We start from the raw sequence: 230,686 nt of genomic DNA, 5'->3' as shown, positions 1-230,686 counted from the left end.
ACCTTCACCGCCCCGCTACGCCGTTGCTGGGCATAGGTACGGCTGATGGACGGAATGATCGAGGTCTTGATCTCCGCTGCGGTGGCGTACACCTCATACAGCTTGGTGCCTGCAGGCAGGGTTGCCAGGTCGTTGCGGAAGTCATGCGCGGTGCTGGAGAAGCGCGTGCGCAACTCGGCCTTGGGCACGAAGTAGATCTGCGTTGGCGCTTTCGGTGTAGCCACCGCCTGGCCGTTCTGTGCCACTTCGGCGAAGTCGTCCAGGCGCAGCAGGGTTGGCTTCAGGCTGACGGCCGAGAACAGCAGCGTGGTCCCCAGGGTGTCGTTGACTTCCGGCACCACGTACTGCGAGAGCTCGTTGGCGAAGAAGTTGTAGTTGTTGCCCTGGCCGCTGAGGCTGTACAGCGCGGAAACATTCTGCGACGGCTTGCCATCGACGAAGGCCTTCCACGCCAGCCCCGGCTGGAAGCCGTTGGCAACCGGATCACCCGCAACCGACAGGCGCAGCAGGCCGCTGTTGGCCCCTTGGAATAGGCCGGTGTAGGGGTTACCGGCGACGGCCACGAACTTCACCTTGGCCATCACGCCGTTGGGGTGCATGGCCTTCACATAACCGGCCGGAGTGACGTCACCGCGCTCCTGCACCTTTTTCCACAGCACTGCACCGATCAGCCCGCCGACATCCACCGGCGGAATCGCTGGCAGCTGGTCCGCCGCATACTGGGTACGCAGCGCGCCGTTGACCCACAGGTTGTCCATCTTGCCCTGCGCAGGCCAGCTCTCGTAGTCGGCGGGGATATTCAGGCCCCAAGGCTTGAAGGCGTTCTCCACGCCCACCAGGCTACTGCCCAGGTCGGGGAAGTGGCGGCGCAACACGTCGACCATGGTGCTGCTCTCGACCCAGGCCAGGCCCTCGGCGGTGTACACCTCCGGGCGATAGTCCTTGGTATAGAAACGGTCGGTCATCAGGCGGCGCGAGGCGTTCATGATGAAGATCTGGAACGCCGTTTCACCGAAGGCGAAGCCATCCGGACGCACGGTTTCAGCCAGTTGGCCGACCAGGGTATCGATCTGCTCGATATCGTTCTTGTACAGGCGCTTGAGCTGGGCCAGGGTGGCCGGATCGCTGGTCAGGTCCTCGAACTTGGTGATCGGATTGAGGCCGATCTCGCGGCGGAACTCGTTGTAGCGCGGCACGCCACGCTCCCGGTCACGCAGGACGTCGATGGTCGCCAGGTCGATGTTGCCCACCAGCGGCACGGACAGGTTGCGCAGGAAGTTCGGGTAGTTATGTAGCGTCAGCGAACCCGGGTTGGTGATGCCGAAGGAGTACCACAGGCGGTCCGGGTGTTCGTCGGCCAGCAGGTTCTCGGCGTCGCGATCACGCACGTCCGGCAGCGGCACCGAGCGCGAAACCAGGTTCGAGCCGATGTCGTAGATATCCACCTTGTCGCGCATCAGCGGGTGCATGCGGTACACCGAGACGAACTCCTCGGTGAGGCTGTATGGCACGCCGTGGTTGTTCGGGTTGGCCGAACCGACGATACCGCTCAGGGCATGGTCGATGGACGAGCTGCCGACGCCATCGGAGGCGTTGGGGTCGAAACCGAGGATGCGCTTGACGAAGGAATCCGACTTGGCCAGGTCCTCCTGGAGGGCCCGGACTTCCTGCTGGTAGGTGTCACGCGGCCCACCGGAACCGAGCAAGCCCCACCAGTTGGCGTACATGGCGCGTTCGGTGACCGGGTTGGCGATGACCGCCGGGGTCCATTCCACGGTGTGAATCTTGGCCATCAGCGCCGCGTTGACCAGGCGTGCGTGGTCGTACAGCCACTGGTCGGTCTGCCCCGGGTACTTCTGCTTGAGCATGGTGGCGATGGCATTGTGTTCCTTGGTGAACAGCTGGTGCAGCATGCTCAGCCCCACCCACCAGTTCTCGTTGAAACCGGTGATCGGCTTACCGCTGAGCAATTCGTGCGGCAGGCTGCCGTCGGCATTGATCTTCAGCTTGCCGTCGACGAAGGAACGCACCTTGTCGTTGGTTTCCTTGTTGCTGCCATACAGCTGCGAGCCGTCCCACCAGTGGGTGTTGTGGTTACGGTAGGTCTGCGGCTTGCCGGCGTCGGCGGCGGTACGGGTCGGGTCGGGCTGCGTGCGGCGCACCGACAGGCTGCCCGAGCCGAAGCTGTCGCCGGCAGGTAGTGGGATCTGGATCGGGTTGTTTTCGGCGTTGGCGCCGTGATCGACCCAGTCATGGATCATGAACTGGATCCACGATGCGGCAATGAAGTTGAGGCTCGGCGCCGGCTTGAATTCGCCGCGCGCCATCAGGCTGTTACTGACGTCCCGCGGGTTGGGCGTGAGCAGGGTGTCAGACTCGGTTTCGCCGCGCGTTACCGCTGGGTTCACGTTACGCCCGAATCGGCGGTACACCGAACCTTCAGCCGGGTTGCTGAGGATGTTGCAGGTGCCGTCCTCGGTACGGGCGACGCGACTTCGTGCGTCGCAGGTGATCGTCGCGTTGGCCTTTGGATAGTCCTCCACGTCGAACAGGTTGTTCTTGAACAGCGATTCGCGCTCGAGACTGAGCGCGATCAGGCCGGCGAAGATGCCCAGGGTGCCGAGCTTGGTCAAAGCTGGCCATGTGACCCAAACAGACATGACGGTATCTCCCGATTTTATTTTTGTAGGCATGAGATGCGTGCCGGGATGATCCGGCAGCCGGGAGAGTAGGGATTTGTCGCGGCCCCTCCCCCCCTCCCAGGGAGGGGCACGCCGCGATTCGTGCGCCGTTGGTCTGGCGAGCGGCGGGACCTAGCGCGGATGCACGCTGAGAATGGCCTCGGTGCGATTGGAGACGTTGAGCTTCGAGTAGATGTTCTTCAGGTGCCACTTGGTGGTGGACAGGGCGATGCCGGTGCGCGCGCTGATCTGCGTATTGGACAGGCCGCTGAGCAGGCAATCGAAGATTTCCACTTCCTTGCCGGTGAGCAGACTGGCGATATCCGGTACAGCGGCTGGGGCGGCGCTTTCGGTGACAAGGAACTCGGCGTAGGTCTCGCGGTACTTCTCCGGCACCTCCAGCAATCCCGACTGCAGCAGGCCGAGCACCGCTTCGGCGAAGCCCGGCGCCTCATCGAACACCGAGCGGTTGATATTGACGATGCCAAAGCGCTCGACCAGTTGCAGTAACGCGCGCAACTGTTCATCCCGGCTCAGTTGCGGCGCGCCGAGTACCAGCAGGTTGGCCTCAACCACCAGGGCGCGAGCGTTCATCTCGCTCTGCCGCAGCGACTGCGCCAATACGTTGAGAATGCGACTGGCACGCGGCTGGGCACCACGCATCACCAGCCAGTACACCGCAGCCAGGCCGTAGCGCTCCCAGCATTCGTCATAGGGCCGGGCGCGCTCCCACTCGCCGGCGGCCAGGCGCTCCTCGATGCCCAGGCGCTGGGCCAACGCATCCAGCGCTGCCGGGCGCCCCGCGAGAAAAGCCTGGCGCATGCTTTCCTGCGCCACCTGGCTGGCGAACCGTGCGTAGTTGCCCAGTTGCAGCACCCGTGAGAGCTGTTCCAGCAAGCGCCCCGCGCGGCCATGGGACTGGCGGCGATAGAGCAGGCGCGACAGGGTGATGTGCACGGTGGCGATGGCCTCGGTGGCCGAGGACGAGCTGACCACGGCCATCAGGTCTTCGCACAGCTGCTGGGCCGCGGCGAGTTGGTTCTGCTCGTACAAGGCCACCACCATCGCGGTGGCGCGATTGACCCAGGCCGGCGACGAGCGCTCGGTGCGCTGGTAGTCGCTGCACACATCCTTGCGCGCGCTGGTGGCGCGCCCGGCGTTGCGGTTGCACAGGGCGATGATCAGGTCGGCGTAGCTTTCCAGGAAGCTGTGCCCGGTCTGCGCCAGCAGCGCCTTGGCTTCCAGCGCCATGTGGATGGCCTGCTCCAGGCGGGCATTCATCAGGTGGTGGTAGGACAGCAGCGTCAGGGTCAGCGCCCGGACATTCGGTTGCACACCGGGCCCCAGCAGCGAGGACCAGCGCTCGCCAGGCACGAAACCGAGGTCGAACTGGAACAGTTCCAGATTTAGTGCCAGCAACTTGCGCGTCGGCTCATCCACGCTCGCTTCATCACTGGCACGGGCGAGCAACTCATCCAGGCAATAACGTGCCTGATGGAAGCGCCGCGACAGGGTCAGCGCATAAATCATCGGCACCAGCAGCCGGGGACGGGCAAATAGCTCGGTCTCGCTCAACGGCTCCAGCCACTTGAGCACATCGGCGAAGTGGCCGATGCGCACCCACTGCTCGCACGCATCCTCAAGCATCAGGTGGAACAGCGCCGGATCAGTGCAGCGCTGGGCGTGCAGCAACGCCTGCTCAAACTCGCCACGCTGGCGAAAACACTGCGCCGCACGCTGGTTGAGCCGGGCAATGCTGTGCGGTTGTTCGACGGCCAGGCGCTTGCCGAGGAAGTCATGCAGCAGCGCGTGGTAGCGATACCAGCCGGGTTGGTTTTCCACCGGCAGCATGAACAGCTCGCGACCGGCGATATCTTCCAGCAGCAGCGCCGAACCGCTGCGCTCGAGTACCTGGTCACAGAGGTCGCCATCGAAGCGCTCGAAGATCGCGCTGCTCAGGAAGAACTCGCGCAGGTGTGGCGACAAGCGTTTGAGCACCACATGGCCAAAATAGTCGACGATTTCCGGCTGGCTGCCGTTAAAGCGCTCCAGGGCGATGGTGCCGAAGCGGGCATAAGCCAGCAGCGCCACCTTGACCCCGGCCACCCAGCCTTCGGTCATGGCCATCAGGTTGTCGACGTAGGCCGGGCTGAGGCTCGGGCCGCCGAGGTGGGCGTTGAGTTGCTGGATCTGCCCTGCCGACAGGCGCAGGTCGTGCTGGTCGATGCTCAGCAGCTTGTTTTCCAGTTTCAGCCGGCTAAGGGGAAAACCTGGATGGTTGCGACTGGAGAGGATCACCCGGGTACTGGCTGACAGGCGCTCAAGCATGGTCGAGAGCACATCGAGAATGGTCGTCTGATTGATGTGCTGCAGATCATCGAGAACGATGTACAGACCGCCATCGATACGATCCAGGGCATCGGCCAGGTATTCACCGACCGCTTCCGGCGCCTGGTGCATGTCGCCGCCAAAGGGGTTGAACCAGGAGATATCGAAGTCTTCGACCTGGCCGCGAATGCACTCGGCCAGACGGCGAAAGAAGCGTACCGGCTCGTTATCCCGCGCCTGGATGGGGTAATACGCCACCGTACCCAAGGGGCGGCTGGCCTGCCAGTGGGCCAGCAAGGTGGACTTGCCGGAGCCCGCCGGCGCCAGCAGCAGCGTCAGGGGAAAGTGCTCGCAGTGGCTGAGCAGCTCCAGCAATTCCTCCCGGGCAAATCCGGGAGCAATGGCGGAAGACGGCTTGCGGTCGTCCATTTCAGTGGCTCTTCAGGCTTATTTTTATTGTTGTATGAACAGCTTTTGCCGGCTGATGATAACGGCCTGGCGCCGGGGAACACTGAAGCAGGTCACGCTTCCAGCAGCCCGCGCCGGTGCATTTCCACCTACGAATACGTGTACAACGCTGCCGCGCGGGCCTTTCGTCCAGTTAACTGAATTGTCGTGCTGTGCACCGTTTGTATGGACCCGGCGAGCATCCGTACGATTCTTGGGGTATGGTTGGCGCTGCTCCGAATTCCGGCAGTGGAGCCTGAGTCATCCCCTACCCAGGGACGCGCACGATTGAGGCGGGCAAACACAGACCACGATGCTGTGTCCCGCGTGGCAAAAAATAAGAAAAATGGGGGGAATACTGCATTGACCGCACCCGGCATCCGCCTACCTGGCTGGCTGCAACGCCATGGCGTATCCGTCCTGTTTCTGGTCGGTGTATGCCTCATCAGTCTGAGCCTGTCGCGCCAGATCATCGATTTCGTGCGCCTGTTGCGCAGCCCCGTGCCCGTTGCCAGTGAGGCCTCCGCCGCCGCCCAGCAACAGCCCATCTCGCTGGATCACCTGCAAGGGCTGTTCGGCACCCCGGTGCACCAGCAGGGCAACCAGGCCGCGCCGCCGACCAATCTGCAACTGACCCTGCTGGCTAGCTTCGTCAACCCGGACAGCCAGCGCTCCACTGCGATCATCCTGGTTGCCGGCGGCAAGCCCAAACGCCTGACCGTCGGCGATGAAATCAATTCCGGCGTGCGCCTGCAGGCCGTACACCAGGATCACGTGGTGCTCAGCCGCAATGGCCGCGATGAAAGCCTGCGCTTCGCCCGCTCGCGCAGCTCGCAGCCCAGCACCTATGCAGACCCCATGCAGCCGACCACCGAACAACTCGAGCAACTGCAGGACGAAAACGTGCAACTCCTGCAGCAGCACATGGAAGAACTCCGCCAACAAACGGATGACGATGGCAGCACGCCGCCGCCGACCGAAGCGCCTGAAGCCGAAACCAACCCATGACCCAGTCGAAACTCGCCTCGCCCAAACACCTGCCCCTCGCCCTGTGCCTGGCCATCAGCTGCCTGGCCGCGCCATTACCCAGGGTCATGGCCGCCGAAGCTGGCGCCACTGTGACCCAGCAGGGCGAAACCTGGACCATCAACATGAAGGATGCGGACATCCGCGACTTCATCGAACAGGTTTCCAGCATCAGCGGTGAAACCTTCGTCGTCGACCCACGGGTCAAGGGCCAGGTGACCGTGATCTCGCAAACGCCGTTAGGCCTGAGCGAGGTCTACCAGCTGTTTCTCTCGGTAATGAGCACCCACGGTTTCTCGGTGATCTCCCAGGGCGACCAGGCGCGCATCGTGCCCAACACCGAAGCGCGCTCCGATGGCTCCTACGGCGCCGGCAACGCGACCAACACCATGGAAACGCGGGTGATCCGGGTACAGCAGAACTCGGTCAACGAGCTGATTCCGCTGATTCGCCCCATGGTGCCGCAATACGGCCATCTCGCCGCCGTGCTGTCGTCGAATGCCCTGATCATCAGCGACCGGCCTGCCAACATCACCCGCATCGAGCAGCTGATCCGCCAGCTCGACCAGGCCAACCAGCAGGACTACAGCGTCTACGACATGCGTAACGCCTGGGTGGTGGATGCCGCCGAAGTGCTCAACAACACCCTTAACCGCGGCCAGGCGAAAGGCACCAGTGCCATTCAGGTGGTGGCCGACAGCCGCACCAACCGCCTGATCCTGCTCGGCCCACCGGAAGCCCGGGCCAAGCTGCTGGCCCTGGCCAAGTCGATCGACACCCCCTCCTCGCGCTCGGCCAACACCCGCGTGATTCGCCTGCGCCACAACGACGCCAAAGCCCTGGCGCAGACCCTCGGCGAGATCGGCGAGTCGCTCAAGGCTGCCGAAGGCGGTGGCGAGGCTGGCAGCACGGGCAAGCCGAAGCAGATGCTGATCCGCGCCGACGAAAGCCTCAATGCGCTGGTGATCCTCGCCGACCCGGAAACGGTGACCATGCTCGAGGACATCGTCCGCCAGCTCGACGTGCCGCGCGCCCAGGTTCTGGTGGAAGCTGCCATCGTCGAGATTTCCGGCGACATCCGCGACGCCCTCGGCGTGCAGTGGGCCGCCAAGAGCGACAACGCGATTGGTGGGGTGAACTTTGCCAACACCGGCATCTCCATCGGCACGGTGATCAACGCCCTGCAGGATGAAGCGGTCCCGGCGGCGCTGCCCAACGGGGCGATCATCGGCCTCGGCAACGGCACCTTTGGCGCACTGATCACCGCGCTATCGTCCAACAGCAAGAGCAACCTGCTGTCGACGCCCACGCTGCTGACCCTGGACAACCAGGAAGCGAAGATCCTCGTCGGCCAGAACGTACCCTTCCAGACCGGCTCCTACACCACGGCCACCGATGGCGCGAGCAACCCCTTCACCACCATCGAGCGCCAGGACATCGGCGTAACGCTGAAGGTCACCCCGCACATCAACGAAGGCGCCACCTTGCGCCTGGAGATCGAGCAGGAGATCTCCTCCCTGGTACCGGCCCCGGCCAACGTCACGGTGTCCGACGTGATCACCAACAAGCGCTCGATCAAGAGCACCATCCTGGCCAACGACGGCCAGGTCATCGTGCTCGGCGGGTTGATCCAGGACGACGTGACCCGCAGCGACTCCAAGGTACCGATCCTCGGCGATATTCCACTGCTCGGCCGCCTGTTCCGCTCCACCGAAGACACCCACGTCAAGCGCAACCTGATGGTCTTCCTGCGCCCTGCAGTGGTCCGCGATGCCAACGGCCTGGCCAGCCTGAGCAACAAGAAATACAGCAACATTCGCATACTCAGCCAGCCGATCGGCGACGAGCCGAGCCTGCTGCCGAGCGACCCGCAGCGCCTGTTCGACCACCAGAGCGACGAGGCTGCCATCGACCTGCGCCCTGCGCAGTGAGACCTCACCCCTCTCCGCCAAGGGAGAGGGGATTTGCTGAGCCATCCCCCAAACGAAACTGCCGCCAGGCGTGAGCATGGCGGCAGTCGGTTACAGCGCAGGGCAATCAGCCGTTACAGAGCGGCCAGACCGCGGGCCAAATCGGCCTTGAGGTCCGCAACGTCTTCCAGACCCACAGCAACCCGGATCAGGTTGTCGCGAATCCCCGCATTGGCGCGTTCCTGCGGCGACAGGCGGCCATGGGAGGTGGTCGCCGGGTGGGCGATGGTGCTCTTGGTGTCACCCAGGTTGGTGGTGATGGAGATCACCCGCGTGGCATCGATGAAACGCCAGGCCGCCTCTTTACCGCCGGCCACCTCGAAACTGACCACCGCGCCGAAGCCGCTCTGCTGACGCTTGGCCAGTTCGTGCTGCGGATGACTGGCCAGGCCCGAGTAGTAGACGCGCTCGATACCCGGTTGCTGCTCCAGCCACTCGGCCAACTGCTGGGCGCTGGCGCAATGCGCCTGCATACGCACGCGCAGGGTTTCCAGGCCCTTGAGGAACAGCCAGGCATTGAACGGGCTGAGGGTCGGGCCGGCAGTACGCAGGAAACCCACCACGCCTTCCATCTGCGCCTTGCGCCCCACCACCACGCCACCAAGGGCACGGCCCTGGCCGTCGATGTACTTGGTCGCCGAATGCATGACGATGTCCGCACCGAGCTTCAGCGGCTGCTGCAGCGCCGGGGTGCAGAAGCAGTTGTCCACCACCAGCAGGGCGTCGCGGGCATGGGCGATTTCCGCCAGTGCACGAATATCCACCAGCTCGGCCAGCGGATTGGATGGCGACTCGACGAACAGCAGCTTGGTGGTCGGCTTGAACGCCGCTTCCCAGCCGGCCAAGTCGGCCAGCGGCGGGTAGTCGACCTCGATACCGAAGCGCTTGAGGTATTTCTCGAACAGGCTGATGGTCGAGCCGAACACGCTGCGCGACACCAGTACGTGGTCGCCAGCGCTGCATTGGCTCATGACAATGGCCAGGATCGCCGACATGCCCGAGGCGGTGGCCACAGCCTGTTCGGCACCTTCCAGGGCAGCGATACGCTCCTCGAAGGCACGCACGGTCGGGTTGGTGTAGCGCGAGTAGACGTTGCCCGGCACTTCACCAGCGAAACGCGCAGCCGCGTCGGCGGCAGTGCGGAACACGTAGCTGGAAGTGAGGAACATGGCTTCGCCGTGCTCGCCTTCCGGCGTGCGATGCTGGCCAGCACGCACGGCCAGGGTGTCGAAACCGACGCCGTCGAGGTCACTGTCCAGCCGGCCTGCATCCCAATCCTGACTCATCGCCGCTTCCTCAGTCGTTGTGCAGATCGATGATCGCGCTGACCGCCTCGGCGGTGGCCTTGCTGGCGTCATTGCGCGCCTGCTCGATCTTGTTCAGGTAGACCTCGCTGACATCGCCGGTGACGTACTGGCCGTCGAATACCGCGCAGTCGAAGTGCTCGATCTTGACCTTGCCGCCACCGACCGCGTCGATCAGGTCCGGCAGATCCTGGTAGACCAGCCAGTCGGCACCGATCAGCTCGGCCACTTCCTCGGTACTGCGGCCGTGGGCGATCAGTTCGTGCGGGCTGGGCATGTCGATGCCGTAGACGTTCGGGTAACGCACCGCCGGCGCCGCCGAGCAGAAGTACACGTTCTTCGCCCCGGCTTCGCGGGCCATCTGGATGATCTGCTTGCAGGTGGTGCCGCGCACGATGGAGTCGTCCACCAGCATCACGTTCTTGCCGCGGAACTCCAGCTCGATGGCATTGAGCTTCTGCCGTACCGATTTCTTGCGCGCAGCCTGGCCGGGCATGATGAAGGTACGGCCGATGTAGCGGTTCTTGACGAAGCCTTCGCGGAACTTCACGCCCAGGTGATTGGCCAGCTCCAGCGCCGAAGTACGGCTGGTGTCCGGAATCGGGATGACCACGTCGATGTCGTGATCCGGGCGCTCACGCTGGATCTTCTCGGCCAGCTTCTCGCCCATGCGCAGGCGCGCCTTGTACACCGAGATGCCATCCATCAGCGAGTCCGGGCGGGCCAGGTAGACGTGTTCGAAGATGCACGGCGAGTACTGCGGGTTCTGCGCGCACTGACGGGTGTAGAGACGGCCGTCCTCGGTGATGTACACCGCTTCGCCCGGTGCCAGGTCGCGAATCAGGGTGAAACCGAGTACGTCGAGAGCGACGCTCTCGGAGGCGATCATGTACTCGACGCCGTTGTCGGTGTGACGCTGGCCGAAGACGATCGGGCGGATCGCATGGGGGTCGCGGAAACCGACCACGCCGTAGCCGGTGATCATCGCCACCACCGCATAACCACCACGACACCGGGCATGTACGCCCGCCACGGCGGCGAATACGTCTTCCTCGGTCGGTTGTAGCTTGCCGCGCACCGCCAGCTCATGGGCGAACACGTTGAGCAGCACTTCCGAGTCGGAGTTGGTGTTGACGTGGCGCAGATCGGATTCGTAGATCTCGCGCGACAGCTGCTCGACGTTGGTCAGGTTGCCGTTGTGCGCCAAGGTGATGCCGTAGGGCGAGTTGACGTAGAACGGTTGTGCCTCGGCCGAGCTGGAGCTGCCCGCAGTCGGGTAGCGCACGTGACCGATGCCGACCTGGCCCACCAGGCGCTGCATGTGGCGCTGCTGGAACACGTCACGCACCAGGCCGTTGTCCTTGCGCAGGAACAGCCGGCCGTCATGGCTGGTTACGATGCCGGCAGCGTCCTGGCCGCGATGCTGAAGCACGGTAAGTGCGTCATACAGAGACTGGTTGACGTTCGACTTACCGACAATACCGACGATGCCACACATGTGACGCAACCCCTACGTAATGAATCAGGCTAAATCTACAGGCTCTCGGGCAGTTTAGGCTGCGAGAACGCCTCTTTGAACGGCAGATCGGCCGGCGCACTGATACCACTCGCCAACCACTGACTGGACAAACTCAGAATCAGGTTTTTCGACCAGTCCGCCACCATCAGAAAATGCGGCAGCAAGGTCGATTGCTGCCACCACTGATCCTGCTGAACCGGCGCCAGGCTGACCAGCCCGACCAAGACCACCACCAGCAAAGCCCCGCGCGCTGCGCCGAAGACCATGCCGAGAAAACGATCGGTGCCCGACAGACCGGTTACCCGGATCAGTTCACCAATGAGAAAGTTGACCAGCGCGCCAATCAGCAGCGTCACCACGAAGAGCATGGCGCAGGCGGCGATAACGCGCATTGACGGGGTTTCGATGAATTCTGTGAGGTGCTGCGACAGCGCGCCGCCGAACATCCAGGCGACCACACCGGCCAGTATCCAGGTCACCAGCGACAAGGCTTCCTTGAAGAAACCGCGCTTCAGGCTGATCAGACTGGAGATGACGATGACGGCGATAATCGCCCAATCGACCCAAGTGAATGCCACGATGCTGCCTACAGACGGGAAAGGCGGCGGATTTTAGCAGAGCGGCCGGCGCCCGGTAACCCGGCCGGCCATATGACCTCGATAGATCAGCTCTTTTCTGGCTGGAAGCGCACCACGAAGCCATTCAGCTTGTGCTGGCGATTGAGCACATCGCGCAGGCGATCAGCTTCGGCACGCTCGATCACCGGCCCGACGAACACCCGATTCATCCCCTCGAAGGAGCGTACGTAGGCGTTGTAACCCTTGCTGCGCAGGGTTTGCTGCAGTTTGTCCGCGCCACTGCGACTGGACAGGGAGGCCAGCTGTACCGACCAGCTGACCGGCAGGCTGCTGGCATCCAGCTGGCTGGCCGGTGCCGGTGTAGCCGCTGGCTGGCTGGCTGCAGGCGCTTCGGGTACAGCGGCGGGAACGGCAGGCTCGCTCACCACCGGCTGCGAGTCTTGCGGGGTAGGTACGGGTTCGACCGGCGGCACTTCGTCCTCGGCTACCGGCTCCGGCACGGTCACCGGCTCCAGCTCCACCTGCGGTACAGCAGGGGCTGCGGGCATGGACGGAGCGTCGACCACTACCTGACGCAGCTCATCCTCGCGGGAAAACAGCATCGGCAGGAAGATGACCGCCAGCGCGACCAGTACCAGTGCGCCTACGATCCGCTGCTTGAGCCCTTTATCCAGCACCGCCATTTCCTGCCTCCGCCTGTTGCCCGAGCCACTCCAGCGCCTCGGCCACGCAATAGAAAGATCCGAACACGAGGATTTCATCCCCGGTCGTCGCCTGCTCACACTGTACCAGCAATGCCTTCGCGACACTGCCGCAAGCCTGCACATTGGCCGCAAGGTTGCGCAAGGTCGCCTCCAACTCCCCAACTGTTCGACTGCGCGGACTCGGCAAAGGTGCCACCGCCCAGTGACGCACCTGATCCAGCAATGGCTTGACCACCCCAATCAGATCCTTGTCCGCCAGCAAACCAAACACCGCCAGTCGCGGCGCCTGATCGACCCGCGCAGCCAGTCGATTGGCCAGGTAATCCGTAGCATGGGGATTGTGCCCAACATCCAGCAACAGAGTTAGCGACTTGCCACGCCAGCTCAGCGAACGCCGATCCAGTCGCCCAGTCACCCGCGTACGCCGCAAGGCTGCAGCCAAACGCTCGGGCTGCCAGGGCAGGCCAAGCACGGCATAGGCCTGCAGGGCCAGGGCGGCGTTCTCCATCGGCAGATCGAGCAGCGGCAAATCGCTCAACTGCAGTACCAGGCCATCGGCATTCAGGCCATGCCAGTGCCAGCTGTCGATCGCCACACGCAGGTTGTAATCGCGCCCACGCAGGAACAGTGGACAGTCCAGTTCGGCAACCCGTTCCAATAATGGCTGCGGCGGATCGAGATCGCCGCATAGAGCCGGACGCTCCGCACGGAAAATACCGGCCTTCTCGAACGCCACCGACTCGCGGGTATCGCCCAGCCAGTCCGCGTGATCCAGCCCGATACTGGTGACCAGGGCGATATCTGCATCGATCAGATTGACCGCATCCAGCCGCCCGCCCAGGCCGACTTCCAGCACCACGGCGTCCAGCCCGGCCCGCTCGAACAGCCAGAAGGCCGCCAGCGTGCCCATCTCGAAATAGGTCAGGGAAATTTCACCACGCGCAGCCTCAACGGCAGCAAACGCGGTGCACAGCGCTTCGTCACTGGCGTCGACGCCGTTAACCTGTACGCGCTCGTTGTAGTGCAGCAGGTGCGGCGAGCTGTAAACGCCAACCTGCAGCCCCTGCTCTGCCAACAGCGCAGCAAGGAAGGCACAGGTAGATCCCTTGCCGTTGGTACCGGTGACCGTAATCACACGCGGCGCCGGACGCCCCAGGCCAAGCCGGCGAGCCACTTCGCGACTGCGTTCCAGCCCCATGTCGATGGCGCTAGGGTGCAGTTGTTCGAGGTAGGTCAGCCAGTCGGCGAGGGTACGTTGCGGCATGGGAAGCTCTAGGCTGGAGTCGACAGGTGCTGCAATTGGGCGAGCAAGCTGCTCAGGCGCGGGCGCAGGTCATGGCGGGAGATGATCATGTCGATGGCGCCATGCTCCAGCAGGAACTCGCTGCGCTGGAAGCCTTCCGGCAGTTTCTCGCGCACGGTCTGCTCGATAACCCGTGGGCCGGCGAAGCCGATCAACGCGCGCGGCTCGGCGACAATCACGTCACCCAGCATCGCCAGGCTGGCAGAAACGCCGCCGTAGACCGGATCGGTCAGCACCGAAACGAAAGGAATGCCTTCTTCACGCAGACGCGCCAGAACCGCGGAGGTCTTGGCCATCTGCATCAGGGAGATCAGCGCTTCCTGCATGCGCGCACCACCCGAGGCGGCGAAGCACACCAGCGGGCAACGCTTCTCCAGCGCCACGTTGGCGGCCTGGACGAAGCGCTCACCGACCACCGCCCCCATTGAGCCGCCCATGAAGCTGAACTCGAAGGCACAGGTGACAATCGGCATGCCTTGCAGGGAACCGCTGATGGCCACCAGCGCGTCTTTCTCGCCGGTGTCCTTCTGCGCGGCACTCAGGCGATCTTTGTATTTTTTGCTATCGCGGAATTTCAGGCGATCTACCGGTTCCAGATCGGCACCGATTTCCTCGCGGCCTTCGGCATCGAGAAACAGGTCAAGACGTGTGCGCGCATCGATGCGCATGTGGTGATTGCACTTGGGGCAGACATCCAGGGTCTTTTCCAGCTCCGGACGGTAAAGCACGGCGTCGCAGGACGGGCACTTGTGCCACAGCCCTTCAGGCACCGAGCTCTTCTTCACCTCGGAACGCATGATCGAGGGGATCAGTTTTTCTCTCAACCAGTTGCTCATGCTCTCTCTCCGTAGCTGTTGCGAGGACGCTTGGCATCCCCGGCAAACTCATATTCATGGCCCGCTTAGGCGACCACCGCCAAACCTGGGTTCAGGATGGGTTATGGACGGCAGGCACTGCGCCCCCGTCACATCAGCCGCCACGCACCTCACGGATGAACGCGCGAACCTTGTCGGCGTCCTTGATGCCCTTGCTCACCTCTACCCCGCCACTGACGTCCACCGCATAGGGTTTGACTGCTGCAATCGCCGCCGCGACATTCTCCGGGGTCAGGCCGCCAGCCAGGATCACTGGCTTGGGCAAGTCCTGCGGCACCAGTGACCAGTCGAAGGCCAGGCCGGTTCCACCTGGAACCCCTTCCACATAGGTATCCAGCAGGATGCCCGAAGCGCTCGGAAACTCCGCCATCAGGGCCAGCAGATCATCACCCGGCTTGACCCGCAGCGCCTTGATATAAGGCCGCCCATAGCCCTCGCACTGCTCCAGGCTTTCATCGCCGTGGAACTGCAGCAGGTCCAGTGGCACATCCGCGAGGAGCTGCTGCAACTCGACTCGCGCGATATCGACAAACAGGCCCACCGTGGTCACGAACGGCGGCAATGCCGCGATGATCTGCTGCGCCTGCGCAACGCTGACCGCCCGCGGGCTCTTGGCATAAAACACCAGACCAATCGCATCGGCACCCGCAGCAACGGCTGCAAGTGCATCCTCGACGCGGGTAATACCGCAAATTTTGCTGCGAACAACGGCCAAGTTCAGGCTCCCTGCAGGGAAAATTCGATGGTAGCAAATGACCGAAAGAGTGGCTGGCGAAATTTCCGTGGCGGCATCAGGAGGCGAATGAATGACTACTCGCCCGCCATGACATCCGGAAGACCCGACAGGAAGTGCGGCCCCAGGTAGCGCTGCGGCAGCTCGAACTCGGCCGGATACTCAACCTGAACCAGATACAAGCCGTAAGGATGCGCGGTTACCCCGCCCGTACGCCGCACCTGGCTTTCCAGCACCTCGCCCGCCCACTCCACAGGGCGCTCGCCAGCTCCAATGGTCATCAGCACCCCGGCGAGGTTGCGCACCATGTGATGCAGGAAGGCATTGGCGCGGATATCCAGCACGATAAAGCGCCCGTGCTCGATCAACTCCAGGTGGTGGACGGTCTTGACCGGTGATTTGGCCTGGCACTGTCGAGCACGGAAGGCACTGAAATCATGGGTACCCACCAGGCACTTGGCAGCCGCACGCATGCGCTCGACATCCAGCGGACGATGGTTCCAGGTCACTTCTTCAGCCATATGGGCCGGACGGATGTGATCGTTGTAGATCACATAACGGTAGCGACGCGCCATGGCACTGAAGCGCGCATCGAAATGCTTCGGCATGACCTTGGCCCAGGTCACGCTGATATCCGGCGGCAGGTTCAGGTTGGCGCCCATCATCCAGGAATGCAGGGTGCGCTCGACCTGTGTATCGAAATGCACCACCTGGCCGCTGGCATGCACCAGCGCATCGGTGCGCCCGGCGCAGCTCAGCACCACCGGCGCACCACCGGCCACCTTGGACAGCGCCTTCTCCAGGCTTTCCTGAATCGACGGCACCCCGGCACGCTGGCGCTGGAAGCCGCGGTAGCGCGAACCCTTGTATTCGACTCCCAGGACAATCCTGGAAAAGCCGACGGCAGCCTCTTGGGCTGCCGTCGTCGGTATTGCATCAGACATGTATCAAACCAGTTTGGCGATCAGCTCACGTGCTTCCTGCTGCTGACCATCGTTACCTTCGGCGACTACTTCGTCGAGGATGTCACGTGCACCTTCGGTGTCGCCCATATCGATGTAGGCACGCGCCAGATCGAGTTTGGTAGCGGTCTCGTCGGTACCCGAGAGGAAATCGAAGTCGTCGTCCACATCCGGCTCCGCGGCGGTTGGCGCTGCAGCTGCCGGCAACAGGTCGTCATCCAGGCTGCTGCTCAGTTGATCGAGTTCGGCAGACACTTCTTCCAGTTGAGCCGAGAAGCTGTCCTGGGCGGGAGCGACCGGCTCATCGTCAGCCAGCGACAGATCGAAGTCGGAAGACAGATCCAGATCAGTCGACGCAGCAGGCGCTACCGGCTCATCATCGAGACTCAGCATGAAGTCATCGTCTGCGGCTGCAGCCGGCTTGCTGTCGGTGTCCAGATCCAGGCTGAAATCAGCCAGGTCATCGCCCAACGCCAGGGTATCGGCGGAGTTGTCACCCGCCATGTCCAGATCGAATTCCAGGTCAGCAGCCGAAGGCTCATCCAGGCTCAGGCCGAGATCCAGATCATCCAGCGCAGGCTGTGCTGCCGGCGCCGGGGTATCCAGATCGACGTCCAGATCATCCAGATTCAGGTCAAACGAATCATCCAGATCAGCGGAAGCGTTGTTGGCTACCGGCTCATCGATGCTCAGGTCATCAAGGCTGAAGCTGTCCAGTTCGTCCGCAGCAGCCAGACCACCCGCCGCCGCTACAGCAGCCATAGCCGGGTACTTGCCCTTGAGTTGGTCGACGGCGATGGAGGCACCACCGATCTCGCGCAGCTCCTGCTCCTGACGGGCGAAACCATCGCGATCGCCCAGCTCGGCACTGACTTCCATCAGCTTCAAGCGCAGGTCGCTGCGATGCGGCTCGTCATTGATGGCGTTCTGCAGCAGCTCGGCAGCCTGGTTGAACTTGCCGTAGGCGATGTAGATATCGGCTTCACCCAAGGCGTCACCGGTCTGCGCAGCAACACGCTCTTCAGCCTGCTCGCGGACCACGGTTTCCGAGGAGGAATCCAGACCGGCGAAGCTGTCATCCGGCATGTCCAAGTCGGCAGCGAAGCTATCCGAGTCATCGCCAACGCTGAGGCTATCCTGCAGCTCCGCTTCTTTCAGGGCATTGCGGCGCGACAGCACCATCAGGCCGACCAGCAGTGCCAGCAACGCACCGCCACCGACAGCGCCGAGCAGCATTGGGTTGCCCAGCAGCTCATCAACAAAACCTTGCGGTGCCGGCTCAGGTGCTTTCGGCGCAACAGTCTTGGCCGCCTGGGCTGGCTTCGGCGCTGCCGGCTTGGCAGCTGGAGCAGCGGGCTTGGCCGCCTCTACGGGTTTGGCAGCAGGTTCTTCGTTGTAGTTGTAATCAGGCTCGACCGGTTTGGCCGGCTCAGCTGGCTTGGCTTCCGCAACTGGCGGCGTGACAGCCTCAACTGGCTTGGTCGGCTCAGCCGGTTTCGGCTCCACAACCGCGGCAGCAGGCTTCTCGACTGCGGCAGCAGCAGCATTTTTGCCCTGCGCCAGATCTGTCTGCAGCTTGGCCAGCTGGTTATCCTTGAGGGCAATCAGCTTTTGCAACTTATCCAGTTGCCCCTGCAGATCGGTCATGCGGCCTTTCAGCTCATCGTTTTCACGACGGGTCGAATCAAGGCTTTCCTTGGTCACTGCCAACTGATCGTTCAGGGCCTTGCTATCGCCAGCGCCCTTCTCGCCATTGCCGGCAGCCTTGGCTTCGCCGGACACCAGCTTCAGGTTGTCTTTGACATCAGTCTTGGCTGGTGCGGCGCCAGCAGTGTCGCGTTTGGTGGCATCCAGTTGACGCTCACCGTTGGCGGCCAGGCTACGGCCTTCACGCCAGGCGTTGTTCTGCTCGCCAACCTGAGCGATGGCTTCTGCCTGGCTGCGCGATTTGATCTGCTGATCATCGGGTAGACGCAGTACCTGACCACTCTTCAAGCGGTTGATATTGCCGTCGACGAAGGCATTCGGATTGAGATCCTGAATGGCCAGCATGGCCTGATGCACGGAACCGCTCTGGCGGGTGCGCTGGGCGATTTCCCACAGCGTGTCGCTGGACGTGGTCTTGTACTGGTCGCTGTCAATCTTGCTGGCCGCTGCCGGTGCCGCCGGTGCTGCAGGAGCAACCGGGCGTGGGGCCGGTGCAACCGGGGCAGCCGCAGCAGGCGCTTGAGCTACCGGACGCGGCGCAGGAGCCGGAGCAGCAACCTGCGGACGCGGTGCCGGTGCAGCTACCGGCAGGCGCGGCGCAGCGGCGGCGGTTTGCGGCGAATAGAGTGGCGGGTCGAGCAGGAGGGTGTACTCGCGCAGCAGGCGGCCATTTGGCCACAGCACTTCGACGAGGAAATTCAGGTAGGGCTCGCGTACCGGCTTGTTCGAGGTCACGCGAATGACGCTCTTGCCGTTGGCCTTGATCACAGGAGTGAACTTGAGATCAGTCAAGAAGTACTGGCGATCAACGCCAGCCTTGGTGAACTCTTCGGGAGACGCCAGCGCCGGAATGACCTCGTTGGTCGCCAGGTCGCGCACCTCGAGCAATTCGATTTCCGCCACCAAAGGCTGGCTCAGCGAAGACTTCAGGGTCACTTCCCCGAGCCCAAGCGCATGTGCCGTACCGGAGGTCAGCGCCGAAGCAGCCGCAATTGCCAGCACCAGTTTGCGAACCCGAACCATAGCGTAATCCCTTGTTTTATCTTTTTTTCTCGATAATCGAGAGGATCTTGAAGACCACTGCCTGCACCCGCCTTACAGCGGTTCCCCGTCAGCGATCAGCCAAACCAGTATTGCCAAGCTAGAAAGATTCTTCAAATTTGCAGGTAAGTATCTTTTACAGATAGTGTTTTATCAACAACTCACCTATTTGCACAGCATTCAGCGCGGAGCCTTTTCGCACATTATCAGACGCAATCCACAAATTGAGTTCTGACGGGTCATCCAGCCCCAGACGCAAACGGCCGACATAGACCTCGTCCTGCCCCACGGCATCGCTGACCACGGTCGGATAGTCGCCCTCTTCCACCCGTTCGATGCCAGGCTGTTTATCCAGCAAATGCGCGGCCTGCGCAACATCCACAGGCTTCGCCGCCTGCAGCGAAACACTCAAACTGTCGCCAAAGAACACCGGCACCTGCACGCAACTGACCGCTACCTTCAGTTCGGCCACACCCAGCACCTGCTTCAGGTCCTGGGCGATACGCCGTTCCAGATGCGCATGACCACTGTCATCCACAGCGCCCACCTGGGCCAGAAGGTTGAAAGCAATCTGTTTATCGAACACCTTCGGCTCGAGCGGGCGCATGTTGAGCAGCTCGGTGGTTTGCTTGGCCAGCTCAGCGATACCTTCGCGCCCCTGGCTGGAAACCGCCAGTGCAGCAGTCAGGGTAATTCGCTGCAACGCCAGCACCGAACGCAGTGGAGCCAGAACCAGCGCCAACGCCGTCGCAGCCGGCGCCGGACTGGTCAGCAGGAATGGTGGCTGCAGCGTTTCCAGCAACTCTCCGTTGGCTTCCGGCACCAGACGGGGCGCTTCATCAAGGGGCAAGGCACCGCTCAGCTCGATGACGGAACAGCCCGCCGCTCGCGCCTTGGCGACGTAACTCGCGGCCACCGCTTCGCCAGCCGCGATAAAAGCCAGCTGCACCTTGGAGAAATCGAAATCTGCCAGCTCGCGCACGCGCAGGTTCTTGCCGCGAAAGGGTACCGACTGCCCGGCCGAGGCGCTGCCGGCCAGCAGATGCAGGTTGGTAACGGGAAATTCGCGCTCTTCCAGCAATTGCACGATGGTTTCGCCAATCGTGCCAGTGGCGCCGATCACGGCGATATCGAGGGACTTGGACATCAGGGGGAGCCTTACGCAGAGAGCCGAATGGCGGGCACTCTAACCCTCGCCTGGCGCCCAGGCAATTTGCTTGCCCGGGCAGAATGAAAAAGGGGCTGGTAGTAACCAGCCCCTTTTGCCATCAACGCTCCAGCAGGATGCGCAACATACGCCGCAGCGGCTCGGCCGCACCCCACAGCAGCTGGTCACCCACGGTGAAGGCGCCGAGGTACTGCGAGCCCATGTTGAGCTTGCGCAGACGCCCAACCGGCACGCTCAGGGTACCGGTAACGGCAGTCGGACCCAGATCGCGGATACTGGCTTCACGCTGGTTCGGCACCAGTTTGACCCAGGGATTGTGCTGGCTGATCAGGCCTTCGATGTCGCTCAGCGGCACGTCCTTGTTCAGCTTGATGGTCAGCGCCTGGCTGTGGCAACGCATGGCGCCGATACGCACGCACAGGCCGTCGACAGGGATCGGGCTCTTGTTGCGGCCGAGGATCTTGTTGGTCTCGGCCTGGCCCTTCCACTCTTCACGGCTCTGCCCGTTCGGCAGCTCCTTGTCGATATAGGGGATCAGGCTGCCAGCCAGCGGCACGCCAAACTGATCGGTAGGGAAGCTGTCGCCACGCATGGCCTCGGCAACCTTGCGGTCGATGTCGAGGATGGCGCTGGCCGGGTTGGCCAGGTCGTCGGCTACCGAGGCATTGATCGCACCCATCTGCTTGATCAGCTCGCGCATGTTCTGCGCACCGGCACCGCTCGCCGCCTGATAGGTCATGGCGCTCATCCACTCGACCAGGCCGGCTTCGTAGAGACCACCTAGGGCCATCAGCATCAGGCTGACGGTGCAATTGCCGCCGATGTAGTTCTTCACGCCGCCGTCCAGCGACTGGTCGATGACCTTGCGGTTGACCGGATCGAGGACGATGACCGAATCATCGGCCATGCGCAGGCTCGACGCCGCATCGATCCAGTAGCCCTGCCAGCCGGCTTCGCGCAGCTTGGGGAAGACTTCGCTGGTGTAGTCGCCGCCCTGACAGGTCAGGATCACATCGAGACTCTTCAGCTCGTCGATGTTGTAGGCATCCTTCAGCGGAGCAATGTCCTTGCCCACGGCAGGGCCCTGGCCGCCAACATTGGAGGTGGTGAAGAACACCGGCTCGATCAGGTCGAAGTCACGCTCTTCCAGCATGCGCTGCATGAGCACCGAACCGACCATACCGCGCCAACCGATCAGACCTACACGTTTCATAACGACTCACACCTTTATAAACAGCCCGCCGGCATTGTCCCGACGGGGCTGGAAAGATTACAGACTGCGCAAAGCCTCGACCACCGCATCACCCATGCCGGCAGTACCGACCTGGGTCATGCCCGCCGAGAAGATGTCGCCGGTACGTAGGCCCTGATCCAGCACCTTGCTCACCGCCAGTTCGATGGCGTCGGCCGCCGCGCCCTGGTTGAAGCTGTAGCGCAGCATCATCGACACCGAGAGGATGGTCGCCAGCGGGTTGGCAATACCTTTGCCGGCGATATCCGGGGCCGAACCATGGCACGGCTCGTACATGCCCTTGTTGTTGGCGTCCAGCGAAGCGGACGGCAGCATGCCGATGGAACCGGTGAGCATGGAAGCCTCATCCGACAGAATGTCGCCGAACATGTTGTCGGTGACCATCACGTCGAACTGCTTGGGTGCGCGCACCAGCTGCATCGCCGCGTTGTCGACGTACATGTGGCTCAGCTCGATATCCGGGTAATCCTTGGCCACTTCCTCGACCACGGTGCGCCACAGCTGGCTGGAAGCCAGGACGTTGGCCTTGTCCACCGAGCAGAGCTTCTTGCCGCGCACGCGGGCCATGTCGAAACCGACCTGGGCGATGCGGCGGATCTCGCTTTCGCTGTACGGCAGGGTGTCGTAGGCATGACGCTCGCCACTCTCCAGCACGCGGTTCTCACGCGGCTGGCCGAAGTAGATGCCGCCAGTCAGCTCACGCACGATGAGGATATCCAGGCCCGCGACCACTTCCGGTTTGAGGCTGGAGGCGTCGGCCAGTTGCGGGTAGAGGATGGCCGGACGCAGGTTGGCGAACAGCCCCAGCTGCGAGCGAATTTTCAGCAAGCCGCGCTCCGGGCGGATGGCCGGGTCGATCTTGTCCCACTTCGGCCCGCCGACCGCGCCGAGCAGGATGGCATCTGCAGCGCGGGCACGCTCCAGGGTCTCATCAGCCAGCGGCACGCCGTACTTGTCTACGGCAGCACCGCCCAGCTCGTCGAACGACAGCTCGAAACCCAGGCTGTACTTGTCGTTGGCCAGCTGCAGCACCTTGACCGCCTCGGCCATGATTTCCGGGCCGATACCGTCGCCAGGGAGAACCAGAATCTGCTTGCTCATGCTTTCCTCTCAAACGGCGCACGCTGCGCCAACAAAATGATCAACGCTCGGCCCACAACACCAGCACGTCCGTGCTGAAGGAGCCGTCGTCGGCAATCTCGAAATACTCACGAACCTCTTCACCCACCGCGACCTGCAAGGCGCGGATGGCCTGGCGCAGGATCTCCGGGGTGCGCATGCGCTCGACCCAGCTGGCGAACTCCAGGCGCAGCCGCTGGCGCGTGCTCGCCGTGATCACCAGACCGGCATCGCCGACCAGACGCGCCCACTCAGCCGGCGAATAGTCGCGCACATGGCTGGTATCACGCAGCAACTCCACGGCCTGCAGGTGGGTATCCAGCAACGGCAAGCCGGGAGCGGCCACATCGATGAATGCCGCCACGCCGCCAGGCTGCAGCACACGCCGCACTTCGCGCAGGGCCTGTCCGACATCACGCCAGTGGTGCGCCGAATAGCGACTGAAGACGAAATCGAACTCAGCGTCGGCGAACGGTAAGCGCTCGGCCATGCCGCACGCGGTACGCACATTGTCCAGGCCACGCTCGGCGGCGGTGGACGCTACCACATCGAGCATCTGCTGGGACAAGTCGTACGCCACCACTTCGCCGGCCAGCGCAGCGACCTGGAAACTCACATGCCCGGCACCGCAGCCCAAGTCCAGCACCCGCGCCGCATCGACCTGCGCAACGCGCTCGCGCAGCTGAGCGAACTCCGTGCCCTGCGCATGCACAGCACTGCTGAGATAGGCCGCAGCCTGCTCACCGAACTGACGTTCAACCACCTGTACGTGAGTGCTCATGCGGATTCTCCTCCCCGATTACGACTCAGCCGTGTACCGGCACGCCATAGCTCTGGACGATGCGCTGGTCCTGCTCAACTTGGGAAAACAGCTCCCAGTCGAGGCCATTGACATCCCGTGTGCTGGAGTAGCCGCTCACCTGGTCATCCTCGAAGCCAACATGGCGCAGTCGACCGCCCTGCCCCACCTGCTGGTTGATCGAGAAGTTCAGCAGCTCGGTACGCCACATGGCGTACTGCCCCGGCACCACCACACTGGCCGGCTGGCCGAGGCGCTGGTTGTAGTCGGCGATGGAGGCCTCCAGATTTTCCACCGCCAGGGCTATATGGAAACGCTTCATCGCCAGCGTCCTTACTTGAGCGAACCGAACAGCCAGGGATTGCGCTGCTGGTAGCTGCCCTCGAACGCCTTGATCGCCTCGGCGTCCTGCAGGGTCAGGCCAATATCGTCCAGGCCATTGAGCAGGCAGTGCTTGCGGAAGGCATCGACCTCGAAGTGGTACTGCACGCCGTCCGCACGGGTCACGGTCTGCGCCTGCAGGTCAACGGTCAGTTGATAACCCTCGGCAGCCTCGGCCTGCTGGAACAGCGCATCGACTTCGTCTTCCTTGAGGATGATCGGCAGCAGGCCGTTCTTGAAGCTGTTGTTGAAGAAGATGTCGGCAAAGCTCGGCGCGATGATGGTACGGAAACCGTACTCTTCCAACGCCCACGGGGCGTGTTCACGGGACGAGCCACAGCCGAAGTTCTCGCGGGCCAGCAGTACGCTGGCGCCCTGGTAGCGCGGGAAGTTCAGCACGAAGTCTTTGTTGAGCGGGCGACCGGAACTGTCCTGGTTCGGCTGCCCGACATCCAGGTAACGCCACTCGTCGAACAGGTTCGGGCCGAAGCCGCTGCGCTTGATCGACTTGAGGAACTGCTTGGGAATGATCTGATCGGTGTCGACGTTGGCGCGATCGAGCGGCGCAACGAGGCCGGTATGTTGAGTAAAAGCTTTCATGTTCCGCCTCCTCAGGCCTGCATCAGTTCGCGTACATCGATGAAACGACCGGTCACCGCCGCCGCCGCGGCCATCGCCGGGCTGACCAGGTGAGTCCGACCGCCGGCGCCTTGGCGCCCTTCGAAGTTGCGGTTGGAGGTGGACGCACAATGCTCGCCGTTGCCCAGCTTGTCCGGGTTCATCGCCAGGCACATGGAACACCCCGGCTCACGCCATTCGAAGCCCGCGGCGATGAAGATCTTGTCCAGCCCTTCTGCCTCGGCCTGCGCCTTGACCAGGCCGGAACCTGGCACCACCAGCGCCTGCTTGACGGTACTGGCCACCTTGCGCCCCTTGGCCACTTCGGCAGCGGCGCGCAGGTCTTCGATGCGCGAGTTGGTGCAGGAACCGATGAACACGCGATCCAGTTGGATATCGGTGATCGCCTGGTTGGCAGTCAGGCCCATGTATTTCAGGGCGCGAACGATCGAGTCACGCTTGACCGGGTCGGCCTCGGCGGCCGGGTCCGGCACACGCTGATCTACAGCCAGGACCATTTCCGGCGAAGTGCCCCAGCTGACCTGCGGCTTGATCTCGGCGGCGTCCAACTCGACCACGGTGTCGAACACTGCATCGGCGTCGGACACCAGATCGGCCCAAGCGGCCACGGCCTTGTCCCAATCGGCGCCTTTCGGTGCGTACGGACGGCCCTCGACATAAGCGATGGTCTTCTCGTCCACCGCCACCAGGCCGACGCGGGCACCGGCTTCGATGGACATGTTGCAGATGGTCATGCGCCCTTCCAGCGACAGTTCGCGAATCGCGCTGCCGGCAAACTCCAGGGCGTGGCCGTTGCCACCGGCGGTGCCGATCTTGCCGATTATCGCGAGGACGATGTCCTTGGCAGTGACGCCAGCCGGCAACGTGCCTTCGACACGCACCTGCATGTTCTTCATCTTCTTGGCGACCAGGCACTGGGTGGCGAGCACGTGCTCGACCTCGGAGGTACCGATACCGTGGGCCAAGGCGCCGAATGCGCCGTGGGTCGAGGTGTGCGAGTCGCCGCAGACCACGGTCATGCCTGGCAGCGTGGCGCCCTGCTCCGGGCCGACCACGTGGACGATGCCCTGGCGCACGTCGTTCATCTTGAACTCGAGGATGCCGAAGTCATCGCAGTTCTCGTCCAGGGTCTGCACCTGGATGCGCGACACCTCGTCGGCGATCGACTCCAGACCGCCCTGGCGCTCGGCACGGGTAGTCGGTACGTTGTGGTCCGGCGTGGCGATGTTGGCGTCGATGCGCCATGGCTTGCGCGCAGCCAGGCGCAGCCCCTCGAAGGCCTGCGGCGAGGTCACTTCGTGGAGGATCTGCCGGTCGATGTAGATCAGCGACGAACCATCGTCGCGGCGCTTCACCTCGTGCATTTCCCAGAGCTTGTCATAGAGCGTCTTGCCGGCCATCAGAACGTCCTCATCAGCGGTTTGGTGGCGAAAGGTCTATAGCCCTTCTGCCTATGTGGCGATCCTAGGGACTTGCATCAAATAACTCCAATTCATAATTTTTATTCAAAGCATTCCTGACAGGAATGCTTTGCCGATATGCTGACGCCGACGCCTTGATCAGCCCGGAGTGCCCATGGACCTGGCCAACCTGAATGCCTTTATTGCCATCGCCGAAGCCGGCAGCTTTTCCGAAGCCGGCGAGCGCCTGCACCTGACCCAGCCTGCCGTGAGCAAGCGCATTGCCGGCCTGGAACAGCAGCTCAATGTGCGCCTGTTCGACCGCCTGGGCCGTGAAGTCAGCCTGACCGAAGCCGGTCGCGCCCTGTTGCCGCGGGCCTACCAGATCCTCAATGTGCTGGACGACACGCGCCGCGCGCTGACCAACCTCAGCGGCGAAGTCAGCGGCAGGCTAACCCTCGCCACCAGCCACCACATCGGCCTGCACCGACTGCCGCCACTGCTGCGCGCCTTCACCCGCGCCTATCCGCAGGTGGCCCTGGACATTCAGTTCCTCGATTCCGAGGTGGCCTACGAGGAAATCCTCCACGGCCGCGCCGAGCTGGCCGTGATCACCCTGGCCCCGGAAACCCGCGAACCGGTACGCGCCGTGGCGGTGTGGGACGACCCGCTGGACTTCGTCGCCGCCCCCGAGCACCCGCTGGTACGCAATGGCACCGCCAGCCTGGCCGATGTCGCACGCCACCCGGCGGTTTTCCCCGGTGACAACACCTTCACCCACCACATCGTCCGCCGCCTGTTCGAGGCCCAGGGCCTGACGCCCAACATCGGCATGAGCACCAACTACCTGGAGACCATCAAGATGATGGTTTCCATCGGTCTGGCCTGGAGCGTGCTGCCGCGCACCATGCTCGACGAACAGGTCACACGCCTGCCGTTGGCCGGGATTCAACTGCAGCGCCAGCTCGGCTACATCGTGCACACGGAACGAACCTTATCCAACGCAGCCAAAGCCTTCATGCAGCTTCTCGATGAGCAGCGCGCAACGCTTGCCTAGAGGCCGAAACTGCGGCTAACGTGGCGACATAACGATAAGAAAAGGCTCCTGCATGCCCCAGTCACGCCAGTTTCCGCCAGGCGTCCGCGCCTTGCCGTGCATCGGATGAGCCCGCAATGCCGAAATCCGTAAAACCTCAGCCGCCGCTGCCCTTTATTCCCGCCCTCGACCCCGCCGAGTTCGAAAAGACCTGGCATGACGCTCCGCGCCTGCTCGCCGCCCTCAATGGCGCGCACCTGGGCGCCTGGTACTGGGATATCGAGAGTGGCCGCGTCAGCTGGTCGCGCGGCGCCCAGGCGCTGTTCGGCCTCGACCCCAAGCTCCCATTGCAGCAGCGCATCGACTACATCGAACTGATTCCCGAAGAGGATCGCCCCGACGTCATCAGCCTGTTCCAGTCGATCCTCGCCGGCCGCCCCAACCCCACCGCCCTGCGTCACCGCATCCGCTGGCCTGACGGCAGCCTGCACTGGCTGGAAATCACCGGCCGCCCGCAGACCGACGAATCCGGCAAGCAGCAGGTGTTCGGCGTAATCCGCGACATCACCGCCCAGCAATCCCGTGGCGCGGCCCTGGCCGAGTCCGAGCGGCGCTTCTCCAGCCTGTTCCAGCTCAGCCCGGATGCGGTGATGCTGGTACGTTTCGACGATGGCCGCATCATCGAGGCCAACCAGCACTTCGCCGCCGTATTCGGCTGGAGCGCCGAAGAGGTCGTCGGCAAGCACACCAGCGACCTGCAGATCTGGGCCCACCCGGAGCAGCGCGCGGACATGCGCGAACAGGCGCGCCAGAGCCAGGAACCAGTGGTACTGGAAGTGCAGTTGTGCGCCCGCGACGGGCGCCTGATCAATGGCCTGCTCAGCAGCCAGTACCTGGAGCTCGACGGCCAGGCCCTGCTGCTCAGCACCTTCCTCGACACCAGCGAACGCAAGCAGGCCGAGGCTGCGCTGCGCGCCAGCGAGGAGAAGTTCGCCAAGGCCTTCCTGCACACCCCCGACGCGGTGGTCATCACCGACCGCCACGACGGCCGCTTCATCGAGATCAACCCGGCCTTCGAGCGCCAGTTCGGCTGGAGCAAGGCCGAAGCCGTGGGCCGTACCTCGCTGGAACTGGGCCTCTGGGCCCGTGCCGCCGACCGGCAGAAGATGCTCGACGCCCTGGACCAGGACGGCAGCTTCCAGAATCTGGAAATCGAGCTGTTCAGCCGCAACGGCCAGCGCACCCACAACCTGCTGTATGGCGGCGAAATCGAGCTGGACGGGCGCAGTTGCCTGGTGCTCAACGTGCGCGACATCAGCCAGCAGCGCCAGCAGGAACAAGAGCTGCTGGAAAGCCGCGAGCGCCTGACCCTGGCTCTGGACTCGGCCAACCTCGGCACCTGGGACTGGCACATCCCCAGCGGCATGCTCTATGGCTCGGCCCGCGCCGCGGTCCTGCATGGCCTGCCAGCCGAGCCCTATCACGGCGAATTCGATGCGTTCTTCCGCTGCGTACCGGAAGACGATCAGGCCGCCATGCGCAAGGCCTATCGCGAACTGGTCGAAGGCCAGCGCCAGGAATACCAACTGACCTACAGTGCCTGCTTCCCCAACGGCGAGCTGCACTACCTGGAAAGCACCGCCAAGCTCTATCTCGACGAACAGGGCCGCCCCCTGCGCATGGCCGGCATCCTCATGGACATCAGCGAGCGCATGCAGCGCGAGCAGCGCCTGGCCGCCTCCGAGGAAAAATTCTCGGCGCTTTTCCAGGCCAGCCCGGAGCCGATCTGCGTGTCGCGCGTGCCCGACGGCGCCTTCATTGAGATCAACCCCAGCTTCACCCAGACCTTTGGCTGGAAGCCCGCAACGCTGATTGGGCAAAACGCCCTGGAAGTCCACTTCTGGGTCGACGAGCAGCAGCGCCAGAAACTGGCCCAGCAGCTGATCCGCGACAAGCAGCTGAACAACGAGATCGCGCGCTTTCGCAGCCAGGACGGCCAGGAGCTGACCTGCATCATTTCCAGCCGCTACATCCACGTCCAGGGTCAGCGCTGCCTGACCACTACCTTCCGCGACATCAGCGAACGCCAGCAGGCGGAAGCCGCGCTCAAGGCCAGCCAGGAGAAATTCGCCAAGGCATTCCACTCCAGCCCGGACGCCATCACCATCACCGAGCGCGACAGCGGCCGCTTCATCGAGGTCAACGAAGGCTTCTCCCGCCTCACCGGCTACCGCAACGAGGAAGTCATCGGCCGCACCGCCCACGAACTCGAGGTCTGGAACAACGACGAGGAGCGCGCGCGCATGGTCGACGCCATCCGCCGCGACGGCCGCGTCTACCACCTGGAAATGCACGGCATGCACCGTGACGGCAGCTCGCGCCTGGTGGAAGTCTCAGTCGAGCCGATCGAGCTCAACGAAACGCCCTGCCTGCTGCTCACCGCCCGCGACATCAGCGAACTGAAGAGCGCCCAGGCCCAGGTGCACCACCTGGCCTACCACGACCCGCTGACCAACCTGCCCAACCGCGCCCTGCTGATGGACCGCCTGGTGCAGCAGATCGCCCTGCTCAAGCGCCACGACCTGCATGGCGCCCTGCTGTTCCTCGACCTCGATCACTTCAAACACATCAACGACTCACTCGGCCACCCGGTCGGCGACGCCGTGCTGAAGATGGTCACCGCGCGCCTGGAAGCCAGTGTGCGCGAGGAAGACACGGTGGCACGCCTGGGCGGCGACGAGTTCGTCGTGCTGCTCTCCGGCCTGGAAGGCAAGCGCCGCGAAGTCACCCAGCAGGTGCGCAAGATCGCCGAGAAACTGCGCAAGCTGCTGGCCGAGCCCATGCTGATCGACGGTCATCGCCTGCAGGTGACGCCGAGCATCGGTATCGCCCTGATTCCCGATCACGGCGACAACCCGACCGACTTGCTCAAGCGCGCCGACATTGCCCTGTACCGGGCCAAGGACACCGGGCGTAACACCTCGCAGGTGTTCCGCCAATCCATGCAGGACGCCGCCAGCGAGCGCCTGCGCCTGGAAAACGACCTGCGCCAGGCCTTGCTGCGCGGCGAGTTCGAGCTGCATTTCCAACCCCAGGTGGACGCTCGCAGCGGCCTGATAGTCGGCAGCGAAGCGCTGCTGCGCTGGACCCATCCGACACTCGGCCCGCAGTCCCCCGCCCAGTTCATCCAGGTGCTGGAAGAAAGCGGGCTGATCCTCGAAGTCGGCGCCTGGGTGCTCACCGAAGCCTGCCACGCCAACGCGCGCATGCTGCGCGACGGCCTGGTGAGCACGCAGAGCTTCCAGCTGTGCGTGAACATCAGCCCCCGCCAGTTCCGCCAGAACGGCTTCGTCGAACTGGTCGAGCGCTGCCTGCAGGACAGCGGCCTGCCGAGCCATATGCTCAAGCTGGAAATCACCGAAGGCATCGTGATCCAGAACGTCGACGACACCATTGCCAAGATGCACCGCCTGAAGAAGATTGGCGTCAGCTTCGCCATGGACGACTTCGGCACCGGCTACAGCTCGCTGACCTACCTCAAGCGCCTGCCGGTGGATGTACTGAAGATCGATCAGTCGTTCGTGCGGGACGCCACCACCGACCCCAACGATGCCGAGATCATTCGCGCCATCGTCGCCATGGCCCGCAGCCTCAACCTGGAAATGATCGCCGAAGGCGTGGAGCAACCCGAGCAGCTGGAGTTCCTGCAGCAGCAGGGCTGCCACTTCTATCAAGGCTACCTGTTCAGCAAACCCCTGCCGCTGCCGGCGTTCCAGGACCTGCTGCGGCACAACCGCCAGCCGGCGATAGCGCGCTAGCCATGCAGAAACGACAAAGGGCGCCCGAGGCGCCCTTTGTTTTTGGCTATGTCCCAATAGCGTGTTGCGTCATCTGACGAGCCGCCTCCCGTGCTGCCGAATGCCTCTGGATTCCCGCCTGCGCGGGAATGACGGAGTGGGTGGGACGACGATATGCCACCCCCCTACCTCGTCATTCCCGCGCAGGCGGGAATCCAGCTCGGCGCTGAGCGAGCGAGGGGCAACACGCTATTGGGATTACCGCAACACTCAGCTTTGCAGAGCCGGCTTCTGGCTGGCGATTGGAATGCGCTTGGCCTTGGCTTCTTCCGGCACGATGCGCACCAGGTCGATATTGAGCAGGCCGTTGAGCAGGCTCGCCGCCTTGACCTCGATATGGTCGGCCAGGCGGAACGACAGCTTGAAGCCACGCTGGGCAATGCCCTGATGCAGGTAGGTCACGCTCTCGGCGCTACGCTCGCGCTTGCCGCCGCTGACGGTCAGCACGCCACGTTCGACTTGCAGCTCCAGGTCTTCATCCTGGAAACCGGCGGCCGCGACAACGATGCGGTACTGGTCATCGCCATGCTTCTCGACGTTGTAGGGCGGATAAGAGCTGCCCGCGTCATTGTTGCGCAGGGCCGATTCGAACAGGTCGTTGAAACGGTCGAAACCAATGGAATGGCGAAACAGCGGAGCCATGGAAAAGGCGGTAGTCATGCAACATCTCCTGAAATTCAGCGAGTCGATTGAGTACGGGACCCGACTTCGGCATCCCGTATTCCCTAGATAAGGACGCCGCAAAAAATTTCAAGAGACCGTCAATCCGCCCACTTCATCCACTCATCCACGTGCCGTTCAGAGCACCTCGGCGCAGCGCTCCTCAAGAGCAAAGGCGCTGGTATTCACACAACCCAGCAGTGCGTCGATGCGCGCGCAATCGTTCTCCCGGCGCAGTGCCGTGAACAGCTCGGTCGCCTGCGGATAGCTGCGGGTCAGCATGGCCAGCCACTGCTTGAGCCTGCCCGGCGCGTAACGGGGAGCGATCTTGCGTCGCGCCTGCAGCCAGAAGTCGCGCAGCAGCGGCTGCAGCTCTTCCCAACTCATCGGTGCCAGCGCCTGCCCAGCGCGCGCGGCGGCGATCTGCCGGGCCAGGTCCGGACGCGACACCAGGCCACGGCCGAGCATGATGTCCTCCGCACCGCTGACTTCGCGGCAGCGCTGCCAGTCCTCGACGCTCCAGATTTCACCATTGGCATAGACCGGCACCGCCACCACGTCCTGCACCCGCGCCACCCACTCCCAGTGGGCCGGTGGCTTGTAGCCGTCAGCCTTGGTCCGCGCATGCACCACGATCTGCGCCGCGCCGCCGTCGGCCAGGGCCCGCGCACAATCCAGCGCGCCATCCGGGCTGTCGAAGCCCAGGCGCATCTTCGCCGTCACCGGAATCTCGCACGGCACTGCCCGGCGCACCTCGCAGAGAATCGCATGCAGCAGCTCCGGCTCCTTGAGCAGCACCGCACCGCCGCGCGACTTGTTCACCGTCTTGGCCGGGCAACCGAAGTTGAGATCGATCACCGGCGCCCCCAGTTCGCAGGCATAGGCGGCGTTTTCCGCCAGGCACTGCGGATCGGAGCCGAGCAGCTGTACCCGCACCGGCGTGCCACTGCGGGTGCGTGAGGCAGAGCCCAACTCAGGCGCCAGCTTGCGAAAGTGCGAGGCCGGCAGCAGGCGGTCACTGACGCGAATGAACTCGGTCACGCACCAGTCGATGCCACCAACACGGGTAAGCACGTCGCGCAGAATCTCGTCGACCAGGCCTTCCATGGGCGCCAAGGCAATTTGCATGGGACTGTCCGGAAAAAAGGGCGCGTAGTTTAAGCTGTAGCCGGCGCCGCGCAAGATTTCCCCGACGGCGGCCGGGCCTCGCGGCCCCTACAAGGAGTAACCCATGCGCCACGCTCTACTGCTCGCCCTGAGCCTGATCTGCAGCACCAGCTTTGCCGACGACACTGTGCCGCGCGGGGTGAAGGTCGTGCCCAGCAACGCCGTGCCCGGCTCGCCCGGCCGGCTGATCTTCAGCCGCGACAGCAACGCGCCGAACGCCTGCGACGTGGACATCTACGTGAACCTGCAACGGGCCGCCAGCCTGGGCCCGGGCAAAAGCACCATGCTCGACCTGCCTAGCGGCCAGATCAGCGTCTCCGTGGCGCTGTCCTCCGCCGGCTATTGCGGCGGCAACGGCCCGGGGCCATCGCAGTCGGTGCTGATCACCCCGGGTGAAACCCGCCAGTTCGCCATCAAGGTACAACCAGGCCAGGTATTTCTCGCGCCGATGCTCAACTGAGCCCCAGACCCGGCCTCTTACAGCTGCAACGGATAGGGCTCCAGCACCGCCGGACCATAGCCCTCGATGAACTCCACCGGCATGCGCTTGGGCTTGCCGGTGGACAGTTCGATGCAGACGAAGGTGGTCTGCGCGCGCAGCAGGGTGGTGGCATCAGCCGGTCGCCAGAGCTGGAAGCGCCGAGTCATCTTCAGGCGCTGGTCGGACTCGATGATCCAGGTGGCCATCTGCAGCTCTTCGCCCTCATAGGCGCTGGCCAGGTAATCGATCTCATGGCGCAGTACCGCCATGGCGCGGTCCAGACGGCGATACTCAGCCAGATCCAGCCCCAGATGCTGTGAATGACGCCAGGCGCAACGCTCCAGCCAGCTTACATAGACCGCATTGTTGGCATGACCGAGGCCATCGATATCCTCGGCGGCGACGCTCAGGTCGATGACGAACGGGGTCGGCAAGTCCCAGCTCATGGCTTGACCTCCACCGTGGCCGCCAGGGCGCAGGCTTCGCTGGTGAGCTGGGTGATCTGATCCCAGGCACGCGCGCGAATCAGGTTGTCCGGGGCAATCCAGGTGCCACCGACGCAGGCCACGTTGGGCAAGCGCAGGAAGCTCAGCAGGTTGTCTGCGGTGATGCCGCCCGTGGGGCAGAAGCGAATGCCGGTGAACGGCCCCTTGAAGCTTTTCAGCATCTTCACGCTGGTGGTGCCATTGGCCGGGAACAGCTTCAGCGACCGGTAGCCGTACTCCAGCGCCAGCAGCACCTCGGAGGGTGTCATCACCGCCGGCAGGTACGGCATTCCAGAGTCATCCGCCGCGGCCGCCAAGCGCTCGGTGCAACCCGGGCTGACGGTGAACTGCGCGCCGGCATCGCGGGCTTCCTGAAACTGCTCGGCGTGGATCACCGTCCCCGCGCCCACCAGCAACTCCGGCAAGGCCTGGCGAATCGCCGCCAATGCATCCAGGGCGCGCGGCGTGCGCAGTGTCACTTCCAGCACGCTGATGCCACCGGCGTGCAGGGCACGCGCCAGATCCACCGCCAGCTCCACATCTTCGATCACCAGCACGGGCAATACCGGCCGCGCCCGCTGCAGTACCTTGTCCATTGTCAGGTTCATGTCAGTCCCCTCATCGAAAAATGTTGCCCCGCGCTCGACTGGGCCAAGGCGCACCATGCCGGCTGTGACGGCGTCCGGGCTCGGTGAAGCACACCAGCGCCAGTCATGCCGTACGCGAGCATCGCGTTGATGGGGGGAGTGTAACGGCTTGAGCCGCACGCTTCATGACCAGGCGGCATCAAGTCCCAGCTAGACGATTAAAAAACGTCCGAACTGAATAAAAAGAGGCAGGCCTACCGCGATCAGCAGGTCTGCCCGAAGCACCACAGCGTCAGGACGCGAGGGCGACAGACTCAAGCCTATCCAGACGAGGCTCAGCCACCGAATCCAGCAACTCCAGTACCGCCTCCACCACCCGCGGATCAGCCAGCGGCTTGCTATGCCCACCACTCGCCAGGTTCAACAACTGACTACCAGGCCATACCGCATGGATACTCTGCGCCTCGGCGGCCGGCACCATCCCATCATCCTGCGCATGCACCACCAGGCCCGGCATATCCAGGCGATAGTGCGCCACGTCGACCAGGGCTACGGGCATGCCGGCCGTCTGCTCGATCCGACTGACGAAACGCGCACGCGCCTGCCGGGGCAAACCGACGAAATGAGCGAAGCGCCGCAGCGCACCGAGGATCCGCGCCGGCGCGGCGATGGTCACCAGCGCCTCGGTGCGCAAGCCCAACTGAGTCGCCAGGAGCGCCGCAGCGCCGCCCATGGAATGACCAATCACCGCCCGCAGCGGCGGCAACTCGCTGGCCGCCTCAAGCAATGCACGGGCGAACAGCACCACATTCGCCTCATACCCCGGTGAGCGGCCGTGGGCCGGGCCATCCAGCGCCACTACGCCATAGCCGGCGCGCACCAATGCACGCACCAAGTGGGCAAATTGGGTCGGGCGCCCTTCCCAACCGTGCAGCAGCAACACCGCCGGCCCCTGCCCCCAGCGCAAGGCAGACAGCCCGAAGCGCAGGGTGATGCGCTCGGCATCCGCCAACAACGGCAGCTCCCACTCGCGTGGCGGCATCTCATTCGGCGATAGGAAAACACGCTGCATACGACTGGCCGCCCAATCCGGCGCCAGGCGACCGACAGTGGCGTTGAAGCCACGAACCCAGTTCATGTTGCTCATCTCGCTGCTCCTTACACCAGGCCCGACACTGCGGGCACGCTCTCAGATCACCGCCGACTTGGCGGCACGTAGGATTCGATCGGATAACTCACTGCCTCCCAGCGCCCGCGCCAAGGCCATCCCACCAACCATCAGCGCCAGGTCAGCCAGCGCCTTGTCGGCGTCTTCCGGACACCCCGCCAACTCGGCCACCATCAACTCGACATGGCTGACCAGCGCCGCCAGAAATGGCGCCGGCAAACGGCTGACTTCATTCAGGGCACTCGGCAGGGGGCAGGCGTCGTGCTCGCTGTCACGGTGCTTGCGCGACAGGTAGAAGGCGGCAGCCAGAACCCGGCGCTCCTGGGGCGCGAGGCTGTTATCCAGCAGGCGGAGCCGGTTGCGGCGACGCTCGAGCAATTTGCAGAAGGCTTCCAGCATCAGCTCGTCCTTGCTGTCGAAATGCGCGTAAAAGCCGCCAACCGTTAGCCCGGCAGCGCCCATTACCTCACCCACACTGGGATCGGCCGGACCCTGCTGGATCAGCGCACGGGTGGCTGCATCAAGGATGCGTTCGCGCGTTCTGCTCTTCTTGTCGCCCATCGCCACCTCCGCATACATTACGCCCGTAATATTACGGACGAAATATAAAAGTACAAGCAGCAATCAAAACCACTGGTCGGAAGCGGGAGCTCAGGAAATAGGAATTGCACGAGGCAGAAAAACAAAAGGGCCACTCCATGACGGAATGACCCTTCCAAAGCCCGCATAGCGGGTAAAAATGGCGTCCCCTAGGGGACTCGAACCCCTGTTACCGCCGTGAAAGGGCGGTGTCCTAGGCCACTAGACGAAGGGGACAAAACCTTCGAAGAACAAGGCCAGCCCTTAAGCTGACCTGTTAGTGATTGGTGGAGCTAGACGGGATCGAACCGTCGACCTCTTGCATGCCATGCAAGCGCTCTCCCAGCTGAGCTATAGCCCCGGATTTTGCGTCTCTCGACGTGCAGTGCAAGCACTGCGCAAAGTGGCGTCCCCTAGGGGACTCGAACCCCTGTTACCGCCGTGAAAGGGCGGTGTCCTAGGCCACTAGACGAAGGGGACGAAACCTTCATTCACTCGAACGGCTGGAATTCGTTCGGTGGCAATTTGGTGGAGCTAGACGGGATCGAACCGTCGACCTCTTGCATGCCATGCAAGCGCTCTCCCAGCTGAGCTATAGCCCCGTCGCTTGGACGGGGCGCATATTAGGTTCGAGGGCCTTGGCTGTCAACACTATTTTTCATTCGACTCGAATCTTTTTCGTCGAAAGAACAATCACTTACCCTCGCCCACCGCTCAGCGGAAAGTTTCCAGCAGCTTCTTCCACTCCTTGGTCTCGCCATTGCTCACCCCGCCAAGCAGCTCAATGGCCTGGCGCAGACGGAAGCGGGAAAGATCGGCACCGAGGATTTCCATGGCGTCCAGCACCGACACCGAACTGGCCTTGCCAGTGATGGCCGGGAAGATCAGCGGCATCAGGTCGCGCAGCTTGAGACCAAGGCCCTCGCAGATGAACTGGATGCTCGCGGTGATCTTCTCCTTGTCCCACTGACGCAGCGCCTCCAGCTCCCACAGCAGCAACTGCAGCGCCTGGCGTACCTGGTCCGGGGTGAGCTTCTTGTGCTCCAGCAGCTTGGCATCCAGTTGCACGCCACCACTGAAGAAGAAGCTGGCCAGCGGCGCGATATCGCCGAAGGTCTCCACTCGCCCCTGCACGTGCGGAGCGATCTGCATCAGGTACTGCGAGTTGAACGCCCAGTCCTGTACGCGCTTGGCAAAATCATCCACCGGCAGTTCGCGCAGCCACTGGCCATTCAGCCAGGACAGCTTCTCCACATCAAAGATCGGCCCACCGAGCGATACGCGCGACAGGTCGAAGTGCTCGACCATCTCGGCCAGGGAGAACTTCTCGCGCTCGTCCGGCATCGACCAGCCCATGCGACCCAGGTAATTGAGCAGCGCCTCGGGCATGTAGCCCATGCGCTCATAGAAGGTGATGCAGGTGGGGTTCTTGCGCTTGGACAGCTTGCTCTTGTCCGGATTGCGCAGCAGCGGCATGTAGCAGAGCTTGGGCTGCTCCCAGCCAAAGTACTCGTACAGTTTGATCAGCTTGGGCGCCGACGGCAGCCATTCCTCGCCACGCAGGACATGGGTGATTTCCATCAGGTGGTCGTCGACCACGTTGGCCAGGAAGTAGGTGGGCAGGCCATCGGCCTTCATCAGCACCTGCATGTCCATGCGATCCCACGGGATCTCCACGTCGCCACGCAGCATGTCCGGCACTACGCAGACGCCTTCGCTCGGCACCTTCATGCGCACCACGTGCGACTCGCCGGCAGCAATGCGCTGCTGCGCTTCGGCCGCCGCCAGGTGAATGCAATGACCGTCGTAGCGCGGCGTCTCTTTCTTCGCCATCTGCTCGGCACGCACCTGATCCAGGCGCTCGGCGGAGCAGAAGCACGGGAAGGCATGGCCCTTGCTGACCAGTTCGTCCGAGTATTTCTTGTAGATCGCGCCACGCTCGCTCTGCCGGTACGGGCCGTGCGGGCCGCCGACGTCCGGGCCTTCGTTCCACTCGATACCCAACCAACGCAGGGCATCGAAGATCTGCTGCTCGGACTCACGGGTCGAGCGCAGTTGATCGGTATCCTCGATGCGCAGGATGAACTCGCCGCCGTGCTGACGGGCGAAGCACAGGTTGAACAGGGCGATATAAGCGGTACCGACGTGCGGATCACCGGTGGGCGACGGCGCAATACGGGTGCGGACTTTGGTCATGACGGGTCTCAAAACAAAGAAGCGAAAGGGCGAAATCAGGGGCGCGATATTAACAGGCCGTCCACCGCCGGCTCCAGCAACCCGGAGTGGGTCGCCAGGCTGGCCATCAGGAAGTCGAGAAAGGTTTTCACCTTCATCGCCTGAAAACGCCTGGAAGGATAGACCGCGTAGAGCTCACCGACCGGCAGGCGGATATCTGGCAACACCTCGACCAGACGGCCGCTGCGCACCGACTCATCGGAAATCATCACCGGCAATGCCGCGATACCAGCCCCGGCCTGCGCCGCTTCGCGTGCCAAGGTGATGTTGTTGCACGACAGCACACGCTGGCAGGCAATGTGCTCACCCAGCAAAGGCCAATAACGCAAGGAGTCCTGCGGCAGCAGGATGGCCCGATGACTGACCAGGTCCTTGGTGGTACTCGGCGTGCCGTGCAACGCCAGGTAGTCGCGGCTGGCGTACAAGCAGCGACTGGTCTGGAACAGCTTGCGCGCGATCAGCGTCGAGTCCTGTGGCTGACCGATCTGGATGGCGATATCGATGCCCTCCTCGACCAGGTCGACATCACGGGTGGTCAGTTCCACTTCGGCACTGATCTGCGGGTACTGGCGCATGAAATGCCCGAGCACGCTACCGAGGAACAACTGGCCGAACTCGATCGGCGCCGTGATCCGCAGCAGCCCGGAAGGCTCCTGCTGCAACTGCATGACGGCCTGCTCAGCCTCAGCGAAGTCGAGCATGATCTGCCGGCAGCGCTCGTAATAGGCCTGCCCCACTTCCGTCAGACGCAGCTTGCGCGTGGTGCGGTTGAGCAGGCGTACACCAAGACGTTCTTCGAGCTGGGCAATACGCCGGCTGACCGTGGACTTTTGCATGCCCAGGCTCTGGGCAGCCTGGGTAAAGCTGTGGCACTCCACGACACGCGTGAAGATCAACGCATCATCCAGCCCCATGATTGTTCCCGATAAGCAACAAAGTTTGGCAATTCTACCGTCTATATACTTCCCAGCAACACTGATAGATTTGCTTACACTTACGACTGCTGTTTGAGCCCTCTTCATGCCTGCCCAATTGCAACGCCGCCTGTCCGTTTTCGTCGCCCTCCTCGTCCTGGTTGGCGCGGTCTTCTTTGGACACTGGTTACTGGTGGGGCGCTTCTTCGAAAGCACCGACAACGCCTATGTGCAGGGAGAAATCACCCGCGTATCCAGCCAGCTCAGCGCCCGTATCGACAAGGTACTGGTCAGCGACAACCAGCACGTCGAGCAGGGCGAACTGTTGGCCAGCCTGGAAAGCGCCGACTTCCAGCTGGCCCTGGATCGCGCCCGCGCCGCCCTGGCGACCCGCGAGGCCGAGCTGACCCAGGCGCAAAGCCGTCTCGAACAACAGGCCAGCATGATTGCCGCCAGCCGCGCCGACGTCGGCGCCAGCGAGGCCACACTCAGCCGCACCCAGATCGACCTGTCCCGCGCGCAGACCCTGCGCAAGCCGGGTTATGTCTCCGAAGAGCGCGTCACCACGCTCTCCGCCGACAGCCGCGTGGCCCGCTCGCAACTGGCCAAGGCCGAAGCCGACCTGGACGCCCAGCGCCAGCAGGTCGATTCCCTGAAAGCCGAAGTCAAACGCCTCGACGCACAGATCGCCAACGCCCGCGCCGATGTAGCCCAGGCCGAGCTGAACCTGTCGCGCACGCAGATTCATGCACCGATCAGCGGCATCGTCGGCCAGCGCTCGGCGCGCAATGGCCAGATCATTCAGGCCGGCGCCTACCTGCTGTCGATCGTGCCCAACGACGACATCTGGGTGCAGGCCAACTTCAAGGAAACCCAGATTGGCAAGATGCAGGTCGGCCAGCATGCCGAACTGCTGTTCGACGCCTACCCGGACACCCCCATCGAAGCGACCATCGACAGCCTGTTCGCGGCCTCCGGCGCGCAGTTCAGCCTGCTGCCGCCGGACAACGCCACCGGCAACTTCACCAAGGTGGTGCAGCGCATGCCGGTGAAGCTGACCTTCGCCGCCGACAATCCGCTCAAGGGCAAGATCCGCCCGGGCATGTCCGTCGAGGTCAAGGTCGACATCCGCGATGGCCGGTGATGAGCTGATTCGCCCTATTGGCGAACCCACACGGCGCGATTGGATCGCGGTGATGAGCGCCATGCTCGGCGCCTTCATGGCCGTGCTGGATATCCAGATCACCAACTCTTCGCTGAAGGACATCCAGGGCGCGCTATCTGCCACCCTGGAGGAAGGCTCGTGGATCTCCACCTCCTATCTGGTGGCCGAGATCATCATGATCCCGCTCACCGCCTGGCTGGTGCAGCTGCTCTCGGCGCGGCGCCTGGCCGTCTGGGTATCGCTGGGTTTCCTCGCCTCCTCCCTGCTCTGCTCGTTCGCCTGGAACCTGGAGAGCATGATTGTGTTCCGCGCCCTGCAGGGCTTCACCGGTGGCGCACTGATCCCCCTGGCGTTCACCCTGACCCTGATCAAGCTGCCGGAACACCACCGCGCCCGCGGCATGGCGCTGTTCGCCATCACCGCCACCTTCGCCCCGTCCATCGGCCCGACCCTCGGAGGCTGGCTCACGGAAAACTGGGGCTGGGAATACATCTTCTACATCAACGTGCCGCCAGGCCTGCTGATGATTGCCGGCCTGATGTACGGCCTGGAGAAGAAGGCGCCGCACTGGGAACTGCTGAAAAGCACCGACTATGCCGGCATCGTCACCCTCGGCGTCGGCCTCGGCTGCCTGCAGGTGTTCCTCGAAGAAGGCCATCGCAAGGACTGGCTGGAATCGAACCTGATCGTCAGCCTGGGCTCCATCGCCGTCAGCAGCCTGATCCTGTTCGTCATCCTGCAGCTGTCCAAACCCAATCCTCTGATCAACCTGCGCATCCTCGGCGAGCGCAACTTCGGTCTGACCAGCATCGCCGGCCTGGGCATGGGCGTCGGTCTGTATGGCTCGATCTACCTGCTGCCGCTGTATCTGGCCCAGGTGCACAACTACAACGCGCTGCAGATCGGCGAAGTGATCATGTGGGCAGGGCTGCCGCAGCTGCTCATCATTCCCCTGGTGCCCAAGCTGATGAAGGTGATCACGCCGAAGATTCTGTGCGCCCTGGGTTTCGGCCTGTTCGGCCTCTCCAGCTTCGCCTCCGGGATACTCAATCCGGACTTTGCCGGCGAGCAATTCCACCAGATCCAGATCATCCGCGCCCTCGGCCAACCCGCAGTCATGGTGACCATCTCGTTGATCGCCACAGCCTATATCCAGGCCCAGGACGCGGGATCGGCCTCGAGCCTATTCAACATCCTGCGCAACCTCGGCGGCGCCATCGGCATCGCCCTGCTCGCCACCCTGCTCGACAGCCGGGCCAAGATCTATTTCGACTACCTGCGCGAAGCCCTGGTGCCGACCAACCCACAAGCCGCCGAACGCCTCGCCCAGCTCACCGAGAAGTTCGGCAGCGAGCAGGCCGCACTGGCCAAACTGAGCGAGATCGCCCATCAGCAGGCGGCGATCATGGCCTACAATGACGCCTTCCATTTCGTCGGCCTGGCGCTCGCCATCAGCATGGTCGCCGTACTCCTGACCCGCGCACTGCCCCCGGGAACCACCGGCGGCGGCGCCCATTAAACAAGTCGAGCACGCCGCCACAAGCGGCGTGTTCTCTTTCAAGGTTGTGCAATGCCCACCTCCGCCACGCGCTCCCGCTCGCTGCTCCTGATCGGGGCTTTTCTGGTCATCTATATCGGCTGGGGCACTACCTACCTGGCCAACCACTTTCTGCTGCGTGAACTGCCGCCCTTCATCGTTGGCACCTTGCGCTTCCTGTTCGCCGGCCTGCTGGCCCTGACCTGGGCCCTGAGCCGGGGCGAGGCGCATGTGCAGGAAGGCAACTGGGGCAGCGCCCTGATCGGCGGGCTGCTGCTGATCGCCATCGGCCAGGGCGCACTGATCTACGCCAACCTGCACCTGCCCACCGGCCTGCTGGCGATGCTGTACACCACCTTGCCGCTGTGGAGCGTCGCACTGGAATGGGTGCTGGGCGAGCGCCCACCCTTCTGGGTGCTGCTCGGCCTGGCCCTGGCCAGCGGCGGTATCGTGCTACTGATGAGCAATGGACTGGGTAGCGATGCAGGACCGCTGCAGTGGCTGTCCGGCGGCCTGATCCTGCTCGCCACTCTGCTGTGGGCCATCGGCGCCTGGTGGATGCGCCGGCGTGCGCCGTTTCGTTCAAGCTGGTTCGGCCTCAGCCTGCAGATGCTGATTGGCGCTGCGGTGCTGGCCATCGTCGGCCTGTGGCACGGCGACTGGCAGGTGCTGCACCTGGCCAACCTGTCGACCCAAGGCTGGCTGTGGCTGGCCTACCTGGTGCTGCCAGTGAGTCTGGGCGTGTACCCGGCGTATTTCTGGCTGCTGCGCGAAGTGCGCCCGAGCCTGGTGTCGACCTTCGCCTTCGTCAACCCGGTGGTGGCACTGCTGCTGGGCTTCCTGATTCTCGGCGAACAGCTCAGCCTGAGTGCTGGCCTGGCCTGCCTGGCGACGCTGGGCGGGGTGTCGCTGATCATCTTTGGCCGCCGCTGAGAACCCGCCTCGGAGCTTTTGATCGTCGGCCGTACTGCGTTGAAATTGGCTCGGACTGCTCATTTACACCTAGTAAACTCCGCGTCCTCGCCCAATTTCGCCTTGCCTGGCTCTAGCTCAAAAGCTCCGAGACAAGTTCTGAGCTATCAAACCTGCAGCAGACGATCACGCAGCTTCTGGATCTCGTCGCGCATCTGCGCCGCCGCCTCGAACTCCAGGTCGCGCGCGAGCTGGTACATCTTCTCTTCCAGCTGGCGAATGCGCTTGGTGATCTCGCTGGGCGAGCGCAGCTCGGCCTCGTAACGCGCACTCTCCTCCGCCGCCTTGGCCATGCCCTTGCGCTTGTTGCTCCGCGAACCGGGCACCGTGGCGCCTTCGAGGATGTCCTGAATGTCTTTCTTCACGCCCTTGGGCACGATGCCGTTGGCTTCGTTGAAGGCGATCTGCTTGTTGCGACGCCGTTCGGTCTCGCCAATGGCCCGCTCCATCGAGCCGGTCATGCGATCGGCATACAGAATCGCCCGACCATTGAGGTTGCGCGCCGCGCGGCCGATAGTCTGGATCAACGAGCGCTCGGAGCGCAGGAAGCCTTCCTTGTCCGCATCGAGGATCGCCACCAGCGACACCTCTGGCATATCCAGGCCTTCGCGCAACAGGTTGATCCCCACCAGCACATCGAACGCACCGATACGCAGGTCGCGGATGATCTCCACCCGCTCCACCGTGTCGATGTCCGAGTGCAGGTAGCGCACCTTGACGTCGTGATCCGCCAGGTAGTCGGTGAGGTCCTCAGCCATGCGCTTGGTCAGGGTGGTGACCAGCACACGCTCCTCAATCGCCACGCGCTTGCGAATCTCCGAAAGCAGGTCATCGACCTGGGTGCGTGCCGGACGCACCTCGATCTGCGGATCGACCAGGCCGGTCGGGCGCACCAACTGCTCGACCACCCGCCCGGCATGCTCGGCCTCGTAGTTGCCCGGCGTGGCCGAAACAAAAATGGTCTGCGGGCTGGCCGCCTCCCACTCTTCGAACCGCATCGGCCGGTTGTCCAGCGCCGACGGCAGGCGGAAGCCGTACTCCACCAGGGTTTCCTTGCGAGAGCGGTCACCCTTGTACATCGCCCCGACCTGCGGCACCGAGACGTGGGACTCGTCGATCACCAGCAGCGCCTGGTCCGGCAGGTAGTCGTACAGGGTCGGCGGTGGCTCGCCGGGACCACGCCCGGAGAGGTAGCGCGAGTAGTTTTCGATGCCGTTGCAGTAACCCAGCTCGAGGATCATCTCCAGGTCGAAGCGCGTACGCTGCTCCAGGCGCTGCGCCTCGACCAGTTTGTTGTTGGCGCGCAGGTATTCCAGACGCTCCTTGAGCTCAACCTTGATGTGCTCCACCGCCTCCAGCAGCACTTCACGCGGGGTGACGTAGTGGCTCTTGGGGTAGAAGGTGAAGCGCGGCAGCTTGCGGATCACCTCGCCGGTCAGCGGATCGAAGGCCGAGATGCTCTCGACCTCGTCGTCGAACAGCTCGATGCGGATCGCTTCCAGGTCGGACTCGGCCGGAAAAATGTCGATCACATCGCCACGCACGCGGAAGGTGGCACGGGCAAAATCCATGTCATTGCGGGTGTACTGCAGGTCGGCCAGGCGACGCAGCAAGGCACGCTGGTCCATCTTGTCGCCACGGTCGACGTGCAACACCATTTTCAGGTAGCTCTCGGGGCTACCCAGGCCGTAGATGCACGATACGGTGGTGACGATGATCGCATCCGGCCGCTCGAGCAGGGCTTTAGTCGCCGACAGGCGCATCTGCTCGATATGGTCGTTGATCGAGGCGTCCTTCTCGATAAAGGTATCGGACGACGGAACGTAAGCCTCGGGCTGGTAGTAGTCGTAGTAGGAGACGAAGTACTCCACCGCATTGTTCGGGAAGAAGCTCTTGAACTCGCCATAGAGCTGCGCGGCCAGGGTCTTGTTCGGCGCCAGCACCAGGGTCGGACGCTGGATCTGCGCGATCACGTTGGCGATGCTGAACGTCTTGCCGGAGCCGGTCACCCCGAGCAGGGTCTGGTGCGACAGACCAGCCTGCAACCCTTCCACCATCTGGCGAATGGCCTCTGGCTGGTCGCCAGCGGGCTTGAAGCGGGTGACGAGCTGAAACTGGGACATCGGTGATCCTCGGCAAGCCACTGTGACGCGACTACGAAACAGGCGTCATAGCTATCGTAAAGCGCGCTGGCGCTGTCGCCGCGCGCAAACTAGGCCGCTATAATAGCGGCCCGATTATGCAACTCCCTAGTTCCAGTTTTGACTAGGCGTTGCCGGTTTCCCACCTTCCTCTCCGAGCTGCCGCATAATGAGTCTGTTCTCTGCCGTCGAAATGGCACCGCGCGACCCGATCCTGGGCCTGAATGAAGCCTTCAATGCCGACCCCCGCACCACCAAGGTCAACCTGGGCGTCGGTGTCTACTTCACCGAGGAAGGTCGAATTCCGCTGCTACGCGCCGTCGCCGAGGCTGAGAAAGCCCGCATTGAGGCCCATGCACCGCGCGGTTACCTGCCAATCGAAGGCATCGCCGCTTATGACAGCGCCGTGCAGAAACTGCTGTTCGGTGAAGGTTCGGCCCTGCTGGCCGAAGGCCGCGTAGTCACCACCCAGGCCGTCGGCGGCACTGGCGCCCTGAAGACCGGCGCCGACTTCCTCAAGCGCCTGCTACCAGGCGCCGTGGTTGCTATCAGCGACCCGAGCTGGGAAAACCACCGCGCCCTGTTCGAATCTGCCGGTTTCCCGGTACAGAACTACCGCTACTACGATGCCGCCAGCCACGGCGTGAACCGCGCCGGCATGCTGGAAGACCTGAAGAACCTGCCGGCCCGCTCGGTGGTTGTGCTGCACGCCTGCTGCCACAACCCGACTGGCGTCGACCTGTCGCTGGACGACTGGAAAGCCGTGCTGGAAGTGCTGCGCGAGCGTGAGCACGTACCGTTCCTCGACATCGCCTACCAGGGCTTCGGCGACGGTATCGACCAGGACGCCTTCGCTGTGCGCCTGTTCGCCGAGTCCGGCCTGCCATTCTTCGTTTCCAGCTCTTTCTCCAAATCCTTCTCGCTGTACGGCGAGCGCGTCGGCGCCCTGTCCATCGTCACCGCCTCGAAGGAAGAAGCCAGCCGCGTGCTCTCGCAAGCCAAGCGCGTGATCCGCACCAACTACTCCAACCCACCGACCCACGGCGCCACCGTAGTCGCCAGCGTGCTCAACAGCTCCGAGCTGCGTGCACTCTGGGAAAAGGAACTGGGCGAGATGCGTCAACGTATTCGCGACATGCGCCTGGCCATGGTCGAGCAACTGGCGGCGCAGGGCGCCAAGCGCGACTTCAGCTTCGTCGCCCGCCAGCGCGGCATGTTCTCCTACTCCGGCCTGACTGCCGAGCAGGTAGAGCGCCTGAAGAACGAGTTCGCCATCTACGCCGTCGGCACCGGTCGCATCTGCGTCGCCGCGCTCAACCGTAACAATCTGGACGTGGTCACCAAGGCCATCGCCCAGGTGCTCTGAATAGGCTTGAGAAGTCAGCGCAAGGTGTTGACTTCTCTTTTCTAATCAGTAGGATACGCACCGCAGTTCCGCGATAGCTCAGTCGGTAGAGCAAATGACTGTTAATCATTGGGTCCCTGGTTCGAGTCCAGGTCGCGGAGCCAAATTCAAAAGCCCAGGTGAAAACCTGGGGCTTTTTTATTGCTTGCTGACTCTCACCAGGAACTACGTCCCAGGTTATTCGCTTCGCTCTCCCCTTCGGGGGCCGCGCTAAAGCGCGTTCAGCTGCGCTGTCGAGCCAGGTCGCGGAGCCAAATTCAAAAATCTCAGGTGAAAATCTGGGGCTTTTTCATTTCAGTTATAAATCTCCAGGCACTAAAAAGCCGGTCAATGACCGGCTTCTTTATGCTTCGCGATGTTAGTTCAGTTGATATTCAACTTATCGCGATTCTTCTCCAGCGTCGCTGCGCCGATTCCCTTCACCTCCAGCAGCTCGTCCACTGAAGCGAACGGACCGTTGGCCGTACGGTGATCGACAATTGCCTGCGCCTTGACCTTGCCAATACCTACCAGCTCACTCTCCAGAGTGGCAACATCGGCGGTATTGAGGTTTACCTTGCCAACTTCAGCACCAGCAACGGCCTGAGAAATTTCAGCAGGAGAGGTTTCAGTCTTGGCAGACTCTACGGCGAATACACTTACCGAAAGGCTGGTGAGGCAGGCAAACAGCAGAGCGGAGAGTTTGACGTTCAGCATGTAAAGCTCCTTGTCGATGTATGTGGCGACCCTGCCACACACTCAACCTAGCCGCTGTTCATTACCTGTCAAAAAGCGCCATTAAAATTCTGTGCGCTGCTGCACATGCATCCAGTCAACGATTTCACCTTCCGGGGTATAACCGCTCACGGTCGCCCTCAGTAACTGACGCACCCTGTCGTAGTCTCCGACATCAACCGCGGCCAACAACTCAATCAAGATCAGTTTCAATGCATCCCAAGACAACAACTCTTCATTGGCACGCATGATCATCGAATGACTGGTTGGACTGACTTCACCACCGATCAGCAGCTCTTCAAAAAGCTTTTCGCCTGGACGTAATCCAGTGAACTCGACAGCAACATCACCTTGAGGATTGCGCTCCGAGCGCACACTCAACCCAGACAAGTGGATCATCTTCTCTGCCAGATCAAGAATCTTCACCGGATGCCCCATATCGAGCACGAAAACATCGCCACCCTGCCCCATCGAGCCCGCCTGAATAACCAGCTGCGCCGCCTCGGGAATGGTCATGAAATAGCGGGTAATCGATGGGTGAGTGACAGTGACAGGGCCGCCACGGCGAATCTGTTCGCGGAAAAGCGGAATAACCGACCCCGAAGAGCCTAGAACATTACCGAAGCGCACCATGGTAAAGCGCGTCTTGTTCACCTGATGCAAAGCACTATCGCCCATAAGCACCGGCGCCAGCTCTGCACTCAAGGCCTGCAAGACCATTTCCGCCAGACGTTTGGTGCTACCCATGACATTGGTTGGTCGCACCGCCTTATCCGTAGAGATCAGCACAAAGTGCTCAACCCCTGCTTTCAATGCCGCCTGAGCGGTATACAGCGTCCCCATCACATTATTGAGGATGCCTTCCGCGATGTTGTGCTCGACCATGGGCACATGCTTGTACGCCGCCGCGTGATAGACCGTATTAACGCCCCAGGTCCGCATCACATCCTGCATGTGCGCCTGACTGCGCACCGAACCCAATACCGGCAGCAAACGCACAGGTAAAGACGTGCGCCGCACAGCCGACTCCAGCTCACTATGAATGCTGTAAAGGTTGAACTCACTCTGATCCAGAAGAATCAGGGTCTTTGGCGAGCAACCTATGATTTGTCGACAGAGCTCAGCACCAATAGAGCCACCAGCCCCCGTCACCATTACAACCTTGCCGAGAATGCAGCGCTCCAGTAACTCCGCCTGCGGCGGAACAGCATCTCGCCCCAACAGATCAGCAATCTCGACCTCTTGGATGTCCTCTACCTTTACTCGCCCACTGGCCAAATCGAGAATATCCGGCACCGACCGGATATGCAGCGGAAAGCGCTCTAGAAACTGCAGAATCTCTTTACGCCGCGCACGTGTTGCAGAAGGGATAGCCAGCAGAATCTCTTCTGCCCCCGTCTCACTGATCATTTTCTGGATATGCTTGGGAGCAAAAACCTTTAGCCCGGCAATGACCCTGGATGAAATACCGGGATCGTCATCAATAAAAGCCACAGGTCGCATTGCCTTGCCTACTCGCAAGGCCGCTACCAATTGATTCCCAGCAGTACCTGCACCATAAACCGCGACTTTCGGCAAACCGTCATCAGTCGAAGAAAGGCTCATAACCTTCCGGACCTGAAACCAATCGCCCATGAAATACTGGCGCATCAATAATCTGAGTCCACCCAGCATGAGCAAACTCACCCACCAGTAATTGAATACCAGAGAGCGAGGGACAACTGCAGGTGCGGCACGATACCAATAAACTATCAATGCAAGAAACAAAGCCGAGATGGTCACCGAACGAAAGATCGTGACAAGCGCATCATTACCCAAATAACGAAGTACGGCACGGTACATGCCCTGCCTAACATAAATTGGAATAGCAACCAAAGGCGCCACCACGAACAGCCACAAGTAATCCCCTAAAGGGTTTACCAACTTATCCCAGCCCAAGCGAATAAGAAATGCCAGCCAGAGCGCCACCCAAGTAATAACTATATCGGCCGACACCTGCACCAAGCGCTTGTACTTTCTAGGCCAACTTAACAGCCATATACGAAAACCAAGAGTATTCACGAGAGCATCTCCCTGCTGAAGTTAACAGCCACTAGACACAAGCCTCATTCCATCAGCCCCGCTCTATACTTATACGCCAAAACAAGTAGAGGGATATAGGCCAACAACATAGCCACCACCACCCCCCCTCCGTACGCAACCCAGAAAGCAATAGGTGTTAACCAGCACAGATTAATAACTGCCACACCCAATGTTACAGACAGATGCCGACCGTAGTGACGCGCCGCAAATTGGTACGCATGACTACGGTGAGCCTCATAAAATTTATGACCATGCAAAATGCGACGACACAATGTAAAAGTCGCATCCACAATGAATACACCCAACAAAATAACCCAGGCCCAGAATAACTGCGGCGCAACCAAGCCTGCCTGCAGTGAAAGAACCCCCAAGGCCATACCAATAAAACCGCTACCGCTATCTCCCATAAAAATACGTGCAGGAGGAAAGTTCCAGACGAGGAATCCAACTGCTGCTGCGCCGAGAAGCGCAGGAGCCAGCGCTGCGGGCCAATCCCCGAGCATCCCGTAGAGCAATGCACCAGAAATGCAGACGGTCGCTGCCTCAACCCCTGCCAGCCCATCTATTCCGTCCATGAAGTTGTATAGATTCAACAACCAGACCAAATAAAATATAACCAGAAGATATCGAAACCAACCTAATTCAGCACCCAGCAATGGCACATCTGGCAGTTCCCCAACACAAAAGACCGCCAGCCCTGCAGCAATGAAATGAAAAAACAACCTCCACCGTGCAGCTATATGCCCATGATCATCGCAGAACCCTACAATCGCGACCAATCCACCACTACCCAGCAGCGCGAAAAACTGATTACTTGAGAATTCATCAAACCCAACAAGAGCTGATAACCCTATAAAAAAACCGAAAACGATCGCAACTCCACCACCACGAGGAGTGGGTACATTATGTGAACTCCGCTCATTAGGAATATCCATAACATTACGTTTCAACGCATAGCGACGCAGCATCCACGTCATCAGGAAGGAAACTGAAAATACCAAAGGCAGCAACCAGGAGCCGATATTCAAAACTGCCCCCCTATAAAGCCCACAGCCGTTTCGCGCAAACCCTCATCCTTTGTAACAGGTGGCTGCCAACCCAACTTCACTCGTGTTTTGGTTATATCGACCTGAAGTGAACCGCATAGACGGTTCGCCACATCCCCTTTGCCCAGCACCTTAGCCACAAGACACAGGAGCCCTTGAGGGAAAGGCAGCAAGCGTGCCGGCCGCCCCAGTGCTGAGCCCAGGCAGCGCAGCATCTCAGTCGTCGAAAGATCATCACCGTCACTAACCAAGAACACCTGATTGACTGCTGCAGGATGAGTCAGGCAAACGTGGAGCAAATCGAGCAGATTGGGCAGCGCGACCAAACTGCGTCGATTATGGATGGCACCCAAGGGTAGCGGCACCCCGATACTGAGCCAGCGCAACATACTGCGGAAATTAGCCCGCACTCCGGGCCCATAAATCAGTGGGGGGCGAATAATCACGACCTCCAGAGCACTGTCCAGAGCCAGCTGCTGCAGTGCCTGCTCTGCTTCGAATTTAGAAATGCCATAGGGATCAAGCGGCGCAGGAATGTCTGAGGCCGTAAAAGGGAACCCTGGCTTAGTTTCTTCGCCATTCACCTTGATCGAACTGAGGTAGATGAATCGCTTCACTCCCGCAGCTGCTGCGGCCTTCGCCAGGCGCAGCGTGCCCTCGACGTTGGCTTGACGAAAGGCGGCAAGAGGGTCGGGAGCTTCATCCCGCATCACATGCACCCGAGCAGCCATGTGCACAATCACATCGACCCCCTGCAGCACATGCGGGGCGACATCTGAGAGGGCAAGATCACCTAGCACCAAAAGCTTGTGCTCAGGCCAAGCAGGCAGGCTTTTAATGCTTCGCACGCCGGCTAACACTTGCATATCAGGCTGCACCTCCAACTTTCGAAGCAGCGCACTACCCACAAAGCCATTAGCACCAGTGACCAAAACACGCATCAGAAAGCCCCTGACAACAGAGACTCTAGAGGAATAGACATGAAACCCACCAACCACAAGACACAGCCTGAAATCGCCCAGGCCATACAAATAGAGAGAAATATAATATTGACTGCTAATTACCGTCGCGAGGTCGCAAATTCATCAACTCGCGCTGCTGGCGAGAGATGCGTAAACGCAAACGGCCAATCAGCCAGAGGCTACCCAGCAGAGACAACAGCACGCCCAGAATGAACGACGCAGACAGCAGCACCGCAACCGGAAGCTCCGACGTCGTCCAGCCAAGAAGGACTAGATGAGCAGGCTGGCGATTCTGCAGCACAAAAATCAGAACTGCGATGCCTAGCAACAGCAAAATCGCTAAGAGCAGCAGGCGTTTGAGATTAGCCAGCATAAACACAGCTCAAGAATGAAGCAGACAAATCACTCATCCTCATTGACCCGATCACGCAATTCCTTGCCCGGCTTGAAGTGAGGCACGAATTTTCCGTCCAGACGAACGGATTCGCCGGTTTTCGGATTACGCCCCACCCGCGGCGCGCGGTAATGCAGGGAAAAACTACCGAAACCACGTATTTCGATACGATCACCTGTCGCCAGTGCCTGCGACATTTGCTCGAGCATGGTCTTGATCGCCAATTCGACATCCTTGGACGAAAGCAGCCCCTGATGGCCGACAATACGCTCGATCAACTCCGACTTGGTCATGGTTTTCCCTTCTTTTTCAAGCGGCTAGATCAACTGCTAGGGGTGTTTTAGCACGCTCACCCTCATTTGAATAGCCCGCATGTCAAGCCGGAAAGATCAACCAAGCCTCACATCGATATAACCAAAACAGCAGAAATGAAAAAGGGCGACCGAAGTCGCCCTTTTTTGAATCACCGGAACTTAGTTCTGGTTCATCTGCGCACGGATCAGATCACCAATGGTGGTCGGACCGGTGGTTTCAACTTCTTGCTTGGTACGCAGCTCTTTCATCGCGTCTTTTTCGTCTTCGACGTCTTTGGACTTGATGGACAGGCTGATTACGCGGGACTTGCGGTCGATGCTAATGATCTTGGCTTCGACTTCGTCGCCTTCTTTAAGCACGTTACGGGCGTCTTCAACGCGGTCACGGCTGATTTCGGAGGCTTTCAGGGTGGCTTCGATATCGTTGCCCAGATCGATGATAGCGCCTTTGGCGTCAACTTCTTTCACGGTGCCGCGAACGATGGTGCCCTTCTCGTTGAGCGAGGCGTAGTTGGAGAACGGATCGTCTTCCAGCTGCTTGATGCCCAAGGAGATGCGCTCACGCTCAGGATCAACGGAGAGGATGACAGTTTCCAGCTCGTCGCCCTTCTTGAAACGACGCACGGCTTCTTCGCCCACTTCGTTCCAGGAGATGTCGGACAGGTGAACCAGGCCGTCGATGCCGCCGTCCAGACCAATGAAGATACCGAAATCGGTGATCGACTTGATGGTGCCGGAGATCTTGTCGCCCTTGTTGAACTGGCCAGAGAAGTCTTCCCATGGGTTCGACTTGCACTGCTTGATGCCCAGGGAGATACGGCGACGCTCTTCGTCGATGTCGAGAACCTGAACTTCCACTTCGTCGCCGACGTTAACGACTTTGGACGGGTGGATATTCTTGTTGGTCCAATCCATCTCGGACACGTGCACCAGGCCTTCAACGCCTTCTTCCAGCTCAGCGAAGCAGCCGTAGTCGGTCAGGTTGGTGACGCGTGCAGTAACGCGAGTGCCTTCTGGGTAACGTGCCTTGATAGCAACCCATGGGTCTTCGCCCAGCTGCTTCAGGCCCAGGGAGACGCGGTTGCGCTCGCGGTCGTACTTGAGGATCTTGACATCGATCTCGTCGCCAACATTGACGATCTCGGATGGATGCTTGATACGCTTCCAGGCCATGTCGGTGATGTGCAGCAGACCATCGACGCCGCCCAGGTCAACGAACGCACCGTAGTCGGTGAGGTTCTTGACGATACCTTTGACTTGCTGACCTTCCTGCAGGGATTCCAGCAGAGCTTCGCGCTCGGCGCTGTTCTCGGCTTCCAGCACGCTGCGGCGGGAAACGACAACGTTGTTGCGCTTCTGGTCCAGCTTGATGACTTTGAATTCGAGCTCTTTGCCTTCCAGGTGAGTGGTATCACGCACCGGACGGACATCGACCAAGGAACCTGGCAGGAACGCACGGATGCCGTTAACGTCGACAGTGAAGCCGCCTTTAACCTTACCGTTGATAACGCCCGTAACCACTTCCTCGGCAGCGAAAGCTGCTTCCAGAACGATCCAGCACTCAGCACGTTTGGCTTTTTCGCGGGACAGCTTGGTTTCACCAAAGCCATCTTCAACCGCGTCCAGAGCAACGTGGACTTCATCACCAACGTTGATAGCCAGCTCGCCAGCATCGTTGTAGAACTGCTCAAGCGGGATCAGGCCTTCGGATTTCAGACCAGCGTGGACGGTTACCCAGCCAGCTTGATAGTCGATATCGACGATGATCGCAGTGATGATCGCGCCAGCCTGAAGATTCAGGGTCTTTAGGCTTTCTTCAAAAAGTTCTGCAAAGCTTTCGCTCATGTTGATTCCTGTTGATCACGGGCAGGGAATCTGCCCAAACCACATTCCAGACAATGTGGGTACGTTATGTAAAAAGAGGCCTGCAGGACGTTGACTGGTCTCCTGCACGCCTCCTTGTCGACCGCATGAGTGCGGTCTTTTACTACCCGGCGAGATCGCGGCTGGCGACCTCGCTGAGAATTCTTTCCATTACCTGCTCGATGGATAACTCGGTGGAATCCAGCTGGATGGCATCGGATGCCGGCTTCAGCGGAGCCACTGCACGTTGCATGTCACGCTCGTCGCGCTCACGAATCTCGTCTAGCAGACTCGGCAGGCTAACACCATCGACCTTGCCTTTCAACTGTAGATAGCGGCGACGGGCACGCTCCTCGGCACTTGCGGTCAGGTAGACTTTCAGCGGCGCACTTGGAAATACCACGGTCCCCATGTCTCGCCCATCGGCCACCAGGCCTGGCGCTTCAAGAAACGCACGCTGACGCTGCAGCAAGGCCTCACGCACTGCGGGCAGCGCGGCGACCTGGGAGGCTCCAGCGCCAACCTGCTCGTTGCGGATATCGTTGGTGACTTCTTCACCTTCGAGGATGATCCGCTGCCCTTCCCCACCGCTGGCGGCGATGAACTGCACATCCAGGTGAGCTGCCAGGGCTTTCAGCGCCTCTTCATTGGTCAGGTCGATGCCATGATTGCGCGCCGCGAAGGCCAGCAGGCGATACAACGCGCCGGAATCGAGCAGGTTCCAGCCCAATTGCTTTGCCAGCAGACCAGCGATGGTGCCCTTGCCCGAACCACTCGGTCCATCGATGGTAATCACGACGGCGCTCATGCCTGCGTCTCCTCGGCCACCCGAATCCCCGCCTGACCCGCCAGACCAAGGAAGTTGGGGAAGGATGTCGCAACGTTGGCGCAGTCATGAATGCGGATCGGCGCACTGGCGCGCAACGACGCGACGCTGAAGGACATGGCAATACGGTGATCACCGTGGCTCCAAACTTCGCCACCACCAATCGAACCACCGTCGATGATAATGCCATCCGGGGTTGGCTCAGCCTTGACGCCCAGAGCGATCAGACCGTCAGCCATGACCTGGATACGGTCGGATTCCTTGACCCGCAGTTCTTCGGCGCCACGCAGCACGGTGCGCCCTTCAGCGCAGGCGGCAGCCACGAACAGCACCGGGAATTCGTCAATGGCCAGCGGAACCAGATCTTCCGGAATGTCGATGCCCTTGAGCTTGGCCGCACGCACGCGGATATCCGCGACCGGCTCACCGCCAACTTCGCGCTGGTTCTCTAGGGTAATGTCGCCGCCCATCAGCTTGAGAATGTCGATCACGCCGGTGCGGGTCGGGTTGATGCCGACGTGTTCAAGCACCAGCTCGGAGCCTTCAGCAATGCTCGCCGCCACCAGGAAGAAGGCTGCCGAGGAAATATCCGCCGGCACTTCGATATGGGTTGCGCTGAGTTTGTGCCCGCCTTCGACCGTTGCGGCATTGCCATCCACTGCTACCGGATAGCCGAAGCCATTGAGCATGCGCTCGGTATGGTCGCGGGTCGGTGCTGGCTCGATCACCGTGGTCGAACCCGCGGCATACAGCCCTGCCAGCAGCAGGCAGGATTTGACCTGGGCACTGGCCATCGGCATTTCATAGGTCATGCCACCCAGGCGGCGCCCACCACGAATGGTCAGTGGCGGACGGCCTTCGGCGGCCGTCTCGATCAGTGCCCCCATCGCGCGCAGCGGCTTGGCCACACGATTCATCGGGCGCCCGGACAGCGAGGCATCACCGGTCAACACGGTATCGAATGCCTGACCGGACAACAGGCCGGATAGCAGGCGCATCGAGGTACCGGAGTTACCCAGGTAGAGCGGGCCCGGTGGCGGCTTGAGGCCATTGAGGCCAACACCATGGATGGTCACCTTGCCATGGTGCGGGCCTTCGATGACCACACCCATGTCGCGGAATGCCTGCAGGGTCGCCAGGGCGTCTTCGCCCTCAAGGAAGCCCTCCACTTCGGTGGTGCCTTCGGCTAGCGAGCCGAGCATGATCGAGCGGTGCGAGATGGATTTGTCGCCAGGCACGCGGATGCGGCCGGACAGGGAGCCACCAGGATTGGCGAGGTAGATCAGGTCGTTCGAATGCATGGCGTCCACATAGGCCCTGCGGGCCAGAATTTTACTGAAATGCTCGCGGGCGAAGCGGGCGCGGGTAAACACGCCCAGCAACTGATGCCCGTCCCCTGCGTCAACCGCGCCGCGCAGGGCGTCGAGGTCGTCGCGAAATGCATCTAGGGTACGCAGCACGGCCTCGCGGTTGGCGAGGAAGATGTCGTGCCACATCACCGGATCACTGCCGGCGATCCGCGTGAAATCGCGGAAACCACCAGCGGCGTAACGGAATATCTCCAGGTTCTCGCTGCGTTTGGCCAGCGAGTCGACCAAGGTGAAGGCCAGCAAGTGCGGCAGATGACTGGTGGCAGCCAGCACCTGGTCGTGGTGCTCCACTTCCATGTGCTCGACATCCGCCCCCAGCTCACGCCACAAACCATCTACCAGCGCCAGCGCAGCGGGGTCGGTCGACTCCTGCGGCGTGAGGATCACTTTATGCCGACGGAACAGCCGGGCATTGGAAGCTTCCACCCCACTCTGCTCGGAGCCGGCAATCGGGTGACCCGGCACGAAACGCTCGACCTTGCCAGCAAAAGCCAGGCGCGCGGCGCGCACCACATTGCCCTTGGCGCTGCCGACATCGGTCAGCACCGCCTCACCCAGATCGAGCTTGGCCAACTGCGCCAGCAGCTTTTCCATGGCCAGGATAGGCACCGCCAGCTGGATCACCGCCGCGCCCTGACAGGCGGCCGCCAGGTCGGTTTCACAGCGATCAACCACCCCCAGCTCAACGGCCAGGCGGCGCGACTCCACGTCAAGATCGACACCCACTACTTCGTCGAACAGGCCTTTCTCGCGCACACCCTTGGCAAAGGAGCCGCCAATCAGGCCCAGACCGACCACCACCAGGCGACCGAGCTTGGCAGGCGCAGATGGCACGGGCATGACATCAACCACGCGCAAGCACCTGGCCCAGCACATCGAGGAAGCGGGCGTTCTCCGCCTGGGTACCGATGGACACGCGCAGGAAAGTCGGCATGCCATAACCGCCCACGGGGCGCACGATCACGCCCTCCTTCAGCAACGCCTGGTTGATCGGCGCGGCATCGCGGGCGAAATCGACGGCGATGAAGTTGCCCTTGCTGGGAATCCACTGCAGGCCCAGCTCACGGAAACCGGCCTCCAGCTGCGCCATGCCGGCATCATTGGTACGGCGGCTGGCAGCCAGGTATTCGGCATCATCCAACGCCGCACAGGCGGCCACTAGGGCCAGGCTGTTGACATTGAACGGCGCACGCACGCGGTTGAGCGCATCCGCCACTTGTGGCGAGGACAGCGCGTAGCCGACCCGCAGCGAGGCCAGGCCATAGGCCTTGGAAAAAGTGCGCGAGACGATCAGGTTGGAGTAACCCGCCAGGTAATCGAGACCATCCGGCAGCTCATCGCCCTCGGCGTACTCGATATAGGCCTCGTCCAGCACCACCAGCACGTCCTGCGGCACGCGAGCGAGGAAACGCTCCAGCGCGTCCGGGCCGAACCAGGTGCCGGTCGGGTTGTTCGGGTTGGCGATGAACACCACGCGGGTATTGCCATCGATGGCCGCCAGCATGGCTTCCAGATCGTGACCATGATCCTTGGCCGGCACCATCCTGCCCTGCGCTCCCACCGCCTGAGTGGCAATCGGGTACACGGCGAAGGCGTACTGGCTGAACACCGCGTTCAGCCCCGGAGCCAGCCAGGCACGGGCGACCAGGTCGAGAATATCGTTGGAACCGTTGCCCAGGGTCACCTGCGCCACGCTCACGCCACAGCGCGCCGCCAGCTTCGACTTCAACTCGAAGCCGTTGCCGTCGGGGTAACGGGTCAGCTCCGCCAGCTCGGCGCGAATGGCTTCCAGCGCCTTCGGCGACGGACCCAGCGGATTCTCGTTACTGGCCAGTTTGACGATGCCGGCCGGGTCGAGATTCAGCTCACGGGCCAACTCATCGACCGGTTTGCCCGGTACGTAGGGCGAAAGTTTCTGCACGCCCGGCACTGCCAGGGCGAGGAAGTCGCAACTCATGAGGGCTCCTTAGAGAACCGCTTTCGGGTAGGAACCCAGCACCTTGAGCGCCACGGCTTCCTGATTGATCTTTTCCAGCACGTCCTTGATCAGCGGATCCTTGTGGTGACCGACGAAGTCGATGAAGAACACATAGGTCCACTTGCCGCTGCGCGACGGACGCGTCTCGATGCGGGTCAGGTCGATGCCATTGGTGTGGAACGGCACCAGCAGCTCGTGCAACGCACCCGGTTTGTTGCGCATGGAGACGATGACCGAGGTCTTGTCGTCGCCGGTTGGCGGCACTTCCTGGCTGCCGATGATGAGGAAGCGCGTGGAGTTGTCCGGGCGGTCCTCGATCTTCTCGGCCAACTTGGACAGGCCATACAGGCTCGCAGCCATATCACCGGCAATCGCCGCCGAATTCCACTCGCTCTTCACCCGTTTGGCCGCATCAGCGTTGCTGGAAACCGCAACGCGCTCGACGTTCGGGTAGTGCGCGTCCAGCCACTTGCGGCACTGGGCCAGGGACTGGGCGTGGGAATAGATGCGAGTGATCTTGTCGGTCTTGGTGGTTTCACCGACCAGCAGGTGGTGGTGGATGCGCAGCTCCACCTCGCCACAGATGACCATGTCGTGCTCGAGGAAGCTGTCGAGGGTGTGGTTGACCGCACCCTCGGTGGAGTTTTCCACCGGCACCACGCCGAAGTTGACCGCACCGGCGGCCACTTCGCGGAACACTTCGTCGATCGCCGCCATCGGCTGGCTGATCACCGCATGACCGAAGTGCTTGAGCGCCGCAGCCTGGGAGAACGTGCCTTCGGGGCCGAGGTAGGCAACTTTCAGCGGCTGCTCGAGGGCCAGGCAGGAAGACATGATTTCGCGGAACAGCCGCGCCACTTCCTCGTTGTCCAGCGGGCCCTTGTTCAGCTCCATGATGTGCTTGAGCACCCAGGCTTCGCGCTCGGGGCGATAGAACACCGGCTTCTCGCCTTCTGGCAGCGAGAGCATCTTCACCCGCGCCACTTCCTGGGCGCAGCGCGCACGCTCGCTGATCAGCTCGAGGACTTTCTCGTCGAGGTTATCGATACGCACCCGCAGCGCCTTGAGCTGATCGGCGTCACTCATCAGCCGTGCTCCTTCTCGAACTCCGCCATGTAGGCAACCAGCGCCTCGACAGCGTCCAGGCCAGTAGCGTTGTAGATGGAGGCACGCATGCCGCCCACGGAACGATGGCCTTTAAGGTTGAGCAGGCCACGGGCGTCGGCGCCAGCCAGGAAGACCTTGTCCAGTTTCTCGTCGGCCAGGCGGAACGGTACGTTCATCCAGGAGCGAGCATTTATGGCGATCGGGTTGCTGTAGAAATCGCTGGCGTCGATGGCCTTGTACAGCAGGTCCTTCTTCGCCTTGTTGCGCTGCTCCATGGCGGCCACGCCGCCCTGCTCCTTGAGCCACTCGAAGACCAGGCCCGAGAGGTACCAGGAATAGGTAGCCGGGGTGTTGTACATGGAGCCGTTATCGGCGGCGACCTTGTAGTTGAGCATGGTTGGGCAAGAACTGCGGGCGCGGCCGAGCAGGTCTTCGCGAACGATGGAAACCACCAGGCCGCTGGGGCCGATGTTCTTCTGCGCGCCGGCATAGATCAGGCCGAACTTAGAGACATCGATCTCGCGGGAGAGGATGTCCGAGGACATATCTACCACCAGCGGGGTATCGCCAACGCTCGGAATCCAGTCGAACTGCAGGCCGCCAATGGTCTCGTTGCTGGCGTAATGCACGTAGGCGGCGTCTTTCGACAGCTGCCACTCGTTCTGCCCGGGAATGGCGAAGTAGTCGTAGCCCTTGGCACTGGCGGCGACGTTGACACGACCGTAACGACTGGCTTCCTCGATGCTCTTCTTCGACCAGATACCGGTGTCGATGTAGTCGGCGACACCGTCTTCCGGCAGCAGGTTGAGGGCGACCTCAGCGAACTGCTGGCTGGCGCCGCCCTGCAGGAACAGCACCTTGTAGTCCGACGGGATGGCCAGCAGGTCACGCAGGTCCTGCTCGGCCTTCTCGGCAATCGCCACGTACTCGTCGCTGCGATGGCTCATCTCCATCACAGAGACGCCCATGCCGTTCCAGTCGAGCATCTCGGCCTGGGCACGTTCCAGTACAGCAGTCGGAAGCGCCGCCGGGCCGGCGCAGAAGTTATGGGCTCGCTTACTCACGTCACTCTCACTCTTCGCTGCTTGGGGCGTCCGCCGGGGTCTCGTCGCCCGCTTCAGCCACCACTTCGTTCTGATCTACGCCGTTTTCCAGCACTTCGCCGTCGAACTCGTCTTCATCCGGCGCGGAAGGCTCCTGCACACGCTCCAGACCAACCAGGGTCTCGTCGCTGGCCAGCTTGATCAGGGTCACGCCCTGAGTGTTACGGCCGGAACTGGAGACTTCGTCGACACGGGTACGCACCAGGGTGCCCTGGTCGGAGATCAGCATGATCTCTTCCCCGTCCTGCACCTGGATGGCGCCGATCAGCTTGCCGTTGCGTTCTTTGGTGATCATGCCGATCACACCTTGACCGCCACGACCACGGCGCGGGAACTTGCTCAGCGCCGTGCGCTTGCCGAAGCCACGCTCGGATGCAGTGAGGATCTGCGCACCCGACTCCGGAATCAGCATGGAAATCAGCTGCTGCTCTTTGCCGATACGCATGCCGCGAATACCACGGGCACCACGACCCATCACGCGCACCACGCTTTCGGCGAAGCGGATGACCTTGCCGGAATCGGAGAACAGCATGACTTCCTTGGCACCGTCGGTGATGGCCGCGGCGATCAGGGTGTCACCCTCTTTCAGTTTCAATGCGATCAGACCACTGGAGCGCGGACGGCTGAACTGCGACAGCGGCGTCTTCTTGACCGTACCGAGAGCGGTGGCCATGAAGATGTAGGCACCAGTCGGTTCGGCCACCAGCTCGGCGGTTTCACCTTCGACTTCCTCGACTTCGGCGATCTCGGCGACTTCTTCCGCCTCAACCACTTCGCCTTCGATCACGCCATCCTCGGCGTCATCCAGATCCTCGTCGGCATTCGGATTCTGCTGTTGCAGCGCTTCCAGGTCGATCTGCAGCATCGCGGTGATGCGCTCACCCTCGTCCAGCGGCAGCAGGTTGACCAGCGGACGACCGCGCGCAGCACGCGAAGCTTCCGGGATCTCGAAGGTACGCAGCCAGTAGACCTTGCCCTTGCTGGAGAACAGCAGCAGGGTGGCGTGGCTGTTGGCGACCAGCAGGTGTTCGATGTAGTCCTCGTCCTTCACCCCGGTGGCCGATTTGCCTTTGCCGCCGCGACGCTGGGCCTGATAGGCGTGCAGCGGCTGAGACTTGGCGTAGCCGCCGTGGGAGATGGTTACCACGCGCTCTTCTTCGGTGATCAGGTCGGCGATGGTCAGGTCGGTCTGCGACGCCATGATCTCGGTACGACGGGCGTCGCCGAACTCGGCCTTGACCTTCTCCAGCTCCTCGCGAATCACTTCCATCAGGCGCGTGGCGCTGGTCAGGATGCGGATCAGCTCGCCGATCTGGGTGAGGATTTCCTGGTACTCGGTCAGCAGCTTCTCGTGCTCCAGACCAGTCAGGCGGTGCAGGCGAAGCTCGAGGATGGCCTGGGCCTGCTCCGGCGACAGGTAGTACTTGCCTTCGCGCAGGCCGTATTGCGGATCGAGGTCGTCCGGACGGCAGGAATCGGCACCCGCGCGCTCGACCATGGCTTCTACGGCGCTGGATTCCCAGGCGGCGGCGATCAGGCGTTCCTTGGCGTCAGCCGGGGTCGGCGAGGTCTTGATCAGCTCGATTACTGGATCGATGTTGGACAGGGCAACCGCCTGGCCTTCAAGGATGTGGCCACGCTCACGCGCCTTACGCAGCTCGTAGACGGTCCGACGGGTCACCACTTCACGGCGGTGACGGATGAATACTTCGAGCATGTCCTTGAGGTTCATCGTGCGCGGCTGGCCATCGACCAGGGCGACCACGTTGATACCGAACACACTCTGCATCTGGGTCTGGGCATACAGGTTGTTGAGCACAACCTCCGGCACCTCACCACGACGCAGTTCGATGACCACGCGCATACCGTCCTTGTCGGACTCGTCGCGCAGCTCGGTGATGCCTTCGAGCTTCTTCTCTTTGACCAGCTCGGCGATCTTCTCGATCAGTCGGGCCTTGTTCAGCTGGTACGGCAGCTCGGTGACGATGATCTGCTGGCGGCCACCGACCTTGTCGATGTCCTCGATCTCGGCACGGGCACGCATATAGATGCGGCCACGGCCGGTGCGGTAGGCCTCGATGATGCCGGCACGACCGTTGATGATGCCCGCAGTCGGGAAGTCCGGACCTGGGATGTACTGCATCAGCTCATCGACGGTCAGCTCGGCGTTGTCCATCAGAGCCAGGCAGCCATCGATCACTTCGGAGAGGTTGTGCGGCGGGATGTTGGTCGCCATGCCCACGGCGATACCGGACGAGCCGTTAACCAGCAGGTTGGGGATCTTGGTCGGCATGACTGCCGGGATCTGCTCGGTGCCGTCGTAGTTGGGCACCCAGTCGACGGTTTCCTTGTCCAGATCGGCCAGCAGCTCATGGGCCAGCTTGGCCATGCGCACTTCGGTGTATCGCATGGCTGCGGCGTTGTCGCCGTCCACCGAACCGAAGTTGCCCTGGCCGTCGACCAGCATGTAGCGCAGCGAGAACGGCTGGGCCATACGCACGATGGTGTCGTAAACGGCAGTATCACCGTGCGGGTGGTATTTACCGATGACGTCACCGACCACACGGGCGGATTTCTTGTACGCCTTGTTCCAGTCGTTGCCCAGCTCGCTCATGGCGAACAGCACCCGGCGATGCACGGGCTTCAAGCCGTCACGCGCATCCGGCAGAGCACGCCCGACGATTACGCTCATCGCGTAGTCGAGGTAGGACTGTTTCAGCTCGTCTTCGATATTGACCGGGAGGATTTCTTTGGCCAGTTCGCCCATGAGAAGCCAGGTTCCTTATTCTGGTGAAACCCCGTCGCACCCATCCTGGGCGAAACCGGAGTCCGTCGCCGTCGCTCCTGTGTGGCAGCGACTGACGACAAATCAACGAGTTAAGCAAACAATTCGCGCTATTTAAGCCGCCTCTGGGAGGCTGCCTGAGAACTGCCGGAGCTTACCACAGCCACCCGCCCAGACCTACCCCGCCGGACAGGCTGAGCAATGACTCAGTGCAGACGCTTGCGGCACATCAATTGCGCCATTTTCGCCGCATCCGGCCGCTCGACCACGCCCTTTTCGGTGACGATCGCGTCGATCAGGTCCGCCGGCGTGACATCGAACACCGGATTGACCGCATCCACGTCGGCAGCGATGCGCTGCCCGCCGACCTCCAGCAGCTCGCGCGGGTCGCGCTCCTCGATGGGGATGTCCTCGCCATTCTCCAGCCCCATGTCGATGGTCGAACTGGGCGCCACCACCATGAAGCGCACGCCATGGTGCATGGCATTGACCGCCAGTTGGTAGGTGCCAATCTTGTTGGCCACATCGCCATTGGCGGTGATGCGATCGGCACCGACAATGACCCAAGTGATACCCCGGGTCTTCATCAGGTGCGCGGCCGCAGAGTCGGCATTGACGCTGACCGGAATGCCCTCCCCCAGCAACTCCCAGGCGGTCAGGCGCGAGCCCTGCAGCCAGGGCCGGGTCTCGTCGGCGTAAACCCGCTCGACCAACCCCTCCAGGTACGCCGCACGAATCACCCCCAGCGCCGTACCGAAGCCGCCCGTAGCGAGGGCGCCGGTATTGCAGTGGGTGAGGATGTTCTGCGAGTTGCCCTGGTGCTTGCGAATCAGCTCCATGCCCAGCTGAGCCATGGTCAGGTTGGCCTCGCGATCGCTCTGGTGGATACCGACAGCCTCGGCCTCCAGCGCCGCCAGGGGCGCCTCACCACTCTTCAGGCGCTGCAGACGCTCACGCATGCGTTCCAGCGCCCAGAACAGATTGACCGCAGTCGGCCGTGACTCGGCCAGCACGGTGAAATCATCTTCCAGCGCCACCTGCCAGTAAGGATCGCTCTCAGCCAGGCGCGCACGCGCGCCCAGCACCAGCCCATAGGCCGCCGCGATACCGATAGCCGGGGCACCGCGCACCACCATGGCACGGATGGCTTCGGCTACGTCGGCAGCCGAATCGTAGGCCAGCCAGACTTCCTGCTGCGGCAGCAGACGCTGATCGAGCAGGTATAACGTGCCGTCCCGCCATTCAATGGCCTTGACCTTCTCAGCCGCCAGCAATTGCTCGCGCATGGCACACCCCACCTGCAGAAACGAAAAGCCGCGGATTATAGCGAGCCGAGCATTCAGGTGCTCGGGTATACTGCCGCCCTGCCAAAACCCCGAGGATGGCCCCACCATGCCCAACGCCAGCGCCCCGCTCGACCTGCTGCTCCTGCCCACCTGGCTGGTGCCGGTCGAGCCTGCCGGCGTGGTGCTGCGCGAGCATGGTCTGGGCATCCGCGAGGGCCGCATTGTCCTCATCGCACCCCGCGCCGAAGCCCTCAAGCATGCGGCTATCGAAGTGCGTGAGCTGCCAGACTGCGTCCTTACCCCCGGCCTGGTCAATGCCCATGGCCATGCGGCGATGACCCTGTTCCGCGGCCTGGCCGACGATTTGCCACTGATGAGCTGGCTGCAGGACCATATCTGGCCGGCCGAAGCCAAGTGGGTCGACGAAAAATTCGTTCACGACGGCACCGAACTGGCCATTGCCGAACAGATCAAGGGCGGCATCAGCTGCTTTTCCGACATGTATTTCTTCCCGGAAGTGGCCTGCGAACTGGTGCACAAGAGCGGCATCCGCGCGCAGATGACCATTCCCGTGCTGGATTTCCCCACGCCGGGCGCGCGCGATGCCGACGAAGCCCTGCGCAAGGGCCTCAAGCTGTTCGACGACCTCAAGCTGCACCCGCGCATCAAGGTCGCCTTCGGCCCGCACGCACCCTACTCGGTGAGTGACGACAAGCTGGAGAACGTGCGCATGCTGGCCGAGGAGCTCGACGCCGGGATTCACATGCACGTGCACGAAACCGCCTTCGAAGTGCAGCAGAGCCTGGAGTTGCACGGTGTACGCCCGCTGCAGCGCCTGGCCAACCTGGGCCTGCTTGGCCCGCGCTTCCAGGCCGTGCACATGACCCAGATCAGCGACGAAGACATCGCCCTGCTGGTAGAAAGCAACAGCAGCGTGATCCATTGCCCCGAGTCCAACCTCAAGCTGGCCAGCGGTTTCTGTCCGGTGGAAAAGCTCTGGCAGGCCGGCGTCAACGTCGCCATCGGCACCGACGGCGCCGCCAGCAACAATGACCTCGACCTGCTTGGCGAAACCCGTACCGCCGCCCTGCTGGCCAAGGCCGTCGCCGGCAGCGCCACCGCCCTGGACGCCCACAGCGCCCTGCGCATGGCGACCCTCAACGGCGCTCGCGCCCTCGGCCTGGATGAGCAGATCGGCAGCCTGGAACTGGGCAAACTGGCCGACCTGGCCGCCTTCGACCTCTCGGGACTGGCCCAGCAACCGGTCTACGACCCTGTGTCGCAACTGATTTACGCCGGCGGGCGCAGCTGCACCAAACACCTGTGGGTGGGCGGCAAGCAACTGCTCGACGACGGCCGCCTGACCCGCCTCGACGAAGCCAGCCTGATCGCCAGCGCGCGCGCCTGGGGCGCCCGGATTGCTGGCTACACCGCGCTTTGAAGACCCAGATTCGATTTAAAGGAAAGCCCCATGAGTAACGTCGACCACGCTGAAATCGCCAAATTCGAAGCCCTCGCCCACCGCTGGTGGGACCGCGAGAGCGAGTTCAAACCGCTGCACGACATCAACCCGCTGCGCGTCAACTGGATCGACGAACGTGTCGGCCTGGCCGGCAAGAAGGTCCTCGACGTCGGCTGCGGCGGCGGCATCCTCAGTGAATCCATGGCCCAGCGTGGCGCCACGGTGACCGGTATCGACATGGGCGAAGCGCCGCTGGCCGTGGCCCAGTTGCACCAGCTGGAGTCCGGGGTCAACGTCGAATACCGGCAGATCACCGCCGAAGCCCTGGCCGAGGAAATGCCCGGCCAGTTCGACGTGGTTACCTGCCTAGAGATGCTCGAGCACGTACCCGACCCATCCTCGGTGATCCGCGCCTGCTACCGCATGGTCAAGCCGGGCGGCCAGGTGTTTTTCTCCACCATCAACCGCAACCCCAAGGCCTACCTGTTCGCCATCGTTGGCGCCGAGTACCTGATGCGCCTGCTACCGCGCGGCACCCACGACTTCAAGAAGTTCATCCGCCCATCCGAGCTGGGCGCCTGGAGCCGCGCCGCCGGCCTGCAGGTCAAGGACATCATCGGCCTGACCTACAACCCGCTGACCAAGCACTACAAACTGGCCGCGGATGTGGACGTCAACTACATGATCCAGACCCTGCGCGAGGAGTAAGGCGCATGCGCTTGCGAGCCGTACTGTTCGACATGGATGGCACCCTGCTGGACACCGCACCGGACTTCATCGCCGTGTGCCAGGCCATGCGCGCCGCGCGCGACCTGCCAGCCCAGGACGAAAAACTGATTCGCGACCAGATTTCCGGTGGCGCCCGCGCCATGGTCGCGGCGAACTTCGCCATCGACCCACAGACCGAAGGCTTCGAGGCCCTGCGCCTGGAGTTTCTCGAGCGCTACCTGGAGCACTGCGCGGTACTCAGCCAGCTATTCCCCGGCATGGCCGAGCTGCTCGCAGAGATCGAGCAGGCCAAGCTGATCTGGGGCGTGGCGACCAACAAGCCAGTGCGTTACGCCGAACCGATCATGCAGCGCCTCGGCCTGGCCGAACGCTCGGCCGTCCTGGTCTGCCCGGACCACGTCAGCCGCAGCAAGCCCGACCCGGAAATGCTTCTGCTGGCCTGCGCCAAGATCGGCGTACAGCCGGGCGAAGTGCTGTTTATCGGCGACGACGCCCGCGACATCGAAGCCGGCCGCGCGGCGGGCTGCAAGACCGCCGCCGTCACCTACGGCTACATCCACCCGGACGACAACCCGCGCCATTGGGGCGCCGACGTGGTGGTAGACCACCCACTGGAGCTGCGCGAAGTGCTTGATCGCGCCCTGTGCTCCTGCTGAACAGCGCCTCACCGCACTCAACCCGACTGACGCAATAACGAGATTTCCGCCATGTACGACTACTCCGCCCGCCCTGACCTCCTGCAAGGCCGGGTCATCCTGGTCACCGGCGCTGGCCGCGGCATCGGCGCCGCTGCCGCCAAGGCCTTTGCCGCCCACGGTGCCACGGTGCTGCTGCTGGGCAAGACCGAGGAAAGCCTGAGCCGCGTCTACGACGAAATCGAAGCGGCCGGCCACCCGCAAGCCGCGGTGATCCCGTTCAACCTGGAAACCGCCTTGCCACATCAGTACGACGAACTGGCGGCAATGCTCGAAGGCGAGTTCGGCAAGATCGACGGCCTGTTGCACAACGCCTCCATCGTCGGCCCGCGCACACCGCTGGAACAGCTGTCCGGCGATAATTTCATGCGCGTCATGCAGATCAACGTCAACGCCATGTTCATGCTCACCAGCACCCTGCTACCGCTGCTCAAGCTGTCGGACGACGCCTCGGTGGTATTTACCTCCAGCAGCGTCGGCCGCAAGGGCCGCGCCTACTGGGGCGCCTATGGCGTGTCCAAGTTCGCCACCGAAGGCCTGATGCAGACCCTGGCCGACGAAGTCGACAGCATCAGCAACGTGCGCGCCAACAGCGTCAACCCGGGCGCCACCCGCACCGACATGCGCGCCCAGGCCTACCCAGGCGAAAACCCGGCGAGCAACCCGTTGCCGGAAGCGATCATGCCGGTCTACCTGTACCTGATGGGCCCCGACAGCCAGGGCGTCAACGGCCAGGCCCTCGACGCCCAGTAAGCCGCAATGCTGGCGGCCGCCGGTTTTCCGACGGCCCACCAGTGAGACCGGCGTCACATTGCCATCATTGCCGCCAAGGAACCGGCAAATCCTTGCCGCCCAGACCAGCAAAAACGCCATAAACCAATGAAATAAAACAATTTTATTAAGTTGGCACAGAATTAGCTCTACCTCAGTCATCACAGCGCCCAGCGCCAGAGGTTGAGCTCCATGGTCCCGCCCAAACAGTCCAACACCATCGATTTCGATGCAGCCAAGCTGCAGCGCCTCGGCTATGCCAGCCGCACGCAGCCGACACTCAAGCCCGTCAGCCTGGCGCAACTGCGCCAGCAACTCGGCATGCAGCTGCAGACGTCGCTGGAAGTGGACCGCATCCTCGACCTGTTCTTCCGCGAAGTGCAGCGCCTTGTGCCGCTGGGCGCGCTGAGCTATCAGCTGGCCTCCTGCGACCTGCGCCTGGAACTGGGCGAACGCGCCAATCATTCGGCCGGCTATCGCCTGAGCCATGAAGGCGAATACCTGGGCGAGCTGATCTTCCGTCGCAGCCTGCGCTTCAGCGACGATGAACTGGGCCAACTCGAATCCCTGCTGGCCAGCCTGCTGTTTCCCCTGCGCAACGCCCTGCTCTACCGTGCCGCCCTGCAGAGCGCCCTGCGCGACCCGCTGACCGACACCGGCAACCGCATCGCCATGAACCAGGCCATGCTGCGCGAAGTGGAACTGGCCCGCCGTAACAGCCAACCGCTGTCGGTGCTGATGCTCGACATCGACCACTTCAAGCAGATCAACGACCAGCACGGCCACATCACCGGCGACGAAGTGCTCAAGGCCATGGCCGGCGCCCTGAAGAACAGCCTGCGCAACATCGACATGATCTTCCGCTACGGCGGCGAGGAGTTCCTCGTGCTGCTGTCCAACACCAACCGCGAAGCCGCACAGATGGTCGGCGAGCGCCTGCGCCTGGCCGTGCTGGGCTTGCAGCACGTGGTGGACAACCGCGCCATCGAACTGTCGATCAGCCTGGGCTGCGCCACCATGCTCGCCGGTGAGTCGGTCGACAGCCTGCAGCGCCGCGCCGACAACGCGCTGTATGTGTCCAAGCGTGAAGGCCGCAATCGCCTGTCGATGGCGGGCTGAGCGCACGCCAGTAAATCGTAGGCATGAAAAAGGGGCTCCTAGGAGCCCCTTTTTTACGACCTGCACTCAGCGCTTGCGGCCAAAGCCCGGACGCTGACCGTCACCGTTTGGCGGCCGCTTGCCCGGTGTAGCCGGGCGCGGCTTGCGGGCCGGGCGCTCGGCCAGGTCCACCGGCGGACGCGGCGTGCGCTTCTTGTTCACATCCGACGGGCGCTCGGCAACCGGCGTGCCACGACCACTGTCACGACGGTCGGCGGAATCCTGACGCGGCGCACGTTGCGGACGCTGCTCGCGGTCGCCGTCCTTGCGCGGCGCACGCGGGGCCGGGCGGGCCGGACGATCGGCACCTTCACCACGCGGGGCACGAGCCGGACGCGGAGCTTCGTTGCTGCGCTCGCCAGCTTCGTTGGCCGGACGCAGGACACGCTTGGGTCGCTCGTTGCGGCCCAGCGGACGGGCCGACTTGCGCTGCAGGCGGTCGAGCTTCTCGCGCACCTTCTCTTTCATCGTCGGCAAAGCCACTCGCGGCAGGCCAACTTCCTCACTGAGGATGTCCAGCTCGCGCTGGGTCAGCTCGCGCCAACGACCCATGGGCAGGTCGGAAGTCATGAACACCGGACCGAAGCGCACGCGCTTCAGACGGCTGACCACCAGGCCCTGGGACTCCCACAGGCGGCGCACTTCGCGGTTGCGCCCTTCCATCACCACGCAGTGGTACCAGTGGTTGAAGCCGTCGCCGCGCGGCGCTTCCTTGATGTCGGTGAACTTGGCCGGGCCGTCTTCCAGCATCACGCCGGCTTTCAGTTGCTCGATCATTTCATCGGTGACTTCGCCGCGCACCCGCACCGCGTACTCGCGGTCCATCTCGAAAGAGGGGTGCATCATGCGATTGGCCAGTTCGCCGTCGGTGGTGAACAGCAGCAGGCCAGTGGTATTGATGTCCAGGCGACCGATGTTGATCCAGCGGCCTTCTTTCGGGCGCGGCAGGCGGTCGAACACGGTGGGACGGCCTTCCGGGTCGTCACGGGTGCAGATCTCGCCTTCCGGCTTGTTGTAGATCAGCACGCGGCGTACGTTTTCCGCCATTTCTTCGCGCTTGAGCAGTTGCCCATCGACGCTGATGGCATCGTGCATATCGACCCGCGCACCCAAGGTCGCGACGGCGCCATTGACCTTGACGCGGCCCTGGCTGATCCATTGTTCGATATCGCGACGCGAGCCTTGCCCCATGCGGGCCAGGACTTTCTGCAGCTTTTCGCCGCTGGGACGGGTTGTTTCGAGATCGGTTTCTGATTCGCTCATGCTAGGCACCTCCCGGTGTATTAAATGATGCGGACGACACCCGCTCAAACCGAGCCAGCGCCAAAAGGGTCGCGCATCATACGCGGATAGCCGCCACGACGCACGGCCAGACTATAGCCGTCTAGCGGCAATAGCGTTCACCCAAACGATACGTGACCTGCTTGCAGTGACTATTAACCAGGGCAATCTTCCCGGCCTGCACCTCACCCCAATGGGAGAGGGTTCTACCCATACGGTCTGTCTGCGACCGTGGCACAGGAAAGAGCGCACAACCTTAGATAAACAGCATTACCGCCTAACGAGACTTGCGCCGCCCAGCTAGCTTCAAGGCCAACAGGCGCAGGTCCGCCTCGGCCAGCACCACGCGCCGCTCGGCCTTGTCGAGCTTCTTCCAGTGTTTGATTTCGCGCTTGCTACGCCCGCAGCCGATGCAGATGTCGTCAGCGAACTTGCAGATATCGATGCAGGGATTTTTGCTCATGCCGGCAGCCTGAAGGGTGAAAACCCGGCCAGCATAAGGGCACTGACTTCACCGACAGGATTGAACGTATCAATCCGGCCGGTGAGGTCTTTCAATGCAGCGAGTCCTTGTCGTCCAGGTCGAGCAGCGACTCGCCCATCGCCTCGGCTTCATCTTCCGGCTCGGGCAGGTCATCGAAGTCGATCTTCAGGCCCTGTTCCATAGTGTCCAGTTCGGCGAGCAGGCTGCGGAAGCTGGTTTCGTCACGCGCCTCGCCCTTGGCCTCGGCCGCCTCGGCGTCTGCCCGCGCCTGCAGCTCGGCCGGCACCGGCAGGTCGTCTTCCAGGTCCAGCAGCGGCTCTGGCTCCAGCTCGCGCAGGGCAGCCAGGGTCGGCAGCTCGTCGAGGTTCTTCAGGTTGAAGTGGTCGAGGAACTGCCGGGTAGTGGCAAGCATGGCAGGCTTGCCCGGCACGTCGCGGTAGCCAACCACACGAATCCACTCGCGCTCCAGCAGGGTTTTGACGATCTGGCTGTTCACCGCCACGCCGCGAATATCTTCGATCTCGCCGCGGGTGATCGGCTGGCGATAGGCAACCAGCGCCAGGGTTTCCAACATGGCCCGCGAGTAACGCTGCGGGCGCTCCTCCCAAAGCCGCCCCACCCAGGGCGCAAAGTGCTCGCGCACTTGCAGGCGATAGCCGGACGCCACTTCCTTCAGCTCGAAGGCACGGCCCTGGCAGGACGCTGCCAGGATACTCAGCGCATCACGGATGGTCGCCAGCTCCGGCCGTTCGGCTTCGTCGAACAGTTCGCTGATGCGCTCCAGCGACTGCGGCTTGCCGGAAGCCAGGAGGAAGGCTTCCAGCAGGGAGGCCAGTTCTTTCGGGTCGCTCAGGTTCATCTATTCGGCTCGGGCACGGACGTGGATCGGCGCAAAGGCTTCATTCTGCACCAGCTCCACCAGGGATTCCTTGATCAGTTCAAGCACCGCCATGAAGGTGACGACGACGCCCAGGCGCCCTTCACTGGCGCTGAACAGCTCGACGAACGGCACGAATGCACCGCCCTTGAGGCGTTCCAGCACCTCGCTCATGCGCTCGCGGGTAGACAGCACTTCGCGAGTCACCTGGTGGCTCTCGAACATGTCGGCGCGGCGCAGCACTTCAGCCATCGACAACAGCAGCTCTTCCAGGCTGACTTCCGGCAACAGCTTGCGCGCCCGCGCTTCCGGGGCATCGAGCTTGGGCACCGTGAGGTCACGACCGACCCGCGGCAGCACGTCCAGCCCTTCGGCGGCAGCCTTGTAGCGCTCGTATTCCTGCAGACGGCGGATCAGTTCGGCGCGCGGGTCGTCCTCCTCGTCCTCGATTTCGGCCGAGCGCGGCAGCAGCATGCGCGACTTGATCTCGGCGAGCATCGCCGCCATCACCAGGTACTCGGCAGCCAGCTCCAGGCGCACCGACTTCATCAGTTCGACGTAGCCCATGTACTGCTTGGTGATTTCCGCCACCGGGATATCGAGGATGTCGATGTTCTGCTTGCGAATCAGGTACAGCAGCAGGTCGAGTGGGCCTTCGAAGGCTTCGAGGAAGACTTCCAGGGCATCCGGCGGGATGTACAGGTCGAGCGGCATCTCGGTGACCGCCTGGCCGTAGACCAGGGCGAACGGCAGTTCCTGCTGGGCGCCGGCCTCAGAGCTGCTGTGCGTCGGCGATACGGCGTTGGAAGCGGCCTCGGAATGCTCATTTACCATACGTAAACTCCGCTTCCTCGGCCGCTTCCGCCTTGTCTCGCTCTAGCTCGCAAGCTCTGATCGAAGATGCTTCGCTCACGCTTCGTCACCCTGAAACGGGCTGGGGTCGCCGCAGCCGATACGGAATATTTCGGGCTCGCCGTCGGCCAGGTTGACCACGGTGGAGGCTTCGAGGCCGCCGTAGCCGCCATCGATGATCAGGTCGACGTGATGCTCCAGCACCTGGCGCATCTCGTAGGGATCATTCATCGGCAGCTCTTCGCCCGGCAGGATCAGGCTCACGCTCATCAAGGGCTCGCCCAGCTGCTCGGCCAGCGCATGGGCAATCGGATGCCCCGGCACGCGCAGGCCGATGGTGCGGCGCTTGGGGTGCAGGAGCATGCGCGGCACTTCGCGGGTGGCACCGAGAATAAAGGTGTAAGGCCCCGGCGTATGCGCCTTGAGCAGGCGAAAGGCCCGGGTATCGACCTTGGCGAACAGGCCGATCTGCGACAGGTCGCTGCACACCAGGGTGAAGTTGTGCTTGTCATCCAGCTGGCGCAGGCGGCGAATGCGCTCAACCGCGCCCTTGTCGCCGATCAGGCAGCCAATGGCGTAGGACGAATCCGTCGGATAGACCACCACGCCGCCACTGCGGAGGATCTCCACCGCCTGTTTGATCAGACGCGCCTGCGGGTTTTCCGGGTGTACCTGGAAGAACTGACTCATGACCTCTCCCTGTTCAGGGGGCAGCAGGGTGCGGGCGATGGACATTGGCGAAGCGCTCCCACAACGGTGGCAGGTCTTCAGGCAAGGGACGGTACATGCCGAGTTCCGACCAGTCGCCCGGTGCATGGAAATCACTGCCGACACTGGCCAGCATGCCGAACTCGCGCGCCAGGATGGCCAGGCCGCCAACCTGCTCGGCAGGCTGCAGGCCATTGACCACCTCCAGCGCGTGGCCGCCGGCGGCGATGAAGTCGGCCACCAGGCGGCGGCGCTTACTGCGGGTGAAATCGTACTGCCAGGGATGCGCCAGGCTGATCCAGGCACCCGCATCGCTGAGGGTGCCGACCGCCTGTTCCAGGCTCGGCCAGTGCTGTTTGACGTCCCCCAGCTTGCCGGAGCCGAGCCACTTGCGGAACGCTTCGGCGTGGTCGCGCACATGCCCGGCGCGCACTAGGAACTCGGCGAAATGTGGTCGTGCCGGCGCATTACCGCTGTCGCCCAAGGCCTGCTGCACGGCGCGAGCGCCTTCCAGCGCACCCGGCATGCCCTTGGCTTCCAGACGCTTGCCGATTTCCTCGGCGCGCAACCAGCGGCCCTGGTGCAGGTCAGCGATGGCTTTTTGCAGTGCCGGCGCCTCGCTGACGAAGGCGTAGCCCAGTACATGGATGGTGGCGCCGCCCCAGGTGCAGGACAGTTCGATGCCATTAACCAGGCTCAGGCCCAGCGCATCGGCGGCCTGGCGCGCCTCGACCAGGCCCTCGAGGGTGTCGTGATCGGTCAGTGCCAACAGCTCGACACCCCGCTCATGGGCGCGCGCGACGACCGCGGCCGGGGCCAGGACGCCGTCCGAAGCGGTACTGTGGCAATGCAGATCAACCTTCATGGGGCCGCTTTCGCTGGGAATGATGTTTGTTATTATGCCGCCACATCCCGCTTCTGGCTGCCGCCGTGAAACAATTCATCGACTTCATCCCGCTTATCCTGTTCTTCATCGTCTTCAAACTTGATCCTCTCACCGTTGAACTGGCCGGCCACAGCGTCGAGCTGGGCGGTATTTTCAGCGCCACTGCCGTGCTGATCCTGGCCTCCGTGGTGGTCTACGGCACCCTTCTGGTGCTGCAGCGCCGCCTGGAAAAGGGCCAGTGGCTGACCCTGGCCGCGTGCCTGCTGTTCGGCGGCATGACCCTGGCCTTCCACAGCGAAACCTTCCTCAAGTGGAAGGCGCCGGTGGTCAACTGGCTATTCGCCCTGGGCTTCCTCGGTAGCCACTTCATCGGCGACAAGCTGCTGATCCAGCGCATGCTGGGCCACGCCGTGCAGCTGCCGCAGCAGATCTGGACGCGCCTGAACCTGGCCTGGGTGGCCTTTTTCCTGTTCAGTGGCAGCGCCAACCTGTTCGTGGCCTTCACCTATCAAGAGATCTGGGTCGACTTCAAAGTGTTCGGCAGCCTCGGCATGACCGTGCTCTTCCTGGTGGCTCAAGGCGTTTACCTGGCCCGTCACATGCATGACGCCGACACCCAAGACAGTAAGGACTGACATGCTCTACGCCATCATCGCCAGCGACACCGAAGGCTCCCTGGAAAAACGCCTGGCCAGCCGCCCGGCCCACCTGGCGCGCCTGGAACAGCTGAAAAGCGAAGGCCGCCTGGTTCTCGCCGGTCCGCACCCCGCCATAGACAGCAACGACCCGGGCCCGGCTGGCTTTTCCGGCAGCCTGATCGTCGCCGAGTTCGAATCCCTCAACGCCGCGCAGAGCTGGGCCGATGCCGACCCCTATCGGGCCGCCGGGGTCTATGCCAGTGTGCTGGTCAAACCGTTCAAGCTGGTTCTGCCTTAATTCGCCTTACGCTCCATAACAACAAAATCGAAAATCGGAGTTCCTCTATGCGCCAAGGCTCGTTGCTCTCCCTGTTGCTTGCTGGCTTGCTGACCACCACCTGGGCGGCTGCGGAGGAAACCGTGCTGCCACTGCCCGCGGCCACGCCTGCCGCGACGGTCGCACCGGCCAGCAATGAGTCGCGAATCAGCGAACTGCAACAGCAACTGGCGGAAAGCGAGCGCCAGCGCAACGAGCTGCAAGCCAGCGCCGGACAGGAAAGCCCCCAGCTCAGCCGCCTGCGCCAGGACAACCAGCGCCTCAAGCTGCAACTCAAGCAAGCCCAGGCCCAGCAACCACCGCGCCTGCTCACCGAGCAGCAGCAGTGGTATGCCATTGGCGTCGGCTCCGCCCTGCTGGCGTTCATCGTCGGGCGCCTGAGCGCCGGGCGACGGAACAAGCGCCGCAGCGAGTGGGTCTGAGCCACCGGCGTAGCCTGTTGCTACGCCGCCCTCCCCGATGAATACAACGCCATGACTGAACTGCTGCTGATCGACGATGACCGTGAACTCTGCGAACTGCTGGCCAGCTGGCTACAGCAGGAAGGCTTTCAGGTGCACGCCTGCCACGACAGCGGTAGCGCCCGCGACAGCCTGGCCCGGCACAACCCGGCGGCGGTGATTCTCGATGTGATGCTGCCCGACGGCAGCGGCCTGGAACTGCTCAAGCAACTGCGCAGCGAGTACGCCGAACTGCCGGTGCTGATGCTTTCCGCACGCGGCGAGCCATTGGACCGCATCCTCGGTCTGGAACTGGGCGCCGATGACTACCTGGCCAAACCCTGCGACCCGCGCGAACTGACCGCCCGCCTGCGCGCCGTGCTGCGCCGCAGCAGCGCGCCCGCCAGCGCCAGCCGCCTGGAGCTGGGCGACCTGAGCTTCAGCCAGGTGCGCGGCGTGGCCATCCTCGGCGAGCACGAGATCAGCCTGACCCTGTCCGAAGGGCGCATCCTCGAAGCCCTGTTGCAGCAACCCGGCGAGCCGCTGGACAAGCAGGCCCTGGCGCAACTGGCCTTGGGCCGCAAGCTGACCCTGTACGACCGCAGCCTGGACATGCACGTCAGCAACCTGCGCAAGAAACTCGGCCCACATGCCGATGGCCGCCCACGGATCATCGCCCTGCGCAGCCGCGGTTACTTCTACAGCGCCTGAAAGCGCTTACGAGCGCGTGTCAGGCACTTGCTACACGTCTTTACCCTGCCTTTACCCAAGGCTGACCGCGCTTGACCTTGCCGTCCCTAGACTGGGCTCATCCGGTAACCCGCCGGAATCGAGACAAGGAGATACACCATGCGCAAGACCCTCATCGCCCTGCTGCTTGCCACCTCGCTGCCGACCCTGGCCTTGGCCACGCCGGCCGACGGTCCGCGCGGCCCGGCCCACGACTGCGACATGTCCGCCCATGGCGAACACCACGGCCCGCGCAAGGGCGACATGTTCAAGGACCTCAACCTGACGCCCGAGCAGCGCGAGCAGTTCCGCACGCTGATGCATGAGCGCAAGGATGATCCGCGCGCCATCACCCGCAAATACCTGGACAAGCTGCCGCAAGCCGAACAGCAAGCCATGAAGAAAGAGCTGGAAACCGCGCGCCTGGATCACGACAAGGCCGTGCGTGCCATCCTCACTCCGGAACAGCAGAAGGTGTTCGACCAGCACAAACAGGAGATGGAGAAAAACCGCGCCGACCGTGCAGAGTTCGACACCTGGAAAGCCGAACGCGACAGCAAGAAGCAGTAATCCCAGCCTGACCCGAGCCCGGCCTGCACACCTGCAGGCCGGGCTTCATCTATTTCCGAGGAGTACCCATGCGTTCTCTGTTCTGGCGCATCTTTGCCAGCTTCTGGCTGGCCATCGCCCTGGTCGCCGGCTTGTCCATGCTGCTCGGCCACGCGCTGAACCAGGACGCCTGGATTCTCGGCCACCACCCCGCCGTGAAGACGCTGCCGGAGCAGTGGAGCCAGCTCTACGAAGGACCGAACGGCCCGAGCGCCGCCCAGGACTTTCTGGAGCAGCGCAAACGGGATTTCCATGTCGACACCCAGGTGCTCGATAACAGTGGCCAATCACTGGTCAACGGCACCTTCCCGCCGCGCGCCGTGGCCTTCGAGCAACGTCACGGCGGCGATCGGCGCATGCCCTGGCGGCGCATGACCGAGGAATACGTCAGCCCTGTCACCGGCGAGACCTACCTGTTCATCTACCGCATCCCGCACCCGGAGCTGGATGCCTGGCACCGCAGCAGCCTGTTCTGGCCGCTCAGCGCCCTGGGCATCGCCCTGGTGGTGCTGACCTTGCTCAGCCTGTGGCTGACCCTGTCCATCACCCGCCCGCTCGGACGCCTGCGCGGTGCGGTGCATGACCTCGGCCAGACCGCTTACCAGCAGAACAGCCTGGCGCGCCTGGCTGACCGTGGTGACGAGTTCGGCGTGCTGGCCCGCGACTTCAACCGCATGGGCGCGCGCCTGCAAGGGCTGATCGGCAGCCAGCGGCAATTGCTGCGCGACGTCTCCCACGAGCTGCGCTCGCCCCTGGCGCGCCTACGCATCGCCCTGGCCCTGGCCGAACGGGCCGGCCAGGTGGAGCGTGAACAACTGTGGGGGCGCCTGACCCAGGAATGTGATCGCCTGGAAAACCTGATCAGCGAGATTCTTGCCCTCGCCCGCCTGGACGCGACGCCAGGCACCGCGCAACCGATCGACCTCGCCGCCTTGCTCGACGAACTGCAGGCTAACGCTCAGCTCAGTGCGCCCGAGCAGCACCTGCGCATCCAGCGGGACCCGCAGGCTGTGCTCAATGGCTGGCCGGACATGCTCGGCCGCGCGCTGGACAACCTGCTGCGCAATGCCATGCGCTTCAGCCCGGCAGGGCAGCCCATCGAGATACAGGTGGAAAAACAGCAGGACAACCTGCTGATCAGCGTGCGTGACCACGGCCCGGGGGCGCCGGATGAGTTGCTGGAAAAACTCGGCGAGCCATTCTTCCGCGTCCCCGGCCAACAGGCCGCCGGCCATGGCCTGGGGCTGGCTATTGCGCGCCGCGCTGCCGAGCGCCACGGCGGCCGCCTGCTGCTGGGCAACCACCCGCAGGGCGGCTTTGTCGCCACCCTAGAGTTGCCGTTGAACGCAGTCGTTTAACCCAGTAGACGGGTGTCAGCCCTGCCAGGCGGCCACGTAATCGTCCGGATCGAGCGCCAGCGGCACGCGCCGCTCGCCCTCCACGCTGCCCAGGTAGACGAAACCGACAATGCGCTCGCCCGCCTGCAACCCCAGCCCGGCCATTACCTGGGCGTCGTAGCTGAACTCACCGGTACGCCACATCGCACCGAAGCCCTGCGCATGCGCCGCCAGCAGGATGCCCTGCGCCGCACAACCGGCCGCCAACAGCTGCTCCTGCTCCGGCACCTTGGGGTGACCGGTGATACGCGCGATCACCACCACCAGCAACGGCGCCCGCAGCGGCATGGCGCGCGCCTTGTCCAGCGCCTCCGGCTTGGCCTCTGGGTTGCTGGCCGTCAGCGCGGCGGCGAACAGCTCGCCCAGTTGCTGGCGCGCCGCCCCTTCCACGGTGAGAAAACGCCACGGCCGCAGCTGGCCATGGTCCGGCGCACGCAGGGCGGCACGAAACAGCAGGTCGCGCTGGGCCGCATCGGGTGCAGGCTCCAGCAAACGGCCCACGGATACGCGATTGAGCAACAGATCGAGGGCTTCCATCGGCCTTCTCCTCGGGAATCAGGCCGGCATTCTAGCCGATTCCACACCATCACCCGGCAGCCTTGCGCAGAGCAGCACGCACAGATGCAGAATCAGCGTCTGCGCCGATTTACAGGCGATGCGCCAAGCGTAGAATGGCGCCCTCCGCCCTGGCCTGTTCGAGCCTTACTTCATGGCATTGCCGACTCTGCGCGTTATCGGCTTCATCCTCGGAATTTTCCTCATCACCCTGGCAGCGAGCATGGTCATCCCCATGCTCACGCTGTTCGCGTTCGAGCGCACCGATGACCTCAATGCCTTTCTCTGGTCGAGCCTGATCACCTTTATTGCCGGCCTCAGCCTGGTGATTCGCGGGCGCCCGCAACACATGCACCTGCGCCCGCGCGACATGTACCTGCTGACCACCGCCAGCTGGCTGGTGGTGTGTGCCTTCGCCGCCCTGCCGCTGGTGCTGATCACCCACATCAGCTACACCGACGCGGTGTTCGAAACCATGTCCGGCATCACCACCACCGGTTCCACCGTGCTTACCGGGCTGGACCAGATGTCGCCCGGCATCCTGATCTGGCGCTCGATGCTGCACTGGCTGGGTGGTATCGGTTTCATCGGCATGGCGGTGGCGATTCTGCCGCTGCTGCGGGTCGGCGGGATGCGCCTGTTCCAGACCGAGTCCTCGGACTGGGGGCAGAAAGTCATGCCGCGCTCGCACATGGCCGCCAAGTACATCCTGTACGTCTATGTGCTGCTCACCGGGCTGGCTTTCCTGGCCTTCTGGGGCGCCGGCATGACCCCGTTCGAGGCGATCAACCATGCGATGTCGCTGATCTCCACCGGCGGTTTCTCCACCTCGGACATGTCCCTGACCAACTGGAAACAGCCAGCGGTGCACTGGGTCGCGGTGGTGGTGATGATCCTCGGCAGCCTGCCCTTCACCCTCTACGTTGCCACCTTGCGCGGGCATCGCCGGGCGCTGATCCGCGACCATCAGGTTCGCGGCCTGATCGGTTTCCTGCTGCTCAGCTGGCTGCTGGTCGGCACCTGGCTGTGGATGAATTCGGACAATGCCTGGCTGGATGCGCTGCGCATCGTCGCGGTCAACATCACTTCGGTGGTCAGCACCACCGGTGTGGCCCTGGGCGACTACAGCACCTGGGGCGGCTTCGCCGTGCTGCTGTTCTTCTACCTGACCTTCATCGGCGGCTGCTCCGGCTCCACCGCCGGCGGCCTGAAGATCTTCCGTTTCCAGGTCGCCTTCGTGCTGCTCAAGGCCAACCTGCAGCAACTGGTGCACCCACGCGCGGTGATCAAGCAGCAGTACAACAACCACAACCTGGACGAAGACATCGTCCGCTCGCTGATCACCTTCTCGTTTTTCTTCACCATCACCATCGGCGTGATCGCCATGGGCCTGACCCTGACCGGGCTGGACTGGGTCACCGCGATCACCGGCGCTGCCACCGCCGTGTGCAACGTCGGCCCGGGCCTGGGCCCGATCATCGGCCCGGTCGGCAACTTCGCCCCCCTGCCGGACGCCGCCAAGTGGCTGCTGACCATCGGCATGCTGCTCGGGCGTCTGGAAATCCTTACCGTGCTAGTGCTGTTCACCCCGGCCTTCTGGAAACACTAAGCCAGCGCTCGCCTACCCTTACCTCCACCGACACAACGGAAGCCCTTAATGTCCTTGCCGACCCTGCGCACCCTGGCGCTCATCAACGGCATTTTCCTGATCACCCTGGCCATCAGCATGCTGGTGCCAGTGGCGACCTTGCTGGTCTACGAGCAGCCGCAGGACATCCACGCCTTCCTCTGGTCGAGCCTGATCACCTTCATCAGCGGCATGAGCATGTTCCTCCAGGGCCGCGGCCGGCCGAGCCAGTTGCGCCCGCGCGACATGTACATGCTGACCGTGTCGAGCTGGGTCCTGGTGTCGTTCTTCGCCGCCCTGCCGTTCCTGCTCGGCCGCCACACCAGCTACACCGATGCCTACTTCGAGAGCATGTCGGGCATCACCGCCACCGGCGCCACCATCTTCAGCGGCCTGGACAGCATGTCGCCGGGCATCCTGATCTGGCGCTCGCTGCTGCACTGGCTGGGCGGTATCGGCTTTATCGCCATGGCCGTGGCGATCCTGCCGATGCTGCGCATCGGTGGTATGCGCCTGTTCCAGACCGAATCATCGGACCGTTCGGAAAAGGTCATGCCGCGCTCGCACATGGTCGCCAAGTACATGGTGGTGGCCTATGTCGGCATCAGCCTGGTGGCCACGCTGGGCTTCTGGCTGGCCGGCATGGGGCTGTTCGACGCGATCAACCACGCCATGTCGGCTATCTCAACTGGCGGCTTCTCCACCTCCGACGGCTCCCTCGGCAACTGGCAACAGCCGGCGGTGCACTGGGTCGCGGTGGTGGTGATGATCCTCGGCAGCCTGCCGTTCGTGCTCTACGTCTCGATGATGCGCGGCAACTACACGGCGCTGCTGCGCGACCAGCAGGTGCGCGGTTTCCTGTTCATCCTGCTGGGCAGCTGGCTGCTGCTGGCCACCTGGTACTGGGCCACCACTCGCCTGCACTGGCTGGAAGCCCTGCGCCACGTGGCGGTGAACACCACTTCGGTGATGACCACCACCGGCTTCGCCCTCAATGACTACAGCCTGTGGGGCGGTTTCGCCAGCATGCTGTTCTTCTACCTGGGTTTCATCGGTGGCTGCTCCGGCTCCACCGCTGGCGGCCTCAAGGTGTTCCGCTTCCAGATCGCCTACATCCTGCTCAAGGCCAACCTCAAGCAGCTGGTGCACCCGCGCGCGGTGATCAAGCAGCAGTACAACCGCCATCGTCTGGACGAAGACATCGTTCGCTCGATCCTGGCCTTCTCGTTCTTCTTCACCATCACCATCGCCACCCTGGCGCTGGCCCTGACCCTGTGCGGCCTGGACTGGATCACCGCGCTCTCCGGCGCCGCCAGCACGGTATCCGGCGTAGGGCCGGGCATGGGCCCGATCATCGGCCCGGCCGGCAACTTCTCCAGCCTGCCGGACAGCGCCAAATGGCTGCTGACCCTGGGCATGCTGCTGGGACGCCTGGAAATCCTCACCGTGCTGGTACTGCTGCTACCGACCTTCTGGCGGCACTGATCGCGCCGCACGACGCCGCTGTAGGAGCCAGCTTGCTGGCGATCGGACTCCGCGAAAGAGCATCGCCAGCAAGCTGGCTCCTACAGGGGTGAGAGGGTCAGAGACGCGCGCGGTATTCGCCCGGGGTGGTATCGAACCAGCGGCGGAAGGCGCGGAAGAAGTTGCTCGGGTCGGCAAAACCCAGCAGATAGGCCACTTCCAGCAGGGTCAGATTGGCCTGGGCCAGGTACTGCCCAGCCAATTCGCGGCGGGTGTCGTCGAGCAACTGCTGGTAGCTGCTGCCCTCCTCCTGCAAACGGCGCTGCAAGGTCCGCTCGGACAACAGCAAGGCCTGCGCCACCGCCTCGCGCTTGGGTTCGCCCTGAGGCAACAGGCGGCAGAGCACCTGGCGCACCTGATGGGTCACCCGGCTGTCGGAGAAACGCGCCAGGTAATCACCGGCAAAACGGTCATGCAGTTGCGCCAGGCCCTCGTTGGCCGACGGCAACGGCGCATCCAGATCGGCGCGTTCGAAGACAATCCCATAGTGCTCGGCGTTGAAGCGCAAGGGCGCCTGGAACGCCTCGCGGTACGGCTCCTGGTTCTCCGGCGGCGGCCCCTGGAAGCTGACCAGGCGCGGCCGCATCGGTTTACCGGTAAGCCAGCGGCAGAATGCCAGGGTGTGCGCCAGCGACGCCTCCGCACTCTGCCGGGTTGCCGGCAAGCGGTCGCCGTGGATAGCGAACACCAGCTCATAGCCATCGACCGTCGGGTGGAAGCTCACGTCGGAGCCCTCGGCGATGATGCGCTGGTAGCGCACCAGGCGGCTGAAGCCTTCCTGCAGGTTGCGGCTGGACATCAACGCATACCCGACCACATGAAAGGACGTCGGCCGCACCGACAGGCGCGCCATGTTCAGGCCGATTGCCGGGTTGCCGCTGGCCTCCACGGCCAGCTGCCACAGACGGGTCATGCTGTCCTGCGGGAAGCGCGCTTCTGGGTCGTCGAGGGCGCTGTAATCCATGCCCAGGCGGGCAAACAGGCTGCGGCAATCAACGCCACCCAGTTCGAGGGCCTGGGCGATCGTGGAAGCCCAGCTGGAGGAAGTGGTGCGTTCGCTCATGGAGTTGTTCTTATGCTGGTCAATCACGGTCTGGCGCCAAGAGGATACTAAACTGGCCCTGTATGTCACTGGCCGCACAAGACAGTCGCCCTACACTGCCAGTCGACAATGACAGGAGGTGTGCCATGAGCACTGCAACCACCGAACGCTACCAGAGCTTCGCCGAGTTCTACCCCTACTATCTGCAAGAACATAGCAACGACATATGCCGCCGCCTGCATTACGTCGGCAGCCTGCTGGTGCTGAGCCTGATCGGCTATGCCGTGTTCACCCAGCAATGGCTGTGGCTGCTGGCCGTACCCTTCGCCGGCTATGGCTTCGCCTGGGTTGGCCACTTCGTGTTCGAGAAGAACAAGCCAGCCACCTTCCAGTACCCCTTCTACAGCCTGATGGGCGACTGGGTGATGCTCAAGGATGCCCTGACCGGCCGCATTCGCTTCTAGCAACCTCGCGGCACACCGTACCAGTCCCGATAAAACAACAAGAGGACGCCTGATGAACGCTCAAGCTCGTTTCACCCATATGGAAGATGGCAGCGCCGATGACTGGGCCATCATCGCCCAGGATTTCGTCGCCTACGCCAAGCAATTGCCGGATCGCATCCTGACTCACCTCAAGCTGCTCGACGGTGACTTCGGCGGCTTCCCAGTAGACCGCCTGACCCACTCCCTGCAAACCGCCACCCGCGCCCATCAGGACGGTCGTGACGAGGAGTACGTGATCTGCGCGCTGCTGCATGACATCGGCGACACCCTGGGTTCCTACAACCACCCGGACATCGCCGCGGCCATCCTCAAGCCGTTCGTCAGCCCGGATTACCACTGGATGGTCGAAAAACACGGCATTTTCCAGGGCTACTACTTCTTCCATCACCTGGGCATGGACCGGCACCTGCGCGAGCAGTTCAAGGACCACCCGCAGTACCTGGCAACCATCGAGTTCTGCGCCAAGTACGATGCAGCGGCCTTCGACCCGGAATTCCAGAACCTGCCACTGGAGTTCTTCGAGCCCATGCTGCGCCGCGTTTTCGCCCAGCCCAAGCAGTCCATCTACACCGCCGCGATGGACCGTCAGTCAGCCTGATAGCCACCCATTCGGCGGCGCTACTTGGCCGCCGAACGGGTGCTGGTTATGATCCCCCTCCTGCTCTAGGGTCTCCTCGCGCTTCATGCGCAGCCCCTAGCCATGGCTCAGGTCTTGCAGACCCTCCAGGCGCTCGATAGAAGCGTCAGAAAACTACCGGGGATCGTTTCACCCAATGAAGTCCGCACTGGAAGCCGTCAAGGCTCAACCCGCGCCCCTGCTGCGCGAGTACTACTCCCGCGTACTGGCCTACATCGCCACGGCTGCCAGTATCGCCGCCGGCACCTATGACCAGCACTTCACCTACAGCATTCTGTGGATGGTGCCCTACGCCCTGCTCTACCCGCACCTGGCCTACCACCTGGGCAACCGCTTCAAGCGTGACTACCCGGAACAGAGCGCCCTCACCCTGCTGTTCATCGATGCTGCCCATGCCGGTATCGCCGCAGTGATGATGGGCTTCTCGGTGGTACCGGGGCTGATGTGCCTGCTGATCCTCAGCTTCAGCTCAATGATCGCCGGCGGCCTGCGCTATGTCGGTTTGTCGCTGCTGGTGGCTGCTGGCGGCATGGCCCTGACCACCGCCCTGGTACACCCGGAGGTGCGCGCCGCGACGCCCATCCTGGTAGCGCTGGTCAGCATCCTGCTGACTACCCTGTATATCGGCATCACCGCCTTCTTCGTCCACGAACAAGGCACGCGCCTGACGCAGATGCGCAGCGAGATAGCCCGTGAACAGGAAAAGGCCGCGCGCCTGGCGCGCAACCTGGCCAAGTACCTGTCGCCGCAGGTCTGGCAGATGATTTTCAGCGGCAAGAAGCACGTGCGCCTGGAAACCCAACGCAAGAAGCTCACCGTGTTCTTCTCCGACATCAAGGGCTTCACCGAGCTGTCCGAAGAGCTGGAAGCCGAACAGCTCACCGACCTGCTCAACACCTACCTGACCGAAATGTCGAAGATCGTCCTGAAATACGGCGGCACCATCGACAAGTTCGTCGGCGACAGCATCATGGTGTTCTTCGGCGACCCGGCCAGCCAGGGCGCCAAGAAAGACGCGGTGAACGCCGTGTCGATGGCCATCGCCATGCGCAAGCACATGAAAGTGCTGCGCCAGCAGTGGCGCGCCCAGGGCATCACCAAGCCGCTGGAAATCCGTATGGGCCTGAACACCGGCTACTGCACCGTGGGCAACTTCGGCGCTGACACGCGCATGGACTACACCATCATCGGCCGCGAAGTGAACCTCGCCAGCCGCCTGGAAAGCTCGGCCGAATCCGGCGAAATCCTGATTTCCCACGAGACCTACTCGCTGGCGAAAGACGTGATCATGTGCCGCGACAAGGGCCAGATCACGGTCAAGGGTTTCAGCAAGCCGGTGCAGATCTACCAAGTGGTCGACTTCCGCCGCGACCTCGGCGCCAAGTCCAGCTACGTCGAGCACGAGCTGCCGGGCTTCTCCATGTACCTGGATACCAACGGCATCCAGAACTACGACAAGGAAAAGGTCATCCTGGCCCTCAGCCAGGCAGCCGAGAAGCTGCGCGACAAGGTCATCCTGTAAGCCAGCGAGCTGCCCAATAAAAAACGCCGCCCTCTTTGCAGAGGGCGGCGTTTTGCTTTTCAGGCGCAGCTACGTTTGTAGAGCCGGCAACTCGTCCAGCTGCACCAGCTCGCCATCTAGCAGCGGCTGCTGGGCCAGGAATTCCAGCGCCGACGCACGCCAGGACTGCCGCGCCGCATGCTCCGCACATTGCCCACGATCCAGTTGCAGCGCGGCCAGGCAGGCCTGTTGCAGGTCCTCGCCCATCACCCCGGTCACGCCCGGTTCCAGCACATCCAGCGGCCCCGGCACGGGAAAGGCCGCCACCGGCGTGCCACAGGCCAGCGCTTCGAGCATGACCAGGCCATAGGTGTCGGTGCGCGACGGAAACACCAGCACGCTGGCACTGGCAAAGGCTTGCGCCAGCGCCTCTCCCTGCTGATAACCAAGGAACTGCGCCTGCGGATAGGCCGCCTGCAGCTCGGCGCGCTGCGGGCCGTCACCGACCACGCGCTTGTGCCCCGGTAGTTCCAGATCGAGAAACGCCTGCAGGTTCTTTTCGGCCGCCAACCGCCCGACATAGAGGAACACCGGCTCAACCGGCGCCTCGCCCTGCGGCCGGAACAAGCGCGTGTCCACCCCCTTGCGCCACAGCTGCAGGCGCTCCAGCCCCCAGTCGGCAAACTCCGCGCGCAACCGCTCGGTGGTTACCAGCACGGCCTGGCTGGGACGATGGAAGCGCCGCAGGTAGGCATAGCCCCAGCTCAGCGGCAGCGCCGGCCAGCGCGTATTCACGTATTCGGGAAAGCGCGTGTGGATGGCGCTGGAGAACGCCAGGCCACGCTTGCCCAGCCAACGCCGAGCGGCCCAGCCCAGCGGCCCCTCGGTGGCGATGTGCACGCAGTCGGGACGGAACTCGCGCAGGGCCGGGCCCACGTTCCACAGGTCCCAGGCCAGCGGAATCTCTGGATAGCTCGGGCACGGCAGCGCGCGGAAATCCGCCGGCGACAGCAGCTTGACCAGATGCCCCAAGCCACGCAGCTCGCCGACCAGCGCCTGCAGGCTGGTAACCACGCCATTGACCTGCGGCAGCCAGGCGTCGCTGACGATGAGAATCCTCATGCCACCTGCCCAAGGCCAAGCGACTCGGCTTCGCGGGCCTGCTCTTCGGCCAGGCGATAGAGCTGGATGCTGCCATCCAGATGTTCGATCAGCGCCGAGCAGGACTCCACCCAGTCACCACAGTTGAGGTACTCCACTTCGCCCACCTTGCGGATCTCTGCGTGGTGGATGTGCCCGCAGACCACGCCGTCGAAACCGCGACGCGTGCATTCGTGGGCGATGGCTTCCTCGAAGTCGCTGATGAAGCTCACCGCTGTCTTAACCTTGTGCTTGAGGTACGCCGACAGCGACCAGTAGCCATAGCCGTAGCGCTCGCGCCAGTGGTTGAGCCAGCGATTGAGGGTCAGGGTGAAGCCGTAGGCCGAGTCGCCGAGAAAGGCCAGCCAGCGGTGGTAGCGGGTGATCACGTCGAACTGGTCACCGTGGATCACCAGCAGTTTGCGGCCGTCGGCAGTGACGTGGCTGGCCTCGTCGACCAGACGGATATTGCCGAGAATCAGCGTCGAGTAGCGGCGCAGGAATTCGTCGTGGTTGCCGGTGACGTAGATCACCTCGGTGCCGCGCTTGCTCATGGTCAGCAGGCGGCGGATCACATTGGTGTGGGCCTGCGGCCAGTACATGCCGCCGCGCAGCTTCCAGCCGTCGATGATGTCGCCGACCAGGTAGACCTTGTCCGCCTGGTAGCGCTTGAGGAACTCCGCCAGGCGCTCCGCCTGGCAGTCGCGCGTGCCCAGGTGCACATCGGAAATCCACAGGGTACGCACGCGTTGCTTTCTGCTGGGCTTGCTGCGCTCGGCAATGCTCATCGACATTCTCCGCTGGGTTTAGCGCGAGCTTGCGCGCCAGCGGTGACCCCCATGTGACAGGCAGACTGCAAGTCGATGACAAGCCACGCGCCGCGCCCTGCGGTGTAGACTGCCGGCTGATTTCCGGAGCGCTCGCCATGCAGCCGATCCTCACCCTGCGCCACTACCGCCACGAGCAGATCACCCACAGCCACGAACATCCGCAACTGGTGTTCGGCCTGTCCGGCCGCCTGGATTTCGAAGTGGCCGGGCGCGGCTGCCAGGTGCTCAGCCAGAGCCTGGCCGTGGTCCCGACTGACGAGCAGCACAGCTGCGCCAGCCCCGCCGGCAGTCACTGCCTGGTGCTCGACGTACCGACCGATGACTGGCTGCAACAGCGCCTGGGCCAGCACGCCGATGCCAGCCGACGCCTGCTGGAAACACCTGGCCGGGTGCAGCTCAATCCGGCGCAAAACCAGTTGGTGCACTGGCTGGCGAGTAGCCCGATCGACGACCCGGTGATCGCCCAGCAAGGCGCCGCCCTGCTCCTGGCCAGCCTCAGCCATTCCCACCCGCCACAGCCCACTCGCCTGCCGCTCAGCGCCATCGACGCCCACATCGACCGGCATTGCGCGCACCCGCTACAGGTGGCCGACCTGGCGCGCCTGTGCGGCCTGTCGGCGGCCCGCTTCCACGCCCGCTTCATCGCCGAAACCGGGCAGACCCCCATGGATCACGTGCGCAACCGGCGCCTGCAACTGGGCCGCGAGCTGCTGCTCGGCAGCGCCCTGCCGGTGAGCGAGGTCGCTGCGCGGGTCGGCTACGCCTCGCAAAGCGCCTTTACTGCCGCCCTGTCACGCCAGCTCGGCACCACGCCACGGCAATTGCGCCGCGAGTCCCGCGATAAAAATCGCGAGTAGCGCGACAGACCGCAGCCGCCGATCTGCCTAGACTGCCGGGATTGACCAGGAGTCGGACATGCAGATCATCGAGTGGCAGGATTTTGAACGCGTGGAGTTGCGCGTCGGCACCCTCCTCAGCGCGCGCCTCAACGAACAGGCGATCAAACCGGCCTATGTCCTCGAAGTCGACCTCGGCGAACTCGGGGTGAAAACCTCCAGCGCCCAGCTCACGGCCCACTACGCCAGCGAACAATTGGTCGGCCGCCAGGTGCTGTGCGTGTGCAACTTCGCGCCCAAGCGGATTGCCGGCGTGCGCTCGGAGGTGCTGGTGACCGGTGCCTATGACGAAGCCGGCAAGGTGGTCCTGGCCAGCTTCGACAAGCCGCTGCCGAACGGGGCGCGCCTGGCATGAATCGACGTTCTGCACTTTTTGCCCTGCACCTGGGTGCGCTCTTCTTCGGTCTCTCCGGGATCTTCGGCAAGCTGGCACTGGCCGCGCCGCTGGTGATCGTCTTCGGTCGCGCGCTGTTTGCCGTCGCGGCGCTGATGGTATTCAACCGCCTGGGGGAGAAACCCGCGCGCATCACCTGGCAACGCTGCCTGGCCCTGGCCGGCGCGGGGCTGCTGCTGGGCGGGCACTGGTGGAGCTTCTTCATTGCGGTAAAGGTCTCCGGAGTGGCCATCGCCACCCTGGGTTTCGCCAGCTTCCCGGCGTTTACCGTGCTGCTGGAAGGCGTGCTGTTCAAGGAACGTATCCGCCTCGCCGAGTGGGGTGTGGTCGCCCTGGTGTGCCTGGGCCTGGTGCTGGTCACGCCGCATTTCGACTTCGGCAGTGACGCCACCCTCGGCCTCGGCTGGGCGGTAGTGTCCGGGCTGCTGTTCGCCCTGGTCTCGGTCAGCAACCGCGCCACCACCCAGGGCCTGAAACCGGCGCAGGCGGCGTTGTGGCAGAACCTCGGCATCGTCCTGTGCACCCTGCCGCTGGCCGCACCGCTGCTGCCCGAGGTACGCGCCATGGACTGGCTGTGGATCGCACTGCTCGGCCTGCTGTGCACGGCGCTGGCGCACAGCCTGTTCGTCGCTAGCCTGCGCGTGCTCAACGCCCGCAGCGCGTCGGTGGTGTTCGCCCTGGAGCCGGTCTACGGCATCGCCTTCGCCTGGTGGCTGTTCAACGAGCAACCCGGCTTGCGCATGCTCTTCGGTGGCGTGCTGATCATGCTGGCCACGGTGCTCTCCGCTCGGCTGAACAAGCACAACCCGAGCGTCGAAGACCTCAGTTGACGCTGTAACCGCGCCCACCAAGACAGGCACTCAGGGCGCGCCGGTAGAGCTCGACGGCATCGCTGGCCACGGCCTGCGCGGTGGTCGCCGGATCGAAGCCGCTCTGCCCTACCGCCCAGGTGTGACACTCGTAGCGATCCCGGCCCTGCTGCTCGCTGGTCTGGCCACGCGCCGGATAGGCGATCACTTCGTAGCTGGCCACGCTGGTTTGCGGCTCGGCAGCAGGTGGACTGACGGCCTCATAACGCTGCGAACTGCCGTTCCACAGGTAGTAGGTTCCGGCGGCGACGAAGTACAACATGCTGCCGATCCACATCTCGCGGGCATAGGACGGCAAGCCGTCACCATGCGCGCCGGGGCCCGGCCCCCAGTGCCCGCCGCCGGGGCCACCATGCCCGCCCGGGCCTTGTGGCTCGGCCTTCAACAGCCCGGAAATACTGAACACCAGCAGGCACAGCCCGACCATGCGCAAGACACGCCGCATCACGTTTCACCTCATTGACATTGAGCGGCCGCACGAAGCACGGCCCAGGCCGGCATTATTTCGCCTGGCAACCTGTAGCAACGTCAGAGGGGAGTAAACACGGGGTAATTAAGCGGATACAAAGCCGTACGTTCAGCGGTCGCTGTGGCCCAGATCGCGCTCGGGGTCGATCACATCGCGCAGGCGCTGCTTGAGTACCTTGGCCTCGGGGAAGCCACCATCGGCCTTGCGCTCCCATAGCTGCACGCCCTCGCAACTGATGCGAAACACCCCGCCGGTGCCGGGCTCCAGGCTGACCTTGCCGAGTTCGTCACTGAAAGTGCTGAGTAGCTCCTGGGCCAGCCAGGCCGCACGCAGCAGCCATTGGCACTGGGTGCAGTAGGTGATCACCACCTCGGGCTTGCCGGACATCGCTCCACTCCAGAAAACAACGGGCCGCCATGATAGCGCCGCAGAAAAAACAACGCCGCAGCGTTACGGCTGCGGCGTGCGTGTGGAACCTGTTCACGATCTTCTGGACTAGAGCCTGTTTCTAACGCGGTATGGCCGACGGCCAGGAGATCGTGAGCAGGTTCTTAGGTCAGGCGATCTTGGCCAATAGCTCGCGGGCGCGCTGCTGCTCCTGGGCACCGCCGTTGCTGATCACTTCATTGAGGATGTCGCAGGCACTGCCGATGTCACCCTGCTCGATATAGGCCAGCGCCATGTTCAGCCGCGCCAGGTGCTCGCGGTTGCCGGCCAGGTGTTCGAGGTTGGAGTCCGCCACCATCGGTGCCTGAGCGACAGACTCGGCAGCGAAGGCATCAAGGAATTCCTCGTCGAGCACTTCGTCCTGCGCGCTGGCGGCCGATGGTTCGCCGAAGGGGCTGAGCAGGTCTTTGTCTGCAGTCAGCTCGAAGACCTCCGGCAGCTCGCGGAGGTTGGAGCGGAACGAGGCATCCAGCTCGGGCTCCACGGCTTTGCTGCGGGTGGGTGCATCGGGCTTGAACGGGCTGTTGAGGCCCCAATCGGTATCCAGCGACAGGTCATCGAGGTTCAGCTGGAAGTCATCCTGCAGCGCACTGGCGACCGGCGCCGGCTCGTCCAGCTGCAACACCACATCGTCCAGATTCGCCACCGGGGTGGCCTGCAGGTTGGGGTAGCGCGCGCGGATCTGATCGACCTGCGTGGTGCTGGCGTTCAACTCGTGAAGCGTGCGCTCCTGGCTGGCGAAGCCGTTGGCATCACCCAGCTCGCCCAGTACCTCCAAGAGGCGCAGGCGCAGATCGAGGCGCTGCGGCTCCTTCTCGATGGCCGTACGCAGGGCCAGCGCGGCCTCGCTGAAGCGGCCGTAGGCGATATAGATGTTGGCGCCTTCCAGGGCATCCGTAGCGACTGGCACCCGCTGCACGGGTACGGCGGCCGGCGCTATTACGCGAGGCTGCGCCGGCTGGGCGACGCGCACCGGCGGCATGGCAGCCGGCTGGATGTTGGGCTTGGGCTGCGCCTGGCGCCGGGGCTCGGGCTCCTGCTGCGGGCTTCTGCGCCGCGCCAGCAGCCAGACACCACCGACCAGCACCAGGCACAGGGCGCCTGCGCCCAGCCAACTGGCCCAGGGCGTCGAGGGCTCGGCAAGCGGCGCAGCCGGTACAAGCTGCGCGGGCGGCTCGACTGCGACAGGTGCTGCCGGCGCTTCAGGCTCGGCTTGCGCGCGTTGCGCCAGGTCGCTCTGAATCTCGGCGAGCTGGCGATCCTTGTCGGCCATCTGTTGCTGCAGTTGCTGCAACTGCAGCTGCAGTTGATCGATCGCCTGCTTGAGCTCCTGATTCTGCGCCACGCTGCTGGCCAGCTCGGCATCGACTTCGCGCTGGGTGGCGAGGATTGCCGGCTCGACAACTTCAGGCTGCACTGCCGGAGCTGGCACTGCCGACTGGATGACCGGTACCGGGGGCTCGACCTGGGAACTCTGCAAGTAATCCGGCAGCAGCAACTGGGCCTGGGCACGCAGGCGATTGCGGTCACCGGCAATGAAGGCTTGCGGGTTGAGTGCGTGGATATCGGCCATCAGCGCCTCACGCGAGCTGTTGCCCGGCAGGCGCCCGGCGATGCTCCACAGGCTGTCGCCACTCTGCACGCTGTAGTGCTGGCCTCGGATCGCCGCCGGCACCGGGCGGGCGGGCGGCGCCTGACGTGCCACGCGTGGTGCCGTCACCTCACGCGCAGCAGCCGTCGAGTTCAACGGCGCCGCCACCGGACGATAGGCCGAGGAGGATGGTGGATCAATCAACAGGGTGTATTCGCGCAGCAGGTTGCCGCCCGGGCGCGCCAGCTCCACGATGAAATTGAGATAGGGCTCGCGCACCGGCTTGCTCGACACCACCCGAATGATCTGGCGGCCACCGCGTAACACGGGTGTGAAGCGCAGGTCGTTGAGGAAGATGAAGCGATCCACCCCGGAGCGGTTGAAATCCTCGGCGGAGGCCAGGCGCACCTTGATCTCGTCGGCCGTGAAGTCACCGGCCTGGATCAGCTCGATATCGGCGTCGAGCGGTTGGTTGAGGGCCGAGTGCAGGTTGATTTCACCGAGACCCAGCGCGGGCACCATGCCCGAATAGAGCGCCGACCCTGATGCCAGGGTGAGCAGAATGTGGCGGATGCGAGCCATAAGGCACTCCGGATCCCGAGACGCACGCAACTACCAGCAAACTCCCTGTGACAGCGGGTATCCCTGACTGGCAAAAACGTGACTGACATTACTATCGGGGTGGCGATCCGTGTCGACCCGGCTGCGATGCGGAAACCGACCTTTTATCCCCCACAGACGCCCATCCGTCGGGAAAGTCGGTTACACCATCATCATAGTCAATCCGCAATGCAAATTGCCAACCAGCTCTCATTCTTTATCGTCATAAAGCCCGATTTAGAGAGTGCCAATACGACTGAGAACGCTACTACGCACCTGCGGCTCAGGATTTCTCCAGATTGGCGAGGATGCGAGCATGGATCTGTTGGCACTGGCGCTGCTCGTCCTCGCTGATGCCGACGAACAATTCGGCGCGCAGCCCTTGGGCAATGCTCTCGATCTGTGCAATCAGTGGACGCGCCTGCGGGCTGAGCACCACTTTCTTCGCGCGCCGGTCTTCCGGGACCGATTGGCGCTGCACCAGGCCCTGGGCTTCGAGGCCATCGAGCAAGCGCGCCAGGGTTGGGCCTTCGACACCCACGGTCTTGGCCAGCTCACGCTGGGTCGGTGCGTCTTCCAGCAAGGCCAGGTGCAGAAGCACCAACCAGCGGGCTTGTGACAGGCCAAGGCCGGCGAGACGACGATCCAGCTCGGCGCGCCAGGCGCGGGACAACTGGGCCAACTGCATACCGAAACTGTGCTGCGCGAAAATTTGCATAAATAGCTGGGTAACCTGTGGTGGCTCTTGCTGCGGATTACCCTTCCCCAAAACCGGGCAAACAGCAGAAAAACCTAATTATTAGTTACCTAACCATAACCGTGACACCGGCCCAAGCCAAGCCCGGATTCACCATTTCACATATTGGTCTTCGACAAAGCCCCACAGCTGTTCGATGCGCACGGCCTCACGCCCCGGAGGGCGCAGGATGCCCTCGAAGCGGCCGAAGACCTGCTTGAAGTTGCTCGCCAGCACGCCCAGGTTGAGCCGTTCCCGGTGCAGCCCCTCGCCCACGAAGCGCAGTTCGACCTGGCCATCGCTGGAGCGAATGCTCCACGGCTGCAGCGGCTGATCGCGATCAAACTGGAAATGCACGCCGCTGACTGGCAGCAACTCGCCATCCAGCCAGTAGCAGTTCTCGCTGAAGCTGGTCTCGTTGACCCCGCAGGACAGGTTCAGCCCGACTCGCACCTCGCCCACCGCGCCCGACAGGCACGCCCAGTTCCAGTGGGTTTCCGGACGCATGTAGCCGGCCGACCAATCGTGGTGAGCGAAAGCGCCAAGCTGCGCCAGGTCGAAATCCCCCAGCGTGCTGCGCACCTGCCCCGTGCAGCGCACCCCGGCCACCTTCTGCGCGTAGACCCAGCCATTCACCGCAGTCGGCGTGCACACACACATGGGCTGAAAGGCCGGCTGCGCTTCGGAAAAACTCGCCTCGATACGCGTACCGTCAGCCAATTCCACCAGCAGGCGCTTCTCCCGCGTCGCCGCATCATTCTCCAGGCGCAGCAGGTTGCGCCCGCTGCGCAGCTCACACACGCCAGCGTTCGGCTGCTGCGAGAAATCCGTGCCCAGCCCCAGTGGCATGCGGAACTGGTGTTCGATCATCCGTCCGCTGGCCGGGTGGAACAGGTAGACGAAGCCGACGCCGAGCAGGCTCAGGTTGGCCAGCGCGCAGCCGCCGATCAGCTCGTCGCTGATCAGGCCGAAATACTGGAATTGGTGGAAGCGCCGCCATTTGGCCAGGGCGCCGAGGCGGCGCCCCATGGGCGAGCGAAAATCGAAGTCGCGGTAGTTCACCTCACCCGGCGCACTCGAGAAGATGCCGTAATGGGGCTGGCCGTTGGCCTGGATCAGTCGTTCCATCGTCACTGCTCGGCGGCGAAAACGCCGATGCTAGCAGCCGGAGCTCAAGGCGAAAGCGACCTATTGCGCCAGTGTGCAGGACGCTTCAGGTCACCACCTGGTTGCGGCCAAAAGCCTTGGCCTCATACAGCGCACGGTCGGCGTGCTCGAACAGCGAAGTCATTGCCACGCCCTCCCCCGGCCGACGGCAGGCAACACCAACGGACAAGGTCAGCACCGGCGCGGTCTGCGAGCCAGCGTGCTCGATGCGCAACAGCTCCAGCGCCTGACGCAGCACTTCGCCCCGTTGCCGCGCCTCGTCGGCACCAATGCCGTACAGCAGCACGGCAAATTCTTCGCCCCCCAGGCGCACGGCCATGTCCAGGGGCCGACGAGCCGCCTCGCGCAGCACCACACCCACCTGCTGCAAGGCCACATCACCGGCCGGATGACCGTAACGGTCGTTGTAGGCCTTGAAGTGGTCGACATCGCACAGCAGCAGCGCTAGCTCGACCTGCTCGCGCTGGGCCTGGCGCCACAGACGGGTCAGTTGCCGATTGAAGCTGCGCCGGTTGTGCAGGCCGGTGAGGCTGTCCTGATCGGCCAGTACGCGCATCAGTTGGCTGACCAGAAAGTGCTCGCGTGATTTGAGCTCCAGCAGGTAACAGCCGACCGCGCCGATCAGGTTGCCGAAGAACAGGAACACCAGGTTGTTGAACAGCTGAGCCGCCGGCAAACCCGCCAGTGACTCGAACAGAACATAGGCGAGCACCACCACCACGCAGGTCGTCAGGGCCTCGATCAGGCGCAGCCCCACCAGGAAATAGGCCGCGATGCACACCAGCAGCAGCCCTTCATAGGGGAAGAAAGCGTTCTGCCCATGCCCGATGGCGATGATGGCTGCCGCGCCCAGGCCCATGCAGCCGATACACGCGAGGCTCAGCAGGACTGCCCGCTGGGTGTGGCGCCGCAACAACAGCAAGCGCCCACACACCACCAGCAGGGCCGCCACGCCAAGGCGGATCGCCACCACGCCATAGAGCAAGGGTGGTGCGAGCATCCAGAAGTCCACCACCACGAACGTCAGCCAGACGATCAGGGCAAAGACCAGGGCGATACGCTTCAGCTCGGCGCTGTCCCTGAGCATGTAGGCGCGATACTCCAGCTCCAGCGGCCGAAGAAAACGCAGCCGGCGATAACCCAGGGCAAGCTGGTCGGCATAGGGGTTGGGCCGGACATCGTCCAGCCAGGAGAGATGGGGTGACACCATGACCTCGTGAATTGATGGCGCGATGCCACCATAGCGACTTGAGACTTACGTCACAATATTATCGCCCACGCGCGACGGTGGTTTGGCGCCAAAAGACACACCATCCGTCGCTTATCTGTCTTTTTAGCGCTCTCGGCAGGCCGAAATCAGGCCTCAGACCTCGAATTCAGCCTGCAACGCGGCCCGCACACAGTACAGAACGCCTTCCGGGACCTGGCCGGCAAACTGTTCGGCAATCGCCGATACCGGCGGCAGCTCGCCTTCGCCATCGAGAAAGGCGTCCTGAATTGCACCGAGCAGTTCCTCGGGCAGATCCAGTGCCTGTTCCAGGCTCAATTGCTGCCGCCCGATCGCTTCAGCCAGCAGGCTGTAGACATTCTTTTCGGTGCACTTGAGCTGCGCTGCGATCTGCAGCGGGGTCATCCCGGCACGGGCCAGGCTGACCAGTTCGTGACGCAGGTCGACCACCACCGCTGGAGTGTCGACGGCGCCATTGAGCACCTCGAGGAAGGCCTCGCCATAGCGCTCCAGCTTGCGCGCGCCGACACCACTGACCTGGGCCATGTCGCTCATTGACGCGGGTTTGCTGCGCAGCATCTCCAGCAAGGTGGCGTCGGGGAAGATCACGTACGGCGGCACGCTGTGCTCTTCGGCCAGCTTGCGGCGCAGCGTGCGCAGCGCTTCCCACTGTTCGCGCTCGTCATGCCGCACCAGCTGGCTGGCGCTGCTGCCGGAGGCCTTGGCCGCCTGTTGCGGCTTGAGGTCACGGCGCAGCTGCAGGGTCACTTCGCCGCGCAGCAATGGGCGACAGGTGTCAGAAAGGCGCAGGCCGCCATAGCCATCCAGGTCGACATCGGCCAGGCCGCGAGCCACCAATTGACGGAACAGGGTCCGCCACTCGCCTTCGTTGAGCGCTTTGCCCATGCCGAACACCGCCAGGTGCTGATGGCCTGGCGCGCGAATCTTGTCGTTTTCGCGACCGAGCAGGATGTCGACCAGGTGGCCGACGCCATAGCGCTGGCCACTGCGGTAGATGGCCGACAGCGCCTGGCGCGCCGGCTCGGTGGCATCCCAGGTCTGCACGCCGTCGATGCAGTTGTCGCAATGGCCGCACGGCTGCGGCAGCTCTTCATCGAAATAGGCCAGCAGCGCCTGGCGGCGGCAGCGGGTTTCCTCGCAGAGGGCCAGCATGGCGTCCAGCTTGTGCTGCTCGACGCGCTTGTGGCGCTCATCGCCCTCGGAGTTGCTGAGCATCTGCTTGAGGAAAATCACGTCCTGCAGGCCGTAAGCCATCCAGGCATCCGCCGGCAGGCCGTCACGGCCGGCGCGACCGGTTTCCTGGTAGTAAGCCTCCAGCGACTTGGGCAGATCGAGGTGCGCCACGAAGCGCACGTTGGGCTTGTCGATGCCCATGCCGAAGGCGATGGTCGCCACCATGATCAGCCCTTCCTCATTAAGGAAGCGCTTCTGGTTATAGGCACGCAGCTCGTTGGGCAGGCCAGCGTGGTACGGCAGCGCCGGGAAGCCCTGCTCGCTGAGGAAGGCGGCCACCTCTTCGACCTTCTTGCGCGACAGGCAATAGACGATGCCGGCATCGCCCTTGCGCGCGGCGAGGAAGGCCAACAACTGCTTGCGTGGCTGATCCTTGGGCAGGATGCGGTAGAAAATGTTCGGCCGGTCGAAGCTGGAGAGGAAACGCTCGGCATCCTGCAGGTGCAGGCGCTGGACGATTTCTTCACGGGTGCGCATGTCCGCCGTGGCAGTCAGGGCAATGCGCGGCACATTGGGGAAGAGTTCCGCCAATTGCCCAAGTTGCAGGTATTCCGGGCGGAAGTCGTGGCCCCATTGCGACACGCAATGTGCCTCGTCAATAGCGAACAGGCCGATTTCCAGGCGCTGCAGGAACGCCAGCATGCGCGGCTGCACCAGGCGCTCGGGCGCCAGGTAGAGCATCTTGATTTCCTTGCGGCGGATACGCTCGGCGATATCGCGCTGCGCATCGGCGTCCAGGGTGGAGTTCAGCGCGACGGCGGCAACCCCCAGTTCATCAAGGGTGGCGACTTGGTCGTCCATCAGCGCAATCAGCGGCGATACCACCACAGCCAGGCCGTCGCGCAGCAATGCCGGCACCTGGAAACACAGCGACTTGCCACCGCCGGTAGGCATCAGCACCAGCGCGTCACCGCCCGCCGCCACACGCTCGATGATCGCCGCCTGCTTGCCGCGGAAGGCGTCGTAGCCGAAAACGTCTTTGAGGATGCGCAGTGCCTGGGAATTGGTTGCCTGGTCGAGCATGCCGGTCTCCATGTGAGGCCGCGCAGTATACGCGAGCGACATGCGCAGTAGCCCCACGCCTGTCGGCCGTGCTTTTGCAGGCACGGGGGGCTAGAATCCCGGTGTTTACTTACTCAAGGTAGTCCCACGATGTCCTTCGCCGAGCAACTGTCCCGCCTGCAAGCTTTCCTCGATGCCGATGAACTGCACGAGGAGGCCCTGGACTACGTGGCCGCCCACGGCTATCTGACTGCCCTGTCGATCTGCCCCGAGCAGGTGCCGGAGCGCGAATGGATCGACGCCCTGTTCGCCGAACCGCCGCACTACCGCAGCGACGCCGAGCGCGAGGAAATCGAAGCGACGCTGATCCAGCTCAAGGCCCATATCGGCCGTCAGCTGGCCAGCGACGATGACCCGGAATTCCCCTGCGACGTCGACCTCGGCGAAGACCCAGACGACTCCGACCTGCGCGGCTGGTGCATCGGTTTCATGGAAGGTGTGTTCCTGCGCGAGGCCGTGTGGTTCGAAGACTCCGAAGACGAAGTCAGCGAACTGCTGCTGCCGATCATGGTTGCCTCCGGCCTGTTCGACGAACAACCCGAGTTCGCTGAAATCGCCCGCGACCGCGACCTGGTAGACACCATGGTCGACCAGATCCCCGAGCTGCTTACCGCACTGTTCCTGCTCTGCCATGCACCGGAAGAGAAGCCGGCACTGCTCAAGCCCCGCCACCACTAAGGGCGCGCATGGCGCATCGCGACATCCAGCAAAGCCGCCACCGCAGCGTGCGTTATGCACTGCTGGCGGTGGGCTGGCTTAGTGTGGTGCTGGGGGTTATCGGCATCTTCGTGCCGGTCCTGCCGACCACGCCTTTCCTGCTATTGGCCGCCGCCTGCTTTGCCCGCAGTTCAAAGCGTTTCTATCGCTGGTTGGTCGAGCACCCACGCCTCGGCCCATGGATTCGCGACTACCTGGACGGCAACGGCATACCACTCAAGGGCAAGGTCTACGCCATCACGCTGATGTGGGCGAGCATCGCCCTCTCCTGTTACCTGGTGCAGCGCCCCTGGGCGTGGGCTTTCATGCTGACCAGTGCGGTCTTGGTCAGCCTTTACATCCTGCGGCAAAAGACCTTGCCCGCACGTTAATTAGCTGCATTCACCAACCACCTTTATCGCCATATAAATCCAGCAAACCGGTAACGCACCACCTAGACTTTTCTGCACTTTCACCCGAGATCCCATCCATGCAACACCGGCCAAGCAAACAGGGAAGTGCGAAGCGCCTGCAGGCCGCCTGGCTGGCCCTGGGTTTGCTGCTCGGGCTGCTGGTTGGCGCTGCGGCCAAGGCCAACTGGGACTTCGGCGTCATCATCCAGAATGCGCAAAAACGCTATGGCAACAATCTGGGCGTAGCCAAAGGCCGTATCGAAGCCTGGGATGAGCTGATCCAGGCCAACCAGGGCAAGCCAGAGAAAGAGCTATTGACTACGGTCAATCGTTTCTTCAACCGCCAATTCCGCTTCTCCGATGACAGCCGCAACTGGCGCCAGAACGACTACTGGGCCACTCCGGTCGAGGCCCTGATGAAAGGTGCCGGTGACTGCGAGGACTACTCCATCGCCAAATACTTCACCCTGCGCCGCCTCGGCATTCCCAGCGAGAAACTGCGCATCACGTACGTCAAGGCACTGAAGTACAACCAGGCCCACATGGTCCTGACCTATTACGCCAGTCCTGGCGCCGAGCCTCTGGTGCTGGACAACCTGATTGGCGAAATACGCCCGGCGTCCCAGCGCAAGGACCTGCTGCCGGTCTATGCCTTCAATGCCGAGGGGCTCTACATGCCCGGAGCTGGTGCGGGCAAAAAAGGTGACGCAAAAAAACTGTCGCGCTGGCAGGATTTGTTGAAAAAGATGCGAGCCGAAGGCTTCGACATCGGAGAAGGCTAGGAGAGTCTCATGTCTTTGCTTAAACAGCTGTTTCTCGCCATCTGTCTGTTTCTCGTGGTGGCCTTCACCGGTAGCTTCATTGCTGGTGTGGAAACATCTCGCGAACAGCTGCTCAGTCAGTTGCGCTCTCACGCACAGGACGCCGCCACCGCGCTGGCCCTGTCGATGACGCCGCATGTGGACGACCCGGCAATGGTCGAGCTGATGGTCAGCTCCATCTTCGACAGCGGCTACTACGCCACCATCCGCGTGGTGCGTATCCCCGATGGCGCCGTGATGGTCGAGCGGCGTACCACCACCACCTCCGATAACGTCCCGGGCTGGTTCGTCGACCTGATCGACCTGCAACCGGAAGGTGGTGACGCGCTGATCATGCGCGGCTGGGAACAGGCCGCGCGGATCGAAGTGCTCAGCCACCCACAATTCGCATTGGCCAAGCTTTGGGACAGCGCTCTCGGCAGCCTGATCTGGTTGCTGCTGTGCGGGGTGGTCAGCTCCGTGCTGGGTGGCTGGTTGCTGCGCACTCAACTGCGCCCACTGGACAACATGGTGCAACAGGCCCAGGCCATCAGCCGCCGCGAATTCATGTCCCTACCCAAAGTACCGCGCACCCCTGAACTCAAGCGCGTCGTCATGGCCATGAACCAGATGGTCGAGAAGCTCAAAGCGCTGTTTGCCGAGGAGGCCTCACGCAGCGAAAAACTGCGTGAAGAAGCCTACCAGGACAGCCTGACCGGCCTGGCCAACCGGCGTCTGTTCGACATCCGTCTGGCCGATCAGTTGATGGAGACCGAACAGAACGCAGAAGGTTATGTGATGTTCCTGCGGGTCAACGACCTCGGCGGACTCAACCAACGTATGGGCGGACAGAAGACCGATGCCCTGATCCACGACATCGGCGAACTGCTCAAACGCCTGCTGGAACAACGCGGAAACCCGGACTGGCTCGCGTCACGCAGCCGCGGTGGCGAATTCACCCTGCTCGCCCCTGGCCTGTCCGGTGAAGATGCCGACCGCCTGGCCATCGAACTGAGCGAAGGCCTGGAGGCCCTGCGGCAAACCGGTGCCAGCGACTGCACCCCAGTGGCTCACCTCGGCATCGCCGCATTCAAACCCGGCGAAGAGAAAGGCAACGTCATTGGCCGTGCCGACCAGGCCCTGGCGCAAGCGCAAAGCCACCCTGCCAAGCCCTGGGAACGTCTCGACGACTACAACGCCCTGCCTGGCCAAGGCCTGCATGACTGGCGGAAGTGGATCGACGAAGCCCTCAGCCAAAGCAAACTGCAGCTCTATTTCCAACCGGTGGCCCAATGCACCGATCGCACGCAGATTCTTCACCAGAAAGTGCTGGCACGCCTGCTCGACCCGCAGGGAGAAGCGGTTGCCGCCGGGCGCTTCCTGCCCTGGATCGAGCGCCTGGGCTGGGCCGCACGCTTCGACCTGGCCATGCTCGAACACAGCCTGGCGCACCTCGCCCAGCACCCGCAGCCGCTGGCCTTGAGCCTGTCCGCCGCCACACTGCGCGAACCGGAGAGCGTGACCAAGCTGCTTGACCTGCTCAAGCAGCACCCGCAGCAAGGCGAACTGATGACCCTGGAAGTGGACGAGCGTTACCTGCCGCCACCCGCCGAGCTGGAAAAGCTCAGCCACAGCGTGCGCGAGGCCGGCTTCAACCTGGGCTTGCAGCACTTCGGGGGGCGTTTCAGCCTGATTGGTAACCTGACCCACCTGGGCCTGGCCTATCTTAAAATCGACGGCAGCTACATCCGCGCCATCGACCAGGAAACCGACAAGCGCCTGTTCATCGAAGCCATCTTCCGCGCCACTAACAGCATCGATCTGCCGTTGATTGCCGAGATGGTGGAAACCGAAGGGGAACTGACAGCCCTGACCGAGCTGAACATCCATGGCGCTATGGGCCGTTTGATCGGTGCACCAACGCCCTGGCAGGGCTAAGTGCAACCCACCCAGAGCGCGAACCCCTTGCGCTCTGGGTAGCGGGAGGAGCTCAGAGCAGCTGGTGCTCGTCTTCTCCCAGCAGGCCACTGAGGCCTTCAATCTCTGCACGAGTAACGGCACGCTGATCGAGCTTCTGCCGAGCGGCCTCAGGCAGGTCGGTGTAACGAATCACACCCTTCTCAACCAGTACGCTAACCACGTCTTCCAGTACCCGAACCAGCTCCAGGTCGGATTCCTGCAGGCTGGTCAGCCGCGCTTTTACTTCTTCGCGCGCCGTCAGCCAGCTTTCCAGCTCATCGCTTTCTACAGCCAGGGTTTCCGTCATCGCATCAAACGGAGCGTGCTCCACCCGCAGCAAACGCCCTTCACTGTCCCTTTGCACGTACACCATGCTGCATCCTCCAGGCATAGAACCACCGGCACTTCGGTTGGTGGGTTGGCTCAACGTTTAGATCCGTGATCAAGGCTGCTTTCCCAAACTGCCTCGCGAACCGGCTAATCGAAGAGTGCCTTAATAAAGCAACTTACGCAGCATCCCGACTGAATATCTCAATGAAGGCTGGTCATTCACTGCTGATAGTCACTGGCGGGGTAATTGGGGAATGGCTGCCACGCCAACAAAAAGCCCGTCCTTGAGAGACGGGCTTTTTGTTGCGGCAGGTTTATGGGTTAAGCCACATCAACCTTCAACGTACCATCATTGAGCATGCCCAGAATCACACTGGCCTCACTGCCCGTGGAATAGCTGGTATAGAGGTTTACATCCTGTAGCACGATGGTCTGCTCAGTCGAGGACTCCGGGTTGGCTGTTGCGGTATCGCTGACCTTGATCACCGTATCCAACCCTGCACCACCGGAAACATTAGCTGCAGAGATATCAAGGAAGCTCAGCAAGTTGCCTACACCTCCACCTCCGATGGTGTTCTCGCCACTCAGCAATTCCGACAGATCCAACCTGTCACCCTGTGTATTGCCGTTGAAGCTATGGACAAAGCCTTGGATGGTATCCGTACCTGTGCTCCCTGCTTTCCAGAGATAGGTATCGTTATCCGCACCACCCACCAGCAGATCATTACCTGCGCCACCAATCAGCACGTCATCACCAACCAGGCCATACAACGTGTCGTTACCGGCACTACCCTGGATAACATCGGCAACCGCCGTGCCGGTGAAGGTAGTGCCTGCCTCGATGGTCACATGCAGATTGGTGCTGGAGGAAACATCGTTATCGGCATCCTTGACCCCAACCTGGAAGTCCAACTCGGTATCCAGCGTGTTGGTCTCAGTGGTGATCAGACCGATATCAGAGACCTTCACAACATCGTTGTCAGTTTGGTTATTGAAGCTGGTGGTGCTGCTTGAACCACCCGAATCGCCAATGGCGGAGTTGAAGTTCAACGCCACCGAGGTGGTGATGTCTTCCACGCTGGTCAGGATCTGCGCACCGTAAATTTGCCAGTTCTCCCCTGCCCCGTTGAAGTCATTGTGCTGGATAACAATGGCCCCATCGTTTTGGTCCAGGGTAATTCCATAAGCCAGCAAGGCTGCCAGGGTCGCCGCGCTGCTTCCGGCAGTGGCAATATCGTTATTGCTGATAACCAGTGCCCGGGTGGTTTTCACGCCACCGTCACCGATGAGTCTCAGCACCACCACCAGGTCCTCGTTATTGATACCGTCGAACTTGAGGAAGATGCCGTCGGCACGTCCATCCGGGTTGGCCACCACAGTGCCGGTCGGATTAGCGGTATGGAAGGTCAGGTCTAGGACCTCGCCCTTGCCGATGGTGTCACCGGCAACGCCGTTCGCAGAGTTCGACACGCTGACCCAGGAAGCACCCTGAGTGAACAGCTCGCCATTACTGAACACGGTGGTTCCCGAACTTCCTGCCTGCAGGTTATTGCCACCCGTTCCGCCACCAGGTTCTGCTGCGCTTCTGAACTGGACATAGAAGTCATTATCCAGCTTGGCGACCGACACCGCCGGCTGGGTGTTATCCAGCACGCTGCCACCCGTCTCGTACCCGGTGATACTCAGCGAGGCACTGGTTTTAAGGATGCTGTAACCCTGTACCGGTTCATCCAGCGATACCGTGTAGGTACCGTTGACCTTGTCGAAGGTCAGGGTACCGGTCGCCTCCACCGTAGTTCCCGGGTTGGCCGGGTTCGGAGCGTAGTTGAACTCGATATCGAAGGTGGCCGTACTGGCACTTTCCGAGACCCAGGTGACTGACTGCGACGTGATGGCTGTACCACCCACGGTACCGGCCAGAGTGATGGCATTGAAATCCGAGTCCGACGCAGAGAACGGCCCACTGCCACGGGTGTCCGCACCCGTGCTGTAGTCGAAAATCCCAGTCGCGCCGGCCGGGTTGTTGCTATTTGAGTAGACCAGGTTGGAAGCGGCCAGAACCACTGGTACATCGTCCTCAACCTGGACGATGAAGTCACGGATCAGCGGGACATTGGCCAGACCTTCCTTGGCCACAATGACGCTGGAAAGATCCAGGTCTTTCAGTTCCTGGTCGTCCCCGTTCGCCGAGGCATGATCGATGGCCCCTACCAGACTGAAGGTGTAACTGCCACTGGCCTGCAGCACCAGAGTGAAAATGGTGTCCGTACCCGCCTTGGCCGTCAGGGTATCGGAGGTAGGCCCATCGACCACGCTGTAGGTTATCGCCACACCATCTGCAGTCAGTACCGGCAAGCCACTGGTGCTGCCCAGGCTGAAGGTCACACCGGCGCTGTCAGCAACTGTTCCTGCCAGACTGCCCGCCACCAGAGTGACATTCGAGCCTACATCAAGCAGGCCATTGGGCAGGCCATCCTCGTAGACATTGGCAATGATCGGGCTGGTATCCAGGACGTTGATATTCAGGTCGGCACTGGAAGTGTCGCCATCCTTGTCGATGATGGTGTAGGTGAAGACCTCCTGGCTGTCGACCAACACATTATTGGGCGGTGTATAGCTGTAGGAGCCGTTGGCATTGACCACCAGCGTACCGCCCAACGGTGTGGTGATCGGCCCGGTGGTGCCGCCTTGAACCAGGAAGGTGACCACATTGCCGGATATCTGATCGGCAATGCCGACGTAATCCGACGGGTCAGCCGCAACGAAGCTGACCTTGGTCACGGTCACCGCAGCATCTGCACCACTGCTGTCGACGCCATCCTGCGGATCGACATCGGTAATCACATTACCCATGCTCGGCAGCGGCACAGTGGCCTGCAAGGTTGCGTCGAGATCGTAGGGGTCATCGATCAAGGTGACTGCATCACCATGATCCTCGACCAGTCCCAGTTGGGCGATCGCTCCAGCATTGGAGCTGACGCTGAGCCCGACCGCATAGACCTCGGCGCCACTGGCATTGACGAAGGATGTCCAGCCAGCCGGAACGTTGCCCACGTTGGGCTGACCATCCGACAGGAAGTACACCCGATGCTCGTAATCCGGCAGGTTGACCAAGTCCGCAGTCAACTGATTCTGCGCCAGCACCAACGGTGCGTTGTAGTTGGTATTGCCGCCATCGGTGGCCAAGCCCTGAATGCTGGCTTTGGCCACGTCCGGGTCGGTGGTTTGTGGAATCAGCAGCGCCCCCGTGGCGAAATCAATCACCGTGATCGCCAGCGGTACGCCAAGGGCAGCGTAACTGTCGATCATGTTGGCAAGCGCTTCCTTGGCCAGTTCCAGGCGGTTAGGTGAGCCCTGGTTATTGGTGCCGATCTCATAGAGCATGCTGCCGGAGGTATCCACCACCAGGATCAGGTTGAAAGGTGGCACACCGCCTTCCATTACGGAGATGGTGTTGTCCCTGGCAGTCGGGCCGTCGTCATCGAAGGCCACCTTGCCACCCAGATCCAGCACCTTGTTGGTGCTGGCAAAGTCACCATCCCCATCGGTAATGGTGGCTGTGAGCTTCAGACCGACCAGCCCCGTACCAAGCAGCTCTTCCTGGCTGGCGTAATTGGAACTGGAGCCGGGCAGATCATGGTTGATTTCCTGGTACTGAGTCAGGGTGACCTGCCCAGAGCCGGCATTCACTGACAGCGAGAACACCGTATTGCCAACCGAAATACCTGCACTGGTAGCCGAGGTAGAACCGACGATGCTGCCGCCCACCTCGTACAGGTAGATAGCGCCGCCACTGGCATTCATACCGGAAGCCAGCGGCCCGCCGGCAGGACCTGCCATCAGGTTGAGGCTATAGCTCTGCGTGATCGTACCTGCGCCATCGGCACCGAAACTGGATGTGACGGTAAAGCCACCACTGAAGTTGCCGCTGTCGGTATCCGTGGCAGCGCCAATGGTCTGCGCATCCTGGGTATTGAGCACCGGCAGCTGCGATGAACTGAAGCCCAGGCTGATGCTCGGACCATCGTCATCGAAGGCCACCTTGCCGCCCAGATCCAGCACCTTGTTGGAGCTGGCGAAGTCGCCGTCGCCATCGGTAATGGTCACTGTGCCTTTCAGGCCGACCAGATTATTACCCAGCACCGCCTCCTGGGCGCCGTAGTTGCTGCCTACGCCAGGCAGGGCGTGATCGATCTCGGCATTCTGGGTGAGGGTAATCGACCCGGAGCCATCCACCGCCAGGGAGAAGATGGTGTTGCCGGCGTTGACGCCACCCTCCGTAGCCGACGTGGAGCCGTAGATCACCCCACCGGTCTCATACAGGTAAATGGTCACGCCATTGCTACTCAGGCCCGATGCCGAGCCTTCGGCGGCGATCATCACCATGGCATAGCTGGTGCTGGTGGTGCCCGGCCCATCCGCGCCGTAGTTGGAGCTGGTGACGGTGAAGGCGCCACTGAAGCTGCTACTGGCCGTATCAGAGTTGACCCCAACGGTCTCGGCATCCTGGGTATTGAGCACCGACAGTTGCGATGAGCTGAAACCCAGGCTGATGCTCGGGCCATCGTCATCGAAGGCCACCTTGCCACCCAGGTCCAGCACCTGGCTGGAGGATGCAATGTCGCCATCGCCATCGATGATGGTTGCCGTGCCTTTCAGGCCGACCAGGCCGCTACCCAGCACAGCTTCCTGAGCGTCGTAGCTGCTACCCACGCCGGGGCCGGCGTGATCGATCTCGGCATTTTGGGTCAGGGTTACCGACCCGGATCCATTCACGCTCAGGGAGAAGATGGTGTTGCCAGCGTTGACCCCCGCTTGAGTGGCCGCGGTGGACCCATAGATGACCCCACCGTTCTCGTACAGGTAGATCGCTACGCCATTGCTGCTCAGGCCCGACGCCGAGCCTTCGGCGGCGATCATCACCATGGCATAACTGGTGCTGGTAGTACCCGCACCATCCGCACCGTAGTTGGAACTGGTGACGGTGAAGGCGCCACTGAAACTGCCGCTGGCGGTATCGGAGTTAGCCCCGATGGTCTGCGCATCCTGGGTGTTGAGCACCGGCAGTTGCGATGAACCGAAGCCCAGGCTAATGCTCGGGCCATCGTCGTCGAAGGCCACCTTGCCACCCAGGTCCAGCACCTTGTTGGAGCTGGCGAAGTCGCCGTCGCCATCGGTAATGGTCACGGTGCCTTTGAGCCCGACCAGGTTATTGCCCAGCACGGCCTCCTGGGCGCCGTAGTTGCTGCTTACGCCAGGCAGGGCGTGATCGATCTCGGCATTCTGGGTCAGCGTTACCGACCCAGAGCCATCCACCGCCAAGGAGAAGATAGTGTTGCCCGCGTTGACGCCACCCTCGGAAGCCGACGTGGAGCCATAGATCACCCCACCGGTTTCGTACAGGTAGATAGCAGCACCATTGCTGCTCAGGCCCGAGGCCACTCCTTCCGCCGCAATCATCACCAGCGCATAGCTGGTGCTGGTAGTCCCTGCGCCATCCGCGCCGTAGCTGGAGCTGGTGACGGTGAAGGCGCCACTGAAGCTACTGCTAGCCGTATCGGAGTTGATCCCAATGGTCTCGGCATCCTGGGTATTGAGCACCGCCTGCTGCGTTGAGCTGAAGCCCAGGGAAATGCTCGGGCCATCGTCATCGAAGGCCACCTTGCCGCCCAGGTCCAGCACCTTGTCGGACGTGGCGAAATCACCATCGCCATCGGTGATGGTCACCGTGCCCTTCAGCCCAACCAGGCCGCTACCCAGCACCGCTTCCTGGGCACCGTAGTTGCTACCCACGCCGGGGCCGGCGTGATCAATCTCGGCATACTGGGTCAGGACCACCGACCCGGAACCATTTCCGCCCAGGGAGAAGATGGTATTGCCGGCGTTGATACCGCCTTCGGTCGCGGCAGTGGATCCGTAGATCACCCCACCGTTTTCGTAGAGGTAGACCGTCGCACCATTGCTGCTCAGGCCCGACGCCGAGCCTTCGGCGGCAATCATCACCAAGGCATAGCTGGTACTGGTAGTACCCGCACCATCGGCGCCGTAGCTGGAACTGGTAACACTGAAGACGCTGCTGAAATTCGCACCGGACGTATCGGAGTTGGCCCCGATGGTCTCTGCATCCTGGGTATTGAGAACAGGCACAGGTGCCGTTCCAAAGCCCAGAACAATGCTCGGGCCGTCGTCATCGAAGGCCACCTTGCCGCCCAGATCCAGCACCTTGTCGGACGTGGCGAAATCACCATCGCCATCGGTGATGGTCACCGTGCCTTTGAGCCCAACCAGGCCGCTACCCAGCACCGCTTCCTGGGCACCGTAGTTGCTACCCACGCCGGGGCCGGCGTGATCAATCTCGGCATACTGGGTCAGGACCACCGACCCGGAACCATTTCCGCCCAGGGAGAAGATGGTATTGCCGGCGTTGATACCGCCTTCGGTCGCGGCAGTGGATCCGTAGATCACCCCACCGTTTTCGTAGAGGTAGACCGTCGCACCATTGCTGCTCAGGCCCGACGCCGAGCCTTCGGCGGCAATCATCACCAAGGCATAGCTGGTACTGGTAGTACCCGCACCATCGGCGCCGTAGCTGGAACTGGTAACACTGAAGACGCTGCTGAAATTCGCACCGGACGTATCGGAGTTGGCTCCGATGGTCTCTGCATCCTGGGTATTGAGAACAGGCACAGGTGCCGTTCCAAAGCCCAGAACAATGCTCGGGCCGTCGTCATCGAAGGCCACCTTGCCGCCCAGATCCAGCACCTTGTCGGACGTGGCGAAATCACCATCGCCATCGGTGATGGTCACCGTGCCCTTCAGCCCGACCAGGCCGCTACCCAGCACCGCTTCCTGGGCATCGTAGCCACTGCCCACGCCGGGGCCGGCGTGATCGATCTCGGCGTTCTGGGTCAGCGTTACCGACCCGGAGCCATCCACCGCCAAGGAGAAGATGGTGTTGCCCGCGTTGACGCCGCCCTCGGAAGCCGACGTGGAGCCATAGATCACCCCACCGGTTTCGTAGAGGTAGATAGCTGCGCCATTGCTGCTCAGGCCCGACGCCGAGCCTTCGGCGGCAATCATCACCAAGGCATAGCTGGTACTGGTAGTACCCGCACCATCGGCGCCGTAGCTGGAACTGGTAACACTGAAGACGCTGCTGAAATTCGCACCGACCGTATCGGAGTTGGCCCCGATGGTCTCTGCATCCTGGGTATTGAGAACCGGCACAGGTGCCGTTCCAAAGCCCAGGACAATACTCGGACCATCGTCCTCGAAGCCCAGTACCGAACCCAAATCCACGCTACTCGACGTCGCCGAGTCATCATCTTGGTCAAATACCGTAACTTGCGCCTTCACTACCCCCTCAGCGATCTGCGCCAGGAAGTCATGGTTGTTGGCATCGGTGTGTTTGATTGCCTCGTACTGGGTCAACGTCAGGTCGCCATCATCGGCATCCAGGTGGATACGGAAGACAACCACACTGCCCACCATCCCCAGGATGTCGCCTGTGCCTACCTCCTGCGACAGTAGGATGTTGCCTCCAGCCGTGGCATCCAGACCCGAGTCTACATTCGCAGCACTGAGCGTCAGCTCGTACTTGGTCTTACTGCTGTCCGGCCCATCACTACCAGCATCCACCACCAGGTTGAACAAGCTGGCACCACCGATTGTTGCATAGCCCAGCGCACCTGCCGGCGCACCGACGGCAGTCTCATCGTTGTTGCCTGCCACACCAGCGCCTTCATCCTTGATCGAACCGGTCGTACCCAGTGATTCATCCACGTACAGCTTCGCACCTTCCTTCAGACCGAAGCTGCTCACCGCCGGACCATCGTCCTCGAAGCTAAATACCGAACCCTCACCATCGGCCAAGGTAATGCTGTCCGACACAACAAGCTTGTCGCCATCACCATCAATACGAGTCACCTCGTACTGCAGCTCCAAGCTGCCTTGTCGCAACCACAGGTTTAGCGACTCATCAAACAAGGCCGCATTGCCATGTTCCAAGGCCTCGAACAGCGTCGTCTGTAGTTGCAGTTCGCCGCCTACATCCACGATCTGAATGGTGAACACGACCTGATTGGTGCTATCGACGCCGTTTAGCCCACCGCTGCCATCCGCCACCAGCGTGATCGCACCACCAACGGTGGCAGACAAATTGGTCAGCAGGCCACCTGGGGGAACACCAGCAAAACTGAATACACCGCTCGTACTGCCCGCACCGTCTGAACCATAACTACCACCGATGCTGAACAGTGCCGCCAAACCACCGCTAACTGCCGTCGTGACTTGCCCAAGGCCAGGGCCATCGTCATCGCTGTTACCGTTTGCCGTTTCACCAAGCGCAGCTCGGTCAAGACCAACAGTTTCATCGAGCTGCATGTTCAGGGAGCGGCCTTCGCCCTCACCACTCCCGTCTACCGTCAGGGTCGGACCATCGTCCTCGAAGCTGAATACCGAACTCTCACCATCGGCCAAGGTGATTCGATCCGACTGAACCAGCCTGTCGCCATCACCATCAATACGAGTCACCTCGTACTGCAGCTCCAAGCTGCCTTGTCGCAACAACAGGTTTAGCGACTCATCAAACAAGGCCGCATTGCCATGCTTCAAGGCCTCGAACAGCGTCGTCTGTAGTTGCAGTTCACCGCCTACTTCCACGATCTGGATGGTGAACACGACCTGATTGGTGCTATCGACGCCGTTTAGCCCACCGCTGCCATCCGCCACCAGCGTGATCGCACCACCAACGGTGGCAGACAAATTGGTCAGCAGGCCACCTGGGGGAACACCAGCAAAACTGAATATACCGCTCGTACTGCCCGCACCGTCTGAACCATAGCTACCACCGATGCTGAACAGTGCCGCCAAACCACCGCTAACTGCCGTCGTTACTTGCCCAAGGCCAGGGCCATCGTCATCGCTGTTACCGTTTGCCGTTTCACCAGGCGCAGCTCGGTCAAGACCAACAGTTTCATCGAGCTGCATGCTCAGAGAGCGGCCTTCTCCCTCACCACTCGCTTCTACCGTCAGGGTTGGGCCATCGTCATCAAAACCAAACGCGCCGGCAGCACCCAGATCAATCGAAGCAGTGTCGGTATCGCCATCACCGTCGGTGATTGTCTGCACCAGCTCCAGTACACCCGGCGACAACTCCAACAACTGACCGTCATCGTTGCTACTGGTGTCGCCATGCCAAATATTGTCTAGCAACGCTAAAGTCACCGCCCCACTACTCGGGTCAATTGTCAGAGTGAAATATTCCACTCCGCCCGCGCTACCAGTAATGACATTGCCTGATTGGTTCAGAAGGATTGCAGCCCCCTGGCCATTTGAAACGCCCGGATCCACAGCAAATAACCCACTACCTACGTTGTCACCATTGAGCTGCAAACTGTAAACCGTACTGCCTTCCCCATCTGCACCGTAGGTAGGGTCGAATTGGGCCTGAACAATCGCACTGCTCAACACCGCACTGGCAACACCATCACCACCTACACCTCCCAAGACCGGCAGGCTCTCATCAACGCTGACAAGGCCCAGCGACGCAGCCTCTGCGCTCAGCCCTGCATTCGGGCCGTCGTCGTTGACCAGCACATTGAGTTGCACGGTCGGCGACACGTCGCCATCGAGATCGAACACGCGCACGCCGAAGCTCTCGCCGACCTGATCGGCGGCGCCAGTGGCGTTGGGGTTGTTGTGGTTGAGCGTGTTGTCGCTGAGCACATAGGTCCAGCCACCGGACGCATCCACGGTGAGCACGCCGTACTGGCCCTGCACCACGCCACCATTGGTGACGTCGATCCAGTTGCCGTTGACGTCCTGGATCTGCAGCGCGGAAACCCCGTCCGGGGAATTGATCACCAGCTGGCCGGTCGCCTGCTCGGCGGTACTGCTGGGGTTGGTGCCGTTGCTGAGGCCCTCTTCATCGACAATCGCCGGGCCGGTTGCGACCTGGCCCTGGAAGTCCTCGTACTCGACTTCGACGTCAGGCGTGAAGTCCGGCACCACCGGATCAGGGGTAACGATAGGTTCCGGATCAGGAAAATCTGGGCCACTGTCCAACCCAGCAGTCGGGAAGCCGATGGTGGGATCCAGTTGGCCGCCGGTCTCGCCCAGCAGCACGAAGGAGTGGCCACCGCCTACACCACCAGCTCCGCCGCCACCACCGCCACCTGGGCCCGCAGCGGTTGCTTCAGCATTCTGCGTCGGGTCGACGCCCGCCTCGATGGCTGCCTGCAGTTTCTCGACATCGGTCAGGTCGGCATCGGAGGGAGCCGCAGGCGCTTGGTCCTGCACATCGGTCTGCGGCGTGCTATCGGTGCCAGCAATCATCTGCTCGTTGAGCGTCATGCTGCTATCGCGACCGAGCGTCAGCTCCTGCCCGTTCGTAAGGTTGATAGCTACGGAGCCGCTGGCTCCGGTAACCAACTGTTCACCGGCATAAACACGGTCGCCTTCGGCTAGGGGTCGACGCGATCCATCGCCGGCTACTGCAAACACTTCGCCGACAACCTGACTGACGACACCGATCAAAGTAGCCATGATTCCTTCCTCCACACTACAACTACCGACCACTGCCGGTATGTTTCAAAAGGGCCAAATCACCTTTCGAACCAGGGGTGTGCGAAGAAAAACTGCTTAAAGTGAAGCGGTGCTACCAACGTTTTTTGTTAATGCGACAAAAAAGTGTCACCCAACTGCACCGGCCTACTCCATCAGATAAATTTCCCGCCCCTTATGCTCTAAATCGCGCCTGACCACCGCTTTCAACCACAAAATGGCTTCTAAGGCCCGTTTTCCGTGGCTGTACGGAAAAAACAATGTGCTCGTTTTCACATAGTGCATAAGACTTTTTTCTCATAATTCTTGTGACAAATTTTTCTTAGCTATCCTGAAGGATGTTCTTAGCTGGTATGTTACAGGCGTGAAACGCATTTATAAGCGAAAACGCCAGTATTTTGGCGACAGGATCTGAGCACACACATAAGGAGAATAAAATCATGCGCGTTCTTAAACCGCTCTGTAGTGGCATCCTGATGGCCATGGCATGCGCCCAGGCACAGGCAATGAACCTCTCAGAAGCGATCCAGAGCACGATCGACACCCACCCTGAACTGCATGCCAGCATGAACGAACGGTTGGCATCCGATGAAGGCGTGAAGGTAGCCAAGGGCGGCTATCTGCCGACTGTCGACCTGATGGCCGGTTATGGTCGTGAGCAAACGGACAGCCCCAGTACCCGTGCGCTCGGTGACCACAATAAGGAAACCCTGAACTACCGCGATGCCGAGCTACGCCTGCGGCAGATGCTGTTCGACGGGTTCAACACCCCTAATGAAGTAGCCCGCACCGAGGCCGTGGTTAACTCCCGTGCTTATTATGTGCTTGGCACTTCCGAGAGCCTGGCCCTGCGTACCGTCGAGGTTTACCTGGACGTGCTCAAGCGCCGCGAGATGGTGACCCTGGCACAGAACAACCTGCAGGCTCACCAGCGCATCAATGACCAGATCAGCCTGCGCAGCGAGCGCGGCGTCGGCAGCACCGCCGACCTCGATCAGTCGGAAGCGCGTCTGGCCCTGGCCGAGAACAACCTTTACACCGAGCAGGTCAACCTGGCCGATGCCGAGGCCAACTTCTACAGCGCCGTCGGCCGTATAGCCGATGAACTGGAGCAGCCCGGCACCGTAGCCGGTGACATGCCTGCCGACCTGCCCGTCGCACGGCAGAGCGTGATCGACAACAACCCCTACCTGAAATCGGCACAAGCCGACGTACAGGCTGCCGAGAAACAATATGAAGTGGCCAAGTCGCCCTTCTACCCGCGCTTCGACGCAGAGCTGGCCACCACCGCCGACGACAACACCCAGGGCGATGAAGGCCACTACAACACCTGGCGCGCTGCCGTGGTGATGAACTACAACCTGTTCAACGGCATGCGCGACAAGGCACGCCTGCAGGCTGCAGCCCACGAAATCAACCAATCCATGGACATTCGCAACAACGCCCTGCGGGTACTCAACGAGAACCTCGCACTGGCTTGGAACGCCATGGAAAACGCCCGCCTGCAAACCCCCAAGGCACGTGACTATGCGGACTACACCGCACGCGTTCGCGAGGCTTATCAGCAGCAATTCAGCCTCGGCCAGCGCACCCTGCTGGACTTGCTGGACAGTGAAAACGAACTTTTCACCGCCAACCGCCGCTATGCCGAAGTGCGTTACACCGAAGAGTTCTCCATGTACCGGGTTATCTCGGCCACAGGCGAACTGCTGAAGAAAGAAAACGTGGTACCCCCAGCCGAAGCAATTGCCCTCACAGAAGTGAAGAGCGAGGCGCGTCTGCCGGAAATGAAGTAGTCCCGGCGAAGATATTGCCTGGAAGCCGCGCCCCGCTGTTTCCAGGCAATGTCCGAGGAGTAGTGAACGTTGACCACCATGGAGCGGAAGCCTTCCGATGACCAGCGGCAGAGTCATGATGACCCACTGCTCGATGGCCTCCTTATTCTCTGCAACCTGCACAACTGCTCGGCCAGCCGAGCCAGCCTGACTGCGGGCCTGCCATTGGCCGAACAACGCCTGACCGCTGAACTGCTGCCGCGTTCAGCCGCCCGCGCCGGTCTGCAAGGGCGCATCCTGCGCCGTACGCTCGACGCCATTTCGCCGCTCAACCTACCGATTCTGTTGCTGCTCAAGGATGGCAGCAGTGCCGTGCTGCGCCGCATCGGGCCGAAGAACCAGATGCTGATCCTGCCGTGCGAAGCCGAAGGCGGCGAGCAGTGGGTCAACCGCGAACACCTGGCGCTGGAATACAGCGGCAGGGCCTTCTTCGCCCGCCCTCGGCATGAGCTCGAAGAAGTCCGCAATCCGCTGGTGCCGCGGATCGAAGCCTGGTTCCGCGACACCCTGAAGCTGTCGCGCTGGCTGTACACCGACGCCATCCTCGCCAGCCTGCTGATCAACCTGCTCGGCCTGATGGTGCCGCTGTTCGTCATGCAGACCTACGACCGCGTGGTGCCCAACCAGGCAACCTCGACCTTGTGGGTGCTGGTCATCGGCCTGTTCATCGGCAGCGCCTTCGAATTGCTCCTGCGCGTGCTGCGCGCGCACCTGCTGGACGTAGCCGGCAAGAAGACCGATGTGGTGCTATCCGCCACCCTGTTCGAACGCATCACCGGCATGGAGATGAAGGCCCGCCCCGCCACCATCGGCGGATTCGCGCAAAGCATTCATGACTTCCAGGGCCTGCGTGAATTCCTCACCGCGGTCACCCTGACCAGCCTGATCGACCTGCCCTTCTCCCTGCTGATGATCGTAGTCATCGGCCTGCTCGGCGGCTGGCTGGTGGTCATCCCGCTGCTGGCCTTCCCGATCACCGCCATCTTCGCCCTGATCGTCCAGGCCCGCCTGCGCGATACCGTGCAGAAGAGCCTGGCACTGGGCGCCGAACGCCAGGCACTGCTGATCGAAACCCTCAGCGGTCTGGAAACCCTCAAGGCCTGTAGCGCCGAGAGCGAACGCCAGCATAGCTGGGAGAAAACCCACGGCGCCCTGACACGCCTGGACAGCCACTCGCGCTTCCTCGCCTCGCTGGCCACCAACGGCACCCTGTTCCTGCAACAGTTCGCCGGCATGGCCACCATAGTCGCCGGGGTCTACATCATCATTTCCGGCAACCTCAGCGTCGGCGCCCTGGTCGCCTGTTACATGCTCGGCAGCCGGGTCCTCGGCCCGCTCGGGCAGATCGCAGGGCTAATTACCCGTTACCAGCAAGCGCGCCTGACCATGACCAGCACCGATGCGCTGATGGGCCTGCCGCAGGAGCGCCAGGCCAAACAACGCCCGCTGGAACGCACGCACCTCAAGGGCGCGCTCGACATGCGTCAGGTCAGCTTCAGCTACCCGGGCCAAAGCAGCCCGGCACTGTCCAAGGTGAGTTTCCGGATGAACGCCGGCGAGCGCATCGGCATCATCGGCCGCAGCGGCTCGGGCAAAAGCACCCTGGCGCGCCTGGTGATGAACTTCTACACCCCGAGCGAAGGGCAGATCCTGCTCGACAACCTCGACCTGCGCCAACTGGATGTCGCCGACCTGCGCCACCAGATCGGCTATGTCGCCCACGACCTGCCGCTGCTGTCTGGCAGCCTGCGCGACAACCTGACCCTCGGCGCCCGCTATGTCAGCGATGAGCGCATGCTCGAAGTCGCCGAGATGACCGGCGTTACCGAACTGGCCCGGCAGCACCCGCAAGGCTTCGACCGCCCGGTGGGGGAACGCGGCCAGCTGCTTTCTGGCGGTCAACGCCAGGCGGTCCTGCTGGCACGCGCGCTATTGCTCGATCCACCGATCCTGCTGCTGGACGAACCCACCAGCGCCATGGACAACAGCAGCGAAGACACCCTGCGCAATCGCCTGCACACCTGGGCGCAGGGCAAGACCCTGCTGCTGATCACCCATCGCGTCTCGATGCTCAGCCTGGTCGATCGCCTGGTGGTACTGGACAACGGCCAGGTCGTCGCCGACGGCCCGAAAGAAGCGGTTATCGATGCGTTGCGCAAAGGCCGCGTCGGCCCTGCGTCGGTGTAGAGGCCGCTCAAAGGCTCGCGAGCTAGAGCCAGACAATTTTTGACGCCGTATGGCCGACGCGCAGCAGACTTTGAACAGCCTCTTACGCACACGCCCCTGGAGGTAGTGCATGGAACTCGCTCAAAATCTTCGTGACTACTTTGGCAGCCTGCAGAAACAAAAGCAGGACACCGAGTTCATGCCCGAAGTCGACGGCGCCATTCTCGAAGACTCGCCCTGGCTGGCCCGCGCCACGGTCTGGTCGGTGTCCGCCCTGTTGCTGGTGGCGCTGATCTGGGCCAAGTTCGCGGTGCTGCAGGAAGTCACCACCGGCCAGGGCAAGGCGATTCCCTCAAGCAAGGTTCAAGTGATTCAGAATCTGGAGGGCGGCATCGTCACCGAGATCTTCACCCGTGAAGGCCAGGTGGTGAACAAGGGCGATGTGCTGCTGCGCCTGGACGCCACCCGTTTCAACTCCAACAAGGGCGAAACCGAGGCCGACCGCATGGCCCTGGTGGCCCGCGTCAAACGCCTCAGCGCCGAAGCCGCCGGCACGCCCCTGGTGCTGCCCGACGACCTGCTCAAACAGGCGCCACAGCTGGCAGAAGACGAACTGGCGCTGTACCGCTCGCGCCAGCAGCGCCTGGAAAGCGAACAAAACACCCTCAAGCAGCAGCTGCGCCAGAAAACCCAGGAGCTCGCCGAGTTTCGCTCCAAGGCTCAGCAATACAGCTCCGGACTGGGGCTGATCCAGCAGGAGCTGAACATGTCGCAGCCGCTGGTGGGCACTGGCGCCATCTCGGCGGTGGAAATCCTCCGCCTGCAACGCACGGCGGTGGAAATGCGTGGTTCGCTGAACTCGACCAACCTGGCCATCCCGCGGGCCGAGTCGGCCATGCAGGAAATCGAAAGCCGGCTCGACGAGTCGACCCTGACCTTCCGCACCGATGCCCTCAAGGAACTCAATGAGGTGCGCACCGAGCTGCAGAAGATCACCGCCACCAGCGTCGCCATCGAGGACCGGGTCAGCCGCACCACCATCTCTTCGCCCGTGCACGGGGTCATCAAGCAGCTCAAGGTCAACACCATCGGCGGCGTGGTGCAGCCGGGCAGCGACATGCTGGAAATCGTGCCGCTGGAAGACAACCTGCTGATCGAGGCACGCATCCGGCCGCAGGATGTAGCGTTCCTCCATCCGGGGCAGAAGGCCATGGTCAAGTTCACCGCTTATGACTACACCATCTATGGCGGGCTCAAGGCCAAGCTGGAACTGATCGGGGCGGACACCATCACCGACGAGGAAGGCAACAGCTTCTACCTGATCCAGGTGCGCACCGACAAAAATCACCTGGGCGGCGACAATCACCCGCTGCTGATCATCCCCGGGATGGTCGCCACGGTGGACATCATGACCGGCGAGAAGAGCGTGCTGGACTACCTGCTCAAACCCGTGCTCAAGGCCCGTTCCGAGGCCATGCGCGAGCGTTGATCAATCGCGCTGATGGTTGCGCTGGAAAGTCTCTGCACCCATTGCTCTGATCTGCCCGTCGATCAATGCCTCGAACGGGCGCAGCAACGCGTCAAAGCGCCCGGCCCCTTCCTGCAGATTGAGTGCCGCGACTATCGCCTCGATGGTGGCCAGCGCACCCTCCCCCGGCGCCTTGCGCAGGCGATAGCGCGAACTCATGCCCGCAGGCAGGCAGACACGCGGCAAGGCCGCCAGCACTGGATTGAGGTGCAGCAGCTTGCGCGCCTTGCGCCAGGTGCCATCCGGCACCACCAGCAGCAAAGGACGCCCATCGCCAGGTGTGGCAGGGATTGGCAGCACCTGCGCATCGTCGCCGGGAAACAGCAGGCACGCGCGGTACTCAGGGCTCAGCCACTGCTCCAGTTCGGTGAAGACCTCACCGACTGCCAACTCGGCATTGGCCAGCCCCAACGCGGCCAGCCTTGCGGTATTCAGCGCATGCTTCTGCTCATCCGGGTGCTGCAGGATCAGCACGCGCGAATGGCTGGGCAGGTTGGGGATCAAGGCACACAGACAGTGATCAAGCGGGCGCGTGCAGCGCTCGCAGCGAAGACGGGACATGACGAAAATTCCTCCGGCGCCCAGTTTGCCACAGGCGCCGGTTCGACCCGACCGAACTCAGCGGTTGAAGCGCTCAGCCAGGCTGTGCAGGTACTCGGCCATCTGCTCCAGCTCCCGGCCAATCGCCGCGCCCTGCTGGGCTTGCCCGGCGCTGTGATCGGAGAGCTGGGCAATCCGCGTGATCTGCCGGCTTATATCTTCGGCCACATGGCTTTGCTGCTCGGAGGCCGTGGCCATCTGCTGGCTCATGCCAGTAATGCGCGTCACCGCCTGGCTGATGCCATCCAGCGCCTCGCGTACTGCTTCAACGCTATGCACGCTTTCACGGGAGATTTCTTCGCCCTTGCTGGCAGTGAGCACGGCTCGCTCCGCGCCGGAACGCAGCGAGGAAATGATCTGATGGATCTGCTCGGTAGACTCACGCGTGCGCCCCGCCAATGCCCGCACTTCATCCGCCACCACGGCAAACCCTCGGCCCTGCTCGCCGGCACGCGCCGCCTCGATGGCCGCATTGAGCGCCAGTAGGTTGGTCTGTTCGGCAATCGAGGTGATGACGTCGGCGACACTGCCAATCGATTGCGTCGAGCTGGCCAGCTCGTTCACCGCCTGACCAATCTCATGCACCGCGCTGGCCATGTGCTGCATGGCCTCCAGGCTGCCACCGGCCAACTGACGGCCTTCCGCCGCCAGGCGATCGGCCTCTTCGGCGGCGTGGCTGGTGTTCTGCACGTTGTGCGCGACCTCCTGAATGGTCGCCGCCATCTGGTTGATCGCCGTGGCCGACTGGTCCGTCTCGCTACGCTGTTGCTCCAGCAGATCGGCACCGGAGCGGGACAGCTCGGCGGACTGTGCTGCGCGTTTGCGTACGCTTTCGCCGGCATCTTCCAGGCGCGTCAAGGCAGTCTGCAGACGCGCCTCCTCACTGATCATGGCCATGTCTAGCAGGGCCTGGGCGCCACGACTGTCACTGTAGGTCAAGGCCACCAGGGAGCTGGTAAAGGCCTTGGGATGTTCGGCCAGGGTTTTGCGGATCAACTGGCGTGTGCGGTACAGCTGGTAGGAACCGAGGGCGAACATTACCGCGACGATGAAGACAATCAGCCATGGGCCGCTGAGCACCCAGTGCCCGCTCGCGATAATCAGACCGGCGAGGATCAGCGGCCAGGAACGCAGCATGTCGTAGGTCCAGTATTCGAGTTTCGGCACCGGTGGCTTGCCGGCCCGCAGACGCGCATACAACGCTTCGGCCCGCTGCTTCTGCTCGGCAGTCGGTACCGAGCGCACCGACTCGAAGCCGGACATCTTGCCGTTCTCGTAGATGGGCGTGACATAGGCACTGACCCAGTAGAAGTCACCGTTCTTCGAGCGGTTCTTGACCACACCCATCCACGGCTTGCCCTGCTTGATGACATCCCACATATGGCCGAACACCGCCGGCGGCATGTCCGGGTGACGAACCATGTTGTGCGGCTGGTCGATCAATTCTTCGCGGGTAAAACCACTGATCTCGACGAAGGCGTCGTTGCAGTAGGTGATCTTGCTGTTCAGATCGGTGGTGGAGATGAGGCGTTCGGATGCAGGAAAGGTTCTTTCCCGCTGAGTGACGGGGAGATTCTGCCGCATGGGTGCCGTCCTTTAGGTGGAGTTGGCGATGACTTCCTGGCCTTGCACCTATTGGGTCTAGCACATCAACCCGAAAACCGGCACAAGGCCATCAGCCCGCAAACCCACAACCGACGAGTGGTTATTCGTCGGCCCGGCGCCTCACTCAAACGACCCGATCACCCTTGCGCCGGTAGGGGAACACATCGATCACCTTGCCAGCCCGAATCGCCTCCTGCAGGCCCTTCCAGTAGTCGGCGTCGTAGAGGTCGCCATGCAACTGGCTGAACAGGCGACGCTGGCCGATATCGGCAAACAGGAACGGCGGAAACTCCTCGGGGAACACATCCAGCGGCGCGACCGAGTACCAGGGCTCGGAGGCCATTTCGTCCTCCGGGTAACGCGGTGGTGGAATACGGCGGAAGTTGGCCTCGGTGAGGTAGCAGATTTCGTCGTAGTCGTAGAACACCACGCGGCCGTGGCGAGTCACGCCGAAGTTCTTCAGCAGCATGTCGCCGGGGAAGATGTTCGCCGCGGCCAATTGCTTGATCGCCAGGCCATAGTCTTCCAGCGCCTCGCGCACCTGGGCCTCGTTGGCGTGCTCCAGGTAGATGTTCAGCGGGGTCATGCGTCGCTCGGTCCAGCAGTGGCGGATCAGCACGGTGTCTTCGTTTTCGATCTCCACCGTGGACGGCGCCACTTCCAGCAGCTCGGCCAGGCACTCGGGGTCGAACTTGGCCTTGGGGAAGCGGAAGTCGGCGAACTCCTGGGTATCGGCCATGCGCCCGACCCGGTCGACGCTCTTCACCAAGCGGTACTTCTCGATCACCGTGGCGCGGTCGACGTTCTTCGACGGCGAGAAACGGTCCTTGATGATCTTGAACACCGTGTTGAAGCCCGGCAGGGTGAACACGCTCATGACCATGCCGCGCACGCCGGGGGCCATGATGAACTTGTCGTCGGTGGTCGCCAGGTGGTTGATCAGCGAGCGGTAGAACTCCGACTTGCCGTGCTTGTAGAAGCCGATCGAGGTGTACAGCTCGGCGATGTGCTTGCCCGGCAGGATACGCTTGAGGAAACCGATGAACTCCGCCGGAATCTCCACCCGCACCATGAAGTAGGAGCGAGTGAAGGAGAAGATGATCGAGACTTCCGCCTCGTCGGTGATCAGGGTATCGATCTGGATGCCCTGCCCCTCGCGGTGCAGCAGCGGGAACACCAGCGGCCACTGCTCGTCGCGGGTGTAGATGCGTCCGACCAGGTAGGCGCCCTTGTTGCGGTACAGGGTCGCGGAGAACAGCTCGATGCACAGCTCCGGGTCCTTGCACACCCAGTCCGGCAGGTTGGTGCGCAGTTGTTCCTCGACCCGCAGGACATCGCGATCCAGGTCTTCATAGGCCACCGAGAAGCGGTAATCGTCGAAGATCTGCCGCAGGGCCTGGTTGAGGTTGCCCTGGGGCAAATAGCTACGGGTCTGCGGGGCACTGACATGCGGACGCAGCGCCGGGCGCGTGGTATGGATGAACATGCAGCCATCGCTGATCTGGTCGTGGCTGAACAGACCGCAGAAGATCGAGTTGAACCAGGTTTCCGCCAGTTCATCGTCGAAGCGCAAGTCGATCAGGCCGATGTAGGCGCTTTTCACCAACGGCCATAGTTCGACGTCCAGCAGGAATTCATCGTTGAAGCTGCTGCGCAGGCGTTCGCCTACCTCGCTGACTTTTTCTTCATAGAGGTTGATGCGCGCCGCCGAGGCAGCTTGTGCCTCCTGCCACTGGGCCTGCTCGAAACGCGCACGGGCGCCATTGGTGATCTCGCGAAAGTGTGCGCGATAGTCGTCGAACCCATCGAGAATCTGACGGGCGATATCGGCGGCCGGCCGTTGCTGCGCCATGGATGAACCTCTGTGCGTGAGCGGAACCGCGAGCTTAGCCAGAGCGAGGGCCGAGGAAAAGCGCCAGACGCACTAAGCCCGAACAGAACTCCCTGCTCAGCGAATAAAAAGCCGGCAGCACCATGTGCCACGCAGCTTTTCGCAGACAAAAAAAAGCCCCGCAAAAGCGGGGCGTAGAGCGGAGCAGCTCCAATGACAGGTTCAGCCCAGCCGCCGGAAGAGGGGTCGGCGGCTGGACCTGCTTGCTTAGAACACGTACTGGGCGCGCATCACGAAACCGTCGCCGGAGTCGTCACCCACCGAGTTCTCGGCGTTGTCGACCTTGGACGTAACGTACACGCCGCTGATTTTTACCGCCTCGTTGGCGTACCAGTTCAGACCGACGTTGTGCACTTTGCCTTCGACATCGTCGACGGTAGCGAACTTGCCGTTGTCGTCTTCGGCACTCAGGTTGTCGTAGCGGTAGAACACTTCCCAGGCGCCGATTTGCTTGTTCGCCGGCTTGATCGCGTCGAACTTGCCGAGCTTGTAGCCACGCGGCTCGCCGGTCAGGGTGTAGGCGGCCTGTACGTAGTAGCCGTCGGCATTGATGTCCTCGTAGGCATCGTCGTCAGCCTGCACTTCGCGGGACACGTATTCACCCTGCAGGGAGAACGCGCCGATGGCCCAGGCTGCTTCCAAGCCCCAGGCGCTGTCGGTGTCGAAGGCGCCAGCCGGGGTCACTTCGGCACCGGCCAGGGTCAGGCGGTTGCCGTTGTCGCCAGCATCCTGGCCACCGTCGGTGCTCACACCACGCATGCCCAGGCGGCTGCGGATGCGGCCGTCGAACGCGGTGTCGGAAAGGTCGCGCTGGGCGTAGTTGACGCCGAAGTGCAGGACATTGCCGGCATCGTGCATCGGGGCGAATACACCGCGCAGGTTGAACTGGGTGGTGCTGTCGCCGTCTTCGGAAGCGTTGGTGGCGTCCTTGGCGAACACACCGGCCGAGCCGTACAGGGAAGTACCGGCTACGCCGGAAGCCTGGAGGCCCATGCCGCCGTTGTGGCCGTTGGCCCAGTCAACCAGGTCATAGGCAGCGGTACGCTCCTGGGCAGTCACCCACTTGGAGCTGGTGGCTTTTTCCAGACCGAACTCAGGGTCGAAACGGCCCATCTTGATCGAAACCGGAGCGAAGCCGTTGTAGGCCAGCGAGGCTTCGTCGAAGTAGCCGTCTTCGCTGCGGTTGTCACCGCCGGCGTTCTGCGACAGGTCATAGTTGACCTGGTAGGCCCAGTCGCTGTACAGCACGCCGCCCATTTCAACGAAGGCACGGCGGAAGTAACCGGCATCAGCGGTTTCGCCGTTCTTGGTGTAGAAGCCGTCGAAGCGGCTGTAGTCAGCCTGCACGCGACCACCAAGCTTGAAGCTGAATTCCTTGTCGGAGGTGGCGACTTCCAGGCCGCCTTTGGTCTTGATCACGATATCGGCGCCGTCAGTGGTAACGGTACCTGCGAAAGCCTGGGCGGAAATGGCCAGAGCCAGGGCGCTGGCGGCAAAACCGGCGAAGTGCTTACGGATCATCGATGAATTCCCCTATTGGTCTTGGAAAACACACGGGCGGTTGCCCTTGGTGCTGGTGGGGAATCTTGGCGGGGGGTTATTTCAGCTCAGTTGCTTTTAGGTGAAAGTTATATGACAGCGGAACTTTTTAAGCCGATCGTTCATAAGTAACAAAAAGCCTCAGCCTGGCCGCTTTCCTGTAGGAGCCCGCTTGCTGGCGATCGCGAAGCTCGGTTGATCGCCAGCAAGCGGGCTCCTACACAAACGCGATTTGCTCAGCGGGCCGTGCGCCTGCGCCTGCGCCGCGCCAGCCAGAAGTCCAGGCTCAGCCAACGACCGGCGCCGCCGAAGAACAGCACCAGCAGCATCAGCAGGTAGGTGGCGGCAAACTCGATGCCGTTGTTGAGCACCACCAGCTTGCCGCTGCTGGTCAGCCAGTCGTAGTTGCCATGCTCTTGCAGCAGCTCGCGCGCCCGCGCCAGCTTGTCCACCGAATCCAGTACGCGCTGGTTGGCAAACGGCGCCGACGCATCGGCAATCGCCTGCCAGCCGTATGGCCAGTGCACGCTGGCGATCGCCACCAGCATGGTCACCATCAGCGGCACAGTGATCCAGCGCACCGCCAGGCCGAACAGCAGCAGGATCGCCCCACCCGCCTCGCTCAGCGCCGCCAACCAGGCCAGCAACGCGGGGAACGGCAGGCCAAGGCCCCAGTCGGGGTTGCCGAACCAGGCGATGGTCGCGTCCATATCCGCCAGCTTGTTCATCCCGGCCATCCAGAAAATCGGCACCAGGTACAGGCGCAGCAACAGCGGCGCGACAAAATCGAGGCGGCGGGTAGCGTCCAGGCAATCCTGGAGGCGATTGAAAACAGTCAGCATGGTCATCTCCATCGGCCGGGCAGCGCAGCCCGGCGCTCAGTCGTGGGCAGGAAACCAGATGGCCTGGCGCTGCCACTCTTCGAGCAATGCGCGGGCCTGGGTGAAATAGTGCTTGTCAGCCGCCAGGCCGCTCTCTGTCGCCAGCTCCAGCAAGGCTGAGGTACTGCCCTCGCCCGCCTGCAGGCGCAGCGCCAGGCGATAGGCGAAGGTCGAGAGCTGCTGGAAGCGCACCTGGTCAGCGTCGTCGCGCCAGGCCAGCAGGCAGGTCGGCTCGGCCGGTGGCACAGACGGGCGGCAATCCGCCCCCAGTTGCTGCACCGGCCAGACGTAGGCCAACGGCCAGGCCAGTGGCGACCAGCCCTGCGCGGGCAATTCAGCGCTCGCCACATCCAGCGCCAGCTCCACCCACTCGTAGTGCGCCAGCTCCACCAGGAACGGCGGATCGCCCGCCTCGGCCCGATAGCCGTGCTGCAACCAGGCGATGAACTCCTCGCCAATCTGCAGGAAATACGGAGTGCGGCAGCGGTGCCCGGCGATGAACGCACGCAACAGGCGCTGCCAGCGTTGCTCGTCGAACAGCCGGCGCAGCACCGGAAAGCCGCTGTCGATAAAGCCGGCGATATTGTTGAAGAACAGTGTCTCGTACAGCGCCATGCGTTCGGCAGGCACACCGGGTAGCAAGGCCTGCGCGTGCGGCTGGCGAATGCGCGCGGCAAAGGCGCGCTGGCTGTGCTCAGTCATGGCCACGCTGCCGTTGCAGGGCGCGGATCTGCGCCACTTCGGCGTAAAGCTCGCTCACCGGCGGGAAGTTGAAGTCGCGCTCAAGCAAAGTCGGACGCACCCCATGCAGCGCATAGGCATGCTCCAGCAGCGCCCACACCGGGTCGCACACGGGGGCGCCGTGGGTGTCGACCTTCAGTTCGGCGCTGTGCTGGGCATGCCCGGCCATGTGCAGGTAAGCGATGCGCTCGCCCGGCATGGCGGCGATATAGGCATGCGGGTCGAAGGCGAAGTTGTGGCTGTTGACGTAGACATTGTTGATATCCAGCAACAGGCGGCAGTCGCCCTCCGCCAGCACGGCGTTGACGAAGTCCGCCTCGTCCATCTCGCCCGGTAGGCGCGCGTAGGCCGAGACGTTCTCGATGATCAGGGGCCGCTCCAGCACATCCTGCACGGTGCGGATGCGCTGGGCGATGCGTTGTACGGAGGCCTCGCAGAACGGCAGCGGCATCAGGTCGTACAGCTGGCCGTCATCGGCGCAAGCCGACAGGTGCTCGCTGTAACCCCGGATGCCGTGCGCGTCGAGGAAAGCCTTGATGGCGCGCAGCAGGTTCATGTCCAGCGGCGCGAAACCACCCAGGTTGAGGGACAGGCCATGGCAGAGGAACGGCAGGCGCTCGGTCAGCGCCCGCAGCTGGCGACCGAAACGCCCGCCGATGCCGATCCAGTTCTCCGGGGCGACTTCGAGGAAGTCGACCTGGCCAACGGCACTGTCCTGCAACGCCGCCAGCAAGCCGCGGCGCAGGCCAAGGCCGGCGCCGCTGACGAAGCTGGGCATGGTCTGCTGCATGCCCACTTACTCGGCCTTCTTCTCGCCGCAGCTGCCTTCCTTCATGGCCTTGCCTTCTTCGCCACAGCTGCCTTCCTTGGCCGCCTTGTCGGCGCCGCACTTGCCCTCTTCGCCGGCCTTGGCGGCATGCTCGCCCTGCTTCATTTCGGCGCCGCACTTGGCTTCGCCACAGGAACCGTCCTTGGCCTTTTCCGTGCCGGCAACGCTGTAACCGCTGCTCAGCTCCTGGGCGGCGAAGGGGTTGCTGGCAGCCTGAGCCGTGACGCTGGTGCCGACCAGGGCGAAGCCGAGGGTCACGAGGGCGGAATTCAGATTGTTCATGGTGTGTCTCCGGTCTGGGTCATTATCCGAGAGGCCGGCATGGCCCCTTCGTGACACTAGACGGAGCACCCCGAGCGACGTTACAGCAGCTGTGCAGTTTTTTTCGCAGGCAGAAAAAAGCCCGGAAATTCCGGGCTCGTTTTCAATCCTGGGGAGGCTCCCGGCGCTGCTGCGCCAAGCGCTCGGCCAGGCTATCCAGCTCGGGAATCACTTCGTCGGGGAGCGTGCGCAGCACGGCCTGGGTCACCCGCATCTGGCGGATGAAGCGCCGGCAATTGCGGCAACTGGCCAGGTGCACGCGCACCGCCAGACGCTCACGAAAGCCCAACTGGCCATCGAGAAAGTCGCTGGAATGGGCCACCAGTTCCTGGCAGGTCAGCATTGGCCGGTCTCCTCGAAATGCTCAAGCGTGGCGAATACCTTGAGCCGCGCGCGGTGCAGCAGCACCCGCACATTGGAGAGCGAAAGCTCGAGAAGATTACAGATCGCCTCCAACTCCAGACCTTGCCGCTCACGCAGCACCAGCACGCTGGACTGCAGCTCCGACAGGCTGGCGAGGGTCTTTTCCAGGCATTCGCGCAGTTCGCTCTCGCTGAGCAGCGCCTCGGGCGAGTCCTCGTGCCAGGACGCTGGCGCGCTCGCCCAATGCCCATCCCCGGCGAAACGCTCGGCACCGACACTGCCATGCGGGCCGGGCAGATCGTCCAGCAGCACTTCGCGGCGGTTGTGTTTGAGGCGGGTCTTGGCGGTGTTGGCGGTGATGGTCAGCAGCCAGGTCTTCAGGCTCGAGCGCTGCTGGAAGCCGTCGAGGCTGCGCACCACCGCCAGCCAGGCGTCCTGCACCACTTCATCGGCGTTGCGGCTGCCGACGATGGCATAGGCCACCGCGCGCATGGCGCCCTGGTAAGTGGCGACCAGCTCGCGAAAGGCCTGCTGCTCGCCGGCACGCAGGCGGGCGAGCAAGCCCTGGTCGTCACTCGCCAAGGGCAATCAGCCCTGTTTGCGCAGGATCACGCTGCCGATGGAGTAACCGGCGCCGAAGGAGCTGAGTACGCCCAGGCTGCCGACCGGCAGGTCGTCCTGATTCTTGTGGAAGGCGATCACCGAACCGGCCGAACTGGTGTTGGCGTAGGTGTCGAGGATCACTGGCGCCTCACCTGGCTCGGCATCGCGACCGAGCAGCTTGCGGGCGATCAGCAGGTTCATGTTGAGGTTGGCCTGGTGCAGCCAGAAGCGCTTCACGTCGCCGACGTTGAGCTGGTTTTCCTGCAGGTGTGCGGCAATCAGCTCGGCAACCATCGGGCACACGTCGCGGAATACCTTGCGGCCTTCCTGCACGAACAGCTTGTCCGGCGCGCCGACACCCTCTTCCGCTGCGCGGTTGAGGAAGCCGAAGTTGTTGCGGATGTTGTTGGAAAACTGGGTCAGCAGCTTGGTGCCGAGGATGTCCCACTGGTGCGCCGAGGTGGCCAGGTCGGCACGCTCGATGATCACCGCCGTGGCGCCATCGCCGAAGATGAAGTGGCTATCGCGGTCACGGAAGTTCAGGTGGCCGGTGCAGATCTCCGGGTTGACCATCAGGATCGCCCGGGCCTGGCCGGTCTGTACCGAGGTCACCGCCGCCTGGATGCCAAAGGTAGCCGAGGAGCAGGCCACGTTCATGTCGTAGCCCCAGCCATTGATTCCCAAGGCAGCCTGGACTTCGATGGCGACGGCCGGGTAGGCACGCTCCAGGTTGGAGCAGGCGACGATCACGCCGTCGATATCGGCGACAGTGCGACCGGCACGCTGCAGTGCCTGCTTGGCGGCTTCCACGGCCATCTGGCAGAGGATGCCCCACTCTTCATTGCTACGCTGCGGCAGGCGCGGAGTCATGCGCTGCGGGTCGAGGATACCGGCCTTGTCCATCACAAAGCGGCTCTTGATGCCCGATGCCTTCTCGATGAACGCTGCGCTCGATTCGGTCAGCGCCGCCACGTCGCCACGCTCGATGGCGTCGGCGTTGTCGGCGTTGAACTGCTGGACATAGGCATTGAAGGACTCGACCAGCTCTTCGTTGGAGATGCTGTTCGGCGGGGTATACAGGCCAGTGCCACTGATTACGGCTTTGTGCACGGGGCATTCCTCTTCTTCTATGGCCGCCCAAGGCGGCTGGCTTGACGGTTGCACTCCGGCGGTAAGCCGGTGGCGCGAATTCTCAACAGGCGCGGTTGGGGACCGGCAGGACACGCCGCACTGTAAAAGGCAGAGTGTGCCATAGCCCTGGCCCCTAGCGCTCCCATGGCAAAGCGGCAGCGGACTGACGGCAGGCCGCTACGGCTTCTGTAAAGATGCTCAATCATGCAGCGAAGGCACAGCACACAGCAGGCATTTTCGGAAAAAACGATGCCATTGCCGAGAATTGACAGAGCACCGTCAACGCTCCGAAGCAGCTGCGCACAGAAGACGGTCCCATGACGCAATCGAGCCACAGAGGCAATACCGCTGATCGCCCCCGTCATGCAGGACGGCACGGAAATTCTGATCCAGACTGGGTAAACCCGGTTCAGGCAGGAGCCCATCCCCAAAAAATGGATAGGCCAGTTAACCCGGTGCAGCCTTCACGTTTATCCGTGTAACTTCCACACCAATACCTGCCCTTCCCTTGCCGAGGATGTTGACGTGTTTGCCACAAATACAATTTTCCTGGTGGTCGACGATGTCGAATCCATGCGCAAGATCAACGCCGCCCAGCTGCGCACCCTCGGCGCCAGCCAGATAATCCTGGCCAACAATGGCGCCGATGCCCTACGCATCCTCACCCGCCAACCGGTGCATGTGATCCTCTCGGACTGGAACATGCCGGTAATGGACGGCCTGGAACTGCTACAGACGGTACGCGCCCACCCGCGACTGGCACACCTGCCGTTCATCATGATCACCGCTGAATCCGACCGGGCGCAGATCATCCAGGCGGCAGAGGCCGGCGTCAGCGACATCCTGCTCAAGCCCTACACCAACCACGAAATGGGCCAGCGGGTCAGTCGCGCCATGCAGCGGCTACCGCGCGAGCCAGCTACCGCCCGTAGCGCATCGGCAGCCAGTAGCGATACGTCCGCGAGCCCAGCCGAACAGGCGGCGCAACCTCGCGCGAAGCAACGCCCTACCCTGCTGGTGGTGGATGATGTGCCAGACAACCTGATGCTGATCTCCGGCCTGTTCCAGGACGAATTCCGCGTACGGATCGCCCATAACGGCCAGAAGGCACTGACTATCTGCACCTCGGACAACCCACCGGATCTGTTGCTGCTCGACGTGATGATGCCCGACATGGACGGCTTCCAGGTCGCCGAGGAGCTGCGCAAGCACCCCACAGCCTGCAACCTGCCACTGATCTTCATCACCGCCATGACCGATGCCGAGTCGCGGCAGAAAGGTCTGGAACTGGGCGCGGTGGACTTCGTGAGCAAACCGATCGACCCCACACTCTTGCAGTTGCGGGTGCGCAACCTGCTGCGCCACGTGGAGTTGCACAAGAACCTGCAGACCGACTACGACAACATGCTGGAACTCAGCCGCCTGCGCGAGGATGTCGAACGCATCACCCGCCACGACCTAAAGGGCCCGTTGGCCGGAATCATCGGCCTGGTGCAAAACCTGACCGACGAATGCACGCTGAAACCCCAGCAAGCCGAGATGCTGCATCTCGTAGAAGAAAGCAGCCTGCAGCTGATGCAGATGATTAACCTGTCCAACGAGCTGTACAAGATCGAAACCGGCCGCTTCCTGCTGGACGCCAAGCCCGTCGATCTGGCCCACATGCTCCGCCGCCTGGTGCAAATTACCGGGGCAGCCTTCGCCGAAAAGGAGCTGCAGCTGGGTCTGCAAATTCCGCAGGGCAGTCCCATTCAGGGACTGGGTGATGCGATGCTGTGCTACTCGCTGCTGCAGAACCTGCTGAAGAACGCCTGCGAAGCCGCCCCTCCACAGAGCCAGGTAAACGTCCGGCTGAGCCAAGAGAATGGGCTGGTGCAGGTGTGCATGGAAAACCAACCGGCCGTGCCGGCCGAGATCCGTGAGCGCTTCTTCGAAAAATTCGCCACCTACGGCAAGCAGGGCGGCACCGGCCTGGGCACCTACTCGGCGAAGCTGCTCAGCGAGGCGCAGCATGGTCAACTGGAACTGCAGGTCGATGACCAATTGGACCAGACCAGGCTGACGTTCATCTTGCCGAGCGCAGCAGCCAAACCGCACGATTGAACACCCCGCAGCAGCCAGCTGACAGAGCGCGGGCACCCTACGAGGAACGGACATGGCCCTGCATACCTGGCTGATCTACTTCACTGCCATCATCGGCCTGTCACTGACGCCCGGCCCCAATGGCCTGCTCGCCCTCACCCACGGCGCGCTCTATGGCCATCGCCGAACCCTGTGGACGATTGCCGGTGGCGTGATCGGTTTCGTGGCGCTGATGGCCCTGTCGATGTTCGGCATCAGCGCCCTGCTCAACGCCTCGGTGCACGCGCTGGTGATCCTAAAATGGGCTGGCGGGGCTTATCTGATCTGGCTGGGCATTCAGCTCTGGCGCGCACCGGCGTTGCAGCTCAGCGCGGTTGACCCGGCGCAGCTCAAACCCGGCCCGCAGCTGTTACGCCAGGGGTTGCTGTCGGCGATCTCCAACCCCAAGGTGATTCTCTTCTACGGCGCCTTCCTGCCGCAGTTCCTCGACCCGCAAGGCAACCTCTGGCTGCAGTTCGCCGTGATGGCGCTGACCTTCGCCCTGGTCGAAGGCCTGGTGGAGTATGTGCTGGCCCGCGCGGCGCACCGTATCCGTCCCTGGCTGGAACGCAGCGGCAAGGGTTTCAACCGTTGCTGCGGTGGCCTGTTCGCGCTGATGGGCGCAGCCCTGCCGTTGACCCGCTGAGCAATAACGCCGCCCCACCCGGCGGCGTTTGTGGGTAAGCTAACCGTCGTTCTGCCCGAGATGCCCGACGCGCATGCGCCGGGCCGTATTACTCGCCCGGTATCTTCATGCGCCTGCTGCCTTTCCTCCTGCTGATCCTGTGTACTGGCGCCCTCGCCGAAGAGCGGCCGCTGCGCTTCTCGGTGACCGAAAGCTGGGCCATGCCGATGATGCGGATCGAGGATGGCCAGGCCACGGGCGGCATCCTGTATGACTTGCAGATGCGTCTGGCGCAGAAGGTCGGCCGCCGCGCCGAACTGCTGGTGATGCCGCGCAAGCGCGTGCAGCAGATGCTGGTGCGCGGCGAGATCGACGTGCGCTGCTACGTCAATCCGGCCTGGCTGCAGGAGTCGCACTATCAATACATCTGGAGCGTGCCATTCATGGTCCAGCGCGACGTGCTGGTGCGCCGCACCCACGAGCAACCCTTGCGCCCGAACCAGGTGCAGGGCGAGATGGTTGGCGCCGTGCTGGGCTTCGTCTACCCCGCCCTTGAGCCGATGTTCACCAGCGGGCACCTGTTGCGTGATGACGCGCGCACCCAGGAGCTGGTGCTGGAGAAGTTGGAAGCCAACCGCTATCGCTATGCGGTGAGCAATGACCTGATGCTGCACTGGTTCAACCGCCAGCAGCCAGCCCAACGGAAACTGCAAGAGGTGCGCGAGCTGAGCACCGACCTGGTTTCCTGCATCGTGCGCGACGAGCCGGACGTGCCCACCATGAAGCTGCTGCGCGCCCTGGTGCAGATGAGCAACGACGGCGAGTTCGAGGCCATCCTGGCCAAGTACCGCTAGCTCGCCGCGCCATCCACGCGGGTTGCACCCGCCCTACCGCCTGTCTGAAGCAACCTGGGTCCCCGCCTTCGCGAGGACGACGGAGGTGGGGATAAACCCTGCGCAGGCTGCCAGGCTACGTAAGGTGGATAACGCTCCGCTTATCCACCCAGCCGCACAAACAGCCCGCCTCATCCTTGATGGATCGACACTGAATATCCGCCCGTCATCCCCGCGAAGGCGGGGATCCAGTGGCCGGCCACTCCTTGTGCCCTGTATCTGCACGCTGCCTGAAACCGCCTGGGTCCCTGCCTGTGCGAGGACGACGGGAGTGGGGATAAACCCTGCGCGGGACTCCAGGCTACGTAGGGTGGATAACGCTGCGCTTATCCGCCGCTTCGTTACAGCCCCGACTTCAGCTTGCTGAACGCCCGTGTCAGCGCGCGGTTGAACGCCGGGCTGTTGTCGTTCTTGGTGTACAGCTTGGCGCGCAGCTCCTGCGGCGGGTAGGTGCCGGGGTCGGCGAGGATCGCCGGATCGACCGTGGCATTCGCCGCCGGCACTGCGTTGGCGTAGTAGATGGTGTTGGTGATGGCGCCGATCACCTCGGGGGTCATCAAGTGATCCATCAGCGCCAGCGCGGCCTGCGGGTGCGGTGCGTCCTTGGGCACCACCATCGCGTCGAACCAGATCAGCGTGCCTTCACGCGGGATGCTGTAGTGCAGGCTGTAGGGCTTGCCGGCCTGTTGCGCCTGGCCGGCGGCGATCGACACGTTGCCGTTCCACGACATCGCCAGGCAGGTATCACCGTTGGCCAGGTCGGCGATGTTGCGGTCGTTGTCGAAGTAGCGGATCGACGGCCGCACCTTGGCCAGGTGCGCTTCGGCCAGTTTGAGGTCGTCGAGGCTCTGCTTGTTTATGTCCAGGCCCAGGTAGCGGAAGGTCGCAGCAAACACCTCGTTGGGATCATTGAGGAAGCTCACCCCGCAATCGGCGAATTTGGCCACCACCGCCGGATCGAGCAGCATCGCCCAACTGTCGGTCGGTGCATTGGCCATGCGCTTGGCGATGGCCTGCTGCTGATAGCCGAAGCCGGTGGTACCCCAGACGTACAGGCCGGCGTAACGGTTGCCCGGATCGAAGGCCGCCATGTGCCCGGTGAACTCCGCATCAAGCCCAGCGAAGTGCGGCAACGCGGCCTTGTCCAAGGGTTGCAGGGCGCCGCTGCTGATCGCTCGCTGCAGGTGCTGGCCGGCCGTCAGTACCAGGTCGTAGCCGCTGCGCCCGGTGAGCAGCTTGGTTTCCACGGTTTCCAGCGAGTCGAAATGGTCGACCACCACCTTGATCCCGGTCTTCTCCTCGAAGCTGCTCAGGGTGTCGGGCGCCAGGTACTCGCTCCAGATGTACAGGTTGACCTGCTTCGGTGCCTCGGCCGCCTGCGCATGCGCGCCAACAGCCAGGGCCAGTGCCAGTGCCAACAACGAGGTGGAAAACTTCATGTTTTTCTCCTTAACCGCGCGTCGGCGCGGCGTACTGCGGCATGGTGATGCAGGCGACGTTGCCGCCACCCAGGAGGATTTCCCGCGAGTTCTCGATGCCGAGGATGCGGTGCTTGGGGAACAGCTCGGCCAGGGTGGCCTGGGCCACGCGGTCGCAGGGGTCGTTGAACAGCGGCACGACGATGGCCGAGTTGCCGGCGTAGTAGTTGATATAGGAGGCGCAGATCTGGGTGCCGGCCTGGCGTGTATGGGTGGCGTCGTCCTGATCCAGGCCCTCGGCCTCTTCCGCCGTCCACTCCAGCACACGCGGTTGCGGCAACTTGTGTACCTCCAGTTCGCGGCCCTGGGCGTCACGGGTGCTGCGCAGGATGTCGTAGGCCTCCTGGTAGATTTCCCACTGCGGATCGTCGCGATCATCGGTCCACTGCTGCACCACCACGCCAGGGCGGACGAAGCAGGCTAGGTCGTCGATATGGCCGTCGGTTTCGTCGAACTTGCAGCCGCGCGGCAGCCAGATCACCTGTTCGGCACCGAGGTAGCCCTGCAGACGGCGGGTCACTTCGTCCTTGCCCAGGTGGGCGTTACGGTTGCGGTTGAGCAGGCACTGCTCGGTGGTCAGCAGAGTGCGCTGGCCATCGGTCTGGATGCCGCCCATCTCGGCGATGAAGGGCGCGCGGTAACGGTCGTAGCCTTCGATCTCGAGGATCTTCTGCGCGATCTGGTCGTCTTTGTCCCAGGGGTAGTAGAGGCCGCCGTCGAGGCCGCCGTAGGCGTTGAACTCGAAGTCCACGCCGCGCACCTCAAGGCTGTCGTCATTGACCAGGAAGGCCGGGCCGCTGTCGCGGAACCAGGTGTCGTTGCAGGTCATTTCCACCACCCGCACATGGGCCGGTAACTGGCGGCGGGCGTTGGCGTACTGGCTGGCCGAGGCACACACGGTGACCGGCTCGCTGCTGGCGATGGCGCTGACAATATCAACCCAGACCTTCTGCGCCGGCTTGGCGCCGTTGCGCCACACGTCGGTGCGCTCCGGCCAGCCGAGCCAGCAACGGGCCTTGGGTTCGAATTCACCGGGCAGGCGGAAGCCGTCGGCTTTGGGCAGAGAGGTCAGGGAACGGGCCATTGCAGGGTACTCGTCGGTGGCTGAGGAATAGCCCGACAGTACCCGTGGCAGAGCGCCCGCGACCAATGACCATTATCGCGGGATAGCTGAATTTAATTCACAAATCGACCAACTGATCGGTGAACCACTCGACGAACTGCGCCACCGCTGGTTTGTCCAGACGCAGCCGTTCGCAGACTAGCGCGTACTGCCCGAGCGAGGCCACGCTGGCGGCGAACGGACGCACCAGGCGGCCGCTGGCGAGGTCCTCGGCGCTGGTCAGGTTGTCGCCGATGGCCACACCCTGGCCGCGTGCGGCGGCTTCCATGGTCAGCCCGGCATGACCGAGATACAGGTGACGCTGCGGCTGGATATCGCCGGCGTGGGTGGTCAGCCAGGCAGTCCAGGTCTTGCCGTCCTGGTCGTCGTGCAGCAGGCAGTGCCGAGCCAGATCACGCGGGTGCTTGAGCGGCAGTTGGTTGAACAGGCCGGGGCTGCACACCGGGAAAAACAGCAGAGTCGGCAATGGCCGCACGAAGTAGGCGCTGCCATCCGCCGGGCCGGTGCCGTAGGTGATCGCCAGGTCGATTTCCTCGCCCGGCTGGGTCGCCTCCAGCGGCTGCTCGTAGAGGTGCAGGGTGATCTGCGGATAGCGCTCGCTGAAATCCGCCAAACGGCCGATCAGCCACTTCTGCGCCAGCTCGGCAGTCACTGCGATGCGCAGCTGCGCCTGGGAACCGGGGTCACGCAGCTCGTCGCAGGCCTCACCGATCAGCTCGAAGGCCTGCTGCAGGCTGCGCAACAGGCGCTTGGCCTGCGGCGTGGGGCGCACCTGGCGGCCGTCACGCTGGAACAGGCTGGCACCGAGCTGTTCTTCCAACTGGCGGATCTGATGGCTGACTGCGCTATCGGTGACGCACAGCTCGGCAGCGGCCCGACCGAAATGCGCATGCCGCGCCGCCGCTTCAAAGGTGCGCAGCGCAGTGAGTGACGGCAGGCGACGCATAGGTGACTTCCCGGGCAAACAGTTAGAGGTTCAGCTTCTTCATGCAGATGCCGGCCACTTCGCGCAGGCCATTTTGCACATCGGCCGGCAACTGCGGCTGATCCAGCCCGGCAAGCTGGGCCGGGCTGAAGCGCTGGGCAATGTTTGCCACCGTGCACTCGCAGTAGGCCTCGGCGACCTTGGCGTCGAGCGCATCACGCGCGCTGGTCAGGCAGGCCTGCTTGAACATTTCGCGCGCCGGCCACGGTTCGGCATGCGCCACCTGGCTGCTGAGTAGCAACGCCAGAACGGTCCCCAGTTTGATACGGCTCATGCATGGCCCCTTGTTGGCTGGTCAACGTGTTGCATCACCCAGTACAGCTAACTCGCGGAGGCCGGAAGAAACTCGAGCAGCTCGCGGGTATCGCACTGGTCCGCGTCCAGGTACTGCTCGGCATAACGCAGGCAGGCCCCGGAGCGCAGGAAGATACTGAACAGCTCGGGGTCCAGATGCCCCTCCTCGCTCATGTTGCGCATGATACGCAGCGCCTGCGCCAAGGTCTTGCTCGGTTTGTAGGGGCGGTCGCGGGCGGTCAGTGCCTCGAACACGTCGGCAATCGACATCATCCGCGCCTGCGGGCTGAGCTGGTCGCCGGTCAAGCCGCAGGGGTAGCCCTTGCCGTCCATGCGTTCGTGGTGGCCGCCGGCGATCTCCGGGATCTGCGCCAACTCGGCGGGAAACGGCAGGGCATTGAGCATGCGGATGGTCTGCACAATGTGCTCGTTGATCTTGAAGCGCTCCTCCTCGGTGAGGGTGCCACGGCGGATAGACAGGTTCTTCAGTTCGCCACGGTCATACAGCAGCTCGGGGATTGGCATGTTGAAGCCCCAAGGATTGTCTGCCGCGTAACGCTCGCTGTCGCGCCGTTCGATGCGTTGTTCGGGCCGGTCGGCGAGGAGCTGCTCCAGCACCGGCAAGGGCTCCACCGGTTGCGCCTCCTTGCGCAGGCGCTCTTCGCCGGAGATGCCCAGGCGATCATCCAGGGTGCGCAGCCAGGTGCGTTCGGCGATGGCGTGCAGGCGCTGCAACTGCTCTTCGCCCATGAACTCGCTGCCGGTGTTGCAGGCGGCGACGAAGGCGAACTCTTCATCCAGCGTGGTCAGCAGGGCATCGCGCGCGGCGCGTGCCGACTCCACCTCGGCACCGTCCTGCAGGGCCTGCAGGTAGCTGATCTGCGCGTCGCGCTTGAGCACCTCGAAGCGCGTACGCACTTCATGGATGCGGTCGTACAGGGTTTCCAGCTTGGTGGCTTTGTCGACCACATATTCCGGGGTGGTGACTTTGCCGCAGTCGTGTAGCCAAGAGCCGATATGCAGTGCCCGCCAGTCATCGCTGCTCATGCTGAAGTCGGCGTAGGGCCCCTGGGTTTCCGCGCATGCAGCTTCGGCCAGCAACTTGGCGACTTCCGGCACCCGCGAGCAGTGGCCGCCGGTGTAGGGACTCTTGGCATCAATGGCACTGGCGATCAGTTCGATGAACGCCTCGAACAACTGCCGCTGCAATTCGATCAGGCCATGGGTTTCCAGCGCCACTGCAGCGAAGCCGGACAAGGCTTCGACGAAGTGCAACTGGTGGCTTTGCAGCGGTGCCTCATTGAACAGCACCAGCGCGCCAACCCGCTGCTGCCGGCGGTTGAACAGCGGCACATTGAGGGTCGCCGTCGGCGGCAGATTGAGCCTCGCGCAGGCCTCGCCGTCGGCCGGCTGGGCCAGCAGGCGCTGCTCGGCCAGGGCCTGCTGCGCGCCGAACAAAACGGTGCCGGCCGCTTCATCCAGCTCCAGCGCCTGTTCCTGCCAGAGCCCTGCCATCAGCTGCAACGCATCGCCCTGCTGGATATACAGCAGGCCGCCCCGTGCCCCGCTGGCCTCACAGGTGCTGCGCAGCAAAGTCGGCAGCAGGTGCTCGAGATTGGTCTCGGCACTCAGGCGCCCCAGGGTGGTGATGAAGCGCTGCAGCGTCTCGCCGCTGTCGCTCATGGCGCTGTCCAGCTCGCGCACCTCGGTGATCTTGCTGCGCAGCGGCGTCTTGCCGGCCTCGAAATCGAAGTTACTCAGGGCCTGCGCCTTGCGCGTCAGGGTGCCAAACGAAGCCACCAGCAAGCCGGATAGCCAGATCGCCAGGGGCACGGCCAGCAGCAGGATGAACAGGGTGTCGGTGAACATGCCGTTACGGATGGTGCGGGCAGCGGCGAACAGTTCGTCCTCCGGGACCAGAATGTCCAGCAGCAGCGGCTCGGACTCTTCCAACTGCAGAAGCAGGCGCTGCACATGCCAGGTACGCGAGCCGACCTGCCGCTTCAACAAGCCCACCGTTGCCACCTGCGGCAAGTCGACCAGGGCTTTCAGTGCGGGCTCCGGCAGCTCGGCCAGGCGCGGCGGTTCACGCCGATCAGGGTGGAAAACGCTCGGATCATCGGTCGCCAGCACCTGGCCCGTGAGGTTGCTGAGGATCAGGCGCGTCGAGGCCGTCATGCGGTTTTGCTGGAGCATCTGGTCAAGCCGGTGATGGCTCAGGTCGGCCCCTACCACCCATTGTTTGTCCTCGGTCGCCAGGGCAATGGTCGAGCCGATTTCGTCGCTGTTGAAGAAATGATAGGGCGCCGTGCGGATGATGCCCCGGCTGGCCAGCGCCTGCTGAAACCAGGGCCGCTGCGGGGCCGCGAGCTGCGCGGACTGCGGATCGTCACGCCGCGCCAGTTCTTCCAGCGCGGCATTGAAATACAGGCGCGTGGCCTGCCCCGCTTGCGGGTTGATGCTCAAGGCCACGTAGGCGGTGTCCTCCGGCACCTGCGGGTCCAGCGACTGTAACGGGCGCCGCAGGTAGAACAGGTTGCCCTGCTGATCGGCAAAGAAGAACGCCCGCGCCGCCGGCAGTGCGTGCAGCGCCTCGGCCATCAGCGGCAGCATGCGCAACTGCTCGACCAACCCGGCGCTGCGCAGGTTCGAGTTGCGCGCAAACAGGCGCACCGCCGAGCGAATCGGCACCAGGTTGGAAGAAAACTCGCGCCGGGTCACATCGCCCGCACGCTCGGCCGCCATCAGCGCATTGCGGTAGATCACCCGCGTGCCGCGCTCATAGGCGAGCAAGGCAATGGTGACCCCGGTGCAGATCACCAGGAACACGCAGGTCAATACGATCAACGGGCGGAGTCTGATGCTACGAGGCATGGCTGCTGGTCCTTGGCATGTTCGACGGCGCCGGGCCCGGCACCGCTCCATCGTGTCCACAAATGCATGGTTTTGACTTTAGTCGATGCTCCCCGTCTGGCAGAAAAACGGCCCCGACAGCCTACCGGAGGCGCCCCGGCCTTCTGCCCCATACGTGCGCTGCGCCTCACTCCAGGCACCTCGCCCGGCCCTGTCATCCGAGCTTAATCAACGCCCCCTACCCTCGCCTTGCTTGATCGATAGCGGGGCCAGGCACACTGGCGCAGTCCCGAATCACGCCCTCCTCCATCACTTGATACAGGGACTTTTCGCATGATCATTCGCACTCCGCTGACCCTCTCCCTCGCCATTTCCGCCGCCCTGCTGGGCAGCGCCGCGCCGAGTTTCGCCAAGGACGACCCGCAGGACGCCAAGGCCCTGATGAACCGCCAGGCGCGTGGCGACATCACCGAATATGGCGGCGCCCGCCGGGTCAGCCGCGACCTCACCGACGCGCTGAAAGACTCGCTCAGCGACAAGACCGCGAAGAACGTCATCCTGCTGATCGGCGATGGCATGGGCGACTCGGAAATCACCATCGCGCGTAACTACGCCCTGGGCGCCGGCGGCTTCTTCAAGGGCATCGACGCCCTGCCGCTGACCGGCCAGTACACCCACTACGCCCTGCACAAGGACAGCGGCCTGCCGGACTACGTGACCGACTCCGCCGCCTCCGCCACCGCCTGGTCGGCCGGGGTGAAAACCTACAACGGCGCCCTGGGCGTGGACATCCACGAGAAGCCGCACAAGACCCTGCTGGAAATCGCCAAGCAGAACGGCAAGGCCACCGGCAACGTCTCCACCGCGGAAATCCAGGACGCCACCCCGGCGGCGCTGTTCTCCCACGTCACCGGGCGCAAGTGCTACGGCCCCAACGCCACCAGCAGCCAGTGCCCGAGCAACGCCCTGGAAAACGGCGGCCTCGGCTCGATCAGCGAACAACTGCTCAACACCCGCCCGGACGTGGTTCTCGGCGGCGGCTCCGCGACCTTCAATGAAACGGCCAAGGCCGGCAAATGGAGCGGCAAGACCCTGCGCGCCCAGGCTAGCGAGCGCGGCTTCCAACTGGTGGACAACCTCAACGGCCTCAAGGCAGTGAAGAGCGCCAACCAGAAACAGCCGCTGCTGGGCCTGTTCTCCGCCGGCAACATGCCGGTGCGCTGGCTCGGCCCACAGGCCAGCTACCACGGCAATCTCAACCAGCCCGCCGTGGTCTGCCAACCCAATGCAGAGCGTACCGCCGATATCCCGACCCTGGCCGACATGACGGTCAAGGCCATCGATCTGCTCAAGGACAACCGCAAGGGTTTCTTCCTCCAGGTCGAAGGCGCCTCCATCGACAAGCAGGACCACGCCGCCAACCCATGCGGGCAGATCGGTGAAACCGTCGACCTCGACGAAGCCGTGCAAAAAGCCCTGGCCTTCGCCAAGGCCGATGGCAACACCCTGGTCATCGTCACCGCCGACCACGCCCACTCCAGCCAGATCGTCGCCCCGGAAACCTCGGCGCCCGGCCTGAGCCAGATGCTCACCACCAAGGATGGCGCCCCGATGGCCATCAGCTACGGCAACTCCGAAGGCAGCTCGCAGGAACACACCGGCAGCCAACTGCGCATCGCCGCCTACGGCCCGCACGCCGCCAACGTCACCGGCCTGACCGACCAGACCGACCTGTTCTTCACCATCCTCAACGCGATGGACAGCAAGAAGTAAGCGCATCACCGCTCCCCGAGGATTGAGCGGGCAACCGCCTTCGGTGCTGCCGGACTCCTCTGGATTCCCGCCTGCGCGGGAATGACGGAGTGGGTGGGACGACGATGTGCCACACCCCCTACTTCGTCATTACTCGCTGAGCTCGCCCATTCGGGCCGCACTGAAGTGCGTTCAGCGCAAGCGCTGTCCCGCGCAGGCGGGAATCCAGCTCGGGGCTGAGCGAGCGAGGGGCAACACGCTATTGGGACATAGCCATAAAAAAGGGCATGCCAGCATCACCGGCACGCCCTCTTCCCATCCGGATTGCTTAGCCGTTGAGCCGCTTCACCAAACGCGCCTGCAGCTTCTCCAGTTCTGCCGCATCAGCCTTCTGACTGGCGTGCACACCCAGCGTGTCACCCTCGTAGCGCGGCACGATGTGCATGTGAATGTGGAATACCGTCTGCCCAGCCGGGTTGCCGTTGAACTGCGCCACCTGCACACCGGCCGGCTCCAGTTCCGCCACCAGCACGCGGGTGAGCTTCTGCACCGCCAGGGCCATCTTGCTCAGGGCACCCGGGTCGACTTCAAGGATATTGCGCGCCGCCGAACGCTTGGGAATCACCAGCGTGTGGCCGTAGGACTGCGGGAATACATCGAGGAAGGCGAGCACGTCGTCGTCCTCGTACAGCTTGTAGCAAGGGGCTTCGCCACGAATGATCTTGGCAAAGATGTTCTGCGAATCGTAATCGCCGTGCAGGCTCATCAGGTTCTCCTTGGGCTGCGTTGAAGGGTTGCCACGCCAATCGCGTGGGGAACAAAGCCATGGGGGCGAACCATACCGCCTTCTCGCGGGCCAGGTAAAAACAGGATGCGCATTCACGCCTGTGTGCTCGGCCCGCTATCCTGCCTTTTTGCCATCCCGACCGGAGTTCGCATGTCAGACCTCAGCGCCTACCCCATCACCCGCAAATGGCCCGCCGCCCACCCCGAGCGCCTGCAGCTCTATTCGCTGCCGACGCCCAACGGGGTCAAGGTCTCGATCATGCTGGAAGAGATCGGCCTGCCCTACGAGCCGCACCTGGTCAGCTTCGAAACCAACGACCAGCTCACCCCGGAATTCCTCTCGCTCAACCCGAACAACAAGATCCCGGCGATCATCGACCCCAACGGCCCGGACGGCAAAGCCCTGCCGCTGTTCGAGTCTGGCGCGATCCTGATTTACCTCGCCGACAAGACCGGCCAGCTCATCCCCCAGGACGCCGCCGGCCGCTACGAAACCATCCAGTGGCTGATGTTCCAGATGGGCGGCATCGGCCCGATGTTCGGCCAGGTTGGCTTCTTCCATAAGTTCGCCGGCAAGGACTTCGACGACAAACGCCCGCGTGACCGCTACGTCGACGAAGCCAAACGCCTACTCGGCGTCCTCGACCGCCGCCTGGAAAACCGCAAATGGATCATGGGCGACGCCTACAGCATCGCCGACATCGCCTGCTTCCCGTGGATCCGCAACCTGGTGGGCTTCTACGGCGCTGGCGAACTGGTGGAGTTCCACCGCTTCCCCAATGTGCAGCGCGCGCTGGAGGCTTTCGTCAGCCGCCCGGCAGTGATTCGCGGGTTGGCGATTCCGAAGCGCGATTGAGGGGTGTTGGAGGGTGATCGGCGGATAGCTAGCCCAGCCGCTCAGCATTAAGTGACTGGCTATCCGTACCTGTTCAATTGCCGATGACGGAAACCGGCCAGAAATCGCCCTTCACGCGCTGTTGGACTAGGTTCCGCTGTCTTCCACTACGGTGGGCGTTGCCGCCGACCCTGCCAACAGGCCGCCGTCAATGTTGAACTCACTGCCGGTGATGTATGCAGCCTCATCCGAGGCGAGTAACAGGGCCAGGGCGGCCACTTCTTCGGGCATCCCGAATCGTCTGAGCGGAGTGTCTCGAACCAAGTCAGCCATTCGCGCATCACGCCCTGCATCAGTACCCAGCATGGGCTCCCAGATGGGCGTGAGAATGGCTGCCGGGTGAATCGAGTTGCATCGGACTTTCAGTCCTTGCTCGGCGCAGTACAGCGCCACCGTCTTGGTGTGGTTACGAACGGCAGCCTTGGACGATGCGTAGGCTGCGGCACCTGGAATGCCGACCAGGCCGGAGCGAGATGAGATGTTGATAATGGAGCCAGCGCCTGAATGGCGCATGGCGCGAATGGCGTACTTGCAGCCCAGGAATACACCGTCGAGATTTGTGCGATGCACATCGTGCCAGTCCTCCAGACGCGCATGTTCCGGATCATGCCGCACGGCACCTCGCTCAAATCCGGTAATACCCGCATTGTTCACCAGGACGTTCCAGCTGCCGTGGTCCTTCATTACCTGCGTCGCCGCACGCTGCCAATCTTCTTCGCACCGCACATCCAGGCGCAGATAACAGGCGCGATCGCCCAGTGAATTTGCGACCGCTTTGCCGAGTTCGTCGTTTATATCGGTGACGTAGACAAAGCAGCCTTCTTGCACGAAGAGTCGTGCAATCGCGGCGCCAATCCCTTGGGCTGCACCCGTAATGATCGCGACCTTGGAAGTTAGTTTATGGTCCATAAAGAATGAGCTCCCTTGGCGTGACGTGTGCATAACATGAAAGCAGTCTATGCCCCATGCCGTGCTATCGCCTGGAAAACGGCTGCTGTCGTAGCAGCAAGTAGTGCTGTAGGGCGGGTGAAACCCGCGTGAGCGGTTGCGCGGGTTTCACCCGCCCTACTCTCAACTGCCGAAGTACCAGGCATAAGCGATCAATGGCGCGACCCCTGCCAAGAGAGTTACCGTCTGCTTGATTGGTCCGGATCGAATCAGGTAGCTCTTGGTCGGTTTTCGGGGGTTGTAATAAACCGTCACCCCGCCTGCGGAGTCGATATCGATTCCCTGCATTTGCGCCTGGAGCACGATACGGGCATTGGCGCTCGCCATGACTTTCCACGGCGACAGGCGATTACCCGTGTAACGCTGGCCATCCACTTCGTAGGTGTACTCGACCTTGGCCAGGTAGTTCTGTTGCGACTGGACATATTCCTTGCCACCGAACGTCGCGACTTCTTGGCGGATGAGTTGCCCCGTCGTGCTGGGCCAATGCCATATCAGCCGCAGGTAGATGGCCGACGACAGCATCACTGCACTCACGTAGATCGCGGCCAGAAGGGCCAGGCTTTTTCCGTCTCCGGAGGCGGCCAGCTCGAAGGTTCGATAAACGGCAGCAAAACTGTCCATGTAGGGGCTCTTACTCGCGTGGTATGGGCTGAATCTACAGCTTCCCAGGCCGGCTCTCCTACCCCCTTTAGCAAGTAGCCTGGATATCTGCACGGTGGAAAACGCTGCGCGGTTTTCCACCCTACGTGATCTCGAGAACTCTGTAGGGTGGACAACGTTTACTTGTCCGCCAGCTTTTACTGATCGTTCCACGCTCCGCGTGGGAATGTAGCCGTTGACGCTCCAGCGTCCCCGCGTAACAGAAGCCACCCGCCCTACTCTCAACTGCCGATCACCCCACCCTCCAGCTGCCGGATTGCTCCCACGCAAGAGCGTGGCCGCCATCAGCGCATTCGCTATAACCAGTACAAGCACGTGATGTCAGAGGAGACGCACCATGGAGCGATTCACCGGCGGCTGCCTGTGCGGCGATGTGCGACTTGTCGCGACGGGACGCCCCTATCGGGTCGGCCTTTGCCACTGTCTCGACTGCCGCAAGCACCATGGCGCGCTGTTCCACGCCTCGGCGATCTTCCCCGAGGCGGCGGTGACCATCGAGGGCGAAACGGGCAACTACGCCGGACGGCATTTTTGCCCGCGCTGCGGCTCGTCGGTGTTCTCACGCACCGCCGACGAAGTCGAAGTGCACCTGGGCGCCCTGGATGCGCCCAACCAGCTGATCCCCACCTACGAAAGCTGGGTCGTGCGCCGCGAGGCCTGGTTGCCGGCCTTTGCGCTCACCCATCGCTACGCACACGACCGCGACCACGGGGAGCGCTTCGAGGACTAGCCGCTAGCCCGGCGACTCAGAAGCGCCGGGTGCTGAGCAGTTCGTCCAGCACCCGCGTGGGGACACGGAACGGCATCGACATGTGGTCTTCGCCCGCTTCGATCTGGAAGTCGCTGCGCAGCCCGTATTGCGAGAGGTTTTCCAGGCGCAGTTGCAGCGAGCGCGCATCCTGGATTTCCTGGGGCATTTCGCGGTCGCCGATGAGCATGGTCAGGCTGCTGTGGGTCAGGTCGATCTTGCCGGCGTGGGCCTGTTGGGTGAATGCGCGCTCGTGCGCCAGCAGGTAGCGATCGCGCCACCACAGGCTCGGGCTGATGGCGATCACATGCTGGAACAGCGCCGGCCGGGTGAACAGGGTGTAGACGCCGAACATGCCACCGAAAGACCAACCCACCAGGCTGCGCTGGTCCTGGTCGACCTTGAAGCGCTCGTTGACCTTGGGCATCAGGCGTTTTTCGATGAAGTCGAGAAACAGGTCCTGGCCGCCCTGGGGCGGGTCGTTGCGCTCCGCCGGTTGCGGCGGCGAGAGGTCGAAGGCGCGGCGGTTGAAGTCGTACGGCGTATCGCTCGGGTAGCCGATGGCGACCACAATCGAGCCCTTCAAACGGTCCTGGGTGCGCTTGGCGGCATGCAAGGCCGGGAACAGCGCGTTGCCATCCACCACATAGATCACCGGGTAGCCGCCGGTATAGGGCACGTCGCCCTCCGGCAGGCTGACCATGATGCGGTAGTCGCGCCCTTCGGCGCTTTTCATCTGCCATTGCTCGGTACCGTCCAGGGTTACCGGTTCGGCCTGGGCGGCATTCAAGCCACCCAGCAACAGGGCGCCGAGGACAGTTGCTGCGCTGCGCAGCCAGCCCAGGGCGATCACCAGCTGTAGCTCAGGCTGGTGACTACGCTGCGGGCTTCACCGCGGTAGCAATAACCGTCCTGGCAGTTGATGTACTGCTTGTCCGTCAGGTTGCGGGCATTCACGGCCAGGCGCACGCCGTCCAGGCTGGCGCCGAAGTCGTAGTGCACGCCGGCGTCGAACAGGGTGTAGTCCTCGCTCTTGGTGGTGTTCATGTCATCGCCATAGACGCTGCCGGTGTAGCGCGCACCGGCGCCGAAGCCCAGGCCGAACGGCAGGTTGTAGTCGAGCCACAGCGCAGCCAGGTGGCGCGGGACGTCTTTCGGGTCCTTGCCTTCGTTACCGTCGTTGCTTTTGGTCACTTCGGGGTCGTTGTAGCTGTAGCTGGCGTTCAAGCGCAGGCGATTGCTCAGGTCAGCCACGGCTTCCAGCTCCAGGCCACGGGATACCTGCTCGCCGGTCTGCACGGTGTTGAGCGGGTCGTACGGGTCGCGGGTGGTCACGTTCTCTTGGGTCAGGTGGTAGAGCGAGGCGGTGTACATCGCGCTGCTGCCGGGCGGCTGGTACTTCAGGCCGACTTCGTATTGCGTGCCCTCGGTCGGCTTGAGCGGGCCACCGGCGTTGCTGCCGCTTTGCGGCAGGAAGGACTCGGCATAGCTGGCATAGGGCGCCAGGCCGTTGTCGAACAGGTACAGCGCGCCGAGCTGATAGGTGGTGGCGGAGTCGCTGGTCTTGCTGTCGGCGCCATAAAGGTTGTCGTTGCTGCGTGCGTGCACCCAGTCGCGGCGCAGGCCGCCGGACAGGCGCCAGCGGTCGAGCTCGACCTGGTCTTGCAGGTAGATACCGCTGCGCTGGCTCAGGTCGTCCTGGTCGACCAGTGCGGTGGTCGGTTTACCGACCGGCTGGTGGTAGTCGGGGGCGTTCATATCGATGGAGGGCCCAGGACCACTGGCATACAGCACCGAGCTGTCGTACCAGGCGTAGTCCCAGCCGGTCAGCAGGGTGTGTTGCAGATCACCGGTGGCGAAGCGGCTGACCAGGCGAGTGTCGCTGGTCACCGAATCCATATCCTCGTACACGCCCACCGCGTAGCGATCCATGACGCCGGCGGTGATGGTGCCGTCGGGCTGCAGGTACTGGTTGGTGGTGTCCAGTTGGCCGTAGCGCAGGTTCTGCTGCAGGCTGAAGGTCTCGTTGAAGGCGTGTTCGAACTCGTAGCCGACGGTCCACTGGCGCTGTTCGAGCTTGTCGAAATACTCGTCGCCCTGCCAGAAGTCGGTGAGGTAGTCGCCGTCCTGATAGAGCATCGGCGAGGCCGCTGTTTCGCGCTCCTGGTACTGCGCCAGCAGGGTCAGGCTGGTGTCGGGGTCGATCTGCCAGCTCAGCGACGGCGCGATCAGGCTCACGTCGTTGTCTAGCTGCTCGATGTCGTACTCGGCGTCGCGGTACACGCCCACGGTGCGGAACAGCACGTCGCCGTCTTCATCCAGCTTGCCGCCGATATCGAACTGGCCCTGCTGGTGGTCGTTGGTGCCGCCCTGCACCTCGACCTGGTTCTTCGCCAGCAGGCTGGGGCGTTTGCTCACCCGGTTGACCATGCCGCCGGGGCTGATTTGGCCGTAGAGCACCGAGGCCGGGCCCTTGAGCACTTCGATGCGTTCCAGGGTGTAGGCCTCGGTGCCGTAGATCGACAGCCAGCCGTTGTAGGGCTGGCGCAGGCCGTCGAGGAAGTCGGCGGACATGGTGGTGTCGAAACCGCGCACACTGATGGTGTCGAAGCGCGGGTCGAGGCCCGAGCTGCCCACGCGCACGCCGGCGCTGTAGGCCACGGCGTCCTGCACGCGGTCGACGTTGCGGTCGGCGATCTGCTCGGCAGTGACCACGCTGATGGCCTGGGCGGTTTCCAGGATCGGCTTGTCGGTCTTGCTGGCGCTACTGGCGTTGCTGGCGAAGTAGCCGGGGACCGGCGCGAAGGCGCTCTGCGTCCCCGCGGCGTCGATGTTGGTGGGATCCAGTTCGAGGCTGCTGTCGGTCTTGGCCGGCAGCACCACGTAACCGGACGGCGTTTTGTGGGCAACCAGGCCGCTGCTGCCGAGCAACGTCGCCAGGCCTTCTTCCAGCGAACCGCCACCGGCCAGGCCCGGGCTGCTCAGGCCACGCACCACGTCCGGCGAGTACGACAGGGTGATACCGGCGCGCTCGGCGAAGGTGCTCAGCGCCTGCGCCAACGGCCCGGCCGGAATGCTCGGTGCAGCCACTGCCGATACCGGCGAGGCGGCCTGGGCCGAAAGGCTCGCGCTGCCACTGATCAGGGCCAGCGCCAGGCAGATGGCGCCTGGCAATGTACGGTGCTGAAGCTGAAACGGCAGAGGGCTGGCAGAGCGCATGACGGTATCCATTGAGGGAGTGATCATCCCTAACCGGATGAGCTGCAGAAGTCCGACAGACTTTTTTGCGATTGCTGAAAATTTCTTGGGTGGGTACTGCTCGCCCCCTCACCCCAGCCCTCTCCCCAGAGGGGCGAGGGGGTTTTCCGAGCTGGCCTGCTGCTCTGTGCCAGGTAGAAGATCGGATGGTTCAAACGGGTTTACAGGATGTACGGGGAACCCCCGGTAAAGGACGCCTCGGGCCGTTTGGATGTTCCTTATTACGACGCATAGGTTGGAGTGATTGAACGGGTTGTCGTGGTGCACGGCCAGCTCCCTCTCCCCGCTGGGGAGAGGGCTGGGGTGAGGGGGCTAGGCCGCCGACTCGATGCGCACCCACCAGCGCGTGCGCTCGACGATGCGTACCGGCAGCAGATGAGTGAGATTGCGCAGCATCAGCGCAGGCTCATCCAGGTGGAACACCCCGGACAGGTGCAGATTGGCCACCGCCGCATCGCAGCCCAGCCAGCCACGCCGGTAGCGCCCGGCCTCGGCCAGGAAGTCGCCCAGGCGGATGTCGTTGACCACCAGCAGGCCGCGGGCCCAGGCGAAGGGATCGAGCGGCCCCTTGCCCAGCGGCAACAGCTCCTGCGCCGATACGCTGAGCCCCTCACCAGCCTGCAGCCGGCGTTGCCCAGCCGCGGCGGAAACCAGCACCTCGCCGCGCTCGACACGGATCTCGCTGAAGCCCTCCCGTTCACGCAGCAGCACCCGCGCCTGGCGCCCCTCGCACGCGGCGAAGCGGCAGCGCGCACGCCACTGCGCGCCCTCCACCAGCATTTCGCCGCTGCGCAGCAATAGCTCGCCGCCCTGCACATCCAGCGCGCTATCGGTGTTGAGCAGCACCTCGACGCCCTCACCCACGTCCAGCCGACGGCGCTCGCCAATCGTCGTGGCAACGTCGGCACGCCAGCTCGGCTGCGTCTGGCTGACGAGCAGCGTCGAGCCACCCACGGCCAAGCCAAGGCCGAGCAACTTGAGCGTGCGCCGACGGCTCAGGTCGGCTTCGGCGCGCTGCAACAGCGGCAAGGTTTGCGCCGGCAACTGGCTGGCCTGGAACAGTCCGCCCATCTGCTGCAGGCGTTGCCAGGCCAACTGATGACGGGCGTCGTCACGCAGCCAGTCCTGCAACTGCCGCTGCAGCTCGGCATTGCCGGCCTGGGCGCGCAAGCGCATCTGCCACTCGATGGCCGTGCACACGATGGACTCGGGCAGGCGCTCGGCAGCCGCGCTCATTGCCCACCCTCGAAGCACGCGCGGTAGCAATGCAATAGCGCGCTGGCTACATGGCGCTCGACGGTGCGGCTGGAAATGCTGAGTTCCAGCGCCACCTGGGTGTGGGTCAGGCCGCCAAGCTGATACAGCAGAAAAGCCTCGCGCACGGCCGGCTTGAGGCCATCGAGCAACTGCGCGATGCGCTCCAGGCACTGCAAGGCTTCATGGCGAACTTCCGGCGAGGGGTGGCTGGGCTCGGGCAACTGCGCCAGCGCTTCGAGGTAGGCCCGCTCCAGCGCATCACGCCGCCACAGGTCGATCACCAGGCCACGGGCGATACGCGCCAGCAGTGCACGAGGAGCCTGCCCGCTGATCGGTTGATTGCGCACCAGCAAGCGCACAAAGGTGTCCTGGGCCAGATCCGCCGCCTGCTGCGAACAGCCCACCGAGCGCCGCAACCAGCCACGCAGCCAGCCGTGATGCGTGCCGTACAGCACCTCGAAAGGAACGATCGAATCCAGTTCATGTAACGACATGGCGCGCCCCGGCCCGACAAGCACGAAAACCGCCCTGCATAGGCACGGCGAACGGGCGCACATTAATCGCGAATCATTCCCATTTCAATCTTTTTGACAAACAGGCTTCGCCCGGGAGGCCTCTCTGACGAGACGTTTCAGTGGAAATGGCGCTTGGGATGGTGAGTGGCGCCGGTCGGGCGCGCCTTACGCCATGCATTGCCAAGCACGCCGGCAGCAGCAACCGAGGCGCCCTCGCGAATGCGCGCCCCCGGCCCTTGGCGTCGCCGGGCGGCTAAGCCCCGCCCCGTTTCACCGTCGCCAGCCAGTCCGGATCCAGGCGCTGCTGATCCACATCCAGCCCCTGCGCCTGCATCGCCTCGCGGTGCTGATTGATCTCCTGCACCATTTGGCTGAGGTCGCTGGAGTTGCCGTCGAGCTGGTGCATTTGCGTCACGCCCAGGTGGTAGAAGCGCAGCAGCTTCATGGCGGCCGGATCACTCGCGGCCACCGCGCCCTGTACGTGGTGCATGACATTGGTGACGCGCATCAGGTTGCGCTTGAGCTGCCAGCCATACACCGCCGGCGCCATCCACGGTTGCGACCACAGCTTGAAGCGCACCAGGGCGATGGTCAGCCCCAGGCCGACCAGCACCCCGGCCAGGTTCCAGCGGAAATTGTCGCCACCGGGGACGCCGAACAGCTTCACCGCCAGCGTGGACAGCAGCAGCGCCAGCACCACGAAGGTAACGGCGATGCCCAGGGTGATCCGCCGTGTTTGTCGCCGGTAGTCTTCGGGATCGAGCGGTTTGAGTTCGAACATGGCGCTGCGGCGCTCCTGGCTGAGTCATGCGATGGCGCGCATTATCACCCGTAACGTACGCGGTGACGGCCACGGATTCGTTTCAGCGCTGTGCCGGAGCGGCTACCTGCGCAGGTAGTGCTGCACAATCCGCTGGTGACTGCCATCGTCCACCAACGCCTGCAGAATCCGCGCATAGCGCTGCACAAACTGGGGCGTGCTGGTTTTCTTGCTGAATGCCACCTCCGCCGCATCCGCCGACACCACCACCTGGGTTGGTTTGATCCGCGCACTCAGCCCCAACTGGTTGAGCTCATACAGCCCGGTGCTTTCGTCGGCGATGATGCCGTCGATGCGGCCCTTGTCGACCATCTGCCAGAGGTTGCCGCGGCTGGCATTGAACGACACCCGCGCGGCAAAGGCCTGCTGGCCCATCAACTGCTGGTAGGCCGGCCCGTAGGACACATTGGTCTGCGCGCCGAGGCGAAAGTCCGTGTTTTGCAGGTCCAGCAGTTGCGTCACGGGCCAGCGCTCCAGAGCGTCCTGGCGCATGAACAGGATATTGCGCGAAGGCTTCAACACCGCCCCGGAAAAGTAGGCGTACGCCTCCCGCTCCGGTTTGCGGAAGGCGCCGGCCAGCACGTCCAGGCGGCCCAGTTCGAGTTCCTTGAGCGCACGCCCCCAGGGCAGCTTGACCAGCTTGATGGTGCAGCCCAGACGCCCCAGCACCTCGCGATTCAGGTCGATATAGATGCCACCGACCTCGCCATTGGGCAGCAGCATGCTGAACGGCGGATCGTCGTCCCAACGCAGGGTTTTCTCGCAGGCCAGGAGCGTACAGGGCAGGAAAAGCGAAAGGAGAAAAAAGGCTTTCGAACAGGTGCTGTGCAGCAGGGACGAGGCGCATGCAACGGCTTTATTCAAGATCAGCACTCACAGCAGGTTCGGCTGGTTTTTCCTGAGTCTAGAGAAAGAGCCCGATGCCCGGCTAGGTTTTCTGTCGGAGCGCCCAGGCCGGTAGGCGAAACAACCTGCAAGCGCACGCAGCGCTCGGCCTGACCTCGGCCTTCGCCCTGGCCAGCGCCGTGCTCTGCGGCATCGTCATCGCCGCGCTGAAGCCCCTGCGGGGCACGTGTCAGCGCGCGGCAAGCCATTGCTGAAACGCGCCGGCGCCCACGACTGAGGCGCCGCGCGCCTGCACAAATGTTCTAAACGCCAACAGATGGACGCGTTAAAGTTGCAGCCTCCCACCCCGCCCGGAACACCCCGTGAGCTCTCGTAACTGGATCGACTTCACCCAGGATGCCGACACCGGCATCGAGTCGATCCGTGCCCACTTCGAGGGCCACGCCTACGACCCGCACTGGCACGACAGCTACCTGGTCGGCGTTACCGAACAGGGCGTGCAGCAGTTCAATTGCCGGCGCGAGAAGCACCTGAGCACGCCGGGCAAGGTGATCCTGCTCGAACCGGGGGAGATCCACGACGGCTATGCGCCGACCGAGGAAGGCTTCACCTACTCGATGCTGTACATCGACCCGCAGTGGCTGGAGCGCGAGCTGCACGCGCTGTTCGAGCATGCGCCGGCAGACAGCACGCCGAGCTTCGCCAGCATCCTCAACACCGACAGCCGTCTGGCCGGCGCCATCTTCCGCGCCTTCCAGACCCTGCACCAGGGCGACCTGCGCATCGTGCGGCAGACCGCCATCGACGACCTGCTCGGCACCATGACCCGCAGCCTGCAGTGGCGCAAACGGGAGAACCCGGATCCACGCCTGCCGCTGGTGGCGCAGCGTGCCCGCGACTACCTGCACGCGCACTACGACCAGGACATCGGCCTCGATGAGCTCGCCCAGGCCTGCGCAGTGGATCGCTTCCGTCTCAGCCGTGCGTTCAAGAGCGCCTTCGGCGTGGCACCGCACGCCTACCTGATCCAACTGCGTCTGGCCAAGGCACGCCAACGCCTGGCCCGTGGCGAAAGCCCGGCGGAGGTGGCCAGCGCCCTGGGTTTCGCCGACCAGAGCCACCTGGGCCGCTGGTTCCGGCGCGCCTACCAGCTCACTCCCGCCGACTACCGTCGCCGCTGCTCAAAGCTTCCAGACTGATCCGCCGCCACGCCGCAACATGGGCCTCACTCAACAAGGAGACCCTGCCATGCGTCGTATCCACTCCATTCGCGGCGAGAGGGCCTGAGCCATGCAAAGCCTGTTGCCCTTTCTGCTGTTCGCCTTCGTCGCCACCATCACGCCGGGGCCGACCAATATCCTCGCGCTAAGCCACGCCGCACGCTTCGGCCTGCGCGCCACCTGGCCGCTGGTGCTCGGCGCCTGCCTGGCAGCAGCGCTGATCGTCCTGCTGGTCGGGCTCGGCCTGGGCGAGGCGCTGCTGCGCTACCCACGCGTGCAACTGGCGATGAGCTGGCTCGGCGCGCTGTGGTTGAGCTGGCTGGCCTGGCAGCTGTTGCGCAGCGCGGCCAAGCCACTCAACACCGAGGCGAACGGCCAGCGCGAGCTGGGCCCGCTGGGCGCTGCGCTGCTGCAGCTGGTCAACCCCAAGGTGTGGATGATGGCGGTCGCCGTGGTCAGCGTGTTCGCCGCCGGCAGCGACGACAAGGCCGCGCGGGTGCTGCAGCTCTCGCTGATCTTCCTGCTGCTGGCCGTGCCGAGCATGAGCGCCTGGGCCCTGCTCGGTGTCGGCAGTGCTCGCCTGCTGCAATCGCCGCAGCGAATGCAGCGTTTCAACCAGGCGCTGGCGCTACTCCTGTTTATCTCGACCTGGCTGGCTTTGCTGCTCTAGAGCTTGAAAGCCCCAACCAGGCCACGCGGTACAGCTGACGATGGGCACGGCCAGTAGAGTCAGGCTTCCACCGCGCTCCACTGCTTGCTCAGGCGCTTGTCCGACACGGCCATCCTGGTGCCGAGTTGCTGGGCGAACAGCGAGACGCGGTACTCCTCCAGCATCCAGCGATACAAGACCAGGTTGGCGTCGCGCTTGCCCTCCTGGCCGTGTTTGCCCAGGCGCGCCTGGTACTGCTCCCAGTAGCCGGCCAGTTCGCCAGCCCAGACGCGGTCGCGCTGCACCTGGCTGCCGATCTTGTCCAGGCGCTGTTCGATGGCCTTGAGGTAGCGCGGTACTTCCTTGAGCCACTCGGCCGGGGTTTCGCGGACGAAGCCCGGGTACACCAGGTTGCTCAGTTGCAGCTTGATGTCGTTGAGGGCCATGGCCTGGGCCAGGTCGATCTTGCCCTTGAAGCGTTTCTGCAGGCCATGCCACAGCTTGAGGATTTCCAGCGTTAGTTTGGCCAGGCGCTCGGCGTGCTCGGCCCACGCGCCGCGCTTTTTCTCGGCCAGGGCGGCCAGCGCAGCACCATCGCGTGGCAAGGTCGCTTCGCCGTCGAGGATGCAGCTGTCGAGGCTGGCCAGGAGGATGTCTTCGACCAGCGCCTCGACGCGGCCCAGATCGCGATACAGCAGGCCCAGGTCGGTCAGCCCCGGCAGTTTGTTGCGTAGAAACTTGGCCGGCTCGTTGAGTTGTTGCAGCAGCAGTTTCTGCAAGGCGCGGCGGTGCTGGTAGTCGGCTTCGGCCTGGGTCGGGAAACGCCCTTCCTTGACCACGCCGCCCTCTTCCACCAGCGCCGGGAACACGGTCATGGAGAGCCCGGCGATTTTCTGCTGGGTCTTCTCGGCGACTTCGGCGAAGGCCTTGGCCTGTACCGGTTGCTGCGCCTTGTCGTTCTGCGGAATGGCCAGAGCAGCCTGGCTGGCTTCGGCGAAGCGCGCGCACAGTTCGGCCAGGTCGCGGCCTTCGCCAAGGAACTTGCCTTTGGCGTCGACCACCTCCAGGTTCATCTTCAGGTGGCTGTCGACCTGCGCAGCAGCCTCGGCCCAGGCTTCCTCGGAGACCCGTGCACCGGTCATGCGCGTCAGTTCGCGGCCAAGGTTTTCCGCCAGGCTGCCCTGTCCGAAAGTGAGCTTGCTCAGCGCGGCACCGACGAAGTCCGGCACCGGCACGAAGTTCTTGCGCAGCGCCTTGGGCAGGTTGCGCACCAGGGCGATGGCCTTGGCTTCCAGCAGGCCGGGCACCAGCCACTCCAGGCACTCGGGCGGCAGTTGCGGCAACAGCGGCGCCGGCACGCGCAGGGTCACGCCGTCGCGCGGGTGGTTGGGCTCGAAGTGGTAGGTGAGCGGCAGTTGCAGCTCGCCGATCTGCAGGATGTCCGGGTACTGCTGGGCGGTGACTTCCTTGGCGTCGCGCGCCAGCACGTCTTCCTCGCGCATGATCAACAGCTGCGGCTGCTTGGCGCTCTCGCTCTTGTACCAGTGCTCGAAGGTAGCGGCCTGGTTGATCTCCGCCGGGATGCGCGCCTCGTAGTAGGCGAACAGGGTTTCCTCGTCGGCGAGGATGTCGCGACGGCGGGCCTTGGCTTCCAGCTCGTCGAGCTTTTCCAGCAGTAGGCGGTTGGCGCTCAGGCACTTGGCGCGGCTGTTGATCTCGCCACGCACCAGACCTTCGCGGATGAACAGCTCGCGCGAAGCCACCGGGTCGACCGGGCCGTAGTGCACTGGGCGGCGACCGACCACGATCATTCCGTACAGAGTGACCTGCTCGAAGGCCACCACCTGGCCGCGCTTCTTCTCCCAGTGCGGCTCGAAGTGGTTCTTCTTGATCAGGTGGCCGGCCAGCGGCTCGATCCAGTCCGGCTCGATCTTGGCCACCTGGCGGGCGAACAGCTTGGTGGTTTCCACCAGTTCGGCGGCCATCACCCAGGTCGGCTTCTTGCGGCCGATCACGCTGGATGGATGAATCCAGAAGCGCCGCTGGCGCGCTCCGAGGTAGTCGCCGTCCTCGGTCTTCTGGCCGATCTGGCTGAGCAGGCCGCTGAGGATCGCCTTGTGCACGGCCGCGTAGCCCTTGGCGCGCTGCGCCGCTTCGCTGGCCTCGGCCTGCTCGCGGAGGATCACGTTGACCTTGGTGTCGGTGGTCGGCTGCTCTGCTGGTGTGTAGGAGCCAGCTTGCTGTGGTGCGGCATCCCGACGATCCTGCCCGCGCGGTGCCTGACCGCCGCCACGCTGATCGCGAGCAAGCTCGCTCCTACGGGAAGCGGGTTCGGCGTTGGCGGTCTGGCCGCGTTGGCTTTCCGACAACTGCAGCTCGCGGGCGATCAGCACCAGTTGGCGGTGCGAGTCACGCCATTCGCGCAGGCGCATGTAGTTGAGGAAGTTCTTCTTGCACCAGTTGCGCAGCGGGCTGCTGCCCAGCTCCTGGCGCTTCTCCTCGAAACCGCGCCACAGGTTGATCAGCGCGGCGAAGTCGGAATCCACATCCTTCCACTGTGCATGGGCCTGGTCGGCGGCCTGCTGGCGGTCCATCGGCCGCTCGCGCGGGTCCTGCACCGACAGAGCAGAAGCGACAATCAGGATCTCGTCCAGGCTGCCGAGCTTGGCCGCTTCCAGCACCATGCGGCCCAGGCGCGGGTCGATGGGCAGGCGCGCCAACTGGCGACCCAGCGGCGTGAGCTGGCCCTCGCGATTGACCGCGGAAAGCTCCTGCAACAGGTTGAAACCGTCGCTGATGGCCTTGCCATCTGGCGGCTCGATGAAGGGGAAATCCTCGATGGTGCCCAGGCGCAGGTGGAGCATCTGCAGGATCACCGCGGCGAGGTTGGTGCGCAGGATTTCCGGATCGGTGAAGGCCGGCCGGCTGAGGAAGTCCTCTTCGCTGTACAGGCGCACACAGATGCCCGGCTCGACCCGCCCGCAACGGCCCTTGCGCTGGTTGGCGCTGGCCTGGGAGATGGCTTCGATGGGCAGGCGCTGGACCTTGGCGCGGTAGCTGTAGCGGCTGATCCGTGCCGTGCCGCTGTCGATCACGTAGCGGATGCCCGGCACGGTCAGCGAGGTTTCCGCCACGTTGGTGGCGAGGACGATCTTGCGCCCGCTCATGGGCGCGAAGATCTTCTGCTGCTCGGCCGGGGTCAGCCGCGCGTACAGCGGCAGTACTTCGGTGAATCGCAGGTTGGCCTTGCGCAGCACATCGGCTGCGTCGCGAATCTCGCGCTCGCCGGGAAGGAAGATCAGCACGTCGCCGGGGCGCTTGCCCTCGGCCTTCTCGAAGGCGGCGATCTCGTCCAGCGCGGCGAGGATGCCCTGGTCGACGGTGAGGTCGTCGAGCAGGCTCTCGCCCTCCTCGTCCACCTCGGCTGCCAGTGGGCGGTACCAGGTGTCCACCGGGTAGGTGCGCCCGGAGACTTCAACAATCGGCGCGTCGTTGAAGTGCTTGGAGAAGCGCTCCAGGTCGATGGTCGCCGAGGTGATGATCACCTTGAGATCCGGGCGGCGCGGCAGCAGGGTCTTCAGGTAGCCGAGGAGGAAGTCGATGTTGAGGCTTCGTTCATGCGCCTCGTCGACGATGATGGTGTCGTACTTCTCCAGGTAGCGGTCGTGCTGGGTCTCGGCCAGCAGGATGCCGTCGGTCATCAGCTTGATCAGGCTGCTGTCCTTGCTCTGGTCCTCGAAGCGCACTTGGTAGCCGACCAGCTCGCCCAGCGGCGTGCCGATTTCCTCGGCCACGCGGGTGGCGACGCTGCGCGCGGCCAGGCGGCGCGGCTGGGTGTGGCCGATCAGGCCGTGTACGCCGCGACCGATCTCCAGACAGATCTTCGGCAGCTGGGTGGTCTTGCCCGAACCGGTTTCACCTGCGATCACCAGCACCTGGTGCTTCTCCAGCGCGGCCTTGATCTCGTCGCGCTTGGCGGCAATCGGCAGGTTGTCGTCGTAGCGCATGGCCGGCACGCTGCGCTTGCGCGCCTCGACCTTGGCCACCGAGGCCTGGAAACGTTCCAGCCACTGCGCCTGCTTGGCCTCGTCCGGGTGCTTCTGCAACTCGTGCAGCTGGCGGCGCAGGCGATGACGGTCGGCCAGCAGGGCCTGGTCGAGGTTGTTCAGCAGCGGATCACGGGCGGGAATGGCGTCGGTCATAGAAAACTTTCAGAAGCGAGCACTGCTCGCGAACGGCGTGGCTGCACGGTTGGCAGACGGAAATACAGGGACGGGATTGTCGCAGCCCGCTCGGGGCTTGCCCAGCCCGCGCCACAACCTTGACCGGGATCAACAGACGCCAGGCGCGCTTGCGGCAAGCTGCGTAGCCAAATCCCAGCCAACCCGCAGTAGAAGGTCATCATGGGCGCGCTGATCCGCAATCTCTCGCTGAAATACAAGTTCTGGGCGGTCAACCTGGTCGCCTTCGCCACCACCCTGCTGCTGGTGCTGTTCGCCATGCAGCAGGAACAGGCCGGCCGCATCGATGCAGCCCGCGAAGCCGCCCAGGCCCGCGCTGCGCTGTTGACGCAATGGCCGGGCGAAGCGGCGCCAACCGCCAAGGATGCACTGCACTTCGCCGCCGGCAGCCGGCCGAGCCTGCCTGGCCTGGACAGCACCGTCCTACTCGGCGCGCGGGGCTGGGTCGAGCTGGACGGCGACCGCCTGTGGGGCGAGCAGCCCCTGGTCGGCGCCTGGGTGGCGGATGTCGGCGCCGGCCAGCGCCTGGCCGTGCTGACCCATGCACCGAGCCTGTGGCAGCTGTTCGAGCTGCGCGCCGGCAGCTATGCCCTGGCGGTCGCCGGGCTGATGTTCCTGCTGCTCGGCGCTTCGCAACTGTTGATCCGCTTCATTCTCGGCCACCTCAACCAGTTGAAGGACGTGATGCTGCACGTCGAGCGCAGCGGCGACCTGTCCGCCCGCGCACCGAGCGACAGCCGCGACGAGGTCGGGCAGATGGCCGGCGCCTTCAACGCCATGCAGAGTGGCTACCAGCGTGTGGTCGGCACCGTGGCCCAGGCCGCCGCACGCCTGGACGAAGGCGCCAAGCGCCTGGCCGGGAACATGGCCGAGGTGCGCCAAGGCATGCTCGGCCAGCAGAGCGAGACCGACCAGGCGGCCACGGCGATCAACGAGATGTCCGCCACCGTGTCCCACATCGCCCAGCATGCCGCCGACACCCGCGACCAGGCCACCGAGGCGGACCGCCTCAGCGGCGCCGGCCAGGCAGTGGTGGCTCGCGCAGGCACGGCCATCGCCAGTCTGTCGCAAGGCGTGCAGCAAACCGCCGAGATGGTCGAGCGTCTGGCTGCGGACAGCCACACCATCGGCGGCATGGTCAACGTGATCCACGGCATCGCCGAACAGACCAACCTTCTCGCGCTCAACGCGGCCATTGAGGCAGCGCGTGCCGGCGAGCAGGGTCGCGGCTTCGCCGTGGTGGCCGACGAAGTACGCAACCTGGCCAAGCGCGTGCAGGACTCCACCGACGAGATCACCCGCCTGATCGGCAACCTGCAGGCCGGCACCCGCGATGCGCTGGACTTCATGCGCGAGAGCTCGCTCAAGGCCGACCACTGCGTGGAGGAAGCCGGCGCCACGGGTGAAGCCCTGGCCACCATCGCCCAGGCGGTGGCGCAGATACGCCAGAGCAACACGCAGATCGCCGTGGCCGCCGAGCAACAGAGCCAGGTGGCCGAGGAAATGACTCGCTCGGTGGTGGGTATCTGCGATGTCACCGAGCAGACCGTGCAGCAGACCATCGGCTCGGCCAGCACCAGCGCCGAGCTGGTGGAGCTGGCGGGTGAACTGAACCAGGCGATTGGCCGGCTCAAGCTGGGTTAGGCGCTGGTTACGCGGGTTGCACCCGTCTTACACCGTAGGGTGGATGACTCTCTGTTCATCCACCAATGGCTACGCTCGGTGGATCGGTGAAGCGCGATCCACCCTGCGATCTGGTTCTCCGACATTGCGGCTCAGATGATTGAGGGACGATCGCGCCCTTGTAGGAGCCAGCTTGCTGGCGATGCTCCTGCCGGCCAACACCGGATCGCCAGCAAGCTGGCTCCTACAGGGATACCTGCCAATCGACGGAGTGCTCCCCTCTACCCTCTGGGGAGAGGGGCTGGGGGTGAGGGGCATTGGGCAGCGACGATGCGAGCCTGAAACCTCGCCCCCTCACCCTAACCCTCTCCCCAACGGGGCGAGGGGATAAAAGCCAGAGCCTGCGAGTGCGGGCTGGCTTTCTCGTGATCGCAGCTCGGACGAATGAGCGGCGGCAGTGCTTTTGTAGGAGCCAGCTTGCTGGCGATGCTCTTGCTCAGGTGGATGACGCTCTGTTCATCCGCCAATGGCTCAGCTCCGTGAGGCGCGATCCACCCTACTCAGTCACTTGGCACTGGCCAGCGGTGCCTGCGCCTGGCAAGCATCGTCGTCACACACCAGCCCCTCGACCTTGGCCGCGGTATCGACCCGTGCATCCACCGACATGCCCACTCGCAGGTGGCCAAGCAGCGGCTGGCCAGCATCGAGGGCGATCTTCACCGGGATGCGCTGCACCACCTTGGTGAAGTTGCCGGTGGCGTTGTCCGGGGCCACGGCGGCGAAGGTCACCCCGGTGGCCGGCGCCAGGCTCTGCACATGGCCGTGCAGCACGGCGTCGGGGAAGCTGTCCACGGCGATGCGCACCGGCTGGCCGGGGCGCATGTGGTGCAGCTGGGTTTCCTGGAAGTTGGCCACCACGTAGGCGCTGTCCAGCGGCACCACGGCCAGCAGCACATCACCCGGTTTCACGTAGGCACCGACACGCACCGCGCGGCGCCCGACCATGCCGTCGACCGGGGCGCGCAACTGGGTGTGCGAGAGGTCCAGCTCGGCGCGTTCCTGGTTGGCCCGCGCGCTCTGCAAGGCGGCTTCCGCAGCGGCGAGCTGGGCGGCGAGGATGTCGGTCTGTTTCTGCGTGGCAACCAGGCCGGCGCGGTTCTCCTGCTGCTTGGCGCGGGCGCTGTCGTAGCGGCTCTGCGCCTGTTGCGAGTTCTGCACGGTACCGGCGCCACGGCCAACCAGGCGTTCGTAACGCTCACGCTCGCGCTGGGCGAACAGCACTTCGGCGCGATCCGCCTGCAGCGTGGCACCGGCCTGGTCGATCAGCGCCTGCTGGCGCTCCAGAGTGGCCTGGGCATTGGCCCGTTGCGCCTGGGCGCTGGCCACTTCGGCGCGGGCGCCATCCAGCGCAGCGCGGTAGTCGCGGTCGTCGATACGCGCCAGCAACTGGCCGGCCTTGACCCGCTGGTTGTCGTCCACCAGCACCTCGTCGATGAAGCCCGAGACCTTGGGCGCCACCAGGGTGTAGTCGGCGCTGACGAAGGCGTCGTTGGTGCTTTGCTCCTGGCGCTCGGCCAGCAGGAAGTACCAGGCCGGGCAACAGTACGGGGTTGGATTGGCGGGGAATGGCTTCGCTCATGGTCGGCTCCAGCTCAGGTGGCAGCGCGCGGTGGATAGATGCGCGTCGGGACAAAGGGAATGATCAGAATCAGCACCACAGCCAGCAGCGCGGTGCCTAGGTACAGGTCGGACGAGGTCAGTACCTGCGCCTGCTGGTGCAGGCGCGTGGCCAGGTTGGCGCTGTCGCCGAGCAGCGGCGTGTTGCCCAGGCGGTCGACCAGGCTGGTCGAGTGAAAATGCAGGCGCGCGGTGCTCATCACCTCCAGCAGCGCCCCAGCCAATACGGCGGAAAAACCCTTGACGCTGTTGAACCAGGCCGAGGCGAACGGCCCTTGCGCCGGCACGATGCTGCCGGTAGAGAGCATCAGCAGCGGCAGCACCGCCATCGGCTGACCAAAAATCTGCAGCGCTTGCACCAGGTAGAAATCGTCGCGAATCCACGCCGAGGTAATCTGCGAGCCAAGCACGCAGGAAGTCGCCAGCAATGCCAGGCCGGTCGCCAGCACCCAGCGGCAATCGACCCAGCGCAGGTTGCACAATGCGGCCACCAGCGGCAGCGCCAGCAGCTGCGGCAAGGCGACTGTGAGCATCACCGGCGCCGTCTGCAACGGCCGGTAGCCCTGCACCTGCGCCAGGTAGTTGGACGGAATCTGGCTCGACGCCAGCAGCACGAACAGCACCCCGGCCAGGGTGAACAGGGCAAAACTGAGATTGCGCAGCCCGAGCAGCTGCAGCTTGAAGAACGGCAGCGGGTGCGCCCACTCGTTGATCAGGAACAGCACCAGCAACGCGCTGCCGCCACCGAGCAGCACACTGATCAACGGCGAGGCAAACCAGTCCAGGCGCTCGCCCTGCACCAGGCCGATCACCAGCATGCTGATGGCCGGAAAACCCAGCAGCAGGCCTTGCCAGTTGAACTGGGCGAAACGCTCCAGCCGCAGCGGATCCTGCGGCAGGCCCCAGGCCACCGCCGCCATGGCCAGCAAGGAGGTGGGAATGATCTGCCAGAAGGCCCACTGCCAGCCGACGTACTCGACCCAGAACGCCGCCAGCGGTGTGCTCAGGCTGGGGCCGAAGGTTGCCGTGAGCGCGTAGCCGGCCAGGCCGTAGAGCTTGATGTTGGCGGGCAGAAAACGCAGCGCCACGGTCATCAGCATCGGTGGCAGCGCGCCGCCCGCCAGGCCCTGCAGGGCACGCAGCAGCATCAGGCCACGCTCGTCGGGAGCGAACGGGCTGAGCAGGCCGAGAACCATGAAGGCGGCGATGGCACACAGGGTGAAGCGGCGCAGCGACAGGGTCACCGCAAACCACGGAGCAAAGGCCATGGCGCACACCGACGGCGCGGCATACAGGGCCAGCAGCCAGGTGCCTTCGTCGTGGCCGATGCCCATGGCGCCGCGAATATCGGCCAGGGCCACCTTGGTCACGTTCTCGTTGAAACCGGCCACCAGCACCGCCAGCAGCACGCCGAGCAGGCCGACCACGATGCGCGGCCCGAACGGCGTAGCCATCGGCCCAGCCGGCACCGCGACGGGTGTCGCCTGGGCAGCGGCCAGGTTGGCGGAGAGCGCGGCAATCACCGTGGGTGAACCGCGCGCGAATGGATGACAGGAAACAGCATGATCGGCGTCCGCAGACTATGGGCACATGCAAAGTCTACGAAGCGCCATCAATGCCGAAAATTGCAACTTTTCTAATTAATCAGTGCACAAAACGCACGTATTGAATCAACTGCGCAACCCTTCCTCGCAGCACTGCTTGATCAGGCCGCGCAACCAGCGGTGGGCCACGTCGTTGTCGAAGCGCGGATGCCAGGACTGACGCACCTGCACCGGCTGCAGGTCCAGCGGAATAGTGAACGAGCGCAGCGGCAAACCCAGGCGCTGGCAGGTGCTGGCGACCAGGTCGGGCACCGGCAAGATAAGGTCGGACTCCATTAGCGCCAGCACCGCCGAGAAGAAGCTTGGCGAAATCAGCACCACGCGCCGGTCCAACCCCAGCTCAGCCAGACGCTGGTCGATGGGCCCGCGCGCCAGGCCACGGCGGGAGATGCTGATCTGGTCGAAGCCGGCGAAGCGCGCGGGAGTGATCGGCTCAGCGAAAATCGGATGATCCGCCCGCGCCAGGCCGACGAAGCTCGCCTCGAACAGGCCCTGGGATTTGATCTCCGCGGTCAGGCTGCTAGACGCACCGACGATCAGGTCGATACGCCCTTCGCGCATGGCATCGTCGTCACCATCGATTTCCGGCACGAAGCGCAGCACCACGTCGGGTGCCTGCTGGTGCAGGCGCTCGGTCAGCTGCCCGCCGTAGCAGACCATGAAGATGTCGTTGGTGCGCACGTTGAACTGGCGCTGCAGGGTCGGCAGGTCGACCTCGGATGAGCGGAACAGCCCGGCGGCTTGCTCGACCACGCCGCGCACTTGCTCGCGCAGCTCCAGGGCTCTGGGCGTCGGCACCAGGCCACGGCCGGCGCGGACCAGGATCGGGTCGCCGACCGCCTCGCGGATACGCGTCAGGGTACGGCTCATGGCCGGTGCACTGAGGTGCATGCGCCGCGCGGCGCCGACCACACTGCCCTCGTCGAGGAGGATGTCGAGGGCCACCAGCAGGTTGAGGTCGGGGAGTTGCATAGAGCGCACCTTCGAATGGCCATGATTGCGTTAGGCGCAACTGTATAAGCCATCAAGGGTGGCGTCGACGGGTGGCTGGGAGGAGTGTTTTTGTAGGAGCCAGCTTGCTGGCGATGCTCTTGCCAGCCGAAACCGGATCGCCAGCAAGCTGGCTCCTACAGGGATACCTGCCAAGCGGCGGACTGCTCCCCTCTACCCTTTGGGGAGAGGGGCTGGGGGTGAGGGGCATTGGGCAGCGACGGTGCTGGCCGGAAAACTCGCCCCCTCACCCTAACCCTCTCCCCAGAGGGGCGAGGGGATGAAAGCCAGAGCCTGCGAGTTGCGGGCTGTCTTTTGCGTAATTGCAGCTCGGACGAATGAGCGTCGGCAGGGCTGCTCCCCTCTACCCTTTGGGGAGAGGGGCTGGGGGTGATGGGCATGGGGCCGCGACGGTGCTGGCCTGAAAACTCGCCCCTCACCCTAGCCCTCTCCCCAGAGGGGCGAGGGGATAGAAGCCAGAGCCTGCGAGTGGCGGGCTACCGGCGGATCACACGCAAGCGTCGCCTGCTGGCAATAAACAGCCGGCATAAAAAAGCCCCGCCGAGGCGGGGCTTTTCAGGTCAGGGTGAAGATCAGGCCGGGGTGGCCAGTTTCTTCAGCTCCTGATCGCGCAGTTCACGGCGCAGGATCTTGCCGACGTTGGTGGTCGGCAGGCTGTCGCGGAACTCGACTGAACGCGGCACCTTGTAACCGGTGAGGTTGGCACGCATGTGCTCCATCACCTGGTCCTTGGTCAGGCTTTCGCCCGGCTTGACCACCACGAAGACCTTGATCGCCTCGCCGGAACGCTCGTCCGGCACACCGATGGCGGCGCATTGCAGCACGCCCGGCAGGGTGGCGAGCACGTCTTCCAGCTCGTTCGGGTACACGTTGAAGCCGGACACCAGGATCATGTCCTTCTTGCGGTCAACGATGCGCATGAAGCCGTCGTCCTGAATGATGGCGATGTCACCGGTCTTCAACCAGCCTTCGGCATCGATCATTTCGTCGGTGGCTTCCTGGCGCTGCCAGTAGCCCTTCATCACTTGCGGGCCCTTCACGCACAGCTCGCCACGCTCGCCCAGCGGCAGGTCGTTGCCGGCATCGTCGATAACCTTGCACAGGGTCGACGGAACCGGAATGCCGATGGTGCCGATCTGGATGTTCTGGAACGGGTTCACCGAGACCACCGGGCTGGTTTCGGTCATGCCGTAACCTTCGCAGATGGAGCAGCCGGTGACTTCCTTCCAGCGCTCGGCACTGGCCAGTTGCAGGGCCATGCCGCCGGACAGGGTCAGCTTCAGCGAGGAGAAGTCCAGGTTGCGGAACGCCTCGTTGTTGCACAGCGCCACGAACAGGGTGTTGAGGCCGACGAAGGCGCTGAACTTCCAGTTGCTCAGTTCCTTCACGGTGCCCGGCAGGTCGCGCGGGTTGGTGACCAGGATGTTGTGGTTGCCGGTCAGCATCATCGCCATGCAGTGAAAGGTGAAGGCGTAGATGTGGTACAGCGGCAGCGGGCAGATGACGATCTCGCTACCTTCATTGAGGTTGGAGCCCATCAGCGCCTTGGATTGCAGCATGTTGGCGATCAGGTTGCGATGGGTCAGCATCGCGCCCTTGGCCACGCCGGTGGTGCCACCGGTGTACTGCAGCACAGCCACGTCGTTGCCGGCCGGGTTGCCTTCCGTTACCGGCTTGCCACGACCCAGAGCCAAAGCAGCGTTGAATTTGACGGCTTGCGGCAGGTTGTAGGCCGGCACCATCTTCTTCACGTACTTGACCACGGCGTTGACCAGCAGGCGCTTGAGCGGCGGCAGCAGGTCGGCGACCTCGGTGACGATGACGTGCTTGACGCCGGTCTTGGGCAGCACTTCCTCGGCCAGGTGGGCCATGTTGGCCAGGCACACCAAGGCTTTGGCGCCGGAGTCGTTGAACTGGTGTTCCATTTCCCGCGCGGTGTACAGCGGGTTGGTGTTGACCACGATCAGGCCAGCACGCATGGCACCGAATACCACGACCGGGTATTGCAGGATGTTCGGCAGCTGCACGGCGATACGGTCGCCAGGCTTGAGATCGGTTTGAGTCTGCAGGTAGGCGGCGAACGCCCCGGAGAGCTCGTACATCTCACCATAAGTGAGTGTCTTGCCCAGATTGCTGAAAGCAGGCTTGTCGGCAAAGCGTTGGCAGGACTGTTTCAGTACGGTCTGAATATTGGGGTACTGGTCGGCATCGATCTCGGCAGCGATCCCGACAGGGTACTTGTCCTTCCAGAAGTTTTCGGTCATGGAAGCCTACTCCTGAGCTACAGCTATGTTCACCGCGCGAATGGCGGCGATTTGTTGTGATAAGTGTGCCTTCTTTTGGCACTGGGTGCGGCAAAAAAGCGCGCCGAGAGTAGCAGCTTTGCCTAGGAGCGACCAGCACCAAAGTAGCCCTTGCCGGTCAAAAAAATGACCGATCATCGCTGATCGGTCATTTTCTCAGGCGCAACGCTGAAACCCAGGCCAGAACAGGCCTCAGCGGAATTTCACGCGATGTCGCGCAACTCGCGACGGAGGATTTTGCCGACCGGGGTCATCGGCAGGGCATCCTTGAAGACGATGTGCTTGGGTACCTTGTAGCCAGTGAAGTTCTCGCGGCAATAAGCCTTGATCTCTTCGGCGGTAACCCCGCCCTCGCGGGCGACGATGAACAGCTTGACCGCCTCGCCGGATTTCTCGTCCGGCACACCGATGGCCGCGCAACTGGCCACCTGCGGGTGGGCCATCATCACGTCCTCGATCTCGTTGGGGTACACGTTGAAGCCGGAGACGATGATCATGTCCTTCTTGCGGTCGACGATGCGCACGTAGCCGTCCGGGTCGATCACCGCGATGTCGCCGGTCTTGAACCAGCCTTCGGCGTCGAGCACTTCGGCGGTCGCTTCCTCGCGCTGCCAGTAGCCTTTCATCACCTGCGGGCCCTTGATGCACAGCTCGCCACGCTCACCGATCGGCTGCTCGACGCCCTCGTCGTCGATCACCTTGAGCGCAGTGCCCGCCACCGGGATGCCCACGGTGCCCAGGCGCGCCAGGGCGCCGTAGCAGTTGGTGGTCGCCACCGGGGCGGTTTCGGTCAGGCCGTAACCTTCCACCACGGCGCAACCGGTGACCTGCTGCCAGCGCTCGGCAGTGGCCTTGGACAGGGCGGTGCCGCCGGAGTTGGTCAGCTTGAGGCGGGAGAAGTCGAGGTTCTTGAACTCGGGGTTGTCCATCAGCGCGACGAACAGGGTGTTGAGGCCCAGGAACGCGGAGAACTGCCACTTGCCCATTTCCTTGATGAAGCCGGGAATGTCGCGCGGGTTGGTGATCAATACGTTGTGGTTACCGCTGACCATCATGCCCATGCAGTTCGCGGTGAAGGCATAGATGTGGTACAGCGGCAGCGGCGCGATCATGATCTCGCCGCCTTCACGCATCAGCGGCATGCCGTCTTCGCCCTGCTGCTGCAGGCAGTTGTGCACCTGCTGCATGTTCGCCACCAGGTTGCCGTGGGTGAGCATGGCGCCCTTGGCCACGCCGGTGGTGCCACCGGTGTACTGCAATACGGCGACATCGTCCGGGCCGACCTTGACCGGCTTCAGTGCATGACTGCGCCCGGTGCTGAGCACGCTCTTGAAGGACAGGGCCTGGGGCAGGTGGTAATCCGGCACCATTTTCTTGACCTTCTTCACCACGGTATTGACCAGCCAGCCCTTGAGGCTCGGCAACATGTCACCCATGCGCGCTTCGATCAGGTACTCGATCTGCGTGTCGGGCAGTACATCCTGCACCGACTTGCCGAAGGTATTGAGGTACACCAGGGCGCGCACGCCGGCATCGTTGAACTGATGGCGCATCTCGCGCACGGTGTACAGCGGGTTGGTGTTGACCACGATCAGCCCGGCGCGCATGGCGCCGAACACGGCAATCGGGTACTGCAGAATGTTGGGCATCTGCACGGCGATACGGTCGCCGGGCTTTAGGTCGGTGTTCTTTTGCAACCAGGCGCCGAAGGCCGCGGAGTAGCGTTCCAGTTCGGCGTAGGTCAGCGTTACGCCGAGGTTGCTGAAGGCCGGACGATCGGCGAACTTCTTGCAAGAACGCTCGAATACTTCGACCACCGAGCGGTAGGTGGTGAGATCGAGCTGGTTGGATACCCCAGCCGGGCGTTTGTCGTCCCAGAAGTCAGGTTGCATTGTTCTTATTCCCCTTGACCTAATGTCTGAACCGTCCCGCTGCATGGGGAAGGCATCGCCGGAACTTAGCAGCTCTACCGGATCAGGCAAATAGCTGGCAGGTGTCATTGATCACGTGAATCTTGCCGAAGATACGCCGCCACGCTTGCTAGCCTTAGTTGTAACCATCCATGTGTTTGTCCGGACCCTCTCCCTGCCCATGCACCTGCGCCTGATCGCCGCCCTGCTCTCGCTCGTCCTGCTGCCGGCCACGGCCGCCGAATTGCGCCTGGCCACCCTGGAATACCCGCCCTACAGCTCGCAGCTGATGCCTGCTGGCGGCAGCATCGTCGAGCTGACCACCCGCGCCTTCGCCACCCAGGGGCAGCGCGTGCGCATCGACTTCCTGCCTTGGGCGCGAGTGCGTGCCGACCTGCACAGCGGCCTTTACCAGGGTGCCCTGGCGCTGTGGCCACAGGAAATCATGGAAGAAAAACTCAACGCCTCGCGCCCGCTGTTCTACAGCCAGCTCGGGCTGTTCGTGCGGCGCAGCAAACCGCAGCACTTTCGCCAACTCAGCGACCTCAAGGGCCACAAGGTCGGCATCGTGCGCGGCTACGGCTATCCACCGACCATTCTGCGTTCGGGCATTGCCATCGAAGAGGCGGTGGACGACATCAGCAATCTGCGCAAACTGGAAGCCCGCCGCTTCGACCTGGTGCTGCTGGAACGCACCGTCGGTGAATACCTGATCGCCGCCGATGATGAGCTGCGCGGCAAGCTGATCTGGCAGGAACCGGCCCTCGAACGCCTGCCACTGTTCATCGGCTTCCGCCCACAAACGCCGGGCCAGCCGGACTGGGCGGCGATGTTCGAACGCGGCCTGCGCGAGCTGCACGCCAGCGGCGAGTACATGCAGATTCTGCGGCGCCACGCACCGCCACAGTAGTCGCGGTCCGTTGGGCTTTGCCGGATTCGGCCAGCCATGCACAATGCCGCTTTCCCCACGGACAAGGACCTTCCATGCAGCACCATGCGTTCTGGCTCGCCGCCAGTGATGGGGCCCAGCTCTATCTCAATCGCTGGTTCACCGAGCAGCCGCCCAAGGCGGTGGTGATGATCGCCCACGGCATGGCCGAGCACAGCGCGCGCTATGCCCGCCTGGCTGAAGTGCTGGTGGCGGATGGATTCGAGGTTTACGCCCACGACCAGCGCGGCCACGGCCGCACCGCTGAGCACGGTGTACTGGGGCTGTATGCCGACCGCGATGGCTGGAGCAAGGTGGTCGGCGACCTCGCCAGCCTCAACCACCATATCCGCCAGCAGCACCCGCAGGCGCCGATCATCCTGCTCGGTCACAGCATGGGCAGCTACATCGGCATGGCCTACCTGATGCAGCACAGCTGCAGCCTGCAGGGGGCGATCCTGTCCGGCTCCAATTATCAGCCACTGGGCCTGTACAAAGCCGCCAGCCTGCTGACCCGCTTCGAACGCTGGCGCCTGGGCCCGAATGCGCGCAGCAAACTGATCGACTTTCTCTCGTTCAGCTCATTCAACAAGGCCTTCCAGCCCAACCGCACGGCCTTCGACTGGCTCAGCCGCGACCCGGCGGAAGTCGACAAGTACGTCAACGACCCGCTGTGCGGCTACATCTGCTGCACCCAGCTGTGGGTCGACCTGATCGACGGCTTCAAACAGATCACCCCGGTGCGCAACCTGGCGCAGATCGACCACGACCTGCCGCTGCTGGTGGTTGGCGGCGACAGTGACCCGGTCAGCCAGGGCAAGCGTCTTGCAGACCTGGCCGGCGCCCTGCGCGCCGCCGGGATCAAGGACGTACAACTGAAGATTTACCCTGAAGCCCGCCACGAGCTGCTCAACGAGAGCAATCGCGACGAGGTCACCGCCCATCTGCTCGACTGGCTGAACAGCACCCTCGCCCACAGCCGTCAGTGCTCAACACCTGCCAAGGAGCCCGCATGACCCAGGTCACCAACATCCCCTACGACGCCCTCGAAGTCGGCCAGCAAGCCAGCTTCGAAAAAACCGTGGAAGAGCGCGACATCCAGCTGTTCGCCGCCGTATCCGGCGACAACAACCCGGTTCACCTGGACGCCGCCTTCGCCGCCGAAACCCTGTTCAAGGAGCGCATCGCCCACGGCATGTTCAGCGGCGCGCTGATCAGTGCCGCGATCGCCTGCCGCCTGCCCGGCCCGGGCACCATCTACCTCGGCCAGAGCCTGAAATTCACCCGCCCGGTGAAACTCGGCGACACCCTGACCGTGAAGCTGGAAGTGCTGGAAAAGCTGCCCAAGGGCCGCGTCAAACTGGCCACCCGCGTGTTCAACCAGAACAACGAGCAAGTGGTCGACGGTGAAGCCGAAGTGCTGGCGCCACGCGCCGAGCAGACCGTGACCATGCCAGCGATGCCGCAGGTCACGGTGGGCTGAAGCTGCTCCCGCCCGAGCCCAAAAGGCCCCGCCTGCACGCTGCCGACGGGGCTTTTTTATAGGTGCCTTGTCAGTTATGTGTGCACGATCTGTAGGAGCCAGCCCACTTAGACTAGGTGCACGCGTAGCGACTCAAGCCAAGCTCCGGCTTTATTGCCGTTGCAACCGTCGTTTATTTCGCATCCAGCCTGGACTAAGGCGCGCTTACTGCCTGCTGCTCGCTCGCTGCCTCAGCCAGCACCTTCACACTGGCCGTCATCCCCGCACTCAGCTGCAGGTGCTGCGGCAACTCCTTGAGCTTGATCCGCACCGGAATGCGCTGGGCCAGGCGTACCCAGTTGAAGGTCGGCTCGACATTGGCCAGCAACTGGCTGTCCGGCACCGCGTTGCGGTCGGTGATGCCGCGGCTGATGCTTTCCACCTCGCCTTGCAGCGGCACATCGCCGCCCATCAACAGCACCCGCACCGGCGCGCCGACCTGCACCTGCGGCAGTTTGGTTTCCTCGAAATAGGCCTGCACATAAAACGAGTCGTCGACCACCAGCGCCATCAGCGCCTGGCCGGATTGGACATAGTTACCCTGGGCCAGGTGCAGGTTGGTGATCTGCCCGTCGCGTGGCGCGTGCACTTCGCTGCGAGTCAGGTTGAGTTCGGCCACCTTCACGTCCGCCAGGGCTTCCTGGTATTCGCTGCGGGCGATGGCGGCGCTGATCTGCGCGTTCTCGCGCAATTCCGCACTGATCGCCTGCGGCCCCAGTTGCACACGACGACTGGCCTCGTGCTCACGCAGGCGCAATTGCTGGTGACGCGTCTCGGCCAGCGCGCGCGCCTTGTCCAGGGCGGCCTGGTAGCGCTCACGGTCGATGCTCAACAGCAGGTCCCCAGCCTTGACCTGCTGGTTGTCGTGCACCTTGAGTTCGACCACCCAACCGGACACATCGGGCGCGACGATCACCACATCGGCGCGCACCCGCGCGTCGCGCGTCCAGGGCGACAGCATGTAGTAATTCCACAGCCAGTAGCCGGCGGCGATGGCGACGACCACCAGGGCCAGGGTAATCAGCTTGCGCACAGCAGCTTGCATATCAAGGTTCCTTGCTCAGGCAGATAACAGCGCGACCAGCGCTGCCAGCACACACACATAAAGGGCCGAGTCGAACAGCGCCTCGTGCCATATCCAGCGCGCTACCCCGGCGCGCTGCAGGCCCAGGCGCAGCACGCCGGTGAGCAGCAGCGCCAGCAGCGCGTAAACCAGCATCGGGCTGAGCAGCACACCGCCCCAGGCCCACTCATGCAAATCCATAACCGTCTCCTTGTCGTTCGCACCACTGCCGCCAGCTGACCTGCAATTGCAGCAGCGCGGCCTCGGCCAGGCGCAACTCGGCCGACTGCGGATACCCCAGCAGCGCCTGCTGCAGCTGCTGTCCGGTTTGTTCGAGGGCAGCGGCCTGGGCGCTGTCCGGGCCGATCTGCAGTACCTGCTGCAACTGCCGCCAGAAGCGCTGCTCGGCCTCGCCCTGTGGCACCTGGGCCACGGTCAGGCAGGCGCGCAGGTGCAGCAGCTCGTCGCCCAGGTCAAGGCAGGCCACGCCATCGTCCCAACGGCTGCGGGTTTCACTGGGCAACACCGGGTAGTGCCGCGCCAGTTGCAGCAGACGATCGGCAATCCGCCCGCCGAACCAGTTGTCGGCACCGGGCAGAGTCCGCGAGGTCAGGCGCGCCAGGTCATCGAGGCTCGCGCGCAGCAGGCGGCGGCCATGCCATATCGGGTTCTGCAGGCTCACCAGGCGGAATGCCAGCACCGCGCAACTGACCCCGACCAGCATGGCAATGCCCGAATTGATGAAGGCCGCCACGTCATAAACCATGTTGTTCTGCGGTGCACAGAGGGTGATGAACTGCAGGCAGAACGCCGTCGAAGTGCCCGCCAGCGCCGGGCGCGCCATGCCCAGCACGCCAAACAACAGGGGCACGCCGAGGGCCAGGCACAGCAGCGGAAAACCGCTCCATTGCGGCAGCAGCAACTGGCCGGCAACGAAGGCCACCGGCAACGCATAGAGCACCCCGCGCAGAAAGCCCATACCGATCTGCGCCGCGTTCTCGCGGCTGGCAAAAAGACTGCAGAGCACCACCGCCATCAGCAAGGCGCCACTGGCCGATGGCCAGGCACTGAGCAGCCAGAACGCCGACAGCGCGATGAAGGTCAGCGCACTGCGCAGGCCGTAGACCAGCGCCGTCTGCACATCGCGGTGCCAGGACAGCGGCGGCGGCGCATCCTTTGGCGCCACACCCAGTTCAACCGCACGCAGCGCCTCGCGTGCCAGCAGGAACTGGCGGATCAGCACGGCCAGGCGCGCCAGGCAGAACTGTCGAAGCGGCGGGTGGCGCTCATCCTGGGACTCCAGGCGCAAACGCTCACGCAGAGCAGGCAGATCGGCGTGCTGCGGCTCGGCCAGCGCCCCCTGCACCTCGCTCAACCACGGCGCCAGCCCCAGCGCCTCGACCGGCGACAGCTGGCGCCATTGCCGCGCGACACCGCGCGCCAGGCGCAACAGGCTGAGCAGATCACGCGTCAGCACGCGCAATGCACGACCGCGTTGGCGCCCACGCTCGCCCTCGAACCAGGTGTGCTCGCGCTGGGCATCCACCGCGACGATGCGCCCGAGCACTTCCAGCAAGCCCTGGCGCCCCTGGGTGGCACCACTCAGCGCGCCACTCACCGCCTGCATGCCGGCCTCCCAGGTCAGGCGCGCCTGCTGCGCCACTTGCAGCTCGACCCGCTGTGGCCAGAGCAGCGCGCTGCAGGCGGTGGCGCAGAGAATGCCCAGGCAGATCTCCGTGCAGCGCGCCACGGCCTGATCGAACACCGCCAGCGGATGGCTGATCGCCGGCAGGCAGATGATCGCCACCGTGTACCCCGACAGCACGAAGGCATAGGCCCAGGCGCTGCGCAGCAGCGTCGAGGCAGCCGTGCACAGGCCCATCCACAAGGCCATCACCAGCAGGAACAACCAAGGCGCCTGGGCGAACAGGCCCATGAACAGCACCGACATGCAGGTGCCGACCAGCGTCCCGAGCAGGCGTGCCATGCCCTTCTGCACCACCATCCCGGACAACGGCTGGGCCACGATGATGGCCGTCATCAGCGCCCACTGCGGTTGTTCAAGGCCGAAACGGAACGCGCACCACAGCGCCAACCCGCCGCCCAGCAAGGTTTTGCAGGCGAATTGCAGGGCGGCACGGCTGGGAAAGAGAAAAACCGACAACAAATCTCGCACGCTGACTACCGAGTGAAGGTCCTATCTGAACATAGCGGGTTCTGCGGAAGGCTTATCGAACAATGCTAATTATTAGCCGGCTATCTATATTCGTCCAGCCAGGCAATGGATAAACGGTCTTGCAATTAATTAATTGATTAGTTAATTATTTGACCATGGACAAATCAGACACCCGCAACAAAGCCCCCCGAACTCCAGGCCGCCCCGCCGGCGATGCCCAGGGGCAACGCCAGCAACTGCTCGACGTGGCCACAGAGGCGTTCGCCCACAACGGCATCCAGGCCTCCAGCCTGCGCGTGATTGCCGAGCGCGCCGGGGTCACTCCAGCCCTGCTCAACTACTACTTCGGCAACAAGCAGAAGCTGGTCGAGGCGATGGTCGAGGAGCGCTTCCTGCCCCTGATCCAGCGCGCCTCCGAGGGCCTGCAGCAGGCCGGCGACGATCCGCAGGCGCTGGTCACCGTGTTCATCCGGGATCTGAGCCGCACGGTGGCCGAGCACCCCTGGGTGTCCCAGCTGTGGGTGCGCGAGATCCTCTGCGAAGGCGGCCTGCTCCGTGAGCAGCTGATGAGCCGCGTGGCGCCCATGGTGCCGCTGCTGCTGGCCCAGCGCTTCGCCGCTGCCCAGGCCCGTGGCGCCCTCAACCCAGCGCTCGACCCACGCCTGCTGGTGGTCTCGCTGATGGGCCTGACCATCCTGCCCTACGCCGCTGCACCGCTCTGGCGCGGCATTTTCGATAACCCGCAGATCGGCGACGACGCGCTGATCGCCCACACCTTGGCCTTGTTGAGCCACGGCATGGAGGCCTGAATGCGCCCTCTTCCCCTGTTTGCCGGCCTCATGCTGCTAGTCGCCCTGAGCGGCTGTGAAAGCAGCCACGATGAACTGCTCGGCAGTCTCGAATGGGACCGTATCGCCCTCCCCGCCGAAGCGTCGGAGACCATCCTCAACTGGCATGTGGCCGAAGGCGACCCGGTCGAAGCCGGTCAGCTGCTGCTGGAACTCGACCCGCGCCGCCAGGACGCTCGCATCGCCCAGGCCAGCGCCGAAGTGGCGCAGAACAGCGCGCGCCTGGCCGAGCTGAGCAACGGCGCACGGGTCGAAACCATCGACGCAGCCCGCGCCACCCTGGCGCGCAACCGGGCCGAACAGGTCGACAGCGAGCGCAACTTCCAGCGCATCGCCGCCCTCTACCAGCGCAAGCAGGTGGCCATCGCCGAGCTGGACCGCTCGCGCGCCGCCCGCGACCAGGCCAGCGCCGCCACCCGCAATGCCGAGGCGCAGCTGCGCGAGCTGACCAACGGCACCCGCCCCGAACAGCTCGAACAAGCTGCGGCCGCGCTGGACGCCGCGCGCGGCAACCTGGCGCAACTGCAGGTGGGCCGTGAACACCTGAGCCTGCGCGCACCCCGTGCCGGGCGTGTGGATGCCCTGCCGTTCAAGATCGGCGACCAGCCCGCCGCAGGCTCCGAACTGGTCAGCCTGCTGGTCGGCGAGGCGCCCTATGCGCGCGTGTTCATTCCCTCCAACCTGCGCGCCCAGGTGAAGATCGGCGACCCGATGCGCGTGTATGTCGAAGGCATCGAGCAGCCGTTCAAGGCCCGCGTGCGCAGCATCCACAGCGAAGCCAGCTTCACTCCCTACTACGCCCTGACCGGCGATGACGCCAGCCGCCTGATGTACCGCAGCGAACTGCTGCTCGAAGGCGACGCCGCGCGCCAGCTGCCCGCCGGCCTGCCCCTGCACGCGGAACGGGCCAGCGATGAATGACACCGACCTGGTGATCCGCGCACGCGGCCTGAGCAAACGCTTCGGTAGCCTGACCGCGGTCGACCACCTCGACCTCAGCGTACCCCGTGCCGAAGTGTTCGGCTTCCTCGGCCCCAACGGCTGCGGCAAGTCCACCACCATCCGCATGCTCTGCGGCCTGCTGCTGCCCAGCGAAGGCGAGATCGAGGTGCTTGGCTGCCAGATCCCGCGTGACGCCGAAGAACTGAAGCGGCGTATCGGCTACATGACCCAGAAGTTCTCCCTCTACGAAGACCTCAGCGTCTACGAGAACCTCGAGTTCCTCGCCACCGTGCAGGGCCTGGGCCGCCGTGAAGCGCGCCAGCGCATCGACGAAGTGATGGAGCGCTACTGGCTGGCCGACCGCCGCACGCAGATGGCCGGCACCCTCAGCGGCGGACAGAAGCAGCGCCTGGCCCTGGCCGGCGCGGTGCTGCACAAGCCCGATCTGCTGTTGCTCGACGAACCCACCAGCGCGGTCGATCCGCAGTCGCGCCGCGAATTCTGGGACTCGCTGTTCGAACTGGCCGACGCCGGCACCACCCTGCTGGTCTCCACCCACTACATGGACGAGGCCGAGCGCTGCACCCGCCTGGGCATCCTCGACGCAGGCCGCCTGGTCGCCGACGGTAGCCCGCAGGAGCTGATGGATGCCCTGCCCGGCCACCCGCTGTTGATCCACTGCGCGCAGCCACGCCAGGCGCAGCGCACCCTGGAAGGCAGCCCCGACGTGCTGGCCATGGCGCAGATCGGTGCCACCCTGCGCGTACTCTGCGCCAGCGCCGATTCACGCGCCGCCATCGAAACCCGCCTGCGCGAACAGGGCATCCGTGCCGATCTGCAAGACGCCCCGGCCAACCTGGAAGACGTGTTCGTCAGCGTCACCCGCAATCCTGTGCAGGCCACGCCATGAACCTGCGCCGCCTGTTCGCCATCGTGATCAAGGAACTGCGCCAACTGCGCCGCGACAAACTGACCTTCGTCATGATCGCCGGCGTACCGCTGCTGCAACTGGTGTTGTTCGGCTATGCCATCAACACCGACATCCGCGGCATGGACGCGGCCGTGCTGGACCAGGCCAACACCGCCAACTCGCGCGAGGTGATCGCGGAAATCGCCTCCAGCCAGGTGCTCGACCTGCGCTACCACCTCAACACCCCGCAGGAAATCGACCGCCTGCTGCGCGAAGGCAAGATCAGCGCGGCGCTGGTGGTGCCCAGCGATTTCGAGGCACGCCTGCAGCGCCATGACCGCGCGCCGCTGCAACTGGTGGTCGATGGCTCCGACCAGAGCGTGCAGGCCTCGGCGCGCCAACTGGCGGCCTACCCGCTGCCCGGCTGGCAGAACGAGCAAGGCGTGGAAGTGGTCAACTTCTACAACCCGGAACGCCTGGCGCCGCTGAACACAGTGCCCGGGCTGATCGGGGTGATCGTCACCATGACCATGGTGCTGTTCACTGCCGTGGCCCTGGTGCGCGAGCGCGAGCACGGCAACCTGGAAATGCTCATTGCCACGCCGGTGTCGCCCTGGGAGCTGACCCTCGGCAAGGTGCTGCCTTTCGTTGGCATCGGCCTGATCCAGGTCACGGTGATCCTGGTGGTCGGCTACTGGTTGTTCGGCGTGCCGGTACGCGGTTCGCTGCTGGAGCTGTACGGCGCGTCGCTGCTGTTCATCGTCGCCAGCCTGGCCCTGGGGGTGTACATCTCGACCCTGACCACCACGCAGTTCCAGGCCATGCAGATCGCCTTCTTTACCTTTCTGCCGCAGATCCTGCTCTCGGGGTTCATGTTCCCCTTTGCCGGCATGCCCAAGGTGGCGCAGTGGTTTGCCGAGCTGATGCCGCTCACCCACTACCTGCGCCTGGCGCGCGGCATCATGCTGCGTGAGGCGGGGTTGCTCGATTTATGGCTGGAGATGGTGGTGCTGTTGGTGTTTGCCATTGTTCTGCTGGCGCTGGCGGTTACTCGGGTAAGTAAGCGGCTGGACTGAGACAGGCCGGCCCTGGGCATAGCTATCTGCCGAGTGCTTCGATACTTCTGGTTTCGCCCTCCCGGGCGAGTCACTTTCTCTTGTCTGGCCAAGAGAAAGTAACCAAAGAGAAGGCCACCCCTGCATCCGGCCCCGGCTACGCCGGGGTTCGTGACCAGCCTTCGGCTGTTACTTCGTTTCACTCCATCATCGCTCCAGGGGCCCGCCGCGAAGGGCCATCCCTGGCCCATCGCGGCTCTCGCGGCATCCATGCCGCTCAACCCCTTGACTCGCTTCGCTCGCCCTTCGGGCCAGCCTACGGCTGTTACTTCGCTTCGCTCCGTGTCACGACGATTCCGTTCACCCTACTGAAGGGGGAGTTGGTGTTGCCTGATGGTCCGTACAAACAGAACAAGAAAAGAGCAAAAGCCTTCAGGCGACTCGGAGCCAAGATCCCGTCAGGAGGCCGAGCGTAGGTGTTGCGTAGGGGAGTGAGCCGCATGGATGCGGCGAGAGGCGTAAAGGGCCAGGGATGGCCCTTGTACGCCGGCCTCCGGAGCAACACCGGAGCGAGGGAAGTTTCGCGTAGCGAAACCCGGATGCCGGGCGCGCTTTCTCTTTGGTTACTTTCTCTTTCGCGCGAGCAAAGAGAAAGTGACTCGCCCGGGAGGGCGAAACCAGAGGCCTCGGAACACTCAGTAAACAGCCCAGCCCCAAAAGCTCCGCATCAATCCGCGAAGAACAAAAAATGGGCGACCGAAGTCGCCCTAAATTGCCTTGCGTGCACGTGAACCGGAAGGATCAGTCAGCTTTGACCGGTACCCGATGGGCATCCTTCCAGATGAAAAAGCCGACGCCGCCGAAGAAGGCGAACATCAGAGCGACTGTGCCGATGCCGGCGAGAACCACAGTATCGATAAACATGGTGGGCCTCCTGCGGGGAGCCTGTTGGAGATGGCTTCAAGATACGCGCAGGGGCCTGAGGGGATATTGACCGAGGTCAATAGAAGTGGGGCTAACGCTTCTTCGGCTTCTTGACCTTCTTCTTGGCCTTGCTCAGCGGCAACGCCTGCTCGAAGGCCTGGCGCATCTCGTCGAGCTTCTTGTCGCGCAGGTCGTGGATGCGCTTGTCGCGCTCGGCACCGAAGTCGATCAGCTTGTCGTCATTGCTCATGGCTGGATCCGGATCAGACGGAATGTAAGGTTGAGTCGGGGCGCCACCGACTTGCCGGTCTTCGCCACCTGATGTTGCCAATAATGCTGGGTTGCGCCACGCATGACCAGCAGCGCGCCATGCCCCAGCTCCAGCGAATGCTCGATGCGCGTCTGCCCCTTGCGCCGCAGATCGAAGCGCCGCGTGCCACCAAGGTTGAGCGAAGCGATCAGCGGATCACGCCCCAGCACCGCCTCGTCGTCGCTGTGCCAGCCCATCGAGTCGTTGCCGTCGCGGTAATAGTTGAGCAGCACACCATTCAGGCGCTGGCCAGCAACCTGCTCCACCGCCGCGCGAATCTCGGCCAGCAGCGCTGTCCAGGGCAGCGGCTGATGGATCAGGCCGGAATAGCGATAGCTGGCCTGCGCATCGCCGTACCAGGCCAACAGGCGCGGCACCGGGTAGTGCTTGCCATGCAGGAACACCTGCGGCTGCTCCCAGGGCGTCTCGGCCTGCAATTGCGCCAGCCAGCGATCCGCGCAGGCGGCGTCCAGCCAATGCGGCAGAAACTCCAGCTCGGCGTCGGGCAGTTGCACGGTAGGGGTATCGAACAGGTCCATGGCGATCAATGGCAGGCGGGATAGGGATTGTCTGCGCTTCAGACTTCCACATCTACCCACAGCCCCTGGCGGGGCAATTCGTCGAGGGCTTCTTCATCCTTCTTCGCCACCTCGCCCTCGGCGATCTCCTCGGGGGTGTAGCCACGGCGCTGGCGACGGCGCTGCTCCTCGCGCAGCAGCTCCTCGGCTTCCTGCGGGTGACGACGATCCAGCTCCACCGCGCTTTCCTGGCTGCTCTCATTCACCGGAGTGACCGGCTGAATGTCCGGGCGCGGCTTGATCACGTCCTGCTGGGCGGTGATGGGGGCCAGACTATGAGGGATGGGCGGCAGCATCGGTTTATCTCCCCTAGATAGAACGGCTGTCGGCCAGACGGCCATCAACTTGAACCAGCGCTCGCTACACTTTGGACTCGAGGCCGACCGATAGATTCAGCGGGACGTCGCTCTGGGCGCGGCGTTCCGATAACATACGCGGCTTTTTTCGCAGGTAGGGCTTTCCATGGCAAGTAGTGGCACTGTGCAGCAATATCAACCGGGGCAACGCTGGATCAGCGACAGCGAGGCAGAACTCGGCCTGGGCACCATCCTGATGACGGATGGCCGCCTGCTCACTGTGCTCTACCCCGCCACCGGGGAAACCCGCCAGTACGCGCAGCGCAACGCGCCGCTGACCCGCGTGCGCTTCGCCCCGGGTGACGAAATCACTCACTTCGAGGGCTGGAAGATGACCGTGCAGGAGGTTGAGGACGTCGACGGCCTGCTGGTCTACCACGGCTTCGATGCCCAGCACGCGCCCTACAGCCTGCCGGAAACCCAGCTGTCCAACTTCATCCAGTTCCGCCTGGCCAGCGATCGCCTGTTCGCCGGGCAGATCGACCCGTTGAGCTGGTTCGCCCTGCGCTACCACACCCTCGACCACCAGAGCCGCCTGCTGCAGTCCGACCTGTGGGGCCTGGGTGGCACCCGCTCGCAGCCCATAGCCCACCAGTTGCATATCGCCAGAGAGGTCGCGGACCGGGTCGCCCCGCGCGTCCTGCTGGCCGACGAAGTGGGCCTGGGCAAGACCATCGAAGCCGGCCTGGTGATCCACCGCCAGCTGCTCTGCGGCCGCGCCTCGCGCATCCTCATCCTGGTGCCGGAGAACCTGCAGCACCAATGGCTGGTGGAAATGCGCCGGCGCTTCAACCTGGAAGTCGCCCTGTTCGACGCCGAGCGCTTTGTCGAAAGCGATGCCGACAACCCCTTCGAAGACACCCAGTTGGCCCTCGTCTCGCTGGAATGGCTGAAGGACAGTGAGAAGGCGCAGAACGCCGCCTTCGCCGCCGGCTGGGACCTGCTGGTGGTCGACGAAGCCCACCACCTGGTCTGGCACCCGGAAAAGGCCAGCGACGAATACCGCCTGGTCGAGCAACTGGCCGAGGTCATCCCTGGCGTCCTGCTGCTCACCGCTACCCCGGAACAGCTGGGCCTGGAAAGCCACTTCGCCCGCCTGCGCCTGCTCGACCCCAACCGTTTCCACGATCTCGCCGCGTTCCGCGCCGAGAGTGCCAACTACAAGCCAATCGCCGAAGCCGTGCAGGAACTGCTCGACGAAGGCCGCCTGTCCGAGCAGGCCCACGCCACCATCAAGGGCTTCCTCGGCAACGAAGGCGAGGCGCTGCTGGCCGCCGTCACCGATGGCGACAGCGAAGCCGCTGCGCGCCTGGTGCGCGAGCTGCTGGATCGCCACGGCACCGGCCGCCTACTGTTCCGCAACACCCGCGCCGCCGTGCAGGGCTTCCCCGAGCGCCTGCTGCACCCCTACCCGCTGGCCAACCCTTCGGAATACATGGAGCTGCCGGTTGGCGAACATGCCGACCTGTACCCGGAAGTCAGCTACCAGGCCCAGCTGGAAACCGGCGAAGAAGAGCGCTGGTGGAAGTTCGACCCGCGCGTCGACTGGCTGATCGACACCCTGAAGATGCTCAAGAAGTTCAAGGTGCTGGTGATCTGCGCCCACGCCGAAACCGCCATGGACCTGGAAGACGCCCTGCGCGTGCGCTCCGGCATCCCGGCCACGGTGTTCCACGAGGGCATGAGCATCCTCGAGCGCGACCGCGCCGCCGCCTACTTCGCCGACGAGGAATTCGGCGCCCAGGTGCTGATCTGCTCGGAAATCGGCAGTGAAGGCCGCAACTTCCAGTTCAGCCACCACCTGGTGCTGTTCGACCTGCCGGCCCACCCGGACCTGCTCGAGCAGCGCATCGGCCGTCTCGACCGTATCGGCCAGAAACACACCATCCAGCTGCACGTGCCGTACCTGGAGAACAGCCCGCAAGAGCGTCTGTTCCAGTGGTACCACCAGGCGCTGAACGCCTTCCTCAACACCTGCCCGACCGGCAACGCCCTGCAGCACCAGTTCGGCCCGCGCCTGCTGCCGCTGCTGGAAGACAGCGACGACAAAAGCTGGCAAACCCTGCTCGACGAAGCCAAAACCGAGCGCGAGCGCCTGGAAAGCGAGCTGCACAGCGGCCGCGACCGCCTGCTGGAGCTCAACTCCGGTGGCGCCGGTAGCGGTGAGCGCCTGGTCGAGGACATCGCCGAGCAGGATGACCAGTACGCCCTGCCGATCTACATGGAAGAGCTGTTCGACGCCTTCGGCATCGACAGCGAAGACCATTCGGAAAACGCCCTGGTGCTCAAGCCGGGCGAGAAGATGCTCGACGCCGGCTTCCCACTGGGCGACGACGAAGGCGTGACCGTCACCTACGACCGTAACCAGGCGCTGTCGCGCGAAGACATGCAGTTCCTCACCTGGGAACACCCCATGGTGCAGGGCGGCATGGACCTGGTGCTGTCCGGCTCGATGGGCAACACCGCCGTCGCGCTGATCAAGAACAAGGCGCTCAAGCCCGGCACCGTGCTGCTGGAAATGCTCTACGTCAGCGAAGTGGTGGCACCGCGCTCGCTGCAACTCGGGCGCTTCCTGCCGCCGGTGGCGCTGCGCTGCCTGCTCGATGGCAACGGCAACGACCTGGCCAGCAAGGTGGCCTTCGAAACCATCAACGACCAACTGGAAACCGTGCCGCGCGCCAGCGCCAACAAGTTCATCCAGGCCCAGCGCGAGGTGCTGAGCAAGCAGATCAACGCCACCGAGGCGAAGATCGCGCCACGCCATGTCGAGCGGGTCGAAGCGGCGCGCAAGCGCTTCATCGACAGCCTGGGCGAGGAAATCGGCCGTCTGACCGCCCTGCAGGCAGTCAACCCGACGGTGCGCGACAGCGAGATCGATGCCCTGCGCAAGCAACTGGAAAGCGGCCTGGCGTTCTTCGACAAGGCCGCCCTGCGCCTGGAAGCGATCCGCGTGCTGGTGGCCGGTTAACCTTGTAGGGCGGGTGCAACCCGCGTTGCCAGTGGCGCGGGTTGCACCCGCCCTACGGATTAGCAAGCAAATAAAAAGGGCGGCCATTGGCCGCCCTTTTTCGTACCCGCAAGCCGTGGTTTAAACCATCTTGCTGCGCATCTTGTCGGACATCTGCGCCATCTGGTCGTAGATCACCTGCGGATTCTGCTGCTTGATCTTCCAGGCCATGCGCCCTTCTTCGTGCGGCAGGATCATGAACGCGCCCTTGGCTACTTCGTCGTAGACATAGCCGGCGATGTCCTGGGCGCTGATCGGGCTGTTCTCCAGCAACTTGCCGACTTGCTGCTTCATGGCCGGAGTCGGGCCACGGAAGGAGTCCAGCAGGTTGGTCTGGAAGAACGATGGGCAAACTACGTGTACGTCCACGCCACTGCCCTTGAGTTCGATCAACAGGCTTTCCGAGAGCGATACCACGCCAGCCTTGGCCACGTTGTAGTTGCTCATCGCCGGGCCCTGCATCAGCGCGGCCATGGAGGCGATGTTGATGATCTTGCCTTTGCTTTCCAGCAACAGCGGCAGGAACGCCTTGCAGCCCTTGATCACACCCATCAGGTTGATCGACAGCTGCCAGTCCCAGTCTTCCAGGGTCAGCTCGCTGAAGAAGCCACCGGCCGCCACACCGGCGTTGTTGACCAGCACATCGAGGCCGCCGAAGCGCTCCTCGCAGGCCTGGGCTACGGCGGTGAGCTGGCTGTAGTCGCGCACGTCACAGCGCAGGGTAAAACCGTCACCGCCGGCCTCACGGACCAGTTTGAGGGTTTCCGCCAGGCCTTGTTCGTTGACGTCGCACAGCGCCAGCCGCCAGCCTTCACGCGCCCAACGCAGGGCAAATTCACGTCCCAGACCGGAACCGGCGCCGGTGATCATCATCCGATTTTGCATACTGCTTGCCTTGTTCTTGTGGTGAGGTAGCGCGAGTGTAGCCAAGGCATACCCCGTCGCGGCGCAGCATTAGAGTGCTGAATGACGATCCACAACAGCGGCCGCAGAATCCGCTACAGCCCTGACCCAGCGCCGTGCTTGCCAACACGGCACAACACCCGTCAGGTAAACGCCGCCGCCAGCAACTTGTCGTAGCTTTGCGCATCCAGCTCGCCGCTATTGGGCAGGCCATGGGCCAGCTGGAAACTGGCGATACCCGAGCGCGTACGGGCACCCATCACGCCATCGATCTTGCCCGGCGAGAAGCCCAGCACCAGCAAACCGGCCTGGGCGGTACGCACTTCGATATTCGGCATCGAGCCGGTGGAGAAGCGCGCGTACTGAGCCTCCAGCTTGAGGTGGTAGTGGTTCTTGGCGTAGGCCGGGCCGTTGTAGCGACGGGCGAAGGCTTCCCAGTTCTGCGCGCGCAGCTGGCGATCCAGCCCGTTGTCGATGAGGAAGCCGACCATGCCGGCCAATTGCGCGTCCTCGCCCTTGACCATCGCATTGACCATCGCCGTGGCCGTGGCGAAGCCGGCACTCTGGTGATTGAAGCCCATCACCTGGCCCAGCCCCCAGGATGCAGAACAGAGCGCAGCCTCGGCGCCGAGCTTGGCCTTTTCGCAGAGCGCGACAGCCTTCTCCAGCTTGGCGTATTGGCCCGCCAGGCCGCCGTAACCGCCTTGTGGCCCGGACACATCGGCTTCGGCATCAAAGCGGCCCTGGGTCTGCTTGCGGAAGATATGCCGCTCGAAGAGGATCTGCGGCCGGCGATCGGCGCGAAAGCCGAAACCCTGGGTCACCCCGGCGGTTTCCACCTCGAATACCGCCCAGAGTGCCGCCGCCTGGCCGCTGCCCAGCTCCAGGCGCGCCAGTGCGTCAGCCAGCCCGGTGCGGGTCAGCGGCAAGGCCTTGTCCGTGAAGTTCATCGTGGCTCCTCCTTTGGCTTGGCTTGACCGTCCAGGTTCTGGGTGGCGGCCAGGATCAGGCTGGCGGTCAGCTTGCTGCGCTCCACCGTGCCCATGAAATAGTTCTCGGCATTGGTCACCGGCAGCACGTCGGTGCGCAGGTCTTCCATGCGCTGCAAGGCATCGCGCCGCGAGGTACTGGTGCGCACCGCCGAAGCCACGCCGACGAAACCGGGGAGTTTGCTCAGCTCGGCCCAACTGGCGGCATCGCGGCTGTTAAGCAGCTGCTGGAACTGGTCATAGCCGCTGTCTCCGGCCACACGCAGATAGCTGATCAGGTTGGCTGCGTTGAACATGCCGAACAGCTTGCCGTCCGGCTGGTTGACCACCACCACGCGCAGGTAGGAACTGCCGGACAGGGCCTCGAAATAGGTACGGATCGCCGGGGCGTAATAGCCGCCACGACCGAGGCGCAGTTCCAGCGCCTCGATCTTGCGCTCGATCAGCACATGCAACTCCTGCATGCCGCCCTTGCCGGCCATCTGCACCATCTGCACCGCGTCCTGCACGGTGAGTTGTTGGGCCGGCGCCACCTGCTCTTTGATCTTGCCCTTGGCCGCATCGGCCAGCAGCTCGCTGAGGTCTGCCTTGACCCCAAACATGTCGATGCCCTTGAGCTTGCCGGTAGCCAGCGCCACCACCAGCAGCGGGATGACCAGGAACACCAGGTCGATGGTCTTGATTTCGTACTTGCCGTCGGAGAACACCCGCAGCAGCAGCGAGCCGGCGACCAGCAGAATGCCGGCCGCCAGGAGCAGGAGAATGATCGACGTGGGCATCGCGGAGCTCCTTGCCGGATGGAGACGGGTTCGAGGTGCGCCCATCACTCATACGGCAAGTGCAAAACGGGTCTTGCTGCAACTAACGCTAGGCCTGTGTAACGGCCGTGTTAGAGCACTTCGCTATAGCACCCTGGCTCGCTGGAACAGCAATTGCCGAAGCAGGCGCCCGTAGATGGCCAGATTGACCAGCAGCACCACGCCGCCCAGCCACAGCTGGGTCTGCGCCGTGAGCCCGGCCGGGTAGATCAGCGGGATCAGGTAATGCTCGACGAAGCCGCCGCTGTAACCACCCTCCCCAGCGGCTTGGCGCAGCTGGTTTTCCAGCGGCGTCAGCGGGCAGTACAGGTGCAGCAACTCCACCGCCACGCCCCAGGCTGCAGCGGGTAGATGCAACAGGGCCAGCCAGCGCCAACGCAGCACCAGCAGGCCACCGAACAACACGAAAACAATGAACAGCAGGTGCACCAGCACCACGGCATCCGCCGCCAACCGCCAGATCATGGATACACGCCTCGCAGGACTCTCATTCGACGCTACTGGGACATTGCCTCAGGGCAATAAGATGCATTCCCGCTTACCGCTATTTAGTTCGCACAACTGCAGCGCGGCAAGTTGCACGGGGCGCTGTTCAACCCGCATGGCACTTATGCCATAAATTCAATAACTTACTAACTAGATGCAGAACAAAAACATTCTTATTTATATTAATTTTTATATATAATTCAATAGTTTATATTTGACGATATATAACTTGCAGCGCAAACTACGCAGCTACTGACACCTGCTCCGACGAGGCCAATCATGAAAGGCGACAAGAAAGTCATCCAACACCTGAACAAAATCCTCGGCAATGAGCTGGTGGCGATCAACCAATACTTCCTGCATGCGCGCATGTACGAAGACTGGGGCCTGAAAAAACTCGGCGAGCACGAGTACCACGAGTCCATCGACGAGATGAAACACGCGGACAAGCTGATCAAGCGCATCCTCTTCCTCGAGGGCCTGCCCAACCTGCAGGACCTGGGCAAGCTGATGATCGGCGAGAACACCAAGGAAATGCTCGGCAGCGACCTGAAACTCGAGCAACAAGCCGTTCCCGACCTGAAAACCGCCATCGCCTACTGCGAGAGCGTCGGTGACTACGGCACCCGCGAACTGCTGGAAGAAATCCTCGAATCCGAGGAAGAGCACATCGACTGGCTGGAAACCCAGATCGGCCTGATCGACAAAGTCGGCCTGGAGAACTACCTGCAATCGCAGATGGAAGAGTAAATCCAGCGCCCAAAAAAAAGCCCCGCAATGCGGGGCTTTTTCATTCCAGGCTGAAATTACTCAGCGCTGGCCTTTTGTGCGGCTTCCTTGATCAGGGTCTGCAGCTCACCCTTCTCGAACATCTCGGTCATGATGTCGCTACCGCCGACCAGCTCACCACCGACCCACAGTTGCGGGAAGGTCGGCCAGTTGGCGTATTTCGGCAGGTTGGCGCGGATTTCCGGGTTCTGCAGGATGTCCACGTAGGCGAACTTCTCGCCACAGGCCATGACTACCTGTGCGGCTTTCGACGAAAAACCACACTGAGGGGCGTTCGGCGAGCCTTTCATGTACAGCAGGATAGTGTTGTTGGCGATTTGATCTTTGATGGTATCGATAATATCCACGACTCACCTCATCTGAACGTCCCCGGACCAGCGCCGGGCGGGATGCCGCGATTGTAACCGAAAAACCCAGCAGCTGGCTCGGGGATGGCACAGGGACTCCGACGCAGTGCACAGCCATGTAGTGCACAGCCATCATCCAGGCACTCTCTTCGCACACGCTCTTCGCAGAGATTGGCAATCAGGCAACTATGCTGGAACAAGGCGATGACGAGAATCGAGGGTAATACGGTGAAGGGGCTGCTCAAAACGCTAGGTGCGCTGTGCCTCTGTTGGTTCATGCACAGCGCTCACGCCGACACCTTCGAAGTGGGCTTTTACGACTACCCGCCGATGATGATCGAGGACGGCCGGCGGGGTATCTACCAGGATATTTTCGATGCGCTGGCCACACTCACCGGCGACCACTTCAACGTGCAGTACTACCCCTATCCGCGAATTGGCCTGCTGTTCAATGAAGGCAAGCTCGACATTGAGCCGGGCGTCTACCCCGGCTGGGTGCGGGACCAATCGACGCCGGGCGTGTTCTCGGTGCCCTTCGGCAAGGTGGTCGATGTGCTGGTCTTCGCGCCACACAAGGCCTTTGCGGTGAAGCAACCCGAGGATTTACGCGGCAAGTCGGTGGGTATGGTGCGCGGCTATGCCTACCCCGAGCTGGCGACACTGGTCGCTTCCGGGCAGCTCGATCGACGCAACGGCCTGAATGAACAGCAACTGCTGAGCATGCTGGCCAAGTCGCGCTTCGACCAGATCATCGTCAACAAGGCCATCGCCCAGTACCACCGGCGCGAAGTGCCGGAGTACCGCCAGCTGGAGATCGGCGATGTGATCAGCTCATACGACGTGAGCATGCGCGTCCACCCGGCCCATGCGGCCTGGCTGAACAAGCTGGACGCGGCGATCGTGCAGCTCAAGCAGCAAGGCACCATCGAGAAGATATACGCCGCCTACGGCGTACATCTCTGACCCGGCAGCAACTGTACCTGACTAAGCCGCCTCGACCTGCACCGGCACACCATTGAGCGCCGCATTGCCGGACACCGCATCGAGCTGTCGTTCATCGGTCAGGTCGTTGGCGCTGGCACCCGGCTGGGCACTGGCGATGCCCATCTGCACACCGGGGCGGGCATGGCCCCAGCCGTGAGGCAGGCTGACCACGCCGGGCATCATGTCCTCGCTGGCCGCCACTTCCACCTCGATCGCACCGACGCGCGACTGCACGCGCACGCGCTGGCCGTCGCTGAGGCCACGCCCGGCCATGTCCTGCGGGTGCATGAACAGCTGATGACGCGGCTTGCCCTTCACCAGACGATGGTAGTTGTGCATCCACGAGTTGTTGCTGCGCACATGGCGGCGGCCGATCAGCACCAGCTCGCCCTCCGCCGGCAACGCCTGGGCCGCGAAACGCGCCAGGTCGGCCACCAGCAGTTCCGGCGCCGCCTCGATGGCCTTGGAGGCCGTCTTCAGGCGCTCACCCAGGTTCGGCCGCAACGGCCCCAGGTCGATACCGTGGGGTTGTTCGCGCAGCGCGGCGAGGCTGAGCTTGTACTCGGACTGGTCGCCATAAGGGCCAAACCGCAGGCCCATGTCGATCATCTGCTGCGGCGCCTTGGTCGGTTTCAGTTCCGTGCCCTGCTTGGCCGCAAAGGCCTGGGCCAGGCCGACGAAGATTTCCCAGTCATCCAGCGCGCCCGCCGGCTTGGCCAGTACCGGCTCGTTGAAGCGGGTAACGTTGCGCACGGCGAACACGTTGAAGGTGGTGTCGTAGTGGTCGTGCTCCAGCGGCGCGGTCGGCGGCAGGATCAGGTCGGCGTAGCGCGTGGTTTCATTGATATAGAAGTCGACGCTGAGCATGAACTCCAGACCGTCCAGCGCGCGCTCCAGCTGGCGACCGTTGGGCGTGGACAGCACCGGATTGCCCGCCACGGTGACCAGGGCGCGAATCTGCCCCTCGCCCGGCGTCAGCATCTCCTCGGCCAGCGCCGCCACCGGCAACTCGCCACCGTACTCCGGCAGGCCGGACACGCGGCTCTGCCAGACGTTGAAATGCCCACCCGAAGTGGTCGCCACCAGATCCACCGCCGGCGTGGTGCACAACGCACCGCCAGGCTGGTCGAGGTTGCCGGTGACCATGTTGATCAGCTGGATCAGCCAGTGGCACAGGCTGCCGAACGCCTGGGTGGAAACCCCCATGCGCCCGTAGCAGACCGCCGACTCGGCAGCGGCAAAGTCCCGCGCCAACTGGCGAATGGTCGCCGCCGGCACACCGCAACGCTCGCTCATCGCTTCGGCACTGAAGGCCGCAATCGCCGTGCGCACCTGATCCAGGCCATTGATCGGCAGGTGGCTGACGCGAGTCAGGCCCTCCTCGAACAAGGTATTGAGCAGGCCGAGCAGCAAGGCCGCGTCATTACCCGGGCGGACGAACACATGCTGGTCGGCGATGCCCGCCGTTTCGCTGCGCCGCGGGTCGACCACCACCAGCTTGCCGCCACGCGCCTTGAGCGCTTTCAGGCGTTTCTCCACATCAGGCACGGTCATGATGCTGCCGTTGGATGCCAGCGGGTTGCCGCCGAGAATCAGCATGAACTGGGTGTGATCGATATCCGGGATCGGCAGCAGCAGGCCGTGGCCGTACATCAGGTAGCTGGTCAGGTGATGGGGCAGCTGGTCCACCGAGGTGGCGGAGAAGCGATTGCGCGTCTTCAACTGGCCCAGGAAGTAGTTGCTGTGGGTCATCAGCCCATAGTTGTGCACGCTGGGGTTGCCCTGGTAGATCGCCACGGCGTTCTTGCCGTGGGCCGCCTGGATTGCGCTCAGGCGCTCGGCCACCAGTGCGAAGGCCTCATCCCAGCCGATTGCCTGCCAGCTGTCGCCAGTGCGGCGCATGGGTTGGCGCACGCGATCGGGGTCGTTCTGGATGTCCTGCAGGGCCACGGCCTTGGGGCAGATATGGCCGCGGCTGAAGCTGTCCTGGGCGTCGCCCTTGATGGAAAGAATCTGCTGGCTGCCGTCGGCCAGGGTTTCGGTCTCGATGCTCAGGCCGCAGATGGCTTCGCAGAGATGGCAGGCACGGTGATGGAGGGTCTTGGTCATGGCCTAGCCTCTTATAGTCTTCGAGACGACCGGTCAGGTCGTGGATACAAGACTATGGCGGCTAGGGGAATGCTTGGCCAGTGGCCTAGGTTTCATGAATCGACGAGCATCATGCCCGCCGATTCAGTCATCACACCGCGAATCTGTAGCGAACCTGCGAGCAGGTCCGCACAGGTGCTTAGCGAATGGACGTCACAGTGCCTTTCTGGCCGGTGACTTTGACGCTGACTTTCTTGAACACGAAGTAGTCTTGAACGTCTACGACGTAACGCGGAGCAACGATGACGTCGGCGCCGGAAGCATTCACAGCGTTGAAGGCAGCAGCCGATTTGACCGCGGCAACCGGATCCAGACCCAGGGCGAAACCACTCTCGCTGGCACCGTAGGAAACGCCGTCGGCGAACTTGCTGTCGCCACCGAACTTGATCACGTTGAACAGGATGTTCAGGGACGATTGACCGGTGATGGTCTCGCCGACTTTCACGTCTGCTTTCAGGTCGGTTTTGACGGCGCCTTCCAGCGCGGCGGTCGGCTGGCTGATGGTGTGGCTGGCACAACCGGTGAGCAGAGCCAGGGTGGATGCAGCGGCGATATAAGCGATCTTTTTCATACAAATCCAATTGCAGTAGGAGGTCCATGGGCCCCACCGGGGCACGAGTGCCTTGTCAAAGGCCGCATCCATGGTGATCACCCCACCGCCTCGGCTCAAGGGCAAAACCCCCGTCGCAGACGCCTCCTACGGACCCTTGGGAAAATGCCAGGGAGCTTGTACCGACGCCCGGCTGTCGGCGACCGCAAACAGACGATTACCCGCGCCGCTAAGCGTGCTGCCATCCTTTTTTACCGACGCGTCCCAGCAAACGCCGTCGCCCGCCCCGACCGGCGGGCCGCAACCCCTGGTAATCAATGGGTCGGGCGCTCATTTGCTCCAGCGCGTCGTTTCCTTATAAGATCGCGCCTCCCCGTTTGTCGCTCCCGTGCGGCTCCAGCCGCTGTACGGACTGCTTTTCTCCTGAAAAACTGCAGCGCGACAGTTGTCGAAATTAAGGTAATGAATGATGAGCGCCAGGCACTTTCTCTCGTTGATGGATTGCACCCCTCAGGAACTGAGTGGGCTGATCCGTCGAGCCATCGAGCTGAAGGATCTGCGCAAGCGCGGCGTACTGTTCGAACCGCTGAAAAGTCGCGTGCTGGGGATGATCTTCGAGAAGGCGTCCACCCGCACCCGCCTGTCGTTCGAGGCCGGCATGATCCAGCTCGGTGGCCAGGCCATCTTCCTCTCCCCGCGTGACACCCAGCTGGGCCGCGGCGAGCCGATCGCGGACAGCGCGCGGGTCATGTCGCGCATGCTCGATGCGGTGATGATCCGCACCTTCGCCCACAGCACCCTGACCGAGTTCGCCGCCCACTCGCAGGTGCCGCTGATCAACGGCCTGTCCGATGACCTGCACCCCTGCCAGCTGCTGGCCGACATGCAGACCTTCGCCGAACAACGCGGCAGCATCCAGGGCAAGACCGTGGCCTGGGTCGGCGACGGCAACAATATGTGCAACACCTATATCGAAGCCGCCCAGCAGTTCGACTTCCAGCTGCGCGTGGCCTGCCCTGAGGGCTACGAGCCCAAGGCCAGGTTCCTCGATGCCGCCGGCGACCGCGTGCAGATCGTCCGCGACCCGCGTGAAGCGGTACGCGGCGCCCACCTGGTGAGCACCGACGTGTGGACGTCAATGGGCCAGGAAGAGGAAACCGCCAAGCGCCTCAAGCTGTTCGCCCCCTATCAGGTCAACCGCGCCCTGCTCGACGCCGCCGATCCGACGGTGATCTTCCTGCACTGCCTGCCGGCGCACCGTGGCGAGGAAATCAGCGAAGACCTGCTCGACGACCCACGCGCCTTCGCCTGGGACCAGGCGGAAAACCGTCTGCACGCGCAGAAGGCCCTGCTGGAAATGCTGGTCGCGCCGGCGTTCGCGCAACCATGAGCCCCCGCCTGCTGCTCAGCCTGCGAGGGCTCGCCTGTGGTTATCAAGACCATCAGGTGGTGCAGCAGCTCAACCTGCACCTGAATGCCGGTGACATCGGTTGCCTGCTCGGCCCTTCCGGCTGCGGCAAGACCACCACCCTGCGCGCCATCGCCGGTTTCGAGCCGGTGCTGGAAGGCGAGATCGAGCTGGGTGGCGAAGTCATTTCCCGCGCTGGTTTCACCCTGGCACCGGAGAAGCGCCGCATCGGCATGGTGTTCCAGGACTACGCGCTATTCCCCCACCTGACCGTGGCGGAGAACGTCGCGTTCGGCATCCGCAAGCACCCGCAGCGTGAGCAGGTCACCGCCGAGCTGCTGGACCTGGTCAAGCTGGGCCACCTGGGCAAGCGCTACCCGCACGAGCTGTCTGGCGGCCAACAGCAACGCGTGTCCCTGGCCCGCGCGCTGGCGCCGGAACCGAAACTGCTGCTGCTCGACGAACCCTTCTCCAACCTCGACGGCGAGCTGCGCCGGCGCCTCAGCCATGAGGTGCGCGACATCCTCAAGGCGCGCGGCACCAGCGCCATCCTGGTCACCCACGACCAGGAAGAAGCCTTTGCCGTCAGCGACCACGTCGGGGTCTTCCACGAAGGTCGGCTGCAACAGTGGGATACGCCGTACAACCTCTACCACGAACCGTTGACGCCCTTCGTCGCCAGCTTCGTCGGCCAGGGCTACTTCATTCGCGGCCAGCTGCAAACGCCGGAGACGGTGCACACCGAACTGGGCGTGATCCGCGGCAACCGTGCCTACACCTGGGCCGCCGGCAGCGCGGTGGACGTGCTGCTGCGCCCGGACGACATCGTCTACGCCCCCGACAGTCCGTTGCAGGCGCAGATCGTCGGCAAGACCTTCCTTGGCGCCGCCACCCTGTATCGCCTGCAACTCTCGACCGGCACCCAGCTGGAAGCGATCTTCCCCAGCCATGCCGACCACCAGCCCGGCCAGTCGGTGGGTATTCGTGTCGCCGCCGACCACCTGGTGCTGTTCGCCGCCCAGGGCAGCGTGGCCGCGCAGGTCAAATTGCCAGAGTCCGGCGTGCGCCGCGTCAGCAGCAACTGATCGGCAGCGCTGGGTCTACGCGGGTTGCACCCGCCCTACGATCGCATCTGTAGGAGCCAGCTTGCTGGCGATGCTTTTAGAGCCAGAGCGGATCGCCAGCAAGCTGGCTCCTACACAAGCCCCGACTCGCCGAGCTTCGCCTCAACCAACCACACCAGAAACAGCACGCGCGTGTGGCCGACGAAAACCTCAGAGAAACAACGTGCCTTTGCTGACCAGCACCGCCTGGCCGGCGATCTTCACGCGCTCGCCTTGCAGGCGGCAGTGCAGCTCGCCGCCACGTGCCGAGCACTGGAACGCGCTCATCTCGGTCTTGCCCAAGCGCTCGGCCCAGTAGGGAATCAGCAGGCAATGGGTGGAGCCGGTGACCGGGTCTTCATTGATGCCAATGGAGGGCGCGAAGTAGCGCGAGACGAAGTCATGCTGCAGCCCCGGCGCGGTGATCAGCACACCCAGCCCCGGCAGCTTGGCCAGTGCCACCAGGTCGGGCGTGCAGTCGCGCACCGCCTGCTCGGACTCCAGCACCGCCATCAGTTCGTTGCTCTGCCGCGCTGCCAGCACCGGTACGCCCAGGGCGCGCTCCAGCTCGATGCTGACCGCCACATCGGCGGCCTGTACCACGGGGAAATCCAGCACCAGGCGGCCCTGCTCGCGGGTCACGCTGAGCGCGCCGGATTTGCAGGTAAAGTCCAGGCGCTCACCCGCCTCGCCATAGCATTCAAACAGCACGTGGGCGGTGGCCAGGGTCGCGTGACCACACAGCGGCACTTCGGCCGTCGGGGTGAACCAGCGGATGTGCCACTGCGCGCCCTCGCGCACGACGAAGGCGGTTTCCGCCTGGTTGTGCTCGGCGGCGATCTGCTGCATCAAGGATTCGGCGAGCCAGGCATCCAGGCGGTAGACCACCGCCGGGTTGCCGGTAAAGGGGCGCTGGGCGAAGGCGTCGATCTGGTGATAGTCGAGGTGCATGGCGGGGTTCCTTGTCCGTAGATGAACGCCAGCATGCCGCCTCGACCTCAGCAACGCCCGGTACAGTCGCCCAGAATTACGGCACTACAGCTGCACTGTATTTATGCCCATAGCTCCTCAGTGCTCATCGACGCCATACGCCTTCAGCAGCGCCTGCAAGCGGCCATCGGCCAGGTAGCGGCGCACACCCTGCTCGAACAGCTCGACATACCGCCTGTTGTCGCGCAGGGCAGGAGAAAAGGCCAGGTAGATCGGCGCATTCGTCTCGCGACAACCCGCTTCACGCAGGTCGCTGCGATTGTGGCCGAGGGCAGCGAGCCGGTTCTGGATCACCCAGGTGTTCTCGATCAGGGCATCCAGGCGGCCATGCATCAGTTTGCTCAGGTTGAGGTCCAGGGCCTGGTCGCCCGCGGCCCTCTGCACCCGATCATCCTGGCCGTAGTGCGCCTCGATGTAAGCGTTGATCTGCTCGCCGTAGCTGTAGTCGTTGATCACGCCCAGGCGTACCACCGGCAGCGACTCGACGCCACGGTAGTGCCAGGTCGAATCCTGCCGGGTGTAGAAGCAGTTGCGCGACAGCGCCACCGGCGTTTCGGTGAACAGAAAGTCCGGCGCATCCTCGCGGCCGGCGCCCACGGCAGCATCAATTTCACCGCGGCGCACTTCCTGTAGCACCCGCGCCCAGTTGCGCGCCTCGTAGCGCACCTCGATTCCAGACTCGGCGAAGATATCGCGCGCCAGTTCGACGAAGATGCCCGGCTTGGCCGAGCCCGGCTCGCAGTTGACCGGACACCAGATATCGCCAGCGATGGTCAGGGTTTCCCCCTGTGCGGTGCCCACCAGAAAGGCCAGCAGCAGAGCAACGGGATGGAGCAACAGCTTATGACGCAACCGCATGCAGCGACCTCTGGCAGATAGTTGGCACACTTGTACCTCTCTCACCCTTCGCTACGCACCCGCTTCACCGCATCCAGCCAGCCGCTGTAGAGGGTATGGCGATGGCCTTCCGCCATGCGCGGTTCGAAGCGGCGCTGGCGGTGCCAGTGGCTGGCGATCTCCTCCAGGTCACGGTACAGCCCGGCCTGCAGACCGGCCAGGTAGGCCACGCCTAGGGCGGTGGTCTCGGTGACTTCCGGGCGCTCCACCGGCACCCCGAGGATATCGGCGAGGAACTGCATGACCCAGTTGTTCACCACCATGCCGCCGTCTACCCGCAACGCGCTGGGCTCGGCCGCGCCGTCCTGGCGCATGGCCTGGAGCAGGTCGCAGGTCTGGTAGCACACCGACTGCAGGCCGGCGGTGACGATTTCCTTGATCCCGGTATCGCGGGTCAGGCCGAAGATCGCCCCGCGCGCCTTCGGGTCCCAGTACGGCGCACCGAGGCCGGTGAACGCCGGCACCAGATACACACCGCAGGAGTCGCCGGTCTGCTCGGCGAGCAGTTCGCTGTCGCGCGCATCGCTGATCAGCTTGATGCCATCACGCAACCACTGCACCGCCGCACCGGCGACGAAGATGCTGCCCTCCACCGCATAGGTGACCTGGCCATTCAGGCGGTAGCCGACGGTGGTCAGCAACCGATGCTGCGACGTCACCGGCGTGCTGCCGGTGTTCTGGATCATGAAGCAGCCGGTGCCATAGGTACTCTTGACCATGCCCGGCTGGAAGCAGGCCTGACCGATCAGCGCTGCCTGCTGGTCGCCGGCCATGCCCAGCACCGGAATCGCCGCGCCGAGCAGGTCGGGCTCGCAGATGCCGAAGTCGGCCGCGCAATCGAGCACCTCCGGCAGCAGGCTGCGCGGAATGTCGAACAGCTCCAGCAGGGCATCGTCCCACTGCTGGCTGTGGATGTTGAACAGCAGGGTGCGCGAGGCGTTGCTGGCGTCGGTCTTGTGGGATTTGCCGCCGGTCAGGCGCCACAGCAGGAAGCAATCGACCGTCCCGAAACGCAGCTCGCCGCGCTCGGCGCGTTCGCGGGCACCGGGTACGTTGTCGAGGGTCCAGCGCAGCTTGGTCGCGGAAAAATAGGGGTCGATCAGCAGGCCGGTCTTTTCCGCCACCAGCGCCTCATGCCCCGCCGCCTTGAGCCCGGCGCAGTAATCGGCGGTACGCCGGTCCTGCCAGACGATGGCCGGGTGGATCGGTACACCGGTGACGGCATCCCAGACGATGGTGGTCTCGCGCTGGTTGGTAATACCGATGGCGCGGATGTCCTCGGCTTTCAGCCCTTCCTGCTGCAACGCCTCGCGGCAGACCTTGAGTGTGGTCAGCCAGATTTCCTCGGCGTCATGCTCGACCCAGCCGTCTTTGGGGAAGTACTGCTTGAACTCCTGCTGCGCCACCGCCAGCGGCAGGCCCTGGGCACTGAAGACGATGGCACGGGAACTGGTGGTGCCCTGGTCGATGGCAAGCAGGTAGAGAGACATGCAGGTTTTCCTTGTTGTTATGTGTTGTCTCCCCTCTCCCTTCTGGAGAGGGGTTAGCTCACTCGCGGCCGATGGCGGCGAACTGGCCCTGGGTGTGCTCGGCCAGCACCGCGGCACTCAGTTCCACCTCCAGCCCACGCCGGCCAGCGCTGACATGGATGGTCGGCTGCAGACGGGCCGACTCGTCGATAAAGGTGCGCAGGCGCTTCTTCTGCCCCAGTGGGCTGATGCCACCGACCAGATAGCCGGTGCTGCGCTGGGCCAGTTGCGGGTCAGCCATGTCGGCCTTCTTCGCTCCGGCGGCATGGGCCAAGGCCTTGAGGTCGAGGCTGCCGGCCACCGGCACCACCGCCACCAGCAACTCGCCCTTTTCCGTGGCGGCGAGCAGGGTCTTGAAGACCCGCGCCGGGTCCAGGCCGAGTTTTTCCGCGGCTTCCAGACCGTAGGAAGCCGCCTTGGGATCGTGGCTGTAGCTGTGCACCTGGTGCTCGGCCTTGGCCTTTTTCAGCAGATCGATGGCAGGGGTCATGTTCGAATGTGAAAATTTCCTGACAGAATGCGCGTACCTTACCAGACGACCGTGGCGCAGGTGAAAGCCCGTCGGCCACCAGCCCCCCGTTATAATCCCGCGACCGCTAAAAAAGGAACGCCCATGAGCCTCCCGCCGCGCCAGCACAGCATCCTCGAACGCGCCCGCGAGCGCGGCTACGTCAGCATCGATGAGCTGGCCCAGGCCTTTGCCGTGACCCCGCAAACCATTCGCCGCGACATCAACCAGCTGGCCGAACAGGGCCTGCTACGGCGCACCCACGGCGGCGCGGCCAGTGAAGCCTCGAGCACCCAGAACACCGCCTACGCCATGCGCGCCGGTCAGATGCGCGACGAGAAGCAGCGCATCGCCGAAGCCATCGCCGCGCAAATCCCCGACCATGCTTCGCTGTTCATCAACATCGGCACCACTACCGAAGCCCTGGCCCGCGCCCTGCTCGGCCATCAGGGCCTGAAGGTGATCACCAACAACCTGCACGTGGCCGCCCTGCTCAGCGGCAAGGCCGACTTCGAAGTGCTGCTGGCCGGCGGCACGGTACGCGCCGATGGCGGCGTGGTGGGCCAGGCGGCGGTGGATTTCATCCAGCAGTTCAAGGTCGACTTCGCCCTGGTCGGCATCAGCGGCATCGACGAAGACGGCAGCCTGCTCGACTTCGACTACCAGGAAGTGCGGGTTTCCCAGGCGATCATCGACAACGCCCGCCAGGTCTTCCTCGCCGCCGACTCCAGCAAGTTCGGCCGCAACGCGGTGGTGCGCCTGGGTTCGCTGAGCCTGATCGACCAGGTATTCACCGACGCCCCGCCACCCACTGCCATCGCTCGCCTGCTACACGAGCAGAAGATCCAGCTGCACCTTTGCGTGTAGGGCGGGTGCAACCCGCGCTGTCGAATACGCGGGTTTCACCCGCCCTACGGTCCGGACCGAATCCATCGAGGTGACCTGACGCGCGGCCCGTTTCCGGGCTGGCGCGGGCGGCCCGCTTCCACTAGCATATTTTCGGAAACGAACATTAAACCGTTCACTTTGTAACTTTTCGGTATTTCCGCCATGCCCAGCAGCCAGACGCCCCCGCTTGCCGAAATCTATGACCTGGCCGTGGTCGGCGGTGGCATCAATGGCACGGGCATCGCCGCCGACGCGGCCGGGCGCGGCCTCTCGGTGTTCCTCTGCGAACGCGACGACCTGGCCCAGCACACGTCCTCGGCCAGCAGCAAACTGATCCACGGCGGCCTGCGCTACCTCGAGCACTATGAATTTCGCCTGGTGCGCGAGGCCCTGGCCGAGCGTGAAGTGCTGCTGGCCAAGGCGCCGCACATCGTCAAACCCATGCGCTTCATCCTCCCGCACCGCCCGCACCTGCGCCCGGCGTGGATGATTCGCGCCGGCCTGTTCCTCTACGACAATCTCGGCAAGCGCGAAAAACTGCCGGGCTCCAACGGCCTGCGCTTCGGCGCCGGCAGCCCGCTCAAGGCCGAGATCAGCCGCGGCTTCGAATACTCCGACTGCTGGGTCGACGACGCCCGCCTGGTGGTGCTCAATGCCATGGCCGCGCGCGAACGCCATGCGCATATCCACACCCGCACCCGCTGCGTCAGCGCGCGGCGCAGCAAGGGCCTGTGGCACCTGCACCTGGAGCGTAACGACGGCAGCCTGTTCTCCATCCGCGCCCGCGCCCTGGTCAACGCCGCCGGCCCGTGGGTGGCGCGCTTCATCGAAGACGACCTGAAACAGAAGGCGCCCTACGGCATTCGCCTGATCCAGGGCAGCCATATCGTCGTGCCGCGCCTGCACGATGGCGAACAGGCCTACATCCTGCAGAACGAGGACCAGCGCATCGTCTTCGTCATCCCCTGGCTGGAGCGCTTCAGCCTGATCGGCACCACCGACCGCGAATACCAGGGCGACCCGGCGCACGTCGCCATCAGTGCCGAGGAAACCGACTACCTGCTCAAGGTGGTCAACGCCCACTTCAAGCGGCAGCTCAGCCGCGACGACATCCTGCACACCTACTCGGGTGTACGCCCGCTGTGTGACGACGAGTCCGACGAGCCTTCCGCCGTCACTCGCGACTACACCCTGTCGCTGTCCGGCGCTTCGGGCGAAGCCCCGCTGCTGTCGGTGTTCGGCGGCAAGCTGACCACTTACCGCAAGCTGGCCGAAGCCGCCTTGCTGCACCTGGCGCCGACCTTCCCGCGCCTGTGCCCGGCCTGGACCGACAAGGCACCGCTGCCCGGCGGCGAAAACATGGACAGCCGGGATGCACTGGCGGACAAGCTGATCGCCCGCTTCGGCTGGCTGGACCGCGAACTGGCCCAGCGCTGGGTCAGCACCTACGGCAGCCGCACCTGGCGCCTGCTCGATGGCATCAAGCAGCAGAGCGAGCTGGGCGAACACCTGGGTGCCGGGCTGTATGCCCGTGAAGTGGAATACCTGCGTCGCGAAGAATGGGCCCGCAGCGCCGAAGACATCCTCTGGCGCCGCACCAAGCTCGGCCTGTTCATGACCCCGGGGCAGCAGGCGCGCCTGAAGAGCTATCTGCAGGATCAGCCGCACCTGCTGCCTGCCGCCAGCTGAAAGCCCCCTGCCTTTTTTGTAGGAGCCAGCTTGCTGGCGATCCCTGGTCGCGCTGATCGCCAGCAAGCTGGCTCCTACAACAAGCGATCCGCGCGTGCCGGAGCTCACTCCTACAATACGCAGCCCCTCAGCAGTTGCCGATTTGCAGCGCCTACAGCCGGGATGAACCCTCTGCACCCTGCCATTGCGCCACCCGTTCGCCATCCAGGCGATGGGCGCGCAGGTACGGCAGCACCGCCGCCAGCAACGGCTCCTTGAACGCCGTCTGGAAGCGATGGGCCAAGCCCGGAATCAGCTTCAACTGGCTGCCCTGCAGATGCGCCGCCACATGCACGCCGTGCATCACTGGCAGCAACGGGTCGGCCGTGCCGTGCACCACCAGCGCCGGCACCCGCAGGCGATTGAGCAATTCGACCCGGCTCGGCTCGGCGAGGATCGCCAGGATCTGCCGCTGCACACCCTCGGGGTTGAACGCCCGGTCGTAGGAGCGCTCGGCTTCATGTAGCAGTCCCGCCCGATCAGCCGGCACTTGCGGACTGCTCAGGACAGCAAGCAGGTCGGCCTGCTGTTCGATGGCCGCCTCGCGATTGGGCGCCTCGCGCCGCGCCATCAGCCCCAGCAGGCTGGCGCTGGGCGCCGGCAAACCGGGCGCACCGGAGCTGGTCATGATCAGCGTCAGGCTCTCCACCCGCTGCGGCGCCAGGTCGGCCATGTGCTGGGCAATCATCCCGCCCATGCTCGCACCCAGCACATGAAAGCGCTGGACACCCAGCGCATCCATCAAGCCCAGGGCATCGCCGGCCATGTCGCGCAGACTATAAGGAGCACGCACGACTAAACCCAGGCGATAGCGCAGCAACTCGTAGGTCAGGTCCGCCGCTGGCACCGGGCCCTGCCAGGTGGACAGGCCGACATCGCGATTATCGAAACGAATCACCCGAAAGCCCTGCTCGCACAGGCGCGCCACCACTTCGTCTGGCCAGTGGATCAACTGCCCGCCGAGGCCCATCACCAGCAGCAACGCCGGGTCGCCTGCGCTGCCGATACTCTGGTAAGCCAGGCGCACCGAGCCCACGGCGGCCTGCGCAACCGGCGCCTGGACATCACATCGAGAAGCCGCAAGACACGGCAGGCCGCACAGCAGCGCGACCAGTAAGAACAACCCACGCATGAGAAACATCCAGAACGCAGAACCCCAGTGAAGCGCGAGTCTGCGGATGTTTGTACGGGCGCGCTGCCACAGTTCGGTGACAGTTTGATGAAGAGCGCCGAACGGTCGTAGGGTAGTGCAGAGGCAGGTGCGGCGGCGGTGTATCAGGCAGCGCCGTGCGCTCTAGCTCCCCTCGCCCCTCTGGGGAGAGGGGCTGGGGGTGAGGGGGCATGGTCTAAGTGCAAGCCTGAATCTTCGCCCCCTCACCCTAACCCTCTCCCCAAAGGGGAGAGGGAATAAAAGCAGAGCAGCTGGAGTTCAGCCAATAGGTAGCGCGCCCAGACAACACGGCAGGCAAAGCCCTGGCACGCCAGCCCCTAGAGCGACTTATCCTCCGGCTGCTCACGCGGCCAGATCAGGCTGAACTTTGCCCCGCCCAGGGTCGAACTGCGCCCGACGTGGGCGCGGCCGGCGTGCCAGTAGATGATCCGCCGCACGATCGACAGGCCCAGGCCGTGCCCGCCCGAAGCCCGGGTGCGGCTGTCGTCCAGGCGCAGGAACGGCGTGAAAATCCGCTCCCAGGCATCCTCAGGCACACCGGGACCGTCATCCTCGACATCCACCCGGCAGCGCTGGTGGCCGATATGAAAGGACAGCCGCACCCGTGAGTCGGCGTGGCGCAGGGCATTGCTCAGCAGGTTCTGCAAGGCGCGATGCAGGTAACGCGGCTCGGCCTCGACCCAGGCGCCGCTGCCATCGCTGGCCTCGCGCGACTGGCCGCGCTCGACCTGCACGTCAGCGCGCAACGGCGCCAGCTCGCCAATCACCTGGATGATCAACGCGCGCAGGTCCACGCGCTGGTAGTTCAGCTCCGGCGAACCCTGCTCCAGGCGGGCGTAGACCAGCATCTCGTCGACCAGCTTGTCCAGTTCCTGGATGTCGCCATCCATGCCGTCCATGTACTTGCGCCGGGCCTGGTCGGTTTGCGCATCGCCGATCATCTCCAGGCCGAAGCGCAGGCGCGCCACCGGCGTGCGCAGCTCATGGGACACGGCCCGGACCATCTCGCGCTGCACATTGAGCAGACGTTGCAACTGTTCGGCCATGGCGTTGAAGGTGGACGCCAGGCGCCCCACCGAGTCGGCGCCCTGGGTCGGCGCGCGCGCATCCAGTTGCCCCACGGCCAAGCGCGAGGCGGCGCTTTCCAGGCCCAGCAGGCGCCGCTCCAGACGCCGCACCAATAGATAGAGGATCAAGCCCGTCAGGCTCAGGCCCAGCGCCCCGATCAGTACCAGCAACTCGGTGGGATAAGGGTTCATCTGGTAGATCGGCCCGACCTCCAGCACCCAGGGCGTGCCGACCATGCCGGCGATCACGCGGATCGACTCGCCCTCCTTGCCCAGCGCCAGCACCGTGTCGCCCTCATCCACCCGGCGCCGCTGGTCTTCGTCCAGGTCGACCTTTTCCAGCGTCACCAGGCGCAAGTCGAAGCCGAAGCGCTTGGCTTCTTTCAGCGCCGCCAGGCGCTTGGGTTGCTCGACGATGGGGTAGCGCACCAGCTCGTCCATCAACAGGAACACGGTGGCCCGCGCCAGTTGCTCGCTGATCTGCTCGACCTCGGCGGTCAGCACCAGGCGCTGCTCCTTGTCGGCCAGGCTGTAGACCCGTGCCGCGTGAGGCCCGGTTTGCTCCACCAACACCTGGCCACGTAGCAGGCGGGTCTGAGCCCGACCATCCAGTGGCTCGCCATTGAGCGGCTCCAGCGCCAGCGGTACGCCCAGCAGGCGGCTCCAGGTCACCAGCGCTCGACGCCGGTCTACCTCCTCCATGTGCTGCATGGTGTCGGCCATCAGGCGGAAGGTGCCGCGCGCCAGTTGCTCGCGGTACTGGTCGCTGCGCAGGTCGTTGGTCAGCTGCAGCGCACCCACACCGAGCAGCGCCACCAACACCAGGGCGGCGATGATGCCGCCATAGATGCGCAGGAAGATCGAGTTCATTGCAGGGCTTCGGCCGCCTCGGCCACGAACAGGTAACCCTTGCTGCGCACGGTCTTGATCAGGCGCGGGTGTTCCGGGTCGTCACCAATCTTCGGGCGGATGCGCGAGATGCGCACGTCGATGGAGCGGTCCTGGCCGTCGTATTCGATGCCGCGCAGGGCGGTGAAGATTTCCTCGCGGGAAAGAATTCGCCCGGCGTTGGAAGCCAACAGCCAGAGCAGGTCGAATTCGGCGCTGGTCAGCTCGATGCCCTGCTCGCGCAGCCAGGCTTCGCGCATGGCGCTGTCGATCACCAGGGCGCCGAACTGCAGGCGGCGCTGGTTCTCCACCGGCACCTCGGCGCCTTCGCTACGGCGCAGCAGGGCGCGGATGCGCGCCAGCAGCACGCGCGGGCGCACCGGCTTGCACACATAGTCGTCGGCGCCCATTTCCAGGCCGAGCACTTCGTCCATGTCGTCGGTACGCGCAGTCAGCATCAGGATCGGCCCATCGTAACGCCCGCGCACCTTGCGGCAGATGGACAGGCCATCTTCGCCGGGCAGCATCAGGTCGAGCACCACCAGGTCCGGTTGCTCCTTGAGGATGCGTGCCGCCGCCTTGGCCCCATCGGATTCGATGGCCACCTTGAGGCCGTTGCCCTGCAGGTATTCCTGGGTCAGTTCGGCCAGTCGCTGGTCATCTTCGACGATCAGGATTTGCCAGGCTTCTTGCTCCACACACCCTCCGCATGCCGTTCACACCCACTCAACAGGCCGGCATTGTAGCAACGCAATCCAGGCAAAGGCGCTATTGCGGCTGTGCATGGCCATAGCCACCCGCCCTGGCAAAAAAAGCGGCGGCGCGCCTGCATATACCACGCCAAGGCGCCACAGAAAAAACCTACATATTGTGTTTAGCGGGTTGACTAAAAAGTCTGTTTTGCAACCAGAAAAAAAGCCTGGGCCGTGTCGACCAGCGGTATAGATGGGACGATCCCAGTAATCGCGGGGCTTGGCGAAACTTACCCCAAAGTAACCCACAGATTTATCCACAGGCGATCACGTTTTATCGGCTTGCCTTCGCCGGATCACCGCACTATCTTGTATCCCCATCGCGACAAACACCTACATGTTGGGTTTTTACACCGAAATCGACACAAGCACATTTGCCCTAAAACAGTCCACACCTTGAACTGAAAAAGTGCAGATGGCGGCTAAAAAAGACGTTTCAGCTCCACCGCTTCCGGGTAAGCCCCTATACCGCCAGTAGAGCGACGAGGCCTTGCCCATAGTGCCCTCCCCTTGGGGAAGCACCACAACATCTAGTAGTGACGGCCTAACCCCCGGCACAAGACTTCAAGAGCCAGGAAGGCGCTTAGTCGTACCTTCCCAGCCAAGTTTGCAAGTCCCGCGCGCCCAGCCTTACCGCTGTCCGTGTGGCGTTGTTGAAATGGAATGAACGGCGGTACGTCGCGGCACTCAACAGCCAAGCGTCCAACTAATTAAAGCAAGAACACGGAGACCTCCATGCACACCGACACAACTCGCGAGAACCCGCAGGCCGTGGCGCCGCAGGCTGCCGAATCCACCCAGGATCTGGCCGCCACTGCCCCCGGTCAGCTTCGTGTGATCAAGCGTAATGGCACTGTCGTGCCATACACCGACGACAAGATCACCGTGGCCATCACCAAGGCGTTCCTCGCAGTTGAAGGCGGCACCGCTGCCGCCTCGTCGCGCATCCATGAGACCGTTGCGCGCCTGACCGAGCAGGTCAGCGCCACCTTCAAGCGTCGCATGCCGTCCGGCGGCACCATCCACATCGAAGAGATCCAGGACCAGGTCGAACTGTCCCTGATGCGCGCCGGCGAGCAGAAAGTTGCCCGCGACTACGTGATCTACCGCGAATCCCGCTCCCAGGCGCGCAAGACCGACACCGCTACCAGCGACGTCGCCCAGCCGCACCCGAGCATCCGCATCACCCGCGCCGACGGCACTGTGCAGCCGCTGGACATGGGCCGCCTGCAAACCATCATCACCGAGGCCTGCGAAGGCCTGGCCGAAGTCGATGGCGGGCTGATCCAGAGCGAAACCCTGAAGAACCTGTACGACGGCGTGGCCGAGAACGACGTCAACACCGCCCTGGTGATGACCGCCCGCACCCTGGTCGAGCGTGAGCCGAACTACTCCTACGTCACCGCTCGCCTGCTGATGGACACCCTGCGCGCCGAAGGCCTGGGCTTCCTGCAAGTGGCCGACAGCGCCACTCACCACGAGATGGCCGACCTGTACGCCAAGGCCCTGCCGGCCTACATCGCCAAGGGTATCGAGTTCGAACTGCTGAACCCGGTACTGGCCACCTTCGACCTGGAAAAACTGGGCAAGGCGATCAACCACGAGCGCGACCAGCAGTTCACCTACCTGGGCCTGCAGACCCTGTACGACCGCTACTTCATCCACAAGGACGGCATCCGCTTCGAACTGCCGCAAGTGTTCTTCATGCGCGTGGCCATGGGCCTGGCCATCGAAGAGAAGCAGAAAGAAGACCGCGCCATCGAGTTCTACAACCTGCTGTCGTCCTTCGACTACATGGCCTCGACGCCGACCCTGTTCAACGCCGGCACCCTGCGTCCGCAGCTGTCCTCGTGCTACCTGACCACCGTGCCGGATGACCTGTCGGGCATCTACAACGCCATCCACGACAACGCCATGCTGAGCAAATTCGCGGGCGGCCTGGGCAACGACTGGACCCCGGTGCGCGCACTCGGCGCCTACATCAAAGGCACCAACGGCAAGTCGCAAGGCGTCGTGCCCTTCCTCAAAGTGGTCAACGACACCGCTGTTGCAGTTAACCAGGGCGGCAAGCGCAAAGGCGCCGTGTGTGCCTACCTGGAAACCTGGCACATGGACATCGAAGAGTTCATCGAGCTGCGCAAGAACACCGGTGACGACCGTCGCCGCACCCACGACATGAACACCGCCAACTGGATTCCGGACCTGTTCATGAAGCGCGTGTTCGACGACGGCCCGTGGACCCTGTTCAGCCCGTCCGAAGTGCCCGACCTGCACGACCTGACCGGCAAGGCCTTCGAAGAGCGCTACGAGTACTACGAAGCCATGGCCGGCTACGGCAAGATCAAACTGCACAAGACCATCGCCGCCAAAGACCTGTGGCGCAAGATGCTCTCCATGCTGTTCGAAACCGGCCACCCATGGCTGACCTTCAAAGACCCGTGCAACCTGCGCAGCCCGCAGCAGCACGTGGGCGTGGTCCACAGCTCGAACCTGTGCACCGAGATCACCCTGAACACCAACGCCGACGAAATCGCCGTGTGCAACCTGGGTTCCGTGAACCTGCCGAACCACATCGTCGACGGCAAGCTGGACACCGCCAAGCTGCAACGCACCGTCAACACTGCAGTGCGCATGCTCGATAACGTTATCGACATCAACTACTACAGCGTGCCGCAGGCGAAGAACTCCAACTTCAAGCACCGCCCGGTGGGCCTGGGCATCATGGGCTTCCAGGACGCGCTGTACCTGCAGCACATCCCGTACGGTTCCGATGCCGCTGTCGACTTCGCCGACAAGTCCATGGAAGCCATCAGCTACTTCGCCATCCAGGCCTCCTGTGACCTGGCCGACGAGCGTGGCGCCTACGAGACCTTCCAGGGCTCGCTGTGGAGCAAGGGCGTACTGCCGCTGGACTCGCAGCAGATCCTCATCGAAGCGCGCGGCCAGAAGTACATCGACGTTGACCTGACCGAGTCCCTGGACTGGGCCCCGGTACGTGCCCGTGTGCAGAAAGGCATCCGCAACTCGAACATCATGGCCATCGCACCGACCGCCACCATCGCTAACATCACCGGCGTATCGCAGTCGATCGAACCGACCTACCAGAACCTGTACGTGAAATCGAACCTCTCCGGCGAATTCACCGTGATCAACCCCTACCTGGTTCGCGACCTCAAAGCCCGCGGCCTGTGGGACTCGGTCATGGTCAACGACCTGAAGTACTACGACGGTTCCGTGCAGCAGATCGAGCGCATCCCGCAGGACCTCAAAGACCTGTACGCCACTGCCTTCGAAGTGGAAACCAAGTGGATCGTCGACGCCGCCAGCCGTCGCCAGAAGTGGATCGACCAGGCTCAGTCGCTGAACCTGTACATCGCCGGCGCCTCGGGCAAGAAGCTCGACGTGACCTACCGCATGGCTTGGTACCGTGGCCTGAAAACCACCTACTACCTCCGTGCCCTGGCCGCGACCAGCACCGAGAAGTCGACCATCAACACCGGCAAGCTGAACGCAGTATCCAGCGGTGGTGACGAAGGCTTCTCCGCAGCACCGGCCGGTCCGGCCCCGGTACCAAAGGCGTGCGCCATCGACCAACCCGACTGCGAAGCTTGTCAGTAAGCAGGCACGCACGAAGCTGAGCGGCGCCCGCGTCGTTGCCTGACAGGTCGGACCCCATCACGTACAGACGTACGCTCAGGGGCTCCAACCTGCCAGGCGCCTAGCGCTCACTCGCTCAGTTTCGCGCTTGCTGCGTGTTGTTCTTAGGTAAAAGCCACAAGCGACACGGACTGCTTCTAGTCCCCTCTCCCCTCTGGGGAGAGGGCTAGGGTGAGGGGTCAAACCCAACCCACGCACACTCCCCCACACCAGCCCATCGGTGCGGGGCGCCGCCCAGACAGGCGGCAGCGTTTTAGCCTTGCGCGCACACCGCAACGGAACATAATCAGAACCACTGGATACTCATACAGGCCGCACACAACCCGGCCCGATGACCAAGCAGGAGACCACCATGCTCAGCTGGGACGAATTCGATAAGGAAGACGGCGCAGAAGCTGCTGCCGCACCCGCCGCCGCTGTAGTTGGCGCCGCTATCGACAAGCTCGACGACGAAGCCGCCGGTTCCGTACAGGAAGCCCGCGCCGTAGACGCCAACGACTCCGACGCCATCGCTCGCGCCAAGAAAGCCCTGAACGACCTGGACATCCAGGAAGGCCTCGACGACCTGGCCGGCACCAGCGCCCGCGTACACGTCGGCGACAAGCAGATGATCAACGCCCGCGCCGACCTCAACCAGCTCGTACCCTTCAAGTACGACTGGGCCTGGCAGAAGTATCTGGATGGTTGCGCCAACCACTGGATGCCGCAGGAAGTGAACATGAACGCCGACATTGCTCTGTGGAAGAGCAAAGACGGCCTCAGCGAAGACGAACGCCGCATCGTCATGCGCAACCTCGGCTTCTTCTCCACCGCCGACAGCCTGGTTGCCAACAACCTGGTGCTGGCCGTGTACCGCCTGATCACCAACCCCGAGTGCCGCCAGTACATCCTGCGCCAGGCCTTCGAAGAGGCGATCCACACCCACGCCTACCAGTACTGCATCGAGTCGCTGGGCATGGATGAAGGCGAGATCTTCAACATGTACCACGAGATCCCGAGCGTGGCGAAGAAGGCCTCCTGGGGCCTCAAGTACACCCGTTCGATCTCCGATCCGAAGTTCGAAACCGGCACCCCGGACACCGACCGCCAGTTCCTGCGCAACCTGATTGCCTACTACTGCGTACTGGAAGGCATCTTCTTCTACTGCGGCTTCACCCAGATCCTCTCCATGGGCCGCCGCAACAAGATGACCGGCACTGCCGAGCAGTTCCAGTACATCCTGCGCGACGAATCCATGCACCTGAACTTCGGCATCGACGTGATCAACCAGATCAAGATCGAGAACCCGCACCTGTGGGACGCCGCGATGAAGGACGAAGCGACCCAGATGATCCTGCAGGGCACCCAACTGGAAATCGAATACGCGCGTGACACCATGCCGCGCGGCGTACTGGGCATGAACGCGGCGATGATGGAGGACTACCTCAAGTTCATCGCCAACCGTCGTCTGACCCAGATCGGCCTGAAAGAAGAGTACCCAGGTACTTCCAACCCGTTCCCGTGGATGTCGGAGATCATGGACCTGAAGAAAGAGAAGAACTTCTTCGAGACGCGGGTTATTGAGTATCAGACTGGTGGGGCGTTGAGCTGGGATTGATTCCTGGGTCAAGACCACTAGGACAGATTAGAAACGCTTTGCCGAGAATGGATGTTCGGGGTAGCGAGAGAAACTAAAAGCCCCGCCTAGTGCGGGGCTTTTTATTGCAAGAGCAACCAGAGTCAGCCCACCGCACAGCATCACCAACTTACCAATGGAACCAGCATGCAGAACGTCACAGAGAGCATCATATTGGGAATTGTTGCTGGCCTATTAACCTCAGCTGTACTTCTAATAACAAAAAGCATAATTATAAATATCCTCCTACCCCTATACCGCCAATTTATGTATAGAGGAATCCACATAAATGGCACATGGCACCACATTAACTCCAGCCAAAAGCTATTACTGGAGCTAAAGCAAAACTGCGAGAAACTCAGTGGAAAAGCTACCCTCCAATGGATCAGCTCCAACAATCACTTTCACATTGAATCAATTAGAACATTTGACGTCAGCGGCTGCCTTGAAACCAGATTTATAACTCTTACCTTCCGGCACACCGACAGATCTCGCCTCGGAATAATTACATGCCTACTTCAGGTCGATGGGGACGGAACCATCTTAAGCGGGCAGCGCTGCTGGTATGCACCACTAGCAACAAAAATAAACTCAGGCGGCATTCGACTTTACCGTGACGAACGGCGCGCACTTGATGCAGCGCCCAGACCCGCAGAGCAATACCAGACAGATGAAACGAATGAGTCATACGAATCATATGACGCAAACGAACTCAACGACATATATACAGAAATAGAAGACGCTGAACTCTATGAAGAAGCTGATGCAACCGAAACAGGTAAGCAAATAAACCCGAAAAAACAGGAAAATAATGTCTTCGAAGATCGGTAAGAAAAAGGAACTAACGAACTCCCCAAACACCCGAGCTGAACGCCCCATCCATTTTCGCCCTTACGGCGAGTCACTTTAATCGTTCCCACGCTCCGCGTGGGAATGCAGCCCTCGACGCTCCAGCGTCCACCCGCCAGCAACTACACGCCGGAAGCCACGTAGCGACGCAGAGCGTCGCGGGCTTGCTACCACGCTGGAGCGTGGGAGCCATCAGACCGTCAGGCAACTCCAATCGCCCCTTTCAGGAGGCCGAACGGAATCGTTGCGTAAGGGGTTGAGCGACATGGATGTCGCGAGAGCGCCGATGGGCCAGGGATGGCCCTTCGGCGCGGGCCCCTGGAGCAAGGATGGAGTGAGGGAAGTCTGGCGCAGCCAGACCCGGATGCAGGGGCGCAGACCTTTTGGTTCCTTTTGGGGCGTTTGCCAAAAGGGACTCGCCGTGCGAGGCGAAACCTGTAGCCCCAGCCGAGGAAAGCGCCGCGCTTGCACTCAGAACCGCAAAGCCAACACCACAACGGTGTTCGGCAAGTAGCTGGATATCCACGGCGGAAAACGCTTCGCGGTTTTCCACCCTACGCGGGGTGGCTTTTGTAGGGTGGACAACGCTCTGTTTACCCACCATCGGCGCCACACGGGACATCCGACTCAACTGAATCCACGCTCTTCGCCCTTACGGCGAGTCACTTTCTCTTTGCACGCGCAAAGAGAAAGTAACCAAAGAGAAAGCGCGCCCGACATCCGGGTTTCGCTGCGCGAAACTTCCCTCGCTCCGGCGCTGTTCCGAGGGTCGTCACGAAGGGCCATCCCTGGCCCATCGTTCCTCATTTGGCATCCATGCCAAATGCCCCTCTCCACAGCGCCTCCACTCGGCCTCCTGACGGGGTTCGGGCTCCGCGTTGCTTGAGGCTTGTGTCTTTCTTGCTTGCTGTTGCCACTGCGCTTCCCACCTCTGGATTCCCGCCTTCGCGGGAATGACGGGGTAGAAAAGAGGAGTCGTGGTCCCTCTTCCGTCATTCCCGCGCAGGCGGGAATCCAGTGATGCAGTAGAGCGATGCAAAGCTGATGCGCCTACGCCCCACTATCAGGCAACACCAATCGCCCCTTTCAGGAGGCCGAACGGAATCGTTGCGTAAGGGGTTGAGCGACATGGATGTCGCGAGAGCGCCGATGGGCCAGGGATGGCCCTTCGGCGCGGGCCCCTGGAGCAATGATGGAGTGAGGGAACCCCGCCGCAGGCGGGGCCGGATGCAGGGGCGCAGACCTTTTGGTTCCTTTTGGGGCGTTTGCCAAAAGGGACTCGCCGTGCGAGGCGCAACGGAGCGAAGCGAAGTAACAGCCGCAGGCTGGCCCGAAGGGCGAGCACAGCGAGTAAACCTGTAGTTCCCGCCGAGGAAAGCGCCGCGCTTGCACTCGACCTACGAGCCAGGATTGCTTGATCGCTCCCACGCCCTGTGTGGAAGTGCAGCCCTCGACGCTCCACCGCCCACAATTCCAACCACGCAGAGCAGCCATCTGGCGACTAGGTTTACCTCAGCCACTAAAACCTCCGCCCACAACTCAAACAGGCAAAGGCTCGTTATGACCAAAAAAATAGACCTGACGATCACCCACGATTACCTCAATCCGTTTGCCTCGCCAGACACCCCCAAGCTGAGCCCCGAGCTGACGGACTACCTGTCGGACAGCGCCTGGTACCACCCCGAGCTACTCCTGCAGATCAACTGCCCGGAAGATGAGCGAGAACGCCTGCAGCAAGCCATCAGCAATACCTTTGCGGAAAAGAGCGAACAACTCAGAGGGGATATCCGCACCCAGCGGCTAGTCGCGCTGACGCTGCTGGGCCTGGCACTCGCCCTGGTGCTGGCAGGCACAGCTCTGGGTATTGAAGGCACCATCCCGGTGGGCGTTGTGACGGTCACCGCGTGGATGCTGCTCTGGCGCAGCGCAGAAATATTCTTCCTGGATATCCGCAGCGTTAACCGGGAGCTGCGCAAGTACCAGCGCATCGCCAACGCATCCAAGCAGTTTTGATTGCGCTTGATCGTTCCCACCAAGCCACCCGTGGGAACGATCAGCCGGTAAACCCGCACTGTCTCGCCTTCCCGGCAAACGCTCGAACCTCAGCTGCGTGGCCTATGGCAGCGCCATATCCTCACCAGCCGCCTGCATCTGATCGAACACCTCTTCCATCCTCTGCAACAGCAGCGGCGCGTCGGAGCTTTTGCGGGAAACGATCAGGCGGATGGGCAGGCTCTCCACGGTGACGTAGGGCAGCGGCGGCTGGCCTGTCCTCTTGAGCACCTGATCGATCGGGAGCTGGTAGTCCAGCAGGTAGTCGCCACGCTGGCGGCGAAGCAGCTCCAACGCCGCCTCGCGATGATGGGTGCGCAGTTGCGTGATCTCCCGTGCCGGGTCCAGCAGCAGCTCCCGGGTATGCGGCCAGTAGCTGTAACCGCTGAGCATGATCATCACCTTGCCGGCCAGATCATCCGGCACCTTGGGCGCTGGCGTGTCGGGACGGTAATACAGGTTGAGCCTGACCTCGGCCAGCGGGCGATCCGACTCCAGGACGTGGCCCTTGAGCTCCTGCTTGTTGGGGGCTCCGGCCCAAAGGTCGACACGGCCTTCACGCAGTTCGTTGTACAGCCGCGCGATCGGCATGGCGCGGAACTGCGGCGTGTAGCCAGCGCGCTGCACCATGCGCGTCAGCAGGTCGAACAGCGGCCCCTCCGTGCGTCCGTCAGGCGTGGTGTAAATGGATGGGGGGAAATCGTAATAACCCACGGTCACAACTGGCAGATCCGCACGACAAAAGCCGCTGATCAATGCCAGTAGAAGCACTGAATATCTGAGCGTCAACATACGTCCCACACCTTACTGCTAGATCTTATTTTTAGGGGGGTGTCGCATAACCCATCGCTTGGACAGGCGTGTAACAAAGCACTTCGTACAACCTCAGTAGCGCGGATTCCACAGGCATGGAAAACACGCTGCGCCTTCTACCCTACTGCCACCTGCCAATGGAACAACGCGGCATGGCCGGCACAGCAGCGCGCTTTGATCCTCCCACAAGTCTGTGGAGCCTGCCACTCGCTGCGCGGATCATTGCCTGCTCGCAAGCCTCATAGCGGCACAAGCGGGCTTGCTGCATGTCGGCCGGGGCTTGGTGATGCGCAGCGGCGCTGGCTGCGTGCCCCTGCAGAGCGTGCAAGCAGTCGAACTCGGGGCGTGATGGGCTGGTAAACGCTGCGCGGGTTCCACCCTACGGCTGTTCCACCACCGTTCTGCATAGCCGGTCACCCAGCCTGGCATGCAGATGCCTTACCCTGAGCCGACCCACTTCGAGCCAGGCAACGATGAACGACAGCGGCAGCTTCATCCTCTTCCTCGTCACCCAGTTCCTGCTGCCTTTTGGCTTGGGCTACCTCTATTGCCGGAACAAGGGCATCCCCACCGACTCTTGGCGTGCAGGCGGTATTTACCTGATTGCCCTGTCGGCGGCGATGCTGCTTTTCATCGGCCTTCTCGGCCTGCCCACCCATGTGAAAAACGTCGGCTTCGTCACCAACCGATCCATGGGTTTGACCTGCGGCGCCATCGGCATGGTCGGCGGTATCGTGATGGGCGTTCTGGCGCGGCGCTTCGAGGGCACCGCAGCGCTCGACCTAACCGCCTCAGGAACAGCGCGCATGGATATCCGCTTACTGCCACTTACCGAATTCCACAGCGTCTATTTCTTCCGGATGATCACCCTCGCCATTCTCGTGTTACTCGGTGGTTTCACCCTGTTCCACCTGACGGCCACACCACTCTCCGAAATAACCGTGGTGGCGCTATGCGTGTTGCTCATGGCGTGGCGTTTCACGGTGGAATGGCTGCGGGTCGGAAAATCCGCGCCGGCCTTTATTCACAACGATGAACTGGTGGTGTCCAGCGCCGACGGCCACCGCCAGATTCCGCTGACGAAGATCCGCTCAATCACCTCCCGGCACAGCCTCTTCATGGTCCGGCGCTACCGCTCATGGAGCGAGCACCTGGCATTCCTGCAGCTCACGCTGCACAGCGGAGAGCGCATTCACACGCTAGCCGAAAGCGCCGTACTGGAATTTCCCGCCGGCAAGCAGACCTTGAGTGCGCTGCGCACCGCCGTACTGGACGCCAAGACGAAAAGCCTCAGCACGCAGCAGCCAGCCAGCACTCGCTGATCGCCCGCGCCCTCCCGCCAGCACCTAGAAACGTTCGAACGGTCGATACCTCGCCCGATTACCCCTGTGCTATATCAGCTCGGCTATCGACCACTATCAGGCGAGGCGACTACCAGGTGAGACGGTGCCTGCCTGAGCCACGATTGAGCCGAATAACAACAAGGGAACGAGCAGATGAACTACTCAGCAATTGATTGGCAGCTCGACGATGGCCTGCTGAAACTGACCCTCAACCGCCCCGAGCAGATGAACGCGTTCACCATCGAAATGGCCAATGAACTGGAGCACGCCTTCAACCGCGCCAGCCTGGACGATGAGGTGCGCGTCATCCTGGTCACCGGGGCGGGCCGCGCGTTTTGCGCGGGCATGGATCTGTCGAAAGAAGGCAACGTCTTCGGCCTGGACGAAAGCCTGACCCCCAGCCTGGCGGACATGCACGAACAGCTCGATGCGCCAGACATCCATGCTGGCGTGCGCGACACCGGTGGCCGCGTGACACTGGCCATCCAGGCCTGCCGCAAGCCGGTGGTGGCCGCCATCAATGGCGCGGCGGTCGGAATCGGCGCCACCATGACCCTGGCGATGGATTTTCGCCTCGCCTCGGAAAAAGCCCGCATCGGCTTCGTCTTCGGCCGCTTGGGTATCGTCCCTGAGGCCTGCTCAAGCTGGTTTCTGCCGCGTATCGTCGGCCTGCAGCAAGCGCTGGAATGGGTCTACACCGCCGACATTTTCGACGCCCAGGAAGCCCTGCGCGGGCGCCTGGTGCGCTCGGTGCACGCACCGGAAACGCTGCTGCAAGAGGCTGAAGCCTTCGCCCGCCGGCTGGTGCAGGATCGCTCGCCCGCCGCCACCGCGCTCAGCCGGCAGATGCTCTACCGCAACAGCGCGCAAGCCCATCCACTGGAAGCACACCGCATCGATTCGCTGGCGATGTTCTACACCAGCATCGCTGACGGCAAGGAAGGTGTGGCCGCGTTTCTGGAAAAACGTGCACCGCGCTTCACCTCAAAAGCCTCCAGCCTTCCGCCGTTCTATGACGAATGGACGGCCGACGCTGTCGGGAAGCAGGACTAGAACCGCATGCTGATAGCCCCCACGCTGGAGCGTGGGGGCTATCAGAAAGATGGGCTGGCTGAAAGAGCAGCTCGCGGTCCGTTACCGGCTCAACTCGTACACGCACATATTGACCGTCGCGGCCAGGTTCAGCGATTCGATGACGCCACAGCCGGCAATCGTGAAGGGCTGGGCGTTGAGCGCAGTCAGTTGCTCGCGCGGCACACCGCGGGCTTCGTTGCCGAACAGGTAGCAATCGAACGCCTTGAAACTGGCCGACTGCAGGCTGTCGCCGTGCATGTCCAGGCAAGCGATGCGCTCGAAGCGCGTGGACAAGGATTCCAGCTGCACATCCAGTTCCATGGTCGTATGGAAAATCGCGCCCATGCTGGAGCGCACCACCTTGGGGTTGTACGGGTCGACGCTGCCGGGGCTGAGCAGGCAGCGGAAGTTACCGAACCAGGCCAGGGTACGCAGGATGGTGCCGAGGTTGCCCGGGTCCTGGATCTCGTGCAGGTAGATGGCGCGCTCGCTGGACGCGGCAGCCGGCGCGGCCGTTGGCAGCATCGGTACCAGGGCGATGATGCCCTGCGGCGTTTGCGTGTCGGCGATCTGCGCCATCTGCCGGTCGCTGATCACATGGGTCTTGAATGTGCTTTGCCAGTGCTCGTAGGCACCCGTCACATACAGCTCGCTGCGCTGCAGCTGCGGGTTGTGCAGGGCCGCCTTCTGCAGTTCAAGAATCAGGTGCTCGCCCTCCACCAGAAAATGACCGAACTCGGCCCGGTACTTTTTCTGCTGCAGCTTTTTGATGTCGTCGAGTTTCATCAATACGGCGCTCAGTGGCTCAGTTCAGCCAGCATCGACTTGGCCAGCGCTTCGGCAACCTTGATGCCATCCACGCCTGCCGAGAGGATGCCGCCCGCATAACCAGCGCCTTCACCGGCCGGGTACAGGCCTTTCAGGTTGAGGCTTTGCAGGGTCTCGTTGTCGCGGGTGATGCGCAGCGGCGAGGAGGTGCGGGTTTCGATGCCGGTGAGCACGGCGTCAGCGCGATCGAAACCGCGGATCTGCTTGCCGAAGGCCGGCAGCGCCTCGCGGATGGCCTCGATCGCATACGCCGGCAGCGAGGGGGCCAAGTCGCCCAGGCGTATGCCGGGTTTGTAGGAGGGTTCCACCTCGCCCAGCTCGCTCGATGGAACGCCGCGAATGAAGTCGCCGACCAGTTGCGCCGGCGCACAGTAGTCGCTGCCGCCCAGTTCATAGGCGAGGGACTCCAGGCGCTCCTGGAACTCCACGCCGGCCAGCGGGCCGCCGGGGAAGTCCTGCTCCGGGTTGATGCCGACGACGATGCCGGCATTGGCATTGCGTTCGTTGCGCGAGTACTGGCTCATGCCGTTGGTCACCACGCGTTCCGGTTCGGAGGTCGCCGCCACCACCGTGCCGCCTGGGCACATGCAGAAGCTGTAGACGGCCCGGCCATTCTTGGCGTGATGCACCAGCTTGTAGTCGGCGGCGCCGAGTTCCGGATGGCCGGCGTATTTGCCCAGGCGGGCCTGGTCGATCAAGCCTTGCGGGTGTTCGATGCGGAAGCCCACGGCAAACGGCTTGGCCTCCATGAACACGCCCTGGCGGTGCAGCATGCGGAAGGTATCGCGCGAGCTGTGGCCCAGCGCCAGCACCACATGGCGACTGCGGATGGTTTCGCCGCTGGCCAGCACCACGCCTTCAAGCTGCCCGTCATTGATCTGCAGATCGGTGACCTTGCTCTCGAAGCGCACCTCGCCACCGAGGGCGATGATTTCCTCGCGCATGGCGGCGACCACGCCGGTGAGGCGGAAGGTACCGATATGCGGCTTGCTCACGTACATGATCTCGTCCGGCGCGCCGGCGCGGACGAACTCGTGAACCACCTTGCGGGCGTAGAACTTGGGGTCCTTGATCTGGCTGTAGAGCTTGCCGTCGGAGAACAGGCCGGCACCGCCCTCGCCGAACTGCACGTTGGACTCGGGCGTCAGGACCTTCTTGCGCCACAGGGCCCAGGTGTCCTTGGTGCGGGCCCGCACGTCCTTGCCGCGCTCCAGCACGATGGGCTTGAAACCCATCTGCGCCAGCAGCAGCGCGGCGAACAGGCCGCAGGGGCCGAAGCCCACCACCAGCGGCCGCTCGCTCAGATCAGCCGGCGCCTGGCCGACGGAATAGTAGTTGGTGTCCGGCGCCGGGCGGACATTGTGGTCATCGGCGAAGCGCGACAGCACGGCCGCCTCGTCGCGAACGTCCAGATCGATGATGTAGATGAACAGGATGACGCTGTTCTTCTTGCGGGCGTCGTAGCTGCGCTTGAACACGGTGAAGTTCAGCAGGTCGGCGTCGCTGATATCCAGGCGCTTGAGGATGGCCTGGCGCAGCTCATCGGCGGAGTGATCGAGGGGCAGGGACAGTTCGTTGATGCGAATCATGGCGGTAATCCTGGCCGGTGACTCCGGCAAAGGAAGCAACTGAGGGTGGGGTAAGGTGGCAATTGTAGCCGCCACCGCCCGCCCCTGTCAGGCCTGGCCCGCCGCCCGGCGGAAGGCGCCCTGCCGGTCGGCGCCGCGCGCTCCCTGCCCTGCGATTTAACCTGCGCCCTGTTATCGGCCTATAATCGCCACCACTTTGCGGCCAACTGCTTGCCCCCTGCGCCGCTCCTCACCTTGATTTTTCTGGTTGGCCCACTCATGAAACGCTCCAAAAGCAGCAGCCGCTGGCTGAATGAACACGTCAACGACCCCTACGTAAAGCGGGCTCAGAAGGACGGCTTGCGTTCCCGCTCCAGCTACAAGCTGATCGAGCTGAACGAGAAGGACAGGCTGATCCGCCCCGGCATGCTGCTCATGGACCTTGGCTCCGCCCCTGGCGGCTGGTCACAAGTGGCTGGCAAGCTGGTGGGCGAAAAGGGCCGGGTGGTAGCCACCGATATTCTGCCGATGGACCCGCTGGATAACGTCGACTTCATTCAGGGCGACTTTACCGACGACGCGGTGTTCCAGCAGCTGCTCGACCAGCTCGACGGCCGCCAGCCCGACCTGATCGTCTCCGACATCGCGCCCAACCTCAGCGGCGTTGCGGTGGCCGATCAGGCGTCCTCGATGTATCTGGTCGAGCTCACCCTCGACATGGTCCGCAAAGTGCTCAAGCCCAATGGCAACTATGTGGTCAAGGTCTTCCAGGGCGAAGGTTCCGACGAGTTCCTGCGCGACGTACGCACCTCGTTCGAGAAGGTGGTCGTGCGCAAGCCAGCAGCATCGCGCCCGCGCTCGAACGAGGTGTACCTGGTGGCGAAAGGGTTCAAGGGATAAGTCATCCAGCTCGCGCGCGGGCTGCGTGACGCCGGGCGCGCATTGCAATGCCGCCCATCCAGACGCCCAACGGGCATGCCCCGGAGCCAGACCCTCGATGTTCACCCTCGTACAACTGGACAACCCACCGCCAGAGTCCCTGAAAAGCCAGGTTCTGCAGATGGTGGTGGACTACTTCAGCGATATCAGCCCGGCACCGCTGACGCCCAGCAACCCCCTCTACCAGTTGTACCAATACGTGATCGGCTACGAGGTGCATCTGTACCTGCAAGCCATGGATGCGGCGCTGGATAGCAGCGCACGGCTGATCCTGGCCCTGGATGATGACGATCCCTCCCAGGTGCTGGGCTTCGCCCTCTTCCTGCCGGCCAAGGATGATCCCGAGGCCTGCACCCTGGCCTACATGGCCGTCGGCGCCAGCCACCGCCGTCACGGCATCGCCCGCGCCATGCTGCAGCACATGACCAGGCAACGCCCGCATGCCGAACTGGCCTGCGTGGCAGGCAAAGTGCCGACCTTCGAGGCCATGGGCTTCCAGGTGCTGGCCGCGCGCGGAGCGCAGGTGCTGATGAACACCCGCAATCACAGTTCGGACGGCCTGGTCGCCGTGCAGGACCTGGCGCCGATCTTCCAGTCCAAGGAAGTCCGGCAGATCCACGCCTACCTGCTCAAGCAGAACGGCAACAAGGCCATGAGCGACGCGGAGAAACAGCGCGACCGCCTGCTCGACCAGATGGCCCGCCAGGCCCAGGCATTGGTGGACGAGCGCCTGCGCCTGCACTGAGCCAGCTCCCTACTTCGCAGCACTACAGACCGGGCAACAGACCGCTAGGCACCTCAGGGTGCCACCCTCCCCCTTGCCCGTTACAATGCGCACCTTGACCGTGCCACGCCTGATAAAGAAGAAACCACCATGTCTCTGCCCAAGCACCATCTGGAACTGCTCAGCCCTGCCCGCGACGTAGCCATCGCCCGCGAGGCCATCCTGCATGGGGCCGATGCCATCTATATCGGCGGGCCGAGCTTTGGCGCGCGGCACAACGCCTGCAACGAGGTCAGCGATATCGCCGGTCTGGTGGAGTTCGCCCACCGCTACCACGCGCGGGTGTTCACCACCATCAACACCATCCTGCATGACGACGAGCTGGAGCCGGCACGCAAACTGATCCACCAGCTCTACGACGCCGGTGTCGATGCGCTGATCGTGCAGGACCTGGGCGTGATGGAGCTGGATATTCCGCCCATCGAGCTGCACGCCAGCACCCAGACCGACATCCGCACCCTGGACCGGGCCAAGTTCCTCGACCAGGCCGGGTTTTCCCAACTGGTGCTGGCGCGCGAGCTGAACCTGCAGGAAATCCACCAGATCGCCGCCGCCACCGACGCGGCCATCGAGTTCTTCATCCACGGTGCGCTGTGCGTGGCCTTCTCCGGCCAGTGCAACATCTCCCACGCGCACACCGGGCGCAGCGCCAACCGCGGCGACTGCTCGCAGGCCTGCCGCCTGCCCTACACCCTGAAAGACGACCAGGGCCGCGTGGTGGCGTTCGAGAAGCACCTGCTGTCGATGAAGGACAACAACCAGAGCGCCAACCTGCGCGATCTGGTCGAAGCCGGCGTGCGCTCGTTCAAGATCGAAGGGCGCTACAAGGACATGGGCTACGTGAAGAACATCACCGCCCACTACCGCAAGGAACTCGACGCCATCCTCGAAGACCGCCCGGACCTGGCCCGCGCCTCAAGCGGCCGCACCGCGCACTTCTTCCTGCCCGATCCGGACAAGACCTTCCACCGCGGCAGCACCGACTACTTCGTCACCGAGCGCAAGGTTGACATCGGCGCCTTTGACTCGCCGACCTTCACCGGACTGCTGGTTGGCCAGGTGGAAAAGGTCAACAAGCGCGACCTGATTGCCGTCACCCATGAACCGCTGTCCAACGGTGACGGCCTCAACGTGCTGGTCAAACGCGAGGTGGTGGGTTTCCGCGCCAACATCGCCGAACTTAAAGGCGAGTTCGAGGAAGACGGCGAGAAGCGCTATCGCTACCGCGTCGAACCCAACGAGATGCCCGAGGGCATGTTCCGCCTGCGCCCCAACCATCCACTGAACCGCAACCTCGACCACAACTGGCAGCAGGCGCTGCAGAAGACCAGCGCCGAGCGCCGTATTGGCGTGCGCTGGAAGGCCGAACTGCGCGAAGCGCAGCTGCAGCTGACCGTCACCAGTGAGGAAGGCATCAGTGCGCAGGCCACTCTGCCCGGCCCCTTCGGCCCGGCCAACAAGCCCGAGCAGGCGCTGGATGGCCTGCGCGATCTGCTGACCCAGCTCGGCACCACCGAATACCACGCGCAGGACGTGGCGCTGGACGCCCCGCAAGCCTTCTTCGTGCCCAACTCGCAGCTCAAGGCCCTGCGCCGCGAAGCCACCGAGGCGCTCACCGCTGCCCGCGTGGCCGCCCACCCACGTGGCGGGCGCAAGGCGGAAACCACCCCGCCGCCGGTGTATCCCGAGTCGCACCTGTCGTTCCTGGCCAACGTGTACAACCAGAAGGCTCGCGACTTCTACCATCGCCACGGCGTGCAACTGATCGACGCGGCCTACGAGGCCCACGAGGAAACCGGCGAGGTGCCGGTGATGATCACCAAGCACTGCCTGCGCTTCTCCTTCAACCTGTGCCCCAAGCAGGCCAAGGGCGTCACCGGCGTGAAGACCAAGGTCGCGCCAATGCAGCTGATCCACGGCGACGAAGTGCTGACCCTGAAATTCGACTGCAAACCCTGCGAGATGCACGTGGTCGGCAAGATGAAAGGCCACATCCTCGACCTGCCTCATCCTGGCAGCGCCGCCACCCAGGTGGTCGGCCACATCAGCCCGGACGACCTGCTCAAGACCATCCGCAACAAGCCGGGCTACAGCCACTAACCGGCCGCTCTCGTAGGGTGGGTCACGCTTTATCGACCCACCGGACTGAGCACGGATGGATGTCATGTCCGCCCGCCACTGTCCCCGCTGCTAGTACAGCGTCAGCAGCAACCCCGTCAGATACAGCCCCATACCAAAGACCAGATGAGTGACCAGCGCCCGCAACCGTACCTGGCGCGGGTTTGCTGTGCGCGCCGCGGCGATACCCATGCCAAATCCCGGCTGCATCAGCAACAGCGGCGCGGCCACCGTCAGCCCACCGAACAGCAACGCCGGTAATGGTGTCGGCTGCTGTAGCCACTGGCTTGCGGCCAACAGCACAAACGCTCCCGCAAAAAACATCCCGATCAAGTAGTGGAAGGCCCAACCCAACGCCCGTTCACCCGCCACCGGCGGCGCCTTACCGATCGCCGCATGGCTGAATTGTCCGTGGCGCATATGCCCGAGCCAGCGCCCGACCAGCGCATAGTCCAATGAAGCGATACCGAAAACGCGCCGACGCAGCAGCGCCCACAGGTCCATTACCAGTGTCGCCCCGAGACCCAATAACGCTACCTGTACGATCATCTCGACTGTCATACCCACATCCACCTACTCTGTCTGAAAGGCCTTTATCAGTAGCCTGCCAGTTCAAGTCGACTTGAGGTCAAGCATGAAAGAGATGGATATCGGCAAGGTCGCGCGCTGGTCCGGGCTGCCGGCGTCGACACTGCGTTACTACGAGGAAAAAGGGCTGATCCGCTCCATCGGCCGCAACGGGCTCAAGCGGGTATTCAACGAGTCGGTGATCGAACGCCTGTCGCTGATCGCCCTGGGCCGCGCGGCCGGTTTTGCCCTGGACGATATTGCCGGCATGTTGGCCAGCGATGGCCAGCTCGCCATCAACCGCGCCCAGCTACAGGAACGCGCCGACCAACTGGATCGCACCATCAAACGGCTCAGCGCAGTACGCGACGGCCTGCGCCATGCCGCCACCTGCCCCGCAGAAAGCCACCTGGAATGCCCCAAGTTCCGGCAGTTGATGAGCCTGGCCGCCAAAACCGCAGCCAAGGGCCGCGCTCACTCAGCACTGAGCATCCGCAACTAAGCATCTCGATCTTGCGGATCTCGAAGTCGCGGCGCAGATAGCCCATGCGCCGCACATTGAACTCACGCATGTGCGGCAGGTCGCCGTGCGCCGCCAGATGCATCCTTCGATGCCCATACCTCGAAGAAGATAAACAGGCTCGTGCCCTGGGCGTCACGTAGCATGGGGTATTGGATGCAATTCCGCTCAGGCTTGGCATGGGGTGCTCTGCCGACCTTTCCTTGCAACGACTTGATGAATGTGCCGAATATCGAGCGCGATCTGGCGCGTTACAAGCAGCACCTAGCCGAAATATTGAAGATCGGCTAAGCCTACGATGCACAGCGCCCACTGCGGTGCTACGCCGCTTCACCTTCATACCTCCTTGCGCTAGCCTTGCGACCACTTTTCGCAAGGACGCCGCCATGCAACAGGACCTCCAGCCTCACCCCCTCGCTAAGCCCATCCGCCGCCTGACCATCGCGGCCTGGGTAATAGCTGCCGTGTTGCTCTTGAACACCCTGGCACCCTATGCCGTCATGTTGTTCCCTCAGCTCTATGTCAGCCAGGCGAAAGAGATCGAAGAGTCTCTCAACAAAACACTAGGTAAAGAGGAGTTCAGCGTCGACGCCAAAGCCCTCTCCGAGAAGCAAAAATTCAACACCATCCCTGGTAATCAATTCCATGCCATGCCATTGGACGAAAAAATCATTCACGCCAGCGCAATCGCTCTAACCCGCATTGAAAAGACCAGCGACGGGAAGCAGCGACAGGTTATTCAGGAGTTTCTGAAAAAAGCTCCTGGTGTAACCATCTATAACGAGGTGGGCAGCGAGTTCCAAAGCCGCTATGTCGGTAACGATGAAATGGACTACGGAGACGGCGCCATTGTCTTTTTTCTAGGTTCTCCAGCCAGAGCAATCTCTTGGTCCTACTTCAGTGGCGATCGCGTCGATAGCCTCGAAAGGATTCCACTCTCACTACTGCGCGAGAAATGCAAAGCGGCTCAAGGCGCGCCAAACAGCGCCGTCCAGTAGATCCCCGCATCACTTTTGGGGTCGACCGCATAGGCCGCGCCCAGCTCGCTGAATTTCGGGTTCATCAGGTTGGCGCAGTGCCCCGGGCTGGCCAGCCAGCCGTCCACCACTTTGCGCGCGCCGTCCTGGCCGGCGGCGATGTTTTCGCCGATCTGCTGGCCGCCATAGCCGGCAAGCTCGGCCCGATCTCCCGGCGTGCGGCCGTCGCGGTCGCGGTGGGCGAAGTAGTTGCCGTTGGCCATCGCCCGGCTGTGGCTCTCTGCCGCGCCGGCCAGCGTGGCGTTCCAGGCCAGCGGCGCAGTGGCGGCAAAGGGTTGGGCGCCGCACGTTTGCGCTTGCCCGCGCACCGCGTTGATCTGTTCGAGCAGCTTCTGCCCTTCCGCCTGCCAGTCACCCAGACGGCCCAGCAGCGGTCGTGCCAGGACGATGCGCCAGTCGCGGCCATCGCGGCTGACGCCGATATCGACGAACTGCGGGTCGAGCACCACCTGGCAGAAGCTTTCCTGTAGGGCGGTCATGGCTGACTTGGCATCACGCGGGCCGGACAGGCTGATCGATTGCACATTGACCATCGGATACGCCGCACGGGCCAGCGCCTGCTGCAAATCTCCAGCCCCTGCCACCGGCAGGGCCAGGCGTGGGTCAGCCGCCAACGCCGGCAGCTCCTCGGAGGCCTGCCCGGCGCAGCGCTGCACCTGGCTGCGGTAGGCGTTGAGCGAGTCGATCAGTTGCGCTTCCTCGGCCGCGCCGGCAGTGCTGGCAAACACCAGGGCGAACGCCAGGCCGGTGAGACGCAAAACGGATGAGATGGTGCGCATGGAAAGCTCCCTGGATCTGAATCGCCCCATGATGCGCGATTCCGTAGGTTTTCGTCTTGCCGCGCGATATGCGATCAGCGCTTGGGCCACTCGGCCGCTTCCCACGCGCAATCGCGCCCGCCAGGTATACTGGCGCCCTTCCCCTTTCTGGCTCGCCGTGAAACGTCATGACTTCCAAACCTTCTGATTCGTCCACCGAAGCCAGCACGGCCGACAACGACACGCTCGACGCCAGCGTAGAAAGCAGCGCCGAGAGCACCGCCAAACCGGCGATCCCGGCCTTCAGCTTCCCCTTCTCCCCCGCCACCTTCGCGCCGGGCAAGGGCGACAACCAGCCGTGGCACCAGAAGGGCAACAAGTCCGCCCACGAGAAGAAGATCGGCGCCGCCCCGCCCGGCACCCGCCGCTCCATGGGCAAGCGCTAAGCACACAGCCCGCGCCTGACAGAAACGCCGAGCCACCTGTTTTCCTGCCCACGCTGAACCCGCTATCCCGTGCAGATAGCGGGAACTCAACGGCCATGCTGTACCTCAATCAGGTAACAGCCCCCCATGCAGGAGACACTGCAATGGCCGACGAGCAAACCCCAGCCGCCCCGGAGCAGGACGAACAGGACGACCCGCAGGCGTTGCCTGAAGAGGTTCTGGAGAACCTGGAGAAGGTAGCGCCCCTGCCCGCGCCACCACCCGAGCCGGAGACGCCCTAACGCACGCTAAGTGCCGGCGAAAACGATCAACTGCACTTGAACCGTCACCCGATTACGGTACCCTCGGCGCCTTCATAGAAAGGAGCAATTCCCATGGCCAAAGCCACTGCCCGTCACATCCTGGTTGCCAGCGAAGCCAAGTGCAACGAACTCAAAGCCGCTATCGAAGGCGGTGCCGACTTCGCCCAGGTCGCCAAAGACAACTCCACCTGCCCATCCAGCCGCCAGGGCGGCGACCTCGGCTCCTTCGGCCCGGGCCAGATGGTCAAGGAATTCGACACCGTGGTGTTCAGCGCCCCGATCAACGTGGTCCAGGGCCCGGTGAAAACCCAGTTCGGCTACCACCTGCTGGAAGTCACCAGCCGTCAGGACTGATCGGCTGCAGGCCCCGCTCTCACTGGGCGGGGCTACCTGTTGCGGCGCCCTTCACGGCGCCGCAAACAGGCAATACGTAGCAAGGGCTGCGCAAGGCAACCCTGGACGGACCGGCAAACCGCTGATCCAGCCGTAGCAAAACCTCTCCCCCTCTGGTCTACGCTCCCCCTTCCATACACAAGGAAAGGAGGACTCCCCATGAGTCTGTTTGGCAAAATTCTCGACCTGCTCGGCTTCGGCGAACAAGCCCAGGCCAGCGAAGCGCCGCCCGCCGCACCTCAAGCTGCGCCCGCTCCCGCACCCAGCGCGCCCACCGCAATTGGCGTGGTGGACGTAGTGGCCAAGCTGGAAGGCCTGGCCGCCAAGCACCCGGAAAAACTCAACTGGAAAGTCTCGATCGTCGACCTGCTCAAGCTGCTCGGCCTGGATAGCAGCCTGGGCGCCCGCAAGGAACTGGCCACTGAACTGGGTTGCCCGGCAGAGAAGATGGGCGACTCGGCGCAGATGAACATCTGGCTGCACAAGACCGTGCTGCAGAAACTGGCGGACAACGGCGGCAACGTGCCGGCCGACCTGCTCGACTGACCCCTCGCGGGCGGTGCGCCCTGCGCCTGCCGCCCACTCACTCTGCAAATCCTGTCACACGCCCACCCTAGACACCCCTGCCGCGCTGCAACACCATTCCCCCACGATCAATTTCACGGCCCGCAGCCAGCCAGGGGAACTCCGCATGACCGACGCCGAAGAACTGCTACGCCTGCAAGTCGAGCTGTATGAGCAGGAGCTGAGCGACGGCGACGGCCTGGTCGACTTCGCCAGCCAACTGGCCCTGGGCGAGCGCTTCGCCACCCTGGTGGATGACCCGCAAGCCTTCGCCGTGATCGCCGAGCTGATGGCCCACGCGCACCCGCACATGCGCCGCCTCGGCAGCCTGACCCTGCACGCGCTGCCGTATCGCTGGTACAGCCTGGCCGCGCCGCTCGCCGAGCAGCATCTGCAGGACGGATTCACCTGGGTCGAATATGACTGTGTGCGCTTCTTCCTCAACAACGGCAGCCTTGATGAACGCATCATCCAGTTGCTCGAGGCCAAACGCGCCAGTACGACCAAAGACGACGTCGCCAAGATCGCCGAGAAAGCCGTCGCCGGCCTGCGCGAGCTGCAGGCCGGGTACCGGGAACCGCTGGTGCCCCGCGAAAGCGAAGGCCTGCGCTTCAGCATTCCCGCCAGCTGGAGCCTGATCGCCCAGGCGCAGGGCATCCAGGTATTCGCCTCGCCCGAGCTGAGCAGCCGCAAGCTGACCCCACGGCATTGCCGTTCGGCGCTGAAGATCCAGGCAGTGCCCAACCTCGGCCAGGCGCAGATCGACGACATGATCAGCGGCAACCTGCAGTTGTGCCGCACCGAGCAGGTGATCGACCTGCCGGCCCTGCGCGACCACGCCGATTCGCGTGCGCTGTTCTACCGCGAGAGCGAAGTGTTCCCCGAGCTCAACCTGCGTGAATTCCGCGGCCACGGCAGCACCCTGCTGGTCAACAACGTGATGTCGCCGCTCAGCCACCTGGACGTCGCCAGCGCGCGCAACCTGGCGATCCTCGACTCGATCACGCCGCTCTAGCAGGCTGTTGAAAAACGTTAGCGAGGCAGCCAGCGCAAGGCGCAACGACCACCGGGAGTAACAGCCGCAGGCTGGCCCGCAGGGCGAGTGCAAGCGAGTCAAACAGGCGAAAAAGCGCAGTTTACGAATGCTAAATGAGCATTTTGAGCCTGTTTTTAACGCGGCGATGGCAACGCAGGTAGTTTTTCAACAGCCTGCTAGGCCAGCGTCAGATCGCGCTGAAACGCTTGTCCAAACCCTGGGCGCGAAACTGCTCGACGATGAAGTCGACGAACACGCGGGTCTTCTGCGGCAGCAGTTTCTGTGCGGCGAAGTGAATTGAAATGATGCCGGTGTCCACGTACCAGTCCGGCAGCACCCGACGCAGGGTGCCACTGTCCAGGTGCGGCAGGGCGTGCGGCATGCTCACCAAGGTAATGCCCAGGTTCATCAGCGCCGCCTGGCAGGACGCCTCCGGGTCACCCAGGATCATGCGCGCCTGCAGGTCGATGGCGGCCTGCTGACCCTCGCGATTACGCAGCATCCACGGCCTTACACGCCCAGTTTGCGGCGAACGAATGAGGATGCCGGCATGCGCGCTCAGTTCCGCCGGGCTGCGCGGCTCACCGTGCTGGGCCAGGTAGGCGGGCGACGCCAGCAGCACGCGATGCGCCGGCGCCAGTTCGCGCGCCACCACCCCGGGTGACAGATCGAAACCGCCACCAATAGCCGCGTCGAAGCCTTCGGCGATCAGCTCCACCACGCGGTTATCGAAATGCCAGTCGGGCTGCACCGCTGGGTAACGCTGCAGGAATTCCTCGAGCAGCGGCAGGATGTAGTAGCGGCCGAACGCCAACCCCATGCTCACCTTGAGCACACCCGCCGGCTGCCCCTGGGCGCTGGCCAGGTTGGCCATGGCCGCCTGCAGGCTGCGCAAGCCACCCGCCGCCTCCAGCAGGAAGCGCTCGCCGGCCTCGGTCAGCGTCAGGCTGCGCGTGCTGCGCTGGAACAGGCGCACACCCAGACGGGCCTCCAGGCTGGCAACGTTCTTGCCCACCGCAGCGGGGGTCAAACCCAGGCGCCGCGCGGCTTCGGCGAAGCTGCCGGCTTCCGCACTCCGGACGAAACAGTCGATGCAATTGAGGGTATCCATGGGCCGACTATAAACCGTTGCTATCGGAAGAAACCACAGATTGCCGGCTAATCAAGGACAAATCAGCGGCAGATACTAGGCTCCAGCAACCAACCACCCCCTGAACTTTCGGAGACGACCATGACCACTACCCTTCCCCTCAGCAACAAAGTCGCATTCATCCAAGGCGGTTCGCGCGGCATCGGCGCCGCCACCGTCAAACGCCTGGCCCGTGACGGCGCCGCCGTGGCCTTCACCTACAGCCAGTCCGCCGACAGCGCCCAGGCGCTGGTACATGAAGTCGAAGCCGCCGGCGGCCGCGCCCTGGCCATCCGCGCCGACAGCGCCAGCGAGCAAGCCATCCGCAGTGCCATCGGTGAAGCCGTGAAAACCTTCGGCAAGCTCGACATCCTGGTCAACAACGCCGGCGTCCTGGCCGTAGCGCCGATCGAGGAATTCAGCATCGACGATCTCGACCGCACCCTGAACATCAACGTGCGCAGCGTGGTCATCGCCAGCCAGGAAGCCGCCCGCAACATGAACAACGACGGGCGCATCATCAACATCGGCAGCACCAACGCCGATCGCATGCCCTTCGCCGGCGGTGCGGTGTATGCCATGAGCAAGGCGGCGCTGGTCGGCCTGACCAAGGGCCTGGCCCGCGACCTCGGCCCGCGCGGCATCACGGTGAACAACCTGCAGCCCGGCCCGGTGGATACCGAGATGAACCCGGACAACACCGACTTCGCCGACTCGCTGAAACCGATCATGGCCCTCGGCCGCTACGGCAAGGTCGAGGAAATCGCCAGCTTCGTCGCCTACCTGGCCGGCCCGGAAGCCGGTTACATCACCGGCGCCAGCCTGATGATCGATGGCGGCTTCTCTGCCTGAAGCACCTGGCTTAACGCAAACGCTTTAGCGGCATGGCCCCATTACGGGGCTATGCTTGTTCTTGCGTCAGCGATTCTGACCCATGCAGGTTCATGCAACCTGGGAGGTGGTAATGGCCCGAGAGCATTCAATTTCCCCTCACTAACGTGCACAGGTGACCGACATGAGCAAAAGCCAGGACTCCCACAAAGAAGGCAAGAAAAAGCCGCTCAAGACCGCCCACGAGAAACGCATGGCCAAGCGCGATAAAAAGCACGGCACCACGCTACTCGGCAGTCACGCGGCAACCCCGTAACCCCCGCCCCGACACCCGACGCCGCCCTGGCGTCGGGTCACCGCCCTACTCCCTCGCACAACACCATGTCAGCTCACAGGTGCCTCCGCTCGTGTGACCGGCTAGAATCTGCCGCCTGATCCGGGTCACTGGGCCGGCACGTAGAGCCGAGCGCAGGACTCCTCACCTGCAGCAAGCGAGAGAACCGTCATGGGCGCACAGTGGAAAGCCAAACCTAAAGAAGCCGCAGCCAACGCCAGGGGCAAGATTTTCGGCCGCCTGGTCAAGGAAATCATGGTCGCCGCACGCAACGGCGCCGATCCGGACCTGAACCCCAAGCTGCGCGTTGCCGTGCACCAGGCCAAGAAAGCCTCGATGCCCAAGGACACCCTGGAGCGCGCGATCAAGAAAGGCGCTGGCCTGCTCGGCGAGACCGTCAACTTCGAACGCCTCACCTACGAAGGCTTCGCCCCGCACCAGGTGCCGGTGATCATCGAATGCCTGACCGACAACGTGAACCGCACCGTGGCGGAAATCCGCGTGCTGTTTCGCAAGGGCCAGATGGGCGCTTCCGGCTCGGTGACCTGGGACTTCAACCACGTCGGCATGATCGAAGCCTCTACCGACAGCGGTGCCGACCCGGAACTGGCCGCCATCGAAGCCGGCGCCCAGGACTTCGAGCCTGCCGATGAAGGCGACACCCTGTTCATCACCGAAATGACCGACCTCGACGCCGTGTGCAAGGCCCTGCCGGAGCAAGGTTTCACCGTCAACTCGGCGAAGATCGGCTACATCCCGAAGAACCCGGTGAGCGGCCTGAGCGACGCGCAGATGGAAGAAGTCGAAGCCTTCCTCGAGGCCCTCGATAACCACGATGACGTGCAGAACGTCTACGTCGGTCTGGCTGGCTAAGAATCTGCTTCAGATCGGCTGCGCGTCGGCCATGCTGCGTCAGAAACAGGCTCGGGAAGCTCATTTACCGCTCGTAAACTGCGCTTCCTCGCCTGTTTCTTCCTTGCCTGGCTCTAGCTCGCTCTATCTGAAACAGATTCCAAAGCATTTCACTTGATGAGCCGCAACCAGTTCCACCAGCAGCATGCCGAACGCGCCGAGCTTGAAGCCCAGCGCCTCCTGCAACAACGCGAGGCCCTCGGCCCGCGCTGGCTGGACTGGGTCGCCGGCCAGCTCTACCACCTCACTCCGCCGGAATATGCCGGCATGGTTCGCCGCGAGCTGCAACGGCTCAGCGCCTCCTGAACGAGCCCCCGATGACCACCACCCTGCTGATTGCTGCCGTCTGCCTGCTGGACGAGCACGGCCGCCTGCTGCTGGTGCGCAAGCGTGCCACCCGCGCCTTCATGCTCCCCGGCGGCAAGCTCGAAGCGGGCGAGAGCCCAGAAGCCGCACTGCGCCGCGAGCTGCGCGAAGAGC

General features: G+C 63.4%; 196 protein-coding genes, 5 tRNA genes and 2 pseudogenes (2 of these 203 only partly in view). 80 read left to right on the top strand and 123 right to left on the bottom strand.

Annotated elements, in window-relative coordinates:
* Positions 1–2,660, bottom strand: the 5' portion of a protein-coding gene (locus H3H51_RS08370; RefSeq protein ID WP_183088584.1) for a peroxidase family protein. The gene continues 91 nt to the left of window position 1, outside the view; the window shows 2,660 of its 2,751 coding nt (coding positions 1–2,660); it begins with the start codon at positions 2,658–2,660; its stop codon lies beyond the left edge, outside the window.
* A 153-nt stretch (positions 2,661–2,813) separates the two neighbouring features.
* Positions 2,814–5,438: a LuxR C-terminal-related transcriptional regulator gene (locus H3H51_RS08365; protein WP_183088583.1), complete on the bottom strand. Its 2,625-nt coding sequence runs from the start codon at positions 5,436–5,438 to the stop codon at positions 2,814–2,816.
* 381 nt (positions 5,439–5,819) lie between these two features.
* On the opposite strand from H3H51_RS08365, the gene H3H51_RS08360 reads away from it, so the two are divergent.
* On the top strand, positions 5,820–6,464 hold the full coding sequence (locus tag H3H51_RS08360) for a type II secretion system protein N (RefSeq protein ID WP_183088582.1): 645 nt from the start codon (positions 5,820–5,822) through the stop codon (positions 6,462–6,464).
* Positions 6,461–8,413, top strand: coding sequence for a type II secretion system secretin GspD (gene gspD, locus H3H51_RS08355; RefSeq protein ID WP_183088581.1), 1,953 nt, complete (start codon positions 6,461–6,463; stop codon positions 8,411–8,413). The genes H3H51_RS08360 and gspD overlap by 4 nt, the downstream gene beginning before the upstream one ends.
* A gap of 113 nt (positions 8,414–8,526) precedes the next feature.
* On the opposite strand, the gene H3H51_RS08350 is transcribed toward gspD, so the two are convergent.
* The 16 genes from H3H51_RS08350 to leuC form a co-directional block, all read right to left on the bottom strand.
* Positions 8,527–9,738: an O-succinylhomoserine sulfhydrylase gene (locus H3H51_RS08350; protein WP_183088580.1), complete on the bottom strand. Its 1,212-nt coding sequence runs from the start codon at positions 9,736–9,738 to the stop codon at positions 8,527–8,529.
* Positions 9,739–9,748: 10 nt separating this feature from the next.
* Entirely contained in the window at positions 9,749–11,254 is a 1,506-nt protein-coding gene (purF, locus tag H3H51_RS08345; protein WP_183088579.1) for an amidophosphoribosyltransferase, read from the bottom strand.
* A gap of 35 nt (positions 11,255–11,289) precedes the next feature.
* Entirely contained in the window at positions 11,290–11,853 is a 564-nt protein-coding gene (locus H3H51_RS08340; protein WP_183088578.1) for a CvpA family protein, read from the bottom strand.
* 86 nt (positions 11,854–11,939) lie between these two features.
* Entirely contained in the window at positions 11,940–12,536 is a 597-nt protein-coding gene (locus H3H51_RS08335; protein WP_183088577.1) for an SPOR domain-containing protein, read from the bottom strand.
* Entirely contained in the window at positions 12,520–13,821 is a 1,302-nt protein-coding gene (gene folC, locus H3H51_RS08330) for a bifunctional tetrahydrofolate synthase/dihydrofolate synthase (protein ID WP_183088576.1), read from the bottom strand. The genes H3H51_RS08335 and folC overlap by 17 nt, the downstream gene beginning before the upstream one ends.
* Positions 13,822–13,829: 8 nt before the next feature.
* The gene (accD, locus tag H3H51_RS08325) at positions 13,830–14,696 is read right to left on the bottom strand and encodes an acetyl-CoA carboxylase, carboxyltransferase subunit beta (RefSeq protein WP_183088575.1); all 867 of its coding nucleotides are present in this window, start codon (positions 14,694–14,696) and stop codon (positions 13,830–13,832) included.
* Positions 14,697–14,829: 133 nt separating this feature from the next.
* Complete coding sequence (locus H3H51_RS08320) at positions 14,830–15,450, bottom strand: phosphoribosylanthranilate isomerase (RefSeq protein ID WP_183088574.1); 621 nt, start codon at positions 15,448–15,450, stop codon at positions 14,830–14,832.
* 95 nt (positions 15,451–15,545) lie between these two features.
* On the bottom strand, positions 15,546–16,412 hold the full coding sequence (gene truA / locus H3H51_RS08315; protein WP_183088573.1) for a tRNA pseudouridine(38-40) synthase TruA: 867 nt from the start codon (positions 16,410–16,412) through the stop codon (positions 15,546–15,548).
* A gap of 3 nt (positions 16,413–16,415) precedes the next feature.
* On the bottom strand, positions 16,416–19,160 hold the full coding sequence (locus H3H51_RS08310) for a FimV family protein (protein WP_183088572.1): 2,745 nt from the start codon (positions 19,158–19,160) through the stop codon (positions 16,416–16,418).
* A gap of 154 nt (positions 19,161–19,314) precedes the next feature.
* Positions 19,315–20,325, bottom strand: a complete 1,011-nt coding sequence (locus tag H3H51_RS08305) for an aspartate-semialdehyde dehydrogenase (RefSeq protein WP_183088571.1) — start codon at positions 20,323–20,325, stop codon at positions 19,315–19,317.
* Positions 20,326–20,446: 121 nt separating this feature from the next.
* The gene (gene asd / locus H3H51_RS08300) at positions 20,447–21,559 is read right to left on the bottom strand and encodes an aspartate-semialdehyde dehydrogenase (protein ID WP_183088570.1); all 1,113 of its coding nucleotides are present in this window, start codon (positions 21,557–21,559) and stop codon (positions 20,447–20,449) included.
* A 57-nt stretch (positions 21,560–21,616) separates the two neighbouring features.
* Positions 21,617–22,699, bottom strand: a complete 1,083-nt coding sequence (gene leuB / locus H3H51_RS08295) for a 3-isopropylmalate dehydrogenase (RefSeq protein ID WP_183088569.1) — start codon at positions 22,697–22,699, stop codon at positions 21,617–21,619.
* 40 nt (positions 22,700–22,739) lie between these two features.
* Positions 22,740–23,498 carry a class I SAM-dependent methyltransferase gene (locus tag H3H51_RS08290; RefSeq protein WP_183088568.1) on the bottom strand — a complete coding sequence of 253 codons (759 nt, stop codon included), beginning with the start codon at positions 23,496–23,498 and terminating at the stop codon, positions 22,740–22,742.
* A gap of 25 nt (positions 23,499–23,523) precedes the next feature.
* Positions 23,524–23,838: a VOC family protein gene (locus H3H51_RS08285; protein WP_183088567.1), complete on the bottom strand. Its 315-nt coding sequence runs from the start codon at positions 23,836–23,838 to the stop codon at positions 23,524–23,526.
* Between the two features lie 11 nt (positions 23,839–23,849).
* Positions 23,850–24,497, bottom strand: a complete 648-nt coding sequence (gene leuD, locus H3H51_RS08280; protein WP_183088566.1) for a 3-isopropylmalate dehydratase small subunit — start codon at positions 24,495–24,497, stop codon at positions 23,850–23,852.
* Between the two features lie 11 nt (positions 24,498–24,508).
* Positions 24,509–25,936: a 3-isopropylmalate dehydratase large subunit gene (gene leuC / locus H3H51_RS08275; protein WP_183088565.1), complete on the bottom strand. Its 1,428-nt coding sequence runs from the start codon at positions 25,934–25,936 to the stop codon at positions 24,509–24,511.
* Between the two features lie 175 nt (positions 25,937–26,111).
* Here leuC and H3H51_RS08270 point away from each other — a divergent pair, with 175 nt between their 5' ends.
* Together H3H51_RS08270 and H3H51_RS08265 are read left to right on the top strand one after the other, a co-directional pair.
* Positions 26,112–26,993 carry a LysR family transcriptional regulator gene (locus tag H3H51_RS08270; protein ID WP_183088564.1) on the top strand — a complete coding sequence of 294 codons (882 nt, stop codon included), beginning with the start codon at positions 26,112–26,114 and terminating at the stop codon, positions 26,991–26,993.
* A gap of 116 nt (positions 26,994–27,109) precedes the next feature.
* Positions 27,110–30,790 (top strand): PAS domain S-box protein, encoded by a 3,681-nt coding sequence (locus H3H51_RS08265; protein WP_183088563.1) that lies wholly within the window; start codon positions 27,110–27,112, stop codon positions 30,788–30,790.
* 249 nt (positions 30,791–31,039) lie between these two features.
* Here H3H51_RS08265 and H3H51_RS08260 read toward each other — a convergent pair whose 3' ends face one another.
* Positions 31,040–31,489 carry an Hsp20 family protein gene (locus H3H51_RS08260; protein ID WP_183088562.1) on the bottom strand — a complete coding sequence of 150 codons (450 nt, stop codon included), beginning with the start codon at positions 31,487–31,489 and terminating at the stop codon, positions 31,040–31,042.
* Positions 31,490–31,627: 138 nt separating this feature from the next.
* Positions 31,628–32,617, bottom strand: a complete 990-nt coding sequence (locus H3H51_RS08255) for a tRNA dihydrouridine synthase (RefSeq protein WP_183088561.1) — start codon at positions 32,615–32,617, stop codon at positions 31,628–31,630.
* A gap of 103 nt (positions 32,618–32,720) precedes the next feature.
* Here H3H51_RS08255 and H3H51_RS08250 point away from each other — a divergent pair, with 103 nt between their 5' ends.
* A complete protein-coding gene (locus H3H51_RS08250; protein ID WP_183088560.1) occupies positions 32,721–33,116 on the top strand; it encodes a hypothetical protein in 396 nt (131 codons plus the stop codon).
* Between the two features lie 17 nt (positions 33,117–33,133).
* Here the strand turns inward: H3H51_RS08250 and H3H51_RS08245 are convergent, their stop codons facing one another.
* The 10 genes from H3H51_RS08245 to H3H51_RS08200 all read right to left on the bottom strand — a co-directional run bounded on the left by H3H51_RS08245 (position 33,134) and on the right by H3H51_RS08200 (position 39,105).
* Entirely contained in the window at positions 33,134–33,583 is a 450-nt protein-coding gene (locus H3H51_RS08245) for an acyl-CoA thioesterase (protein ID WP_183088559.1), read from the bottom strand.
* Positions 33,580–34,230: a bifunctional 4-hydroxy-2-oxoglutarate aldolase/2-dehydro-3-deoxy-phosphogluconate aldolase gene (locus tag H3H51_RS08240; protein ID WP_183088558.1), complete on the bottom strand. Its 651-nt coding sequence runs from the start codon at positions 34,228–34,230 to the stop codon at positions 33,580–33,582. The genes H3H51_RS08245 and H3H51_RS08240 overlap by 4 nt, the downstream gene beginning before the upstream one ends.
* 271 nt (positions 34,231–34,501) lie before the next feature.
* The gene (locus H3H51_RS08235) at positions 34,502–35,356 is read right to left on the bottom strand and encodes an alpha/beta fold hydrolase (protein WP_183088557.1); all 855 of its coding nucleotides are present in this window, start codon (positions 35,354–35,356) and stop codon (positions 34,502–34,504) included.
* 42 nt (positions 35,357–35,398) lie between these two features.
* Complete coding sequence (locus tag H3H51_RS08230) at positions 35,399–35,938, bottom strand: TetR/AcrR family transcriptional regulator (RefSeq protein WP_183088780.1); 540 nt, start codon at positions 35,936–35,938, stop codon at positions 35,399–35,401.
* A gap of 179 nt (positions 35,939–36,117) precedes the next feature.
* Positions 36,118–36,193: transfer RNA gene (locus H3H51_RS08225), tRNA-Glu, on the bottom strand.
* Positions 36,194–36,241: 48 nt separating this feature from the next.
* A tRNA-Ala gene (locus H3H51_RS08220) sits at positions 36,242–36,317 on the bottom strand.
* A gap of 43 nt (positions 36,318–36,360) precedes the next feature.
* Positions 36,361–36,436: transfer RNA gene (locus H3H51_RS08215), tRNA-Glu, on the bottom strand.
* A 46-nt stretch (positions 36,437–36,482) separates the two neighbouring features.
* Positions 36,483–36,558 (bottom strand) — tRNA-Ala (locus tag H3H51_RS08210).
* Positions 36,559–36,670: 112 nt separating this feature from the next.
* The gene (gltX, locus tag H3H51_RS08205) at positions 36,671–38,152 is read right to left on the bottom strand and encodes a glutamate--tRNA ligase (protein ID WP_183088556.1); all 1,482 of its coding nucleotides are present in this window, start codon (positions 38,150–38,152) and stop codon (positions 36,671–36,673) included.
* 35 nt (positions 38,153–38,187) lie between these two features.
* Positions 38,188–39,105 carry a LysR family transcriptional regulator gene (locus H3H51_RS08200; protein ID WP_183088555.1) on the bottom strand — a complete coding sequence of 306 codons (918 nt, stop codon included), beginning with the start codon at positions 39,103–39,105 and terminating at the stop codon, positions 38,188–38,190.
* A 106-nt stretch (positions 39,106–39,211) separates the two neighbouring features.
* Here H3H51_RS08200 and H3H51_RS08195 point away from each other — a divergent pair, with 106 nt between their 5' ends.
* Genes H3H51_RS08195 through H3H51_RS08185 form a run of 3 tightly spaced genes read left to right on the top strand, consistent with a single transcriptional unit; the run spans position 39,212 to position 42,740 of the window.
* Positions 39,212–40,249 carry an HlyD family secretion protein gene (locus H3H51_RS08195; protein ID WP_183088554.1) on the top strand — a complete coding sequence of 346 codons (1,038 nt, stop codon included), beginning with the start codon at positions 39,212–39,214 and terminating at the stop codon, positions 40,247–40,249.
* Entirely contained in the window at positions 40,239–41,789 is a 1,551-nt protein-coding gene (locus H3H51_RS08190; RefSeq protein WP_220790896.1) for a DHA2 family efflux MFS transporter permease subunit, read from the top strand. Before H3H51_RS08195 ends, H3H51_RS08190 begins: the two co-directional genes overlap by 11 nt.
* Positions 41,790–41,840: 51 nt before the next feature.
* Positions 41,841–42,740: an EamA family transporter gene (locus tag H3H51_RS08185; protein ID WP_183088553.1), complete on the top strand. Its 900-nt coding sequence runs from the start codon at positions 41,841–41,843 to the stop codon at positions 42,738–42,740.
* A gap of 146 nt (positions 42,741–42,886) precedes the next feature.
* Here the strand turns inward: H3H51_RS08185 and uvrB are convergent, their stop codons facing one another.
* Positions 42,887–44,902, bottom strand: a complete 2,016-nt coding sequence (gene uvrB / locus H3H51_RS08180) for an excinuclease ABC subunit UvrB (protein WP_183088552.1) — start codon at positions 44,900–44,902, stop codon at positions 42,887–42,889.
* 187 nt (positions 44,903–45,089) lie between these two features.
* Here uvrB and H3H51_RS08175 point away from each other — a divergent pair, with 187 nt between their 5' ends.
* Positions 45,090–46,286, top strand: coding sequence for an amino acid aminotransferase (locus H3H51_RS08175; protein ID WP_183088551.1), 1,197 nt, complete (start codon positions 45,090–45,092; stop codon positions 46,284–46,286).
* Between the two features lie 67 nt (positions 46,287–46,353).
* Positions 46,354–46,429: transfer RNA gene (locus H3H51_RS08170), tRNA-Asn, on the top strand.
* Positions 46,430–46,688: 259 nt separating this feature from the next.
* Here the strand turns inward: H3H51_RS08170 and H3H51_RS08165 are convergent.
* From H3H51_RS08165 to mtnA, 14 genes are all read right to left on the bottom strand, one after another.
* Positions 46,689–47,021 carry a ComEA family DNA-binding protein gene (locus H3H51_RS08165; RefSeq protein WP_183088550.1) on the bottom strand — a complete coding sequence of 111 codons (333 nt, stop codon included), beginning with the start codon at positions 47,019–47,021 and terminating at the stop codon, positions 46,689–46,691.
* An 81-nt stretch (positions 47,022–47,102) separates the two neighbouring features.
* The gene (locus H3H51_RS08160; protein ID WP_328803636.1) at positions 47,103–49,100 is read right to left on the bottom strand and encodes a polysaccharide biosynthesis protein; all 1,998 of its coding nucleotides are present in this window, start codon (positions 49,098–49,100) and stop codon (positions 47,103–47,105) included.
* A gap of 44 nt (positions 49,101–49,144) precedes the next feature.
* Positions 49,145–50,143, bottom strand: coding sequence for an MraY family glycosyltransferase (locus H3H51_RS08155; protein ID WP_407926476.1), 999 nt, complete (start codon positions 50,141–50,143; stop codon positions 49,145–49,147).
* Between the two features lie 2 nt (positions 50,144–50,145).
* Entirely contained in the window at positions 50,146–51,108 is a 963-nt protein-coding gene (locus H3H51_RS08150) for a UDP-glucose 4-epimerase family protein (RefSeq protein ID WP_183088549.1), read from the bottom strand.
* Between the two features lie 115 nt (positions 51,109–51,223).
* On the bottom strand, positions 51,224–51,502 hold the full coding sequence (locus H3H51_RS08145) for a lipopolysaccharide assembly protein LapA domain-containing protein (protein ID WP_235981312.1): 279 nt from the start codon (positions 51,500–51,502) through the stop codon (positions 51,224–51,226).
* Positions 51,503–51,531: 29 nt separating this feature from the next.
* Positions 51,532–51,816, bottom strand: a complete 285-nt coding sequence (gene ihfB / locus H3H51_RS08140) for an integration host factor subunit beta (protein WP_183088548.1) — start codon at positions 51,814–51,816, stop codon at positions 51,532–51,534.
* Between the two features lie 180 nt (positions 51,817–51,996).
* Positions 51,997–53,682 carry a 30S ribosomal protein S1 gene (gene rpsA / locus H3H51_RS08135; RefSeq protein ID WP_183088547.1) on the bottom strand — a complete coding sequence of 562 codons (1,686 nt, stop codon included), beginning with the start codon at positions 53,680–53,682 and terminating at the stop codon, positions 51,997–51,999.
* A 142-nt stretch (positions 53,683–53,824) separates the two neighbouring features.
* On the bottom strand, positions 53,825–54,508 hold the full coding sequence (cmk, locus tag H3H51_RS08130; RefSeq protein ID WP_183088546.1) for a (d)CMP kinase: 684 nt from the start codon (positions 54,506–54,508) through the stop codon (positions 53,825–53,827).
* The gene (locus tag H3H51_RS08125; RefSeq protein WP_220790895.1) at positions 54,505–56,736 is read right to left on the bottom strand and encodes a bifunctional prephenate dehydrogenase/3-phosphoshikimate 1-carboxyvinyltransferase; all 2,232 of its coding nucleotides are present in this window, start codon (positions 56,734–56,736) and stop codon (positions 54,505–54,507) included. The genes cmk and H3H51_RS08125 overlap by 4 nt, the downstream gene beginning before the upstream one ends.
* Positions 56,737–56,740: 4 nt before the next feature.
* Positions 56,741–57,853, bottom strand: coding sequence for a histidinol-phosphate transaminase (gene hisC / locus H3H51_RS08120; protein WP_183088544.1), 1,113 nt, complete (start codon positions 57,851–57,853; stop codon positions 56,741–56,743).
* Positions 57,854–57,862: 9 nt separating this feature from the next.
* Positions 57,863–58,960, bottom strand: a complete 1,098-nt coding sequence (pheA, locus tag H3H51_RS08115; protein WP_183088543.1) for a prephenate dehydratase — start codon at positions 58,958–58,960, stop codon at positions 57,863–57,865.
* Positions 58,960–60,045, bottom strand: a complete 1,086-nt coding sequence (gene serC, locus H3H51_RS08110; RefSeq protein ID WP_183088542.1) for a 3-phosphoserine/phosphohydroxythreonine transaminase — start codon at positions 60,043–60,045, stop codon at positions 58,960–58,962. The genes pheA and serC overlap by 1 nt, the downstream gene beginning before the upstream one ends.
* 7 nt (positions 60,046–60,052) lie before the next feature.
* Positions 60,053–62,851 carry a DNA gyrase subunit A gene (gene gyrA / locus H3H51_RS08105; RefSeq protein ID WP_183088541.1) on the bottom strand — a complete coding sequence of 933 codons (2,799 nt, stop codon included), beginning with the start codon at positions 62,849–62,851 and terminating at the stop codon, positions 60,053–60,055.
* A gap of 224 nt (positions 62,852–63,075) precedes the next feature.
* Positions 63,076–64,155: an S-methyl-5-thioribose-1-phosphate isomerase gene (mtnA, locus tag H3H51_RS08100; protein WP_183088540.1), complete on the bottom strand. Its 1,080-nt coding sequence runs from the start codon at positions 64,153–64,155 to the stop codon at positions 63,076–63,078.
* 106 nt (positions 64,156–64,261) lie between these two features.
* On the opposite strand from mtnA, the gene H3H51_RS08095 reads away from it, so the two are divergent.
* The 5 genes from H3H51_RS08095 (at position 64,262) to H3H51_RS08075 (ending at position 68,931) form a co-directional block, all read left to right on the top strand.
* The gene (locus H3H51_RS08095) at positions 64,262–65,596 is read left to right on the top strand and encodes a TRZ/ATZ family hydrolase (protein WP_183088539.1); all 1,335 of its coding nucleotides are present in this window, start codon (positions 64,262–64,264) and stop codon (positions 65,594–65,596) included.
* Between the two features lie 30 nt (positions 65,597–65,626).
* On the top strand, positions 65,627–66,325 hold the full coding sequence (ubiG, locus tag H3H51_RS08090) for a bifunctional 2-polyprenyl-6-hydroxyphenol methylase/3-demethylubiquinol 3-O-methyltransferase UbiG (RefSeq protein ID WP_183088538.1): 699 nt from the start codon (positions 65,627–65,629) through the stop codon (positions 66,323–66,325).
* Between the two features lie 5 nt (positions 66,326–66,330).
* Positions 66,331–67,002: an N-acetylmuramic acid 6-phosphate phosphatase MupP gene (gene mupP / locus H3H51_RS08085; protein WP_183088537.1), complete on the top strand. Its 672-nt coding sequence runs from the start codon at positions 66,331–66,333 to the stop codon at positions 67,000–67,002.
* Between the two features lie 51 nt (positions 67,003–67,053).
* Positions 67,054–67,794: a YciK family oxidoreductase gene (locus tag H3H51_RS08080; protein WP_183088536.1), complete on the top strand. Its 741-nt coding sequence runs from the start codon at positions 67,054–67,056 to the stop codon at positions 67,792–67,794.
* A gap of 210 nt (positions 67,795–68,004) precedes the next feature.
* Positions 68,005–68,931 carry a GGDEF domain-containing protein gene (locus tag H3H51_RS08075; protein ID WP_183088535.1) on the top strand — a complete coding sequence of 309 codons (927 nt, stop codon included), beginning with the start codon at positions 68,005–68,007 and terminating at the stop codon, positions 68,929–68,931.
* A gap of 66 nt (positions 68,932–68,997) precedes the next feature.
* Here H3H51_RS08075 and rluB read toward each other — a convergent pair whose 3' ends face one another.
* From rluB to H3H51_RS08045, 6 genes are all read right to left on the bottom strand, one after another.
* On the bottom strand, positions 68,998–70,233 hold the full coding sequence (gene rluB / locus H3H51_RS08070) for a 23S rRNA pseudouridine(2605) synthase RluB (RefSeq protein WP_183088534.1): 1,236 nt from the start codon (positions 70,231–70,233) through the stop codon (positions 68,998–69,000).
* Positions 70,234–70,528: 295 nt separating this feature from the next.
* On the bottom strand, positions 70,529–70,714 hold the full coding sequence (locus tag H3H51_RS08065) for a DUF1289 domain-containing protein (RefSeq protein ID WP_183088533.1): 186 nt from the start codon (positions 70,712–70,714) through the stop codon (positions 70,529–70,531).
* A 91-nt stretch (positions 70,715–70,805) separates the two neighbouring features.
* Positions 70,806–71,594 carry an SMC-Scp complex subunit ScpB gene (gene scpB / locus H3H51_RS08060; protein WP_183088532.1) on the bottom strand — a complete coding sequence of 263 codons (789 nt, stop codon included), beginning with the start codon at positions 71,592–71,594 and terminating at the stop codon, positions 70,806–70,808.
* Entirely contained in the window at positions 71,595–72,446 is an 852-nt protein-coding gene (locus tag H3H51_RS08055) for a segregation and condensation protein A (protein ID WP_407926471.1), read from the bottom strand.
* Between the two features lie 75 nt (positions 72,447–72,521).
* Positions 72,522–73,154, bottom strand: a complete 633-nt coding sequence (locus tag H3H51_RS08050; protein ID WP_183088531.1) for an L-threonylcarbamoyladenylate synthase — start codon at positions 73,152–73,154, stop codon at positions 72,522–72,524.
* Positions 73,155–73,167: 13 nt separating this feature from the next.
* Entirely contained in the window at positions 73,168–74,037 is an 870-nt protein-coding gene (locus H3H51_RS08045) for a PHP domain-containing protein (RefSeq protein WP_183088530.1), read from the bottom strand.
* Positions 74,038–74,102: 65 nt separating this feature from the next.
* Between H3H51_RS08045 and H3H51_RS08040 the strand changes: the two genes are divergently transcribed.
* From H3H51_RS08040 to H3H51_RS08015, 6 genes are all read left to right on the top strand, one after another.
* A complete protein-coding gene (locus H3H51_RS08040) occupies positions 74,103–74,693 on the top strand; it encodes a septation protein A (protein ID WP_183088529.1) in 591 nt (196 codons plus the stop codon).
* A gap of 1 nt (position 74,694) precedes the next feature.
* Positions 74,695–74,994 (top strand): YciI family protein, encoded by a 300-nt coding sequence (locus H3H51_RS08035; protein ID WP_183088528.1) that lies wholly within the window; start codon positions 74,695–74,697, stop codon positions 74,992–74,994.
* A 47-nt stretch (positions 74,995–75,041) separates the two neighbouring features.
* Positions 75,042–75,455 (top strand): translation initiation factor 2 (IF-2, GTPase), encoded by a 414-nt coding sequence (locus H3H51_RS08030; RefSeq protein WP_183088527.1) that lies wholly within the window; start codon positions 75,042–75,044, stop codon positions 75,453–75,455.
* A 51-nt stretch (positions 75,456–75,506) separates the two neighbouring features.
* Complete coding sequence (locus tag H3H51_RS08025; protein WP_183088526.1) at positions 75,507–76,184, top strand: response regulator transcription factor; 678 nt, start codon at positions 75,507–75,509, stop codon at positions 76,182–76,184.
* 138 nt (positions 76,185–76,322) lie between these two features.
* A complete protein-coding gene (locus H3H51_RS08020) occupies positions 76,323–76,772 on the top strand; it encodes a Spy/CpxP family protein refolding chaperone (protein ID WP_183088525.1) in 450 nt (149 codons plus the stop codon).
* Between the two features lie 68 nt (positions 76,773–76,840).
* Positions 76,841–78,169, top strand: coding sequence for a sensor histidine kinase (locus tag H3H51_RS08015; RefSeq protein WP_183088524.1), 1,329 nt, complete (start codon positions 76,841–76,843; stop codon positions 78,167–78,169).
* A 15-nt stretch (positions 78,170–78,184) separates the two neighbouring features.
* Here H3H51_RS08015 and H3H51_RS08010 read toward each other — a convergent pair whose 3' ends face one another.
* Positions 78,185–78,745, bottom strand: a complete 561-nt coding sequence (locus H3H51_RS08010) for a nitroreductase family protein (protein WP_183088523.1) — start codon at positions 78,743–78,745, stop codon at positions 78,185–78,187.
* 172 nt (positions 78,746–78,917) lie between these two features.
* On the opposite strand from H3H51_RS08010, the gene H3H51_RS08005 reads away from it, so the two are divergent.
* Both H3H51_RS08005 and H3H51_RS08000 read left to right on the top strand, forming a co-directional pair.
* Positions 78,918–80,372: a TrkH family potassium uptake protein gene (locus H3H51_RS08005; protein WP_183088522.1), complete on the top strand. Its 1,455-nt coding sequence runs from the start codon at positions 78,918–78,920 to the stop codon at positions 80,370–80,372.
* Between the two features lie 48 nt (positions 80,373–80,420).
* Entirely contained in the window at positions 80,421–81,875 is a 1,455-nt protein-coding gene (locus H3H51_RS08000) for a TrkH family potassium uptake protein (protein ID WP_183088521.1), read from the top strand.
* Between the two features lie 97 nt (positions 81,876–81,972).
* On the opposite strand, the gene H3H51_RS07995 is transcribed toward H3H51_RS08000, so the two are convergent.
* Positions 81,973–82,977 carry an AraC family transcriptional regulator gene (locus tag H3H51_RS07995; protein WP_183088520.1) on the bottom strand — a complete coding sequence of 335 codons (1,005 nt, stop codon included), beginning with the start codon at positions 82,975–82,977 and terminating at the stop codon, positions 81,973–81,975.
* Between the two features lie 125 nt (positions 82,978–83,102).
* On the opposite strand from H3H51_RS07995, the gene H3H51_RS07990 reads away from it, so the two are divergent.
* From H3H51_RS07990 to H3H51_RS07980, 3 genes are all read left to right on the top strand, one after another.
* Positions 83,103–83,420, top strand: coding sequence for an Mpo1-like protein (locus H3H51_RS07990; RefSeq protein WP_183088519.1), 318 nt, complete (start codon positions 83,103–83,105; stop codon positions 83,418–83,420).
* A gap of 52 nt (positions 83,421–83,472) precedes the next feature.
* Positions 83,473–84,060, top strand: a complete 588-nt coding sequence (locus tag H3H51_RS07985; RefSeq protein WP_183088518.1) for an HD domain-containing protein — start codon at positions 83,473–83,475, stop codon at positions 84,058–84,060.
* A 175-nt stretch (positions 84,061–84,235) separates the two neighbouring features.
* On the top strand, positions 84,236–85,621 hold the full coding sequence (locus tag H3H51_RS07980; RefSeq protein ID WP_183088517.1) for an adenylate/guanylate cyclase domain-containing protein: 1,386 nt from the start codon (positions 84,236–84,238) through the stop codon (positions 85,619–85,621).
* A 69-nt stretch (positions 85,622–85,690) separates the two neighbouring features.
* Here the strand turns inward: H3H51_RS07980 and H3H51_RS07975 are convergent, their stop codons facing one another.
* A complete protein-coding gene (locus H3H51_RS07975; RefSeq protein ID WP_183088516.1) occupies positions 85,691–86,722 on the bottom strand; it encodes a glycosyltransferase family 4 protein in 1,032 nt (343 codons plus the stop codon).
* A complete protein-coding gene (locus tag H3H51_RS07970) occupies positions 86,719–87,528 on the bottom strand; it encodes a UDP-2,3-diacylglucosamine diphosphatase (RefSeq protein WP_183088515.1) in 810 nt (269 codons plus the stop codon). The genes H3H51_RS07975 and H3H51_RS07970 overlap by 4 nt, the downstream gene beginning before the upstream one ends.
* Before the next feature lie 137 nt (positions 87,529–87,665).
* On the opposite strand from H3H51_RS07970, the gene H3H51_RS07965 reads away from it, so the two are divergent.
* The 3 genes from H3H51_RS07965 to H3H51_RS07955 are packed head-to-tail and all read left to right on the top strand — an operon-like array spanning position 87,666 to position 89,690.
* The gene (locus H3H51_RS07965; RefSeq protein ID WP_183088514.1) at positions 87,666–88,427 is read left to right on the top strand and encodes an AraC family transcriptional regulator; all 762 of its coding nucleotides are present in this window, start codon (positions 87,666–87,668) and stop codon (positions 88,425–88,427) included.
* Between the two features lie 58 nt (positions 88,428–88,485).
* The gene (locus H3H51_RS07960) at positions 88,486–88,821 is read left to right on the top strand and encodes a tRNA-binding protein (RefSeq protein ID WP_183088513.1); all 336 of its coding nucleotides are present in this window, start codon (positions 88,486–88,488) and stop codon (positions 88,819–88,821) included.
* Positions 88,818–89,690, top strand: a complete 873-nt coding sequence (locus H3H51_RS07955) for a DMT family transporter (protein WP_183088512.1) — start codon at positions 88,818–88,820, stop codon at positions 89,688–89,690. Before H3H51_RS07960 ends, H3H51_RS07955 begins: the two co-directional genes overlap by 4 nt.
* On the opposite strand, the gene H3H51_RS07950 is transcribed toward H3H51_RS07955, so the two are convergent.
* The 7 genes from H3H51_RS07950 to recQ form a co-directional block, all read right to left on the bottom strand.
* Positions 89,683–90,174, bottom strand: a complete 492-nt coding sequence (locus H3H51_RS07950; RefSeq protein WP_407926470.1) for a hypothetical protein — start codon at positions 90,172–90,174, stop codon at positions 89,683–89,685. The two genes, H3H51_RS07955 and H3H51_RS07950, sit on opposite strands and share 8 nt — an antisense overlap.
* 132 nt (positions 90,175–90,306) lie before the next feature.
* The gene (locus tag H3H51_RS07945; protein ID WP_183088511.1) at positions 90,307–90,585 is read right to left on the bottom strand and encodes a SelT/SelW/SelH family protein; all 279 of its coding nucleotides are present in this window, start codon (positions 90,583–90,585) and stop codon (positions 90,307–90,309) included.
* Between the two features lie 169 nt (positions 90,586–90,754).
* A complete protein-coding gene (locus H3H51_RS07940) occupies positions 90,755–92,818 on the bottom strand; it encodes a FimV/HubP family polar landmark protein (protein ID WP_235981311.1) in 2,064 nt (687 codons plus the stop codon).
* Between the two features lie 301 nt (positions 92,819–93,119).
* The gene (locus tag H3H51_RS07935; protein WP_183088510.1) at positions 93,120–93,554 is read right to left on the bottom strand and encodes a MarR family transcriptional regulator; all 435 of its coding nucleotides are present in this window, start codon (positions 93,552–93,554) and stop codon (positions 93,120–93,122) included.
* 129 nt (positions 93,555–93,683) lie between these two features.
* A complete protein-coding gene (locus H3H51_RS07930; protein WP_183088509.1) occupies positions 93,684–94,700 on the bottom strand; it encodes a DUF2804 domain-containing protein in 1,017 nt (338 codons plus the stop codon).
* 85 nt (positions 94,701–94,785) lie between these two features.
* Positions 94,786–95,949 (bottom strand): GGDEF domain-containing protein, encoded by a 1,164-nt coding sequence (locus H3H51_RS07925; protein ID WP_183088508.1) that lies wholly within the window; start codon positions 95,947–95,949, stop codon positions 94,786–94,788.
* A 153-nt stretch (positions 95,950–96,102) separates the two neighbouring features.
* Entirely contained in the window at positions 96,103–98,244 is a 2,142-nt protein-coding gene (gene recQ, locus H3H51_RS07920; RefSeq protein WP_183088507.1) for a DNA helicase RecQ, read from the bottom strand.
* Positions 98,245–98,373: 129 nt separating this feature from the next.
* Here recQ and H3H51_RS07915 point away from each other — a divergent pair, with 129 nt between their 5' ends.
* From H3H51_RS07915 to lapD, 4 genes are all read left to right on the top strand, one after another.
* A complete protein-coding gene (locus tag H3H51_RS07915) occupies positions 98,374–98,961 on the top strand; it encodes a UPF0149 family protein (RefSeq protein ID WP_183088506.1) in 588 nt (195 codons plus the stop codon).
* 8 nt (positions 98,962–98,969) lie between these two features.
* The gene (locus H3H51_RS07910) at positions 98,970–99,371 is read left to right on the top strand and encodes a YbaN family protein (RefSeq protein WP_183088505.1); all 402 of its coding nucleotides are present in this window, start codon (positions 98,970–98,972) and stop codon (positions 99,369–99,371) included.
* A gap of 98 nt (positions 99,372–99,469) precedes the next feature.
* Complete coding sequence (gene lapG / locus H3H51_RS07905; protein WP_183088504.1) at positions 99,470–100,174, top strand: cysteine protease LapG; 705 nt, start codon at positions 99,470–99,472, stop codon at positions 100,172–100,174.
* Positions 100,175–100,183: 9 nt separating this feature from the next.
* The gene (gene lapD / locus H3H51_RS07900; protein WP_183088503.1) at positions 100,184–102,130 is read left to right on the top strand and encodes a cyclic di-GMP receptor LapD; all 1,947 of its coding nucleotides are present in this window, start codon (positions 100,184–100,186) and stop codon (positions 102,128–102,130) included.
* A 52-nt stretch (positions 102,131–102,182) separates the two neighbouring features.
* Here lapD and H3H51_RS07895 read toward each other — a convergent pair whose 3' ends face one another.
* Positions 102,183–102,524 carry a tryptophan synthase subunit beta gene (locus H3H51_RS07895; protein WP_183088502.1) on the bottom strand — a complete coding sequence of 114 codons (342 nt, stop codon included), beginning with the start codon at positions 102,522–102,524 and terminating at the stop codon, positions 102,183–102,185.
* 278 nt (positions 102,525–102,802) lie between these two features.
* Positions 102,803–113,026, bottom strand: coding sequence for a retention module-containing protein (locus H3H51_RS07890; protein WP_183088501.1), 10,224 nt, complete (start codon positions 113,024–113,026; stop codon positions 102,803–102,805).
* A 458-nt stretch (positions 113,027–113,484) separates the two neighbouring features.
* Here H3H51_RS07890 and H3H51_RS07885 point away from each other — a divergent pair, with 458 nt between their 5' ends.
* From H3H51_RS07885 to H3H51_RS07875, 3 genes are all read left to right on the top strand, one after another.
* A complete protein-coding gene (locus tag H3H51_RS07885; RefSeq protein WP_183088500.1) occupies positions 113,485–114,840 on the top strand; it encodes a TolC family outer membrane protein in 1,356 nt (451 codons plus the stop codon).
* A 78-nt stretch (positions 114,841–114,918) separates the two neighbouring features.
* Positions 114,919–117,066: a type I secretion system permease/ATPase gene (locus H3H51_RS07880; RefSeq protein WP_407926469.1), complete on the top strand. Its 2,148-nt coding sequence runs from the start codon at positions 114,919–114,921 to the stop codon at positions 117,064–117,066.
* Positions 117,067–117,175: 109 nt separating this feature from the next.
* The gene (locus tag H3H51_RS07875; protein WP_183088498.1) at positions 117,176–118,534 is read left to right on the top strand and encodes an HlyD family type I secretion periplasmic adaptor subunit; all 1,359 of its coding nucleotides are present in this window, start codon (positions 117,176–117,178) and stop codon (positions 118,532–118,534) included.
* Here H3H51_RS07875 and H3H51_RS07870 read toward each other — a convergent pair whose 3' ends face one another.
* The 11 genes from H3H51_RS07870 to H3H51_RS07820 form a co-directional block, all read right to left on the bottom strand.
* Entirely contained in the window at positions 118,535–119,134 is a 600-nt protein-coding gene (locus H3H51_RS07870; protein WP_183088497.1) for a tRNA-uridine aminocarboxypropyltransferase, read from the bottom strand. It lies immediately after the preceding gene.
* Positions 119,135–119,191: 57 nt separating this feature from the next.
* The gene (locus H3H51_RS07865; RefSeq protein WP_183088496.1) at positions 119,192–120,757 is read right to left on the bottom strand and encodes a methyl-accepting chemotaxis protein; all 1,566 of its coding nucleotides are present in this window, start codon (positions 120,755–120,757) and stop codon (positions 119,192–119,194) included.
* Between the two features lie 145 nt (positions 120,758–120,902).
* A complete protein-coding gene (gene aceK, locus H3H51_RS07860; protein ID WP_183088495.1) occupies positions 120,903–122,630 on the bottom strand; it encodes a bifunctional isocitrate dehydrogenase kinase/phosphatase in 1,728 nt (575 codons plus the stop codon).
* A gap of 246 nt (positions 122,631–122,876) precedes the next feature.
* The gene (locus H3H51_RS07855; protein ID WP_183088494.1) at positions 122,877–124,190 is read right to left on the bottom strand and encodes an OprO/OprP family phosphate-selective porin; all 1,314 of its coding nucleotides are present in this window, start codon (positions 124,188–124,190) and stop codon (positions 122,877–122,879) included.
* Positions 124,191–124,444: 254 nt separating this feature from the next.
* Positions 124,445–125,050: an HvfX family Cu-binding RiPP maturation protein gene (locus tag H3H51_RS07850; protein WP_183088493.1), complete on the bottom strand. Its 606-nt coding sequence runs from the start codon at positions 125,048–125,050 to the stop codon at positions 124,445–124,447.
* Positions 125,051–125,086: 36 nt separating this feature from the next.
* Entirely contained in the window at positions 125,087–125,791 is a 705-nt protein-coding gene (locus H3H51_RS07845) for an HvfC family RiPP maturation protein (protein WP_183088492.1), read from the bottom strand.
* The gene (locus tag H3H51_RS07840; RefSeq protein ID WP_407926475.1) at positions 125,784–126,608 is read right to left on the bottom strand and encodes an HvfB family MNIO-type RiPP peptide maturase; all 825 of its coding nucleotides are present in this window, start codon (positions 126,606–126,608) and stop codon (positions 125,784–125,786) included. Before H3H51_RS07840 ends, H3H51_RS07845 begins: the two co-directional genes overlap by 8 nt.
* An 18-nt stretch (positions 126,609–126,626) precedes the next feature.
* Positions 126,627–126,941 (bottom strand): hypothetical protein, encoded by a 315-nt coding sequence (locus H3H51_RS07835; protein ID WP_183088490.1) that lies wholly within the window; start codon positions 126,939–126,941, stop codon positions 126,627–126,629.
* A 142-nt stretch (positions 126,942–127,083) separates the two neighbouring features.
* A complete protein-coding gene (locus tag H3H51_RS07830) occupies positions 127,084–127,323 on the bottom strand; it encodes an anti-sigma factor family protein (protein ID WP_183088489.1) in 240 nt (79 codons plus the stop codon).
* The gene (locus tag H3H51_RS07825) at positions 127,317–127,925 is read right to left on the bottom strand and encodes an RNA polymerase sigma factor (protein ID WP_183088488.1); all 609 of its coding nucleotides are present in this window, start codon (positions 127,923–127,925) and stop codon (positions 127,317–127,319) included. The genes H3H51_RS07830 and H3H51_RS07825 overlap by 7 nt, the downstream gene beginning before the upstream one ends.
* A gap of 6 nt (positions 127,926–127,931) precedes the next feature.
* Positions 127,932–129,056 (bottom strand): beta-ketoacyl-ACP synthase III, encoded by a 1,125-nt coding sequence (locus tag H3H51_RS07820; protein WP_183088487.1) that lies wholly within the window; start codon positions 129,054–129,056, stop codon positions 127,932–127,934.
* A 546-nt stretch (positions 129,057–129,602) separates the two neighbouring features.
* Here H3H51_RS07820 and H3H51_RS07815 point away from each other — a divergent pair.
* The 3 genes from H3H51_RS07815 (at position 129,603) to H3H51_RS07805 (ending at position 132,677) form a co-directional block, all read left to right on the top strand.
* Entirely contained in the window at positions 129,603–131,180 is a 1,578-nt protein-coding gene (locus H3H51_RS07815) for an ATP-binding response regulator (RefSeq protein WP_220790894.1), read from the top strand.
* Positions 131,181–131,232: 52 nt separating this feature from the next.
* Positions 131,233–131,844: a LysE family translocator gene (locus tag H3H51_RS07810; RefSeq protein WP_183088486.1), complete on the top strand. Its 612-nt coding sequence runs from the start codon at positions 131,233–131,235 to the stop codon at positions 131,842–131,844.
* 107 nt (positions 131,845–131,951) lie between these two features.
* Positions 131,952–132,677, top strand: a complete 726-nt coding sequence (locus tag H3H51_RS07805) for a substrate-binding periplasmic protein (protein WP_183088485.1) — start codon at positions 131,952–131,954, stop codon at positions 132,675–132,677.
* 380 nt (positions 132,678–133,057) lie between these two features.
* On the opposite strand, the gene H3H51_RS07800 is transcribed toward H3H51_RS07805, so the two are convergent.
* From H3H51_RS07800 to H3H51_RS07780, 5 genes are all read right to left on the bottom strand, one after another.
* Positions 133,058–134,155, bottom strand: coding sequence for an extracellular solute-binding protein (locus H3H51_RS07800; protein WP_183088484.1), 1,098 nt, complete (start codon positions 134,153–134,155; stop codon positions 133,058–133,060).
* A gap of 10 nt (positions 134,156–134,165) precedes the next feature.
* Positions 134,166–135,278 (bottom strand): agmatine deiminase, encoded by a 1,113-nt coding sequence (aguA, locus tag H3H51_RS07795; RefSeq protein WP_183088483.1) that lies wholly within the window; start codon positions 135,276–135,278, stop codon positions 134,166–134,168.
* A gap of 97 nt (positions 135,279–135,375) precedes the next feature.
* Entirely contained in the window at positions 135,376–136,263 is an 888-nt protein-coding gene (locus tag H3H51_RS07790) for a LysR substrate-binding domain-containing protein (protein WP_183088482.1), read from the bottom strand.
* Between the two features lie 22 nt (positions 136,264–136,285).
* Entirely contained in the window at positions 136,286–136,576 is a 291-nt protein-coding gene (locus H3H51_RS07785) for a hypothetical protein (protein WP_183088481.1), read from the bottom strand.
* 47 nt (positions 136,577–136,623) lie between these two features.
* A complete protein-coding gene (locus H3H51_RS07780; RefSeq protein WP_183088480.1) occupies positions 136,624–139,470 on the bottom strand; it encodes an HD-GYP domain-containing protein in 2,847 nt (948 codons plus the stop codon).
* A 312-nt stretch (positions 139,471–139,782) separates the two neighbouring features.
* Here H3H51_RS07780 and phoA point away from each other — a divergent pair, with 312 nt between their 5' ends.
* Entirely contained in the window at positions 139,783–141,222 is a 1,440-nt protein-coding gene (gene phoA, locus H3H51_RS07775) for an alkaline phosphatase (protein ID WP_183088479.1), read from the top strand.
* A gap of 307 nt (positions 141,223–141,529) precedes the next feature.
* Here phoA and H3H51_RS07770 read toward each other — a convergent pair whose 3' ends face one another.
* Complete coding sequence (locus H3H51_RS07770) at positions 141,530–141,967, bottom strand: HIT family protein (RefSeq protein ID WP_183088478.1); 438 nt, start codon at positions 141,965–141,967, stop codon at positions 141,530–141,532.
* Positions 141,968–142,138: 171 nt separating this feature from the next.
* On the opposite strand from H3H51_RS07770, the gene H3H51_RS07765 reads away from it, so the two are divergent.
* On the top strand, positions 142,139–142,843 hold the full coding sequence (locus H3H51_RS07765; RefSeq protein ID WP_183088477.1) for a glutathione binding-like protein: 705 nt from the start codon (positions 142,139–142,141) through the stop codon (positions 142,841–142,843).
* Positions 142,844–142,969: 126 nt separating this feature from the next.
* Here H3H51_RS07765 and H3H51_RS07760 read toward each other — a convergent pair whose 3' ends face one another.
* Together H3H51_RS07760 and H3H51_RS07755 are read right to left on the bottom strand one after the other, a co-directional pair.
* The gene (locus H3H51_RS07760; RefSeq protein ID WP_183088476.1) at positions 142,970–143,791 is read right to left on the bottom strand and encodes an SDR family oxidoreductase; all 822 of its coding nucleotides are present in this window, start codon (positions 143,789–143,791) and stop codon (positions 142,970–142,972) included.
* A 162-nt stretch (positions 143,792–143,953) separates the two neighbouring features.
* Positions 143,954–144,454, bottom strand: a complete 501-nt coding sequence (locus tag H3H51_RS07755; RefSeq protein WP_183088475.1) for a DUF3592 domain-containing protein — start codon at positions 144,452–144,454, stop codon at positions 143,954–143,956.
* Positions 144,455–144,830: 376 nt separating this feature from the next.
* Between H3H51_RS07755 and H3H51_RS07750 the strand changes: the two genes are divergently transcribed.
* Entirely contained in the window at positions 144,831–145,223 is a 393-nt protein-coding gene (locus tag H3H51_RS07750; protein ID WP_183088474.1) for a GFA family protein, read from the top strand.
* 16 nt (positions 145,224–145,239) lie between these two features.
* Here H3H51_RS07750 and H3H51_RS07745 read toward each other — a convergent pair whose 3' ends face one another.
* The 6 genes from H3H51_RS07745 to H3H51_RS07720 all read right to left on the bottom strand — a co-directional run bounded on the left by H3H51_RS07745 (position 145,240) and on the right by H3H51_RS07720 (position 151,964).
* Positions 145,240–146,094 (bottom strand): alpha/beta hydrolase, encoded by an 855-nt coding sequence (locus H3H51_RS07745; protein ID WP_328803633.1) that lies wholly within the window; start codon positions 146,092–146,094, stop codon positions 145,240–145,242.
* Positions 146,091–148,460 carry a TonB-dependent siderophore receptor gene (locus H3H51_RS07740; RefSeq protein WP_183088473.1) on the bottom strand — a complete coding sequence of 790 codons (2,370 nt, stop codon included), beginning with the start codon at positions 148,458–148,460 and terminating at the stop codon, positions 146,091–146,093. Before H3H51_RS07740 ends, H3H51_RS07745 begins: the two co-directional genes overlap by 4 nt.
* Positions 148,461–148,811: 351 nt before the next feature.
* Positions 148,812–149,735, bottom strand: coding sequence for a DUF4880 domain-containing protein (locus H3H51_RS07735; RefSeq protein WP_183088472.1), 924 nt, complete (start codon positions 149,733–149,735; stop codon positions 148,812–148,814).
* Entirely contained in the window at positions 149,732–150,250 is a 519-nt protein-coding gene (locus H3H51_RS07730) for a sigma-70 family RNA polymerase sigma factor (RefSeq protein ID WP_183088471.1), read from the bottom strand. The genes H3H51_RS07735 and H3H51_RS07730 overlap by 4 nt, the downstream gene beginning before the upstream one ends.
* 274 nt (positions 150,251–150,524) lie before the next feature.
* Positions 150,525–151,052, bottom strand: coding sequence for a DUF3087 domain-containing protein (locus tag H3H51_RS07725; protein ID WP_183088470.1), 528 nt, complete (start codon positions 151,050–151,052; stop codon positions 150,525–150,527).
* 102 nt (positions 151,053–151,154) lie between these two features.
* On the bottom strand, positions 151,155–151,964 hold the full coding sequence (locus tag H3H51_RS07720) for a substrate-binding periplasmic protein (protein WP_407926468.1): 810 nt from the start codon (positions 151,962–151,964) through the stop codon (positions 151,155–151,157).
* Between the two features lie 335 nt (positions 151,965–152,299).
* On the opposite strand from H3H51_RS07720, the gene H3H51_RS07715 reads away from it, so the two are divergent.
* Both H3H51_RS07715 and H3H51_RS07710 read left to right on the top strand, forming a co-directional pair.
* Positions 152,300–153,136, top strand: a complete 837-nt coding sequence (locus H3H51_RS07715; RefSeq protein WP_183088468.1) for an AraC family transcriptional regulator — start codon at positions 152,300–152,302, stop codon at positions 153,134–153,136.
* 91 nt (positions 153,137–153,227) lie between these two features.
* Complete coding sequence (locus H3H51_RS07710; RefSeq protein WP_183088467.1) at positions 153,228–153,827, top strand: LysE family translocator; 600 nt, start codon at positions 153,228–153,230, stop codon at positions 153,825–153,827.
* Between the two features lie 59 nt (positions 153,828–153,886).
* Here H3H51_RS07710 and hrpA read toward each other — a convergent pair whose 3' ends face one another.
* A complete protein-coding gene (gene hrpA / locus H3H51_RS07705) occupies positions 153,887–158,008 on the bottom strand; it encodes an ATP-dependent RNA helicase HrpA (protein ID WP_183088466.1) in 4,122 nt (1,373 codons plus the stop codon).
* Between the two features lie 201 nt (positions 158,009–158,209).
* Between hrpA and H3H51_RS07700 the strand changes: the two genes are divergently transcribed.
* Positions 158,210–159,691, top strand: a complete 1,482-nt coding sequence (locus tag H3H51_RS07700) for a methyl-accepting chemotaxis protein (protein WP_183088465.1) — start codon at positions 158,210–158,212, stop codon at positions 159,689–159,691.
* Positions 159,692–160,234: 543 nt separating this feature from the next.
* On the opposite strand, the pseudogene H3H51_RS07695 reads toward H3H51_RS07700, so the two are convergent.
* From H3H51_RS07695 to fadD2, 5 genes and pseudogenes are all read right to left on the bottom strand, one after another.
* Positions 160,235–161,254: pseudogene (locus H3H51_RS07695) on the bottom strand (HlyD family secretion protein); the annotation flags it as partial.
* Between the two features lie 68 nt (positions 161,255–161,322).
* The gene (locus tag H3H51_RS07690; RefSeq protein ID WP_183088769.1) at positions 161,323–162,801 is read right to left on the bottom strand and encodes an MFS transporter; all 1,479 of its coding nucleotides are present in this window, start codon (positions 162,799–162,801) and stop codon (positions 161,323–161,325) included.
* Positions 162,802–163,017: 216 nt separating this feature from the next.
* Positions 163,018–163,923, bottom strand: a complete 906-nt coding sequence (locus H3H51_RS07685) for a LysR family transcriptional regulator (protein ID WP_183088464.1) — start codon at positions 163,921–163,923, stop codon at positions 163,018–163,020.
* 611 nt (positions 163,924–164,534) lie between these two features.
* Entirely contained in the window at positions 164,535–166,226 is a 1,692-nt protein-coding gene (fadD1, locus tag H3H51_RS07680; protein ID WP_183088463.1) for a long-chain-fatty-acid--CoA ligase FadD1, read from the bottom strand.
* A 242-nt stretch (positions 166,227–166,468) separates the two neighbouring features.
* Positions 166,469–168,157, bottom strand: a complete 1,689-nt coding sequence (fadD2, locus tag H3H51_RS07675) for a long-chain-fatty-acid--CoA ligase FadD2 (RefSeq protein WP_183088462.1) — start codon at positions 168,155–168,157, stop codon at positions 166,469–166,471.
* A 199-nt stretch (positions 168,158–168,356) separates the two neighbouring features.
* Here fadD2 and H3H51_RS07670 point away from each other — a divergent pair, with 199 nt between their 5' ends.
* The 3 genes from H3H51_RS07670 (at position 168,357) to H3H51_RS07660 (ending at position 170,586) form a co-directional block, all read left to right on the top strand.
* Complete coding sequence (locus H3H51_RS07670) at positions 168,357–169,085, top strand: substrate-binding periplasmic protein (protein WP_235981310.1); 729 nt, start codon at positions 168,357–168,359, stop codon at positions 169,083–169,085.
* Between the two features lie 74 nt (positions 169,086–169,159).
* Positions 169,160–170,119, top strand: coding sequence for an alpha/beta hydrolase (locus H3H51_RS07665; protein ID WP_183088461.1), 960 nt, complete (start codon positions 169,160–169,162; stop codon positions 170,117–170,119).
* Positions 170,116–170,586, top strand: coding sequence for a MaoC family dehydratase (locus H3H51_RS07660; RefSeq protein WP_183088460.1), 471 nt, complete (start codon positions 170,116–170,118; stop codon positions 170,584–170,586). Before H3H51_RS07665 ends, H3H51_RS07660 begins: the two co-directional genes overlap by 4 nt.
* Before the next feature lie 193 nt (positions 170,587–170,779).
* On the opposite strand, the gene H3H51_RS07655 is transcribed toward H3H51_RS07660, so the two are convergent.
* The 3 genes from H3H51_RS07655 to H3H51_RS07645 are packed head-to-tail and all read right to left on the bottom strand — an operon-like array spanning position 170,780 to position 173,864.
* Entirely contained in the window at positions 170,780–171,670 is an 891-nt protein-coding gene (locus tag H3H51_RS07655) for an efflux RND transporter periplasmic adaptor subunit (RefSeq protein ID WP_183088459.1), read from the bottom strand.
* A 15-nt stretch (positions 171,671–171,685) separates the two neighbouring features.
* Positions 171,686–171,889, bottom strand: coding sequence for a DUF1656 domain-containing protein (locus H3H51_RS07650; protein ID WP_183088458.1), 204 nt, complete (start codon positions 171,887–171,889; stop codon positions 171,686–171,688).
* Entirely contained in the window at positions 171,876–173,864 is a 1,989-nt protein-coding gene (locus tag H3H51_RS07645; RefSeq protein WP_183088457.1) for an FUSC family protein, read from the bottom strand. Before H3H51_RS07645 ends, H3H51_RS07650 begins: the two co-directional genes overlap by 14 nt.
* A gap of 155 nt (positions 173,865–174,019) precedes the next feature.
* Between H3H51_RS07645 and H3H51_RS07640 the strand changes: the two genes are divergently transcribed.
* The 4 genes from H3H51_RS07640 to H3H51_RS07625 are packed head-to-tail and all read left to right on the top strand — an operon-like array spanning position 174,020 to position 177,640.
* Complete coding sequence (locus H3H51_RS07640) at positions 174,020–174,673, top strand: TetR/AcrR family transcriptional regulator (RefSeq protein WP_183088456.1); 654 nt, start codon at positions 174,020–174,022, stop codon at positions 174,671–174,673.
* On the top strand, positions 174,674–175,633 hold the full coding sequence (locus H3H51_RS07635; RefSeq protein WP_183088455.1) for an HlyD family secretion protein: 960 nt from the start codon (positions 174,674–174,676) through the stop codon (positions 175,631–175,633).
* Positions 175,626–176,564, top strand: a complete 939-nt coding sequence (locus H3H51_RS07630) for an ABC transporter ATP-binding protein (protein ID WP_220790893.1) — start codon at positions 175,626–175,628, stop codon at positions 176,562–176,564. The genes H3H51_RS07635 and H3H51_RS07630 overlap by 8 nt, the downstream gene beginning before the upstream one ends.
* Positions 176,561–177,640, top strand: coding sequence for an ABC transporter permease (locus tag H3H51_RS07625; protein WP_183088454.1), 1,080 nt, complete (start codon positions 176,561–176,563; stop codon positions 177,638–177,640). Before H3H51_RS07630 ends, H3H51_RS07625 begins: the two co-directional genes overlap by 4 nt.
* Before the next feature lie 780 nt (positions 177,641–178,420).
* On the opposite strand, the gene ccoM is transcribed toward H3H51_RS07625, so the two are convergent.
* The 4 genes from ccoM to H3H51_RS07610 form a co-directional block, all read right to left on the bottom strand.
* The gene (gene ccoM, locus H3H51_RS21270) at positions 178,421–178,543 is read right to left on the bottom strand and encodes a cytochrome c oxidase subunit CcoM (RefSeq protein WP_268945815.1); all 123 of its coding nucleotides are present in this window, start codon (positions 178,541–178,543) and stop codon (positions 178,421–178,423) included.
* Positions 178,544–178,634: 91 nt separating this feature from the next.
* Positions 178,635–178,793, bottom strand: coding sequence for a hypothetical protein (locus H3H51_RS07620; protein ID WP_183088453.1), 159 nt, complete (start codon positions 178,791–178,793; stop codon positions 178,635–178,637).
* Positions 178,790–179,392 (bottom strand): alpha-ketoglutarate-dependent dioxygenase AlkB family protein, encoded by a 603-nt coding sequence (locus tag H3H51_RS07615; RefSeq protein WP_183088452.1) that lies wholly within the window; start codon positions 179,390–179,392, stop codon positions 178,790–178,792. Before H3H51_RS07615 ends, H3H51_RS07620 begins: the two co-directional genes overlap by 4 nt.
* A gap of 38 nt (positions 179,393–179,430) precedes the next feature.
* Positions 179,431–179,727 carry an aspartate-semialdehyde dehydrogenase gene (locus H3H51_RS07610; RefSeq protein ID WP_183088451.1) on the bottom strand — a complete coding sequence of 99 codons (297 nt, stop codon included), beginning with the start codon at positions 179,725–179,727 and terminating at the stop codon, positions 179,431–179,433.
* A 166-nt stretch (positions 179,728–179,893) separates the two neighbouring features.
* Between H3H51_RS07610 and rapA the strand changes: the two genes are divergently transcribed.
* Entirely contained in the window at positions 179,894–182,755 is a 2,862-nt protein-coding gene (gene rapA / locus H3H51_RS07605; RefSeq protein ID WP_183088450.1) for an RNA polymerase-associated protein RapA, read from the top strand.
* Between the two features lie 120 nt (positions 182,756–182,875).
* Here rapA and H3H51_RS07600 read toward each other — a convergent pair whose 3' ends face one another.
* From H3H51_RS07600 to H3H51_RS07585, 4 genes are all read right to left on the bottom strand, one after another.
* Complete coding sequence (locus H3H51_RS07600; RefSeq protein WP_183088449.1) at positions 182,876–183,679, bottom strand: SDR family oxidoreductase; 804 nt, start codon at positions 183,677–183,679, stop codon at positions 182,876–182,878.
* 161 nt (positions 183,680–183,840) lie between these two features.
* Complete coding sequence (locus tag H3H51_RS07595; protein WP_183088448.1) at positions 183,841–184,647, bottom strand: N-acetylmuramidase domain-containing protein; 807 nt, start codon at positions 184,645–184,647, stop codon at positions 183,841–183,843.
* Positions 184,644–185,465 carry a CBS domain-containing protein gene (locus tag H3H51_RS07590; protein WP_183088447.1) on the bottom strand — a complete coding sequence of 274 codons (822 nt, stop codon included), beginning with the start codon at positions 185,463–185,465 and terminating at the stop codon, positions 184,644–184,646. The genes H3H51_RS07595 and H3H51_RS07590 overlap by 4 nt, the downstream gene beginning before the upstream one ends.
* Positions 185,466–185,588: 123 nt before the next feature.
* The gene (locus H3H51_RS07585; protein WP_183088446.1) at positions 185,589–185,969 is read right to left on the bottom strand and encodes a DUF2784 domain-containing protein; all 381 of its coding nucleotides are present in this window, start codon (positions 185,967–185,969) and stop codon (positions 185,589–185,591) included.
* Between the two features lie 300 nt (positions 185,970–186,269).
* Here H3H51_RS07585 and bfr point away from each other — a divergent pair, with 300 nt between their 5' ends.
* Positions 186,270–186,740, top strand: coding sequence for a bacterioferritin (gene bfr / locus H3H51_RS07580; protein ID WP_183088445.1), 471 nt, complete (start codon positions 186,270–186,272; stop codon positions 186,738–186,740).
* Between the two features lie 56 nt (positions 186,741–186,796).
* Here bfr and grxD read toward each other — a convergent pair whose 3' ends face one another.
* A complete protein-coding gene (grxD, locus tag H3H51_RS07575; protein WP_183088444.1) occupies positions 186,797–187,126 on the bottom strand; it encodes a Grx4 family monothiol glutaredoxin in 330 nt (109 codons plus the stop codon).
* Positions 187,127–187,330: 204 nt separating this feature from the next.
* On the opposite strand from grxD, the gene H3H51_RS07570 reads away from it, so the two are divergent.
* Positions 187,331–188,089, top strand: coding sequence for a substrate-binding periplasmic protein (locus H3H51_RS07570; RefSeq protein WP_183088443.1), 759 nt, complete (start codon positions 187,331–187,333; stop codon positions 188,087–188,089).
* A gap of 21 nt (positions 188,090–188,110) precedes the next feature.
* Here H3H51_RS07570 and H3H51_RS07565 read toward each other — a convergent pair whose 3' ends face one another.
* A complete protein-coding gene (locus H3H51_RS07565; RefSeq protein WP_183088442.1) occupies positions 188,111–190,219 on the bottom strand; it encodes a molybdopterin oxidoreductase family protein in 2,109 nt (702 codons plus the stop codon).
* Positions 190,220–190,397: 178 nt separating this feature from the next.
* Positions 190,398–190,829: a hypothetical protein gene (locus tag H3H51_RS07560; protein ID WP_183088441.1), complete on the bottom strand. Its 432-nt coding sequence runs from the start codon at positions 190,827–190,829 to the stop codon at positions 190,398–190,400.
* A gap of 448 nt (positions 190,830–191,277) precedes the next feature.
* Here H3H51_RS07560 and argF point away from each other — a divergent pair, with 448 nt between their 5' ends.
* Positions 191,278–192,198 (top strand): ornithine carbamoyltransferase, encoded by a 921-nt coding sequence (gene argF / locus H3H51_RS07555; protein WP_183088440.1) that lies wholly within the window; start codon positions 191,278–191,280, stop codon positions 192,196–192,198.
* Positions 192,195–193,301, top strand: a complete 1,107-nt coding sequence (locus H3H51_RS07550; RefSeq protein ID WP_183088439.1) for an ABC transporter ATP-binding protein — start codon at positions 192,195–192,197, stop codon at positions 193,299–193,301. Before argF ends, H3H51_RS07550 begins: the two co-directional genes overlap by 4 nt.
* Before the next feature lie 189 nt (positions 193,302–193,490).
* On the opposite strand, the gene H3H51_RS07545 is transcribed toward H3H51_RS07550, so the two are convergent.
* The 4 genes from H3H51_RS07545 to ybaK all read right to left on the bottom strand — a co-directional run bounded on the left by H3H51_RS07545 (position 193,491) and on the right by ybaK (position 197,225).
* Entirely contained in the window at positions 193,491–194,270 is a 780-nt protein-coding gene (locus H3H51_RS07545; RefSeq protein ID WP_183088438.1) for a PhzF family phenazine biosynthesis protein, read from the bottom strand.
* 117 nt (positions 194,271–194,387) lie between these two features.
* Positions 194,388–195,167 (bottom strand): substrate-binding periplasmic protein, encoded by a 780-nt coding sequence (locus H3H51_RS07540; RefSeq protein ID WP_183088437.1) that lies wholly within the window; start codon positions 195,165–195,167, stop codon positions 194,388–194,390.
* Between the two features lie 41 nt (positions 195,168–195,208).
* A complete protein-coding gene (glpK, locus tag H3H51_RS07535; protein ID WP_183088436.1) occupies positions 195,209–196,696 on the bottom strand; it encodes a glycerol kinase GlpK in 1,488 nt (495 codons plus the stop codon).
* A 58-nt stretch (positions 196,697–196,754) separates the two neighbouring features.
* The gene (gene ybaK, locus H3H51_RS07530; RefSeq protein ID WP_183088435.1) at positions 196,755–197,225 is read right to left on the bottom strand and encodes a Cys-tRNA(Pro) deacylase; all 471 of its coding nucleotides are present in this window, start codon (positions 197,223–197,225) and stop codon (positions 196,755–196,757) included.
* A 123-nt stretch (positions 197,226–197,348) separates the two neighbouring features.
* Between ybaK and H3H51_RS07525 the strand changes: the two genes are divergently transcribed.
* Positions 197,349–198,110 (top strand): DeoR/GlpR family DNA-binding transcription regulator, encoded by a 762-nt coding sequence (locus H3H51_RS07525; protein WP_183088434.1) that lies wholly within the window; start codon positions 197,349–197,351, stop codon positions 198,108–198,110.
* 183 nt (positions 198,111–198,293) lie between these two features.
* Entirely contained in the window at positions 198,294–199,820 is a 1,527-nt protein-coding gene (glpD, locus tag H3H51_RS07520; protein WP_183088433.1) for a glycerol-3-phosphate dehydrogenase, read from the top strand.
* A gap of 151 nt (positions 199,821–199,971) precedes the next feature.
* On the opposite strand, the gene H3H51_RS07515 is transcribed toward glpD, so the two are convergent.
* The 3 genes from H3H51_RS07515 to H3H51_RS07505 form a co-directional block, all read right to left on the bottom strand.
* Positions 199,972–200,991 (bottom strand): alpha/beta fold hydrolase, encoded by a 1,020-nt coding sequence (locus H3H51_RS07515; protein WP_183088432.1) that lies wholly within the window; start codon positions 200,989–200,991, stop codon positions 199,972–199,974.
* 356 nt (positions 200,992–201,347) lie between these two features.
* On the bottom strand, positions 201,348–202,967 hold the full coding sequence (locus H3H51_RS07510) for an ATP-binding protein (RefSeq protein ID WP_183088431.1): 1,620 nt from the start codon (positions 202,965–202,967) through the stop codon (positions 201,348–201,350).
* Positions 202,964–203,683 carry a response regulator gene (locus tag H3H51_RS07505; RefSeq protein ID WP_183088430.1) on the bottom strand — a complete coding sequence of 240 codons (720 nt, stop codon included), beginning with the start codon at positions 203,681–203,683 and terminating at the stop codon, positions 202,964–202,966. Before H3H51_RS07505 ends, H3H51_RS07510 begins: the two co-directional genes overlap by 4 nt.
* A gap of 789 nt (positions 203,684–204,472) precedes the next feature.
* Here H3H51_RS07505 and H3H51_RS07500 point away from each other — a divergent pair.
* The 4 genes from H3H51_RS07500 to H3H51_RS07485 all read left to right on the top strand — a co-directional run bounded on the left by H3H51_RS07500 (position 204,473) and on the right by H3H51_RS07485 (position 211,871).
* Positions 204,473–207,355: a ribonucleoside-diphosphate reductase subunit alpha gene (locus H3H51_RS07500; RefSeq protein ID WP_183088429.1), complete on the top strand. Its 2,883-nt coding sequence runs from the start codon at positions 204,473–204,475 to the stop codon at positions 207,353–207,355.
* Positions 207,356–207,746: 391 nt separating this feature from the next.
* On the top strand, positions 207,747–208,991 hold the full coding sequence (locus H3H51_RS07495; protein WP_173211680.1) for a ribonucleotide-diphosphate reductase subunit beta: 1,245 nt from the start codon (positions 207,747–207,749) through the stop codon (positions 208,989–208,991).
* A gap of 165 nt (positions 208,992–209,156) precedes the next feature.
* Positions 209,157–209,840, top strand: coding sequence for a hypothetical protein (locus H3H51_RS07490; RefSeq protein ID WP_183088428.1), 684 nt, complete (start codon positions 209,157–209,159; stop codon positions 209,838–209,840).
* 1,578 nt (positions 209,841–211,418) lie between these two features.
* Positions 211,419–211,871: a hypothetical protein gene (locus H3H51_RS07485; protein ID WP_183088427.1), complete on the top strand. Its 453-nt coding sequence runs from the start codon at positions 211,419–211,421 to the stop codon at positions 211,869–211,871.
* A 102-nt stretch (positions 211,872–211,973) separates the two neighbouring features.
* Here H3H51_RS07485 and H3H51_RS07480 read toward each other — a convergent pair whose 3' ends face one another.
* A complete protein-coding gene (locus tag H3H51_RS07480; RefSeq protein WP_183088426.1) occupies positions 211,974–212,630 on the bottom strand; it encodes a substrate-binding periplasmic protein in 657 nt (218 codons plus the stop codon).
* A 566-nt stretch (positions 212,631–213,196) separates the two neighbouring features.
* Here H3H51_RS07480 and H3H51_RS21160 point away from each other — a divergent pair.
* Together H3H51_RS21160 and H3H51_RS07470 are read left to right on the top strand one after the other, a co-directional pair.
* Positions 213,197–214,045: a hypothetical protein gene (locus H3H51_RS21160; protein WP_235981307.1), complete on the top strand. Its 849-nt coding sequence runs from the start codon at positions 213,197–213,199 to the stop codon at positions 214,043–214,045.
* A 174-nt stretch (positions 214,046–214,219) separates the two neighbouring features.
* Positions 214,220–215,119, top strand: a complete 900-nt coding sequence (locus tag H3H51_RS07470) for a crotonase/enoyl-CoA hydratase family protein (protein ID WP_183088425.1) — start codon at positions 214,220–214,222, stop codon at positions 215,117–215,119.
* 81 nt (positions 215,120–215,200) lie between these two features.
* Here the strand turns inward: H3H51_RS07470 and H3H51_RS07465 are convergent, their stop codons facing one another.
* Positions 215,201–215,926: a TrmH family RNA methyltransferase gene (locus H3H51_RS07465; RefSeq protein ID WP_183088424.1), complete on the bottom strand. Its 726-nt coding sequence runs from the start codon at positions 215,924–215,926 to the stop codon at positions 215,201–215,203.
* Between the two features lie 11 nt (positions 215,927–215,937).
* A complete protein-coding gene (locus H3H51_RS07460) occupies positions 215,938–217,557 on the bottom strand; it encodes an NAD(P)/FAD-dependent oxidoreductase (protein ID WP_183088423.1) in 1,620 nt (539 codons plus the stop codon).
* 258 nt (positions 217,558–217,815) lie between these two features.
* Here H3H51_RS07460 and rlmE point away from each other — a divergent pair, with 258 nt between their 5' ends.
* From rlmE to H3H51_RS07445, 3 genes are all read left to right on the top strand, one after another.
* Positions 217,816–218,436: a 23S rRNA (uridine(2552)-2'-O)-methyltransferase RlmE gene (gene rlmE / locus H3H51_RS07455; RefSeq protein ID WP_183088422.1), complete on the top strand. Its 621-nt coding sequence runs from the start codon at positions 217,816–217,818 to the stop codon at positions 218,434–218,436.
* Between the two features lie 97 nt (positions 218,437–218,533).
* Entirely contained in the window at positions 218,534–219,220 is a 687-nt protein-coding gene (locus tag H3H51_RS07450; protein WP_183088421.1) for a GNAT family N-acetyltransferase, read from the top strand.
* A gap of 129 nt (positions 219,221–219,349) precedes the next feature.
* Positions 219,350–221,359: a peptidase U32 family protein gene (locus tag H3H51_RS07445; protein ID WP_183088420.1), complete on the top strand. Its 2,010-nt coding sequence runs from the start codon at positions 219,350–219,352 to the stop codon at positions 221,357–221,359.
* 90 nt (positions 221,360–221,449) lie between these two features.
* Here the strand turns inward: H3H51_RS07445 and H3H51_RS07440 are convergent, their stop codons facing one another.
* Positions 221,450–221,938, bottom strand: coding sequence for a DUF2938 domain-containing protein (locus H3H51_RS07440; protein ID WP_183088419.1), 489 nt, complete (start codon positions 221,936–221,938; stop codon positions 221,450–221,452).
* Between the two features lie 73 nt (positions 221,939–222,011).
* Between H3H51_RS07440 and H3H51_RS07435 the strand changes: the two genes are divergently transcribed.
* Positions 222,012–222,446, top strand: coding sequence for a helix-turn-helix domain-containing protein (locus tag H3H51_RS07435; protein WP_183088418.1), 435 nt, complete (start codon positions 222,012–222,014; stop codon positions 222,444–222,446).
* On the opposite strand, the pseudogene H3H51_RS21155 reads toward H3H51_RS07435, so the two are convergent.
* Positions 222,442–222,634 (bottom strand): annotated as a pseudogene (locus H3H51_RS21155) (putative quinol monooxygenase); the annotation flags it as partial. The gene H3H51_RS07435 and the pseudogene H3H51_RS21155 sit on opposite strands and share 5 nt — an antisense overlap.
* Before the next feature lie 216 nt (positions 222,635–222,850).
* Here H3H51_RS21155 and H3H51_RS07430 point away from each other — a divergent pair.
* Positions 222,851–223,462 carry a hypothetical protein gene (locus H3H51_RS07430; RefSeq protein WP_183088417.1) on the top strand — a complete coding sequence of 204 codons (612 nt, stop codon included), beginning with the start codon at positions 222,851–222,853 and terminating at the stop codon, positions 223,460–223,462.
* On the opposite strand, the gene H3H51_RS07425 is transcribed toward H3H51_RS07430, so the two are convergent.
* Positions 223,432–224,280 (bottom strand): CAP domain-containing protein, encoded by an 849-nt coding sequence (locus tag H3H51_RS07425; RefSeq protein ID WP_183088416.1) that lies wholly within the window; start codon positions 224,278–224,280, stop codon positions 223,432–223,434. The two genes, H3H51_RS07430 and H3H51_RS07425, sit on opposite strands and share 31 nt — an antisense overlap.
* Before the next feature lie 167 nt (positions 224,281–224,447).
* Here H3H51_RS07425 and H3H51_RS07420 point away from each other — a divergent pair, with 167 nt between their 5' ends.
* The 5 genes from H3H51_RS07420 to H3H51_RS07400 all read left to right on the top strand — a co-directional run bounded on the left by H3H51_RS07420 (position 224,448) and on the right by H3H51_RS07400 (position 226,979).
* Positions 224,448–224,705, top strand: coding sequence for a hypothetical protein (locus tag H3H51_RS07420; RefSeq protein WP_183088415.1), 258 nt, complete (start codon positions 224,448–224,450; stop codon positions 224,703–224,705).
* A gap of 143 nt (positions 224,706–224,848) precedes the next feature.
* Positions 224,849–224,986 carry a hypothetical protein gene (locus tag H3H51_RS07415; protein WP_183088414.1) on the top strand — a complete coding sequence of 46 codons (138 nt, stop codon included), beginning with the start codon at positions 224,849–224,851 and terminating at the stop codon, positions 224,984–224,986.
* A 93-nt stretch (positions 224,987–225,079) separates the two neighbouring features.
* Positions 225,080–225,361 (top strand): peptidylprolyl isomerase, encoded by a 282-nt coding sequence (locus H3H51_RS07410; RefSeq protein WP_183088413.1) that lies wholly within the window; start codon positions 225,080–225,082, stop codon positions 225,359–225,361.
* Between the two features lie 198 nt (positions 225,362–225,559).
* A complete protein-coding gene (locus H3H51_RS07405) occupies positions 225,560–225,946 on the top strand; it encodes a DUF3597 domain-containing protein (protein WP_183088412.1) in 387 nt (128 codons plus the stop codon).
* A 145-nt stretch (positions 225,947–226,091) separates the two neighbouring features.
* Positions 226,092–226,979 carry a hypothetical protein gene (locus tag H3H51_RS07400; RefSeq protein ID WP_183088411.1) on the top strand — a complete coding sequence of 296 codons (888 nt, stop codon included), beginning with the start codon at positions 226,092–226,094 and terminating at the stop codon, positions 226,977–226,979.
* Between the two features lie 208 nt (positions 226,980–227,187).
* On the opposite strand, the gene H3H51_RS07395 is transcribed toward H3H51_RS07400, so the two are convergent.
* Entirely contained in the window at positions 227,188–228,111 is a 924-nt protein-coding gene (locus H3H51_RS07395) for a LysR family transcriptional regulator (protein WP_183088410.1), read from the bottom strand.
* Positions 228,112–228,231: 120 nt separating this feature from the next.
* On the opposite strand from H3H51_RS07395, the gene H3H51_RS07390 reads away from it, so the two are divergent.
* From H3H51_RS07390 to H3H51_RS07375, 5 genes are all read left to right on the top strand, one after another.
* Complete coding sequence (locus H3H51_RS07390) at positions 228,232–228,981, top strand: 3-oxoacyl-ACP reductase family protein (protein WP_183088409.1); 750 nt, start codon at positions 228,232–228,234, stop codon at positions 228,979–228,981.
* Positions 228,982–229,144: 163 nt separating this feature from the next.
* A complete protein-coding gene (locus H3H51_RS21265) occupies positions 229,145–229,276 on the top strand; it encodes a hypothetical protein (protein WP_268945814.1) in 132 nt (43 codons plus the stop codon).
* Between the two features lie 189 nt (positions 229,277–229,465).
* Positions 229,466–230,167: a YebC/PmpR family DNA-binding transcriptional regulator gene (locus H3H51_RS07385; protein WP_183088408.1), complete on the top strand. Its 702-nt coding sequence runs from the start codon at positions 229,466–229,468 to the stop codon at positions 230,165–230,167.
* Between the two features lie 156 nt (positions 230,168–230,323).
* Complete coding sequence (locus tag H3H51_RS07380; RefSeq protein WP_183088407.1) at positions 230,324–230,512, top strand: hypothetical protein; 189 nt, start codon at positions 230,324–230,326, stop codon at positions 230,510–230,512.
* Positions 230,513–230,523: 11 nt separating this feature from the next.
* Positions 230,524–230,686, top strand: partial view of an NUDIX hydrolase gene (locus H3H51_RS07375; RefSeq protein WP_183088406.1) — the start only. The gene runs 245 nt beyond the window's last position; the window shows 163 of its 408 coding nt (coding positions 1–163); it begins with the start codon at positions 230,524–230,526; the stop codon falls past the right edge of the window.

Origin of the sequence: Aquipseudomonas ullengensis (assembly GCF_014174475.1) — a bacterium.
In the GTDB taxonomy this organism is placed as follows: Bacteria; Pseudomonadota; Gammaproteobacteria; order Pseudomonadales; family Pseudomonadaceae; genus Aquipseudomonas; species Aquipseudomonas ullengensis.
The sequence above is the reverse complement of the archived record's forward strand: the minus strand, read 5'-3'. Positions and strand labels throughout refer to the sequence as shown.

Coding starts and splice junctions, on each gene's coding strand:
- hisC (WP_183088544.1), bottom strand. CDS start 57,853: ATGAGTTGCGACTTCCTCGCCCTGGCAGTGCCGGGCGTGCAGAAACTT.
- H3H51_RS08020 (WP_183088525.1), top strand. CDS start 76,323: ATGCGCAAGACCCTCATCGCCCTGCTGCTTGCCACCTCGCTGCCGACC.
- rpsA (WP_183088547.1), bottom strand. CDS start 53,682: ATGAGCGAAAGCTTTGCAGAACTTTTTGAAGAAAGCCTAAAGACCCTG.
- H3H51_RS07910 (WP_183088505.1), top strand. CDS start 98,970: ATGGCGCATCGCGACATCCAGCAAAGCCGCCACCGCAGCGTGCGTTAT.
- H3H51_RS07950 (WP_407926470.1), bottom strand. CDS start 90,174: ATGCGGCGTGTCTTGCGCATGGTCGGGCTGTGCCTGCTGGTGTTCAGT.
- H3H51_RS07565 (WP_183088442.1), bottom strand. CDS start 190,219: ATGACCAAGACCCTCCATCACCGTGCCTGCCATCTCTGCGAAGCCATC.
- H3H51_RS08080 (WP_183088536.1), top strand. CDS start 67,054: ATGTACGACTACTCCGCCCGCCCTGACCTCCTGCAAGGCCGGGTCATC.
- H3H51_RS07940 (WP_235981311.1), bottom strand. CDS start 92,818: ATGGCTCGCATCCGCCACATTCTGCTCACCCTGGCATCAGGGTCGGCG.
- H3H51_RS07610 (WP_183088451.1), bottom strand. CDS start 179,727: ATGCTGCCGCCCATCCCTCATAGTCTGGCCCCCATCACCGCCCAGCAG.
- H3H51_RS08290 (WP_183088568.1), bottom strand. CDS start 23,498: ATGAGCACTCACGTACAGGTGGTTGAACGTCAGTTCGGTGAGCAGGCT.
- H3H51_RS07540 (WP_183088437.1), bottom strand. CDS start 195,167: ATGCGGTTGCGTCATAAGCTGTTGCTCCATCCCGTTGCTCTGCTGCTG.
- H3H51_RS07690 (WP_183088769.1), bottom strand. CDS start 162,801: ATGGCTACGCCGTTCGGGCCGCGCATCGTGGTCGGCCTGCTCGGCGTG.
- H3H51_RS07630 (WP_220790893.1), top strand. CDS start 175,626: ATGAATGACACCGACCTGGTGATCCGCGCACGCGGCCTGAGCAAACGC.
- H3H51_RS08240 (WP_183088558.1), bottom strand. CDS start 34,230: ATGAACCTGACAATGGACAAGGTACTGCAGCGGGCGCGGCCGGTATTG.
- H3H51_RS07870 (WP_183088497.1), bottom strand. CDS start 119,134: ATGTCCCGTCTTCGCTGCGAGCGCTGCACGCGCCCGCTTGATCACTGT.
- H3H51_RS08285 (WP_183088567.1), bottom strand. CDS start 23,838: ATGAAGCGTTTCCATATAGCCCTGGCGGTGGAAAATCTGGAGGCCTCC.
- H3H51_RS07440 (WP_183088419.1), bottom strand. CDS start 221,938: ATGACAGTCGAGATGATCGTACAGGTAGCGTTATTGGGTCTCGGGGCG.
- gspD (WP_183088581.1), top strand. CDS start 6,461: ATGACCCAGTCGAAACTCGCCTCGCCCAAACACCTGCCCCTCGCCCTG.
- H3H51_RS07625 (WP_183088454.1), top strand. CDS start 176,561: ATGAACCTGCGCCGCCTGTTCGCCATCGTGATCAAGGAACTGCGCCAA.
- H3H51_RS07725 (WP_183088470.1), bottom strand. CDS start 151,052: ATGTTCGAACTCAAACCGCTCGATCCCGAAGACTACCGGCGACAAACA.
- H3H51_RS07855 (WP_183088494.1), bottom strand. CDS start 124,190: ATGATCCGTAAGCACTTCGCCGGTTTTGCCGCCAGCGCCCTGGCTCTG.
- H3H51_RS07925 (WP_183088508.1), bottom strand. CDS start 95,949: ATGGTGTCACCCCATCTCTCCTGGCTGGACGATGTCCGGCCCAACCCC.
- H3H51_RS08025 (WP_183088526.1), top strand. CDS start 75,507: ATGACTGAACTGCTGCTGATCGACGATGACCGTGAACTCTGCGAACTG.
- H3H51_RS08015 (WP_183088524.1), top strand. CDS start 76,841: ATGCGTTCTCTGTTCTGGCGCATCTTTGCCAGCTTCTGGCTGGCCATC.
- H3H51_RS07805 (WP_183088485.1), top strand. CDS start 131,952: ATGCGCCTGCTGCCTTTCCTCCTGCTGATCCTGTGTACTGGCGCCCTC.
- H3H51_RS08310 (WP_183088572.1), bottom strand. CDS start 19,160: ATGGTTCGGGTTCGCAAACTGGTGCTGGCAATTGCGGCTGCTTCGGCG.
- H3H51_RS07560 (WP_183088441.1), bottom strand. CDS start 190,829: ATGAAAAAGATCGCTTATATCGCCGCTGCATCCACCCTGGCTCTGCTC.
- H3H51_RS07970 (WP_183088515.1), bottom strand. CDS start 87,528: ATGAGCATTGCCGAGCGCAGCAAGCCCAGCAGAAAGCAACGCGTGCGT.
- ybaK (WP_183088435.1), bottom strand. CDS start 197,225: ATGACCCCTGCCATCGATCTGCTGAAAAAGGCCAAGGCCGAGCACCAG.
- leuB (WP_183088569.1), bottom strand. CDS start 22,699: ATGAGCAAGCAGATTCTGGTTCTCCCTGGCGACGGTATCGGCCCGGAA.
- H3H51_RS08050 (WP_183088531.1), bottom strand. CDS start 73,154: ATGAGTCAGTTCTTCCAGGTACACCCGGAAAACCCGCAGGCGCGTCTG.
- H3H51_RS07755 (WP_183088475.1), bottom strand. CDS start 144,454: ATGGACAGTTTTGCTGCCGTTTATCGAACCTTCGAGCTGGCCGCCTCC.
- H3H51_RS07730 (WP_183088471.1), bottom strand. CDS start 150,250: ATGTCGTTACATGAACTGGATTCGATCGTTCCTTTCGAGGTGCTGTAC.
- H3H51_RS08200 (WP_183088555.1), bottom strand. CDS start 39,105: ATGGGGCTGGATGATGCGTTGATCTTCACGCGTGTCGTGGAGTGCCAC.
- H3H51_RS07800 (WP_183088484.1), bottom strand. CDS start 134,155: ATGAAGTTTTCCACCTCGTTGTTGGCACTGGCACTGGCCCTGGCTGTT.
- H3H51_RS08185 (WP_183088553.1), top strand. CDS start 41,841: ATGCCCACCTCCGCCACGCGCTCCCGCTCGCTGCTCCTGATCGGGGCT.
- H3H51_RS07595 (WP_183088448.1), bottom strand. CDS start 184,647: ATGAACTTCACGGACAAGGCCTTGCCGCTGACCCGCACCGGGCTGGCT.
- H3H51_RS07785 (WP_183088481.1), bottom strand. CDS start 136,576: ATGAGCCGTATCAAACTGGGGACCGTTCTGGCGTTGCTACTCAGCAGC.
- purF (WP_183088579.1), bottom strand. CDS start 11,254: ATGTGTGGCATCGTCGGTATTGTCGGTAAGTCGAACGTCAACCAGTCT.
- H3H51_RS07410 (WP_183088413.1), top strand. CDS start 225,080: ATGGCCAAAGCCACTGCCCGTCACATCCTGGTTGCCAGCGAAGCCAAG.
- H3H51_RS07495 (WP_173211680.1), top strand. CDS start 207,747: ATGCTCAGCTGGGACGAATTCGATAAGGAAGACGGCGCAGAAGCTGCT.
- H3H51_RS08305 (WP_183088571.1), bottom strand. CDS start 20,325: ATGTCCAAGTCCCTCGATATCGCCGTGATCGGCGCCACTGGCACGATT.
- H3H51_RS07525 (WP_183088434.1), top strand. CDS start 197,349: ATGAGCCTCCCGCCGCGCCAGCACAGCATCCTCGAACGCGCCCGCGAG.
- H3H51_RS08075 (WP_183088535.1), top strand. CDS start 68,005: ATGGTCCCGCCCAAACAGTCCAACACCATCGATTTCGATGCAGCCAAG.
- fadD2 (WP_183088462.1), bottom strand. CDS start 168,157: ATGCAACCTGACTTCTGGGACGACAAACGCCCGGCTGGGGTATCCAAC.
- H3H51_RS08250 (WP_183088560.1), top strand. CDS start 32,721: ATGCGCCACGCTCTACTGCTCGCCCTGAGCCTGATCTGCAGCACCAGC.
- H3H51_RS08265 (WP_183088563.1), top strand. CDS start 27,110: ATGCCGAAATCCGTAAAACCTCAGCCGCCGCTGCCCTTTATTCCCGCC.
- asd (WP_183088570.1), bottom strand. CDS start 21,559: ATGAAACGTGTAGGTCTGATCGGTTGGCGCGGTATGGTCGGTTCGGTG.
- H3H51_RS08270 (WP_183088564.1), top strand. CDS start 26,112: ATGGACCTGGCCAACCTGAATGCCTTTATTGCCATCGCCGAAGCCGGC.
- H3H51_RS07550 (WP_183088439.1), top strand. CDS start 192,195: ATGAGCCCCCGCCTGCTGCTCAGCCTGCGAGGGCTCGCCTGTGGTTAT.
- H3H51_RS08010 (WP_183088523.1), bottom strand. CDS start 78,745: ATGGAAGCCCTCGATCTGTTGCTCAATCGCGTATCCGTGGGCCGTTTG.
- H3H51_RS08165 (WP_183088550.1), bottom strand. CDS start 47,021: ATGCTGAACGTCAAACTCTCCGCTCTGCTGTTTGCCTGCCTCACCAGC.
- H3H51_RS07635 (WP_183088455.1), top strand. CDS start 174,674: ATGCGCCCTCTTCCCCTGTTTGCCGGCCTCATGCTGCTAGTCGCCCTG.
- H3H51_RS07935 (WP_183088510.1), bottom strand. CDS start 93,554: ATGCAAATTTTCGCGCAGCACAGTTTCGGTATGCAGTTGGCCCAGTTG.
- argF (WP_183088440.1), top strand. CDS start 191,278: ATGAGCGCCAGGCACTTTCTCTCGTTGATGGATTGCACCCCTCAGGAA.
- H3H51_RS08095 (WP_183088539.1), top strand. CDS start 64,262: ATGCCCAACGCCAGCGCCCCGCTCGACCTGCTGCTCCTGCCCACCTGG.
- H3H51_RS08175 (WP_183088551.1), top strand. CDS start 45,090: ATGAGTCTGTTCTCTGCCGTCGAAATGGCACCGCGCGACCCGATCCTG.
- H3H51_RS08035 (WP_183088528.1), top strand. CDS start 74,695: ATGCTCTACGCCATCATCGCCAGCGACACCGAAGGCTCCCTGGAAAAA.
- H3H51_RS08255 (WP_183088561.1), bottom strand. CDS start 32,617: ATGCAAATTGCCTTGGCGCCCATGGAAGGCCTGGTCGACGAGATTCTG.
- mupP (WP_183088537.1), top strand. CDS start 66,331: ATGCGCTTGCGAGCCGTACTGTTCGACATGGATGGCACCCTGCTGGAC.
- H3H51_RS07650 (WP_183088458.1), bottom strand. CDS start 171,889: ATGGATTTGCATGAGTGGGCCTGGGGCGGTGTGCTGCTCAGCCCGATG.
- lapG (WP_183088504.1), top strand. CDS start 99,470: ATGCAACACCGGCCAAGCAAACAGGGAAGTGCGAAGCGCCTGCAGGCC.
- H3H51_RS08335 (WP_183088577.1), bottom strand. CDS start 12,536: ATGGCGGTGCTGGATAAAGGGCTCAAGCAGCGGATCGTAGGCGCACTG.
- H3H51_RS07735 (WP_183088472.1), bottom strand. CDS start 149,735: ATGAGCGCGGCTGCCGAGCGCCTGCCCGAGTCCATCGTGTGCACGGCC.
- H3H51_RS07450 (WP_183088421.1), top strand. CDS start 218,534: ATGTTCACCCTCGTACAACTGGACAACCCACCGCCAGAGTCCCTGAAA.
- ubiG (WP_183088538.1), top strand. CDS start 65,627: ATGAGTAACGTCGACCACGCTGAAATCGCCAAATTCGAAGCCCTCGCC.
- H3H51_RS07875 (WP_183088498.1), top strand. CDS start 117,176: ATGGAACTCGCTCAAAATCTTCGTGACTACTTTGGCAGCCTGCAGAAA.
- H3H51_RS07985 (WP_183088518.1), top strand. CDS start 83,473: ATGAACGCTCAAGCTCGTTTCACCCATATGGAAGATGGCAGCGCCGAT.
- H3H51_RS08260 (WP_183088562.1), bottom strand. CDS start 31,489: ATGACTACCGCCTTTTCCATGGCTCCGCTGTTTCGCCATTCCATTGGT.
- rlmE (WP_183088422.1), top strand. CDS start 217,816: ATGAAACGCTCCAAAAGCAGCAGCCGCTGGCTGAATGAACACGTCAAC.
- uvrB (WP_183088552.1), bottom strand. CDS start 44,902: ATGTCCCAGTTTCAGCTCGTCACCCGCTTCAAGCCCGCTGGCGACCAG.
- phoA (WP_183088479.1), top strand. CDS start 139,783: ATGATCATTCGCACTCCGCTGACCCTCTCCCTCGCCATTTCCGCCGCC.
- H3H51_RS07890 (WP_183088501.1), bottom strand. CDS start 113,026: ATGGCTACTTTGATCGGTGTCGTCAGTCAGGTTGTCGGCGAAGTGTTT.
- hrpA (WP_183088466.1), bottom strand. CDS start 158,008: ATGACCGACGCCATTCCCGCCCGTGATCCGCTGCTGAACAACCTCGAC.
- H3H51_RS08365 (WP_183088583.1), bottom strand. CDS start 5,438: ATGGACGACCGCAAGCCGTCTTCCGCCATTGCTCCCGGATTTGCCCGG.
- H3H51_RS07420 (WP_183088415.1), top strand. CDS start 224,448: ATGACTTCCAAACCTTCTGATTCGTCCACCGAAGCCAGCACGGCCGAC.
- H3H51_RS07405 (WP_183088412.1), top strand. CDS start 225,560: ATGAGTCTGTTTGGCAAAATTCTCGACCTGCTCGGCTTCGGCGAACAA.
- H3H51_RS08145 (WP_235981312.1), bottom strand. CDS start 51,502: ATGCTGGCTAATCTCAAACGCCTGCTGCTCTTAGCGATTTTGCTGTTG.
- H3H51_RS07700 (WP_183088465.1), top strand. CDS start 158,210: ATGGGCGCGCTGATCCGCAATCTCTCGCTGAAATACAAGTTCTGGGCG.
- H3H51_RS07545 (WP_183088438.1), bottom strand. CDS start 194,270: ATGCACCTCGACTATCACCAGATCGACGCCTTCGCCCAGCGCCCCTTT.
- H3H51_RS07510 (WP_183088431.1), bottom strand. CDS start 202,967: ATGAACTCGATCTTCCTGCGCATCTATGGCGGCATCATCGCCGCCCTG.
- H3H51_RS07430 (WP_183088417.1), top strand. CDS start 222,851: ATGCAACAGGACCTCCAGCCTCACCCCCTCGCTAAGCCCATCCGCCGC.
- H3H51_RS07670 (WP_235981310.1), top strand. CDS start 168,357: ATGCACCTGCGCCTGATCGCCGCCCTGCTCTCGCTCGTCCTGCTGCCG.
- scpB (WP_183088532.1), bottom strand. CDS start 71,594: ATGAACCTGAGCGACCCGAAAGAACTGGCCTCCCTGCTGGAAGCCTTC.
- H3H51_RS08055 (WP_407926471.1), bottom strand. CDS start 72,446: ATGGTAAATGAGCATTCCGAGGCCGCTTCCAACGCCGTATCGCCGACG.
- H3H51_RS07930 (WP_183088509.1), bottom strand. CDS start 94,700: ATGGAACGACTGATCCAGGCCAACGGCCAGCCCCATTACGGCATCTTC.
- cmk (WP_183088546.1), bottom strand. CDS start 54,508: ATGAGCGCCGTCGTGATTACCATCGATGGACCGAGTGGTTCGGGCAAG.
- H3H51_RS07865 (WP_183088496.1), bottom strand. CDS start 120,757: ATGCGGCAGAATCTCCCCGTCACTCAGCGGGAAAGAACCTTTCCTGCA.
- H3H51_RS07880 (WP_407926469.1), top strand. CDS start 114,919: ATGGAGCGGAAGCCTTCCGATGACCAGCGGCAGAGTCATGATGACCCA.
- H3H51_RS07845 (WP_183088492.1), bottom strand. CDS start 125,791: ATGACTGAGCACAGCCAGCGCGCCTTTGCCGCGCGCATTCGCCAGCCG.
- H3H51_RS08235 (WP_183088557.1), bottom strand. CDS start 35,356: ATGAGCAACATGAACTGGGTTCGTGGCTTCAACGCCACTGTCGGTCGC.
- lapD (WP_183088503.1), top strand. CDS start 100,184: ATGTCTTTGCTTAAACAGCTGTTTCTCGCCATCTGTCTGTTTCTCGTG.
- fadD1 (WP_183088463.1), bottom strand. CDS start 166,226: ATGACCGAAAACTTCTGGAAGGACAAGTACCCTGTCGGGATCGCTGCC.
- H3H51_RS08190 (WP_220790896.1), top strand. CDS start 40,239: ATGGCCGGTGATGAGCTGATTCGCCCTATTGGCGAACCCACACGGCGC.
- ccoM (WP_268945815.1), bottom strand. CDS start 178,543: ATGTTTATCGATACTGTGGTTCTCGCCGGCATCGGCACAGTCGCTCTG.
- folC (WP_183088576.1), bottom strand. CDS start 13,821: ATGCCGCAACGTACCCTCGCCGACTGGCTGACCTACCTCGAACAACTG.
- H3H51_RS07980 (WP_183088517.1), top strand. CDS start 84,236: ATGAAGTCCGCACTGGAAGCCGTCAAGGCTCAACCCGCGCCCCTGCTG.
- H3H51_RS08230 (WP_183088780.1), bottom strand. CDS start 35,938: ATGGGCGACAAGAAGAGCAGAACGCGCGAACGCATCCTTGATGCAGCC.
- H3H51_RS07965 (WP_183088514.1), top strand. CDS start 87,666: ATGCAGCCGATCCTCACCCTGCGCCACTACCGCCACGAGCAGATCACC.
- H3H51_RS07765 (WP_183088477.1), top strand. CDS start 142,139: ATGTCAGACCTCAGCGCCTACCCCATCACCCGCAAATGGCCCGCCGCC.
- glpK (WP_183088436.1), bottom strand. CDS start 196,696: ATGTCTCTCTACCTGCTTGCCATCGACCAGGGCACCACCAGTTCCCGT.
- H3H51_RS07460 (WP_183088423.1), bottom strand. CDS start 217,557: ATGATTCGCATCAACGAACTGTCCCTGCCCCTCGATCACTCCGCCGAT.
- H3H51_RS07620 (WP_183088453.1), bottom strand. CDS start 178,793: ATGAGCAATGACGACAAGCTGATCGACTTCGGTGCCGAGCGCGACAAG.
- H3H51_RS07385 (WP_183088408.1), top strand. CDS start 229,466: ATGGGCGCACAGTGGAAAGCCAAACCTAAAGAAGCCGCAGCCAACGCC.
- aceK (WP_183088495.1), bottom strand. CDS start 122,630: ATGGCGCAGCAACGGCCGGCCGCCGATATCGCCCGTCAGATTCTCGAT.
- H3H51_RS07915 (WP_183088506.1), top strand. CDS start 98,374: ATGTCCTTCGCCGAGCAACTGTCCCGCCTGCAAGCTTTCCTCGATGCC.
- H3H51_RS08350 (WP_183088580.1), bottom strand. CDS start 9,738: ATGAGTCAGGATTGGGATGCAGGCCGGCTGGACAGTGACCTCGACGGC.
- H3H51_RS07990 (WP_183088519.1), top strand. CDS start 83,103: ATGAGCACTGCAACCACCGAACGCTACCAGAGCTTCGCCGAGTTCTAC.
- H3H51_RS08030 (WP_183088527.1), top strand. CDS start 75,042: ATGCGCCAAGGCTCGTTGCTCTCCCTGTTGCTTGCTGGCTTGCTGACC.
- H3H51_RS07490 (WP_183088428.1), top strand. CDS start 209,157: ATGCAGAACGTCACAGAGAGCATCATATTGGGAATTGTTGCTGGCCTA.
- H3H51_RS07390 (WP_183088409.1), top strand. CDS start 228,232: ATGACCACTACCCTTCCCCTCAGCAACAAAGTCGCATTCATCCAAGGC.
- H3H51_RS07975 (WP_183088516.1), bottom strand. CDS start 86,722: ATGAGGATTCTCATCGTCAGCGACGCCTGGCTGCCGCAGGTCAATGGC.
- H3H51_RS07415 (WP_183088414.1), top strand. CDS start 224,849: ATGGCCGACGAGCAAACCCCAGCCGCCCCGGAGCAGGACGAACAGGAC.
- gyrA (WP_183088541.1), bottom strand. CDS start 62,851: ATGGGCGAACTGGCCAAAGAAATCCTCCCGGTCAATATCGAAGACGAG.
- H3H51_RS07435 (WP_183088418.1), top strand. CDS start 222,012: ATGAAAGAGATGGATATCGGCAAGGTCGCGCGCTGGTCCGGGCTGCCG.
- H3H51_RS07515 (WP_183088432.1), bottom strand. CDS start 200,991: ATGCGTGGGTTGTTCTTACTGGTCGCGCTGCTGTGCGGCCTGCCGTGT.
- H3H51_RS07600 (WP_183088449.1), bottom strand. CDS start 183,679: ATGCAAAATCGGATGATGATCACCGGCGCCGGTTCCGGTCTGGGACGT.
- H3H51_RS07485 (WP_183088427.1), top strand. CDS start 211,419: ATGACCAAAAAAATAGACCTGACGATCACCCACGATTACCTCAATCCG.
- H3H51_RS07830 (WP_183088489.1), bottom strand. CDS start 127,323: ATGCTGACCTGCCAGGAACTGGTGGCCCATTCCAGCGACTTTCTCGAT.
- H3H51_RS08195 (WP_183088554.1), top strand. CDS start 39,212: ATGCCTGCCCAATTGCAACGCCGCCTGTCCGTTTTCGTCGCCCTCCTC.
- H3H51_RS07710 (WP_183088467.1), top strand. CDS start 153,228: ATGCAAAGCCTGTTGCCCTTTCTGCTGTTCGCCTTCGTCGCCACCATC.
- bfr (WP_183088445.1), top strand. CDS start 186,270: ATGAAAGGCGACAAGAAAGTCATCCAACACCTGAACAAAATCCTCGGC.
- H3H51_RS07810 (WP_183088486.1), top strand. CDS start 131,233: ATGGCCCTGCATACCTGGCTGATCTACTTCACTGCCATCATCGGCCTG.
- H3H51_RS07590 (WP_183088447.1), bottom strand. CDS start 185,465: ATGCCCACGTCGATCATTCTCCTGCTCCTGGCGGCCGGCATTCTGCTG.
- H3H51_RS07790 (WP_183088482.1), bottom strand. CDS start 136,263: ATGCGTCGCCTGCCGTCACTCACTGCGCTGCGCACCTTTGAAGCGGCG.
- H3H51_RS07770 (WP_183088478.1), bottom strand. CDS start 141,967: ATGAGCCTGCACGGCGATTACGATTCGCAGAACATCTTTGCCAAGATC.
- mtnA (WP_183088540.1), bottom strand. CDS start 64,155: ATGCGCGAGCAATTGCTGGCGGCTGAGAAGGTCAAGGCCATTGAATGG.
- H3H51_RS07585 (WP_183088446.1), bottom strand. CDS start 185,969: ATGATCTGGCGGTTGGCGGCGGATGCCGTGGTGCTGGTGCACCTGCTG.
- recQ (WP_183088507.1), bottom strand. CDS start 98,244: ATGCTCGACCAGGCAACCAATTCCCAGGCACTGCGCATCCTCAAAGAC.
- H3H51_RS07655 (WP_183088459.1), bottom strand. CDS start 171,670: ATGCAAGCTGCTGTGCGCAAGCTGATTACCCTGGCCCTGGTGGTCGTC.
- leuC (WP_183088565.1), bottom strand. CDS start 25,936: ATGGCCGGCAAGACGCTCTATGACAAGCTCTGGGAAATGCACGAGGTG.
- glpD (WP_183088433.1), top strand. CDS start 198,294: ATGCCCAGCAGCCAGACGCCCCCGCTTGCCGAAATCTATGACCTGGCC.
- H3H51_RS07995 (WP_183088520.1), bottom strand. CDS start 82,977: ATGAGCGAACGCACCACTTCCTCCAGCTGGGCTTCCACGATCGCCCAG.
- H3H51_RS08065 (WP_183088533.1), bottom strand. CDS start 70,714: ATGAGCAAAAATCCCTGCATCGATATCTGCAAGTTCGCTGACGACATC.
- H3H51_RS08125 (WP_220790895.1), bottom strand. CDS start 56,736: ATGCCCGTGCCATCTGCGCCTGCCAAGCTCGGTCGCCTGGTGGTGGTC.
- ihfB (WP_183088548.1), bottom strand. CDS start 51,816: ATGACCAAGTCGGAGTTGATCGAGCGTATTGTCGGCCATCAGGGGCTG.
- aguA (WP_183088483.1), bottom strand. CDS start 135,278: ATGGCCCGTTCCCTGACCTCTCTGCCCAAAGCCGACGGCTTCCGCCTG.
- H3H51_RS07395 (WP_183088410.1), bottom strand. CDS start 228,111: ATGGATACCCTCAATTGCATCGACTGTTTCGTCCGGAGTGCGGAAGCC.
- H3H51_RS07685 (WP_183088464.1), bottom strand. CDS start 163,923: ATGCAACTCCCCGACCTCAACCTGCTGGTGGCCCTCGACATCCTCCTC.
- H3H51_RS07835 (WP_183088490.1), bottom strand. CDS start 126,941: ATGAACAATCTGAATTCCGCCCTCGTGACCCTCGGCTTCGCCCTGGTC.
- H3H51_RS07665 (WP_183088461.1), top strand. CDS start 169,160: ATGCAGCACCATGCGTTCTGGCTCGCCGCCAGTGATGGGGCCCAGCTC.
- H3H51_RS07445 (WP_183088420.1), top strand. CDS start 219,350: ATGTCTCTGCCCAAGCACCATCTGGAACTGCTCAGCCCTGCCCGCGAC.
- H3H51_RS07740 (WP_183088473.1), bottom strand. CDS start 148,460: ATGCGCTCTGCCAGCCCTCTGCCGTTTCAGCTTCAGCACCGTACATTG.
- H3H51_RS08000 (WP_183088521.1), top strand. CDS start 80,421: ATGTCCTTGCCGACCCTGCGCACCCTGGCGCTCATCAACGGCATTTTC.
- H3H51_RS07760 (WP_183088476.1), bottom strand. CDS start 143,791: ATGGACCATAAACTAACTTCCAAGGTCGCGATCATTACGGGTGCAGCC.
- H3H51_RS07840 (WP_407926475.1), bottom strand. CDS start 126,608: ATGCCCAGCTTCGTCAGCGGCGCCGGCCTTGGCCTGCGCCGCGGCTTG.
- truA (WP_183088573.1), bottom strand. CDS start 16,412: ATGTCTGATGCAATACCGACGACGGCAGCCCAAGAGGCTGCCGTCGGC.
- H3H51_RS07640 (WP_183088456.1), top strand. CDS start 174,020: ATGGACAAATCAGACACCCGCAACAAAGCCCCCCGAACTCCAGGCCGC.
- rluB (WP_183088534.1), bottom strand. CDS start 70,233: ATGAGCGAATCAGAAACCGATCTCGAAACAACCCGTCCCAGCGGCGAA.
- H3H51_RS07425 (WP_183088416.1), bottom strand. CDS start 224,280: ATGCGCACCATCTCATCCGTTTTGCGTCTCACCGGCCTGGCGTTCGCC.
- H3H51_RS21160 (WP_235981307.1), top strand. CDS start 213,197: ATGAACGACAGCGGCAGCTTCATCCTCTTCCTCGTCACCCAGTTCCTG.
- H3H51_RS08245 (WP_183088559.1), bottom strand. CDS start 33,583: ATGAGCTGGGACTTGCCGACCCCGTTCGTCATCGACCTGAGCGTCGCC.
- H3H51_RS07465 (WP_183088424.1), bottom strand. CDS start 215,926: ATGAAACTCGACGACATCAAAAAGCTGCAGCAGAAAAAGTACCGGGCC.
- H3H51_RS07400 (WP_183088411.1), top strand. CDS start 226,092: ATGACCGACGCCGAAGAACTGCTACGCCTGCAAGTCGAGCTGTATGAG.
- H3H51_RS21265 (WP_268945814.1), top strand. CDS start 229,145: ATGAGCAAAAGCCAGGACTCCCACAAAGAAGGCAAGAAAAAGCCGCTC.
- H3H51_RS07470 (WP_183088425.1), top strand. CDS start 214,220: ATGAACTACTCAGCAATTGATTGGCAGCTCGACGATGGCCTGCTGAAA.
- H3H51_RS07960 (WP_183088513.1), top strand. CDS start 88,486: ATGCAGATCATCGAGTGGCAGGATTTTGAACGCGTGGAGTTGCGCGTC.
- leuD (WP_183088566.1), bottom strand. CDS start 24,497: ATGAAAGCTTTTACTCAACATACCGGCCTCGTTGCGCCGCTCGATCGC.
- accD (WP_183088575.1), bottom strand. CDS start 14,696: ATGAGCAACTGGTTGAGAGAAAAACTGATCCCCTCGATCATGCGTTCC.
- H3H51_RS08045 (WP_183088530.1), bottom strand. CDS start 74,037: ATGAAGGTTGATCTGCATTGCCACAGTACCGCTTCGGACGGCGTCCTG.
- gltX (WP_183088556.1), bottom strand. CDS start 38,152: ATGACCAAAGTCCGCACCCGTATTGCGCCGTCGCCCACCGGTGATCCG.
- H3H51_RS08005 (WP_183088522.1), top strand. CDS start 78,918: ATGGCATTGCCGACTCTGCGCGTTATCGGCTTCATCCTCGGAATTTTC.
- H3H51_RS07850 (WP_183088493.1), bottom strand. CDS start 125,050: ATGCTGACTGTTTTCAATCGCCTCCAGGATTGCCTGGACGCTACCCGC.
- H3H51_RS07955 (WP_183088512.1), top strand. CDS start 88,818: ATGAATCGACGTTCTGCACTTTTTGCCCTGCACCTGGGTGCGCTCTTC.
- H3H51_RS08150 (WP_183088549.1), bottom strand. CDS start 51,108: ATGCGTGTTTTGGTCACTGGTGCTAATGGCTTTGTGGGTAGTGCGCTG.
- H3H51_RS07945 (WP_183088511.1), bottom strand. CDS start 90,585: ATGTCCGGCAAGCCCGAGGTGGTGATCACCTACTGCACCCAGTGCCAA.
- pheA (WP_183088543.1), bottom strand. CDS start 58,960: ATGAGTGACGCCGATCAGCTCAAGGCGCTGCGGGTGCGTATCGATAAC.
- H3H51_RS07380 (WP_183088407.1), top strand. CDS start 230,324: ATGAGCCGCAACCAGTTCCACCAGCAGCATGCCGAACGCGCCGAGCTT.
- H3H51_RS07885 (WP_183088500.1), top strand. CDS start 113,485: ATGCGCGTTCTTAAACCGCTCTGTAGTGGCATCCTGATGGCCATGGCA.
- H3H51_RS07500 (WP_183088429.1), top strand. CDS start 204,473: ATGCACACCGACACAACTCGCGAGAACCCGCAGGCCGTGGCGCCGCAG.
- H3H51_RS07780 (WP_183088480.1), bottom strand. CDS start 139,470: ATGCCTCGTAGCATCAGACTCCGCCCGTTGATCGTATTGACCTGCGTG.
- rapA (WP_183088450.1), top strand. CDS start 179,894: ATGGCAAGTAGTGGCACTGTGCAGCAATATCAACCGGGGCAACGCTGG.
- H3H51_RS07750 (WP_183088474.1), top strand. CDS start 144,831: ATGGAGCGATTCACCGGCGGCTGCCTGTGCGGCGATGTGCGACTTGTC.
- H3H51_RS07570 (WP_183088443.1), top strand. CDS start 187,331: ATGACGAGAATCGAGGGTAATACGGTGAAGGGGCTGCTCAAAACGCTA.
- H3H51_RS07615 (WP_183088452.1), bottom strand. CDS start 179,392: ATGGACCTGTTCGATACCCCTACCGTGCAACTGCCCGACGCCGAGCTG.
- H3H51_RS07895 (WP_183088502.1), bottom strand. CDS start 102,524: ATGGTGTACGTGCAAAGGGACAGTGAAGGGCGTTTGCTGCGGGTGGAG.
- H3H51_RS07660 (WP_183088460.1), top strand. CDS start 170,116: ATGACCCAGGTCACCAACATCCCCTACGACGCCCTCGAAGTCGGCCAG.